The organism is Corynebacterium poyangense (assembly GCF_014522205.1).
Lineage (GTDB): Bacteria > Actinomycetota > Actinomycetes > Mycobacteriales > Mycobacteriaceae > Corynebacterium > Corynebacterium poyangense.
On record NZ_CP046884.1, the window covers coordinates 2,131,469 to 2,362,154 of the forward strand.

Sequence of the window (230,686 nt, forward strand, 5' to 3'; positions counted from 1 at the left end):
GTTATCGGCTATAACCACTGGTCCCTTGTCGACAACTACGAGTGGGGGAAATACGCACCTCGGTTTGGTCTCTACACCGTAGATGTCCTGAGTGATCCTCAATTAACTCGCCGACCCAGCTCCGGCGTCGACGCCTACCGGCAAGCCATTGCCGATGGTGGGGTTCCCGCGGATTACCATCCGGTTCTTCCTCTAGCGCAATGTTCGGCTTCTACCATTCCGGATAGTTGCCTTAACCCGCCAAACCCAACCGGTCCCCGAGCTCTGCTTCGGTGACTTCTCCCACAGAATTCGCTGTGCTCTTGCTAAGGGGAATATAACTGGGAGTAGTAATGAATCCTTAATGGATTCTTGTGTCCCTTACTCCCAGGAGCCGCCCTCATGCATATTGGCGTTCCCCGCGATCCGCACCCGGACCAGCGTCTGGTTGCCACCACCCCAGAAACCATAGCCTCACTCAAGAGATTGGGATATGAGGTGGCGGTGGAAAAAGGCGCCGGCACTAGCGCGCATTTCCCTGATCAGGCCTATCATGATGCCGGGGCGGAACTTGTTGATTCCGCTGCCGCTTGGGGCGCAGATATTGTTCTGTGCTTAGACCAACCCCCGCTCTCAGCGCTAGAGCTCATGAAACCCGGGGCGCTATTGATTTCTCGCCTGGCACCGGCAACCTCCCCCGAATTTATTGAGCAATGCCGTCAGCATCGCATTACCGCTATGGCGATGGATGCTGTTCCTCGGCTCAGCCGGGCACAATCCATGGATGTCTTATCCTCCATGGCTAATATCGCCGGATATCGAGCAGTAATTGAGGCGGCCTCAGAATTTGGCAGACTCTTTACCGGACAAGTCACCGCAGCCGGCAAACTTCCTCCTGCTCAGGTGTATGTTATTGGCGCCGGTGTTGCTGGCTTAGCTGCTATTGGAACAGCACAATCCATGGGCGCCGTGGTCAAAGCTACCGACGTCCGCCCAGAAACGGCTGAGCAAGTGCAGTCCATGGGTGCGGAATTTGTTGCCATCCCGGTTGCTACTGAAGAATCCGAAGACGGCTACGCCAAGGAAATGACCGCAGACCAGGCCCGAGCCGCAGCAATTCTCTATGCTGAACAAGCAGCCCGCGCAGATATTGTTATTACCACGGCAAATATCCCTGGACGTCGTTCACCGGTGTTGTTAACAGCTGCCGATGTGGCACAGATGCGCCCAGGAAGTGTCATCGTGGACATGGCCGCCCAAGGCGGAGGTAATTGTGAGCTCACTCAACCAGGCCAGGTAGTAGAAACCGGCAACGGAGTCAAGATCATCGGGTACACCGATCTTGCTGGCCGTCTTCCTGCTCAGGCATCTCATCTCTACGCTAAGAACCTCGCTAATTTCTTAGCACTATTAACTCCGGATAAAGACGGTTGTCCGCAGGTCAATTTGGATGATGACATTATCCGTGGCGTGTGTTTATGCCAGGGAGAAAATATTTTATGGCCTCCCCCACCAGTCAAGGTCTCGGCGGCCCCCGCCCCCGCAGATCAGAAAGCTGTGGCTGAACCCGCGGTGCCAGCGGAAGAAAAGACTCGACGCTCCCCGCTTCTCTGGATCGGGTTAGCAACCATCCTCGCGGTGGTGCTCATGGCCTTCTCCCCAGCCGCGGTCGCCAGCCACTATGTGGTGCTAATGCTGGCTATCGTCGTAGGTTTCTACGTTATTACCAGCGTCACCCACTCCCTCCACACTCCACTCATGTCGGAAACCAACGCTATCTCCGGGATCATTGTGGTAGGGGCGCTACCACAAATCGGTTCTCCTCACCTTGCTGTTCAAATCATCAGCATGATCGCGATTTTCGTCGCATCAATTAATATTTTCGGCGGCTTCACGGTCACCCACCGGATGCTCACAATGTTCCGAAAGGATTCTTAAGATGGATTCCTTGAGCACAATCTCATCCGTTATCGCTGCCTTGTGTTTCATTGTGGCGCTGGCTGGATTAGCGAAACAAGACACTGCTCAACGCGGCAATTTCTTCGGCGCTGTCGGCATGATGATCGCGGTTGCGGCAGCACTTGTACTGAGCCTAAAAAATTCGGCACATTCCATCCTCATGACGTTGGTGCTCATTGCGCCCGCCATGGGCGGTGGCGCCGTCATCGGAGTGTGGCGGGCCCGCCGCGTCGCAATGACCGGGATGCCTGAGCTCATCGCGATCTTGCATAGCTTTGTGGGCTTAGCGGCAGTACTCATCGGCTACAATTCCTTCGTAGAATCTTTAGGCCACGAGCCTGATCACTATGGTTTCCATCTTGGTGAGATCCACCTGGGAATATTCATTGGCGCGGTGACTTTCACTGGTTCCATTGTGGCCTGGTTAAAACTGTCCGGAAAGATTTCCGGTGCCCCACTTACTCTTCCTGGAAGAAACCTCATTAATCTGCTCATCCTCATCGTCTGTGCTGGATTATTGGTGGCTTTTATTTCTTCCGCCTCATGGTGGGCACTCATCATCATGACGGTCCTCGCCCTTATTCTTGGGGTTCACCTCGTCGCCGCTATTGGTGGCGGAGACATGCCCGTTGTGGTCAGTATGCTTAATTCCTACTCCGGGTGGGCGGCCGCTGCCGCCGGTTTTATGCTGGGAAACCCGCTGCTCATTATCACCGGCGCACTCGTTGGTTCTTCGGGTGCCTACCTGTCCGCCATTATGTGCCAGGCGATGAATCGTTCATTCCTCTCCGTCGTATTAGGGGGCTTCGGGTCTGACACCAGTTCCTCATCAAGCACCCTGGCTGATCCTCATGCCCAGCACAGCGAAATCTCCGCCGCCGAGACCGCAGAGCTGCTTCACGACGCCCGACGCGTAGTCATCGCCCCGGGATACGGCATGGCGGTAGCGCAAGCGCAATACCCCGTAGCAGAACTCACGCGGAAGCTGAGAGACCTCGGCGTCGATGTGGTATTCGCGATCCATCCGGTCGCCGGGCGGTTACCTGGCCACATGAATGTGTTGTTGGCAGAAGCCAAGGTCCCCTATGACATTGTTCTAGAGATGGATGAGATCAATGATGATTTCCCCGACGTCGACGTGGTGCTAGTCATTGGCGCCAATGACACCGTGAATCCCATTGCTGAAGAACCAGGATCTCCTATCGCTGGAATGCCGGTCCTCAAAGTCTGGGAAGCACACCGCGTTATTGTTTTGAAGCGCTCCATGGGCGCAGGCTATGCAGGCGTAGCTAACCCTCTCTTTAGCAAAGACAACACCGACATGCTCCTCGGTGATGCCAAAGGATCCGTAGAAGCACTCTGTCAGGATCTTTCCGTTTCCAGTCAGCTAAAAGAGAAAATGTGATACTCCCTCTCACCTTCTGAGACGATAGCGCTATTGTCTATCATGGTCTTATGAGTAGTGTTGATGACCTCGTGGGCCACTTACGCCAGTGGATAGATTCAGCTGCTCCCGGGACTCAGCTTCCATCCAGTCGCCGTCTCGTGGAGCAGTACCGGATAAGCCCGGTTACTGTCCACAAGGCAATGGACATCCTTAAAGGATTGGGTTTAGTAGAAAGTCGGCCCGGCAGTGGCACTTTCGTACGACAACAGCGCACCGCAAAGAGCCTAGATTTTACCTGGCAAGCTGCCGCCTTAAGGGAAGCTCCACCCCGAGTAATGGGGTTATCTGATCCGCTCCACAATGCAGACAACACCAGCATTGCTTTTCACTCTGGTTATCCTTCTCCGGAATTATTGCCGCTACGGCTGATTCGTTCAGCCCTTAACCGAGTAACCCGAAGCCCAAGTCTTGCCGACCGTAGCCCGAGCGCCGGACTTCCGGAACTGCAATCATGGTTTGCCCAAGAATTGGCTCATCGTAGCCCAGCCACAATCTCACCCCCGATGCCGCGTGATGTCACCATCGTCCCGGGAACCCAAAGCGGCTTAGTGGCAGTTTTTCGCTCATTGTGTGCTCCTGGTCAAGCAGTTCTGTGCGAATCCCCGACCTATTGGGGCGCTATTCTCGCTGCTCGACAAGGTGATGTGCGGCTCAAGGTCGTCGGGCACGATTCTGACGGGCCACTCATCTCTGATCTTGGTACAGCACTACGCACCACGGGCGCCAAGGTTTTTTATGCTCAACCTACCTTCCACAACCCGACGGGTACCCAGTGGTCACTTTCCCGCCGTGAAGAAGTCCTCGAGGTTATTCGCCGACATGGCGCCTTTCTCATTGAGGATGACTGGGCACGGGATTTCGCCATAGCCGAACCGCTGCTTCCGCTGGCGGCTTTAGATGATTCCGGCCACGTCATCTATCTTCGATCATTAACTAAAAGTATTTCTCCAGCCATCCGGGTGGGGGCGATCATTGCCCGCGGACCAGCACGAGACCGGATTTTAGGAAGCATCGGAGCCGATGCTTTATACGTCAGTGGACTACTCCAACAGGTTGCCGCAGATGTGGTGATGAATTCTGCGTGGAAAACGCATCTGCGACACCTCCGGTCCCAGCTTGCCCAACGGCGAGATCTCCTCATCGCAGCCTTAAGCCCTCTTGCTCCCGCTCTTTCTTTGGTGCATATTCCAGCCGGAGGATTAAACCTGTGGTTACGCTTAGCCGAGGGGATAGACGAGCAAGATCTTGCCTCCCGATGTAGCTCCCGTGGAACCTATATCGCCGCAGGTCAACAATGGTTCCCCAGTGATCCGCCAGGACAGTTTATTCGCTTAAACTATTCCTCTCCTGCCCCTTCTCGCTTCCATGAAGGAGCTGCAACCATGGGGGAGGTATTAGGAGAAATCCTCCGATAGTGCTACTGTTAAACATGAGTATTAATAGTAGCGCTTTCGCTTTAAGCGAGGAACCGTTATCCCCCTCACGGCGATCCCACGCCGGCCTATGGTGGGGCCTCTTAGGCGTCATCGCCTTTTCCTTCACCGTGCCACTCACCAAAGTTGCCCTTCGCGACGATCATCTCTCTGCTCTCTTTGTCGGATCAGGCCGCTCAGTCATCGCCGGCATCCTAGCCATCATCGCCTTGCGCTGGACCCGCCAGCCACTCCCCCGCGGGCAACAATGGATACAGGTAGCAGTAGTGGCTATCGGGGCAGTTCTGGGTTTCCCACTCTTGACCTCTTATGCCTTGCACGTCACTCCCGCTAGCCATGGGGCCGTGGTTATCGCCCTCTTGCCTGCTGCCACCGCCGTGATTGCCGTGCTCAGAACCAAAGAACAACCCGGAGCACTGTTTTGGGGTTCTGCCCTAGCCGGGGCGATAGCTGCCGTGATCTTTGCTCTCCACAGCAGCGGCAGTCTCAGCACATTGACGTGGCCGGACCTTCTTCTCTTCCTCGCTGTGGCACTATGCGCCATTGGCTACGCCGAAGGCGGAGTTCTCTCCCGCAGCCTCGGATCATGGCAAACCATTTCCTGGGCTCTAGTTATCTCTCTCCCCTTGATGACACTATTTTCCGGCGTAGCTTTAGTTCACCATCCACCAAGTGGCGGCTTAACTACCTGGTTGGCTTTCGCTTATCTCTCCGTCATCAGCATGTTCCTCGGGTTTTTTGCCTGGTATCACGGTTTAGCCCTTGGGCCAATGTCTCAAGTAAGCCAAATCCAACTCTCTCAACCGGTCATGAGCCTGCTCTGGGCTTGGTTACTGCTGGGCGAACACATCACTCTAGGAACGGTGATCGGCGGGTTCGTCGTCATTGCCTGCGCACTCAGTGCCGTCAGAGCCAGGGTGCACTAAACACCTCATCACTCTTGCCCTCGGGGGAACAGCGAACCTTACCTGCTGCCATTTCTTGCCGATATTTCACAATTTTCAGAGAGTTTTCACCTACTCTCCACGGCTGAGATAGCCTTTCTTCCTAATGAGAAGATAAGAACGCAGCAATAATCAACGCGCCCGCCAGGAACTCGCCACGAGATAAAGAAAACAAACCTATACTATCCAAGCGCTGAAAAGATATTTCGGCGCGCTTTTTCTTTTTTCGGCAACCCACGCAACCATAAAGACCATTTCTCATCAGGGGAAAAGTCCCCTCCGCAGATGACTTACCTAGTTATACTGTGGTGCTTTATGAGATTCCTGAATAGCTTCATCACCGGCCCCAAAACCCGCGGTGAGTCATCTTCCTCAAAAAACCATAACCTCTGTTTCTTTACTGGCAGCTTCAATCCCTAAGCCAGGAAAAGTACTACCAAGCTAGCCATTATTGACCCTTATTAGCTCAAACATATAATTTTCTATTAAATAAATTTTTTAATATCTCTTAAGGTTAAATACATCATGAGACCTCAACGCGCCCCTCATGCGGCGCGCCTCAACAAAGCTCAACGCCTCAGCGTGCCCCTGCTTTCCGGAGCAGTAATCGGGACAATCGCCGCTGGCCTCGGGACCCACCTCATTAGCGCGGAACCAGGATCCCCCACCATCGACCACGCGCAGCTCCCCGCCTCGCAACCACAGCCCATCAGCATCACCGTATCGGGAGATCTCCTATGGCATGAAAATGTTTTTGAAAGCGGCCACAACCCGGACGGCATCTGGGACTTTTCTCCAGTCTTCGCCCCCATGAAGCCCATTATTGACAACGCTGACCTGGCAATCTGCCATGAAGAAGTACCGTTTGCCCCGCCCGAAGGTCCCTTTAGCGGCTATCCGCAATTTCAAGCCCCTCCTCAGATTGCCCAAGGCGTAGCCCAAGCAGGATGGGACCTGTGCACCACAGCATCCAATCACTCAGTAGATGGCGGATTCCCCGGCATTCAACGCACCATGGATGCTTTTCAGGCAGCCGGAATTATGACCTCTGGTACGTCTCGCACCCCGGAAGAAGACGCTACCCCGCGGATCGTCACCACCGCCTCAGGGGTAAAAGTAGCCGTCGTCAACGGCACCTATGGCACTAACGGCTTACCGGTGGAGGAACCCTGGATGGTCCAGGACCTTAATCCGGATACGCTCTTGGCCAAAGCTAAAACTGCTCGTGAGGCCGGCGCTGATATTGTTATGGCGGCTATTCACGCCGGCAACGAAGGCGATACCGAGCCCACCGAGCAACAGACCGAATTAGCCCATATCCTTACTGCTTCCCCGGATATTGACGTGGTTTACGGGCACCATGCTCATGCCGTGCAACCCATTGAGAAAGTCAATGGGAAATGGGTCGTTTATGGTCTGGGGAATATGGTGGCTTCTCAGCTGCCAGATAACTTCCTGGCCTATGATGGCCTCACTGTGCGCTTCACCTTTGCCCCCACTGATCATGGGCGCTGGGAGATTTCTCGCTTGGATTATATTCCCACCATTATTAGCGCCCCCAAGGTCATGCCCGTCACTGTGTCCCCTATTTCTTCCTTGATAAATATGCCCGACGCAGATCTGGACCGAATTCACCAGTCCCGGCAACGAACCGTAGATACTGTTCTGTCTCGGGGAGCAGGAGCAGACCCCGTAGTCCATGAGGGCTAATACACACTAAGCGCTGCCCTCAGTACAAGTTCTCGCGATGCGAAGAGAACTCGTGTGCTTGGTGTTCTCCGCGCCCTTACTTGCGATCCTGCCGTGGTTAAGGGTTGGTACAGAGGGCGGCACTGCCAGCACTTCCTCGATGCGAGTCATGGTCGAGGTGTTCCCCTTAACTAAGAGCACAGCAACTTTTGGGCTCTGGAGAAGAAAAGAAACCCCGGCAGTTCATGCCGGGGAAATAAGTGGGCCCTCCGGGGCTCGAACCCGGGACCTGCGGATTAAAAGTCCGTAGCTCTACCAACTGAGCTAAAGGCCCAACCGTTGCTTCTTAGTATTGATTAAAGCAACTGTAACAGTATAACGCCTTTTTTGGCTGAAGTGGAATTAACCCCCTGACCTCGCACAATGCCAAGAGAACCCGTAGGTTCACAGGATGATCCTACGGGTTGTTGGTGATCAGACTATAAGATCAGCCTTTCATGCTGCCCTTGTCTGCCAGGTTGGTGTGGAAAGAAAATGCCGTGGGAAGATCATGCGGAGTGTGAAGGAATTTACCCTTATTGGCCCGCTCATAGTATTCCTCCAGCAATGGGCGGTAATCCGGATGAGCAATAGCGATCATCTTCTTCGCCCGGTCACGCGGGGTTAGACCGCGAAGATCTGCGTAACCATATTCAGTAATAACCACCATCACATCATGTTCGGTGTGGTCAATATGGCTTGCAAAAGGAACGATGGCAGAAATCGCTCCGTCTTTCGCTACGGAGGGAGAGATGAACGAGGAAATATAACCGTTGCGGGTGAAGTCACCGGAACCACCGATGCCATTCATCATGCGGGTACCAGAAACATTGGTGGAGTTGATATTGCCATAAATATCAGCCTCGATCATGCCGTTAGTGGCAATCAATCCGACACGACGAATGACCTCAGGATGGTTGGAAATCTGCTGCGGACGCAAAATGATGGAATCGCGGTACTTCTCAGCCTGGTCGTTCATTCGCTCGGCATACTCCGGGGACAAGGAGAAGGCCGTCGCAGAGGCAACGGTCATCTTGCCGGCGTCAATCAAATCAACCATGCCATCTTGGATAACTTCGGTGTAAGCCTGAATATTTTCAAACTTAGAGTCCAACAGGCCAGCCATCACCGCGTTGGGCACATTCCCCACGCCAGACTGCATGATGTATCCGTCATAGCTCAGGCGGCCAGCGGCAACTTCTCCCTCCAGGAAATCAAGGAAATTACTGGCGATCTTCTGGGACACTTCATCAGCTGGTTTGAAGGGGGCATTGCGGTCAGGGGAGTTGGTTTCCACCACGGCCACAACTTTGTCCAGATCAATGTCAATCCACGGAGAACCAATGCGCTGGCCGGGGGAGGTAATGGGCACCGGGATGCGGTTCGGCAGCTGTGGCATCCGCCAAATATCGTGCATTCCCTCAAGGTGTTCGGATTGCCAGGAGTTGACCTCGATGATGATGCGCTGAGCAGCGTCTAAGTACTCGACGTTGTTACCCACTGCAGACGAAGGAATGATGTGTCCTTCTTCAGTGATCCGCACTGCTTCAACAATCGCAACATCGAGCTGCCCAAAGAAGCCCTGCTGCATGTACATACCGCTGTGCGAAAGGTGGATGTCAGCATATTTCATCTGGGCGGCGTTAATGGAGTTCCGCATACTGGGATCGGACTGATAAGGCGTACGGAAATTAATAGCATTCGCCTCAGCCAGTACTCCGTCACAGTCCGGAGCAGTAGACGCGCCAGTAAATAAATCGATCTTAAAGTCATCACCCTTGTCATGGGCTGCCTTCGCGCGCTCAGCAATTGCGGTAGGAAGCGCCTTGGGGTAGCCAGCCCCGGTGAAACCGGAAATACCTACTTTGTCACCAGCATTAACAAATTGGGCAGCCCCCTCCGGAGACATAACTTTCCCACGAAGCTTATCGTTCGCAATCCGCTCAGACATGTAATTACCTCCTAAAGACCAGTCCGCCTCCCTGAGAAGTGGGTATTTGACTGACCTTTGTTTGTTCTTCATGAATGGACGCTAGTCACATCTTTGCGCCCAAGTTACGGAAACCACAGTAGCCTATTTCACTCTGATTCGCCTACTAGTCCTTTCCTCCCGCCAAAGCCATGGACTAGTCCCCAACGTAGCCTACCCCGGTTTGGGGGAAACGAGAGAAAAGAGCACAATATGGAGCGTGGTTTTAAAGATCGGATCCCTGGAACTTCGCTCCCCGGTGGTGTTAGCACCCATGGCAGGCGTCACGAACGTCGCGTTTCGACTCTTGTGTCGGGAGCAGGAATTGCAGCGCACAGGAACAGTATCCGGTTTATATGTGTGTGAGATGGTCACCGCGCGGGCACTCGTCGAACGTAATGAAAAGACGTTAAAGATGACGACTTTCGCACCGGAGGAAAATCCGCGAAGCCTCCAGCTTTATACCACTGATCCGCGATACACCTATGAAGCAGCGAAAATGATTGTGGATGAGGATATTGCCGATCATATTGATATGAATTTTGGGTGCCCTGTTCCCAAGGTCACTCGTCGTGGGGGAGGTTCAGCGCTCCCCTATAAACGTCGACTATTCGGCAATATCGTGGCTGCTGCGGTCAAAGCAACTGAAGGTACTGAAGTTCCCGTCACCGTGAAATTCCGGATCGGTATCGACGAAGAACACCACACCCACTTAGATGCTGGGCGAATCGCCGTTGACGAAGGAGCCCAGGCAGTAGCTCTACATGCCCGAACTGCCGCACAGCGCTACTCCGGGACTGCCCGCTGGGAGGAAATCACCCGACTAAAAGAACACCTCGTTCATACCGGCATCCCCGTTTTAGGGAATGGCGATATTTTTGGCCCCGCTGATGCCCGACGCATGATGGATCAAACCGGCTGCGATGGGGTGGTGGTAGGTCGCGGTTGCTTGGGACGGCCCTGGCTATTTGCCGAACTTTCTGCGGAGCTGCGTGGTGAGGACATTCCGGCCGAGCCGACACTTGGCGAAGTATGTCAGATTATTCAACGCCATACTGAACTTCTTGCCGCCCATGACGGAGAACAACGAGCCTGCCGTGATATTCGAAAACATATTGGCTGGTATCTGCGCGGTTTCCCGGTTGGTGGTGAGTTCCGAGCGGCTCTAGCGAAAGTGACAAGTCTGGAGGAACTCTCTAAGATTGTGCACCCCTGGGAAGATTCCACGGCTCTTGCTCGCGATGCGGATGGTGCTCGGGGCCGTCAAGGATCGCCGGGCAAGGTTGCCCTTCCGGAAGGGTGGCTGGATGATCCCGAGGATGACACCGTCCCTGAGGGAGCAGAAATTGAGAACTCTGGCGGATAGGTACACACGATGCGCCTGAGGCGTCGAGCCCCAGGAGACTTCTTAACGCGCGAAATCTGTGTCTTCCATCTATGCTGTTAGCCATGCGAACCGCTTATCGGGAACATTTAGATGCCTTTGCCCATGATCTCATTTTGATGTGCGATATCGTGCAAGAAACAATGACGCAGGCATCTCGAGCGTTATTACAACATTCCTTAGAAGCAGCAGAAGATGCGCTGTCCTTATCTGATCAACTGGAGGAAACGCGCGTCCGCTGCGATACCCGAGCTATTGAACTATTAGCCTTAGAAGCTCCCGTAGCCCGGGATCTCCGCCAAGTCATCTCCTCCATTTATATTGTGGAAGATTTCGACCGAATGGCCGCCCTAGGAATGCATGTGGCTCGTTGTGCCCGACGCCGCCACCCCGGCGCTGTTCTTCCCGAACCCATTGTGGGGTACTTTGAAGAACTAGCCCGCTTAGTGGCAGATATGGGTGCGCGGGTTCGAGACCTTTTGGTTGACCCGGACCCGGAAGTAGCCGTGGTCCTCGGTCAAGACGACGATGCCGTCGATGATCTCCACGACCATCTCATGAGTATGCTGACCCTCAGGGAATGGCCGCATAGCACGTGTGCCGCGGTGGATATCACTCTTCTAGCTCGCTATTATGAGCGCTTTGCCGATCATTGTGTCAATGTGGCCGCCAGAATTGTGTACCTCACCACCGGCATGATGAAAGAAGAATACTTAGCAGAACGAGAACGCTCTAAAGAAGAGGAAGATTTTCAACGCCGCTTTGAAGATCTTGAGCGGATCTACCATCGGGGCCGTTCATCTTCCTCTTAATCCCCCCCTTGGCGGGGCGGTTAGCCAAATCGACCGGAAATATAGTCCTCGGTTTCTTTCTTTTCCGGTGTCTCGAAAATCCGACGCGTCGGACCGTATTCCACTAGTCGGCCGGGTTTACCCGTTGCTTCCAGGGAGAAGAATGCGGTTTGCTCTGACACCCGGGCGGCTTGCTGCATATTATGCGTCACGATGACGATGGTGTACTTTTCCCTGAGTTCGTGAATTAATTCCTCAACCGCCAGGGTAGAGATGGGGTCCAAGGCAGAGCACGGCTCATCCATTAACAGCACCTCGGGTTCCACCGCTATAGCTCTAGCGATACACAACCGCTGCTGCTGCCCGCCCGATAAACCACCACCTGGCCTATCTAAACGGTCTTTCACTTCTTCCCATAAATTCGCCCCCCGCAGGGATTTCTCCGCCACCTCTTTGAGCTTCTTCTTATTCCGCTCGCCCGCTAATTTCAGCCCCGCCACCACGTTGTCTTCAATAGACATTGTGGGAAAGGGGTTAGCTTTCTGAAACACCATCCCCACGGTGTTTCTGACCGACACCGGGTCTACTTGCTGACCATAAATATTTTCCCCATCCAGCAGGATTTCTCCTTGAACGCTGGCCCCCGGTGTCACCTCATGCATCCGGTTAAGGGTACGAAGCACAGTGGATTTTCCGCATCCGGAAGGACCAATAAAAGCTGTTACTGACCGCGCTGGAATATCCATCGACACGTTTTGAACCGCATGAAAATCACCATAGTAAATATTCACGTCATTGAGTTTGAGCTTGCTCATCGGGTGAGATCCTTACTTTTGTATTAGTGAGTTTTGACCGAGAAATGGGAAGATATCCACCGCGCCCCCACGTTCAACACGGCGATAATGAACACCAACGTAAAAGCAGCCCCCCACAGTTTCGCAAGCACAGCATCAGATGTCCCAGCCTTATACATATCCAGCATCATCAATGGCAGGGATGATTGCGGGCCGTTGAGAGCATCCCAGTTAATCACCTGGGTTGAGCCCACCAACACAAAAACAGGCGCAGATTCACCCATGATGCGGGCGATAGCTAACATCACGCCGGTGATAATTCCGGATAAGGCCGTAGGCAGCACAATGCGAGCAATGGTTTTCCACTTGGGGACCCCTAAAGCATAGGAGGCTTCCCGGAGGTCTTGGGGCACTACTCGAAGCATCTCTTCGGTATTCCGGATAATCACCGGAACCATGAGGATGACCAACGCTAGGGACACGGCCAGACCAGAGCGATCAAAACCGAAAAGCACAATCCAGGCGGAATAGATGAATAACGCCGCCACGATGGAAGGCACGCCCGTCAGGATGTCCACCATGAAGGTAGTGAACCGGGCTAATCGTGAACCATTGGCGTATTCCACCAGATAGATGGCGGTGAAGATCCCAATAGGAATAGATAACGCTGCGGTGATAAGCGTCTGAACTAGGGTGCCAACAATAGCGTGGAGGGCACCGCCGCCAGCAGTGTGATACATCACTCCACGCTGAGAGGTAGTCCACCATTCAAGATGAAGCACTGGGCCAATACCGCGAGCCACCACTTCCCAGAGCACCCATACCAGGGGGATCAGGGCAAGAAACATGGTCGAGCTAATCAACACAGTAGCAAAGTGATTAGAGAATCGGCGTCGGGTGGACACACCCACCCTGGTGTTGGAACGGGACGTAAGGACAGTCATTTATTTCTTCCTCCGGGAAATCACTCCACGGGCAAGGGCGTTGACGAGGAAGGTGAGGGCAAAAAGCACCAAACCAGCGGCGATGTAGGCGCCCGCTCTGAGGTCATCATTGAACTCGGGGGCGGCGTTGGCAATGGCGGTAGCAAAGGTGGTTCCGCCGTCGAATAGCGAACCCCGGAACGCCGTAGAGGGGGATACCACCATGTACAAGGCCATGGTTTCACCTAGTGCGCGGCCTAGACCAAGCATCCCACCGGCGATAAAGGCGGAACGACCGAAAGGCAAAACCGTCATGCGGACTACTTCCCAACGGGTTGCACCCAGGGCTAGAGCAGCCTCAATGTGGCCCTTCGGCGTTTGGACAAACACTTCCCGGGTGGTGGCGGCAATCACCGGCAAAATCATCACCGCAAGCACTACCCCTCCGGTAAAGACGTTGCGTCCGGTATCAAAGGAGGGTGAATTTGGGTAGGTGGCAAAAAGCGGAATGAAGCTGAGGTGGGCGTGGAGAAAGACATAAAGCTCTTTGAGGGAGGGGCCCAGGACCTGCCAACCCCATAAGCCGTAGACGATGGAGGGGACGGCGGCCAGCATATCGACCAAATGCCCCAGAGGTTTGACGAGATTTTTCGGCGCGTAGTTTGACAGGTAGATAGCAATTCCCAGAGCCACCGGCATGGCTAAGACCAAAGCCAAGAGGGAAATCATGACTGTGACAGCCAAGAGATTGGGGATCCCGAAGTACATGGCGGAGGTGTCGGTAGTGTTCCATGCCTCTGAGTAGGTGAAAAAACCCACCAAGCCCTTGGCGTTATTGCTCAGCGCAGGGACTGCCCGCCACAGCAAGAACACACCGATAGCAGCAATGATGAAGCTAATAAATCCAGCCGAGGATAGCGACAAACCGCTGAATACCCGGTCCCCTATGCGTCGAACCCCTCGGGTTGGATGTAAGGAGTGTTCTGGGAGAGGACCCGGATCAGGTTCCGGAACAATTGTCGGGGTCGATGACGGCGCCGGTCGGGAACGACGCTGAGCAGAAGGAAAAGAATAAGTCATGATTCAGCCAAAGAATTAGTGGATAGCGTTAACAGCATCAACGAGGCGATCATGGTGGGAACCAGCAACCGGAATATAGCCCAAGTCAGCTAATTGGTCATCCTGGGAGTTCAAAGCCACCGTGAGGAAATCTTTGACCAAGTTTCGAGTTTGTTCGTCATACCCAGCAGAGCAAACAATCTCATAGGTGGTCAACACGAGAGGATAGGTATTGGCTTGGTTCATCCGGTACAAGGCCTTGGTGTCTACCACCATGTTGTGGCCTTCACCGCTAAAGGTTAAGGAATCTAACGCGGAATTCACGGTCTCTTTAGTGGGAGAAACCGGACCGTGCCCAAAGTCCACGTTCGCTACTCCTAGACCTTGCTGGTGAGCAAACCCAGCTTCCACGTAGGTGATAGCGCCATCAATATTCTTCACCTCAGTTGCTACGCCATTTGAGCCGTTAGCTCCAGCACCCACCGCGGTAGGGAATTGCTGGCCCTCACCGGACCAGTCGGTGTTCGCAGCAAGGAATTTTTGGAAGTTATCTGAGGTTCCGGATTCATCCGAGCGGTAAATCACCGAAATCTTCCGGTCCGGCAACTCTACGCCCTTGTTTTCTGCGGCGATGGCTGGATCATTCCACTGTGTAATCTTGCCGCTGAAAATCTTAGAGATGGTATCTACGCTGAGATTCAGATTGTCGGTGCCATCGAGGTGGTAGGCAATAGCAACCGGCCCAATGACCATCGGAAGATGCCAGGCGTCGTTACCTCCGCAGCGCTTCTTTGCTGCAGCAACTTGATCATCTTTAAGGGGTGAATCAGACCCGGCGAAAGCAACCTGACCAGCCACGAAATTAGTCCGACCGGAACCGGAACCCGAAGCGTTATAGGACAAGCTAGCCCCACCACTCGCCTCTTGGAACCGGTGGGCGAAATAGTCCATCGCATTTTGCTGGGAAGATGCGCCCTCCCCGACCAAGTTTCCGCTAGCACCACTTAATCCTGGGATCGTGGTCCCTCCCCCACTGCTCCCAGTTTCGCTACAGGCACTAAGCGTCATTGCCCCAGCAAGAACAGCAGCACATAAAACACCAGCACGGACATTGTTCATGGTGTGGGACCCTTTCCACAATTGATCGATTCTCACACCGAAGCAACTTAAGGCCCACAGATGACTAACGCTGCCCCACTAGATGAAGAGCCGGTGAACTTCCCCCGAACATTTAGCGTTAGGAGGTGATTCCATACACCGTGTGTTGTTCACTCACGCTAAAACCGCGTGCCCGATATAACCCCACGGCAGCTTCGTTATCTGACTCCACGTACAAGATAATTTTCTTGGCATGATGATCAAGAAACATTCGACGTATCCCCAACGCCAATAACGGAGTTCCCAGCTTCTTTCCCTGGAACCTCGGGGATAGTCCCACCACGTACACTTCGCCCACAGCGTCGGCACCACCATGCCATTTAGTCCAATGGAATCCAGCTAATGGCGGAGTTTGAGAACTTGAGTTCTCTTCCCAGAGAAAGAACACGTCATCGGGACTAAACCACTCAGCCTGTTGAGCTCGGTGCAATCGCTGACGATCCCAGCCGCCTTGTTCCGGATGCCAACTAAAAGCCTCGTTATTGACCGCTAGCCACGCATCTTCCACGCTCTCGGAGGACCAGCGGCGTTGCGCCTCTGACAGAGTCGTCGCGAAAAACCCGGCGGGGATGGATACTTCTGATTCTTTGGCCAAATGCTCCTCGCTTAGGGACATCACCAATAATTCTCGGATCACGGAGTACCCATAGTTGGCAGCAAGATGCTGAGCAGCAGCGCAATTGCCATGCGCCCAAAACTGGACTTGTGGCTGAGTATCCCGAATCTCCTCAATAAGGCCACGCCCAATGCCGCGGCCCCGGAACTCCGGGTGAACGCTTAGCTCTACCTGATCGACGTCGAGCGCAGCAATAGCAATGGGAACGGAATTTTCCCATCGGATGAAGTGACGGTGCCCTAAGGACGGGTCGGCTATACCATTGAGGAAATGCTCTGACAATGGTTCTATCCCGTCAACCGAGGCTATCTGCTCAAGGAGATGGTGAATCTGCCGGTGTTGTTCTTGGGAGATCATGGCCCCAGGGTAGCCTGAGAGAGTGAATATTCCGCGGCGACTTATTTTCTCAGTGGTCAGCATTGTCCTCGTGGTGGGGCTTGTTCTCCTTGTTGACCTGGGGTTAGCTATCCGCGCGGAGCGAAAAACAGCCCAGGAGGTACGCAGCATCGCCGGTCTCGCCACTGATCCGCGAGTCAGCATCGGCGGGTTTCCCTATCTTCTCTCTGCCCTCACCGGCGAGGTCTCCGGAATCTCCGCCGTAGCCTTCGACGTGGATGTCCCAGAATTTGGGATGCTCAACGCCAGCACCAGCTACTCCACAGTAGAGATCACTCCGAGCCAACTCATCTCCGGGGACTTCTCCAGCGCAGTAGCAGAGCTTTTTTCCCGCACCCTGAGTCTGGACGGAGTTGCCTTAGGAAACCAGCTGAATATCACGAACCTGGAGATAGCTAATCCCTATGATATTTCCCCAGGTGGTGGGGTTGCGAGCGAAGTCCAGCTAAGTGGAACACCAGTGGGGTTTGATAAACCGGTAACAGTGGTGGCTGCGTTGAGGCTTAACGGCCCGTGGTTTCATCTCATTCCTCGTCAGGTGATTAGTGCCCCCGAGGGCCGCGAAAAAGATGCCCTGGCCGCGTTTCAGTGGGATTTAGACACCCGACGCCTGCCTTTAGCGCAACAAGCCGAAGCTGTATATGTGCGGGGCGGTTCCATCTATTTTGAGACTCAACGAAGAAATGTGCAGGTTCAGGTGGATGACTTATCTCCCATCAAGAAGGTTAATTTCTAAGTAACCGCAGCGTATTCTTCAACCAAACCCGCCATGACCGCGATGTTGATTCGGGAATATATTGAGGCGCCATCACCTCAATAGCATCCGGGACAGTTGCTAGGCGGATATGATCCCACTCTCCCTCAAATTCCCCATCTGCCTGGAAGCGCTGCGGACCCTCACACCGCAACTCCAGCTCCACGATGTCATCAAATTGGATGGTGTGGTCTCGGATCAGCTCTTCTAACCAGCGCCGATGCCCAATACCGATCAGGTGAACCATAGCGAGCACCCCTTTAATCCCGCGAAGATCCCTAAGGACAAACATGCTTAGACCCCGGTCAAAAGAGTTCCGAGGATTAGTGACTACCGGCAAGGGGCCCAAAAACGTCCACGGATTTGTGTTGGAGGCTAGGCACAACGGGACTTGGTGAAGCTCCAGTTCCCCGCCTTGGCGGTCTCGAGCCCAGGCTGAAATTGCTGGCGGGCATCGTTGGGCGTCGAACCAGGTGCGCAGTGACACTGCGAGATAGCGCAAGGGGCTGGCGGAAAAACCTTTAGCTCTGGCGCGCTCGATCCGAGCGATGACATCAGCGTCTATTCCGAACCCGGCGTTGACCGCAAACCAGCGATGATTCCATGTCCCTAAACATATAGTTCGGCGAAAATCCCCCTCGATAAGAACTGCCAAGTCTAACGCAGCCGCTACGGGGTCAGCGGGGAAGCCGAGGGCTCGGGCAAAAACATTCGCTGATCCGGTGGGGATGACCGCCAGAGCGGGGATGTGGCTGGGGTGAAAAGCACTGGTGTTGTCATCGGTGACGGGGCCGAGAAGCCCATTGATAACTTCATTGAGAGTTCCATCCCCGCCGACCACGATGATGAGCTCATAGTCAGTGCGACGCAAACCTCGCACCATTTGTTCAGCGTGTCCTGGATAGTGAGTGAAACGCGCACAAAGATGCAACTCCGGAACCTCCCTCAGCCTGGGAATAATTTGCCGAAATAATGCATCGGACTGAGTGGTGGAGTTGGGGTTGGCGATGAGCAGCACATCCACAACCACACAGATTACCGGTTATCCCAGTGCAGCGTAACTTATTGGAAGGGTTTTGAGTTCCTTGATGCTCGGAGAGCATTAGGCTGGTGAGCATGGCTGATGAAACTGGACATCCTGAAAACCTTTCTCCCCGTCTCGACGGCAATGAGGCGGTGAATTTAGCGGCTGAGCAATCCCAAAAGACTGCGCACCGCAATATCCCGTTGAGCGGGGAAATCCCGCTGCCGGATGACACGGCGAATCTGCGCCAAGGACCTAGTCTCCATGATGGCCTCTTAGCCTTATTGCCACTGGTGGGAGTATGGCGAGGCGAAGGCCAAGCAGACACCGTCGAAGATGGCGAGTATGCCTTTGGCCAGCAATTAACCTTCGCCCACGATGGGGAAAACTATCTCACCTATGAATCCCGGGTGTGGCGGATTAACGAATCCGGTGAATCCGCCGGCGCGGTGTCTCGTGAGTGTGGCTTTTGGCGCATTAATGACAAAGACGAAATAGAGATGATTTGTTGCCACTCCTCCGGAGCGGTAGAGATTTTCTACGGGGATCTGCTTAATGAACGCGCCTGGCAATTGGAAACCGCGCAAAGCTTAGCAACCGCTACCGGAAGCGTGATGCTGGGTGCCGGTAAGCGACTTTATGGGCTCATGCCTAACAATGACTTGGGGTGGGTGGAAGAACGCGCGGTTAATGGTGAGCTAAAACCCCGAATGTCCGCCCAACTGAAGCGGGTTGCCGGCTAATGCATGGCCGCCTGGAATAGCTGTCGGAGTTCATCTAGGTCATGAGGTTCAAGGCAGGTGTCGTCGATTCTTGTGACCGGCACTGCCCCTCGAACAGAACTCAGTAGCCATACAGATCGGGCACTCTTCAGATCCGTGACGGTCAGTGGCTTTTCTTTGCACTTCCAGCCCTGACTATGCGCGTAATCAAATAAGGCCGCCTGGGTGGTGCCGGGCAAAATTTCCCCGCCACTCGATGGTGTACGCAGTCGCTTACCCTTCTTCTCCATCACCACGGTCGAGGTCGCTCCTTCAAGCACGCTTTCACCATCTGCCCCTAGCCACACCACATCATCAAATCCACGGTCCTTGGCATAGCGCAAGGCAGCCATGGCGGCTGCGTAGTTGAGGGTTTTTGCTCCCACCGTCAACCACGGCGCCGGGGATTGAGGAACTTTGCCCTCAGCGGCGACGTAGACACCCGGGAGCTCGGTGTTAATTGTCCACCCCCGCGGTGTGGTCATAACCGCCACGCCCTGTTCTCGTTGCTGAATCATCTCAGCAGGCAGAGAATTAACTCGGATCCAGGCGGTCGGGTTGCCGGTACTCGCTCGGCCTCGGGTGTAGGTCCACACACATTGCGCTTCGCCGCGGAACCCTTCGGCTGGGGTTTGCCCCTGTTGTCGATACCACTCCATCGCTGCTTCATCGGTGGCCCGATGCCAGTAGTTTAGGTCCGGTTCCGGCAACCCCAGAAGGGTGGCTGAGGCGAGGAAGCGTCGAGCGTGTCGCTCAATGTTAACTGGTTTGCCGTCTCGGATAAGAAGGGTCTCAAACACTCCGTCTCCCCGGGTGACGGCAGCATCATCCCAGTACACCATGGGTAAATTGGGGTTATGGAGTCGGGTAGAACCACCAAAGGGCTCCACAATCAAAATGACAGGTTGCACACTGCGAGGGGCCATACTTTGAATTATGCCCCCTTTAAGGCGCTACCATCAGTTCTGTGATGACTCAGTACCAATCTCCTTTATTGGAACTGCCCGGCGCTACTGAATTTCAGGCCCCACCGGAAGCAACTGTCCACCCAGACGCGTTTGGGGTGGCGTGGCACTACGGGGATCCTCTCGGCGAACAGCGCCTGATTGAGAACCACCCCGTGTGGATTGACCGCTCACATCGCCGAGTCTTTCGAATCAGCGGCCCCGACTCTGCAACCTTCTTGAATAATCTGCTGAGTCAAAAATTAGACGATGCCCCGGTGGGGTTTTACTCCCCGGCCCTTGATCTCGACATGCAAGGACATATCCAGCACCACCTGGATGTGCTGCGCGCTGCGGATGATTCTACGGATCACACCCCTTGCTTCCTGATCCACACCACCGCTGCGCAGGCAGACACTCTTTATGATTTTCTTCATAAGATGATCTTTTGGTCCAAGGTCAGCATCGAAATGATCGATGCGGGAGTGATAACCCTCATCGGAGAGGACGTCCAAAAGTTGCTCGACGTCCCCAGCCCCGGGATTCTCGGCGCAGCGAGCTATAGCTGGACTGCCCACCCCAGGATGGATCTTTTTGTAGCGCGGCATGATCTCCGGCACCTGGCCCAAAATTTAGAGGCCCAGGGAATAACTCGGGCCGGGCTGATGGCTTTTAGCGCTGAACGGGTACGTGCGCTAGAACCAGAACTATCTGTAGATCTTGATCATCGCAGTATCCCGCACGAAGTCCCCCACTGGATCGGGCGTGGGATACACCCCGGCGCCGTCCACCTCAATAAAGGCTGCTACCGGGGTCAAGAAACCGTAGCTCGGGTAGAGAATCTGGGCCGTAGTCCACGGGTGGCAGTGCTCTTACAACTAGATGGTTCCGCCCCTCGTGAACCGCTCCCCGGGATGACCGTTCAGCGAGGCAATCGCACCGTCGGCAGAGTCGGAACCATCGTCCACGACTGCGATTTCGGCCCCATTGCTTTCGCCTTGATTAAACGCTCAGCACTGGGCACCAGCGATCTTCATATCGGAGATACCGCCGTAGCCGTCGACCCCACCTCCCTGCCCCAGGACGAAGGTCCTCGCGCCGGTCGAGCTGCAGTTGATAGACTTCGCGGACTCTAGCCTCTCCCCCTTTCAGGGGGTGGTCACTCCAGCGTTCATCTGAAGAGTTTTTTCACCCATCTTGGCCGACAACCACGCCCTCACGCTGCACGGTGAGCGTCAATTTTGGTTCTCCATCGACCCCTGCTACCTGGTGCGACTCGCCGTGAGGTCACCCGGTTCGGAAATTTTCACTAAGAACCGCTATCCTGACTACAGGAAAAAAAGAGATAAGTAGCACGTTGATGGGGCATCCGAATTCCCTGGATCGCCCCTTTTCGAACCCGAGGGGGTCAATGCCATGGGGCGCGGACGCGCGAAGGCAAAGCAGACCAAGGTCGCTCGTCGATTGAAGTACCACTCTCCTGAGATGGATCTGGACTCTCTTCAACGGGAGCTCGCAGCTCAGGCCCCTCATCATGATGAGAAGGCCGATGAGTATGAAGATGACCTTTACTCAAAATATGCTGATTGGGCCGAAGACGAAGACGAGGATGACGGCTACCGCCGTTGACCTACCGGCTTAAGCCATTGTTGACCCCGCACTTCCGAGGATTCACCAAGATCATCGGGCGCGGGGCCTTTCCTGTGCCTAGAATCCCGGATGGATGCCTTTCATGACAACTTTGTCTTCTTTCTCGTCGGCGGCCGTCCGCACGGAACCGACCTCCCACGCCTCTACGTGGCGAGCCGCTAACATGGCTAAGGCTCGATCACGATCATGAGGTGAGACTACCGCTAACATCCCCACACCCATATTGAATGTCTTTTCCATCTCAGCGAGGGCTACTGTGCCTAGCTTCTGGATGGTGCGGAAAATCTGGCCCGGAGTCCACGTCCCTCGGTTAATATCTGCCACCAGGCCTTCTGGGATGACCCTGCTCAGATTGCCGGCTAATCCACCGCCAGTGACGTGGCAAAAAGTCCGAACTTCGCATTCGGCTGCTAGAGCTAAACAGTCCTTGGTATAAATCTTGGTAGGTTCAAGGAGTTCTTCTCCTAGGGTTCGCTCAAACTCCTCCATGTAGGCGTCGAGCGCTAAACCGGCGCGCTCTAAGAGCACATGGCGGGCCAAAGAATAACCATTAGAGTGCAAACCAGAACTCTTCATGGCAATAATGATGTCCCCGGCGCGCACCCGCTCTGGACCGAGAACTTCATCAGCTTCAACCACCCCCACGGCAGTGGCTGAGACATCGTAGTGGGTTTCCTCCATCACTCCAGGGTGCTCGGCGGTTTCGCCACCAAGCAAGGCGCATCCGGCTTGTACACAGCCTTCGGCGATGCCGGAAACTATGTCGGCTACATGCTCCGGGATGACTTTGCCAATCGCAATATAGTCTTGCAGGAAGAGCGGTTCCGCTCCGCAGACCACGAGATCGTCGACGCACATGGCCACCAAATCAATACCGATGGTGTCATGTTTATCCATGGCTTGAGCCACGGCTAATTTCGTTCCTACCCCATCAGATCCAGCCGCCAACAGCGGTTCCCGATATTTCCCCAGCGCAAAGAGCCCGGCAAAGCCACCTAGCCCACCGCGCACCTCGGGGCGGGTTGCTCGCTGAGCGTGCGGAGAAATTAATTCCACAGCACGGTCGCCGGCTTCAATATCCACACCGGCGACGGCATAAGAAGCGCCCTCGGCGGTCGGGTTGTTCTCAGTCATGGTGTTTATCTAATCCCTTAATTATTCTGGTCACGGTCGATGGTAGCGGTGCCGGCTGCCCGGCCAGATTGAAGCCGAAGCACAAGTTCCGCGTTGGAGTTTCCTTCGGGAACGCCAATGGGATAGTGCCCGTCAAAACACGCCACGCACAGCTCTTCACGCTTCTGGCAGGTGGCCTGAACCATCTCCTCAATCGAGACAAACCCCAGACTATCCGCCCCGATAGCCCGACACACAGCCTCCACCATTTTTTCTTCGCTACGAATATCCCCAGCGTTGGCAATAAGCTCCCCGGGACTAGCAAAATCTATGCCATAGAAGCACGGCCATTTCACCGGTGGTGAAGCAATCCGCACGTGAACTTCCTTAGCGCCGGCCTCCCGCAGCATCCGGATCAACGCGCGTTGGGTGTTGCCGCGCACAATGGAGTCATCGACCACGACGAGTCTTTTGCCGTCGATAACTTCTTTCAATGGGTTGAGTTTCAGCCTGATCCCTAGCTGCCTGAGGGTCTGAGAAGGCTGAATAAAGGTTCGCCCCACATAGGCGTTTTTCACTAACCCTTGTCCGAACGGAATGCCGGATTCTTGCGCGTAGCCTACCGCTGCCGGTGTGCCCGACTCCGGTACGGGGATGACTAAATCCCCATCGGCTGGGTACTCCCTGGCCAGGCGTCGCCCAATATCGAGGCGGGTGGCGTTGACCGCTCGCCCACGGATGACGGAGTCTGGACGAGCCAGATAAACATACTCAAATACACAGCCTTTGTGCTGAGTATCGGCAAAGCGCTCGGAGTAGACGCCGCCAGCGTCAATGGCTACTAGTTCTCCGGGTTCGATCTCTCTCACGAAGCTGGCCCCCACAATGTCTAGGGCGCATGTTTCGGAAGCAATAACCCAGCCACGTTCTAGCCGCCCTAGGCAAAGGGGACGAATCCCCCACGGGTCCCGCGCGGCGTAGAGGGTAGAACCATCAGTGAAGGTGAGACAAAACGCACCTTTAATGCGCGGCAGCAATTGCCGGGCAGAATCCAAAAGGGAAACATCGGCGGTGATTTTTTCCGCCAACAAGGCAGACATCACCGCGGTGTCAGAACTTGCTGCTTTGCCGTCAATGAGGCCACGCTCCACCGCCTCATCATGAAGTTGCTGGTAGTTCACTAGGTTTCCGTTGTGCCCTAAGGCGACGTCGCCCCCCTCCGGGGTGCTACGAAACATGGGCTGCACGTTTTCCCAGTGGGTTCCTCCTGCCGTGGAGTACCGGGTGTGCCCTATGGCTACGTCCCCTTGGAGGGCACTGAGAGCAGATTCTTCAAAGATCTGAGACACCAATCCCATATCTTTAAAAACTACGATGCTGTCGCCGTCACCCACTGCTATTCCGGCGGCTTCTTGGCCGCGGTGTTGCAGCGCAAATAACCCAAAGTATGTGAGTTTGGCGACGTCTTCCCCTGGCGCCCAAACTCCAAAAACACCACATTCTTCGCGGGGTTCTGGCTCCCCCTGATCATCTAAGCCGTTGATCGGGGTGGGGCGCATGTCCTTAGTTTTCTGGCGGTCATCAGATACCACGGGGCCTGAGTCTACCCTTCTTCAGTGCTGCTTATCGAATAAGCGGCAACCAGTGTGCAACTTCTCCGGCGCGGGAGCCGCTGCTATCTACCCCGGGAGAGTGGTGAAAATCCTCAATTCCGCAGGCTAAGCGAAGCCAGGTGCGGGGATCGCATTCCACCACATTAGGAGGGGTGCCTCGGGTATGGCGTGGGCCTTCAATGCACTGTACTGCCACAAATGGGGGGACCCGGACTTCTACGCAATGACCGGGAGCGCGTTCAGCGAGCAACCGCGCGGTCCCGCGCACCGCACGCGCTATCGCAGCTCGCGGTGGTTTTTCTACCTGGTTACTACGGTCTTCCACCCACGCGCGGACTTCCTCTACCTCCGCGCGCAGACGCGCAGCGTCGATTCTTTTCACCATGAGGCTAGCTTAGATAGATTTAGTGCCATGACTTCCGAGAAATCCCCCCAACTCATTTTGCGTTTCATGGCTGCCCCGACCGACGTCATTATGGCGGGCAGTCATGGTGTCTCTGGTGGCCGGGTTCTAGAGTGGATTGACAAAGCAGCCTATGCTTGCGCCACCCAATGGTCCGGGACATATTGCGTTACTGCGTACGTGGGGCATATTCACTTCACCCGGCCTATTCCGAGCGGCCATATGGTGGAGGTGCGGTCTCGGATCGCCATGACCGGGCGTTCTTCTATGCATATTGTCAATGAAGTGTTTTCCGCTGATCCCCGGCAGGGCATTTTCACTCGGGCGTGTGATTGTCTCGTGATTTTCGTCGCTAAAAACACTGAGACTGGGAAATCTCAGCCAGTGCCTAGTTTCCAGCCACGCAATGTTGCGGAGGAAGAGGCCCACGCTGCTGCGTTATCTCGGATTGAGCTGCGCAAAGCCATTGAAGCGGAGATGGAAAAGCAAACCTATGATGGCGAGTCTGAAGCTCCTCGGCTCATTCACCGCTTCCTCGCTAAGCCCACCGATGTTAACTGGGGCGGCAATGTTCACGGTGGTACTGCAATGGAATGGATTGATCAAGCCGGGGCAGCCTGCACCATGGAGTGGTCCGGGGAACACACGGTGGCAGTCTACGCCGGGGGAATTCGGTTCTACCGGCCTATTTCCATTGGGGATTTAATTGAGGTTGACGCTCGCCTCATGCGTACTGATGCTCGTTCCATGCAGATGAGTGTGCATGTGCGCTCTGGTAGCCCCCGTGGTGGCCGGGAGCATCTACAACAAGCCATCCACGCCACCGTTACCTATATTGCCATTGACCCCGACGGCAACCCCTTGCCGGCGCGTCAATTCCACCCCCATACCGAAGAAGATCAGCGGCTGGCAGAGCACGCAACGGTTTTGCGTAATTTACGCGCCGAGTACTCGCCGAAACCACTGATCACCTTGTCTTCTCCCCGGCATATTGATTAAACCGGGGAGGATATTACTCAGGTTTTTCGGGGGCGACGGTATAACTATCCAGATCCACCTGTGGGGTGGGTTGGAGCCGGTCCTGGGCGGGGTTTTCCACCGAGGGGCTGCGGCGGAAATCACCCGGTTTATCATCGTCTTCGGCCGGCACATAGGGCAGTTGACCAGAAAGCACCTGGCGGGCGCGTTCTTTATCTAAGGTTCCAGTCCACTGGCCCACCAAGAGGGTGGCTACCGAGTTACCGGCGAAGTTCGTTAAGGCACGGGCTTCAGACATGAACTTGTCAATGCCCATCACAAAGGCCACACCACCCACCAATTCCGGCTTCTGGGATTGGAGGCCTGCCGCCAAGGTGGCGAGACCCGCACCAGATACGCCGGCTGCGCCCTTAGAGGCGATAATCATGACGATCAACATGCCAATTTGCTGCCCAATGTCCATGGGCATATTCATGGCATCAGCGATGAAGATAGCTGACATAGTCAGATAGATAGCGGTTCCGTCGAGGTTGAAAGAATAGCCGGTGGGGACCACGATACCGACGGTGGACTTATCCACACCGGCGTGTTCCATTTTGCGCATTAGATTAGGCAGGGCGGATTCGGAGGAAGAGGTGGCAAAAATAAGCAGGAATTCCCGGCCAAGGTACTTCAGCAAGGACAAAATATTCAGGCCGGTAAAGATCTTCAGGACCAGGCCCAATACCACGAAGATGAAGATGATACAGGTCAGGTAGAAGGCCAACATGAGGACGCCGAGCTGAACCACAACCGACCAGCCGGATTTGCCGACGGCAGCAGCCATGGCGCCGAACGCACCGAGGGGAGCTAGCCACAGAATCCATCCCAAGATCTTGAAGATCAATTTCTGGAGATGGGCCACGAAACCGAGGATGGGTTCTCCTTGTGAACCCAGAGTTTGCACGACAAATCCCACCACCAGAGCAACTGCTAAGACCTGGAGGATGTTGCCGGTAACAAAGGCACTAAAGAAGGTAGTGGGCACAATATCGAGCAGCATTCCAGATAGACCGCCGCCACCAGTGCTATGGGTAGCGTCGCCAACCAGGTGGCTGACTGCTTCTTCTGAAGGCTCAATATTAAGGCCACTGCCTGGCTCGATGATATTGCCCACCAACAGGCCGATAGTCAGGGCGAAGGTGGACATGGTCACGAAGTAAATCAACGCCAGACCGCCGGCTTTACCGACCGCAGCGGCGGAACGCACGGACCCGATACCGAGCACAATGGTGCAGAAGATGACCGGGGTAATGATCATCTTGATGAGTTTGATGAAGAAAGTGCCGAGGAATTCCACCTGTTTCGCCACTCCGGGAGCAATAATGCCTAGTGCTACACCAGCGATAATGGCGATAATCACCGCGATATAAAGCCAGTGTGTGCGGTCTTTCCGCGGTTTCTTTGGGTCGGCAATCCGTGGTCCACTTGAGTGGGGAGGGGTGCTAGCCATGTCCTCGGTCCTTCACTTCCGCGCGCCGCCGATCCGACGCGAACTCCAACTCAGACGTCTAGGACGGATCGGCGAGCAGACGGCTGAAGACAGGGGGATATAACCTTTCGGTCATATTTTCCTCCGCTTGCGAGCATGGGACAAATCACCTTTGCGTCCGTAGTGTTGCCTTCGCCTCTACCTGCCCCCGCCCTACCCCTCTTTAGCTCTATGTCCACCGTTATCGCGGACCATCCTCCTCCCCTGAAGTGAATAGGAACACCCCAAAGTACACTCCATTTCCACCCCTAGATGGGGTGGATTTTATGGCCCGACGTCTGACTAATCCACCACACCGGTGATCTTATGGATCAACCAGGCGTATTCATAGGCGGTTTGCCGCCACGCTTGATAACGACCCGAAACCCCACCGTGCCCGGCCACCATTTCCGTTTTGAGGAGGAATTCCCCTCCGGTGGCGGTGTCCCGGAGTTTGGCAATCCATTTGGCCGGTTCCACATATAGCACTCGGGTGTCGTTAAGCGAGGTAGTGGCCAAAATGTCGGGATAGTTTTGGGTGCTCACATTTTCATAGGGGGAGTAGCTAGCCATATAGTCATAGACCTCGGGGTCATGATAGGGGTCTCCCCACTCTTCCCATTCCGGCACAGTCAACGGCAGCTCAGGTTTAAGGATGCTCGTTAACGCATCCACAAAAGGAACGGCCGCATGGATAGCGCAGAATCGGTCCGGTGCCATATTCGCTACCGCCCCCATCAACAGTCCGCCGGCTGATCCACCATAGGCAGCCATCGTCTCAGGGCTAGTGATTTTTTGGGCAATGAGATCATCAGCTACGGCGATGAAGTCAGTAAAGGTGTTGCGTTTATGAAGTAGTCTTCCTTCCTCATACCAGCGTCGGCCCATTTCTCCGCCGCCGCGAACGTGAGCGATAGCGAAAATCACACCGCGCTGCATCATGGAGAGCAAGGAGACGGAAAAACCGGGATCGCGGGAGGCTTCGTAGGCGCCATAGCCGTAGAGCACGGTGGGGTGAGGGCCTTGGCTTAGGTCGAGATCTGCGGAGTGGATAAGCGATACCGGGATCTTGGTGCCGTCGGGTGCAGTACTCCACAACCGGGTGGCAGTGTAGTCCTGGGGATTATAGCCTCCGCGTACCTCTTGAGCTTTGACTAAAACTCGGTCACCCGTAGCGATGTTTTCTTGGAACACCTGCGTGGGAACCGTAAAAGAGGAGTAGGAAATAAAGACGAAGGGAACTTCCCATTCCGGCCCTCCGCTAGCACCGCAGCTATAGAGCTCTTCCTCAAATTCCAACTCCTGGAAACTGGTGTAGCCACGCTCAGAGAGTTTCATGATTGCGGTTCGGGGAATAGCCCCGCGACGATACCCCAACACCAGGAAGGAAGCATAGGGTTCAATGGATTCAATACGGACCTCGTCACGGTGAGGAACTAATTCATGGAGTTCCTTGAGCGGAGCTAATGGCCAGGTGATCGGAGACTCTGCGACCGCGGAATTTGGTCCGGTGGCGTTATGTATCACCAACCAGCGATCTTCTCCACCAACAATGGCGTGGTCAACGTCATACTCCACCCCGGATTCTCGTTCCCAGAGCACCCGAAACTCCCCCTCGGGGGTAGACATATCACATACTCGCACTTCACTGGTCAGTTTCGACGCCGAGGCAATCATCAACCATTTCTGTGAACGACTGGAACCAATATCCACCCCAAACTTTTCATCGGGTTCATGGTAAACACACACATCCTCTTCTTGGGGGGTTCCGATGCGATGACGCCAGACCTTATCAGGGCGCCACGCGTCATCCACCGTGGTGTAAAAGAGGTATTCCTCCCCAGCCCAGGTAGCTCCATAAAACACATTGTGGAGGCGATCCTCCAATAGCTCCCCGGTCTCCAGGTTTTTAATCACCAACTCAAAACGCTCATCGCCGACGGTGTCTGTGGAGTAAGCCAGTAAACGCCCAGATGTAGTGATAGAAGAAGCACCCAAACTGAAAAACTCTTCCCCCTCCGCTAACGCGTTGAGATCAAGCAACACTTCTTCGCCTTCAGCAGGAGAACCATCCTCCGGAATCTGCGGAGGCACCCAACGGTCTTTGCCTTCAGCAGCGCGCACCCGACAACTAAACCCGTATTCAGAGCCTTCTTTGGTCCGACCGTAGTACCAATAATCCTCCATGCGTTGCGGTACCGACATATCGGTTTCTTTAATCCGAGAACGGATTTCCTGGAAAATATTTTCCCGCATACCTTCCAGGGGTTTCATCACAGTTTCGGTATAGGTGTTCTCGGCTTCAAGATACGCCCGAGTCTCCGGGGCATCTTTCTGCCTCAGCCACTCATAATTATCAACAAACTCCCTACCATGAAAACTACGAATGACCGGTTCTTTTTTCGCACTCGGCGCCTGTGGATGTTCAGCCATGATTGACACTATAGAAAATTCCCGGCACACAACGTCACCGGCGTGATCCCATGCAGGGAATTCAATGCCCATAGCTGGTGATGAGGTTGAGTAATCTCGGTCATCTCAATGGGACGCTGTTCTACTTTCCCCCACCGCAGATCAGCGTGTCTAATCTCCCCAGCCAGCAGAAGCTCCTCAGTGACTGAGGACAAGCGAGGTGCCTCAGGAATCACGAGAACATCCTCAGTACGCAGCACCACCGCAGCGGTGGTAGTTTCACATACCATTCCGGACACACACATCAACACATCATCAACCCCGGCCTCTTGCGCCTGGGTGCGCAGCACCTGCAATGTCGGCAAATCAGGCCCTTTAAAGTGTGGATATCGGCGGGGATCGTCGGGGAAATCGCGCACTAGCAAACGAGTGTGAGTACGACGCTGAGGACTGCGCCGCCACCGAAAATCCTGGGTTGTTGCGGTTGCTTCCACCCGGGGAAACCACTGCCCGACCGGAGCGTTGAGACATTCTTTGTGGACGTGAGTAAGAAAATCGTCGGGTAGGCGTCGAGCATAAAACTCCTCCACACTGCGACGAAAACGGTGAAGGTGGTGAGCTAGTCCCGCGATCTTAGGCGGGGAGTCAACCGAAGGGCGAGAAATCAACCAGGAATCAATAATCATTGTTCAAGATGCGCTATAGGCTGGAGGGCTCGGGTTTTGCTTAGAATCTCTTCCCATTCTTGGTGCGGATCAGATGCATAGAGAATAGCCCCGCCGGTTCCATAGCTCACCTGGGTGCCTTGGGCGACGACGGTGCGGATAGTCATGGCTAATTCCGCTGAACCGTCGCAGCCAAACCATCCGAAGCACCCGGAGTAAATCCCACGAGGGTGTTCCTCAATTCGCTCAAGGATATGGCAACTGCGTTCTTTGGGGGCACCAGTCATTGAGCCGCCGGGGAAAGCGGCAGCTAAGGCATCGAAAATATCAAGGTCAGGCCTGATCTGTGCGCAGATAACACTCAAGAGTTGATGAACCGTAGCGTAGCTTTCTACCTTAAACAGATCTTCGACTGTGACGGTGCCGGGTTCTGCCACGTGGGCGAGGTCATGGCGCACCAGGTCGGTGATCATCCTATTTTCCGCCCGGTCCTTGGGGTTATTCGCTAATTCCCTAGGGTCGGCAGAAGCTGGCCTGGTTCCTTTAATCGGGGCTGAGCATAATTGCCCGGCGTTGTCGAGTCGAAGAAAAAGTTCCGGTGACACGCTGAGGAGTTGGGTGTCTCCACAGCGGAAATACCCGCCATAAGGAACCGGGTTAGCTTCGCGCAGCTTCATATAGTGCCCGATATTAAGCTCCGCGACACCGTGAAACTGAGTGGTCAGGCAGGCTTCATAGCTTTCTCCAGCAGCTATTTCTGCGCGCAGCCGGGCGATTTTATCTAGGTAGCTTTCCCGAGAATCCCGGGCGGTTAGGTGAATGGGATTAGCGTCGAGAGGAACGCTGGCTGGCGGAGGGAAAGACAGCACCGTGGCGAAGGTTGCCGCCGTGGCTGTCTCGTCTTTTAACCCCACCACATAGATCTCTGGGTGGGGGCCTGGGCCGACCACGATGGCGGTGGAGACAAAGAGGAATTCCGCACCGTCGGTGGGGTGGTAGCCTATCCAACCCACCCAGCCGGGGCGGAAGGAAAACGGGAGCGATTCTTTAAGAAGGTGGTGTTGAGTTAGTTCGGGACGCAGATGGTGGGCGATGGAGTGAGCTGTTGCGTCGTGAACGCGGCAGTGAATCGGTGGGGCGTCGTGAAATAACGCCAGGACACTCCACCCGCCGCTTTGATCATCGAGCCACACCGCTTGGGGGTGGTGTTGACAGAGCTCGGAGAATATTTGGGGCGCGGTCCACCCCCAGGGGTTGGGGATAGATTGTCGATAGGTTCGACGCCACCCTGCTAGGTGCAAGAAATTGCTGAGGAGTTCTCGACCCTGCTGGGTTGAGATGGATTCAGGGTGGAACTGTACTCCCCACCAGGGGTGATCCCGGTGTTTAATGGCTTGGATGACTCCGTCCTCACTGTGGGCGAGGGCGATGAGTTCCTCGGGAAGGTGGGAAATAATCCACGAGTGATAGCGAACCGCGTGAAAGGGGTTAGGGAGATGAGAAAAAAGTGGGTCTGCGGTGTGGTTGATAGCGGACACCATCCCATGGTGGGGAGGGTGGGTGACTAAGTGCGCCCCGCAGTGGTGAGCAATAAGTTGCATTCCCAGGCAAATGCCTAGAACCGGGAGTCCGGTTGCCAGCGCGGCGCGGCTGAGTCTGACGTCGTCGGGGCGATACGCCCTACCAGGGCCGGGGGAAATAATGATCGCCGCAACGTCGTGGAGCGGAAGAGTATCGCCGTGATCATGGGGAATAACTAAGGGCTCTACCCCAAGGTGACGTAATTCCTCCACGATGTTGAAGGTGAAGGAATCATGGTTGTCAATGATAAGCACCCTAGGCATGAGAGAAACCACCAGGGGAGATAAAGCCCGGCCCGATCAGGCACGTGGGATAAAGCGGACGTCCCTGGATAAACCCGATAACACCGCAGTCACGCAGGTGGAACCGAGGATGAAGTGGGAGCTTAAGGCGTCGGCAAGCAGTGATTTCTCTTCGCGCCTGGGGGACAATGCCGTGCAGATACGACTGAGACGAGGGATCAGACATAGACAGCTCCGGCATGAGAAATGCCCGTCGCCGGGCGGTGAATATCAGAACTGTTCAACTATAAAACAGTGCGGTGAGTTGAGGATAGTTGTGGGTGTGGGGGTTAGCCGCACACCACCATCCAGACGGCAACCATATGAATGACTGCGGCGATGACGGTAGCGGAGTGGAAGTGCTCATGGTAGCCCACAAACCGGGCGTTGCGCCCTGGCCATTGCACACCGTAAATGAGGGCGCCTAGGGAATAGACCAGCCCACCGGCGAAAAGAAGCCACACTACTGCGGGGCCGGCGTTGGACCACAACTCAGGTAGTAACGGGATGATGAGCCAGCCCAGAACCAAGTACACCACGACGTCTAGCCAGCGCGGATGTTCTATCCATACCATGTTGAGGATCACTCCTAGCGCTGCCCCGGCCCAGGCGAAGGACAAGATGATGGCGGCGCTGAGGGGGCGAAGAATAATCAGACACAGGGGGGTGTAGGTGGCGGCAATGAAAATAGCGATGGTGGAGTGATCGGCTCGGCGCCACCATCGCACTGTTCGGGCGCTTTTCCAGCGACCGCGATGATAGGCGGCGGAGACACCGAAGAGGGCGATAACTCCTAAGGCGTAAATGGTAACCCCGAGAGCTTCCCACCACACCAGGAGCATCCAGGCCACGGTGGTGAGGACGGTGCCGGCAATCACTGACACCATGGCGGCGATGACGTGCGCCCAACCCCGCCCAGTGGGACGAGGCCCGCGATCTAGGATGAGCCGGGTGACCTCAATGGTTTTTTCCTCACCATGGGAGGACAAGGTGGAAGGGGTCATAGCAAAACCTCCGGCAAAGTAGGTTACGATTTCGTAATCTACGCCGGAGGTAGCGCTGCAGCAACTCTCAGATGAAAACTATTAAGAATTGCTTATTCCACTACGGAATTTGCGCCGACAGCGTGACCAAATTCCTCAGGCAAAGTCCCCTCCCAGGCAGTGAGCAAGTCCACAAGTGGAATGGACACCACGCCATAATCTAGGTTTGCTCCCTCACCAGCATCGGTCGTTGTCCCGATCTGACGCACCGGGATTCCTAGCTCTTTAGCCCGCGTCTGGAAGGAATCCGCTTGAGATAGCGTCGTCGCCACAAGGACACGGGAAGCTGATTCAGAGAACAAGGCAGTAGTAGGATCCTCATGAACCGCAGCTAGGTCCACGTTCACTCCAACCTGATTGCGCTGGACCATCTCAAAAATCCCCTGAGATAGTCCACCCTCGGAAAGATCATGGGCGGCGGTGACATCCGTGGCCCCGTGAAGAAGCACCGCTAGGCGTTGCTCATTTGCTAAATCCACCTGGGGTGGCAGCCCTTGAAGACCGCCGCCGCTGATCTGCTGCCAAATGGAACCGCCAAATTCTTCCTTGGTGTCTCCGAGGAGGAAAATCACCTCTGGGCTGGGGCCCGCACCCAGATCATGACCCAGGGTGCGGCGAACATCATCGATAACACCCAGCACACCAACCACGGGGGTGGGCAAAATCGGCTCGTCGCCAGTCTGGTTGTAGAAGGAGACATTGCCGCCAGACACCGGGATCCCTAGCTCCTTGGCGCCATCTGCTAGCCCGTGAACCGACTCCCGGAATTGCCACATCACGTCCGGGTTTTCTGGGGAGCCGTAATTTAGGCAGTTCGTTACCGCGACGGGCCGCGCACCGGTGACTACCACATTTCGATAGGCTTCAGCCAGCGCTAGGCGAGCACCCATGTTGGGATCAAGTTTGGTATATCGCCCCGATGCATCCGACGCCACTGCCACGCCGCGATGAGTCTCTTCATCAATGCGGAGCACCCCGGCATCAGAGTTCAGTGCTTTGACGGTGTTTCCGCGCACATAGCGGTCATATTGCTCCGTGATAAAAGCCCGCGAACACAAAGCTGGCGAAGACACCATATCCAGGAGTGCTTGTCGAAGATCCTCAGCGGCTTTGACCTCCCCTGGTTCTTGGAGGGCATCTTGCCACGTTGGCCTAGCCCACGGGCGTTCATACACCGGCCCCTCATTGGCAATAGTATGTGCCGGAGCATCTACCACTACCTCACCGCAGTGGGTAATCACCAAGTGCTTCCCCGTGGTGACCTCACCAATTTCTGCGCAGGTCACATCCCAGTGCTCGCAAATCTCACGGAACTGCGCCACGTTTTCCGGGGCTACCACGGCGCACATCCGCTCCTGGGATTCCGAAGCTAAGATCTCCGCAGCCGTCATATTTTCCGCCCGCAGCGGCACCGCATCAAGGTTGATGCTCATACCTCCGTCTCCGGAAGCTGCGAGCTCCGAGGTAGCACACGAAAGCCCCGCTCCGCCGAGATCCTGGATACCTACCACTACCCCGGCGCGGTAGAGATCCAAGCAACACTCGATCAGGACTTTTTCGGCAAAGGGGTCGCCTACCTGGACAGCCGGTAGTTTTCGTTCAGCCCCGTCTTCGAAGGTGTCGCTGGCAAGAACTGACACCCCACCAATGCCGTCTAGGCCGGTGCGTGATCCAAAAAGCATCACTTTGTTGCCGGTGCCGGAAGCAAAAGCTAGTTTAAGGTCCTCAACTTTGAGGGTTCCCACGCATAGTGCATTGACGAGGGGGTTGCCGGCGTAGGAGTCATCAAAAACAGTTTCGCCGCCAATATTTGGTAGGCCGAGGCAGTTACCGTAGTGGCTAATGCCGTCGACGACGCCGGGAAGGACTCGTTTGGTGTCTGGGTTGTCGATGGCACCAAAGCGCAACTGATCCATGACGGCAATCGGGCGAGCCCCCATTGCCATGATGTCGCGAACAATTCCGCCTACGCCGGTTGCTGCTCCTTGGTGAGGTTCCACGTAGGAAGGGTGATTATGGGATTCCACGCGGAAGGTCACCGCGTTGCCATCGCCAATGTCGACGACGCCGGCGTTTTCGCCGATTCCGGCAAGGATTTTCTGCCCCATCTCCTCGGTGGTGGTTTCCCCAAAGTATCGGAGATGAACCTTAGAGGATTTGTAGGAGCAGTGCTCAGACCACATCACCGAGTACATGGTGAGCTCTGCGTCGGTGGGGCGTCGCCCTAAAATTTCTTTAATTCTGGCGTATTCATCATCTTTGAGACCCAGTTCCGCATAAGGTTGGGGCTGATCCGGATCCGCCAGCGCAGCTGAGACGGTGTCATTATGAACAGTCATGAAACTCTCCCTCTAAGCCGATGCGACAGCAGAAATAGCCGACACAAACATGGGTAAGCCATCCGAGGAAGGCCCGGTTAGTGCCTCCACGGCGTGCTCGGGGTGAGGCATGAGTCCGACGACTCGACCGTCCGCACTACACACCCCGGCGATGGAATGAAGTGAACCATTGAAGTTATCTGTGTAGCGGAACACCACTCGGCCTTCTTGTTCCAGCTCCTCGATGGTTTCCGGGGCCGCCTGGAAACGCCCCTCCCCGTGCTTGGCGGGAATCAGGATCTTCTGGCCTACCTCGTAGTTTCCGGTCCATGCAGTGTGATTATTTGTTACCTCAAGATAGGTGTCTACGCAGTGGAAATGTAGCCCCTGGTTACGGGTTAAGGCGCCAGGGAGCAAACCAGCCTCAGTTAAGATTTGAAAACCATTGCAGATTCCCAATACCGGCATACCAGCGCGAGCGCGATCAATGACTGAACGCATGACTGGCGCTAGAGCTGAGATTGCCCCACTGCGCAGATAATCCCCGTAGGAAAAACCACCGGGGACAATGACTGCGTCAACCGAGCGAAGGTCTTCGTCTGCGTGCCAGAGTTCAACGACATCTGCACCGGCTAGTCGGGCTGCACGCTGGGCGTCTACATCATCAAGTGTGCCGGGGAAAGTAATGACTCCGATCCGAGCGCTCACTACTTCACCTCAACATCCACGATCTCAAAATCCTCAATAACGGTGTTCGCCAATAAGGTTTCCGCGATCTTTTCCAGTTGCATCGTGGTCACTGTCTCATCTACCTCGAGCTCAAAGCGTTTGCCTTGGCGAACATCGCTTACTCCAGATACTCCAATGCGTCCCAGGGCGCGGACCACGGCTTGCCCTTGAGGATCCAGAATTTCAGCCTTTGGCATCACGTTAACAACTACTCGGGCCACGTTTGGGTCTTCCTCTCCAACCGAATACTGTTGCCCTCACAGCTTAGCCGGACACGGGTACATGCACGGAATGACGGTGCGCTAAAGATAAAGCTAAGCGACGTCAATCGACCTAAGGTCGGCGACGGCTAAGAGGTTAGTGTGCCTGCACGGGTGGTTCTGCTGACCACGGGAAACAGATCCACTGATCGGTACGGCGCCAAACATAATCCGGTTCCACCACCGACGCGGATTTCCCATAAAGCACCGCGCTGCGAACTTCACTAACGTCATCGCGCAATAAATTGAGCACCAAATCCAAGGTGCGGCCGGAATCAGCAACATCATCAACAACTAAAACCCGACGCTTCTTTAAGGAACCGGTATCTAAAAGCGGTTCCAAAAGCACCGGGTCAGGGAGGGTCTCATGAACATCGGTATAAAACTCCACGTTCATCGTGTCGCTGAGTTTCACCCCCAGGGAATAACTCAACGCCCCTCCGGGGAGTAGCCCTCCCCGCGCAATCGGAATAATAATGTCCGGGAGATAGCCACTATCGGCAATCATCTGCGCTAGCTCACGCTGCGCCTGGCCAAAGCCTTCCCAAGTGAGGACTTCTTTTTCTTCCAGGTGAGAGGAATCCGCATGATAAGCCATGATTGGATTCTACCCTTAGGAGATAGTCCTACACACAGCTACCAATCCAGTCAGCAAATTTCCGGCCAGAGATACGTTCATAGGCTTCGATATAACGCTCCCGGGTGGCCTCCACAACAGATCCAGGCAGCGGCGGAGGCGGGGTACCGAGGCTTTGATCCCAATCCGCTTTGGCGCTTGTCAACCAGTTACGGACGTATTGTTTATCAAAGCTAGGTTGAACCTTTCCTTCTTCATAGCTATCGGCTGGCCAGTAGCGGGAAGAATCAGGAGTGAGAACTTCATCAGCGAGGACCAAAGTGCCGTCGGACTCAACCCCAAATTCAAACTTGGTGTCCGCCAAAATAAGTCCTCGCTGCTCAGCCATCGCCGCAGCCTGAGAATAAATCGCCAAAGTTGCTGCTTTGAGTTCTTCAGCCCGTGACTCTCCAAGCTTGTCAACAACAGCCTCAAAGGGGACATTTTCATCGTGGTCACCGAACTCAGCCTTGGTCGCCGGGGTGAAAATAGGTTCCGGTAAACGGGATGCTTCTTTCAGACCGTCGGGCAGGGCAATCCCGCACACTGTTCCATGCTCCCGGTACTCTTTCAAACCTGAACCAGTAAGGTATCCCCTCGCCACGCACTCAAAGGGCAGCATATTGAGTTTCTTACACAGCAAAGCTCGGCCCAGGACCTCCTCCGGGATCCGGGGGTCATCAATAGGACCGGCCAGGTGGTTGGGGAAATCAATCTCTTCGAAAAAGTAAACACTCATGGCGGTCAAAATCCGCCCTTTATCTGGGATCTCTGAATCCAAGATGTAATCAAAAGCGGAAATACGGTCACTGACGACCATGAGGAGCGTTTCCTCATCGACCTGGTAAATTTCCCGAACTTTACCAGCTGAAATATGGGTGTAGTCAGATAGTTCCGGACGCATGTTTTTGGAGTTTAGCTGGGTACCCACCCCACAACAATTGCCGGGGGTTAGAGGATGTCCCCAGGCTGGTAGCGGGCAGCGTCCGGATAGGTGTTCACCAAGTCCGCAATCCGCCGAAGAACCCGGTCAGTTTGAGACTCCGCAGCACCAATAAAAGCATGGCGATCGGCTAAGGCTTCCTGAAGATCAGAAGCACCCAGTGGAAGCCGCTCATCCGCCGCCAAACGCTCAACAAGATCCTGCTCAGCCCCGTTTTCGCGCATATTCAAGGCCACAGCAACAGCGTTTTCTTTAATAATTTCGTGGGCAGTTTCCCGCCCCACCCCGGCCCGAACCGCCGCCATCAAAATTCGGGTGGTAGCTAAGAACGGTAGATAGCGTTCCAGTTCCCGATCAATCATGGCGGGGAAGGCACCAAATTCTGTTAGCACTGTGAGGAATGTCTCGAACATGCCGTCTAGGGTGAAGAATGCGTCCGGCAGGGCTACTCGGCGAATAACCGAACAGAACACGTCTCCTTCATTCCACTGCTGCCCAGACAGATCGGCCACCATGGTGAGGTAGCCGCGCAGAATCACTTGCATTCCGCCGACACGTTCACATGAACGAGCATTCATCTTATGCGGCATGGCTGAAGACCCCACCTGACCTTCTTTGAACCCTTCGGTGACGGTTTCATTTCCAGCCATTAACCGGATAGTGGTGGCTAAGGAAGAGGGCCCTGCTCCTAGTTGAACTAGCGCGGAGATGACATCGAAATCCAAGGAACGTGGGTAGACCTGCCCCACGGAATCCAGAATCCGGCTAAATCCCAGCTGGTCAGCGATAGCTCTTTCCAGACTGGCCAGGTGGGTTTGCTCTCCTCCCACCAGATCGAGCATGTCTTGGGAAGTTCCCATCGGCCCTTTGATACCTCGGAGGGGGTAGCGGCTGATGAGTTCTTCAATCCGGGACACGGCAATCAGCATTTCATCAGCTGCGCTAGCGAATCGCTTGCCTAGGGTGGTTGCTTGAGCAGCGACATTGTGGGAGCGCCCAGCCATCACGAGGGAACGGTACTGTTCAGCGCGTTCACCGAGGCGAGCTAGCACCGCCACTGACTTATCGCGGATCAACTTCAAAGAGCTCAGGATCTGGAGTTGCTCAACGTTTTCGGTCAGATCCCGCGACGTCATCCCCTTGTGGATGTGCTCATACCCCGCCAAGTCATTGAATTCCTCAATCCGGGCTTTTACATCATGGCGGGTGATTTTTTCCCGCGCCGCAATGGATTCCACATCGACGTCATCAAGGACCTTCTCATAAGCAGCAATAGCTTCTGCGGGGATATCGACTCCTAAGTCTTTTTGCACCCGCATGACCGCCAACCAGAGTTGCCGTTCCATCCGGATTTTCGCCTCCGGACTCCACAGGCGGGTCATGTCAGCGGAGGCATAACGAGAAGCTAAAACATTCTCGATCTTCTGCTTTTGAAGTTGGTCCACAGCTTGTTGGTTATTCGGATTCTTCTCAGCCACGCCCTCAATTATGGCATGTGATCCGGCCTTCCACCGCTGCTAAAGCAATATCCTTGCGATAATGCCCTCCAGCCAAGTGAATCTTTGTCAAAGCTTCATAGGCTTTGTCTCGTGCAGCGGAGAGATCTTCCGCCTGGGCCACGACATTAAGCACCCGCCCACCGTCGGAAATAAACTTATTTTCGCTATTGAGCTTCGTACCGGCATGTAAAAGTTCGACGTCCCCCGCAGCTGCAACTTCATCTAGCCCATCAATCACATCACCTTTCTTCGGTGACGCCGGATACCCCTGCGCAGCCAAAACCACGGTGATGGCACTTCCCTCCGCCCACTGAAGTGGGGGTAGTTCTGCTAACCGGGACTGGGCCACTGCGTTGAGGACCTCAGCCAACGGGGTGTTTAGTAACGCCAAAACTGCTTGGGTTTCTGGGTCGCCGAATCGACAGTTGAACTCTACGACGGCAGGGCCTTCTTTCCCCCAAGCTAACCCGGCATAAAGCAGACCAGAATAAGGGGTGCCACGTGCCACCATTTCCTTGGCGACGGGTTCGCACACCTCTTGGACTATTTGCTCTACCCCGTTGTCTGGCAACCAGGGAACAGGCGCATAGGCACCCATCCCTCCCGTGTTGGGTCCTTGGTCGTTGTCATAGGCGCGTTTATGATCTTGAGCAGGTAATAGGGGGACAACGGTTTCCCCGTCGACGAGGCAAAATAGTGACACCTCTGGGCCATCAAGGTATGTTTCACACAGCACCGGATTTCCGGCGTCTAAGACCGCCTGGGCATGGGCCTTGGCGGCATCGCGATCTTCAGTAACGACAACCCCTTTGCCAGCGGCTAAACCATCATCTTTCACCACCCACATGGGGCCAAATTGGTCAAGGACCTCATCAATCTCACTGGCGCTTGCTCCGGGGTCAAGACTGCGAGACTGGGCGGTTTTTACCCCAGCAGCGCGCATTATTTCTTTGGCAAAGGCTTTAGATCCCTCCAGCTGAGCAGCCGCCGCCGAGGGGCCAAAAACGGGGATCCCGGCGGCGCGGAGTTCATCAGCTACCCCAGCTACCAGTGGCACTTCTGGGCCGATGACGACCAGTTCCGCTTGGACCTCTTGCGCCAGGGTGAGCATGGCCTGGGCATCGTCGACTGCTCCGGCTTCTGGATGGCAGGTGGCGATGGTTCCCATCCCGGCGTTTCCGGGGGCAACATGGATGTGGTGAATAGTGCCGGTGGTGTTTTCTTTTGCAAGCCCTAACACGATGGCGTGCTCCCGGGCGCCAGAACCAATGACAAGAATGCGCATGATCTCATCCTAACGAGTTCGCGTCCAACGGTAACCTTAAAACCATGAGTAGCGTGTTTAGCAAAATCATTGCCGGTGAACTGCCCGGACGTTTTGTCTACCGGGATGACACAGTAGCCGCTTTTCTTACTATCGCCCCGGTTCGGTACGGGCATGTACTGGTTGTTCCTATTAAGGAGGTCGATAAGTGGACTGATCTCCCGGCGTCGGAATGGCTGCACCTGTGTGAGGTGGCCCAAAAGATTGGTCAGGCCGTTGTCGAAGCATTCCAGTGCCAGCGGGCGGGAACACTTATCGCCGGGTTTGAGGTTCCCCACACCCACATCCATATTTTCCCGGCTGATGATATGTCTGGTTTTGACCTGTCTCGGGCGATGAGTCCGGAGGACACTGTTCCAGCGGAGATGGATCGTGCTGCGGAAGCGATTCGTGGTGTATTAGGGACTGATGACCAAGGCCGCAGTTAAAACTGTTCTGTACCGGGTGGATTAGGCGTCGAAGAGTTGCTCTTCGGTAGCCGCTGGTAGCCGGATGGTGAAGGTGGCCCCGTGTCCAGGCGCGGTTTCTACGCTGATTGTGCCGTGATGACGCTCCACCAGCGAGTGCACAATAGCTAGGCCGAGCCCCGATCCACCTGAGTTGCGGGACCGAGAATTATCGGCCCGGTAAAAACGCTCAAAAATGTGGGCGGCGTCCTCCGCAGTCATGCCATGCCCATTATCTTGGACCAGGATTTCCACCACGCCGGGTAGATCTGCCGCTGGGCGTAGTCGGATGGTGACGGTGGCACTGTCCCCGCCGTGGATAAGAGCGTTATTGACTAAGTTGAGGACTACTTGACGCAATTTATCTGCCTGCCCCATAGCAGCGGGGATTCCGGGGCAATCATTGCGTACCTCAATTGTCCGGTTCGGGTAGATGTCCCGCATTTGGGTGGCCACCGATGTAGCTATTTCTAGAAGATCTGTTGGTTTGGTTTCGAGCTGATTACCCTCCGCTCGGGTTAATGACAGCAGGTCTTCCACCAAAAACGCCATCCGCTTGGATTCGGTATCGATTTTTTCAATGGCCCAATCCGGATCAGGGGCAGCCCCGCTGCGATAAAGCTCGGTGTAGCCGCGCAAGCTCGTCAGTGGTGTTCGCAACTCATGCGAGGCATCTCCCACGAACCTCCGCATTTGTTCTTCTTTTTGGCGAGTGGTTTCTAAGGAGTGCTGCAACCGATTCAGCATGATATTGAGCGCCTGAGCCAATTGCCCTACCTCAGTATTGACCGGCCACTCAGGAACCCTTCGGCTGAGATTCCCGACGCTAATATCCCGGGCGGTACGCTCAACTACCCGCAGCGGGCGTAAGGCCCAGCGCACAGCCCACCAGCCCACGACCGCAATAATCAACAACACCAAAAGACCTACCAGCCCTTGGAAGAGGCGCATCCGATCCAGCACGAGGTTTTCTCGCTGAAGGTTATGCGCCACGATAGTAAGTACCCCGTGATCTTTTAGCGCAATGGCTCGCCATTCCTCAGATAGTCCGGCGGATTCGGGATTTCCGGTTGAGCCGACCGTGGCGGGAATCCCATCGACGCGTAGTTGGTTTACATCGGGAAGCGCGCCGACGTCATTGAACACCACGGAGGAGCCGTCGGACATGATCTTAATGACGGTGTAGTTGGAGGGCGGCTGTGGTCCGCGTTGCTGATTAAAGATATCGGATTCTTTGGCCCAGCCGTGGGCGGAATTGTATAAGTCCTCATCTACTCGCTGGTAAATGTCCTCACGCATCACTGAGCTAACCACCGCTGAGCTCACTAAAATCCCGAGGCCGCAGATGGCGACCATGAGCACCACCAGCCACACTCGCAGCGGAATGGCGCGTAGACGATTACTCCATGACACGAGTTTCTACCCCTAGCCGCGCGGGGTCCTTAGTACGTAGCCCACACCTCGAACAGTGTGGATAAGCGGAACATCCCCGGTATCTATTTTTCGGCGAAGATAAGAAATGTAGGATTCTACGACGTTACCGTCACCGCCGAAGTCATAGTGCCAAACATTATCCAGGATTTTCGCTTTACTGAGCACCACCTCGGAGTTCATCATCAGATAGCGCAGCAAATTAAATTCAGTCGGTGACAGTTCCACGAACTCCCCGGCTTTCGTCACCTCGTGGGTTTCATCATTCAGCGTCAAGTCTGCATAGCTCAGAGTGGCATCTTCGGTGGTATCTTCTCCTCCTCTTCCTCCGCGTCTGAGGATCACGCGCAACCGGGTAATGACTTCCTCGAGGGAAAAAGGTTTTGTGACATAATCATCGGCGCCGATGGTTAGGCCGTGGATTCGGTGCTCTACGGCGTCCTTGGCGGTGAGGAAAAGAACTGGGGCGTCAATCCCCTCTTCCCGTAATCGGGTTAACACATCAAACCCATCCATCTTGGGCATCATGACGTCAAGGATGATGGCGTCTGGGTGCTGTTCTCTAGCTAGACGGAGTGCGGCTGACCCATCGAGCGCGGTGATGACGTCGAACCCCTGAAACTTCAAGCTCACTTGCAGAAGTTCGACGATATTTTGCTCATCATCAACAACCAAAACCCTAGTTTTTGGGGCAGACGCGCCCGAAGCGGGAGGAACAGAACCATGGTGCGAGGCATTCATATCCCCTATTGTCCATGGCGAGATCCACGTGTGCTGCGGGAAGGCTGTGAAAGTCCTGGAAATCCAGGAAAGACCCATCTTATCCGTGGATTTCCAGGCACTTATGGGCGCGGAATGTTACGAAGATTACTCGTAGCCATATCGAACATGTGGCCAACTCCACCGCCAAAGACCGTTCGGGTAGCTGCCTTCGAAAATCCCATGAGCTGAGCAAAGGTGATGTTCGGCGGAATACTCAAGGCATTAGGGTCAGTGACGACATCGACGAGCACCGGACCAGGGTAGGCCAGGGCTTCTTGAAGAATGTCCGAAGCGGTGGCCGGATCTTCAATGCGGAAAGCCTTGATTCCGGCTCCCTCGGCAATGCGGGCATAGTTGACATGCTCATGGTCTGTTTCAAACTCAGGAATCCCTTGCACCAGCATTTCCAGCTTCACCATGCCGAGTGAAGAGTTATTAAAGACCACGCATTTAAGGGGTAGTTGATGCAGCTTCATGGTGAGTAGTTCACCCATGAGCATGCTTAAGCCACCATCACCCGAAAAGCTGATGACTTGTCGGTCCGGTGCTGCGGCTTGGGCGCCAAGAGCGTGCGGCAAAGCATTGGCCATGGTGCCGTGGCGGAAAGAACCAAGTTGTTCCCGCTTACCATTAGGGGTGATGTAGCGTGCACCCCAGACATTGCACATGCCGGTATCGACGGTGAAGATTGCGTCATCATTGGCTAGTTCATCAATGAGATTGGCAATGAACTCCGGGTGAATGGGCGTGTGCTTCTCCACATCGTGGGTGTAGGCCTCCACCACGGTGCTGAGCTTGTCATGATGGCGCTTCAGCATCCGGTCTAAGAAACTACGATCCTGCTTTTCCTCAACATGCGGGAGAATAGTTTTGATCGTGGCAGCAACATCACCAATAACCGGGTAACGCACAGTGGTGCGTCGCCCAATGTGCGAGCCGTCAATATCTACCTGGGCGACGTTCTTCGTGGGTAAGAAATCGCTATAAGGAAAGTCGGTGCCTAAGAGAATGAGGAGGTCAGCATCATTGCTGGCTTCATGGCAGGAACCATATCCCAACAGGCCAGACATTCCCACGTCGAAGGGATTGTCATATTGGATATACATCTTCCCGCCCAAGGCGTGCCCAATGGGAGACTTGATTTTTTCAGCAAGCTCCAGAACCTCCTCGCGGGCATCACGCACCCCAGCGCCGCAAAATAGCGTGACGGAGCGAGCTTCATTGATGGCTTTAGCCAGGCTCGCTGCTTGGCGCGGGTCCGGCAATACTGTGGGGGTTCCAGCGGCGATGGTGGATTCACTAAATGCAGTAGTTCCCACCTCTTCCTGGCTTACATCACCAGGAATCACCAAGACAGATACCCCTTTGCCCGCCATGGTGGATTGAATGGCGTGATGCAAGACGCGGTCACCTTGATCCGCGGAATTCACCATCTCGCAATAGCCGGAGCACTCCTGAAAGATTTTCTCCGGATGAGTTTCCTGGAAGAAGGTTGAACCAATCTGCATACCGGGAATGTGGCTAGCTAAAGCCAACACCTTGGCGCCATTCCGATGCGCATCATAAAGCCCCTGGATAAGGTGGGTGTTTCCAGGTCCGCACGAGGCCGCACACACAGCAAGATCACCGGTGACCAGAGAATCCGCGCCAGCGGCGAAAGCTGCGGCTTCTTCATTGCGGACGTGGATCCACTTAATCTGCGAGTGCCGGACAGCATCAGAAATAGGGTTCAGCGAATCTCCGACGAGGCCATAGATGCGTCGAACCCCTTGCTTTTCCAAGGTCTCAACGAGCCGTTGGGCAAAGTTTTTTGCCATAGACAACGATCTCCTTTCATAAAAATCTTCTTCTATGTTGCTCCTCTTAAGGCCCCGACGCTACCTTTCGCCTCTCCTCGTGCCCGGAAACACACCCCGAACTGGGAGGTTAGGTAGCTCTCACTAGGCGGATTCCGCTTTGTAACTGTAACGACTGTTCGGTACAGTTTCAGGTCATGGGATCCGACACAACCAACACCCAACGCTGGCTATTTTTAGCCATCATTTCGGTGGGTCTTTTCCTGGTAGGAGCCGATAACTCCATCCTCTACACCGCCCTGCCCACCCTGGAACGCGAACTGTCCGCCACAGCCCTCGAAGGGCTCTGGATGATTAACGCCTACCCCCTGGTGCTGTGCGGACTCCTCCTCGGCACCGGCACTCTCGGTGACCGAATTGGGCACCGCCTCATGTTTCTTATCGGCGTTCTGGTTTTTGGCCTAGCATCCTTCTTCGCCGCCTTCGCCAGCAACGCTTGGCTTCTCATCGCCGCCCGCGCATGCCTCGGCGTCGGAGCCGCCACCATGATGCCCGCTTCCCTAGCCCTCATCCAGATCACCTTCCTTAATGAACAACAACGCAACACCGCCATCGGTATATGGGGATCAGTCGGTGCCGTTGGCGCAGCAACCGGCCCGCTCCTCGGTGGACTCCTCCTTCAGAACTTCTGGTGGGGCTCCGTATTCCTCATCAACGTGCCCGTCGCCATCGGGGTCTTCTTTGCCACCATCGCCATTGCCCCAGCAAACGTCGCCAACCCCTCCCGTCACTGGGACCTCCCATCCTCCCTCTACGCCATGCTGGCGATGGTCGGCGCCGTCATGCTCATCAAAGAAACCGCGCACAACCACCGTCAGCTCTGGGTCATAGTTGTCTCCCTTCTAGCCACCATCCTGGGGGGCTGGGCTTTTAGTAGCCGCCAAAAGAAACTCACCACTCCCTTGCTGAGCCTAGATATTTTCCGAAACCGAATGTTCAGTGGCGGGGTGCTCACCGCCGGAGCCGCAATGTTTTGCCTCTCGGGAATTGAGCTCACTACTACCCAGCGGTTCCAACTCATCGGCGGCTACACCCCCTTGGAAGCTGGTCTTCTGGTAGCGCTAGTGGCATTGTCCTGTGTCCCAGCCTCCGTCCTTGGCGGTGCTAACCTCCACCGAATAGGTTTTCTCCCCCTCATCTCAGGTGGTTTCGTTCTCCTAGCTAGCGGCCTAGGGCTCGCCCTATGGGCTTTTCAAGATAATCACCAATTCTGGTTTTTTCTCGCTCTCGTGGCAGTGGGTCTGGGAGCCGGATCAGTCATGTCGGTATCTTCCACCGCCATCATTGGCTCCGCTTCGCCCTCCAAAGCCGGGATGGCCTCTGCCGTTGAAGCTGTCTCCTATGAATTCGGCACCCTCCTAGCTGTCGCTATCCTGGGATCGTTGACTCCACTCTTCTACCGGCTCTTTGCTCCCCCGGAGCTTTCTGAACCCTATGCCAGCGACCCTCGATCCGCTGCCGCCTATGACACCGGTTATTTTGTCATCATCGCTCTCGTGATTATCGTGGCGCTCATCGCAGCAATCATCACGGCATGGTGTTTTCGCACTAACCCCAAGCGAGCCTATGTGCCGGAAGGAGTCCTTTTATGCGACGCAGCAAGCGGGAAAAAATTCTAGAGTCGGCGGTCAAGATCATTGAGGAATCCGGACCTGATGCCGTTACCTACGAGGCATTGGCTCAAGCCTCGGGGCTTTCTAAATCCGGTTTAATTTATCACTTCCCCTCTCGTGATGACCTCATGTTGGCCATTCACGAACACCTAGCTCAAGCCTGGGAACAAGAGCTCCTAGCAACCGCCGGGGTGAGTGACGTAGCCGAACTCTCCGAGGCTCAACGCCTCAAAGCTGCGGTGATCTGCTTTAGCACCGCAGCCAGTTTGCCGGAGTTACTCCTACAAATAGAAGCCGCCCGGAATCCTCGGGCTGCAGCCGTATGGAACGCGGTAGATCAACGCTGGCTCCCCTCCCCGGAATCTATCCAAGACAGCGCCACAAAAAAGGCCGCCTACCTAGTAAAACTCATAGCCGATGGGCTTTTTCTCCACGACTACGTCCACTTCACCCCGCTCAGTTCCGAACAGCGCTCCATCCTTACCGAAGCCGCCTTAAAACTCATCCCCCCGGACCCTCAAGACTAAAAACACCGTCTCCCTGCGCTGAAAATTTCCCTTAGCTAAGCTTCAATTCATGGAAAACTCGCAACGCACTGATCGCCTCACCATCTTCTCCTGGGGTTTATGGGACTGGGGATCAGCTGCTTTCAACGCCGTACTCGTCACCTTTATTTTTGCGGTGTACCTCACAGACTCAGTCGGGATAGGCATCCCCGGCAGTATTTCCCCCACTCAATGGTACGGCGTTGCCATGGCGATCTCCGGGGTTGCCATCGCAGTAGTAGCCCCGGTCATGGGGTTAAGAACTGACCATCACGGCACCCGACGTCGAGCTGTAGCCGTATGGTCACTGGTCACCGTGGTATTAATGGCCTCGCTGGTTCTGGTCTCTAATAGTGATTCTCGCTGGTTTTGGTACGGAATCACCATTATGGCTATAGCTTCAGTCACCTTCCAATTTGCCGAAGTTAATTACTACGCCATGTTGCGCCAAGTATCACACCCCGATAATGTCGGGAAAGTTTCTGGTTTCGGCTGGTCCATGGGCTATTTCGGCGGAATTGTATTACTTCTTTTTTGCTTCCTAGGTTTTATTAACGGCGGTTCTCACGACGGCGTTGCGGGTCTTTTCAATATCACCAAAGAAGACGGCTGGAATATTCGTTGGGTAGCTATTACCGCCGCCGCCTGGTTTTTCATTTTCGGCCTTCCGGTTGTGTTCCGAGTCCCAGAAATCCCGCCCCAAGGAAGCGCCCCAGGCGGTTTCCGTTCTTCCTACGCTCGGCTCTGGCGGGATCTCCAAGACCTGTGGCACGCTGACCGCCATTCCATCTACTTCCTTATGTCATCAGCCATCTTCCGCGACGGCCTAGCCGGGGTTTTCACCTTCGGCGCGGTGATAGCCGTCAGCGTCTACGGGCTTTCTTCTAGCGAGGTTCTCCTCTTCGGCGTAGCCGCTAACGTTGTCAGTGCTCTTGGGGCGCTCTTCGGTGGGCTATTAGATGACAAGCTCGGCCCAAAGCCTGTAATCCTGGTTTCTCTCCTCGCAATGATCCTGGTGTGTGCCGTTCTCTTCTTCGTCACCGGGCCCCTCATGTTCTGGGTCTTCGGGCTTATTCTGTGCGCCTTTGTGGGTCCTGCCCAATCAGCCTCCAGAACCTTCCTGTCCCGGATTACCCCTCCAGGCCATGACGGCCAAATGTTCGGGCTCTATGCCACCACGGGGCGTGCCGTCAGCTGGATTGCCCCGGCCATGTTCTTCCTCGCTGCGCTTATTGGCGGGGGTGATCGGGCCGGGATCATCGGGATCATGCTGGTCTTAGCGGTGGGAGCCGGGTTGCTATTCCGCGTTCGCCGTCCCGGTCACCATTCCACCTCTCCCTTTGTTGCTTCCTAAGGTCACCATCATCGAGCTTCGACATAGGAAACCTTTTTCAAGGATGGTTTGATAGGCTAGCCGTCTTCGCAAGCTCCCAGTTCGTTGCTTCGGCGTTGATCACTCTCCCGTACGTGCCTCAGGGGAGATCTTGCTTCCCCAGAAGAATGGCTAGCGAAGATCCCCAGGAACCACCCACCCTGCTCATTGCCGAAGGCGTGATGATGTATCTTGAGGCGCAGACTGTAGCTCGGCTTCTTTCCGCTCTAAGGGCTCACTTTTCTGCCGCGGAGTTCTGCGCCGACAGCTATGACTCCACCATGCTCAAGAACCGCGAACACTACCACAAGTTCATCAAAGAAACTACGGGCGCTGAATATGTTTTTGCCACCAACGGTGCTGAAGGAATAGCCGCACTATCCCCGGGATGGTCCCCCGTCGAAACTATCGACGTCATGTCACCCATCGGGAGGATTTTTCAGGCCGCCTCCAAAACTCACCAGCTGTGTTACCACGGCCGGCTACCTTATTATCTGGCGTACATCACCTCAACCACGTAGGTTTTTCTGGATTCGCGCCCCGGAGAGCGCATCCAGGTTCCCGGCCTAGAATAACGACGGGAACTCTTCTAGCGAAAAAATGCTTTCCACCGGAACTGAGAAGAACGCCGCTATCTTTAAGGCTAGGTGCAGGCTAGGAGAATATTCTCCGCGTTCTAAATATCCGATGGTTTGATAGTGGACACCTAAGGCTTCGGACAGCTCGCGTCGGCTAATTCCCCGATCAACTCGGAGAACCGCAAGCCGGTTATATACCTTGTCTTCTGCCATCGTTTATAGTCCTGAGTAAGAACGAGCTGCTGCCTGCATTTTCTGGAGATTTCCCAGCGATTCTTTGCGGAAGGTCCGACGAATGACCGCAGGAACCACCGCAAAACCAATGATCGCCCATGCCAGCATAATGCCGATACCCAGGAACGGGTGGAATTGCCCGCCTGGTTCCGCGATTGCCGAATCAAAAACTGCCCATCGAGCCAGGTGACCACCCCAAAATATCGGGAAGCAGTAGTGAAGCAGCTGGAGCCATCGGGGCAGAAGGGTGAGGGGGAAGAAGGTTCCCGCTGTCGCGATGAGGGCAGTAGTAAAACCAAGGATAAGGATTTGGCTAATGGTTCCACGGAGGAAAGTAGCAAATAGGAAGCCGAGTGGTGCAAGGCTGAGCAATATTAACAGCATAAGTAATAGGAGGACCAAGAAACTGACTACTGAAAGGTGCAATTCCGGGAAGAAAAGAAGACCTAGGATTATGCAGAAGAATTGCATAATAAAAACTAGCGTAACTGTGTACAGACTCTTTCCCAGCGTCCAGACTAAGGGGCCGTGAGGCAGAAGACGCACTCGGACCAGGGCTCCGCTGATACGGTCCACATAGGTTTCACTGGATATTTGGGCAATAATAAAACCGCCCATACCCACAGCCGAAGATATCATCGCCCAGGCTCGGATGGATACCCCGCCGGCCTCCCCATTAGGATCATTGCCGAGGACATAAAGAATCCCTACGATAGCTAAAACAGGAATGAGAATTCCGAGGATGCCGAATCCAAAAATGTTGGGCCTAAGATCCCCGATGGTTTGGCGCCATGCAGCGTAAATAATTTTCATTAGCGAGATTCCTCCCTCATGATATTTAGATAAGCACTCTCCAACGAGGTTCTATTTATCGACAATTCAGTGATTTCCTCTTGCATCAGCCTTCGAACAAACTCTTCCGGATTCTGTGAGACATGAACCTGGCGCGTCCCGTTTGTATCGGTCCACATGATTTCAGCCCCAGAATTAAATCTCCTTCTTAACTCCGGAACAGTTCCATCGGCAATGATCTTTCCTCGGGACATAATGAGTAGCCGATCAGCCAAGTGCTCAGCTTCAGCTAGATCATGAGTAGTCATGAGGATCGACGCACTTTTGTCGGTATGCTCAAGGATTAAGTCATGAAGGCGAGACTTTGCTTGTGGATCCAATCCCGTCGATGGCTCATCTAGCAGCAATAATTGAGGATAAGCCATAGTGGCCGCAGCGAAGTCAACAATTCGCCGTTGCCCCCCAGATAGTTGAGAGAGTCGTGTTGTGCTTTTCTCTACTAACCCCACCCGATTCAACGCGTCCCTTACAGTCATGACACGGTCCGTTGCCGTGCATAGTTGGGCCCGGATCCATTCGAGATGATCTTTTACCCGCCATTTGTTGTGATCCGACCAGTTCTGCTGAACCAATCCCACTTGCGCCCAAAACCGGGACGGAGCTTTCCGCGGATCACAGCCCAACAACTCTACGGAACCCTCATTTTTAGGCAAGATACCCAGAAGGCTTTCTATCAAGGTCGTTTTCCCTACCCCATTTGGCCCCAATAAACACACCACTTCCCCAGGCCACAACTCTAAATCCACTCCATCAAGAACAACGTGGCTCCCAAAAGAGAATCGAAGGCCCTCCACCCTTATTGAAGGTTTAAGCTTCGTTGACATTATCACTCCAACTTTTTGTAGTAGTTCTACTACATTTATAGCATAGTTACTACAGAAATGAATGACAGCACTAACGAAATGACAAACTCCCCTGGTCAAGAAGATGCCAGGGGAGGTTAAAAAGGTGGAGAATCAGCCTAAAACTAGGCGGGTGATGAAGAAAGAGACGACGCCAAGCAGAATCACCACGATGAGTAGAAGGACGATGATGACCGGAAGAGAACTACTAGAATTCTTCTGATTGTCCTGGTACTGCTCATCTTGCCAAGCGAATTGTTGCTGTTGAGCTTCCCACTGCCGTTGCTGTTGTTGTTCCCACGGCGTCGTGTTGTTCCCACGGCGTCGTGTTGTTCCCACGGCGTCGGAACATATTGTTGAGGCGCATTGTAGGTAGGCTGTGGACCAGGCTGCGGAGCACAGAAATTAGTCTCGTTGTTGTTCTCATCCCACGTATTAACTGCCCAATCCCGGTCTGGGAAGGCGCCCGGACGATGTCCAAACTCATCCTCAGGAAGGTTATTCCCTACCATTCCAATTCCTTTATCCTCAGCAATCTTCAGCACTTTTCAGCACAGCGCAGAAATCTTAACCCTTCCGTGCGGCAAGGCCACCCGTGTCAGAGTTGCAGACACCAAGATCAGCTATCTCAGCTATGGCGCGAAGTACTCTTTTTCAAGCAGATAGAATAGAGCTTCTTTTCTGCCGAGATAACCCCGACGGCAACCTGACAACCTTAGGTTTTAGTGAACCCCAATATTTTTTCCGCTTTCATCTAAACGGAATACGGATAATGCTCGGTTTTTTATCACCACCTACGGTGTCGTGAATACCTAGGGGAAATACTGGGCAGTAATTCCCAGGAGAAAAGACCTAAGAAAAGATAGGATGCCGCTGGGAATACTTGGACTATCACTAACAGTTCTTGTGTTCCGATGCGGTCGGCATACCACCCTAAAGCAAGGGAGGCGATAGCCCCTGAAACTACTCCGAATCCAACGCTCATCATTGCGCGGTCTGGTGACAGTGAGCTCATTTCACTAATGAGATATCCGATGCCTGCAGTGTGAAAGGAGGTAACGAGAGCACCGATGAGGGCGTTGCCTCGGATTAAAACTCCCAATTCCATCAAGGGGCTATGTGAGTTTCTGGATAGTTTCTACTGGGATGGCGGTGGGACGTCGCACCAATTTTTGACAGGTAGCAAGCATTACTGCCTGGGGAATCTCACCGGGTGCAGGTGCGCACATCAACCAAGACTAAGGTGCTTAGGTCATCTATATATGGGGGGTCAGTGCGATGTTCGCGAACAAGGAAACGGCACCCTTGCTCTCTGACACGAGGTTGTCCATGCCCATGCCACCGCCTACAACCTCGACCTAGAAAAAGAAAACCGTGTCCCGCTACCCACCAACGAGATCACCCACTTATCCCGCAGCATCGCAACATGGATCTGGAAACGCTTCAACCCAGAAACCTTTACCATGATCCAAACACGACGAAACCGTAAAGGCGCACGCAAAGGCGGAATAGCCAGCGGAAAAGCACGGAATGTACAGTGTCTACCTATCACAAAGGAAATACTCTCATGAGCAGTTCTACAGCTTTAACCCCAGACACACTTCAACGCTGGTCCGACGCCGGCCCGGTTTAACTGCCCGAGAAACAGCCAAAAAGGCAACCGCTCCGTAAGGACAGTTCAACGCTGGTCCTCTATCCCCGTGAAGAATGGTTAGCCCAGGCGCAAGAAAAAGCGCAGAGCCACAGAACTCCGCGCCAAAGGCATGACTATGAAAGCCATTGTTAACGAGACTGGGTATCCCCTCGGCACCGTCCACAGATACGTCCACATGGAGGAGTAACTGTTTATTTATCTTTTATATTGATAAATCAGTACAGATAAAGCACCAATTCCGATACCGGTAGAAATTGCTTGCGCACTATCATGATCCATAAAAAGCTTTAGTATAAAAAAGGATACTATATCCGATAGGGAACATAATAAAGCATAAAGAATTATCTTTCCTTTTTTATTTTCTTTCATAGCTACCTACTACCAGCACGTCACGAGGCCAGTTACGCCTCCACTTATAGCCCAATCCCAGCACCAGGAAGGCATCCAGCCCCCTCCAATTGCTCCTACAACGCAACCACTAAGAGCATTCCCCGCAGCGCTTTTACTAATGCATTTTGCGTAGTCCCCCCAGCCGCCAGGTAGAGCGATCCTCGGGTTTTCGAAGTGGATTAACGCTTGAGAATCTGAGACAACCTCGTAGTGAGCCCCAAGCTTTTGCCCGTTAGACGCTTGCATCCTCGATCCGAGGGTTTCTACAACCTCACCGTGTGAATTCACGACCTGAAGTTCTTTTCTCTCAGGTCTAAACGACGCATTCGAAAGCGTTATTTTAATCGCGTGATCCCCAACCGCTTCAGCATAATACCCACCATTACCTTGATCGTACGTCGCTGCTTGAGTTACTTCACTCTGAGTTGAATCTTCCGCCATTGCAGTGCCCATAGCACTAGACAAAATAAGCCCTGCAGCACCAAAGATGAGGAACGTTTTAGCTAATTTATTCACCACTTCCATTCCTTTCTATCGGGCGAATAAATGTTAATCAAGAGCTAACTACTAGTCTTTAAAAAGAACAATAGATTTTTAAAAAATTCCCCTTTTAGGATGTGAACAAACGACCCTATAGGGGTAGCTAAAAGTTACTCTAGGGGTAGACAAAAGATACCTTTTTAATCTTTCCCCAGATGTCTATTGACCTTGCATGTTCCGCGTGTCATGCTGAAGAATTTGGGGCATGGTTCATCTCGTCTCAACGCATGACTAAACCTATGGATCATGGAGCAGCACAGCCTGGCTTTCTTATCAAAGAAACTCTTCCCGCTTATCTCAATGAAGGTCTCACTACCCCTGACGGCCAAAAATGCACTGAAATACGGACTAGCCTCATTGATCGAAAGTGGCTTTGGTAGCGCAGAATTGAAAAAATGCTATGCATCGGTGGAAAATCCACCAACCGCGCCCACAACACCGTTTCAAGCGTCGTATCACCTCCCTGAGCGATTTTCCCGCCCATACGGGTTCTTGTTGGGCACCTCTATACCCGTGTCATCCCATATAACAACCTGAAAAGCAATATCAGCCCAGCAGTGAAGATAAATCCATCCTCTCCCAATACGCCTTTTGCGGACACCGTGCCGAGCAATTCACCCCAAGGACGCTTCCCCGTCGATGGTGCCAATGCCTGACCACACACCAAGGGCACTCTGAGTGAAGCACGGATCAGGTCTGCTAACGACATGCCAGGTAGAAAACAAGGTCACGGAAATGCGTCATGATAAAAGTGGTGAACCCCCTGGTATTTCCCTAGAACAAGCTAAGTATGCCTTAGTCCGTATCTAGCTCCCGATTGAGAGACTCGATAGGACTAGTCGTGCTACTGATTCAGAGGCTTGGGAGATTTCCTCGCTGGTTTGGTTAAGTTGGTTACCGGTGAGCTCGTAATTGTTCGTCAAAAGTGAGAACTCCGCAGCAGTAGAGGGCCTTACATTCTCGCGTCCGACTTCGAAGCCTTCCGGCTACTGAGCCTCGGCGAGCCAGAGCGTCGGTTCGACGTCACCTTTCCCTGGGCGAGTTTCCTGAATTCTCTGCCGGTAAGAATCGCGATCAGCTTCTTGCATGCGCGCACTCATCCATACACCGGTGATAGAAGGAAGTCCCTACAGCCGGTTTACGAATTGTTGCTAATGTCCGTCAAGCCACAGAGGGTCCTTCCTGGCTAGATACGGCGGATAATCCAGACTCCTGAACCGTTATTAAAGTCCTGTCAAAAAACAGGTTGCGGTCTAGCCCAGTACCCAGTATTTTGTTGCGCTCTTAGAAAATCAAGTCTATTTCAGCATTCACTTTCGACAAGAAAGATTTGAGTATTGCGCCCTGAAGCTTCAAGACTCGGCTCTACGAAGTGAAGCGGAGACATCATCGTAGCGAAAAACGAGAGGTTCTAATCCAAGGGGGATTATGCGCGTGGAGTTATTCCTATCATCAATAGGTATTAGCATGTTTCTACTCCATCGATGCGACCGATGTGAGGAGAGATATTTGTACGTGTTCCGGCTACCACTAGCTTGCAGCCTGAGTCCGGGGCAAATGCAAAAATTACCTTGACATGTATGTCCCAGTTGCAATGATTGTAGACCTGGACAAAGCCTTTTTCTGGTGTTGCATTGATGCAATCAGGTGCACGTTCGCCTGCGGATCTAAGTTGTACATGTGGACTAGGGGACTCTACCGATGAGATTTCACCATTTTCTTGTACGGTGATGACATCTTGACTGTTATGAACATCTGCGACAGCGGGTTCAGCTGCGGTGACAGGAGTGGATTGAGAAGCAGCTAAAAGAGTTGCGACACAGATTGCAGGGGCAAAATATTTTTGTACTGTGGACATGTTTTGACTCCTAACATCAATTAACTATCGATATACGACTGGCGACACATATTTATATGACATACATTGTATTCGGACATTGGTGTGCGTTTTTAAAATCAGAAATTTTTATAAAGCCTTTATATTTTGGTGGGTGCGGCGTTCTTGCCCCTTGATGATCGTGCCCGATGACCCCTGACACGTCCGCGTTCTGTCGCAGCCGCTTTTCCTACCGCCAGTGAAGCAAGAGCACCAATTGCCACCCCTGTTCCTCTATCCCTCGTGGAGAGTGGTTAGCCCAGGCGCAAGAAAAAGCGCAAAGTCAAAGAACTCCGCGCCACCACGAATATGAGCATCCGCACCATCCCTAAAGAAACAGGCTACTCGCCAGCATCAGCACAGCGATACGTCCACATGGAAGACTAAGAGCAAACCCATGTCACGACATACATAGCCTAATCACAATATTCCTTAGTCTGTTCTATTGCTTTATCAAGATCATCAACCATAAAACTATAGAAATAGCCTAGCGCATTTCCGAAATACATAGTACTAAGGAACTCATGCTCCCTTATTTCAGGACCGTCCACTTTTTCTATAGCATCTAGCGCTTCGATTGCCTCATTTAAGTGGAATCTCGCTTTCTCTAACAGTAAAAGCATGTCTTTTGGTTTCTGAGAAGGATTAGTCATCTGACCAAAACACCTGACATGACCCAGACAAAAGACCACCACGAACTGAGGCTTTAGCCCATCCACCTGCTCTTGAGGTGCTCTTGTTCGTATCTTCACCCATAGTCACTGAAGCTGTGTGTGATTTTGAGCTATGCATATAGTTTGAGAAACATTCTTTCCCCGTTCCCCCTATCGTGTGCCAACCATATGTCCAATCTCCCCCAGTCGGTGTTTTTTCATGATTAGTTCCAGGCAAATAGGGCACCTTTCGGACAGAAATACCATCAGATGACGAAGGATCCCCTAACGGGATAATTACATATCCAGATGTTGGTTTTCCATTTTCATCACGCGTAAGAACAATCGATTCCACCGGCAGTTCTTTTCCACTGCGTTCTTGCGCGGTCGCGACACCCATGGCTCCAGTCATGAGCAGTCCAGCGGTACTGAAGACAGCAAGTGGTTTCGCTAGCTTATTCACCACTTTCCTTTTCCTTTCCTGAAAGTGAATATGTACTACCTAGAACCTATGTCTCTCCCCTCCCGGAAACAAGGGCATGAGCAGGGTAAATAACGGTTATTCACCCCGGGTAGGGGTGAATTGACCTCCTATAGGTGTGACCAAAAGGAACCATTTTCCCAAAACCATTGACTATACATGTATCTGTGTGTCATGGTGAGGAGTTGGACTAAAAATATTCGCCCCATACGCTAAAAGACTCTTTCCCGCATCCATGAGGGACCTTTACCATCTGCCCCAACCTCTCGATCCTCACCAAGAAAACGCCCACAACACCCCCTTCACACGCCCCGTGGGTACTCACATCCAGCCCCACGTCGACCAGTTAAAACTCTGTGATTCACTCAAGGAGCATATAGTGTATCGAGATTGTCGCGTGACGTTTTAGGTGGGGAGAACGGGCAAACATGCCGAGGTGTGGTGTGAGGGCTAGAACAGTGATTGTTGTTCTTTGCGTGCCCAGTTATCTGGGTCGTTATCGTCTTCTTCGTCGTAGTCGAGGTACAGCTCTTGGACAGTTTCATCATCGTAGGGTTGGCCAGGAGTTTTTTTGAACCATCCGGATTTGGCGTGGAGTAATCATGGTGTTGTCCTTTCTTGTTCGGATTCACGGCTATGCAAGATTTCTCGTAACAGCTCATCAAACCATGAAGGCGGTGTCAGCCGGTTCCCTTGGCGGATAACCCCTGTGCAATAGCGTTAAGCTCCCCCATCATCACGTTGTGACGTTGGTGATAGTCCAACCGACTGATATCCACCCGCAACGCGTGCTGCCGGGCCACATCCAGGTTCCCTGAAGCCACCAACCGCACCCACGACACCGTTTCAAGCGTCGTATCACCTCCCTGAGCGGTTTTCCCGCACCCCCCTACGGCTTTTTCTTGTACCCCTAACCCTGTCTCCTCCCATCTAACAACCTGAAAAGCAATATCAGCCCGGCAGGGAAGATAATCCATCCGCGCCCGATACGCCTTTTGCCGACACCGTGCGAGCCATACACCTGAGGACGCTTCCCCGTCGATGGCATCAACGCCTGACCACACACCATAGGCACTCTGAGTGAAGCACGGGAAGGAGAGGCGGAGGAGCCCCAGAATGCGGGATTAAGGAGCATCCTGAGGGTACCCTGAAAGATCTTATTGAAGCATGGTGCGGGTTATCTTGCTGATAAGAACCACCCAGAGACTGGTAATCTCCAGTTCCCCAGCCCGAAGGATCTGATTAAGAATCCTTACTCTGAGTGCCTTGCGCATCCCCTCACTATAAAGTCCGACGTATCCAAGTGGCCGACATCACTCTCTCAGAAACAAGGACACCTTTTGATTGGCAAGTAAACAGAATAAATCTCTCGGTTGGAATCCATTAACTTTCAAAAACTCTGGAACCTATGAATTGCGCACAACCATTTCCTACTGATGAGGTTAAGGAGAAAACCGCAATAATGAGCGCGCGGTCTTTTTCTTCCCCTGCGGTGTATTGAATATTCCAGGCTACGATGGTCACGATTGTTTGGCTGAGATGCGCAATGCTAAACACCAGAATCATCAGAACAATAAAACTCCACACCCCAGCGAAGAATGATTGTGCCACAACCAGGAGCAATACACTACAGAGCCCTAGGATCATTGACATGGCAATTCTGCGCAGATCCCTAGTCCTCGTTAGAGTTACCTCCTCATCCCGGAGGAGTCGCTGAACAACAATGTTGATGGCAATACCAATGAGCGAGGAGATAAAGAGCAACCACGATAAATCCTCACCAGCCTTAGCCAGCACGTAGGGAACCATTGTCGGAGCGCTTGCTATCACGCTAAATGCCACTAAGAGCAACGCCCACATCCCCCATTCACGGGGAGCTAAAGTGCGCCAGAAACTGTGGGTGAGCTGTGGATGTGAATCATGGTTTTCACTGTGAGGCAAAGCTCTAGTGAAAAGAAAACACAGCAGATACCCCACTGCCCCGATGACAACAATGGTGCTTTTCATACCCCATCCCAGCTTTAAGGTCAGCGGGACAGCCAAGCCGCCACCAAGGACGACGCTCAGCGTGAAGGTCCTTAGCTGTGTTTTGAATTGGATCAGTTGATCTTTGGGCAAGTATCTGGGTGGAAGTGCTCCGCGTAATGGGGACACTAACCTGCCAAGGAAAAAGATGAAGGTTAAAACCGCTAGAACATGGAGCTCCTGGGAGGCTACGGCTAAAAGAACATAGGATCCTGCTTGAAAGATCTGCACTAGAGATAGTAGTTTTCTTATTCCCCAATGATCAGCCGCTTTCCCCATCGCCAGTGAGGCAAGAGCACCAATTGCCACCCCTGTTCCTACGCCCATCATCGCCTGGGAGGCAGAGACCACGCTAACTTCGGCAATCAAATATCCAATACCTGCCGTGAGCAGAGATGTAACAAACGCGTCTACAAGAACATTGGATTGGATAAGGGTTGCCGGGGTTCTTCCCTTCATAAGATTCACTGCAACACCCTCCTGCCCAATCTTTCCTTAACGTCACCACCGGATGTGCTGTGCATCATAACAGTTGTTAGGGGAAGAATTAGCTGCGTAATTCTTAAGCGGGTGAGAGTATTCATCTCTTGTAGGTTTTAAAGGATGGAAGTTGTGCACCGTGTTTGATGATGTAGTTTTAGGTTCGACTGAGAAAACTGCCTTGAAATAGTTCCACTACTTGTCGTCAGATACTAAAGAAGATTTATAAACTCTCTCGGCGAGAGAATAAATTCTTCTTGCGGGAAGTGCTTTAGATTTCCGGTTACTAAAAATTTCGGTTTATAAGGACAGGACAAGACGACTTCATAGAAAGGAAGGGTCTTTCATATCCTCAAGAACTACGTCGCTAGGATGCGGGTCTATACACAGGCCGACCTCACAAATCGCCTGTAAAAAAGTGTCGACAATAACCGGATCAAACTTGAACTTGGGTCGCAGCAGCACTTCTTGGTATTCGCGAAGCATGTCCTTGCTGAACACAGGAGTAACAGCACCATCAAATATAGCCTGAAGGACTTGAACGGTAGCCGCAGTGGAATTGGAGGAAAGCAAACCGGAGACCAAGACGTTGGTATCGATGACTGCGTAGCAATCCATCTTCAGACGCCCTGGCGTGTTTTTTGAATTTCTCGGTTAATCTCTTCCAGGGACATATCCGATAGCCCGTTTTGTGCTGCCTGCATCCGAAGTGCGTTAAAGGCAGTGCTACCTGATGTGCGGATGGCATCGTCTGTATTTTGTGCGGAGATTTCAAACGGAATCTTCCGCTCCCGAACTACCGCACGGGCAAACACATTAAAAGCGGTTGTTGCATTCATGCCGAACTCGCGACATAGCTCATCAAACTGGCGTTTAAGTTCCTCATCCATTCGAACACTAAACGTTGCTTGCCCCATACGAGCACCTCTTTTGTAGCTATTAAATCCTTCTACAACCTATTTGCAACCTATAAGAACCTAACTGGTTGCAGATAACGTTAATTCTAGCACCAACAGTCCACGAGAGTCGTAGACTGATTCCGAGGTGTAGTTACCACAGCGGATCACTCGATCGAGTGCCACACTTAGGATCTTCAAGCTTTCCCTTCGTTAGTGGTGATTATTCTCCGATAACTGCGAAATCCTCACTTTCCACCCTGGAGCTTAAGGAGCTTTTAGATGACTAGGTGATGCGGGAAACTAATTGGTCGCAAACTTCGCCCACTATTTTTGGTGGTGTCTTTGAGACCATCCTGAATCCTGAAACTCGCCGAAGCGGTGGGATGCACTACAGTTCCCCTGAGAACATTCACCGCGTCATTGATCCCCTCTTCCTTGACGATCTCACCGCTAAGCTCACTAAGATCCTTGATGACCACCAAGTGACCGAACGCACCAGACTGAAAAGGTTGCGTACCTTCCAGGAAAAGCTTAGTTCTCTGCACTTTTTTGACCCTGCCTGCGGTTCCTGAAACTTCCTCACTGAAACCTTTATTTGTTTGCGACGCCTAGAAAACCGAGTGCTCACTGAACTGCTGCGCGGCCAGTCCATGCTTGATTTTGTCGAGGTGGGAGAGTCTCCCGTTCAGGTATCACTTTCTCAATTCACCGGCATCGAGATCAATGACTTTGCGGTCCAGGTAGCAAAGACCGCCTTGTGGATCGCAGAGCTTCAGGCCAATATCACCTCGGAAGATATTGTGCGACGCGAGCTAGCAACCCTACCTCTCGCTGATGCAGCTACTATTGTTCGGGGTAATGCATTACAGACGGACTGGGAAGAAATTCTCCCAGCCAGCACGTGTGACTTCGTGATTGGAAACCCACCCTTTATCGGCTACTCCAACCACAGCTCCGAACAGAAGAAAGACTGTGCCGTCCTTTTTGGTAAGTCGGGCGGCGTGCTGGACTATGTGGCCGGGTGGTACAAGAAGTTCGCAGACTACGCCAAGAACAATCAGAAGGTGCGCTGCGCGTTGGTTTCTACTAACTCGATTTGCCAGGGTCAGCAGATTACACCACTATGGAAACCCATCCTGGAGGATGGCTACGCCATCGACTTTGCCCACCGCTCCTTTATTTGGAGCAATGACGCAAATGATCCCGCCCATGTCCACGTCGTCATCGTCGGTCTAAGCCACAAGTCGAATAAGCATCCCAAGACTTTGTTCTCCTACGATAGACGCGGAAAACTGGTGGAAACCACTCACCCTAAGCACATCAATGCGTACTTAGTCGATGCACCCGACGCATACATCGAACGTCGTGGTCAACCGTTGTGCGATGTGCCGCCAGTAAAAGCTGGAGGAAAGCCGACGGAAGGCGGGTTCCTGTTGTTTCGGCAGGGTGAGGCTGATGATTTGGTTTCTCAACAGCCGGATGCAAAGAATTGGATTCGCCCCTTCTCCATGGGCGCTGAATTCATCAATGGAAAGAAACGTTATTGTCTGAGGCTAGTTGACTGCCCACCGAGCACAATTAAGAAAATGCCACTGTCCGTGCGGTGCGGGATTTCCGCTTACTGTCTAAGAAAGCTGCGACCAGAAACAAAGCTGACGCTCCCTGGCTTTTCGGTGAAGTTCGCGATCCCGGCACTACCTACATCGGAATCCCGAAGGTGAGCTCTGAACGTCGCGCATATATCCCTGCCGGTTTTGTCACCAATGGCATGATCCCTGGGGATAAGCTTTACTTCATCCCTACCGATAACCTGTACATATTCGGGATCTTCATGTCGCGTTTCCATAATGCGTGGATGCGGGCAATAGCTGGACGGTTAAAGTCAGACTATAGCTACGCCAACACGATTGTGTACAACAATTTCATCTGGCCCGAACCTACTGATGAGCAGCGTCATCGTATTGAAAAGTGCGCCCAAGTGGTGCTTGATGCGCGCCAGCTCTACCAGTGTCCAGCGGGAGTACCGGATAACAATGACATCACCGCTGAACCCGCGGCTACCTTGGCTGATCTCTACGATCCGGATAACGATTTTCTCTATCCCGCACTCATACGGGCGCACCAGGAACTCGATACTGCAGTGGAAGAAGCCTACGGGGTGAGCTTTAATGACGATGAGCCAAAGATCGTCGCCCATCTCTTTAAGCCATATCAGCAACACACTACCTCGACCAAATAGATAGCCCTTCCCCTATCCCTTGCAGGTCAGACATAGAATAGTTCAATGGAAGTAAAGCCAGACAGGCCTACATCCCTCCCCTGTTTTTAGTCTCTTCGACCACTCTCACTGAGTAACCAAGAAGAAGTGGGTCTAGGGCTTGGCTGCCCCTTATATGGCACTTAATGCCGAAGACCCCACCCGTGCCTGTGGCCGGGAGACCACGCTCTTCTAGGAGAAAGGGTCGCGTCCGTTGCTTCCCTCGGTGCCTCAGTTCTCTCACGCAAGAAATCGAGGATGACTCTATACCAGGAACCACGCCTCTACTAGTTCAAACTCGGTGCGATTGCAGCTTAACATCGCAGTAACTATGCCATTGAACTGCACCTGACGTCCTCCACCATAAGTCCCTCACTACTGACTGAATCGATGAAGGGCTAAGTCAAAGCCCCGGACGCATTGATCATGTAGATCAAGAGGCGACACCGGGGCGTTCAACCGATATCGTACCATGAGTCCATGAATTACTCAAGTACCGCTGTGGCCAGGCACCTTTCTAACGCAAGGCTAGCACCCTATCTCCAACACACCGATGATGAACTGGACAAGGCCCTGGAACTCTACGTGTGGAGTACCCGTATGTCCATGTCAATGTTCGAGCTTATATCCCACCTCGAAATTATGCTAAGGAACGCGATAGATACGGCTTTGTCTAAAACGTTTCGAGACGAAGATTGCGGGATACCCTGGTTCCTCCGGAATCCACCCACGACACAGAATATGTCGGATGAAATAGATGATGTCAGAAACCGATTAAGAAAGTACGACAAGGATACCCGTCAACAAATTATCGCTGGCATGAACTTCGGGTTCTGGTCAGGAATGGTTGGAGCAAAACATGAAGATCTGTGGCGCTCTGCGCTCCATAAAGCATTTCCTGGATCTTCAGGAGACAGAAAAGACGTAATGAAAGAACTCGAATCACTCCGGAAGATACGCAACCGCATAGCTCACCACGATTCTATGCTTAACGTTGACGTTCCTTTCGAAATTCGCCGCATACACCGAGTTGCTGAGTTTCTCGGGGACGAGGCTAGCGCATGGCTTAAAAATGTGGATCAGACAATGAAGATATACAAGAAAAGACCCCAAACCCAGTTAGATACTGTTATTGTTCCCGCCGAACAGGCGTGGCAGTTTTACCAGTCCGCGTGCGCATATGTTTGCCAGCCGGGCCGCGCCTTTCGAGATGTCGAACGAATAGCTTTCTACAGCGACCAGGCAGTGCAGTCGGACGTGCCAAAGATAAGGCATCGCCGCGATAATGTGAAATGGACTAAACAAGAGGCCGACCGCCTGCAGCAGTCACAAAATAGGGAAGACCGACAGATTGCGAAGGTAATTCGAAAAAGCCACGAGATAGGATGGGCCGATTCTGGCGAATATCAGGTCTTTCTCTTGACTCGACCTGGCTCGCGCGATCATCGCAAACTATCAGGTTCTATTCCAAATCAGAATAAGGGGCGGGAGTCAGCTTTTACACACAAACAGCGTTATGTTTCTCTACACAAGCTAGAAACAGCGAGTAGCATTGAAGATATAGTTTGATTCACGCCAAGAAAACTAAAAGTGGCACACGATCGAGCATGGCACCCACTGAATTACTGCTAGTACAGATTGGGGTTTCGGAGAGCTTGGCCTAAGGTCCTGCGTCAAATGATAGACGTAAAGGGATCGTAAAAAGGTATTGTGGCGACCGCCTCTCCCACTCGAAACAAAACTGATGACAAAGAAAACTATTCCACCTTTCAAGCCTGGAACTATTGAACATGTTTGCCGCCTGATTGGCGACCTGTACACTGGGTCAGAATTGACCGGCATTATTGCTTCAATACCTCTCCGCGCCGATCTTGGCGAAGGATACACCAAGTGGCGGCGGTTAAACCACGCTGTCTTAATGAACCAGAAGACAACGCGCAACGGGAACGCACTTGTTGCCCTTATCCGAACAGCACTGGAGCCCGAGCGAACCCTCAGCCGTGCTAGTGACGCACAGACTACGCGCGACGAGGTAAACCAAGCACTGTCCCTGACAGGACTCAAGATTCGAGATGACGGGGTAGTCATTTCCACGGACAGGGCCCGGACCGTCAGTGAAGCCAAAGCACGCACCGAGCAACTTCGTCAAAAACTTATACGAAGAAGCACCCACCCCGACGTTCTCACCTACTGTCGACCAGAACTAGTTCAAAACGACTATTATGAAGCAGTCTTCGAATCAATTAAGGGGCTTGGCAGCAAACTTCGACAGTTGTCGGGTATCGACGAAGACGGTTCCAACCTGGTCGATGGTGCAATGTTAGGATCTTCTCCGCTAGTACGAATCAATTCACTGCAGACAAAGTCCCAACGAAGCGAGCAGGTTGGCGTAGCAAACCTGGTCAAAGGACTATTCAGTGCCTTTCGTAACCCAGCTGCCCACGAGCCCCGCATCGAATGGTCATTGTCGGAACAAGATGCCCTGGACGTACTAGGTACCCTTTCATTGATTCACCGCCGATTAGACGAAGCTGAAACTCTTTGAAGTTTTATGAGTAGCCGGTCAGGTCCAACACTCCGGTACAGCGGTGGGATTTCATGATGGAAAACGCTCCCAGAGCTGGAGATGGGACTTGAACCCACAACCTACGGTTTACAAGACCGTTGCGCTACCGATTGCGCCACTCCAGCACAGACCGTCCCTTGAGAAGGTCCAGCAAAGAACTTACCCGACGCTACCCACGGAAGTCCACACGGGTTAAAGTCTCGTTACGGGACTTTTCCTTTTTCTTCGTTGACCTGCACCAACCAGTAGAAAGAACGCGCAGCTTGTCTGGAATTTTTGGCGCCCTACGTTCCCTCATGCGGGGTCCCGGGCACGTCGCAACCATCGATGCCGCCAAGGCCGCTCCTCCGCCTTCTCCGCTGGCCCCTATCGACCTCACCGACAGCGCCCAGGTGGCCGGGGCAATGGATATCGCAGCGCGGATAGGTGAGTTACTTCTTGCTTCCGGGACGTCGAATAATGACACCAAAACGCAAATCCATGCGGTGTGTTCCGCCTATGGCCTCCACTACGTGCACGTAGATATCACCTTCAACACCATCACCATCTTCACGCACATCGGTATCCACCGCCGTCAACCTGTCACGGTTTTCCGAGTGGTCCGTGGCCTCACCACTGATTTTTCTAAACTCAGCGAGGTTGACCGCCTCATCAGATCTATCCAAGGTGGTGCCACTCCCCCGGAGGTCGCGGAAAAGATTCTCGATGAGCTTGATGCCAAGCCCGCCACCTATAAGCAATCCACCTCCATCCTGGGCTGGGGTGTCATGGGCGGCACGGTATCCGTCATGCTCGGCGGGGACTGGATCGTGGGGATCACTTCTTTTTTGGTCTCCATGCTCATCATGTCGGTGAACTATTGGTTAGACAGCAAGAAACTCCCCTATTTCTTCCAAAACGTCATCGGCGGTGTCCTCGCCACCTTGCCGGCAGCCGGAATGTACGCCTCCGTGGCGTACTTCGGCATTCACATTTCTCCTTCGCAGATTATTGCTTCCGGGATCATCGTCCTTCTTGCTGGTCTTACCCTGGTGCAATCTCTCCAAGACGGGATCACCGGTGCCCCAGTCACCGCCTCAGCCCGCTTCTTTGAAACCTTGCTGTATACCGGCGCCATCGTCGGCGGGGTGGGCCTTGGTATTCAACTTGCCGCCACCTTAGGTATGGGTCTTCCCGCCCTAGAATCCGTCGCCCCACCGAATTTCCAATCTGCTACGGTCCGGGTCATTTTCGGCGCCATCGCCACCGGCGGTTTTGCCCTAGCCTGCTACGCGGAGATGTCCTCGGTCTGGTTGTCTGCCCTCACCGCTGCGTCGGGATCAATTTTCTACTACTACGTTCTCATCCCCTTCGGAACGTCCGCAGTGACAGCCGCCGCCGTTGCCGCGGTCGTGATTGGCCTTGCCGGTGGTCTCTTGGCTCGTCGTTTCCAAATCCCCCCAGTCATTACAGCCATTGCCGGCATCACTCCGCTCCTCCCCGGTCTTTCGGTCTACCGCGGAATGTACGCCGCGCTCCACGAACAAATGCTAGTGGGATTTACTAACCTCGCGGTGGCCTTAGCTACCGCCTGTTCCTTAGCCGCGGGAGTGGTATTAGGTGAGTTTATTGCCCGACGTTTACGTCGCCCCCCGAAGATCCGCTCTTACCGGGCATACCAGGTTGCCCGTCGATACTCTTTTCAGCAAGCAGCCCGTGCTAAGCGCGCCCAGGCGCGTCTTACCGGGAGCAGGCGGAAAACAAAACGGGAGAATCCTTAAAACCCAGGCCTAGGACGGCATGTTTCAGCCCAGTGGAGTAGAATGGGTGCCCGCAACTACCGGCTTTATTGAGCACCCCAACTTCAGCAGGAGGACCCTTGCCGCCCAAGGTCACCGACACTCGTCCAAATACCGAAGCTATTCACGCGGTGGAAGAAGAAACCGCACGTGGGGCCCGGAATATTGTGGCTACCTTCGCCCAGGACTTCATGGATGGGGTAACCCTGATGTGCATGTTAGGCGTAGAGCCGGAGGGTTTGTCGCATAAGAAGGTTGCGGCTGAATATGAAGCCGCTCATCCGAAGAAAACCACGAAGCGGACTCGGAAATCAACGAAGAAAACCACCAAGAAGAGCACCGCGAAGAAGACAACAAAGAAGGCCACCAAGAAAACAACTAAGAAGACTTCTGTGAAGAAAACCTCGAAGAAGGCCACCAAGAAAAGCTAAGGGAAAAGGGGGCTAAACCTATGCCGCCTCAGGATGGAGCCACAGCGGACTTTGTGGTGGTGGCTAATCGGCTACCGGTCGACTCTGTCACCCACCCGGACGGCAGTCATGAATGGGTCCCCTCCCCTGGTGGCCTGGTTGCTGCTCTTAGCCCGGTACTCGCCCAGCACCACGGATGTTGGGTGGGGTGGCCCGGAACCACAGATGATTCTTTAAGCCTTGAGCCCTTCCGGACAGACTCAGGTATTCTGCTCCACCCCGTGTCGCTGAGTGCAGCTGACTATGCGGAATTCTACGAGGGGTTTTCTAACGCCACCCTCTGGCCGCTCTACCACGACCTCATTGTTCAACCCATCTATCAACGATCCTGGTGGAGCGCTTACCGGCAAGTTAACCTTCGTTTCGCCGAAGAAGTAGCTAAAGTTGCCTCACCCCACGCCACAGTATGGGTGCAGGACTATCAACTTCAACTCCTCCCCGGCATTCTTCGCCAACTCCGGCCAGATCTACGCATCGGGTTTTTCCTCCACATCCCCTTCCCCGCGGCTGACTTGTTCCGTCAACTCCCGTGGCGCGAAGAGATTGTTCGGGGGCTTCTTGGCGCGGATGTTATTGGTTTTCACCTGCCCAGCTACGCCAATAATTTCTTAACGCTCTCCCGGCAGATCAGCGGTGCTGCTGGTTCTCATACCGGACAACCTGATGAGTTGACGGTCTATGGCAAAGCTCAGATTCGGAAACCTGATGCCGCTATTGTGGCGCCTGATGGACGTCGGGTACAGGTTGCTGCGTTTCCAATTTCTATAGATCTATCCTCCTTGGGCCACCCCACGGCAGAAGACATCAGCGCTATCCGCCGGAAACTCGGCAACCCGGACACCATCATGCTGGGGGTGGATCGGCTCGATTACACCAAAGGGATCCTGCAACGCCTTCAGGCTTTTGAGCAGCTCCTAGAACACGAAACCTTGGACCCTGACCAGACAGTTCTAGTTCAAATCGCTACCCCTTCCCGGGAGCGTATTAAGCAATACCAACAGGAACGGGCTCGGGTAGAAGAAGCTGTCGGCCGGATTAACGGTCGCTTCGGAAAGCTAGGCCAGCCGGTGGTGCATTATCTTCACCGTTCCCTTCCTAAAGCAGAACTAGCCGCTTGCTACGCCGCCGCGGATATCATGCTGGTCACCGCCTTCAAGGATGGGATGAACCTGGTGGCTAAGGAGTTTGCGGCCATGCATCCAGATGGTTCCGGGGCTTTGGTGCTCAGTGAATTTGCCGGCGCTGCGGAGGAACTCTCCCACGCCCACCTGTGCAACCCACATGACTTAGAAAGCGTGAAAAGAGCTATTTTTAATGCCGTTTATTCCCTATCCCATCAACCGGAGGATGCGGGTCGACGTATGCAGGCGCTTTATCAGCAAGTCCATACTCACGACGTAAATTTATGGGCCAACAGTTTCTTGAGTTTCTTAACGGATCACTCCCAAGGAGGAATGAGTTAGGTGACATCCCTCCCTAGGCATCTCCACCTTCATCACCTCGGCGCCGCAGTGATCGGGGTTGTGCTCGCAGCCAGCACCAGTGCCTGTTCTTCCCAGCAAAGCGATGCTTCCTCACCGCCCGGAAATCTCGATAACCGAGAATGGCAAGTCACCAATATTTATTCTTCGCCTTCTGACCCCAACGGAATTCCGCCCACCCTCGCGGGCAAAGCGTTCTTGGTTTTCGGAGCCAATACTCTGACCGGAAGCACCGGGTGCAGTCAGATTCAAGCCACCGTGCAGCTAAGCGACACCGAACTTGAGCTGCGGAACATGGAATTAGAACCCGCCGATGGTGCCCCGTGTACCGGTAGGGACTTAGACTTCCACAATCACATGGTGGACATTCTTCATAGCGGGCCGCTGGAAATTTTGCATCTTAATGCCAGTGAAATTGTGGTGCGTGAAAAAAGTGACCAGCCCAATCCTCCGGCGATACGGTTGTTGGTTCCGGCTCAATCTACAGAAAATGAGGAATCCTAGTTTTTATGAGTACTCTGTCTGACCTGGCTACCACCGATGAGCTGTTGGTTGTTTCCGACTTTGATGGGACCCTCGCGGGTTTTCATCCCAGCGATATCTATGACGTCCCCATTAATGGCGATTCCATCGACGCCTTAGCTCGGTTATCTCAGCTCCCGCATACCACCGTGGCGGTCTTATCCGGGCGGCACCTCGCTGGGCTACAAAAAGTATGCCCCCTGGAAAGCCCGGTTATTTTCGCTGGTTCTCATGGCGCAGAAACCTCCGGGGAGCCCAGCGGGGAACGCGGCCCGGATGCTCAGCAACTTAGCATTCTTCAGGACCTGGATGAACAACTTGAAGCTATCGTGGCTGCTGCCCCTCGAGCGTATGTCGAAAAGAAGCCCTATCACCGGGTTGTTCATGTAGCGGAGTTGGCTGAGGAATCCCCGGAAACGGCCGCTGAGATTTGTGACGCCGCCGCCCAGATCCGGGCACCCGGATTAACCTCGATGCGAGGGAAAAACATTGTTGAGTTTTCCGTAAGCGGAGAGAATAAGGGGACTTGGATTAGTAGGCGTCGAACCTTAATAGGTGCCACCGGAGTACTTTTTATTGGCGACGACACCACCGATGAACTGGGGTTCGCCACCTTAAGCGAAGCCGATCTGGGGGTCAAGGTGGGCCCGGGAGATACTGCCGCGACCCTGCGAGTAGATGACCTAGCGGAGGTAGCACGGATCTATCAAGAACTCGCCGAACTACGCACCTTATGGGCGCGGCGGCGCGACGGTAGCTCCAGGGATTAGGCGAGTTGCCAGAATGCGACGTGGCGGGTGAGCGGCGCGGCGACGTCCACCTTGCCGGTCCTCAATCAAGTCCAACAACATCCGCCCCGCGGCAGCGCCTTTATGTTTATTGGGTTGAGCGATAGTGCATAAATTCCGGTCAACCGCCGGCTCAATGCCATCAAAACCAGTAACCGATAACTCCTCCGGAACGGATATCCCCCGTTCATAGGCATAATCCAGGACGGCAAGAGCCATCGAGTCCGTGGTACACAATATCGCGGTGAGGTCCGGATAGGTTTCCAAAATTTCTCGTGCCGCGTCACGAGTATTCGCCCGGTCATTAATATGCCGAGACACCACCGGGACTGTCTCCGGATCTATTCCTGCATCGCCAAAAACAGCTAAGGCCCCCAGCACCCGGGAACGTTGGAGATGAAGCTCCGCGGTGTGGATGTCAGAAACACTCAAGGCGCCATTGCGGGAATTGATAAAAAGCCGGGGACTAAGGATCCCCACCCGGCGATGCCCTGCGTCCACAAGGGCTTGGGCTGCCGGCTGGATAGCGGCGAAATCATCGATCCCCACGAAGGGCAACTCTGGGTGATCGGTTGGTTGATCGCATAACACCACCGGAACATGGCGAGCAAGAGCAGCCCGCAGATAGGGGTCATTGGCTGCTACGGAGTAAATCACAAAGCCATCGACCACGGCGGAGTTCACTAGTTTCAAAGCGGCGGCATGGTCATCCGAGGTTGACGGGCCAACCGGAACCAGGGTCAACGCCGTATCGGAACCATAGGAGGCCTCAGCTACCCCAGCCAGAAAATCCACGCTGGCTTTATCTTCAAAGGCGAAGCTGAGGTGTTCGGTAAGTAAAACCCCTAACGCCCCAACTTTTCCGGCTCTTAGAGAACGCGCCGTGGGGTCTGGGCCGGGATACCCCATCCGCTCTGCAGCGGCAAGAATCTTTTCCCGCAAAGCTGAAGAAAGCTGCTCCGGGCGGTTATAGGCATTAGATACCGTTGTGCGAGAAACCCCTAACTCGGCAGCCACGGAGGCGAGGGTGCCGCGATGAGAGGAACGTTTAACCATAATATGAATCTATCAGCCCAAAATTGACAATTGTTTTCAACACAAGGAAACTGGACTCCATGACCCGTTCTAAGACTTCCCAGAGAATAATTCGCACCGGTGCGGCCGCTTTCGCTGCCGGTTCTTTATTTTTAGTTTCCGCATGCAGTAATAACTCCACGAGCAGCAACTCCTCCAGCTCTGCAGCAGCTTCTGGCGATGGGGTTCATATTGTTACCTCCACCAGCATTTGGGCTGATGTTGCCAAAGCCGTCGCCTCTGATGGAGTAACGGTAGATCCCATCGTGACCGGCAATAACATTGATCCGCATGATTTTGAACCTAGCGCTGCTGACATAGCTAAAGCCAAGGAAGCAAACTTGGTTATCGCCGGTGGTGGCGGATATGACGCGTGGCTTTATAAAGCCGTGGATGAAGATAAAGTCATCCACGCTTTGCCGCTGACTGATCATGATCACCACGATCATGATCATGGTGAGGCAAGTCAAAGCCAGACGGAAGAAAGTCACAGCCACGATCACAAGCACGGTGAAGAGGGCCATAACCATAGCCATGCTGATCGCGAAGGCGCCGAAACCAATGAACATGTGTGGTACAGCGTCGATGCTCTCACTCAAGTAGCTAACGACGTTGCGTCCCGGGTTAAGGAACTCAACCCCGATGCCAAAGTCAACTCTGATGATATTGACGCCCGCTTGGCGAAGTTGAAGGATCGGATTGCTAAGCTGCCGCACCTGCACGTCGCCCAGACTGAGCCTATTGCTGATTACATCATCAAGGATTCTGAGCTTCATGATGTTACCCCGGAGGGCTACCGCTCCGCGACCCTTAATGAAAGTGAGCCCTCCGCGGCTGACCTTCAGGCTTTCTTAGAGCTCATCAATAAGGGTGAACTGGATTTCCTCATCTATAACCCGCAGACGGAAACTGACATGACTAAGCAAATCCACGATGCCGCAGTGGCTAAGGGTGTGCCGATTGTTGAGATCGCTGAAACGCCGGACTCCAATCAAAACTTCCTGGACTACTTTGAATCTGTAGTGGGTCAGCTAGAGCAACAAGCTAAGGCTGCGCACCCCTCCCAGGACAAGGCCGCCTAAACCAGAATCCCAAGAACACCATGCTTCTTCGTTTTCATGAAGCCGCGGTGAACCCTTTATGGCAGAACCTGAATCTTGAGGTTCAGCCTGGGGAGTTCATCGCGGTTCTTGGCCCTAATGGGGTAGGGAAATCGACGCTGCTTGCCACCATTCTGGGAACGCGCAAATTAAGTTCCGGTTCCGTGGAGGTCGCTGCGCGCGTCGGATATATCCCACAGCAACGAATGTTCCCCCCTGATCTCCCCTTACGTGCCCGAGACCTGGTGTCTCTTTCTCTGGCCCACGGGGTTTTCCGACGCCGATCGCCTCACCGCCATGAGGTAGATGCCCTCCTCCAGCGGGTGGGTGCTCAAGGCCTAGCTGACCTACGGGTAGGCAGAATGTCTGGCGGTCAACAACAATTAATCCGCCAAGCGCAGGCTCTTGCTTCTCACCCCCAACTCATCTTGGCTGATGAACCACTCTTGAGCTTAGATGTAGCCAGGCAACGAGACACCGTAGCAATGCTTCATCATCACTGCTCGGAAAACGACGGTGCGGTCATCTTTGTTACTCACGGAATCAACCCCGTCCTTGAGGTGGTAGACCGTGTTCTCTACCTAGCTCCCCAAGGCCATACCCTGGGCTCAGTGTCGGAAGTCATGCGCTCAGACGTACTGTCCGAACTGTATGGCACCAAGGTCAACGTCCTCGAAGTCGACGGCCGAATGGTGGTGATTTAAATGCTGGAATCCTTTCTCACTGACACCAGTTATCTACTCAATGTGAGCTTTGTCCAGCAAGCTATCCTCGCCGCGGGTGTCCTAGGGGTACTCTCCGGCGTGATGACCCCCCTCATTGTCCTGCGCCAAATGTCATTTTCCGTCCACGCCACCAGTGAGCTTGCTCTTATGGGTGCGGCTGCCGCTTTGCTCTTTGGGCTCAACGTGGGCTGGGGTGCCATCGCCGGTTCCATCGTCGCGGCCCTTATGCTCGCTGTTCTTGGCATGAAGCAGCAACAAGACGCTGCAATTGGTGTCGTCATGAGCTTCGGTATGGGGTTGGCGGTGCTCTTCATCCACCTCTACCCCGGTAACTCTACCCGTGCTTTTTCCCTCCTCACCGGCCAAATCGTCGGCGTATCTGCCGCTTCAACCACCACTTTGTTCATCACCACCGTCCTGGTGGTGGGGATCGTGGCCTTAATCTGGCGCCCCATGCTCTTTGCCTCCGCGGATCCCATCATGGCCCGAGCCGCCGGCGTCCACTGCCAATGGATCGCCGTGATTTTCGCTGTCCTCGTGGGTATTGCCGCAGCCCAATCAGTGCAAATTGTGGGTTCCCTCCTCGTCATGGCGCTACTTATCACCCCCGGAGCCGCCGCTGTCCACGTGACGTCATCCCCGATACGCGCCGTCATCTACTCCATTATTTTCGCTGAAACGTCAGCGGTAGGAGGACTCATCCTCTCCCTAGCTCCCGGCATCCCGGTGTCAGTTTTTGTCACCGCAGTCAGCTTTTTCATCTACCTAGTGTGCCGCTTCATCGGTGGCCGAATGAATCAAAAAGCACAGGTGGGAACGAATCGAAAGAAGTTTTCCGAGGTGTTAGGTTCCCCTCACTCAGCGGAGGACTCCCTCGTGGTTGATCCCCATCACTCGGCACCGAATGAAGACTAATTTGCCCCACCTTTCTCCGCCGCAGCGGAGAAAGGTGACGGGGTTGTTATCGCGCTCACAACTTCTTAGCGCTAATATGTACCGAACATAAGCAGTTATTTACCTAAAGTTATAATTCATAGCTTTGGGCTTGCTGGTTAAAAATGTACTTAGGCCTCGATCATGATGAGAGGACTCTCTTGTGACCACCCAGAACACCCAGACTGAGCGGAGCCAATCAACGCTCAAAACTCTTGCCGGAACCGGGGTTGGTAATGCCTTGGAATGGTTTGACTGGAATATCTACGCCACCTTCGCGGTTTTCTTTTCCAGCCAACTTTTCAATAGTGAAGACGGCAAATCAGCCTTCTTAAAAACGATGGCGGTCTTCGCGGTGGGGTTTATTGCCCGCCCCTTCGGCGGTTTCTTCTTCGGTTGGCTAGCAGACCGCATTGGACGTAAAGAATCTCTTGCTGTAGCCGTCCTGTGCGCCTCGGCGGGTTCCATCCTCATCGCTATTACCCCCACCTACCACCAGGTCGGCTGGGTGGCCTCCGCTATTCTTCTGCTCGCTCGCCTCATCCAGGGGCTAGCTCACGGAGGGGAGCTTCCTTCCGCCCAGACCTATTTGGCCGAACACGCTCCCCGAGATAAGCGCGGACTCTGGGCCTCCTCGATTTATGTCACCGGGACTTTCGGAATCCTGCTGGGGATGATCTTCGGGTTGATACTCGAATCCTTGTTGAGTGAGCAACAACTCATGGCCTGGGGCTGGCGCATCCCCTTCGCGGTGGGAGCCGTCTTAGGTATCTCCGCCCTGTGGATGCGTCTCCACATGGATGAATCCGAGGTTTTCGAAGCTGAAAAGGAACGCAAAGCTGAAGCCCCGCAGGCCCAGCGCAATGTTTTCGTCCAGGTCGCCAAGAACTGGCCTACTGCGCTTAAGGTCGTGGGGATGACAGCTGGCCTCACCGTCAGCTACTACGTGTGGTCGGTCACCATGCCGGCTTTGGCTCAAAAGAGCTTTGGGTTTAGCGCCTCCGACGCCTTCACCGCCTCCATCATCGGAAACGCCGTCTTCATCATCTCCTTAATTTGCTGGGGTTGGGCTTCAGACCGCATCGGCCGCAAACCCACCATGCTCATTGCGATGATCGGATCAGCAATCCTCTACCTGCCTCTGGTGCACTACGTCGTCAACCAGCAGAGCATGTTCTCCTTGGTTCTTGCCATCTCCATCCAGCTATTCTTATTGGCGGCTTTCTTGGGGCACGCTCCGGCCACCTACGCGGAGATGTTTGACACGGATCAACGAGCCTCCGGGTTTGGTATCCCCTATGCTCTCACTATCGCTATCTTCGGCGGCACCGCGGGCATGATTATGACCTGGCTAGATAACAACATCCACTTTGCCTATTACTCCATCGTGCTCTTGGTGATTTCAGCAATTACTATCCTCACCCTGAAAGAAACCAAGGGAGTAGATCTTCACGGGCATTATCCTGAGGAATACTAATTCCCCAGGGCTTAGTTCACTCGACGCTGCCGGGCGAACTCGCTCAGAACAACCCCGGCAGCAACCGATGCATTCAGGGATTCCACCCACTCCGCCATCGGGATGGACATGATGACGTCGCAATTTTCCCGGACCAGGCGAGAGATCCCTTTACCTTCAGAACCCACCACAATAAGCACCGGGGTTTCCGCAGCGCTATAAGTGTCAAGGGTGGCTGTTCCTCCGGAGTCTAAGCCAACCACCTGATACCCGTTTTGTTGAAACTCTTTGACTGTTCGCGTCAAATTCGTCGCCCGCGCTACCGGTAGCCGAGCAGCCGTTCCCGCCGAGGTACGCCACGCCACAGCGGTAACCGACGCAGAACGGCGTTCCGGAATAACGACCCCATCGCCACCAAAAGCAGCGACCGAACGAATCACCGCCCCAAGGTTTCGCGGGTCAGTGATGTTATCAAGCAACACCACCATCCCCGGCCCCGGGGTATCTGCGGCCTGGGCTATAAGGTCGTGAACTTCGGTGTAGCGAAACGGTGGCATGTCCAAACCAATTCCTTGGTGAAGACCGTTCCCGGTCATCCGATCCATCTCTTGGCGGGGAATTTCACTGACCGGAATGGAGCGGCTGTGCGCTAGAGTAACCGCCTCGCTTAAGCGATCATCATGGCCGGTTCCTTGAACCACATAGAGTTGCGTCGCCGGCACTTTGGCGTGGAGGCATTCGATCACCGGGTTGCGGCCCACCACCAACTCATTATTCTTCTCCCGGGTGTGGCGTCCACTATTACGACGTTCCCGCTCAACCTTTCGCTTATACGCAGCATGATAGGGCCGATCCTCCGCCTTCGGGGTAGGCCCCTTCCCCGCTAAACTGCGTCGATTCTTCCCACCAGAGCCTTTCGTAGCACCCTTTTTATTCTTCTTCCGCCGCCCGGGCCGAAAATCATTTCCCGCCATTTATTTCTCCATCTCCGTATTCAACGACCAGGTGGGCCCATCAGGGGTATCTGTCACCGTTATCCCGACCTGCTGCAACCGGTCCCGCACCGCATCCGCCGTCTGAAAATCCTTCTCTTTCCGGGCTTGGGTCCGACGCTCCAGCTCCGCCCCCACCAGCGCTTCCAACGCCGCCATAGCGGCATCATTGTTGGAGTTGCTGTACCCCGAATCTTGCCATTGCTCAGAGTAGGGATCTACCCCCAACACGTTCGTCATCGCCCGGATATTCCCCGCGAGTCGGGCAGCTTCGGCTTTGTCTCCCGCTGCCAGAGCGCTATTCCCGGCGCGTACGTTACGGTGAATTTCCGCCAAGGCACGCGGAACCGCTAAATCCTCATCCATTGCCTCTTCAAAAGCAGAGGTCCGGGTGCCCACCGGCACTTCTCCGACCCGGTGTAAGAAGTCCTCAATCCGGCGATAACCCGCGGCAGCTTCAGTCAGCGACTCCTGAGAGTATTCCAACACACTGCGATAGTGGGCACTCCCCAAGTAATAACGCAGCTCTACCGGTCGAACAAGTTTCAGCATCTCCGGAACGCTCAACACATTCCCTAGAGATTTGGACATTTTCTCCCCAGCCATCGTCACCCAGTGGTTATGCATCCAATACCGAGCAAACCCATCGCCTGCCGCATGAGATTGGGCGATTTCATTTTCATGGTGCGGGAACTGCAGATCTAACCCTCCGCAGTGAATGTCAAAGGTTTCTCCTAGATACCAGGTAGCCATGGCCGAGCATTCCAAGTGCCAACCTGGCCGGCCGTCTCCCCAGGGAGTAGGCCATGAGGGTTCACCCGGTTTCGCAGCTTTCCACAAGGCAAAGTCCTGAGGGTTTCTTTTACCTCGCTGATCTGGCTCCCCTTGTTCCATATCTTCTACTCGGTTCCCGGAGAGGCTTCCGTAGTCGCTTTCTTCGGCTGCAGTCCAGGCAGCCACATCGAAGTAGACGGAACCATCGAGAGGGTAGGCGAAGCCTTTATCGATGAGCCGCTGCATATACGTGACCATTTGGGTCACATGCCCGGTAGCTCGGGGTTCGACGCTTGGCGGAAGCACACCTAAGGTGTTGTAGGCCTCGGTGAAATATCGCTCATGAGTTGCTACCCATTCCCACCAGGGTCGCCCGTGGTCAGCTGCTTTGCTGAGGATTTTGTCATCAATGTCGGTGACGTTACGGACAAAGGCAACATCGAGGCCTTTGGCTATGAGCCACCGGCGCAGAATATCAAACGCCACCCCAGAACGCAGGTGCCCGATGTGCGGCTGAGCCTGCGGGGTGGCTCCACACAAGTACACCGACGCATGCCCTTCCCGCAGGGGCACAAAATCTCGAAGGGATCGGGTACTGGTGTCGAAGATTCTTAAAGTCACGCCCTGAGTTTAATGCATCCCGGTTTTTCTTCAGACCAGGGTGAAGGTAGCGATTTTCACACCCTCTTCTGCCGGGCCGGCCTGCACCTCAGTGCCGGAAACCTGGCTTTTATCGGTGCCGACAATGGGGGTCACTAAATCTTTTCCGGCCTCCCGAATAAGCGCGGCATCGACTTTGAGCACCGGCTCCCCGGCTTTCACCCGTTGTCCTTCTTCCACCAGAGCTTCAAAACCACGACCTTTAAGCTCAACAGTGTCTAAGCCCACGTGGACTAAAACCTGGGTTCCTAAGGTAGTGACGAGCGCAAAAGCATGCCCTCCGTGGAATAAGTTAGCTACTCGCCCAGCCACCGGGGCATGGACGATAATCTCAGATTCTTTATCGCTGGGGCGAATGGCGACCCCTGCTCCCAGCATCCCCCCGGAAAAGACTGGATCAGGCACCTCGTTCATGGAGATTACCTCTCCGGCGAAAGGCGCCTGGATAACAAGATCAGTGTCTTTGGATTTAGCGAAGAAAACCATAGTTGTTGGGGTAATCCTTTCGACATCTCTATTACAGCCCCTTAACCTAAAATTCTACTGTTCAGGGAAGGTTCGACGTCAACTTCTGATCCAGAAAACCCCACAACTGTGGTTTATTCCTCGGCGCCTAAAAAGTGGGAGCTAGTGAACCTGGTTGCACCGAAGGTTGGCTAGCTCAGCTGCGACATCATCATGAACAAATTGCACCTGCGGCCCGATGATTACTTGAACGGCATGGGCGCTAGGGCGGATCAGCCCGGCAACGTCGGCAGACTTCAAGATTGATTCCTCTACTTTGGAATCATCTTTCACCGTGACTCTGAGCCGGGTGGCGCAGTGATCTAGGGTTTCAATATTGTCGGCCCCACCTAACCCTTGAATGATGCGTGACGTGGTGGAGTTCGCGGCCGTAGACGTCGAACCTTCCTGAGCACCATTTGCCTCATCTGGAATATCGGTTAACACCGCTGAATTTTCTTGCTCTGCATCACCTCGACCCGGGGTTTTGAGATTGAGTTTCCCAATGAGGAACCAGAAGATCCCGAGGTAGAGGAAGAAGTACACCACACCCATGAGGAGCAGCATCCACCACTGATGGGCGAGCGGGTTTTGGCTTGACAAGGTCATGTCCACCATGCCGGCGGAGAATCCGAAGCCGGAGGTCCAGTGGAATGCGGCGGCGATGCTCAGCGCCAGGCCGGTGAGGAGGGCGTGGACGACGTAGAGCAGCGGAGCAGCGAACATGAAGGAGAATTCCAGCGGTTCGGTGACTCCGGTGAAGAAGGAAGCTAGGGCGCCAGCGGCCATGAGCGAACCGACAACCTTGCGGCGTTGTTTATCTGCCCGAAGATACATGGCTAGGGCAGCGCCGGGGATACCGAACATCATCGCTGGGAAGAACCCGGCTTGGTAGCGGCCTACCTCGCCGATGACTTCACAGCTAGTACCATTCCAGACCCCTGGGCAGCTTGCGGCGTCAGTTGCTTGACGTGCGGCTTCAATGGTTTTAGCACCATCCATAAATTTACCGATGTCATTAATTCCGATGACATCGAACCAGAAGATGGAGTTGAGGGCATGGTGCAAACCTGTGGGGATGAGTAGGCGGTTGACCACGCCGTAGATACCTGCCCCGAGCACTCCCATGCCTTGGATCCACTCACCGAAATTAAAGAGCACGTTATACAGAAGCGGCCACAGAATATAGAGGATCCCAGCAATGAGCATGGAGAACACGGCGGTGAGGATAGGGACCAGGCGGCGGCCAGAGAAGAAAGCCAAGAAGTCCGGGAGACGAGTTCGAGAGAACTTGTTATATGTGGCTGCGGCGAGGATACCGACCACGATGCCAATTAAAACATTCTTCGCGTTGATGGCATCCCACCCCTGACTGGCCCAGTGCAAGGCGGCATCACCGGTGAGTTCTTTAGGGTCCTCAATACCTCGATACGAGGCCACTGACTCTGGCCCGATGAGCAGAATAACTGTTTGGAAACCGACGAACCCGGAGAGAGCAGCAGCACCGTTGTGGTCTTTAGCCAGGCCGAAGGCTAAGGCCAAAGCAAAAACAATACCTAGGTTATCCATCACCGCCCCGCCTGATTTGAGGAAGATAGTGGCTAGGATGGAGTTTTCATTAAAAGCTTGGATCCAGTATCCAATGCCACATAAAAGAGCAGCAACCGGCAGCACTGCCACTGCGCCCATGAGGGCCTTACTGAGTTTCTGCAAGGCACCCATGACGTTTGCTTTAGCCATCTGGGTTCTCCTTTCTGCGCTGAATGTGCTGTGAAATTATTGGTTTATATGCCTGCCGCCACCCATGTAAGAACACCGCGAAATAAGCAGCTTCTCCTGGGGCTTCGTCCCCCATTTGGGCGATGATGGTGGTAGCTAGCTGATAGTCCGAGGACAACTGTTGGGAAACGACCTCCACTAGCGGGCAATGACGAGTTTGGCCACTTTCTATCCGTCGATATAGCCGCACCAACGCGGCCACCAATTCTTCATCTTCGGCACTAGTTATCCCGGTGGCTTCATGGATATGAGCTACCCAGGCGGCAAGAAGATTGGCGTGAGCCAACGGGGTTTTCACGGGAACCCCGCTCCGCGCCGCATTGAGATGAAGTGCGACGGCAGCTGCTTCCTCCTCCGGCAAAATGGTCTCCGGAAGAGCAGCATTGAGATAGTGAACAATCAATTGGGCAGCCTGAAATTCCTCCGGAAAAGCCCCAGCCACTTCGCTAAGAATCCCGGTGTGGAGCCGCTGCCCCTCTCGAACTCTGCCAATGGCAAACGAAAGGTGTTCGGTCAGTAATAAATACACACTAGGGTGAAGATCCCCGAGCAGATCAGTAGCTAAATCCACAGCTGCACCAACGTGCTGCAACACAGCGGGATCAAGCTGATCAATAGATGCGATCAGCGGTGCCGTGTCCGGGTTCAACGGCACATAGGTGCGTTGAGCTTGATCTGCCTTAATACGTTCTCCGGTGCGTCGCCCAAAGCCGATCCCGCGGCCGACAAGGATTTTTTCGACGTCATCCTCACCTCGGACGAGGACCGCATTATTACTGAAAACGCGGAGAATGCGCGGATGTTCCGGGTCCACTGCTGGACTCCCCTCATCACCAGGCTGAGACAGTGACACCTCAGCGGCGGTCGTGCCTGATCGCGTCAGTAACACCCGCACCACAACGTACGGAATCCAGATTAATAACCTAGATCACTATAGGAAAGACCTGAGACGTCAGACCTCCCCCTTTTAGGGTGTATGCCACACCACAGCTGTGGCGATGGCGGCGCGTCCTTCCTCTCGGCCAGTAAACCCCAAATAGTCAGTGGTGGTGGCGGAAATAGACACGGGAGCACCCAGAATCTCGCTGAGGTGGCGTTCTGCTTCCTCTCGGCGCGGACCCATCTTTGGGGTTTGTGCAATGAGTTGAGCTGCCACATTCCCGATGGTGATGTTCTTGGCGGCTAATAGTTCTCGGCATTCGCGCAGAAGTCTTTCACCTGCGACGTTGTCATATTCTTTGCGGCCTACCCCCACAAAAGAACCCAAGTCTCCAAGACCAGCGGCGGAGAGTAAGGCATCGACAATGACGTGGCTGACCACATCTCCGTCGGAATGTCCTTCGCAACCATCATCATCGTCAAAAAGCAGACCGGCAATCCAACATGGTTTGCCAGGTTGAATTTGGTGAGCGTCAGTTCCTATCCCTACCCTGGGGATAATCTGCGGCTGGGTCATCATTCTCCTCGTATTAAAAGCTCCGCTATTTGTAGGTCCCATGGTGTCGTGATCTTCAACGCTCTGGCGTCTCCTGGGACGCAGTACACCGGCACTCCACACCATTCCATGAGGGAAGCATCATCAGTTGCGAGGAACTGTCGTTGTGCAGCCGCAGTTTGGAAATAACGGAGGTTAGCTTGCCGCAGCGTCGCCAAGTCGAACCCTTGCGGGGTTTGGACGGCACGCAGATAATTCCGGTCTGGGGTAGCAACAACTGACTCTGATTCATCAACCTGTTTGATGGTGTCGCTAACCGGCAGCACTGGGATCACCGCCGGGTGGTCTTCATTGACGTTCTGAAGAACACGGCAAATCATCTCCGGCGGGGTCAAGGCTCGGGCGGCATCATGAATAAGAACCGTTCCCTCCTCAGCCGGAAGTGATTGTAGACCAGCCCAGACGGAATCCATCCGCTCAGCTCCGCCATGAACCAGAACAACACGCTCTATCATGTTGCTGGGCATTAAGAGGCGTCGAGCATAATCTTCCCACTCCGGAGAGACCATCACATGAATAGCATCAAACTGGCCAATCTCCAGGAAAGTTCTCACTGACCGCTCCAGGAGCGTCACGCCGGCTAAAGATACATAGGCCTTAGGTAAAGACGCGCCCAGCCGGGTTCCTTGGCCAGCGGCGGCAATCAGGACAAAGGCACGGCGTGATTCGGAGGCGAGTTGTTTACTCAGGAGAAGTCCTCATCATCAAAGTTGAGGTCATCAAAATCCATGTCAATGTCCTCATCCGCCAATTTATTATCGGGATCCGGGGAAGCAGAAAGATTATGGCGACGAATCACCTCATCTACTTCCTTAAGAAAATCAGCGGACTTTTTCTCATCAACCATGTCAGCCAAGGCCAATTCACCCACTAAAATCTGCCGAGCCTTAGCAAGCATCCGCTTTTCACCCGCAGACAATCCGCGATCTTGGTCACGTCGCCACAGATCTCGAACCACCTCAGCAACCTTGTTGACATCACCGGAAGCTAGCCGCTCTTGGTTTGCTTTATAACGCCGAGACCAGTTTCCAGCTTCCTCAACATCTGTTTCCCTTAACACAGAGAACACTTTTTGGAGGCCTTCTTCCCCCACCACATCACGAACACCAACCAATTCAGCGTTCTTGGAAGGCACCCGAACCACCAGGTCAGACTGCAGAATCTGCAAGACCAAGTACTCCAGGGTTTCCCCCTTCAACTCCCGGGTTTCGATGGCCTCAATCACCGCAGCGCCGTGATGTGGGTAGACAACGGTGTCCCCGACCTTGAATTCCATTCCTTCTCCTCATAGAGATACCCAGATGTTCGGCCCACTATTCTACACACTAATTGAGGTTGCATGCTCAGGCTGTGGGTCAACATAAAGATGGATACACCCCCGCAACTGTGAATAGCAGCCGTGAAAGCGCTAAGGTAGGTATGAAAAAGACGTCATCACCCTGCATACCGGAGGACCGTTCCGTGAAGTCCCTCAAGTCGGCCGCCCGCAGCGGCCTCCTTGCCACTGTTACTCTCGCATCTACCTTGGTCTTAGGCGCTTGTTCCGCCGGGCAAATTACCCAGACCGCTGATCAAGTGCCTGCGGTGAATGGCACCAGTGCAGATTCTCAGAATAAGGCTCTGTCTGTTCGGGATGTCACCGTCATTATGACCCCTGACAGCCCGCAGCCTGCTTCACTCCGCTTCATCGTCACCAACCAGGACCCCAACGCTAACCGGCTGCAGAAGGTTACGGTGGATGGTCAGGAAGTTAGTTTCCAGGATCAGCTACCTGAGATTGGTCGAGATTGCACCCTGTATTCCGATTCTTCCCAAGGCTTGAACCAAGCCCCGAAAGACCAGGTTCAGCAAAAGCAGTGCATCAATCGGGTAGCTAACACCATCCCCAATAAGAGCTTCACCTTTGGTGGGCATGTCCCGGTGACCTTCACTTTTGACCGTGGCTCCGTGACGACTGACGCCACCGTTAACGCGCCACAATTAGAAAGCGGCACTTTTAACCGTCCCGTTGAGGGCGGCGAAGAAGGCCACGCACACTAAAAAGTAGCAAGTTACTAGGGAATGGCGCGCAAAGCACGCACCACCTATATCTGCCAGGAATGTGGCTACTCCACACCTAAGTGGTTGGGTCGCTGCCCTGATTGCGGATCCTGGGGGACTCTAGAAGAAGCTGCGTTTCCATCTCGTGGAGACTCGTCCGGCTCGACGGCGCTCCCCCACTCCGAGGTCATTTCTTTAGCTCCCCAAAGCCCCGCAGCCCCCATCACGAAGATTGACCCGAATAATAGCCGGGCCTTGGCTACCGGAATCGGGGAGCTAGACCGCGTTTTGGGTCAAGGAATAATTCCCGGGTCTGTGGTTCTTTTGGCTGGCGAACCTGGGGTGGGGAAATCCACTCTCCTCCTAGAAGTGGCGTCTCAGTGGGTGCAGGCTCAGGGTGGACGTCGAGCTCTCTATGTTACCGCCGAGGAATCCGCCGCACAGGTTCGCGGGAGAGCGGAACGCACCGGGGCCTTACACGAAGAACTGTACCTAGCAGCCGAGTCAAACCTAGACGTCGTAGGTGGACACGTCACACAATTACGCCCTACTCTTCTGATCGTGGACTCGGTGCAAACCCTGCACGCCCCCGGGGTGGAAGGTGTGCCGGGCGGGGTGGCCCAGTCTCGGGCAGTAACCGCAACCTTAACCACCATTGCCAAAAGCACAGGTATCCCGGTGTTATTGGTGGGCCATGTCACCAAAGATGGCGCGGTAGCCGGGCCGCGAGTATTAGAACACCTAGTAGATGTGGTGCTGCATTTTGAGGGGGATAGACACTCTAGTTTGCGGATGCTGCGCGGCATCAAGAACAGATTTGGGGCAACCGATGAGGTGGGGTGCTTTGAGCAAGATTCCACCGGGATCAAAGAGGTGCCGGATCCTTCCGGGCTGTTTTTATCACACCGCGGACACACCCCGGACGGCTCAGCAATCACCGTAGCTTTAGATGGAGTGCGCCCCATGCTGGTGGAAGTCCAGTCCCTAGTGGTGAACACGGAATCAAAAAATCCCCGGAGAGTGGTCAGCGGGTTAGATGGCAACCGGGTGCCGATGGTGTTGGCGGTGTTGGCAAAAAGAACCGCCATGAAAACCCAACGCCAGGAAGTGTATGTGGCCACTGTTGGTGGGGTGCGGATCCATGATCCAGCAACTGATCTTGCCGTAGCTTTAGCCACCGCCAGCACCCACGCTGGACAGCCTCTTCCGCCGAAGACTGTGGCACTGGGAGAAATTGGTTTATCCGGAGAGATCCGCCGCGTCCCTAATCTTCAGCGACGCGTTCACGAAGCCGCCCGGTTGGGGTATGTTCACGCCCTTATTCCGGCAGGCTCCCAGATTCACAACGCTGGATTGAAAACCACGGAGGTGGCCGATATTAGCCAAGCCCTTGCCGCAGTGGGACTTGGCTCATAGCCACGCTAGCTGAGATTGAAAGTGTACGACTCTGAAGGATTATCCCCGATAACTCCGTGCACGAAGTATCCTCCAGGGGCAACAGGGTCCCGTGTTTGGCAATTGCCCGGCGCACTGGTAGTCCGCGCCCACTGCGCCTCAAAATTGGTGGTTTTCCCAGCCTCAAAGATTCGACGCCCGGTAGCCTGAGAATCCGAACAATCCGCATCAGACCAGATGCGGTGATTATCGGACATCGCATAAACCTCAAAGCGAAGTTTTTGAGCATCCAAATCAATCTCACAATTAGCGGTGGTGGGGTTTTCCACCGACATATAGAACACCGGTGAATCCTGCGGTCCATAGTTCGGGCGATCACTACGCGCAGTAATAATCAGATCCTTCAAACTACAGGTGTTCTTGGCATTTGGATTTGCGGTTGAGGAACTAGCAGATGACGTCGAACTTGAGGACGCAGATGATGACGTAGGGCTGCTGGAGCTAGAGCTAGAGCTAGGCGGGGTGGTGGTGTCACTCGTGGTGCTCACAGCTGCAGGGGTTGAGTTATCTTCTTGATTTCCCCCGGTCAAGGACAGCAAACCCCAGATCAGCAGGGCAACCACAACCAGGATAATCACCACAGCGGCGACACGGCGCCGAACATAAATTTTATGCGGCAATCGGCGGGGCGGATGGTTACTCACGCCCCTAAGTTTATGACCTAGCCACCGAAAACACGGTTATTCCACGCCGTGGGCAACAACGGTTTCCACCTTATTATCGCTGATCCGGTAACGCGCACCGATCACCCCGAGGGTGCCTTGGGCGAGGCGTTCTTTCAGCGCCGGGTAGAGGGTGAATAATTGAGCCACGGTTTGAGCCACATGGATGCGTTCCACGTCTTCGGCGCTATGCTTGCCCTCACCATTGGCGGCCATCACCGAGGGGCTGACTCGTTCAATCAGAACCCGAGTGAATCCTCCCGGAACCTCACCATTATTTACCGCGTTCATGGCAGCGCCGACCGCACCGCAGAACTCATGGCCCATCACAATCACCAACGGGCAACCGAGAGATTCCACCGCGTATTCCAGGGAAGCGAGGACGGATAACCCGACAATTTCCCCGGCGGTGCGGATGACGAAAACATCACCCAAACCGACATCAAAAAGCAACTCCACTGGGACCCGAGAATCTGAACACGCTAACACCACGGCCCTGGGGTTTTGCCCCTCACTCAAGATAGTTCGACGTTCCACTGTGTCATTGGGATGCTTACTTTGTTGCGCAGCAAAACGCTCATTACCTGCTTTGAGTTCATCCCAAATTGCTTGGGGATCAGTGAGGTGTTCTTGAAGCGGCATGGTTCTATTGTCTCATGGACAATGCACAGCTTCGTCTTCGGCTCATCACCTGGTACCGGGTCCATGCCCGGGATCTGCCCTGGCGCACCCCAGAAACTAGTGTGTGGGCAGTGCTACTTAGCGAGGTGATGAGCCAACAAACCCCAGTTAATAGGGTTATTCCACAATGGGAGGAATGGGTCCGACGCTGGCCCACCCCTACCCAATTTAGCTGTGCCACCAAAGCTGAGGTGCTGCACGCCTGGGGGCGGCTAGGCTACCCCCGACGGGCCCTAAGGCTTCTGGAATGCGCCCGTACTATCGTGAAGCGGCATGGTGGTGACGTTCCAGATCAGGTTTCTGATCTCCTCGCACTACCGGGGTTAGGAGAATATACCGCTCGAGCTGTAGCGTGTTTTGCCTATGGGAAGAATGTGCCGGTGGTGGATACGAATGTGCGTCGGGTCTATCAACGAATGGTGGTGGGAGAATTTCTGGCGCCTCCCGCTAGCAAAGGGGAGCTGGCCAAGGTCGCGGAGCTATTACCTGAGGGAGAGAATAATCCTGAGGGGCCAGAAATGTCGGTGGCGTTAATGGAGTTAGGGGCGTTGGTGTGCGTGGCGAGAAAGCCGCGCTGCGGTCAGTGCCCGGTCCAAGACATGTGTGCCTGGCAGCAGGCTGGGTGCCCGGAGCCAGAACCGGAAGACGTAGATAAAGCGAAACAACGAGTCCAGAAATTTGTGGGAACTGACCGGCAAATACGAGGAAAAATAATGTCAGTTCTCCGGGAAAGCCCGGGGTTCGCTCCGGTAACGCGAGGAGAATTAGAGATTGTGTGGCCGGACCGGGCGCAATGGAGTAGAGCGTTATATTCCTTGATTGAGGACGGCCTGGTGGAAGAACCCTCACCAGGTTTCTTTAGGCTCCCCCGTTAGTGGCTTCTGGAAATCAATGAGGTGGCCGAAAGTCCAATCCTTGTCTGTCATCATCCGGGCTAGGGTAAGGCCAGCGGAAATAGCAACCACGACCGCTCCGGCAGAAGCCGCATTAGCTAAGGCTCGACTCATATCATCCAAGGTGACATGGTAGACGGCGTTGAACATCATGGCGCCAGGGACCATGATGACTGAGGCTGGAACCGTGGTGGTAATCCGAGGAAGATCAGCCTTTCGGGAAGCAACGGCACCGAGGCAGCCGACCAGGAAACCAGCGAGAAGAGCCGGGAAAAACGGGAGACCGGTGTAGCCTACGAGGACTAGGCGGATGATGTTGGCGACCATTCCCACCGTGGCGGCAACGAGAACCATGCGACGAGAAGAATTAAAGATGAAGGCAAACCCGGCTATGCCGAAGAAACTAGCGACGGCGGCAACTGCGTACCACCACCAGGGCATGAGCCCTGCAGGTGCGTGAGGGGGTTCCGGACTCATCCCGGTGACCCAGCACACTACGCCTACGGAGAAGGTAGCTACCGCAATGACACTGATGGCGTAGGTGAGGCGGGAAAGCCCGGCGTAGAAATCAAAACGAGCGAAATCAATAATTGCGGAGAACAACGGGAAACCTGGAATAAGGAAAAGAACCGAACACACCACTCCCCCGGAGAGCGCCGCCGGATTAGGCGACATAAAGGTGATGAACCAATAGACCAGGCAGGCAACTGTGCCAGCAGCGGCAACACCACCGAGTTGATGAACATGCTGCCGTCCTAGGAAAGAACGAGTAAATTGACCAGCTCCGGCGGCGATAGCAACGACGAATACCGCTGGCCAGGGAACATGGTTGAGAACAGCGAAACCAGCGCAGGCGCAGGCACCGGCGAGAGTAAGAACGACACGGGACCAACGTGGGGCCGGAACATTGCGCTCAATCCAATCCAAGCGACGGTTAAGTTGCGCGGGAGTGATGCGCTGATGCATATGGTGGGTGATGTATTCCAAGGCCTCGATGCGAGAAGAATCAATGGCCGGAGATTGCTGCACAGCCACCACGGTGCGGAATTGATTGTTTTTATGGAAACTGCACTCAATGCTAGTGACCGAAACTATGGCATCAATCCGGTCAAAGCCGAGAGCACGAGCAGCTCGCTTCATACCCCGAATTACCCGGTAACCAGAAGTACCGGCCCCCATGAGAAGCATTCCCAGTCTCAAGACAGCATCGGCTGCCACCCCCATGTGGAAATGCTCATCACGATTTCGAGAATGACTTCCAGGGTTAGCTGAATGTTCCTCTTTATCCTCACTCACGTGAGGCTAGTTTAGGCCAAAACGGACCCAAAACCACACCCTAGAATGCCCGATTTGGGGAAGATCACTTAGCGGAATGGTTTATGTGTGAGGTTTCAAAGGTGTAGCTTTTTTACTTCCACCGACCGCGGAAATGGAAACCACCGGGGAGTTTGACGCTGAAACCGCCGCGAGAGTTGAACGTGGCCGGACCTACCTTGGTGGAACCAGAGACACCTGATTTTGAAAAGTTCAGCCAGGAATTCTTGCTGACATTGTGGCGTTTTCTGAAATAAATTCCCATGGGCTAAGAGTCTAATGCATAACTATGAGCTCGGGCGCTTCTGAAATTCAGAAAGTGGTTGCACTATTATTAGACCACCATCACCAATGAGCACCTTCCCTTGGCTGAGCGTATCCTCTAGAGCGGCGAATTCACCTTCGTAATAGGAAGGTTGCACAATGCGCTCCCCGATGAGTCCTTTAGCCGCCAACCAACTTTGCGGGCTGTGAGCACTAAGGGACCACTCTTGTTGCTGAGTTTCTTGGTTGCGAATCTCTAAAGATTGATGAGCCTGCCAGGAATTATCTTCTACAGAAAAGGGAATCTCGAGGGTGTCAGTAGATTCAGACGCTAGCTGGTAACGATACTCAGTAGTTCCGATGTGCAGAATCACCTCATCAATAGGGATACCGCAGGGATTAACAACAACGGAAACTTGATCATCTGCAGAGCGGGTAACACCGATGCGCCCACCGACTTCTCCTTTAGGAAGCGAGGGAGGGATGTACCGGGGTAGCGCTTCCCAAACAGCTAAGAAAAGGAGGAGACAAACTACCCCGATTAGAGTTTTCTTGCGCAGGTTCATCGCCACCACACTCCCCGGTACTGCTCCGGGCACTGTTGAAATTCTGCTAAGGGGATGAGTTTCCCACCTGACCAATCCACCCAGACATAGCCATCCTTAACTTTGTCTTTCATCGTGGAAAGATGTCCGCCCAATACCAGACCGTCTGTACTGAGAGAAGCCTTTTCCCAGCCATATGGGAGGGTTGTTCGATGAAGTGCTTGGATACTAACACCAGTAATGAAGAACTGGTTATCACCTTGAATACTAGGCTTGCTTTTATTTACCCGCCATTGACCAGTGGAGTCATGACCGGGATGAAAATCCACCGTGAAATAGTCCCTTTGGTTACTTGTAGTGTCACGAAGGAAAACTAGACCATCATTGTACACTTCGATCCGGTCAACAGGGATACCACAAGGATTCACTGCAATAGCAAGCGCGGAATTCTTCCCCGGAACCAGACCAACGTGACCTTTCGTATCATGCTGATTTATATAGAAAATACCGATGACAACCACAATCAGGACTATTACCCATGTGGTTTTTACTCCTTTTCCAGAACTCATCCTTCTTCGCACCGTGAAAACTCCTCTAGAGAGACTTCATGACTTGAATGAACATCTCCCAACCATACCTTGTTGATATGGAAATTTTTTACATAATCTTCATAATGACTGGGAAAATAGGACGGGTGGATAATCTTATCCCCTATCAATTCTCTATCTTGTAGCCAGCCGGGAGATTTTATAGCCAAAATTGCCCAGCCATCATATTCTGGTTTATCTGGGTCCTTATCTGTTTCTCTAGGTTTTTCTTCCCAAATATTTTTATCTCCCAGGGGAAGTTCCACTATTCCTTGGTAGGGGATTTCTGGTTGATGAATCAACCTTGTGCGTTCTTTTATTACCGCAATATCATCAATCTTCAACCCACAGGTATTAAGAAAAACAGTGGGTTGTTGAGCTTCATTGAGACCTATCCCTATCCTTCCTTTAACCTCACCCCGAGCCAGGTTAGGCAACACGACAACTGTCCATAGTTCCACCACCAGGAAAATTCCAAGAATTACGAACGCAATTTTAAGCAACTTTGCCCGGAAACTTTTTTTGGCCGTTGTCATCTTAACCACAATCCCCGGTATGTAGCCTTACAATGTTGAAACTCCTCTAGAGTCATAAGTTTTCTCTCAGCCGTGGGAATATCATATTCCCGCAGCTCACCCCGATCATTATTTCCAACCAGAACGTAACCTGGCTTAAGTTCTTCCTTGAGAGATTCAAAATCAGTATTAAACGAAGAACCTTTGGTATACAGTGATGGCGCAAACGGCCAATCTCCAGGGAAGAAGGTTCGACGATACCCGCGAATTACGGAATAAGATACGAGATATTGGATATGCTTCGGATCACCTGACCAATATAGAGCCCGGCTTTCCTCAGCCTCTGGAGAAAAAGTGAAATACGATGATCTCGCAAAATAGAATTGATACTCGCGGAAATCAAAACCATCGGAAACAGTCACATTGTCAACTGGTATCCCACAAGGATTTATCGCAATCTGCAACTCTCCCCTGTCATCAACAGTTAATCCAGCTAAACCCCTTGTTGACCCTATTGATCCATAAGCAACTAAAGAGGCAAATGAAGCAATTATTAAAATAGTCCAGAAAGCAGCCCTAGAGGATTTTACGCCGAAAAACTTAAGAATATCAACTATCGGTTCTTTGTAACCATTTGAGCGGTATTTCTTAATATTTTTCTCCTCCCTCATCTTGATCCTTTAGCTTTCGATATGGGAGGTCCAATGAGTTCCATGTCGAATCACTACGGCCTCATAATAGGTATTTCCCGTAATTTGACAATCATATCTTTCAAAAGCCCCAACCGGAGCGTCTGTTTGCTGACATACGGTTTTGAGATTTTGTTTAAATTGCCTATTACAGGCTGCATATGGCGTCCGATCCCCATGCGTACCTTTACGGTCTAAAGCCTCATAGCATAGGTCATGGATAGCACAGGGCCCGCGGAAATCAGCCCATTGCTTATCTGCAAATGGTGGATATCCGTCTGGAGAGGTAGTGCAGTAATCATGCAAAGATCGACGATTGGTATTAGGTGGATCATCTTTTGGAAATTGATCTTTATACTCTGGATGGTTAGGGTCTTCATAATATTTATAATTACTTGGTATTGGTACCGGGTTTTTACCGAGTGACCTAGTGGAACGCCACCCACTAATTTCCCTATTTCTGCTTGCTGCCCCAGGCATAGCATCCAGATTTAATAAACCTTGGCGTTTAAGGGAGTCAAGGAGAAGATTGCTGACCTCTTTTCCACCCAGTTCCGTAACCCCCCGCGAAGATATTTCTTCTGATAAGCGTATCGTTCCCTTTTCAAACTCCTGAGTAATATCTCCGTCGTGCTCAATGGGGTCTCCTACCGGGTAGCCATATTTCCCTTTCTCATAATCATTCTGCGCCCACACTTCATAGATTAGAGTTTTTACCTCGTGTGCTCCGAATTTCGGATGCCAATACACAGAACCAAATTGGAACACCGAATACCGCCCCACCCCATCGGGGGTTGCTGCTTCGTCAGCTATAGGAAAGCCGAGTTCGCTTCGGTGACCGCCGTGCTGTTGCCAGTACTCATAGATTTTCCCATTAACACTAGCGACCTGCTGCAAAGGGCTGCGATATACCCATCCACCTTGAAATTGCTGCACCCAACCACCAAGTTCACCTTCAAGTGGTGTAGTGCCTTCTAAAGGATACTCTCCCGTAACCGGGTAACCCAGCCATCCCGCTTCCCACCCATGCTTTGACCAGAGTGCCGCAGTTCTTGCACTAACAGCATGGGCACCAGTATCAGGGTGCCAGTAAATAAAACCATTACGGAATTTCTGACGGTACCCAATCCCGTCAGGATTGAGCATCATCGGTTCTTCTGGCCATAATAACCACCCTAAGGCACCATTCAACCGCGCGTACTCCCCAAGAATCCCGCCACAAACCTCATAAGGCGAGGGCCAAAAGGATTCACAACCGGGTGCGGCTCGCTCCCCTAAGCCACCGGATTCTTTAACTTCCGCAAAATCAGCCTTTTGCTTATCCACCCCTTCAATAAGTCCTTCTTTATCCGTCCGCATATTACCGGCCCGGATATCTTCCTGCGCAGGATGTGATACTCCTCGTTGAACCCAGTGCTGGTATTCCTCTAATTGCTGATCACTAAGTCCCCCTACACCATCTACCACTGGTGGGGTCACAGGATCCTGCTGAAATTGTTCAGCGTAATCTTGCGCCATATGGGAATCCACCACTGGAGGGGTATATTCCTTTTCCTCTGCTACCGCTACAGCTCCATATGAATAAACCCCCACTGTCGCCAACGATTTGAGCCACTTCATAACCCCTACCTTTCGCCGCAGTCTATTTAATGTGTCTATAGTAACATTACCGGCTATATATGTCACAACTCTCTTTTTTTCAACACCGGCGCCGTATAAAACCCCACCTGCTGCGCCTGTCACGGCGTAGCAGGTGGGGTTAAGAAAGCCAGGGGTTAGGTTATTCTGCTTGGGGTTGAGCACCTCCGCCTTGATGGTTGTCTCCACCGTGGTGAGGTTCACCGTAGCTAGAGCCTCGACCATAAGTCCCCGTTCCTTGGTTATCGGAGACGCTCGCTCCTTCTTCCCGGAGCCGCTCTAAATCCAAGTCACTAGCGGTGTCGCTTTCCGGAACATCACCGTCCGAGGCGTCGGCTACGTTTTTCACTGCCTCGGCAGCTTCAATAGACATTTCCCCTTCTTCAACTCCGTCCTCATCCCGTTTCTGCTGCGGGGTGAAGGTGAAGGTAGCGCGGTCAGTGTCCTTTGACTCCCCGTCCCAGCCGTCCACATCGACAAGGATCTTTTGACCTGCGGAAACTTCGTTGAAGAGGATCTTCTCACTGAGAGCGTCTTCAATTTCATGCTGAATAGTCCGACGCAGCGGCCGAGCACCCAATACCGGATCAAAACCGCGCTTAGCCAGCAGGTTCTTTGCCTTGGCAGTAAGTTCAATATCCATGTTCTTAGCCTTCAAGGCATTGCGCACGCGGCCTACCAGCAAGTCCACCATCTCTACGATTTGTTCCTGGGTGAGTTGGTGGAACACCACAATGTCATCAATACGGTTCAGGAACTCTGGCCGGAAGTGCTTCTTCAGCTCATCATGAACTTTCTGCTTCATCCGCTCATAGCGGGCTTCGGCATCTGTCTCAGTGGAACCGCTGAAGCCCATTCCCACTGCTTTAGAAATAGAGCCGGTCCCCAGATTGGATGTGAAGATAAGCACGGTGTTCTTGAAGTCCACCATGCGGCCTTGGCCATCGGTAAGACGCCCATCTTCCAACACCTGAAGCAAGGTGTTGTAAATCTCCTTATGAGCCTTTTCAATCTCATCAAAGAGGACTACCGAGAATGGTTTGCGTCGAACCTTTTCAGTAAGCTGACCGCCTTCTTCATACCCGACGTATCCGGGGGGCGCACCAAAGAGGCGGGAGGCAGTGAAGCGGTCATGGAATTCACCCATATCAATTTGGATGAGGGCGTCATCTTCGCCGAAGAGGAATTCCGCTAAAGCCTTGGACAGCTCGGTCTTCCCCACACCGGAGGGGCCAGCGAAGATGAAGGAACCAGAGGGGCGCTTCGGGTCTTTCAAACCGGCGCGGGTACGGCGAATAGCCCGTGACACCGCTTTCACAGCATCATCTTGACCAATGATCCGCTTGTGGAGTTCCTCCTCCATACGGAGTAGACGGCTGGACTCTTCCTCGGTGAGCTTGAAGACGGGGATCCCGGTCCAACTTCCCAGAACTTCAGCAATTTCTTCTTCACCGATTTCCGCGATGTCATCAAGTTCGCCAGAACGCCATTGCTTCTCTTTAGCGGCTCGTTCCTCATTGAGTTTGCGTTCCTGATCCCGCAGCCGCGCAGCCTTTTCAAAGTCCTGAGCATCAATGGTGGCTTCTTTTTCCTGGCGCACCTCCGCGATCTTTTCATCCAGCTTCCGGATCCCCTCAGGGGCGGTCATGCGTCGAATCCGCATCCGAGCGCCAGCCTCATCAATGAGGTCTACCGCCTTATCCGGCAGGAAGCGGTCATTGATATAGCGGTCTGAAAGGTTAGCAGCAGCAGCCAGCGCAGCATCACTAATAGAGACTCGGTGGTGAGCCTCATAGCGGTCTCGTAGCCCCTTGAGGATTTCAATAGTGAGTTCCACACTGGGTTCGGGGACCTGGACCGGCTGGAAGCGTCGCTCCAATGCCGCGTCCTTTTCAATGTGCTTGCGGTATTCATCCAAAGTGGTGGCACCAATGGTTTGCAATTCACCGCGAGCTAGCTTGGGTTTCAGCAAACTAGCTGCGTCAATGGCACCTTCAGCGGCACCGGCACCGACGAGAGTGTGGATTTCATCGATGAACAGGATGATGTCCCCGCGCTGATTAATCTCTTTAAGAACCTTCTTGAGGCGCTCTTCAAAATCGCCTCGATAGCGTGACCCAGCCACCAAAGAACCGAGATCAAGGGTATAAAGCTGCTTGTCTTTGAGGGTTTCTGGAACCTTGCCATTAACAATGTCCAGGGCCAACCCTTCTACCACGGCGGTTTTACCTACACCGGGTTCACCAATGAGCACCGGGTTGTTTTTGGTGCGCCGAGACAGCACCTGCATAACCCGCTCAATTTCCTTTTCCCGACCAACGACGGGGTCTAATTTTCCCTCTTTGGCTGCTTTGGTGAGGTTACGTCCAAACTGATCTAACACTAAAGAGTTGGAGCGATCCCCGGCGCCACCGCCGCCCATGCTGCGGCCGCGTCCACCACCTGCGCCAGCTCCGATGGGACCGCCACCTTGGTCCTGTTCGGCCTGGTTGCCCTCATAGCCAGAGAGTAGCTGAATCACCTGTTGGCGAACCCGAGGAAGATCGGCACCTAATTTCACTAAAACCTGCGCGGCCACGCCGTCGCCTTCTCGGATTAACCCGAGCAGGAGGAATTCAGTACCTATATACTTGTGGCCCATTTGCAGGCCCTCACGCAAAGAAAGCTCTAGCACCTTCTTAGCGCGCGGAGTAAAGGGGATATTGCCTTGGTGCGGCTGCGAGCCGTGACCAATAATTTCTTCTACCTCATGGCGTACTGCGTCGAGGGAGATGCCCATGGATTCCAGGGCTTTTGCGGCAACGCCTTCGCCTTCTTGGATCAAGCCCAATAAAATATGTTCGGTACCAATATAATTATGGTTAAGCATGCGCGCTTCTTCTTGCGCCAAAACGATGACGCGACGCGCACGATCGGTAAACCTCTCGAACATCGTCCTCAATACCCCTGTCTTTTATTGCTAGTTCTCAACTACCATAACGCCCCGCAGGGTCATCGCTTCCCTGTTTTCCTCCTTCTTGCTGCGAATAACAGGAAAAACTCCAGTTTAAGAGGGGTTTTTTGCACTGTACGCCGGTAGCGAACACGGGCGGCGGGGGTGGATTTTCACCCGAGTAGTTCTCCCCTCTCACTCTTTGCTCGTGGCTGTCATACTGCAGGTATGACTCGAATATTTTGTAATTCCTTAGGAAAAATCGACGCCCATCAGTTCCGGTCTGTCTTGGAGAATTGGAATCCTCCGGGACGAAACGGCTGCTTTAGGGATCTCTCAGATTCCTCCGATATAGGGGATCGAACATCCTGGGTCCAGATCTATCAGGCTCCGCATGTGGTGGCCTTCATCGAAACGTGGAATCACCCCATTGCACCAGAAAGCGCAGACATGGAGAATGGCTGGTCCCGTAATGAGGACTTCAGCTGCGCCGACCATATGGAAGAGTTGTTGTTGGTGTATAACTGCCCCGACGCCGATGCCGGCAGCGCTAAAATCACGTTTTTAGTCTCTCACCACGATGCTTTTGTCACCACCGGGGAATATTACGACGAGCTGTGTGATCTCCTCATGGACGCCGCAGACAACTAGCTCTTCCCACCCATGGTTTACTATCGGGAATTGTTTTCATTTATTTTCTGCTTTTCCCGGAGGAAACCATGCCTTCACCTCATCCCCTCGACGTCATCGTTATTGGTGCTGGGCCGGCGGGAATCGGCACGGCTCTTGCCTGCCAAGCTATCGACGGTATGACCGTAGGAGTGGTAGAAGCTGGAGAGATTGGTAATAGCTTTCTTCATTGGCACCACTGCCAAACCATGCTCACACCGTCCTTTACCAGCAACGGCTACGGAGCACTTGACCTCAACGCTATTCATCCGCTGACCTCTCCGGCTTTCACCCTGCACACGGACTATCCCACTGGGGAAGAATATGCCTTATACCTGCGCTCTCTGGTCAACTATTTTGAGCTTCCGGTACTCACCAACACCGAAGTCACCGCAATCACCGTGGATAAGGACGGTATTTTTCACCTCAACACTGCTCAAGGCCTAGCAGCTGCCCGGCACCTGGTATGGGCCGGTGGTGAATATCATCACCCGCTCTTGCCTCATATCCCAGGCCGAGATCACTGCGACCATTCCTCAAGCTTGCACGCCTGGGCCCGCCACGAGGGCAAGGGACATCGAATCGCCATTATCGGCGGCTATGAATCAGGCATCGAAATGGCCTGTCATCACGCCGAACACGGAATGCAAGTATGGCTTTTTGACGCTGCTCAACCCTGGGAAAATAACACCGCCGACCCATCAATATCCCTCGCCCCCCGAACCCGACGCAGACTAAAAGCAGCTCGCCAAAGCGGTTTGATCCACCCCATCGCTCACCGCGTGGACTTGGTGGAAAAGCAATCTGAGAACTACGTGGTCACTACGTCTCAGGGGCAGCAATACCAGGTGGATTATCGCCCCATCGCCGCTACCGGATACGGGGCTGGACTTGGCCCCACAGACCAGCTTTTTAAGCGTCGGGCCGACGGCTGGCCCCTAGTCACCGAAAACGATGAATCCACCATCACCCCTAACTTGTTCCTCAACGGCCCAGTACTACGACACAATCAGCGGCATTTCTGTTGTATCTATAAGTTCCGGCAACGCTGCGCCTACCTCGCAGAGATCATTGCCCAACGATTAGGCCACGACAGCTCCGGCCTTAACCCCTGGCGAGACAAGGGCATGATTATTGATGATCTGGACTGTTGCGGAACGGAGTGCACATGCTAGTGGTGCTCCAACCCCTCGCCATGCTGGTGGGCTACGCCGCGGGGTGGTTCTCACCCACCCTGAGCACCACCGCCTCAGAGGTGAGCGACTATCTCATCCTAGCGTTAGTGACCTGCCTTTTTGCTGCACTCCCCGGCAGGAATCATAACCTGTCGCGGCCTCGCCCTCGCATCATGGTGATTGCCTGGATAGGAAACTTCCTCATCATCCCGCTGATCGCTGCGCTGCTGACTCTTCTGGCGTGGCGCGCCGATGCCGACATCCGGCTTGGCTTAGCCATCTATATGCTCAGCCCCTGCACCGACTGGTTTTTAGGCTTCACCCGCCTGGCGCACGGCGATACCGCCACCGGTGCCGTCCTCATCCCACTCAATATGCTCAGCCAACTCCTGCTCTATCCGCTGTGGCTGATGATCTTTGGCGGACTGAAAATGTCCACCATCTTCTCCGAAATCCTGCCCACCTTAGGCCAATGGTTCTTCCTTCCGGCGGCGCTCGGTCTCATCATCCGAACTCTGCCCCAGGCTCGACGCCTAGCTGACCACCTCATCCCCTGGATCCTCGCCGCGCTCGTCGCCACCATTTTTTGCACCAATGCCGACACTATTCTGACTCACCCCACCCTCTTTGTGCTGGTTTTAGGGCTGGTCTTTACCTTCTTTGTCACCACCTACCAACTCGGAAAACACCTCTTCCGGCGACTAGGAGTGGATTACCAAGCAGAGGCCTTACTCACCATGACCACCTCCGCAAGAAACGCCCCACTCATGGTGAGCTTAAGTACTTTAGTCCTCCCCGACAGGCCTTTAGTGTTAGCGACATTAGTCTTAGGGATGCTGGTGGAATTTCCCCACCTGACTGTGGTTACTCGGCTGGTGTTGGGGCGTCGTCCGGGCGTCGCACAAAAAGTACCGCTACCAGAACTAGAATCGCGATAACACCGGCAACAGCAAACGCCACCTGCGTGCCATGAGACATTGCCTCAGGAAGAGAAACTCCAGACTCTAGAGCACTATTTTGTCCCAGGGTCATCATGGCAATCAAAAGCGCGGTGCCAGCTGCGCCAGCAAGCTGCTGCAAGGTATTCAATACTGCCGAACCGTGGGAATAGAGACGCTTAGGCAACGCTCCTAGGGCAGCGGTCATCATCGGTGTCATCACAAGTCCCATACCTAAGGCAACAAGTATATGGGACAGAATAATGAGGCTTAATTTCCCGCTAGGGACCACGAAAACAAAGGCCCAGACGCCGAGGCACAGCACCAAGGCTCCGGGGATGGCAAGGGGCCGAGGGCCATAGCGATCATAGAGACGTCCAATAAAAGGAGACATGAAACCTTGCAACAGCCCGCCAGGAAGCACCACTAAACCAGTAAGAATCTCACTTACATGCACAGAGCCTTGAAGATATAGAGGAAGCACCATAGAGACGCCGATGATCACCCCGAAACCACCCAGAATGGCGCACATCCCCAAGGTGAAATTACGCTCTTTAAGAACCCGGACATCAAGAAGCGGACCATAAGTAGTGACCAGTCGGAGCTGACGTAGAACGAAAACCGCCAGCAAAACTACGCCAGCAATACCAACGAAGACCGGGATCTTGTTCCCATGCTCTACCACTGCGCTTATGGAAGATAGAGCATAGACCAACCCACCGAAACCTAGAGCTGACAAAACTACCGAAAGAATATCCAGCGGGATACGGCGAACTTCGCCTACATTAACGAGCAGACGGAGCCCAGCAAAAAAGACCAGGATACCGAGCACCAGCATGATCCAGAACAACCAGTGCCAGGTAGCAAAGGACAAAATAAGTCCAGACAAAGTGGGCCCTACCGTGGGGGCAACCGCAATAGCAACAGTGATGATACCCATCACGCTACCTCGGCTGGACGGTTCAACAATTGTGAGGACCACCGTCATTAACAAGGGAATGATGATTGCGGTGCCTGCTGCTTGCAGGATACGCCCCACTAGTACCACCATGAAACCAGGAGCCAGAGCCGCAACGAAGGTTCCTACCAAAAAAAGAACCACAGAAGTGATGAAAATGGTGCGGGTAGGAAGAACCTGCTGAATATAACCGGTGACTGGAATGACGACCGCCATGGTGAGCATGAAGCCGGTACTGAGCCACTGAGCAATATCAGCCGAAAGGTGAAAATCAGCCATAATGGCGGGAAGAGCCACCGATAGCAGAGTTTCATTAAGAATCATGACTGTGGTGGCGGTGACCAGACAAGCGATTAATAAATTCGCTCTCTTTGAGTCCATGACCTGATTATTCGTATCCACAAAAACCTCTTTTCTCAAAACTCTGACATCTTAGAGGTTTTCTTCCGGTTTTCGTAAGTCAGGGCTCAAAAATAATGTCAGCCTCAGTCTTGAGAGGCTTCTCGACGCGCCTTGACCTGCTGAACTTGGGATTGAAGTTCTTTGATCTGGGCCCACTCTTCTGCCGAGAGATGGGGATCCAAACCGGCGGCTTCCAAGGCGGCGGCGGCAATTTCTCGATCCCGATCCACCAGCACCACCCCTACGCTATCGCGCAACCGGCCCCCCGTGCTTAACTCCACTTCAGCGATGAGACGGGCTTCTACGTCACCATCGCGCAAGGGGTCGAGGGTGGGGCGAGAAAGCTGAACAGAGTGTAGCTTCAGGTGTGGGCAAGCTGCGATGGTGTCGGCAAAAACGCGCAGCACGTGTTCCCGCCCTTGATCTGCAACAAAGGCCGCGGCAGTTAAGGCAGCAGATAAGCCTACGGCTTCTTCGCGAACATCCTGCGAGAGGCTCTGAGTAAGGCGGCTAAAGGCTAAACCATCATGATCGCGGATCACCGGGATAGCGTGTAGCCGCACCGGGATAACGAAGTCCGCGATCATCTGTTGGGTAGCAATCAGGAGCTCATAATCCCGCTCCCCTAGCACCACGTCAGTGCAAGACGTGGCATTCATCAGCCACATCAAGCGACACAACTCAGCAGAATCGACGGTGGTGAGCGAGGAATGCACCCGTGTCCTTAGCGCAGGCGGATCAGCTAGCAACAAGATTTCCGCTTTTTCGCGACGCAAGATAGCGGTTATCTCTGCCTCCCGATCTCCTTCTAGAGACTGATCCGGCATGGCCACCATAATGAGGGCGCGGGGCAAGGCTGCGGCGGCGCGGATTAGTTCTATATTTCCAGGATGTAGTTCTGGGCCGGTGGGCACCACGACGATCGGCCGGCCGGTAGTACGCAACGCCCGCGACACCTGGGCAACATCCGCAGCTGAATGATGAATCTGCAGTTCACCAGGGGTATAGCGAGAAGACTGAGGGCGGGTTGGCTGTTGATCACTCACGTCGCAAGCATAGCGATAAGCTAGGACCATGGATCCGAAGAATCGGCTTAATGAAGATGTTCAGCGCGTTCACCTGAATATTGAAAAGGTTCGGGGGCGGGGACCTCGCCTCAAAGATGAGCGAATCACTCTCGCCCATGGTGCAGGCGGGAAAGCCTCATCCGCCCTGGTAGAACAAGTCTTTTTAGCTGCCTACAGCTCAGCAGAACTTCGTGAATCCGAAGACGCCGCCATTCTTTCTGTCCCGCAAGGTAATCTAGCTTTTTCCACCGACTCTTACGTAGTTGATCCCATTATTTTCCCCGGCGGTTCCATCGGTGATTTGGCCATCAACGGCACCGTTAATGATCTTGCGGTGTCCGGAGCCCGACCAGAGGTGATTTCTGCAGCGTTTATCTTAGAAGAAGGATTAGAGATTGCTACTCTGCGGACTGTCGTCGCAGACATGCACGCTGCTGCCGAGCACGCTGGTGTTCGAGTGGTGACCGGGGATACCAAAGTAGTGCCACGAGGTCACGGTGACGGGGTTTATATCACGACCGCCGGGGTAGGAATCATTCCCGAAGATCGTCAGGTAGGCGCTCAGCTAGCGCAGATGGGAGACCGGATTATTTGTTCCGGACCGATTGCCGATCACGGTATGGCAGTGATGATGGCTCGTGGTGACTTAGCCATCCAAGCCCCCATCGAATCTGATACCCGGGCTATTAATCACGGGGTGGAGGCCCTGTGGAAAGCAAGTCCTCATACTCGGTGGCTTCGAGACGCCACCCGCGGCGGAGTAGCAACCGTCATGAATGAATTTGCCCGGTTATCTGGTTATGGCGTGGCTCTAGAGGACCGCTATATCCCAGTACGTGATATGACCCGTGCCGCCTGCGACATGTTAGGGATTGATCCCCTGTATGTCGCTAATGAAGGAACATTCCTGGCAGTGGTTCCAGAGGAAGAAACATCCGCCGGTATAGCCGCCCTGAATGCATCAGGATTCCCGGATGCTTGCACCATCGGCCGGGTTGTAGAATCCCCTGCTTCTCAGGTTGTCCTCATTACTGGTTTCGGCGGGACCCGCATGGTGGACATGCTGGTCGGTGACCCTCTCCCCCGGATTTGCTAATCACTGCAAGCCACTAGCCCTCAGCGCAGCCCGTCCGGCAACCACCTGCCCTAAGGAGATTCCACCGTCATTAGGCGGCACTATATGGTGTTGATATAGCTCTAACCCTGCCGCCGATACCTTCTTTGTCAGTTCTGTCACGAGAATCCGGTTAATGGCGCACCCCCCGCTAAGCCCCACCGACTGAAGGTTGAGACGTCGCGCGGTACGGATTATGGGTTCTGAGATTATTTTTGCTACCTGATGGAGAAAAAATGATGCGGTAGCGGCGTCTTTCGGCAAGCCAACCAGGAGCTGAAATAGCTCTGGGAAAGAACGAACTTGAGGATAACGGGAGTTCAGCAGGAGGTCTTTGTCTCCCGCCGCGCGGGTAGCGAGAGATTCCAGGTACATGGCTGCCTCTCCCTCAAAGCTTTGCTCCTGGATAAGACCTAAAAGCGCCGCGCCGGCGTCGAGCACTCTTCCCAACGAAGTACACCGCACCTGGTCAGTCCGCAGTTGGGACTCGACAAGTGCTGCCTCTTCTACCGAAACCCCAGGCGGCAAAGCTACATCCACGTTCCAGGCGTGGCGAATCCCAGCGAGAATACGCCACGGGAAACGCACCGCCCGATCCCCGCCAACAAGAGGGAACTCAGGGACCAAGGGCGTTCTTTCCCACTGCTGCCGATCCTCATGCACGGCAATTAATTCCCCACCCCAGATGGTGCCATCAGTGCCATAACCGGTCCCATCCAAGGTGGCTACCAATGCCGCGCCCCGATGATGGTGCTCCGCCACCAAACTCAAAGCGTGAGCAACATGATGTTGGAGTCTCAGCAACGGAACATCATGGTCCTGGCAATAGCGTTCAGCCCACGTGGTGGTGGCATAACCGGGGTGAAGATCACACACCACAAGATCCGGCGTGGAACCACGCATCTTTGTTAATTGCTCTACCGCGCGTTCAAAAGCCTGTTGAGCCGCCCACGACCCCATATCCCCGTTATGGGAAGAAATATGCGCTAAATCATCCACGGCTAAGGCAAACGTATTCTTCAGTTCCCCACCGACTCCCAGGACCGTTGATCCAGTCCCTAAATCCTTAGGTAAAGGAATAGGTAAGGGAGCATACCCGCGGGCTCGACGCACCGGAATCGGGCTGGTGTTTCCCTCGGCACTGCGCAGCACGGAATCCTCAACTGGGAGATGAATCCCCCGGTCATGGAGGAGGAAAGCATCACATAAGGGGGCCAAAGCGGTGCGGGCTGTGTCATTGTCCCAACAAATCGGTTCTCCGCCAACATTGCCAGAGGTGGCAACTACCGGACTATCCACCAGCAAATGATGAATGGGGGTATAGGGCAACATGATGCCAAGTTCATGAAGGCCGGGAGCAATTTCTGGCGCTACACCGTGATCCGAAGCCATGTCTACCAACACAATGGGGTGGGCTGGGGACTCTAGCAGCTCAGCTGTCTGGCGATCAACCCGGCAGATACGTCGCGCAGAGGACAAATCCGGAACCATGAGTGCAAAGGGTTTAGCCGGTCGCTTTTTTAAGGTGCGCAACCTCGCAACAGCCTCAGAATTAGTGGCATCACATAAAAGATGAAAACCACCTAAACCTTTGACGGCGAGGATGCCTCCCTCATGGATGATCCCTCGGGCATGGTCAAGCACCTCATCGGTGGATCGGTGCAGATCAACCGGAACACCAGAAGAATTTTCTAGCCATAACCTCGGTCCACAGTCCGGACAACTAATGGGTTGTGCATGGTAACGACGATCTTGAGGATCCGAATACTCCTGCGCGCACTGCGGACAGAGGGGGAAATCACGCATGGTGGTGGCCGGGCGATCATAGGGTAGATCCTCAATGATTGATAACCGTGGACCACAATTTGTGCAGGTGATGAAGGGGTAGCGGTATCGGCAATTCTGGGGATCACGCATCTCTGCAAGACAGTCTGGGCAGGTGGCCACATCCGGTGGAATTAGGGTACGAGCCCCCGGACGGTGCCGAGAAGGCAGAATGACAAATTCGGTGGGGACCGGGGTAGGCACTGCCAAGGAAGACTTTTCCTCATCAATGATGACTGCCAAAGGTGGCAGGTTAGTGAGTAGATGATGCCGAAAGCTCTCCACCCTCGGAGCTGGACCAAAGCAACGGATGAACACTCCGGAATCATCATTGGAGCACTCCCCCACAATCTGCTCTTCTTGAGCTATTCGAGCCACATGGGGGCGAAAACCTACTCCTTGGACCACACCACGCAGCCGTAGTTGGAGACCTACCCAATCCGAAGCACCCATAATCGCGATGATAGTGAGACTTTAGCTACGCTTGGTGAGCGTGCATGAAGTGGCACTTTCAGAACAACTAGCCCAGGTGGTTAGACGCGCCGCCTGCGGGCGAAAAGTTGTGAGCGTTCACCTGAAAATTGGGGCCTTAAGGCAAGTGATTCCAGAAACTCTCACCTATGCCTGGATTTTCACCACCGCTAACACTGCACTTGAACATGCACGGTTAGAGATTGAGTGGGTGCCGGGACAACTGCGCTGCCCTGAGGGGCATGAATCCCTCATGCAGGGGGAGTTCGACGTCCACTGCCCAGTGTGCGGCACAGTCAGCCGTATTATCGGCGGCGAAGAGTTCACTGTCGTCGATATTGAGGTTGCAGCTAGAGAAGAAGCTGCACCGGGGCAGTGCGCCGGGCACCCTGATGAGGAAGGACAACAGCATGGGTCGTTTCCACCGCCATGATGATGGCAGCATTCATAAACACCACACTCACCACGCTCATGATGGGGAACATAGCCACCCGAATCACGATCATGGAGACCACTCCGGATATGAGACTGGGCGGGAAAGGATTAGCGTTTTAGAAGATATTTTCCACGAGAATGATCATTGCGCTGAAGAAAATAGGGCAGCGCTGGACCGCTACGGTGTTCACTGCATTAACGTGATGAGCTCACCGGGTGCCGGGAAAACAGAACTTCTGGTTCAGACCTTGAAGGCTTTGTCGGGAGAATTTCGGGTGGGGGTGGTGGAAGGCGATATTGAAACATCCATGGATGCTGATCGCCTCAACGGCCTCGGCGCCCAGGTTTCCCTACTCAACACCGGCAATGGATTTGGCGGTGAATGCCACCTGGATGCACCCATGGTACACCGGGCCTTGAAGAACTTGGATCTTTCTCAGCTGGATCTGCTCCTCGTTGAAAACGTCGGAAACCTGGTGTGCCCTGCGGAATTTGAGGTGGGAGAGCACCGAAAAGCCATGGTTTATTCCCTTACTGAGGGCGAGGATAAACCCCTGAAATACCCCGTGATGTTCCGCTCAGTAGGGGTTGTTGTCATTAATAAGATGGATCTGCTTCCACACTTGGATGTGGATGTGGAGTTGTTCCGGAAGAATCTGCGGCAAGTGAATCCGGACTGCGAGGTGATTGAGCTTTCCGCTAAAACTGGTGAGGGGATAGAAGAATGGCTGAGATGGGTTAAAGCTGGCATTCCCATGCCCTTAGCTCCTAAGGATTAAGAACTAAAGTCAGGCTTAGCTTTTACCCCCAATAACGGGGGTAAACCTCAGTTTGCTTTTCGGAGCAGTCTCTCAGCTCGCTGTTAGGCTCGCGAGTGTACTACCCCATTTTTTCATGAAGGACACCGAGCCGTGAGCCTGGGATCATTATGGAAGAGCGGAAACCTCCGCGAGAACCTTAAAGCACGGGGCTTTGCCCGTCGAGATTTTCTCAAAATGTGTGGAGCCTTAGCCTCGGTGTATGCGGTAGGCTCCCCCGCCCTCGCCGCTACCGGGGGATTTGAAGCCCAAGCAGCAGATATCGAAGAGAAAATAGGCAATATCACCAAACCCAATGTGGTATGGCTCCAGCTCCAGGAATGCACCGGGTGCATGGAGTCCGTTCTGCGAAGCGGCGGCACCACCATCGAAGAGATGGTGCTGAAACTACTCAGCGTTAACTACAACGAGTTAGTTATGGCTGCGGCTGGCCACGCAGCGGATAAGGCCATGGAGGAGGTCAATAAGGAAGACCACATCCTGGTTGTTAATGGCTCAGTTCCGGTAAAGGAAAATGGCGTTTATTGCATGATCGGCGGGAAAACAGCCGAACAAGTGTTGCGGGATGCGGCGAAAAACGCCAGTGTGATCCTCGCCGTGGGAGCGTGCGCGGTTTATGGGTCGGTTCAGGCAGCTCGTCCTAACCCCACCGGCGCCGTCGGGGTGGATGAAATTATCACCGATAAACCAGTCATCAATGTCTCCGGCTGCCCGCCTATCGGCGATGTCATCACCGCCACAATTGCTTATCTTCTCACCCACGGGAAAGCCCCCGAGGTCGATGCTGAAGGTCGCCCACTTTTTGCCTACGACCAGAGGATTCACGACTCCTGCCCGCGTCGAGCTCACTATGACGCCGGCCAATTTGTCCGCACCTTTGATGATGCTGGTGCTCGTAATGGGTGGTGCCTTTATAAAGTCGGGTGCAAGGGGCCGTCAACGTTCAGTCCCTGCCCCATCATTCAATGGAATTTGCGAAGTGGCTGGCCCATCGGCCAAGGCCACCCCTGTATTGGCTGTACCGAAAAAGACTTCTTCGATAGGTTTACCCCCTTCTATGATGTTTTGCCCGACGTCCGCGGGGTCGGGATCGAAGCCTCCGCAGAGAAAGTTGGCTGGGGGCTGTTGGGAGCTGCTGCCGCAGGCGTAGCAGTCCACGGCGCCGTGACGTTAGGGAGAACAATCCCGGTTCGCGGCAAACGCCACGAAGATGAATCCGGAAATCTCTTAGCTGCTTTCGGTGATGAGGTACCAACGCAGGCCCATCAGAGCCAGGCCGCTGAATCGGCTGAGCCGACACAAGACAAGGAGCAATAACCATGGCGGAGAGGCTCGTCGTAGACCCAATCACCAGGATTGAAGGGCATCTGCGGATCGAAGTAGAACATGAGAACGGCCGCATCAAGGACGCCTGGTCAGAGACCACCCAATACCGCGGCATCGAAACCATTGTGGAGGGACGCGACCCTAGAGATGTGTGGGCTTTCGTGGGAAGAATCTGCGGAGTGTGCACCGGCACCCACTCAGTAGCTAGCGTCACCGCAGTAGAAGACGCCATAGGTTCCCATCCCCCCACCCAAGCACGGCTTATCCGGGACATCGTAAACGCCGCCCAGGAAAGCCACGACCATGTGGTTCACTTCTACCATCTGCACGCCCTGGACTGGGTAAACGTGGTGTCCGCGGCTCAAGCCGACCCACGCAAAGCAGTAGAGTTTGCCCACTCCATTGGCTCCACGTGGAAGGGAAATAGCGTCGAGCGTTTTACCGAAGTCAAAAACACCGTTCAAGGCCTCTTAGACTCTGGTCAGCTCTCTATTTTCACCGGCGGTTATTGGGACCACAAGGATTATCGCTTACCGCCTGAAGCCAACTTAATGGCCGTTGCGCACTATCTTGATGCCTTGCAATTCCAACGCAGCATTATCCGAATTGTGACGGTTTTTGGCGGCAAGAACCCACACCCCAATTATCTAGTGGGTGGGATGGCGTGCTCCATCGATCCGAATAAATCCGAAACGTTCAACCAGGTGCATCTAGATCAGGTTAAGGCTTGGGCTGAAGAAATCCGCGAGTTTATTGAGGGGTGTTACTACCCCGACGCGGTGGCGATTATGTCTGTCTATTCTGACTACTTCTCCATTGGAAAATCCTCCGATACCTTCCTCGCGGTAGGAATGGCAGGGACGACGTATGCCGGAACCCCGGATCACGAGGCGGTATCGAGTGTGCATCCGGAAGTGAAGCCCGGAGTGATTTTTCAAGGCGACTATTCCAAACTTCAACCCCTCGATCCAGCAAAAATCCGAGAATACATTTCTTCTGCATGGTTTAGCTATGGGGAGGGGCACGACGATGACGGGTTACCGCCTGCTGAAGGAGAAACCCTGCCCAAGTACACCGGGCCGAAGCCACCCTATACCTGGCTTGCCGATGCAGAAGATGGGCGATACACCTGGTCAAAGGCTCCGCGCTATGATGGCCAAGCGGTCCAGGTTGGTCCTCTGGCTCGGGTGTTAGTGGCTTATCTCCAATCCGAGAAGAAAACAAAATCTCTCGTTGATGGGGCTTTGAAGAAACTCAATATCCGTGTTCCTGACTTGAATTCCACGGGTGGACGGACCCTCGCCCGCGCGGTGGAGGCCGTCACCACTGCTGAAGCATTGTGCGATGTATTGATTCCGACGTTCACGAAGAACCTCGCTAATGGTGACATCAACGTTTTTGACGCCTCCCGATGGGATCCCGCCTCGTGGCCGCAAGATTGCCAAGGCTTTTCCATGGTGGAGGTTGCTCGCGGCTGTCTGAGCCATTGGATCCACATCCGCGACGGCAAGGTCTTTAACTATCAGGCTGTTGTGCCAACTACCTGGCTGGCTGGGGGGAGAGACCCTAAAGGTCAACGTGGTCCCTATGAGGAAGCCTTGCGTAACCACCCGTTGGCTGATCCTGAACAACCCCTGGAAATCTTGCGCACCATTCACTCCTTTGACCCCTGTATGTCCTGCGCGGTCCATGTGCTTGACCCAGAGGGCGAGAAAATCCATGAGGTGATGACCCAATGACAGCTCCGACGGCAGAGCGACGCAGCGGGACAGTGGTGCGCCCGGTGCGGGCGTATTCTGCTAGTCACCTAAGTTCCGGCGAGTTGCTTCAGCTCGCTGCCACGATTCCGGAATTAGCAACCCACGACCCGGTGGATTCAGCGTTGCTAGCTTCTTTGGAAACGAACGCCCCGGAACTTCAGCCCCAGATTGCTCAGGAGTTTGATCCCGCCCGGCCGGATCGGCGCTATTCCCTAGCACGAAGCGGCGATCTGGTGATTATGCGCGGGGATTTAGAGGCGGTGTTGGAAAAATCCCAGCTGTCGGGGAAAGAAAAAGCCGCGTTGGTGCGACATGCCCGGAGCCATCGGCGTCGAGGACAACGACTTTTAGGGGTGGCTACCGCCAAAGCTGCCGGAGAAGCCCAAGAGGGAACGGCGCTAAAAGCGTCGGACAACTTTGCCCTACAAGGCTTTATTGCCCTGAGCTTGGAAAGCCGCTCCAAAGCCGAACGCGTGGCCGCACATAATCAACCACAATGGGTCCGGGTGCCGCTATGGCCCCTCTCCATTAGGGTTCTGCACTGGCTCAACGTGTTTTTCATCGTGACACTGTCAGTTTCCGGGTACTACATCATGAACCCGGCCTGGCTTCCAGCGCCCCCTCCTGTCCCCGATGAAAGCGGATTTACCTTTGGCTGGGTGCGCCTTATCCACTTTGTAGCCGCAACCGGCTGGCTAACCATGGGACTTTCCCGCGTATGGCTCTGGTTTTTCTCCCGCCACAAGCAACTCCGCTGGCGAGCCATGTGGCCCCTCGACTCCAAGGAATCTTTCCGCGGCCTGTGGGGCACTATCCGGCACTACGCGTTCTTAGACAAAGAAGGCCCTCTCTACATAACCCATAACCCGCTACAGCAACTCTCCTACACCGGGCTTTATGCTCTCTGCATCATTCAAATGGGTACCGGCCTAGCGCTCTTTGGGCTGTATAACCAATACAACGGTATCTGGCGGATGCTGGCCTATCCTATTCACTGGATCGGAGTTCCCGAAGTCCGACTCATCCACACCGTGTTGATGTACGTGATTTGGGCTTTCGTGATTATCCACATCTATTTGGCGGTGCGTGCCGATACCCTGGAGCGTCATGGTGGCGTTTCTTCCATGATTAGTGGAGCTGTCTGGTTACGACGAGGTGCTCAACCAGTTGATGGGCCACGCGTTGACTAGTACCACTGAGAAACGCTGCATTACCGTCTTAGCGGTTGGAAATCCCATTTTGCACGATGATGGCACGGGGCAGGCTATCTTGGCTTCTCTTCAGAATCAGCCTCAGGACTGCTGGCAGCCTAAATCCCAAGACCACAGGTCACCGGGCTCCATGTCGGCACCTTCCCAGCATCCGCACTATCCAGACGTTCACTTTATTGATGGCGGCATCTCCGGGATGGAATTGCTACCCATTATTCAAGACGCCTCCCATCTTCTGATTCTGGACGCCATTGCCGGATCTCAACCCGGAACCGTAGTGAGCTTAGAAGGCGATCAGATCCCCCGGTTGCGTCGAGCTAAACTATCGCCCCACCAGGTGGGACTGTTGGATTTACTGTCCGCCACGCGTCTCATAGGTGGAGAACCTCAGCAGGTGGCTGCCGTAGGAATTGTGCCAGACCGCCTGGATCCTGGGGTGGGGTTGAGCAATCCGGTACGCAGTGCTTTGCCGGACGCCACCGACGAAGCACGACGTATTTTGCAGGGATGGCTCTCCGCTACTCCACATCAATATGTTTGATGTGGAATTCCCGGCCATGCCGCAGATCTGCGGTCGGAGTACCGCACACCGGGCAGCGCAGATCAAAGAACTCATCTATTTCTTGCTCACGGTGACAGTGCGGGCACCACACCGTTGCCGGGATGATGGTCAGGTCCAAGGCCGCCTCCGCGCAGCAGCTATCCAGCCGTGCAATGGGCCAGGCTCCGTCGAGCGCCTCGGGAACTGCCCCGCTTCGAGTACCCACGTTCAGGGCCACGGCAATTACCCGACGTCCCTGAGCGACCTCAGAAACCGCATCTACTACCCCACTCAGCAAGCCCAGTTCATGCATAACTTCTATTATGCGCCGGTATTCTTGATCCGGAAGGGAGCCTGATACATCGTGCCGACGCTGAAATTAGACCAGGACATAAATCCTTTCGGGGTTGATATCTGCGTAGATTATGAGACCCCTCCTAGAGCCTGGCTGGATCTTGATGCTCTTCCGCGCCTAGAGCCACACCTTCGTGGCCGCCCGGTGCTAGAGGTGCCCGATATTGTGAAAAGGTTGTGCGGGATTTGCCCTACCCCGCATCACCTGGCCGGCGTACGTGCGCTCGAAGACCTATTAGGTATCAGCACCATTCCACCCACTGCGATGCTTACTCGTCTTCTCCTTCACCACGCCAGTGTCATTGACACCTTTTCGCCCCGACTCCTCGGCACTCACCGGCATCTTGCTATCCACGCGCGCAACACCGGAAAACTCCTCCTGCGTACAGCCGGATGCTCCGGCCATTTCCCAGATGTGGCGGTCGTGGGAGGGGTGCGCGCACATGCTGACTCCACCTATCGGGACGCTGCTGAAGAAGCGGTAGAAAAACTCATCGCCGAGTTAGAGCAGGCCGACATCCCGGATATTCCGGCCCCCGGATGGGATGGCGGGGTAGACCTGATGCTGGAGCCTCACCCCTTGGGCGACAGTATTCGCGCAGGCGATGAAACACTAGCGATTCATCAATTGCCCGAAGTTGTCCGCGAAACCTACCCTGGTCATGCAGACTGCCGACCACGAATTCAACTTGAGGGAACATGGCGGTTATGGCGAACCGGCCCCGCTGTTCGCCACGGCAGCGCTGGGGTAGCCGCGTTGGAAGCTAGCTGCCGGGCAGCTAAGGACTTGCTGGCTAGGAAGGAGTTGTGGTCCGGCGAGACGCGGTTATCGGTGGACATTGATCACCATGTCACAGGGGTGGGAGTGGGGTTAATTGATGGGCCGCGCGGAGTGTTGGCACATCTCTATCAGGCGAACAATGGGGTGCTAGAGCACTGCCAGATCTTAACTCCGACTGCGCAAAACGCCGCGTGGTTAGCGGATATGTTAAGTAGCGCTATCGCTAGGTATCCGAAGGACCAGGGAGATCAGACCCGGCTTTTCACTGAGCTAGAATGCGCTGTCCGGTTAGCTGACCCTTGTCTCCCCTGTACCCACGCACCTGCTGGCATGATGGATATCAATATCCATGACCAGTCTGGGAGGCGATAACATGTGCCTTGGTGTACCAGGACAAGTGCAGGCCCTGAGCAACCCCGGCAGCGGTAACCTCGCCGGCCCACTTGGGGTAGCTGAGGTAGATGTGGCAGGTCAGCGTCGATCAGTTTCCCTGGCATACACCCCGGAGGTCAGTGTTGGTGATTGGGTATTGATTTCTCATGGTTTCATCATGGATATCATCAGTGAAGAAGATGCCCAAGAAATCCTCGATACGATTTCCCATCACCAGTTGCTCCGCCCGGAGCTATTACCGACAGGTAAAGAAAGGTTGCAGGATGTGTCTCGGCGTTCCGGCACAGATTACAAGAATTGAGGCCCCTGGACGGGCGACCGTGGAAATCAGTGGGGTGAGTAGAGAAATCTCCACTGACCTCTTAGCGGGAGAAGACATTACCCCTGGCCAGTGGGTATTGGTGCATGTAGGATTTGCGCTTTCGGTCATTGATGAAGAAGAAGCTGCCTTGACTTTGCAACAGATTCAGCAACTTGGCGGCGGCACCTTTGAGGATGAGTTGGATTCTTTCCGGGGGTCTCGGATATGAAGTACGTCGATGAATTTCGGGATCCGGATGCCGCGCGGGCGCTGATCACCAAAATTAACCATGATGCAGCACAACTGGATCGGCCTATTGCGCTGATGGAGATCTGTGGCGGACATACCCACACGATTTATCGCTACGGCCTGGAAAATCTCCTTCCGGAAAATATCGAACTCGTTCATGGCCCCGGCTGTCCGGTGTGCGTAATCCCGATGGGCCGCATCGATGATGCGGTGTGGTTGGCGCAGCAAGATAACGTCACCTTCACCACCTTTGGTGACATGATGCGGGTGCCCGGTTCCGAGCAATCCTTATTAGATGCCCGCGCTGACGGTGCAGATGTCCAGTTTGTCTACTCCCCTTTGGATGCGCTCCGCATCGCCGAAGAAAACCCCCAGCGTGAAGTGGTGTTCTTTGCCGTCGGTTTTGAAACTACTGCCCCATCAACCGCCGCAACCCTGGTTGCTGCACGTAACCGCGGAATCACTAATTTCAGTGTTTTTTCCAACCACGTCTTTACCGAACCCCCGTTGCGCGCCATCGTCGATGAAGGCCGCACCCGGATTGACGGTTTTATTGGGCCAGGGCATGTATCTGCGGTAACTGGGGCACATAGCTTCCAGTTCTTGGCTAGCGACTATAACCGTCCGGTAGCGGTATGCGGTTTCGAGCCCCTGGACATTCTCCAAGGTGTGGCCATGCTCCTGAGCCAGTTCCTCTCTGATGCCCCGGCACGAGTGGATAACCAATACGCCCGAGTTGTTACGCCCGACGGCAATCTGGTGGCCCAAAAACTCATGAACCAGGCATTTCAGGTGCGAGATTCCTTTGAATGGCGTGGCCTAGGATGGCTACCCCACTCTGGAATGGCAGTAAGCCAGGAATTCGCCGACTGGGATGCTGAGAAACGCTTTACGGTTCCCGGTCAACGGGTAGCAGATCCTGTGGCCTGTGAATGTGGATCAGTCCTCACCGGGCGAATCAAACCCTGGCAATGCCGCGTTTTTGGAACCGCATGTACCCCGGCGACTCCCATCGGAACCTGCATGGTATCCCCTGAGGGGGCCTGCGCAGCCTATTACAACTTTGGCCGACTAGACCGCGAGGCGACCCACAATCTAACCCGTCAGTAATCTGCGGGTGAGGGCTAGAGATCACCCGACCATCATCTACCCACCACAAGAAGCCAGCACAACTTAGGCGTGCTGGCTTCTTGTGGTTTGGGGCTAGTTTTCCGGTTTCACCATGGGGAAAAGTACGGTTTCCCGGATCCCCAGACCAGTCAACGCCATCAACAGGCGATCAATGCCCATACCATTACCGGACGTTGGCGGCATTCCTTGTTCCATGGCTCGAAGGAAGTCCTCATCTAAAACCATGGCTTCTTCATCGCCACCCGCGGCTAACCGTGCCTGATCTTCAAAACGTTCGCGTTGAATCACCGGGTCAATAAGTTCTGAATAACCGGTTGCCAACTCGAATCCCCGCACATAGAGATCCCATTTTTCAGTCACCCCGCGCTGGCTACGATGCTGTCGAGTAAGCGGGGAGGTTTCAACTGGGAAGTTCTTCACAAACACCGGACCGTACAGTTGGTCCGCACAGAGATGCTCCCACATCTCCTCAACGAGTTTTCCATGACCCCATCCGCCCTTTTCCGGCACATCCAAGCCAATCACCGCGGCAATGTCGCGCAATTCTTCTAAGCTGGAATCAACAGTCACTTCCGGTTGACCAGGGAATTTCCGTTGAAGCGCCTCGTTGAGCGAGGGGTACATTTCCATTTCTTGCCACTGCCCGGAGAAATCGTAGCTACTGCCATCAGCCAACGTGACGTTGAGGGTTCCGAACACTTCCTGGGCGACGTGCTGGATGAGACGTCGAATTAAATCTGCCCCGTCGTCATAGGTGCCCCAGGCCTGATAGGTTTCCAGCATGGCAAACTCTGGGGAATGGGAGGAGTCCACTCCCTCGTTGCGGAAATTGCGGTTTACTTCAAACACTCGATCAATACCGCCCACGACGCAGCGTTTGAGGTAGAGCTCAGGGGCAATGCGCAGGTATAGGTCAATGTCGAGGGCATTGGAGTGAGTCAGGAAGGGTCGAGCCGCTGCTCCCCCGTGGAGAGTCTGCAACATGGGGGTTTCTACTTCCAGGAACCCTTCTTGCTCAAGGAAGTTCCGCAGAGCACGCATAACCTTAATGCGGATGAGGGCATTCTTGCGCGCCGTGTCTCGCATAATGAGATCGGTATAGCGGTGTCTAATCCTGGTTTCTTCTGCCATATCCGCAAAACTCACCGGCAAGGGGCGTAGGGACTTGGCGGCTAATTGCCAGGACTGCGCCATGACTGACAACTCTCCCCGCTTGGAAGAAATCACCCGCCCAGTCACAGAGACAATATCGCCCATATCAACATCTCGTTTCCAGGCGGCTAGGGATTCTGCTCCTACTTCCCGTAACGAAAGCATGGCTTGAACCTGGGTGCCGTCACCATCTTGCAAAGTCGCAAAACACAGTTTTCCGGTATTGCGCATAAACATCAGTCGGCCAGCAATGGAGACCACATCCTCGGTCTCTTCTCCGATGGCCAGATAGCGCACCTGCGGGGAATCTTCCGGGGCGGTTTCCTCCGCAGCTAACACGTGATAGCGTGCGCGTAGCTCAGCAAGGGAAATAGTGCGGGCGACGGAAACCGGGTAAGGATCTACCCCTTCTGATAACAATCTCTCGCGCTTTTCCCGCCGGATCCGCAATTGTTCCGGGACATCCTGCTTGGTGTTCTGATTTTTCTCCTGAGCCTTAGTCACGCTAGTTAGGTTAGCTGACTGGTGATGATCCAGCATTAACCGGATAACAAACCCAGATCAACGCGGAGAGCGGAGGATAGAGATAAGTTCATCCGCGAGGCGTCGAAGCTGTTCCGTGCGATGGGTTGCCATCACAGTTATCCGGATAATAGCTTCTTCCTCCTTCACTGTGGGATAGCGAATTGCGGGCGCAAAAAACCCTGCGTCGCGAAGTTTTTCCGAAACCGCTAGGGCCTGGGCGCTATGCCCTATCGGAACCGGGATGATGGGGGTGTCTAAGGGCCTGGACAGAAGACCAGCCTCGGTTAAAACAGTGCTCAGGAAGCGGGCGTTGTTTTGCAGCTGATGAACTAGCTCCGGGTGGTCGCGGACGATATGAAGGGCAGCTCGGACAGAGGCAACGGTGATCGGCGAAGGTGCCGTAGAAAAGATATAGGACCGAGCCCGGTTGCGCAGATAGTGAATAATCGGCTGACGAGCCACGACGAATCCGCCTTCTGCGCCTAGAGCTTTAGAGGCAGTACCAATAAGTAGATCCGGTAAGAACCCATACAGGTCAACACAACCACGGCCTCGTTTCCCTACCGTGCCAATGGCGTGGGCATCATCAATCATGGTCCAAGCCTGGTAGCGGGTGGCAAGAGACTGAATACCGGCAACATCCGCGTACGTCGAATGCATACTAAACAGCCCATCGCTGACTATCAGGGTGTGAGGCTGAACTCGGCTAGCTAATAGTTGTTCTAGTTCATGGAGGTTGCCGTGAGGAAACACCGCCACCTGGGCTTTAGCTAGCCGCGCCCCATCGATAATGCTGGCGTGGTTGAGTTCATCCGAGATGATGAGGGTATCTGGCCCCGCTACTGCAGCAATGGTGGATAAGTTGGCTTGATAACCGGTGGCAAAGAAGATGGAGTCCTCTGCACCTAAAAACTCAGCGATGTCGGATTCTAGGGCCTGATGGAGCTGTTGGGTGCCGGTGGTCAGCCGGGAGCCACCGCTACCGGCCCCGTATTCTTTTGCGGCTTTTTGAGCGGCTGCTATGACTCGCTGATCTGTGGCTAACCCCAGGTAGTTGGAGCTGGCAAAAAGCAACACGTCTTCTTCGTCAATGGTGGCCTCAGGTGTTTGAGGAGAGAAGAAGACTCGTTCGGTGCGTTCTAAATCCCGACTCCGCCATTGGTGGTTTTCGGCGGCGCAGAACTGTTCTAGTGAGTTGGGCTGCGCTTGAGTATTCATGCCACAATCACCGGTTGTTCTTTGAGATAGGTCTTCAATCGCGCTACGTCCGTCCCGGCCGCTACCACCACAATGCGGGTTCCGATTAATTCACCCGGATCCTTAAGCATCGGGATCCGGTGATAAACCCCTTGGCAGGCGACATAGCCAGTGGTGTAATCGGGGTCATCGCTGATACATAATTCGGCTAGCACTCCCGGTCCGCTGGCGACCTTGGATGCCACCGCCATAGCTTCAGCATGGTGGTTCTTGACACTCTGTGCCGGATCTGCACCAGCAAGGTCTAAGTGACTTGCCCTCACCACTGTCGCTAAATCCCGTCCCTGATCATCAATGACCCGTGCACCTGGAACACCCGTCACGGTCACCAATTGCGAGAGCATGTCATTGGCCACCGTGGGGGATATTCCTATTTCCACCAGAATGTCCGCAACCAAACGTCGAGCCTCGTGTTTATGGTCGACGCTATAATCTCGGCGGTTCAAAGCAGGAACCACCCCAATATCTGCCGCCTCAAGTGACTGAATGCTCAGATGTATCGTGTCGGGAGGCCCTAAGGGGTGCTGCCTTGCGCGCTGCTCTAAGGCAGCTAGTGCCCGTGGGACGTCAGGAAAACTAATAATCCGTTCTGCCCCAGAGATATGGTGACCCTGGCTCAGCGCCCGCATGGTGACGCTATACGGTTTCGGGGGGATGGCGTTCACCTTCCCAAGAATACTTGAACACCGTTCATCTACCCTATTTCCTGCTGCGCCGAGGAAAGATTCGCGCCTACTAGTGATTGATTTTGGCTTCTTCTGCGAGCACCCACATTTCCACTTCGTGGTGTGATTGTTCCTCTGCTGCCCGGCGGAGTAGAAAAAGCACGTAGCGTAAGAAACTCGGGTCTTCCTGCTCAGCTAAACGCTGGTAGAGCTGTTTAATCACCGGTAAATCCGGTAGCTGACCAAGCCCCTGGGCGGGCTTCGGCGTAGCGTCGGAGGATTCGCTAGAAGGAGCCAGGCCCTCGTTTGGATAAAAACACTGGTATATGCGTCGGAGATCGTTGTCACTTTGGTGTCGAAGGGCGCAAAGAAACCGGGCTTCTGGGGACTCTAGCTCAGATTCAATCTGGCTGACTTTTCCACCGCTTTCGAAAACCAGCAGTTCTAGGATTGTTTCCGCGAGCTCATCGCCTCCTTCGACACACCAGACAGCTTCTGCCAGATAAGAAAGTCGCCCAATAATGGCGCCACGGTGATGAAGATGCTCGAGCACGCCGAGACCGCTATGGGGGTAAGTGTGAATCACAATATGGCGGGGTCGCACCATGGGGGCCACGTTATTGACTAAGGTCATTAATTCCCCTGCCGCGGGGCTGAGCACAATGAGGTCGGCCTCCGACGCTGCTTGTACGCTGCGCGTCGGGACAATATGATGCCCGCGATCAGCCAGATTTGCCACAAACCTAGAGATCGGCGGGGTATCCTGCCCATCGCCTAGCACCAGGATCCGTAGTCTAGGCGGAGTTTTCATCAGCGATCGCCGCGCTTTTTCGTCTTCTCTTCCTGGGCCCGAGCTAATAATTCAGCTACCGTGAAACTTCCTTGATGGCGGTCATCTGCTCGACGTCTCCCCCGATCTGCCCCAGCGGTAGTATCCGGGCGTTCATGATGCCCAGGCTGAGAATTATTATCCCATTTCACTGCGCTAAACGCGCCGGTATTAAAACTCAAGGTCGCGGTTTCATCATTGCTCGGTTTCGAGCCCGCAGCAGAGTGCTGTGCCTGATTTCTTTCCTGACGTGACCGCCGTGGTTCTGGTTTCCTTCGCCGCCCCCCGCCAGAAGAACTAGAATCCGGCGATTGCGTTGAAAACTTCGGAGCGTGCTTCGCCGCAGACTCCGCTGGTTTCTTATGCTGTGCTCGCTTCTCCCTAGGGTTATGCTCTTTATCCGCAGGTTGGCCAGTGGCCCACGGATAGCGAATGGGATGGCTTGGCTGCTGCCCAATCCGCCCAGCTACCGCATCAGCGGAAGGGGTTCGGCGAGGTTGCTCAGTTTTCGGTTCCGGGACGTCTGCCTCATAGGCCTCTGCTTCGGTTTCCTCCCGCTTAGCCGACGCCTTCTTCGTCGAGGTCTGATCCGGGGTGTTGACCACACTGACTTTTTCCCCACGATCTGCCGCAGAATCACCCCAGGTCGATGAGGTGCTTCGGGCAGCATCTTGTTCGATTTCCAGCACGCGTCGAGCTTCCGCTTTTAATGCCGCCGGTTCATACTCAAAAGTCTGTCCGGCAATACTTTCCAAATGGCCGCGGAGTTGCCCCAACTGGTCCTGGATTTTTTCTAAGGCGGCGACATGCTCATCACGCTGCTTTTCGGCATATTCACGAGCAAAGCGTTCATGTTCTGCCTCCATTTCCGCCTCGGCGCATTCCATTTCAGCGTGGTACAGATCCCTGGCGTATTCCAATTCACGCCGAGATGCCTCTGCCTGACGCCGGTAACGGGTCACCAGGAAAAAGCCGATGATCGCTGCCCACAGGGAGGCCAGAAGCGCCAGTTTTAGCGCCCCGGACGAGTCCGTGATCAGCATAATGAGACTCGCAATCAACGCGAGAACGATCAAGAGGATCAGTAGAATCTGTCCACGGTCTACTGATCCTTTCGGTTCATTATCTGGGGACTGAGCACTCATGGGTACGAATTTACCCGACTGTCTCACTATCTGTGGGAGGCGGGAGGTGACAGGAGCGCTCTAAATAGATTCCGGCAGCACACAGAGCAAGAGAACCAATAATTGCGGCCAGCACCGCGGGGCGGTCATCTGCGGCGGCAAGGAGCGTCGCGGAGTTTGGCAGGACGTACAGCCCCATCCCCAGATACGCACCGCCCAGGATCGCTCCGGTCCATTCCGAAGCTTTCCCAATCACCAAGAACTGCGAGGCGGTGATCGGATTGAGTTGGCTCCGATCTTGACCAATTCGGCCATCTTTTAAGCGGGCTCGGATTTTCACGGCGAGCACGACACAAATCACTGCTATGAGGCCTAATGTTATTCCCACACTCATCGGCACTGGCGGTAACAATCCATAAAATCTCCAGGTCAGAATCGCAGCCGCAGCAGCGCAGAAGACAGCAACGCCAGCTAAGGCACCATAGGAGGTTGGGTTCATGATTCCTCCTTCGCTAGCACCACACCACGCACGTCTTCTTCTGGGAGCTGTTTCACCACGTCACTGACCGCTTTTCCACCTAGGCGCGCCTGGGGGTCTACTGCCAACCAGGGTACTAACACAAAAGCACGATCCTGCGCCCAAGGATGCGGCAAAATCAACTCAGGGTCTGTGCTCACAATTTCCTCCCCGGCGGCAATATGCACCTGAATAATATCGACATCCAAGGTTCGCGGCCCCCACTTGTGAGTCCGACGCCGACCCGCCTCATTCTCTAACCGCTGGCATCTCCGTAACAATTCCCTGGGGGTGAGATCAACCTCCACGATTAGAACAGCGTTTAGGAATTCGGATTGCTCCGCAACCCCCCAAGGCGGAGTGGCATAAATGGGAGAGGCTGCCACCAATTCCCCGGAGCGCTGAAAATCATCTACTACGCTCCTCAGTAATTGGCGTCGATCATCTAAATTTGACCCAATAGAAAGCACAGCGCGGATAGGGCTCATGTCCTCATCCCTTTCCGGGATCGGCGGGCTACCACGGCAACATCCTGGAATTCCCGGGGAATCGGAGCGTGGGGTTTATGCACCGCGATTTCAATGGCATGAAGGTGAGGGAAACGCTGCATGGCGTGCTCTGCAATAGTTGCCGCTACGGTTTCAATAAGATCACACGGGGGACCACTAACAATGTCATAGATGAGCTCCGCTAGCTCCGCGTAGTTGATCGTATCCTGAAGATCATCACTCGCCGCAGCCTGAGATAAATCCGCCCAGCACGTAGCATCCACAATGAATTCCTGGCCACAGCGTTTCTCTTCTAGGAAAACCCCGTGGTAGCCGTAGCATCTTAAGCCTTTAAGTTCAATCCGATCAGCCATAGTTCCTTCCCTGGGTCCAGGCGGCAGCCACATCGACGGCGTCGCGAGATACTGCGACGTCGTGGACTCTGACACCCCAGGCGCCTATATGTGCTGACAAAGTGGTGACTGCTGCGGTCGCCGGATCAGCATCGACTGGGGAATGTGCTAAGCCTCGAGCTTGGCGCACCGCACTTAGGAATCTTTTGCGTGAGGCACCTACGAGCATGGGATACGGGCCAGCGATAAACTCTGGAAGAGCCCCTAATAGCGCCCAATTGTCGGTTGCGGACTTAGCAAAACCTAAGCCCGGGTCTAAGACGATAGCGTTTTCCCTTACCCCCGCTGTGAGGGCCTTATCCACCAATTGCTGCAGGGTGGTCATCACATCCTGAACCACGTCATCATTTTCTGGCGTGGCCCGTCCAGCAGCATCCCCAAATCGCACTGTTTTCCAATGCATAAGACAGACTGGCCGTTGGGACTGCGCCATGACCCGAAGCATATCCGGATCAGCAAGTCCACCAGACACGTCATTAATCATGTCCACCCCGGCGATCACTGCAGCTTCTGCAACGCTCGCTCGCATGGTGTCCACGCTGGTGCGGATCCCTTCCTCATGTAAAGCTTGAATAACGGGAGTCACCCTAGCCTTTTCTACGTCGCCGGGAACTCGAGTTGCCCCCGGTCTAGTAGATTCACCTCCCACATCAATCATGTCTGCCCCTTCAGCCACCAAGGTTCGGGCATGAGCTAAGGCAGCATCGATATCGAGGTATTGTCCACCATCGGAAAAGGAGTCCTCGGTGACATTCAAAATACCCATGACCAGGGTTCGTCCTGGGATACTGAGATCATCAAGGCAGCTCGCCGGAGTCATTTATTTCCCTCGAATTAGCGCTAGAACCTCAGCCCTCGATGCGGCTGATCTCAAGAACCCTCCACGCACCGCTGAAGTTGTGGTCACTGCTCCCGGTTTTCGGATTCCCCGCATAGCCATGCACAAGTGTTCGCACTCAATCACCACAATGACCGCCCGGGCGTCGAGTTTCTCCATCAAAGCATCAGCAACTTGACGGGTCAGTCGTTCCTGAACCTGCGGTCTTTTGGCATAGAGGTCCACTAGTCGAGCTAATTTAGAAAGCCCGGTCACTGCACCATCATCCCCGGGAATATAGCCAATATGGGCGTGCCCAAAGAAGGGCACAAGGTGATGTTCACAGGTGGAATAGATGGGAATATCGCGCACCAACACCAGTTCTTCGTGGCTTTCATCAAAGGTTTTCCCCAACACCTCCGTCGGGTCACAGTGCAGCCCGGCAAAGACTTCTTCATAGGCGCGGGCAACACGCGCTGGTGTTTCTTGCAAACCCTCCCGGTCTGGATCCTCACCAATAGCAAAGAGGATTTCCCGAACCGCCCGCTCAATCCTGGGCTTATCAACCTCAGTGCTCATTTCTCCCACTTTCACCGGGAGTGGTTCCTTCCGGATCCACCGGCGCTTCTAAGGTTCCCGGCCGTTCCTCCGGCGCTGTCTCTGAGGAGTCTCGCTCCGGGTGATCTGGTTGCTCATTCTCCGGAAACCGGAAACCCCGAAGCTCCGGTGTCGGTTGTTGACTCTGAGGTTTCTGGGCATCATCCCGGATGACCTGCATCTCCTGGGTATCTTCCTTCGCCGGACTTACCGGAGGCCACCCCGGCGCAGTCCAATCCTTCGGCGGCGGAGTTGTCCCATAATAATCCTGGTGTGGGGAAGAATCACGACTCCCCGGATAACGGTGCTTGCCCTGACTCTGGCTAGCAAAATCCCGAACTGGTTGAGGGATCCGATTCTGGGCATCAGCTTCTTTCTTCTCAGCAAGACGCTGAGCTCTGGCAGCTTGAGAGGCTTCGAGAAGCGAGAACCGCTTAGGTGGTTCTTCCCCGCGTTCCTTCGCAATTTCCACCGGTGTTTGTACCGGTTCCCGCCCAGCCATCCGGGGGAAACGATCATTTTCACCGGGGAAGACATCGCCCGGCTCCTCTGGGATGATGTCTTTAAACAAGGCTTCCAAGTCAGGACGTCGCAAAGTCTCTTTTTCTAAGAGTTTCTCGGCCAACTTATCCAAGTGGTCCCGGTAGCGATACAGCAACTGATAAGCCTGATAATGCGCGGAATCCAACAGGAAATGAACCTGCTGATCAATTTTTTCCGCAATAGCTGGAGAATAATCCAAGGTCCCACCAGCCCCTCGCATAGAGAAAGGATCTCCCTGCTCTTCACCGTATTTCACGGTTCCCAAGGTGGGAGACATTCCGTACTCAGTCACCATGGCTCGAGCAATCTTGGTGGCTTGTTCAATGTCTGCTGAAGCTCCGGTAGTGGGCTCACCAAAGACGAGTTCTTCGGCGGCACGTCCGCCCATAGCAAAAACCAGCCGAGCATACAGCTCATCCCGGTTATACATTCCTTTATCATCTTCTTGGGCAGTCATGGCGTGACCACCGGTGCGTCCACGCGCCAAGATAGTAACCTTGTAGACCCGTTCAATGTTCTTCATCGCCCAGGCAGCAAGGGTGTGCCCGCCTTCGTGATAGGCAGTTACTTTCTTTTCCTTTTCAGAAATGATCTTGGAGGAACGACGCGGCCCACCAATAACCCGGTCGGTAGCTTCCTCAAGAGCGTCGGCGGTAATCACATTGCCACCCACGCGGGCGGTAAGCAGTGCTGCTTCATTAAGCACATTGGCAAGATCCGCTCCAGACATCCCCGCGGTGCGTTTGGCTAAGGATTTGAGATCAGCATCTGGACCTAATGGTTTGCCTTTAGCATGAACCTCAAGAATCTTTTCACGCCCCGCCAAGTCCGGGTTAGATACCGGAATTTGCCGATCAAAACGACCCGGACGCAACAACGCAGGATCCAGAATATCGGGCCGGTTAGTCGCTGCCATCAAAATGACGCCTTCGCGGTCACCGAAGCCGTCCATCTCCACCAGGAGCTGGTTGAGGGTTTGTTCACGCTCATCATGTCCGCCACCCATGCCGGAACCACGCTGCCGCCCCACGGCATCAATTTCATCAACAAAGATGATGCAGGGACTATTTTCACGCGCTTGTTTGAACAGATCACGGACCCGGGAGGCACCCACACCCACAAACATCTCTACGAAGTCAGAACCTGAGATGGAGTAGAACGGAACCCCAGCTTCTCCAGCCACTGCCCGAGCCAGCAAGGTTTTACCCGTTCCGGGCGGCCCATAAAGCAGCACTCCTCGGGGGATTTTCGCTCCCAGTTCGTGATAGCGGGTGGGATCTTCCAAGAAGTCTTTAATTTCCTGGAGTTCATCAACAGCTTCGTCAGCACCAGCCACGTCTTCAAAGGTGTTGGTGGGCATGTCCTTGGTGAGTTCTTTTGCCCGGTTTCCAGCGAATCCAAACATCCCACCGCCTTGCATCCGCGAAAAGAGGAACATCAAGAGCCCGAAAACCAACACCATGGGCAGCACAAATCCCAGGGTGGACATGAGGAAGCTTTCCCGGGTGACGTTAGTGTCATAGGAATCAGCCCCGGACTGCGCGACGGAATCAAGCACGGATTGTGCCGCACGCGCCGGATATTGAGTGATGATCTGGCTAACATTATCCCGCTCATCAACCGAGATCGGATGGCGTAACGTCAGCCGCAACCGTTGTTCTCGATCATCGATCTGGACTTTAGCCACATTTTTATCCTGTAGCTGTTGCATCGCCACGGATGTGTCAACCTTGTTAAAGGTACGGGCATCATCACTGAGCAGGCTAAACGCGAAAAGGCCCACCAGCGCAACCGCCGCAATGAGGCCGATTTGGAGGATCTTCTTGGTTTTCATGGAATCCGTTCGTCAGTTTCCGGAGTAGACACGAGGGTGCAGGGTTCCCACAAAGGGTAGGTCACGGTAGCGCTCGGCATAATCAAGCCCATACCCGATCACAAACTCATTGGGAATGTCGAAGCCGCAGTCAAAAAGCTCAATTTTTGCTTTTTGAACTTCTGGTTTCCGCAATAGAGTAACGACTCGAAGGCTCCGTGGGTTCCGATTCTTAAGATTTTTCAACAACCAGGACAACGTCAACCCGGAGTCGATAATATCTTCCACGATAATGACGTCGCGCCCACTAATATCGCGATCCAAGTCCTTCAAGATCCGCACCACCCCAGACGAGGTCGTGGAGTTGCCGTAACTTGACACCGCCATAAATTCAATTTGGGTAGGAATATCTAAGGCCCGAGCAAAATCAGTCAGGAATAGCACTGCGCCTTTTAATACGCACACCAAAATGACGTCATCTTCGGCATCGGCATACTCCTCAGACACCCGATGCGCCATGTCTTTGATCCGTTTCTGCAGTTCAACTTCGCTAATGAGAACCGCCTCAACATCATCTCCATAGCGATGCGGGGGAACGTCATAATCCTTTGTGTCATGCATTATCGTGACCCTTTCTGCTTCGACAGAGACAGTTTGCCACATCCTTCATCGGGGCTCGGTGGAAGTCTCTAAATACCCCTTTTTGCGTTGCACTACCAACCGGTAAGCGCTGGTCCCGCCCACCGCCACCGGCCCCTGTCCGCGCCAATTCACGCACATCTCCTCTACCCCCTTAATGGCGGCAGTAGTCACCTCAGCGCCATGTTCCCGCAACCACTGAGCGATAGTGCGACGCCTCAGAGCCGGCGCCAGTTCCGCTAGCTCTTGACATGATGAGGTCAATTCTGGAACCTGCGCATCAAGATACTCACAGTCCTCGGCAAGTTTTTCTGCGGTCATAGCCAGCGCAGGAATGGGATCACCCTGACAAATGGTGCGTAATAGGGGAATCACTTGGTGACGAATTGCTACCCGTCGGAAAGTAGTCTGGTCATTATGCGGATCACGCCAGCTGACAAAACCACGTTCATAACACGCTGCAATGGTATTGGAACGCCGGATGGTTAATAAGGGACGCACAATATCCCCCTCCCGAAATTTCATCCCACTGGGGTTACCCCGCAATGCCCCTAGCAACAGGGTTTCCGCCTGGTCATCAGCGGTATGTCCGACCCAAATATCTCCGCCCTGGGAGTGGTCTCTTAATGCTTGGTAGCGAGCCTGCCTGGCTCGAGCTTCCATATTGCTCGCCCTCGGGTCTAGTCTCAGGCGAATTACTTCTGCCTCATAGCCCAAGCGTCGTGCCTGGGCTTGGGCATGGGTAGCCACCTTGTCACTTAATTGTTGTAATCCGTGGTCCACAATGGCGACTCGGGCCGGGATCCCTTCCGCCGACATAGCCATAACTAAAGCTAGAGAATCCGGTCCCCCTGACAAGGCAATCGTGATGTTGTCACTGGGAGCTTTTTTCCACGCCCTCTTCACCGCCGCGCGACAAACCCCAAAATTGTCGCCCTTCGCTGTGTCCATTATTCGGCATCCCTCAGCGTTGACGCCAATGCATCCAATGCGGCGCGCTGGGATTCCACCTCAGCCCCATTACTTAACATCCCAAAAGTATAGATGTGGTTATTACTCCCCGTCACCGTCCCCACCAACGCAGAAGTCTCAGTTAAAGTCCCCGTTTTTGCTCTCAGCAGTCCCCGTGCAGATTCCCCAACAAAGCGCTGTTCCAGCGTCCCTTCACCGCCCGCTACCGGCAAAGCGCTGAGCAAATCCCGTAATTCATCATCCTGAACTGCCCGGTCAATAATGGAATTAAGTAGCGTCGGAGTAATCCGGTTATCCACTGACAACCCAGAACTGTCATTAATCTTTATCCCGCTGACATCAAAACCGTGCGCGCTAAGAATATCTAACGTGGCAGTGGTTGCCCCTTGTGCGGTGCCTGGTTTTCCTTGAGACAAAGCGATTTCCCGACCTAAAGCCTCAGCCATGACGTTATCGGAGTACAACATCAACGTATGGAGGCGTTCTGCCAACGTGTCCGAGGAGGTTTTCGCTAGTACTTCGGCATCCGCCGGGGCTACGCCTTCACCCGAGTTCTTCGCCCCCACTGCTTGGGCTAAAGCCTTAGCCACATCTAACGCCGGAGTGTGAGACCTCGGCACATCGCCGGTCGTCGCACCTATTCTGGCTCCATACAACATCGCCGGCTCCATGGGTGCAATAAATCCCGCGTCAATATCTTGCTCATTCCAGCCCGCTAACATCTTTTCCCCAGGCCACACTGAGGTGTCAATCAACACGGTGGTGATGCCATCACCTAGTTGACTAGCTAAATCAGCGATTTGTTTTTTCGTCAACCCCACGTCTCCGGCAGCTTTAATCACCACCGTCCCTGGTTTATCGCCCCGAACCACCGTGGTTTCTACTCGGTCTTGTCCACCCAGCGCCATAATGGCTGCGGCAGCGGTCAGAAGCTTCGTTGAGGAAGCTGGGCGAAGGGCCTGATCTGGGTTAAGCTCCCACACCACTTCTCCCGTCGTGGCGTCAGTAACCTGCGCCCCAAAAGAACCCAGATCAGCTTGACGTTTTTCTGCCAAAGCAGCAAGTCGAGCAGCTAATTGCGTATTATCCGTATCAGTCTGAGAACCCGGCGCCAAAGCCGGAACCACTAAGTCATGGTCACTGGGCTCAGCCAGGTGAAAAGGTTCTTCATGCTGCAAGCCGGCATACTGCAACTGGGCGTAGGCACCCGTTCCCCCGACGCTAACCACCACCGCCGAGGCCGCGACAACGCTCACCCACCACAATTTTGACTTGCTCATTGTTCACAGAGTAGCGCGGTGAGAAGACACGGGTAGACTATGGGGCGGTTTCTACAACATCCCACAGGTTTATTGTTAGGAGTACGTGACGCATGAGCGTGGAAGTCACCATTGAAATTCCCAAGGGTTCTCGAAATAAGTACGAAGTAGATCACGAAACCGGCAAGGTTTATTTGGATCGCTACTTGTTTACTCCGATGGCTTATCCAGCAGATTATGGGTTTATTGACCGTACCTTGGGCGAAGACGGTGATCCCATGGATGCTTTGGTGATCCTGCCGGAGCCCCTATTTCCAGGGGTGATTGTCAAAGCCCGCCCCGTCGGAGTTTTTAAGATGACCGATGAAGCTGGCGGAGATGACAAACTCTTATGCGTTATTGATGATGTTCGCTATGAACACATCCAAGACATTGATGACGTAGCCGGACACATCAAAGATGAAATTGAGCACTTCTTTGTCCACTACAAGGACTTGGAGCCAGGTAAGGAAGTGCACGGCTCAGGATGGGCAGGCAAAGAAGATGCCGAGCGCATTCTGGCTGAAGCGGTACAGCGCTATCAGCACTAATCCCCGCACGAAGACAGGACCTTCCCAGCCTGGGAAGGTCCTTTTTTATCCCCCAACGCCCGACGCGACTCCCCCCTCACCTATGTCAATACATGCTGCCCTAACCGGATTAGAGGCTTGAACTGCCTCTGCTTAAGTGCCTGGATCATAAGGTTGAGGGCATTAAGCCGAGAGGTGAAGTGTGCGCTGGCTGCCCGACTAGCCCTAGTCCAACCGAGGTCTTTATATCGGCGCGCTTGCCAGCGGAAGAAACGTCGCTCTTCATCAAAACGCTCACCGGTGAGGGCCTTGGTCATAGAATCTGATCCTCCGTGTCGGCGATAGAGGAAAGCCAGCTCATCAAGAACTAAGAGATTTTTGTGTTGGCTTTGGGTAGCAATATCGAGAAGAAGAGCGAGGTCTTGGACCACATCGAAGTCTATTCGGAAACCAATACTTTTAACTGTGCTGCTGCGCCAAGCCAGGGAGGGGAAGTAGGTCCAGTTAGCGCGGAGGAGAGACACCGCGAGATCTTCTCCGCGCAGCTCCATGACGGGGGAACGGTGCCGTGGGGCGCAGAGTTTTTTAATTCGGTCCGGCATAGCAGTGATGGCTATTCCGTGTTCATTAATGGTGCTTACTCCTGGTTGGATAACTTCAACCTCGGGGTGCTGAGAAAAAGCTTCCGCGACCACGTCTAAGTAGTTAGGCAGCATGATGTCATCAGCTCCCATCATGATGAAAAAGGGAGCTTCGACCAGGTCAAGAGCCTTGCGATAATTGGCATTGGCGCCGAGGTTTTCCGAATTTCGCAGATAGTGAACACGGGGATCCTGGGAGGCTAACTCGTTAAGATAGCGCTCTGGCTCAGGGCTGGGGTAACCGTCATCAATAACGACGAGACGCCAGTGTTGATAGTGCTGAGCACAGACGCTGGCTACCGCTTTCTTCATTAAATCGACATCGCCGTAATAAGGCAGCATTACATCTATTACGACATCATTATTTCCCACGAGATACTCCCTAGACCTCATATATCTTAGCTTTAAGACATAGATATTTTACTATTATGACTGGCAAATAAGTAAATAGCGTTCTTTAAAAACTAGTTTAGTTCCGGAGAGAAGTAGCGGGACGCGCCTTCGCACCGCCTACCGCAACGCCGAGAAGAAGAAACGGAGCTAGGAGTGTCGCTACCGACTCTCAACGTGCTAAGACTTAGAGCCATGACGACCCCCGTGATCAGGAATGCAGAGCAAGCAGATATCCCGGAAATCCTCAGTCTTATCAAAGACCTCGCAGCCTATGAAAAAGAACCGGACGCGGTGAAACTTACTGAGGAAAAACTCAGCGAGCAACTTTTCGGCCCCCATCCTTCGGTTTTTGTCTGTGTTGCCGAAGCTGAACCCACTAGCTCTCACCGCATAGATGGATTTGCACTCTGGTTCCTTAATTTCTCCACCTGGGAGGGAACCCACGGCATATACCTGGAGGACTTATTTGTCCGACCCGAAGCCCGCGGCACCGGAAAAGGGAAAGCGCTGCTCACACACCTGGCCCATCTGGCAACCACCAACGGCTATAACCGAGTGGAGTGGAGTGTTTTGACGTGGAACACGCCGGCTATCGAGTTTTATCGCAGCCTCGGAGCTGTTCCACTGACTGAGTGGAACACGTTCCGGCTCAGCGGAGAGGCCCTACAGCGCTACTAAAACGCTTCGGCTTCTTCCCGCAGCAGCGTGTGGCGTCGGGAATTTTCCCCAAAAATTTCCCCCTAAATGGGCAGCGTTTAAAGGTGGCGATAGCTAGGATCGAACACCATGAAGATTTGCACTGTTCATGATGTTCCTAGCGATGCCCAACTGATTGATGTTCGTGAACCGGATGAGTATCAAAGCGGCCATGCTCAAGGTGCTCGCAGCATCCCGATGAGTGAATTCACCAGCCATCTTGATTCTCTCGACACTGACCGCGATATTTATGTTATTTGCAAATCAGGTGGGCGATCAGCGCAGGTAGCGGAGTATTTAGATCACGCTACTCAAGCCACTATTTATAACGTTGACGGCGGAACAGATGCGTGGAAATCCGCCGGGTTACCCATGGAATAGTCTCTGGAACACCACCCGGTAGACCCGGTGACTGGTTAGATTGATGTCATGGGTGCTTCCTCTCAGCTTTCACAGATCCCCGCTACCTTACTTCGCTCTGCCAGTTTCCAAACCGAGCGAGTACGTCGTCGCCTCCGCGAGGAGGTGGACACCGAACTCACTCGTTATGGACTGACCCTTCGTGAGTATTGGGTGCTGGTGTGTCTTGTGGAAGAAGATGGCACTTCTCAGGTCACCGTTGCTCAAAAACTAGGTATTGACCCTTCGGACTTGGTTAACCTCATTGATTCTTTAGAGGAAAAGAAGTTTGTTCAGCGTGAACCTGACCCTACTGATCGACGGCGTCGGATTTTGTATTGCACTACCGAGGGCCGAGCGGCTGAGCCTGAACTAAGTGCCGCGGTACGCCAGGCAGAGGAAAGAGCGCTCGATGATTCTAAAGCTAAACAGCGCAAACACCTGCGAAAGCTAGCCAAAGCCGTTATTCGAGGAGAACAAGACGCCTAGGATTCCCGCAGCCTTTACCTCTAGTACCAACCTGGGGGTAGGCGCGTGTTTCCTAGCGGTGGTGCCCGATAGGTGATCCGGCTAACCTATGACTTTGTACACTAATCCCAGGACACATTGGTTTGAGGGGACTTCCAGGGACTGATTTCATGCCGGATCCACAGTTATTACGTAGCGCTGAGGCTCCCCCACCGCGCACCCTACTTGATATTTTGCACACCACGGTGAGGAATTTTCCCGAAGCCGCAGCACTTGATGACGGCAAAGAAGTTCTTACCTATGCCGAAATGTGGGATCAGATCCAGCATCGAGCTAAAGAACTTCAAGCTGCCGGAATAACGTCTGGTTGCCGGGTAGGAATCCGGGTTTCTTCTGGTCAGCGCCACTTGTACTTGAGTATCTTAGCGGTGCTGATGTGCGGCGCCACCTATGTTCCGGTTGATGCTGATGATCCCGATGACCGCGCCCGGCTAGTGTTCTATGAGGCCGCAGTCGAGGGAATAATTGATGATTCGGGGTTTCACCCCACATCCCGGTTAGGTTCGACGCCAACATGTCCTCACCGCCTCCCCTCCCCTTCCGACGAAGCCTGGATTATTTTTACCTCTGGTTCCACGGGGAAGCCCAAGGGGGTAGCGGTATCTCACCGCAGCGCGGCTGCTTTCGTCGATGCTGAAGCTCAGTGGTTTCTTCAGGATTCTCCAGGGGGACCGCTCGGCCCCGATGACCGGGTTCTCGCCGGGCTGTCGGTTGCTTTCGATGCCTCGTGTGAGGAAATGTGGCTCGCGTGGCGCCACGGCGCTTGTTTGGTGCCTGCCCCTCGTTCCTTAGTGCGCTCTGGAATGGATTTAGGTCCGTGGCTCATCAGCCACGGCATAACTGTCGTTTCCACCGTTCCGACTCTGGTGGGGTTGTGGCCCGATGAGGCGTTATCCCATGTTCGCCTTCTCATCGTCGGCGGGGAAGCATGTCCGAAAGACCTGGTGGACAGGTTAGCTACCGCTGACCGAGAGGTGTGGAACACCTACGGCCCCACCGAAACAACCGTGGTAGCCTGCGGCGCCCGACTTCTTCCCGGTCAACCTGTCACCATCGGTTACCCTCTCGCCGGATGGGATCTAGCGATCATCGACCCGTCTGGACGTCCGGTTGCTCCTGGGGAAACCGGAGAACTCATAATTGGCGGAGTAGGGCTTGGCCGCTACCTTGACCCAGAGAAGGATGCCGAAAAGTATGCTCCGGCGCCGTTTTTAGGATGGCAGCGGGCTTATCGCTCAGGCGATCATGTCCGGTTGGGAGATGCCGGTATTGAATTTGTGGGGAGAGTCGATGACCAAGTAAAAATTGGTGGGCGCCGAATTGAACTGGGTGAAGTCGAAGCCCAAGTTGCGGCCCTAGATAACGTTCGCTCTGCTGCGGTAACGGTTCAACAGACCGGGGGTGGGGAAAAGGTCCTCGTGGCTTATGTGTCATTAACAGAACCAGAGCTAGGGTTTGACCGCCCCGCCGCCGCAACGCACTTAGCATCCACGATGCCGGCTGCTCTCGTTCCGCGCATTGCTGTTTTAGATCAACTTCCGGTTACGACATCCGGCAAGGTTGATACTAAAGCCCTCCCCTGGCCGCTACCTCAGACAACTGAGGTTCCGCATGATGTTGAGTTCACTGCCACGGAACAGTGGCTAGCGGAGTTGTGGTCTGAGGTTCTCGCGATCTCCCTGCCTACTCCCCACGATGATTTCTTCACCTTGGGGGGAACATCCTTAGCTGCCGCCAACGTGGTAGCCCAGATCAGAAAGCGTATCCCGACCATCGCCGTACGGGATCTTTATGATCGGCCTCGATTAGGTGCACTGGCCCAGTTTCTAGATTCCCTTTCCGCCCCGCCACCTCCGCCTCGACACGTCCGTCCAGTTCCCCGTTCTTCTCGTCTCACCCAAAGCCTCATCCAGCTCCCCATCATGACCTTAGCTGCTACTCCCTACCTAGCGTGGCTGATGGCTTTACTCACACTCGCTTCCTATCTGGGGGCTCCGTGGGCCCCAGGCTATCCACTGTGGGCAGTGCTTTTCATGCTGATTCTTTTTGCCACCCCCATCGGCCGGGTCCCCCTGGGCGCCTGGGGTGCTCGCCTCTTAACCCACCGCATAACCCCCGGCAGTTATCCGCGCGGCGGTAGCGTGCATCTTCGGATCTGGGCTGCTGAACGCTGGGCTGATGCCTCCGGTTCACGGACTATTGCCGGAGCCACCTGGGTAAATTACTACGCAAGGCTGCTCGGTGCCCGGGTAGGGAAAGGAGTTGATCTTCATTCCCTTCCCCCGGTAACCGGTATGCTCCGCTTAGGGCGCTATTGCGCCATCGAACCTGAAGTAGACCTACGTGGCTATTGGTTAGATGGGGATGTGCTGCACGTCGGACCAATTACCGTGGGTACGAATGCCCGGATTGGTACTCGCTCCACTTTGCTTCCTGGCGCCATTGTGGGACCCGACGCCCACCTAGAAGCTGGATCAACTCTTCATGGCACGCGCCCGATGAAGAAGGGATCTCGCTGGGCTGGCTCCCCGGCGGCCAAAGTAGGCCGGTCCCGGCATCGCTTCCCAGATCATCGCCCGCCCCGGCGAACATACTGGGTATGGCTCTACGGTCTGAGCTCTTTGGCTCTCTCCTGTCAAAACCTCATCGCCATCGGCGCCGGAATCATGCTCTGCCTGTGGTTAGGTTCCCACTCTCCCTGGAACCTCCCCGGCTCCGCGATAGTTTTTGCCCCGCTCGGCGGACTTTTTACCTTCGCAGTTTCTATGGCCCAAACCTGGATCGCAGTCAGGCTCCTTTCCTTAGGACTCAAACCAGGCATCACCCCGGTACGTTCCCGAGGCGGTTGGCAACTCTGGGTCATCGGGAGACTCATGGACGAAGCCCGCACCACGCTCTTCCCGCTCTACGCCGGGCAACTGACCCCGTGGTGGATTCGTTCGCTAGGGGCGAAAGTCGGCCCGAACGTGGAGGTATCTACGGCGTTAATGATCCCTTCACTCACCGAGATCAAAGCCGGTGCCTTTCTTGCCGATGACACCCTCATTGGCGGATATGAACTAGGCGGTGGCTGGATCCGGGCTGGGCATACACGCATCGGGAAACGCTCATTTGTCGGGAATTCTGGAATCACCTCACCGGGCCGGAAACTGAGGAAAAACTCCCTGGTAGCGGTGCAGTCCTCTACCCCGCTGAAGGCGAAGGCGGGATCTAACTGGTTAGGGTCCCCACCGGAGCGGATGCGTCGGTCTCAGGTGAGTGCTCAATCTACCGAAACCCGCACCTACCAGCCAGGATTACAGCTCAAAGCCGCTCGCGGCGCGATTGAAACCTTAAGATTAAGCGCCACTATGTCTCATGCCCTATGCTTGGGCTTCGTCCTAGGCATCTACTATCTGCTTCTTCGCCACGCCGGTTTCTGGCCCGCACTGTTTCTTGGCGGAGTTGTCCTCATGCTGGTAGGAGCCTTCGCCGTTGGGCTAGCCATTATCGCCAAGTGGGTCTGCGTCGGCCGTCACCACCCCGGCGAACACCCACTCTTTAGTTCCTTCGTGTGGCTTAATGAACTCCAAGATGCCTTTATCGAATCCGTCGCCGCTCCCTGGTTTTTCCACCATACGCTCGGCACTGCCGAACACAACCTGGCGCTGCGTCTCCTCGGCGCCGATATTGGCCGCGGCGCGTGGATTGAAAGCTACTGGCTTCCCGAAACTGATTTGTGCCACATCGGCGACGGCGCCACGGTAGGGCCGGGGACAGTGGTCCAAACCCATCTTTTTCATGATCGGATAATGAGCCTCGATGAGGTTGTCCTTGCCGATGGGGCCACCCTGGCTGCACACTCAGTTATTCTTCCCGCTGCACGAATTGGTGAAGGTGCAACTATTGCACCCGGCTCCTTGGTTATGCGGGGAGACGATGTTCCTGCCCATACACGATGGCACGGCAACCCGATAGAACCGGAATCTTAAAAACTGTTTTCTTCAGCAGTCACTGCGCTTTGACCTTTCCGCCCAGCTACGGTTTGCTTTATGTTTCTCACACACAATGTCCTGTGATCCCACCTTAAGCAAATTGTTAATTGTTGCTCAAATCACTATTCTGAGCAGCGGATACTCAAAAATTCCTGATCAGATGACTAGTCCTCCCGTTCCTGACCCCAAAGATACTGCTCCTAAGCGGGAACTCAAGCGTGCACCCCTAGGAGTGGATTCGTTACTGTGGCGCTATGGGGCTGATAGCCGTATTCAACTGATGCGTGGTTACACCGGCATCATGCAGAATATGCATCCGGCTATTGGGCAAGCACTGCTGGATCACTCCAAACTCTTCGACGAGCCTTTCGCACGCTTAGAGCGTTCCACCCCGCAGATGATCGAACTGATGTATCGGGATCAAGATCACCCTCTGGGCACCCGAATCCGTGACTACCACAAGAATATCCACAGGCACTTGCGCAATGGGGAGCGCTATCACTCGCTGAACCCCAGCATCTACTACTGGGCTCACGCCACCTTCGTCTACCGCGTTATTCGCACCCAAGACCTCTTTGGCGAGCCGTTTACCGCAGAACAGCGGGATCAGATTGTTCGTGAAAGCGTGACGTGGTGGGATAAATACGGCATGTCTGAGCGTCCAGTCATTGACAATTACCCGGACTTGATGACGTACATCAAGGAAGTTAATGACACCATCTTGGAGCGCAATATGAACCCCGGCCGTGACCTCATGGCAAAAAGCCACATGTTCGATGACAAAGGCCAACGCAAGCCGATTGGCCAGGTACAATAACCCACTACCCTTCTTCCCGTTTTTGAAAATAAGGTTTTCTCCATGGCAGAACGTCTTAATAAGCAGCAGAAACTTCCCGCCAACCTGATCAAGAAGTATCTAGGGCTGTGTGCTAATCTCAAGCGCCCTCATCCGGAGGAGGCTCCCCGCCAGGAAGTCCGTTCCGCTTTTAGCGGGGAGGTCATCGGGTGGACATATATGGGCGACGAGGGAGACGTCGAGCGCGCCTTTGACCTAGCCCGCACGGCACAACGCTCATGGGCGCAGACCTCCCCCCGCGACCGAGCCCGAATATTCCGCGATTTCCATGATCGGGTTCTTGCCAACCGTGAGCTGCTCATGGACATTGTCCAATTAGAAACCGGGAAGAATCGAGCTTCAGCCCTGGATGAAGTCATGGACGTAGCGATTAATGCCCGCTACTACGCTAACCAGGCACCAAAATTATTGGCAGCTCAATCCCGCCCCGGGGCGCTTCCGGTAGTGACTCAAAGCGAACTCCAGCGCTCCCCGGTGGGTGTTGTGGGACAGATCAGTCCCTGGAATTATCCCCTGGCGCTGGGCATTTCCGACGCTATTCCAGCGCTCTTAGCAGGCAACGGGGTGGTCGCAAAACCAGATCACAATACGCCATTCTCAGCGCTGTCAGTGCTGTATTTGCTCTATGAATCTGGGCTTCCTCGTGACCTCATGCAAGTTGTTACCGGTGATGGTCCGGTGGTTGGTGGCGCTATTTCGCAGCGTTGCGATTACCTCATGTTCACCGGTTCTACTGCTACCGGCCGGATCTTAGGCCGTACTGCCGGTGAGAGACTCATTGGGTATTCAGCCGAATTAGGCGGCAAAAACCCGATGATTATTACCGCCGATGCCGATATCCAACACGTCATCGCTGAAGCACCGAGTGCCTGCTTCTCCAATAGCGGCCAATTATGCGTCTCTATCGAAAGAATCTATGTTGAAGCCGGTGTCTATCAACGATTCTTAGACGGTTTTGTCGCCGCCGTGAAGAATATGAAACTTGGCCCAGGCTTTGACTGGAATATCGATATGGGATCCCTCATCAACGCCGCCCAGCTCCTACGGGTTGAAGATTTTGTGTCCGACGCCCGGGAGAAAGGCGCCACCGTGGTGTGCGGCGGCAAAGCTCGCCCGGATCTTGGCCCCTATTTCTATGAGCCCACCGTCTTAGTCGACGTACCTGACGATGCCCGACTGAAGACTGAGGAGGTTTTTGGTCCCGTGGTGTTTATTGAGAAAGTCAACAACATAGCGGAAGCAGTAGAGAAGGCCAATAACACTTCCTACGGGCTTAATGCGTGCGTGTTTGCTCGACCAGAAACCGGTCGCTCTATCGCGTCCCAGTTGATGGCCGGTGGCGTCGGAATTAATGACGGTTATGCTGCCACCTGGGCAACCGTGTCCTCACCTCTAGGTGGAATGAAACAATCCGGAATGTCTCGACGGCACGGGCCGGATGGATTGTTGAAGTACACCGAGGCCCGAAATGTTGCTGAGCAGCGGTGGCTCTCCATGCGAGGCCCAGCGGGGATTTCTCGTAAAACCTATGCCAAAGTGATGGTTTCTGCCCTCAAGCTAGGGAAAAAATTACACCTCCTTCCCTAAGTTTGATTCAGGCGCAGCACTAAAGCCCTCCCGACTATGATCGGGAGGGCTTTAGTATGAGGTTTTAGTTCTTGGCAGCTTCGGAGGCTTCTGCCTTACGGAACGCACGCTCAGCAATCGGAACCATGCGCACCCGACGCGGCAGGACGGCGAATATACCGCAGACGACACGAGAGAACAGGAAGAACCGGATTTGGTCCGATTTAGTCCAGTTCCAGCCGTATTCGTCTCGCAGATTCTGCAGCAAGAGACCGGTGGTTACCCACACCAATAGGCCAAGTGTCACAGGCGCGATGGGTTTCCAGAGCCAATGTGGAATAGCGTCAATCAGTGGATCAATATCTAGCTTGCGAACAATTCTGGAACGCGAAAAAGTCTCTGTCTGCTTGAGGTTATTATTCATGAAATCACAAACATAGGCCTCAAACTCTGGGTAATTCTTGGGGGCGTTCTTAGTCTCAGCCACCTCATAGTAGGAATACCAGGTACGGGACTCCTGGAAGAGTTGCTCTTTTCCGCCGCACTCAGCGGTGGGTTGAATTTCCCCACCAGGGCAAAGGGCATCAGCACGAAAGTAGCGTGAGCCCAGTAGTACGGTTCAGGATTCATGGAGTGATAGCGGGAACCATCGGTATGGGTACCTTTAATCTCCCGGTGGAAATCACGAATCATTGCTCCCACATCTTCGTCTTCGTACACAGCTCGGATGATCGGGAACGCTGAGCGCACTAGGTGTCCAACCTCATTGTCAAAGAAATTTGAATGCTGAACTAGGGCACGGCTGATGTCCTTTTGGGTCACCTGCAATGTTCCGGCTAGAACTGCAGCGAAAAGAGAACGCCAGTCCCCGAAACGCTGCCAGAGGATAGAGTGCGGCCCTAGTTTGGAAAGGTTTTCATCAACCCCCTGGACTAGGTAGGAATCTGATTCTTGGTCATGCTGTGTCTGTTCTGCAGTAGTCATGCCTTTTTACCTTCCTTCTTCGTGCTGTTCTTCTGCGTTAGAGCAGTAAAGTCATGAGATTTTGCGGGGATTTCGCGAAGATCCGCAATGGTTTTGCGTCGAACTGGGATCGCTGCTGGCCAATAGGAACGGTTCACTGTAAGTTGTCCCGGTCCGGCGACTTCAAGTTGACGCACATATCGCTGTGAATGATCTGCTTTAGCTTCAATGACATTGAGCGGGTAGCTAAAGAGCCCGGTCATTTCCGGTTCTGGGCTATCAACCACGAGAATATTGGGAAGACCGATGGGCTCTACTCCTTGATGGAGATGAGCGTGGGTGAGATCAAATTCTCGATTGTGGAGATCATAGATCTTGTCCACGGTCCCGGTTCCGGTAACAATGATGATGACATCAGCCGCCAATTCAGACTGTTGACCATCGAGAGTGTTTTCAACATTCAACACCCACTTTGCTTGGTCCTTATCAAATCGTGCGGAAGTTATCTGGCAATGAAGCTCAACAGCGGCATCCAAGAATTCCGCTGTAGCTGCCAGATGCTGGCAGACCCGGTGAATCGGTGGTGCTTAAGATTCCCCTTCCGAAAACCAAACTTCTTCGGTGGTTGAGCTGGGTTCGCCCCGGCATAGCGGCCACCGATTTCCTGATTCTCATCCAGGATGAATGGTCCGGAAACCAATGAGAGAGCATTCGGTAGCAGCTGCAACACCGGCGGCACCAGCGCCAATGACGGCTACTTCGGGGCGTCAATACTCACGATAATTATTCATAGAGTTTTCCTTATTAGTTTGTATAGAGGTTGACGCTTGGAGCATCGAGCAAATCTGCCTGCACACCAAGAGCGTCCATGTGCACATTTCTGAGCGCCACGTGTTTTATTAGCTCTTCTGGGAGGCCAACCTCGGTGAATCCAAGTTGCTTGAGCTGTTCTGTAATCAGAGCTAAATTGCCGTCAGCTTCTACTGTGATCGGAAAAGTGGACACCCCTTCTAACGCGGGAGTGGCCGTCAAAGTCCGGGTACGCAACACTGCCGGATGACCGGTCAGGGTAGCTATTTTCCCAGGCCCGGTGGACAATTGCCCGGATCCAGTAACACCCGGAATGCTAAAGGCAATATTTTCTACGGTCACTTTATTTCCGCTGAGCTCAATCATCCGCATAGGGCCCTGCTGAGTATTGACGGTCACCAAACCAACCTTGGCATTCCCGGAAACCACAACTTCATCAGCGGTCACGGAACTGGTATCTCCCGTCCATTCCAGCCCGCCGGTGTCCTCAGCTTTCGCTTCTGGGTGAACCTGAGCTGCACTAAACACCAAGCTGATGCAGGTAACTATCGCTACCAGGACGAGATTTGCCGATGTCGTTGTCGAAGACTCGTTTTCCGGCACCTCAACGGGGGTGTCCGACGCTGGAGTTTCTGCCACTTCTTCGGCATTCTTCTTCTTTTTCCACCAACGACGCGACTTCTTTTCCTTAGCTACCGGTTCCTTACCTTCCCAGGCTAATCCCATGGAACCACCCACGATGGCGAGAACTGTTCCGAGAATAAAGCCACCAAAGTTACTTGTCGGAAGAGCAACCACACCGACGATGATGCTCAGCACTCCGAGATAAGGAGCAGTGGTGGGTTTAAGCCACGTCCCCAGACCGAACATAATCAACAAAACACCGAGGAAAAGTGTGGAAACTCCCGAGATCGTAGAGATAACCACCAGCAAATCCATGATGTGAAGGGAAATATAGGCTGGCGCTAAAATCACTGCACCAGCAGTTATCTCTAAGAGACCTGCTACGAAGGGCCGTTGGTGGCGCCACGTCCGAAATCTTTCAACCCGGCTAGGCTCATCCAACTCCGCAGACATTCTCTTTCCCCCTCTCCACGGTCACAGTCACATTGGCGACAGTGAGTTTATTGGCTGCCACCGAGGTGGCCTGAATATTTCGCGCCTGAAAATTGATGTCATCAGAAACCAGACCCCACGCATGTGGACGAGCATTAGGGTTACGCTGAGAGACATCTACACCTAGCAAGGGATTCATCACAGTAAGGTCTCCCTGTAGAACCTTCGTCCCTACGATGAAGTTGTTTGCATCGACTGAGTTTTTACCTTCGGAGACTAACTTAAAGCTGGTTTCCCCACTCCCGGAAGGTCCCCGAAGTTTGCCGAAACACAAAGTTCCGACGCCTTTGCTGTGCCGAAGCGAAGTCAAGAAACTGGCTCAACCGGTCCGTTTTCTGTCATTTGTTCAGAATCGACAAAGAGCGAAAAATCTTGAGCATAGACATCACCGATGGTGACAGTGAAAACTGTGTCAGAAAGCGCGAGGTTTGCACTTAGCCCTCCCTGAGCCATCGCCACACCTGTTCCTGCCATCGCGGCAAAACCAACAGCTAGAGCGGTGCAGAGTTTAACTTTGCTGGTACGTCCCCCGCGACGACCCTTCCCGTCCGGCGGCCCATGCGAGTCAACCACAGAACCGCTTATTTACTGCCTAACATTTTTTGGCAAAATGCGAGCCGTGTCACATATTTGCCACAAATCGGAGCTTACCGAGTCCCTCCGAGCCCCCAAAGCTCCTCATAGTTTTTGAGCCATTACGAAAAGGTTATAGACAATCATTGTTCATTGTGCACAAAAAAGACTAGGCGAGGCAGTACTGACAGGAAGACAAAACTCACCGGAGACGAAAGCAAGGGCCCAGCACTGATGGATTCCTAAACTCGGCAAATCCTCGCGAAAGAGCTGGAACGTCGATCTCAGCAATGGGCAGAACCATATTGCCGCCCAAGTCGCTCAAGAATACCTGGGATTATTCTGCGCAGAATTCCTTGATGTGTTGCGAGCAAGCGCCCAAAAAACGTGGACCTTTTCGTGAATTCCTTATTTCGGGTGGCGATGTTAGACCCTTGCTTAACAGTACGTCGGTGAGAGAGTTAGCAAAGATCCTGGCGGCTCGCGGTTATTCTCTTTCCACCATGATCATGATGTTTCACACCGCGCACAATGTGATTGAACAGAAACTACTGGCTCTCTGCCACGAATTGTTTCCTGATCGCAGCGGTGAGGAAATCCTGGCTATCCTTGGCGCACTGCGAGTGATGACGAATAAGTACGTACATACTCGAACCAACGCGATGTCGATGATCTATGTCGAAGAGATTGCTACGCTGCGAGTGCCCGGTGATCCAGCACTCCTTAAAGAAGTAAAGACCGCTCTTCAAGACCCTAAAACACGCGGACCATTGGGAGCTACTCTACCGCCGGCCCCCAGCAGGCTTTTCACCTGTGGTGCAGCAGCCGCGCTCAAGCAAAACCTGAGATACTCGATGAAGCAGCACGTAATATCGCGCAGCTTCTGGGCGCTAAAGGTGAACCCCTTGTGGCTTTCCCTACTCCTCTGATCGCGTGGGGGTGGCTTAGCCCTTCGGACACTCAACCTGATAACACCTCGTCCGTAGAACAACTAGAGAAGTTGCTGCCGAGGAATACGCGGTTGGTTGTCGCTGCGTATAGTTCCGGAGACTCGGCATTTCGGGAGACTCACACTCAAGCCGAACGGTTGCGTCGTCTGGGGGACAGGCAAGCCAGGGAAAAACTTCCGGTGATTACGTATGCCTCCGATGGGGCGCTTAGTGCAGCCGCGTTTGTGGATCGCCTCCCTCTGGCGACCACAATTGTCCAGACGGCGTTACATGATCTTGCTTCCGATGACGAATACACCTCTGTTATCCGTGATACCGCGCACTGCTATTTACAACATGGTATTGCCGGGGCAGCTACCGCTATCCATGTTCACCGAAACACAGTGAAGTATCGGGTTGATAAGTTTCGAGAGGCTGTGGGGCAGATCGGGCAACCGATGTCGACGTACGCTTGGCCCTGGAATTAGCTCACTGGTACGGCGCCGAGGTGCTTCAGCGGGCCTAGTACAGCACACTCTGGCCTTTTCGTCGTAGATATATTCACAGCTGTAAGTTGTTTCTTGGCCCTAGTTCTTCCCTGAGGGAAACTTCTGCTGCCCTCTCGGGTTAAGAAAAATTTTCCCCTTTTCTCTTCCGTTCCCACCCGCTTTGTCTTATACTTAGCGAGCGATAGCTTTATGGTGACGTAGATCTAACCACCTCACCAATGTATCTATGGTCACTACAAGCTTTTCCTTAAAGAAGAAAAGCAGGAAGGAACAAAAACATGCGCAACGCAGTTATCGTTGACGTAGTTCGCACCGCAGTTGGGAAAGGACGATCTGGGGGTGCTCTCGCCGACGTACACCCAGTGGATTTACTTTCCGTTGTACTTAAAGCCCTGGAAAAGCGAAATGACCTTGACCCTCACCTCATTGAAGATGTGATCACCGGATGTGTGCTTCAAAATGGTGAACAGTCTATGAACATCGCCCGGCGCGGAGTTCTAGCTGCTGGTTGGCCAGAATCCATTCCGGCTACAACCATCGACCGCCAGTGTGGATCTGGCCAGCAAGCAATCCACTTTGCTGCTCAGGGTGTTATGGCTGGGGCCTATGACGTCGTCATTGCCGCCGGGGTAGAGTCCATGAGCCGAATTCCCATTGCGAATTCAGTGGCTAGTCCGGTTCTTGCTGGCGACAAAGTCAATAAGCGCTACCCGAATGGTTTAGCACACCAAGGCGTGTCTGCTGAGCTTGTTGCCGATAAGTGGGGGTTGACCCGGGAGGAATTGGATGAGTTCTCGGTACGCTCTCACCACCTAGCGGCGCAGGCCACAGAGTCGGGAGCCTTTGATAACCACATCGTCCCGGTTGAAATTACGTTGCCTGATGGCTCCACCAAACTACATACAGTCGATGAAACTATTCGGGGAGATACGTCCCTAGAGAAATTATCGACTTTGTCGCCCTCTTTCAAAAACCCCGCTGACGTCGAGCGTTTCCCTCACTTAGATTGGAAAATCACACCGGGTAATTCCTCTCCCCTCACCGATGGCGCTTCTGCGGTCTTAATTGTTGAAGAGTCTTTCGCAGAAAAGATGGGGTGGACTCCGCGAGCTCGGTTCTGTGCGTTCTCCGTACTTGCCGATGATCCGGTATTAATGCTGACTGCGCCTATTCCGGCTACGCAGAAGGTCTTGGAGCGCGCCAACCTCACCATTGATGACATGGATGTGTATGAAGTCAACGAGGCGTTTGCTCCCGTGCCCTTGGTGTGGGCCCGAGAAGTGGGTGCTGACTTAGAGAAATTAAATCCCAACGGCGGCGCTATTGCCCTGGGTCACGCTTTAGGTTCGACGGGCACCCGGTTGCTTTCCACCCTATTGCAGCAGTTAGAGGCAACTGGTGGACGATACGGCCTAGAAACAATCTGCGAAGGCCTGGGAATGGCCAACGCAATGATCATCGAAAGGATCTAGACATGTCCTATGACTTCTATGCCCCACGAGATATATATGAAGAAGAACACTATGCCTTCCGGGATATGGTGCGTGCTTTCCTTGACCGACACGTGGTAGGCCATATCGACGAATGGGAAGATAACCACGAAGTTCCCCAAGATGTGGTGGAAAAAGCCGGCGCTCAGGGAATGATCGGCATCATGTCCGACGAGGAATATGGTGGCGGTGGAGAAAAAGATTTCCGCTATCGGATGATCGCCTATGAAGAGTTCATGCGGGTGGGGGCTACCTCTCTCAACGCCACTATTTCCGTCCACGCGGATATCGTGTTGCCCTACTTTGAGCACCTCGCTACCCCGGAGCAAAAACAGCGATGGTTGCCTCAACTGATTTCGGGTGAATGGATGGCGTCCATTGCTATGACTGAGCCCGGGGCAGGCTCGGACCTCCGCGGTATCAAGACCACGGCAACTAAGCAGGGTGATCATTGGGTACTCAACGGTAATAAGATTTTCATTACCAATGGTCTACGTTCTCACCTCGTCGTGGTCGCCGCACGTACTCCAGATGACTCCCACCCCAAAGGTGGTGGCTACACGCTCTTTGTTGTCGAAGAAGGAATGGAAGGTTTCCAGCGCGGACGCAAACTGAGCAAAATCGGACTCCACGGCCAAGATACTGCGGAATTAATCTTCGATAACGTGAAAGTTCCCGAAGAAAATATTCTTGGTGAACTGCATGTGGGGTTGCACTCTTTGATGTCGCACCTTCCTCTTGAGCGGCTGTCTCTGGCTGCGATTGCTGGTGCGGGTGCTCGAGCTGCGCTGAGTTGGACCACGCAATATGTCCAAGAACGCAAAGCGTTTGGGCAAGCCATTGCAGATTTCCAAAACACACAGTTCCAGCTTGCCGACATGGTAGCGCGCTTAGAGGCTACCCAGGCCTACATCGACGCAGCCGTGTTGAAGCTCAATAGAGATGAACTAGGCCCAGTGGATGCAGCCAAGGCAAAGTTGATTGCCACCGAAGAACACAAAAGCATTGTTGACCGCTGTCTCCAATTCTTCGGCGGATACGGCTACATGCTCGAATACCCCATCGCGCGTGCTTTCGCTGATACCAGAGTTTCCACTATTTATGGCGGCACCAGCGAAATCATGAAACTCCTTATTGCCCGCGATCTTTTGGAGAAAGGAAAATAATGTCTGAATCCACCGCAAACTCCGCAGCCATCTATGAGGTTAAAGATGGTATTGCCACCATCACGATGAACCGACCCGACGCCCTCAATGCCGTTAATGGCGCCTTATCAACAGCAGTAGGCAATGCCATCGAAAAGGCAAACCAAGATGACGCTGTTCGGGTTATTATCCTGACCGGCACCGGCCGAGCGTTCTGCGCCGGCGGTGACCTGAAAGAAATTGCTGCTGGAAATGATGTGTCGGCGGAAGGCCACCCAGAGTGGGGCCTAGCAGGTGTGGCACAACACTGGAGTGATAAGCCGATCATCGCTGCTATCAACGGCTTCGCCCTCGGCGGCGGCGCTGAGATCGCTTTATCCACTGATCTCATCGTCATGGCCGAAAGTGCTGTCATTGGCCTCCCCGAGGTCAAGCGTGGCCTTATCGCTGCAGCCGGCGGAATAGTTCGCACCCATCGGCAAATCCCGCTCCGACGCGCTATGGAATTAGCTCTACTGGGCGATCCCATTAACGCCTACAAGGCCTTGGAGTGGGGCCTGGTAAATCGCGTGGTTCCTGATGATCAACTGATGGATGAAGCACGGAAACTCGCCAAGAAGATTGCCGCTAACGCCCCGCTCTCCGTCCAATGGGCTAAACGCGTGATCCACCAAACCACTAGCGCAGGTTCTGATTGGGACACCGAATGGACCGGAACTGATCCTTGGGAAGCAAACCAGGAGATGCAGCTGGCGGTCTTCGCAAGTGAAGATGCGCATGAGGGTGCAACGGCGTTCGCTGAAAAACGTGAACCACAGTGGAAAGGCCGCTAAGAATGGCAACTTCACACGTCGATCAACCATTAGCTGGTCTAAAGGTCCTCGCTCTTGGTGGAATAGGGCCGGTTCCTTTCGCCACCATGTTGCTGGCGGATCTGGGCGCAGAAGTCACCAATGTCAAACGCGGAGCCGCTACCTTTGAGGCCGAGGAGGAATCCCACGCTATTCTTTTCCGCGGCCAAGAAAGTATTCTCCGCAACCTCAAAGACCCTGAGGATGTGGCTGATTTACGCGAGCGAATCTCAGCTAGCGATGTGCTCATTGAGGGATTTCGCCCCGGAGTTGCTGAGCGCCTTGGCCTGGGGCCAGAAGAAGCACTCAGCATTAATCCGAAATTGGTGTATGCCCGGATGACCGGTTGGGGACAAACCGGACCCTATGCCCAGCGTGCTGGACATGACATCAATTATATTGCGGTAGCAGGAGCCCTCGAACCCTGTGCTGCACAAGATGGCACGCCTGTTTTCCCGATGAATATGCTCGGTGATTTCGGTGGCGGCTCCTTATATGTGGTTACCGGTATCCTCGCAGCGCTTCTCCGCGCTCAGACCACCGGAAAAGGTTCGGTAATTGACGCTGCCATTGTCGATGGTGCCGCCTCACTGACAGCTATGCTGCACTCTATTCGGGCTGCCGGACAGTGGGACGGCCGTCGTAAAAATACCCTCGACGGTGGCGCCCCGTTCTACCAGGTCTATCGCACCAAAGACGGAAAGTGGCTGGCAGTAGGCGCTATTGAACCCAAGTTCTACGCCAACTTACTTGACGTTCTAGGACTGACCGAGCAACTGGCAGACCAGGCCCAGTTTGACCGCTCGCACTGGGAAGAAAATATCCGCATATTCACTAAGATATTTGCGGAGAAAACCGAAGCTGAGTGGCTGAAACTATTCGACGGGGTGGATGCCTGCGTCACTGAGGTAGTTTCTCCAGACGACGTATTAGACCACCCCCACTTGAAGGCCCGCGGTAGTTACATCAACAACAATGGTCGTACCGAACCCGCGCCATGTCCACGATTCAGCGAGGTACCTGAGGCACGGTAGCAGAATCTACCTGCGCTGAGTCGAATCCGACAACCTACGTTTCCATAAGAGAGCCTGGCCCCTGAAGGTTCAACCTCCGGGGACCAGGCTCTTTTCCTGTTTCATTCCCGTTCTAAGGGATCACGTAATTTCGCCATTAAGCGGCACAGGCTCTGTTGATCCTGTTGATTTAAACCCACATTCTCAAAGTATTCGTTAACGTGTTTAGTGCTTCTTTCTAGTAACTCTAAGCCTGATTCAGAAATTGACACGAGAGTTGAGCGTCGGTCTTTATCATTAGGAACCCTCGTTACTAAACCCTTAGCATCAAGTTTTCCTACTAAATGAGTTAAAGATGGCGGAGGAAGCTGCAATCGGCTATTGATTTTGCTCATCGGAAGCCCCCCAGCCCGTGAATAAGACAACATAGTCAATAGCTCAAATTGATTAAACGTCACTCCAAAAGGTTTAAGGACATCCTCGGCACCCCGGCGAAGAATGTCCGCTCCCCTAATAATCCAGCTAATGGTTACTAATCCCTCCGCGGCGGTATCAGAATGCCGCTTAGCCCATTGCCGTTTCGCTTCAGCTAAGGTCTCCAGATAAGAAGTCGACTTATGAGAATGAGGGTTGTCCGACCCCATCTAGGCCTCCTTAAAAAACTAAGATCAATCAGGCTGATCTTAGCCTTTCAAGTTTGGAAAATCCTCTTCCGAGTACTCGATGGAACCTTCTTTGGCCTCGGCACCTTCTTGGGCATGAATCTTTTGTTCACGTTCACGCAAAGCTACGCGTCGAATCTTTCCAGACACCGTCTTGGGCATCTCACAAAATTCCACGCGCCGAATGCGCTTATAGGGAGCCAAGTTTTCTCGACAGTATTTCAAAATAGACTCAGCAGTTTCCGCAGTGGGCTCCCAATTTGGCGCTAATCCGATATACGCCTTAGGGACAACAAGGCGGAGCGGATCCGGAGAAGGAACGACGGCCACTTCCGCAACAGCTGGGTGTTCTATTGCTACTGACTCAAGTTCAAAAGGAGAAACTCGGTAATCTGAGGCTTTGAACACATCATCGGCTCTACCGATATAGAAGAAATAACCGTCTTTGTCTTTCCGCGCGATATCTCCGGTGTGGTAATAACCATCGCGGAAAATCTCGGCATTCTTATCCGGGGCGTTTTCATACCCGACGGTGACATTAACCGGACGAGGATCCATCTTGACGCAGATCTCACCAGTGTCGCCAATCTCGCCAGAAACCGGGTCTTTCAAGACAATTTCCACGCCCGGCATCGGGCGTCCCATGGATGCTGGCTTAATTAATTGCCCAGGAGTGTTGGTAATCAACCCGGTGGTTTCGGTCTGTCCAAAACCATCTCGGATTTCCTGTCCCCAACCGCGCTTAACAGTATTAAGCAACTCGGGGTTTAAGGGTTCTCCGCCTCCGATTAGCTGAGCGGGCGGGTTCTTCAGCGAGCTGAGGTCAGAATGTACCAACATACGCCATACCGTTGGTGGCGCCCAGAAACTATCTACCCCTTCTTCATCCATGATCGCCATCAGCGCCTTGGGATTAAAGCGAGTGTAGTTATAGATCAATACGGTTCCTCCGACAATCCAGGTGCCGAAGAAGTTGGCATAGACATGCATGGCCCAACCTGGTGCACCAATAGCAAGTTGCACTTGGTGGGGCTTTAATCCCAGCCAAAATACCGTCGTCAAATGGCCAACTGCGTAGGAGGTGTGAGTGTGCTGAACCAACTTCGGGCGGGACGTCGTTCCTGAGGTGAAATAAATGAAAGAGAGTTCGTCGGCTCGGGTGGGTTCAGATAATTCAAACTCGGCTTCTGCGTTGTGGGAATCCGAGTAAAAAAGCGTGGGGTGTGCAGTTTGGTGAGGTTTTCCGTCCTGGATTTGGATGACGGTGAAATCACCGGCTACGTTGTCGAATTTCGCAGCGTCGCGATCATTAGCAACAACCCACGAAATTTTGGCGTCTTCCACCCGGTGCTGTAGGTCCACATCTCCGAGCATCACCGTCGCTGGATTGATGACTATTCCGGCTCGAACACACGCTAGGAGGAATTCCCATAATTCCACCTGGTTGTTGAGCATCAGCATCATCCGATCTCCGCGTTTTACGCCCTGGTCTGTTAACCATCGCGCCAACTGTCGGGAACGCTCAGCCAGGTCTTTATAAGTTCGACGGCAACTTGTCCCATCTTCTTCACAAATGACTAAAGCTTCGCTCTGCGCAAAGTCAGGGTGATCTGCAAGATAATCAAACCAGTCCGTCACAAAATTGAAAGTGTCAAACTGAGGCCACTTAAACTCTGACCGGACCTTGTCATAGTTTTCGGCATTCTCGATCAGATAGTTTCGGATACTGAGATATTTCTCGGTATTGGATCTCATCATCATTCCCTAGGTCTATTGGAAAAAGGCACCTATCAAGCCGGTTCCACCACCGTTCAAGAGTTCTTATTTCAGTGATGCAAAACTCCAGCTTCGCCTCATGTGATCTGGGTCCTACCCAACATTACTTCGAAATTGAACTATTTCCTAGGGTTTTGTCCAAATTTCTTTCATTTCGAAGTATTTTTTGCCCATATCAGCCTAAAACCCCTCCTCACAGCTTTAGTAATACCTATAGGAGGAGGGGTTTAGGCCATAAACAAAGAGGAAGGATGCAGAGATTTCCTCGGCACCACGCGGCGATCACGAGCGCACTTGCGCCATCCTCAAGGCAAGATGAACATACTCATGAGCAATATCTTCCGGAGAATCTGGACCACCCCAATGAAACCATCGTCCAATTCCCTGGCACATTGCCAGAATGGCGCGGGCGCATTCTACCGGGTAAGGAGTTGCGAAATCTCCCCTCTCCCGACCGTGATGGATGATTTCTCGGAACACCCCTTCAAAGCGATCCCGACGAATCATGTACTTTTCCCGATTTTCAGGCTCCAAAGCCCGTGTTTCCGAGTCTAAAATGGCAAGTTCTCGGTAATAAGCCATATAGAGAGAGGTGGCCATGACCGCGGCCGACAGCCTTTCCATGGCACTATCACCGGCTTCTTTCACGGCCGCAGCAATTCGACCTTCAGCCTCAGTCATCGAATAATCCAGCAATGCAACGAGCATCGCCTGCTTGTTTTGATAGTGATAATACAACGCTGGGACAGTACATCCCACGTCTTTCGCTATCATTCTTACGGTCGTGGCATGATACCCGACTTCATGAATTCTCTGGAGGGTCGCAGCAAGAATAGGGTGTAAGTCCAATGGCGGAAACTGTCGCCAGAGGCCGTCTTCATAGTTCCTCATAGCTGAGAAACCTTCAGACTCACGCTCGACTGCTTGCTTATGCCCTTTTTCCATAACTTCGCATGTTACCGCGTCCACGACGGGAACCAGAATACTTCTCTCCCGTTTCGACATCCCACGCGGAAGCGGTCTACGTCGAAAAAGAAAATTTTAGTTGCGCACATCACGCTGAGGTGTTAGATTAGTTATCGTTCGATAAATAAGGAACCGGCTATCTAGGAGAGAAGAATGAAAATCTCAGGGAAATCAGCCCTCGTCACCGGGGGAGCCTCCGGACTCGGTTTGGCCACTGTCCAACGCCTTGCTTCTGAAGGAGCTCGCGTAGTTGCCATCGACTTGGAACGATCCAACACAGCAGAGTTAGACAAACTAGAAAATGTGGAATTTGTCCCCGCTGACGTCACCAACGAAGAACAAGTCCACAATGCCGTCGAAGTTGCCAATAACCGTGGCGATCTCGCTATTACCGTGAATTGCGCTGGTATCGGCAATGGCATTAAAACAGCTGGATCCAAGGGCCCCTTCCCTCTCGATCAATTCCGCAAGGTCATCGATGTCAATCTCATCGGTACTTTCAACGTCATTCGGTTGGCTGCTCAAGCCATGCTCAGCAATGAACCAGATAGCGAGGAGCGTGGGGTCATCGTCAACACCGCTTCAGTTGCCGCTTTCGACGGACAGATTGGACAAGCCGCCTATACCGCTTCCAAAGCTGGCATTGTTGGGATGACGCTACCTATCGCGCGTGATCTTTCCCGCGATCTGATCCGAGTCATGACCATTGCGCCTGGAACATTCGATACTCCGATTATCGACACCATTCCCCCGGAGATTCGCCAATCATTGGAAAAGCAGATCCCGCATCCCTCTAGGTTTGGTAAGCCCGCAGAGTTTGCTGACCTGGTAGCAGCCATTATTGGGAACCCGGTGCTCAATGGTGAGACAATTCGCCTCGATGGAGCAATCCGAATGGCACCCAAATAATTTTAAAAAGCTACCCCAGAGGTGGGATCCGATGTGATCTCACCTCTTTTCCTCAATTAGACTCAGCCAGCGAGAGAGTATTATAGAACCCTATTTTCAGGGATCGATCTTGAACAGATCATGCCCGGACAAGAGATATAAGGAGCAACAATGAAAATTGTTGTGTTATTGAAGGAAGTTCCAGACACCTACGGTGAGCGTCACATTGATCTGGAAACCGGTCTCGCAGATCGCACCAACTCTGATGCTGTTCTCGACGAGATCTGTGAACGCGCGGTAGAAGCAGCACTAAACATCGCTGAAAACTCCGATGGGGTGGAAGTTGATGTCCTGTGTATGGGACCGCAATCGGCAGTAAGTAGTATCAGAAAAGCTTTGGCCATGGGTGCAGAAAAGGCCATCCATATTGTGGACGAGGATCTTCTTGGAGCAGATACTCTACTCACGGCCGAGATGCTCGCCGCAGCTATTTCTCGGGGTGAATATGACTTAATAGTTGCAGGCAATCTCTCTACTGATGGCAATGGTGGCGTGGTCCCCGCCATGGTTGCTGAACTCCTTGATTACCCGCACCTGACCCAACTCACCGAAGTCACGGTGGAGGGGAAAACCGTCAGCGGAGTTCGTTCCTCTGATTCAGCGACTATGAATATTGAAGGTGAGCTTCCGGCCGTCATCTCTATCACGGAAACGTTCCCGGATGCGCGGTTCCCGAATTTCAAAGGCTTAAAGGCCGCGAAGTCCAAGCCCGTTGAGACCTTAAGTGCCGAGGACCTCGGTGTAGACCCCCTCGATTTTTCTGTCCCGCGGTCAATTATGATTTCAGCCAATCAACGCCCTCCCCGTGAAACGGGCGAAAAGATCACTGACGACGGAACCGCGGCGGCAAAGATCGCGGAATTCCTTGCTAGCAACGGCCACATCTAGGAGAAAGCCATGAATAACCCCATTGTGGTGGTCATTGATAAAAATGCCGAAGCACAACCTGATTTAGCCGCCGCCACCGAACTACTGGGTGCAGCTTCGCAGATTGGCACACCGGTTGCCCTGGTACTAGGGGTGCCCGAGAGTGATCGGGACTCCCTCGCCAAGGAACTAGGCCAGCGAGGGGCAACCGAAGTGTTAGTCTGCGGGGAGGAAGCTGCGTCGGACCTTACTACTCCGACAGTAGATGCTTTGGTTGCCGCAGATGAGTCCCTCAAACCAGAGGCCATCTTGCTGGCTCACACTGTGGAAGGGCGAGACGCTGCCGCCCGGTTTGCTGCCCGGAAGAAGCGCGCTCTCAACCTGAATGTCTTAGGCGTCGAGCGCGACGAGGAAGGCATCATCGCTCATCACTCAGTGTATGGCGGGCAATACCTCGTTGATTCCGCAACCACGTTCGGGGCCCCGGTCATTACCGTTCGCCCCGGCGCGGTAGAAGCCCAAGCCGAAGCAGCCGACGCCAATATTCGCGAGATTTCTCCCGAACAGGCTGGCCGCAAAACGGCAAAAATCACCTCCGTTTCCCCTAAAGCTAAAGATGGAAAGCGTCCTGATTTGCGAAGCGCCTCCCGAGTTGTGTCTGGAGGCCGCGGTTTAGGTTCCGAAGAAGGCTTCGACCTGGTATATCAGCTAGCAGACGCCTTAGGAGCAGCAGTCGGGGCATCGCGCGCTGCCGTCGACGCCGGTTACATCGATTCCAGCAGCCAGGTGGGACAAACTGGGGTAACAATTTCACCTGACCTGTATATCTCGCTAGGAATTTCCGGCGCTATCCAACACCTAGCAGGTATGCAAACCGCTAAGACTATCGTTGCGATTAATAAAGACACCGATGCTCCCATTTTTGACATTGCAGATTTCGGTGTAGTTGGTGACATCTTTGAGATTGTCCCCGCATTGATTGACGCCATCGCTGAAAAGAAGAGGTAACCTGATGAGCTCCGCACGCGTGCGTCGCGGCCTTCCCCGGCGACCCGGCGAAGAACCCTGGCCATTGGTCGAGAGCATAGGCACTACACCCCCCGAGTCTGAGGCCAGTGCGCCTATCGACTCAAAACCTAAAGAAAGTTCGACGCCCTCTAGTCCGGCACCAGCCACTACATTGCGTCAGGGGTTACCTCGTTCCAGCGGCGGGGATCCTTGGCCGCCACTCCACGAGACAGAGGTGACTGCGTCGACTACTGAGGACACCCAACCTGCCTCAGCGCCATCCGACACTGGAGTAGCTGACTCGGAGCCCAAGGCTGCTCAACCCGCGGCTCGAAAGACTTTTGCGGCTGCCCCGCCGGAAGGATTAAGGCGGGGGTTGCCACGAAGCTCTGGGGGAGAAAAATGGCCAGATGCAGTTCCTGAAACTGCCCCGGCTCCAGAGCCAACTCCAGTACCGGAAAAGCCTTCGGCACCGGTGAAGAAGCCTGCTGCGGCTACGGCGAAACCTCAGCCCAAACCGCAGGAGAAGAAAAAAGAGGTAACGCAGCAGCAACAGCAGCCAGAGCCAGAGGAGAAGAAGGATCATTCTCGACTCTGGAAGTTGCTAGGGAAAACAGCCATCGGCGTGTTAGCGTTTATCGGGGCGCTGACACTTATAGCGCTGTGCTTCCGTTGGGTGCTGAGCTTTGGCCCCATGCACAGTTTCATTACTCGCTATCCAGGTGCTGCTCCGCTGCCGGAACATGCTCCCGTGGGTATGCCGGCTTGGTTGAATTGGCAGCACTTCCTGAACGTTTTCTTCATGGTTCTGATAGTGCGTACCGGTCTTCAGATTCGCCACGAAACCAAACCCCCGGCTTATTGGAAGCCGCGCTTCGGTGATGGGAAAAAAGTTAGTTTAACCATCTGGCTTCACCAGACATTAGATGTGCTGTGGCTAGTTAACGGGCTAATTTTCTTTATTCTGCTGTTTAGTACTGGCCAGTGGATGAGGATTGTCCCTACCAGTTGGGACGTGTTCCCCAATGCTCTTTCGGCTGGGTTACAGTATTTGGCCCTGGATTGGCCGACAGAAAACGGCTGGGTGCACTTTAATGCTCTGCAGCAGTTGGCCTACTTCACCACGGTGTTTATTGCCGCTCCGCTGGCAATAATTACCGGTATTCGAATGAGTAATTTCTGGTCCAATGACTGGAAACGACTCAGCTCCGCTTATCCGATTGAAGTAGCACGGAAAATACATTTCCCGGTGATGGTGTACTTCGTTATTTTCGTCATCATTCACGTGGTATTGGTGTTTATTACTGGGGGATTGCGGAACCTCAACCACATGTATGCTGCCCAGGGTGATAGTGATCCGGCCGTGTACGCCCATAACTGGTGGGGATTTGTCTTCTTTGCGATATCCCTCGTGGTTATTGGGGGCGCTATGGCGGCCATGCGACCGGTTTTCGTCGCCCCTATTGCGGGAACTATGGGCGAGGTCACAGCGCGCTAAAAACCAGAAAGCATGCCCGACGACACTGACCACGGCGTCGGGCATGCAGCTCAGGGGGCGGGGGATTAATCGCCTATTTGATCGATACCTCGCATGACGATCTTTGGATCTGGTTCACCAACAAGCTCGTGGTCTTTATCGGTGTACTCAAACTTGCTGAGAACATAGCGCATGGCGTTAATCCGTGCGCGTTTTTTGTCATTGGATTTAATAGTGATCCACGGGGATTCATCAGTATCGGTGTAGCGGAATTGCTCTTCCTTGGCCCGAGTGTAGTCCGGCCACTTATCCAGGGACGCTAGATCCATAGGGGACAATTTCCACTGACGAACCGGATCCACCTGACGAATAGCAAAGCGAGTACGCTGTTCTTTTTGGGTCACGGAAAACCAGAACTTGGTGAGCGAAATACCCGAACCGAGGATCATATTCTCCAGCATCGGCACTTCCCGCAGAAACTCAGCATGTTGTGACTCCGTGCAAAAGCCCATAACTCGCTCTACACCGGAACGGTTGTACCAGGAGCGGTCAAAAAAGACGATTTCTCCGGCGCAAGGGAAATGCTGGATATAGCGCTGGAAGTACCAGGAAGTCGATTCCCGCGGACTGGGTTTTTCCAGCGCGACGGTCCTGGCGCCTCGAGGGTTGAGGTGCTCGTTAAAACGTTTGATGGTGCCGCCTTTACCCGCCGCATCACGTCCCTCAAACAGGATGATGTGCTTTTGACCCGTATCCTTAGTCCAGTTTTGCCACTTCAATAGCTCGATTTGCAGAGCTCTTTTCACATGCTCATACTCATCCCGACTTATCCGCGTGTCATAGGGGTAATTCTCTCTCCAGGTTTGCACCGGAGAACCATCAGGCTGGAGGAGAACTGGATCATCCTCATCACTGTCGTCAACGACATAGCCCTCAGTTTTTGTTAAATCAATGATCGGGAGTTCATCATCCTTGTGGTCAGCCATAATCTAATTCTACTGCGCATTGTGCATTTTCACCCCCGTTAACCCCATTTGGCGAAGGATTATTTTCCGTCCCTATTTAGACATGGAAAAATCCCACCTTCGAAGGAGAAAAAGGCGGGATTTTTCAGCTTTAGCTACCTGCGTTAGAAGAGGTTACTACTTCACGAGACCCAGCAGAGCAGCGATGTTTCCAGCATAAGCACCGAAGTCCTTGAGTACGGTGAACAGCTGGCCAATGAGCCCCTCAGAGGACAGGGCATTCCAGGTTCCCATGTTGGTGACGAAGTCAACGAAGGACTTGGCAACCTCGGGAGCTCCAGTGGTGGTGGGGGCGTCGCCAGGAACTACACCAGTGTGGGTTTCCATTTATAAACTCCTTAGTTCAGAGAGAAAGATTGGCGTTTTTACTTAATCTGGATTGATTAGTTATGAGGAAGGGAGTTATCCAGATTCAGCGGGGTACCAGGGGTATCGGAAGAATGATTGCTGATCGGGGTGTTGAGCAGGCTAGAGGTCTGAGCCGGAAGCTTGGGATCTCCGAACAGCTCACCCAGGTGGAGGAGCATCTTGGGGAAATCCTGGAAGATTGCCGAGAAAGACTTAGCAAAAGTGGAAAAGTCCTTCAGAGCGGACTCAACGACCGCAATATCGAAGTGCATGTTGTCTCCTTGGTGAGATAACCGGTTCTCAAGTCAGATCCGGCAGAACTTAAGAAATTGGGTTCGACACTTTTCAGTGCCTCACAAATAGAATTCTCGCAGGTTTTTGGCGCTAGTCAACACGTAAATGCCTCTCCAGGATCAACTGCAACCTGTTAAGGAAACAAAATATTAAATGAAATTAATAATCCCTTTAATAACAATTTGGCAACTACCTTGGGATTTAAACATCTTTTAAGGCGAAATAAGCAAAGGGAACCCTAACCTATGTCGTTTGGATCGGACCTAACAATCTCCAAAACTTTTTCAGTTTTTCCACTCAAAACTTATCCATTTCACCCCTATGTGGGGGTGCTTTATGGCTAAGAACTGCACAGACTTCCGTTACACAAGCGAAAACCCTGCCTCCCTCAGGGATCGGCAGGGTTGCAGAGTTCAGCTACTAAGAATTTACTTAGAAGCCGCCCATTCCGGCCATCTCGTCAGCACCCGGAACACTTGCTCCGGCCGGCTGCGGCTTATCCGCAACCACAGCTTCGGTGGTCAGGAAGAGAGCTGCAATAGAGGCAGCATTCTGCAAAGCAGAACGGGTCACCTTAACCGGATCAGTGATGCCAGCATCCATCAGATTGACATAATCTCCGGTAGCAGCGTTGAGGCCTTCGCCAGCGGGCAGGGAGGCTACCTTATCGGCCACTACCCCCGGTTCCATGCCAGCATTCGCGGCAATCTGCTTCAGGGGTGCAGACAGTGCTTCACGAACGATCTTGACGCCAGTGGCTTCATCCCCCACCAGATCCAGATCATTATCGAGGACTGAAGCTGCTTGCAGCAGAGCAACTCCGCCACCAGCCAACAGGCCCTCATCTACCGCAGCTTTAGCGTTGCGGACAGCGTCCTCAATGCGGTGCTTGCGCTCCTTGAGCTCTACCTCGGTAGCAGCACCCACCTTAAGTACAGCTACTCCGCCGGCAAGCTTTGCGAGGCGCTCTTGCAGTTTCTCCCGATCATAGTCGGAGTCAGAATTCTCAATCTCTGCTCGAATCTGGTTGACTCGGCCTTCGATTTGCTCCGCAGAACCAGCACCCTCAACGATGGTGGTGTCATCCTTGGTCACAACCACCTTGCGTGCCCGTCCCAGCAAGGGCAGATCAGCAGTCTCTAGAGAAAGGCCAACTTCTTCCGCAATAACCTGGCCACCAGTCAAGATAGCCATATCCTGCAACTGGGCCTTGCGTCGGTCCCCAAAGCCTGGAGCCTTAACAGCCACGGATTTAAAGGTGCCGCGGATCTTGTTAACAACCAGGGTAGATAGAGCTTCACCTTCAACATCCTCAGCCACAATCAACAGCGGCTTGCCGGACTGCATTACCTTTTCCAACAAGGGAAGCAGATCCTTGATGTTGGAAATCTTGGAAGAAACCAACAGGATATAAGGATCTTCCAACACTGCTTCTAGGCGCTCAGTGTCAGTAGCGAAGTACCCGGAGATGTAGCCCTTATCGAAGCGCATACCCTCGGTTACCTCAAGGTCAACCCCGAAGGTGTTGGATTCTTCAACGGTGATGACGGATTCCTTGTTGAGTTTTCCGCCACCGACGGCGTACATGGCGCGCGCAATTTGCTTGCCGATCTCAGGATCTGCTGCGGAAATACCGGCAGTAGCAGCAATCTGCTCTTCAGTTTCGACGTCTTTAGCCTCAGCGTGCAGCTTCTCGGTGATGGCTACAACAGCCTTTTCAATACCGCGCTTAATCCCCATCGGGTTGGAGCCAGCTGCCACATTGCGCAGCCCCTCTTTCACTAAGGACTGAGCAAGTACGGTAGCGGTGGTGGTGCCATCACCGGCTACGTCGTCGGTCTTCTTGGCGACCTCTTTAACCAGCTCAGCGCCGATCTTCTCATAGGGGTCTTCCAGCTCAATTTCCCGAGCGATAGAAACACCATCGTTAGTGATGGTGGGTGCACCCCAGGACTTCTCCAGCACCACATTGCGACCCTTGGGCCCCAGCGTAACCTTCACGGCATCTGCCAGAGTATTGAGACCCTTTTCCAGGCCACGACGTGCCTCTTCATCGAAGGCGATGATCTTTGCCATCTTCTGTGGTTCTCCTTTGACTCACGGTTGATAGCGACGACACTCAACGTCTCGGCATCAAGCAGGCGCCCGCGACGGCACGGTCGGTGAGTGTGGGCCAACCTCACCCGCTTAAGTGTGTTTATTCAAATAGTCATCTAGCACTCGAACAAATCAAGTGCCAGATCCCGTTTTAGCAGTCACGCCCCGAGAGTGCAAGACAGTACACTAGGAGCACATGACACGAGAGAGTATTTTCCAGGATCTGAAAGAGCTGGTCTCCTTTAATTCTGTGCATGGAGATCCAGAATTAGTCGACCAGCACGCTGGGGCTGCCCAGTGGGTGAGCGAAGCTCTCAAGAAAGCAAATCTTGAGGTAGAGGTCGTTCCCACTGTTGATGATGCCCCGATCATCTTGGGACGAAAAGCACCCGAACCCGGCATGCCTACCATCTTGCTCTATTCCCACTACGACGTGGTGTCTGCTGGGGAAAGCGAAAAGTGGGAATCTGACCCCTTCACTCTGACTGAACGTGACGGTCGGTGGTATGGGCGCGGCGCCGCAGACTGTAAAGGCAATTTAGTGATGCATCTGGAAGCCTTGCGGCAAGTAGAACAGGCTGGTGGCACGCCTCTAGGAATCTTGGTCCTCATTGAGGGCTCCGAAGAACAAGGCGGAGAGGGGTTAGATCAGCTCATCAAGGACCGCCCAGAACTCTTCGCCGCCGATGTCATCTTTATTGCTGATTCCGGCAACGCTGCCGTCGGACATCCCACTCTTACCACCTGCTTGCGAGGAGGTGCGCAGATTGCCGTCACCGTGAACACCTTGGAGGCACCCGTTCATTCTGGAAGCTTTGGAGGTGCTGCACCGGATGCAGTAGCCGCCTTAGTCCGTCTACTGGACACCTTGCGAGATCCCCAAGGACGCACCGTTATTGAAGGGGTGGATTGTTCCGGAAAGTGGACAGGAGAGCCTTATCCTGCCGAACAATTCCGCCAGGACGCCGGGGTGCTGGATGGGGTACAACTCATGGGCGCAGAAAACGACCTACCCGCAGATATGGTGTGGGCGCGGCCCGCTATTAGCATCACTGGTTTTAGTTCCACTCCAGTAGATCAGGCGGTCAATGCGGTGCCAGCTACTGCTTCTGCTCGCCTCAACCTCCGGGTTCCAGCTGGAATGGACACCCTTGACACCATGGATAAGTTGATAGCCCATCTCAAGAATAACGTTCCCTTTGGGGCAAAAATTGAGGTAGAAACGTGGGAAGGAAATCAACCTTTTGCCGCAGATACTAGCGGTCCGGCTGCCCGGGCCTTGGCTGCTGCGCTGGCTAAAGCCTACGGCCAGGAGCACTGCGCAGAAATGGGTTCAGGTGGATCCATTCCGCTGACCAGCGCCCTGCAATCGGCCTACCCTGAAGCAGAGATTGCACTATTCGGGGTCGAAGAACCGCAATGCTCTATCCACTCCCCCAACGAATCAGTAGATCCCACGGAGATTGAACGGATAGCTGCAGCCGAAGCTGACTTTTTGCTGCACTACCGGGGAGAATAGGAAGGATTTGCACCACATCCTCCACTGATTTAGAGTGTGTCGCATGGCACAATTTGCGGTACATCTTCGTCGAGTAGCCAAGGCTACGTACCCCGGTGCGGGATAGGGACTGACCCCCGCACGCGGGGAAGTAGTCGTTAATCACCCAGCCTTTCGACGGAGTCGGTCCACCACATTTTCCGCTCTCACTCCTAAAGGACCGACGCCATGCTTACTACCACATCTATTGATCCACTTCAGCGCCGTTTTGGTGGGGATATTCACTTGCCTCTCGGATTTAAAGAAGAGGCGAGGGAAATGGATTGGGAATTATTCACCACAATTTATTCACCAACTCCTAGTGTGAGGATCACTCAACTTCAGCAGTGGGGAGAAAACTTCCACGCGGAGTTGATTTGCAGCTCAAAGACTCATCCCACTCGACATCTCCACCGCGAAGTTCGGGCCCATGGTCCGATATCTGCCTGTACTCAATTTCTTGGGGACCTGGGTAGATACGTTGAAATCCAGAGTTTTCATCAGCGAGAAATCTTCTCTGCGACAGTGACCATGCTGAAAGTCCGGCACCAATATTTGCGGAAAACTGCGTGGGCTATCGGATTTGGCGCTAACCCCGAAAACTCTATCGCTACCGCCATGAGCTGTGCTGCTGAAAGAATCCACTCCTAAAAAATGGGACATGTACACTAGAACAACGTACGTGTAGCCACACATAGGAATTTTTGGGGAGCAATGAACTCGTGATGATCCTACTAGGCGCACTCGCGCTCGCCGCGATCCTCGCGCCCACGTTGGTCCGCGTGTGTGGCAGACCAGCTTTCGGCCTCTTAGCCCTCGTCCCCGGCAGTGGATTCCTCTGGATCCTCAGCCTCTTTTTCAGCGGAACCTTCACCCAAGGTGGGCACATCACCACACAGATCAGCTGGCTGCCACAATTCCACCTGGATCTTAACTTCCGGCTTGACTCACTAGCCGCCCTCTTTAGCTTGATCATTCTCGGCATAGGCGCTCTCGTGCTGCTGTACTGCTGGGGATATTTTGACTCCAATCCCCTGCGACTGTCCCTCTTCGGAGGGCAGATGGTGGCTTTCGCTACCGCAATGTTTGGCCTAGTGACGTCGAACTCTCTCCTGCTGATGTACATCTTCTGGGAAATCACCTCAGTATTGTCTTTCCTCTTGGTGGGCTATTACGGAGAAAGAGCATCCTCGCGGCGCTCAGCAGGACAAGCTCTGATGATTACCGCCCTGGGCGGGTTGGTCATGCTCGTGGGGATTGTGCTGTTAGGGAGACAAACCGGCATTTGGTTGTTATCAGATATTCCCCTCTATCAGCACTGGGAATTCACTCCCCGGATTGCTGCCGCCGTAGCCTTGATCTTGTGCGGAGCCATTAGCAAATCAGCCATCGCTCCAGCGCACTTCTGGCTTCCCGGCGCTATGGCTGCCCCCACTCCCGTCTCGGCGTACCTTCACTCCGCAGCCATGGTGAAAGCTGGAATCTACCTGGTCGCCCGCCTTGCCCCAGATTTCAACGTGGTTGCTTCCTGGCATGTGGTGTTGATTCCGCTAGGAGTATTCACCATGTTGCTCGGTGGCTGGATGGCGCTCAAACAGCGAGACCTAAAACTCATTCTGGCCTACGGAACAGTATCGCAACTAGGTTTTATCATTTCAGTGATGGCCATTGGCTCAGCTGAAGCAATCCAGGCTGGTCTTGCGTTAACCTTTGCTCACTCACTTTTTAAAGCCACGCTCTTTATGGTGGTGGGGGCCATAGATCATTCCACCGGCACGCGAGATATTACGCAGCTGGCCGGATTAGGCCGCGCGCAGCCACTCTTGAGCACCTGCGCGGCTCTAGCCGCAGCCTCCATGGCCGGCATTCCACTCCTCTTCGGGTTCATTGCCAAGGAAACCGCCCTCGATGCTGTGCTCCATGAAACCCTGCTGACCGGAATGCCGGGGAATCTTATGCTCGTGGGGCTGGTGTTGGGATCTATGTTGACCATGGCGTATTCGCTGTACTTTCTGTACGGCGCTTTTGCTAAAAAAGGCCAGGAGGAGCCCAGCGATGCCGTCAAAAATCTCCATCCCGCTGGCCCACTACTGTGGCTACCTCCGGCAGTACTGACGGTACTGAGCCTAGGGTTTGGCCTCTACCCTAGGCCGCTATCTCTGGGGCTCGACGCCCACCTGGGTAGTGTTTTCCCCCAACAAACCACTCACACCTTGGCGCTGTGGCACGGCTTCAATATTCCGCTTCTGCTATCGGCAGTGATTATTGCTGGGGGTGCGATCATGTTTTGGCAACGAGATTTCCTCAGGCGTTTCCAATTTGAGCTTCCTGGCTTGGGATCTGCAGATTCCGCTTATGATGCCACCTTGGATTTCTTAAGAAACCTATCCCTTAGGATTACTGCCTCCACCCAGCGCGGTTCTTTGACAATCAATCTGGGGATTATTTTCTTAGTTTTGTCTCTGCTTCCGCTTTCGGCTCTTATTCTTGGCCACCGTCCCGAAGTTCGCATGATGCTGTGGGATACCCCCTGGCAGTCCGTGTTGGCCTTAACCATCGTGGTGGTGTCCATCGGGGCTGCAGTGAGCCAAAATCGGTTATCGGGGGTGATCTTGGTGGGGGTCACCGGCTACTGCATGGCTATGATTTTCGCTCTCCACGGCGCGCCTGATCTTGCCTTAACCCAAACCTTGGTGGAAACCATCGTCATGGTGGTATTCATGCTGGTACTACGAAAACTTCCCACTGAAGCTCAATGGCGGGGAGAACCTCGCAGTAACCGGGCTCGGGCGTGGCTGTCAATTCTGGTGGGGGTGTGCGTTACTACTTTGGCGTTGCACGCCATAAGTTCCCGAGTAGAACAACCCATAGCCACAGATATTCCGACCCTGGCTAAGGATATCGGCCACGGCGATAACGCGGTCAACGTTCTCCTCGTAGATATTCGCTCTTGGGATACCTTCGGTGAAATCACCGTCTTGGTGATCGCCGCCATCGGGGTGGCCTCACTGATTTATCGTGGACAATCCTTCGCGCGACCTTCTCGTCGCCCGACCCTCCGCGTAGCGAATCGCAGATGGCTCGCTGGCCAAGTAGGCGGCGAAAAAGTCCGAAACCGGTCCCTTATGGTCGATGTCGCTACCCGGCTTCTCTTCCCCGCCATGATGGTCCTGTCCATCTACTTTTTCTTCGCTGGACACAACGCACCTGGCGGCGGATTTGCTGGCGGCTTAGTTGCCGCCCTCGCGTTTACACTGCGCTATCTTGCCGGGGGGCGAGAAGAACTGGAAGAGGCCCTCCCTATTGACGCCGGGAAACTTCTTGGCAGCGGCCTTATCATTTCCGCCCTGGCCGCTATCTGGCCCATGACGTTGGGCTACCCGCCATTGACCTCGAAGGTGTGGGACGTTGAACTCCCCCTCATTGGGGATCTCCACATAGCCTCCGCACTCCTTTTTGACCTGGGAGTTTACCTCATCGTTATTGGACTTATTTTGCATATTTTGCGCTCCCTCGGCGGGCAGCTAGACCGAGACGAAGAAATGCGTAGGCAACGTGCCAGAGACCGCGCGAAGTCTATGCGCCAGGAAGGAGAGCTAAATCGTGGTCGCTAATCTCTTCTTACTCATAGCTGCAGGCGCGATGTTTTCCGCCGGAGTGTACCTGATATTGGACCGGGCCATGACCAAAATGATGCTTGGTCTTCTCCTCATGGGCAATGGCGCGAACCTCCTTATTTTGCAAGCAGGAGGCCCGGCTGGAGCACCACCAATTATAGGTCGCGGCTTCGGCGAGGAAGCCGATCCCCTGGTACAAGCAATGATTTTGACCGCCATTGTGATTTCTATGGCGATGACGGCCTTTATTTTGACGCTGGCGTATCGGCAGTACCGCTACCGCACCGCTGACTTGATTGAAGACGACGTGGAAGATACTGCCATCGCGGCCCGCCCCACCACAGCCAGCGCTCAACCCGACCATGATGCCTCGGATGATCCTGAAACCGGGAAGATGACTGGGCAGGGTGATGTCTTTGGCCCGGTCAGCTTTGAGGCACCGGTAAAGGAGGCAGAGAAGAATGGCTGAGCTTATGCCCTACCTCATTCCTATGCCGATCATCTTGCCTGCGGTGGCGGCTGCTATCGCATTGTTACTCAGCAGGCACCCTTTTGGGCAGCGGGCCGTCGCCTTCCTTACCCTTCTGGCTCTCATTGCGCTCAATGGGGCGATGATCTGGTGGGTGGATATCGAAGGAGCACAAACCCTGCAAATAGGTGGCTGGGATGCACCCATTGGGATCACCCTAGTAGCTGACCGTCTGTCCACCATAATGCTCACGGTCAGCGCCATCGTCTTATTCTGCGTGGTGTGGTACGCCATTTCCCAGGGTATTAGGGATGGTGGTGACGATGAACCTGTCGCCGTCTTTCTCCCCACCTACCTACTCCTCAGTATGGGGGTGAACCTGTCATTCCTGTCCGGAGACTTATTTAACCTCTACGTTGGTTTTGAGATCTTCCTGGTAGCCAGCTATATTCTGCTCACTTTGGGAGCCTCCCCATCCCGAGTCCGCGCCGGCGTGGGTTACGTGATGGTCTCCATGGCAAGCTCGATGGTCTTCCTCTTTGCCCTCGCCCTGGTATATGCGTCGGTCGGAACTATGAACATGGCCCATATCGGCCTCAGAATGGAAGATATTCCTACCGGCACCCGAGCCGCCATCTTGGGCGTACTGCTGGTGGCTTTCGGCATTAAAGCTGCTGTTTTCCCCCTCGACGCCTGGCTGCCCGATAGCTACCCCACCGCCCCTTCCCTCGTAACCGCGGTCTTTGCCGGTTTACTCACCAAGGTAGGCGTCTATGCGATTATCCGCGTCCGCACCGTCATGTTCTACGATGGTTCCCTCGACGACCTGTTAATGGTGGTGGGCTTGGCCACCATGCTCATGGGTATTCTCGGCGCCATGGCCCAGGCAGATATTAAACGCTTACTGTCTTTTACCCTGGTCAGTCACATCGGTTACATGATTTTTGGCGTAGCACTCGGCTCACCTATGGGATTATCTGGCGCAATCTTCTACGCCATTCATCACATTCTGGTCCAGACCGCCTTATTCCTCGTCGTCGGGCTAATTGAGCGCCAAGCGGGAACCTCCTCGCTTCGCCGACTCGGCTCCTTGGCCTATATTTCCCCCGTCATCGCCATACTCTATTTCATCCCCGCCATTAACCTGGGTGGAATCCCACCCTTCTCCGGATTCATTGGCAAACTCATCCTCATTCAAGCCGGGGCACGAGAAGGCGGGATTTTATCTTGGCTGCTCATCGGAGGGGCCATAGCTACCAGTTTGCTCACCCTCTACACGATGATCCTGGTCTGGTCCAAAGGATTCTGGCGCGACCGGCGCGACGCCCCAGAAGGTGCGCTCGCCCTCGCCCGACCTGCACCCCTAGCTGAGGTCACGGATGAGGTCCAATTCTCCGACCGCGATGACGTCGGACGCATTCCCTTTGGGATGGTGGCATCCACCGCAACACTTGTTGCGGCCTCAGTAGCAGTCACCATTTTTGCCGGCCCCATCAGCGACATCACCACCCGCAGCGCAGACTCCGTCTCTGACCCAGCTCTCTACCGCTCCGCCGTGCTCGGCGACAACTGGGACCACCCCGGCCGCACCCTCACCCCAGAACGCCTCGATAACGGCGGCGATGCCCGCAAGGAGATAGCCCCATGATGTCCGGAATCAAACGGCGTTTCCAACCCTGGACCGTTCTTTTCCTCACCGCCATGTGGATTCTTCTCATGGGCCAGCTCACCTGGGGGAACCTCCTTGCCGGACTGGGAATAGCGTTAATCGTGGTCCTGGGATTACCCCTCCCAGCCATGCCGCTTGAAGGAATTACCATTAACTGGGGGGCTATTGTTCGGCTCGTCTTCCACTGGTGGGTAAACCTATTTCATGCCTCCATACAAGTAGCCTGGCTTGCGTTAAGACCCCACGCCCCACCCCCCACTGCCATTGTGCGCGCCCCCATGCGGGTCCAGTCCGACGCCATCTTGGCTCTAGCCGCTATGATGTACAACCTCCAACCCGGAGGAGCAATCACCGACATTGACATTGCAAATCGGATGCTGACGATCCACCTCCTAGACGCCCGAAATATTCCGCGGGAATTAGCCAGAGTTGAAAAACTAGAACAAAGCCTGATTCGCAGCTTTGAGAGAGTGTGATGACCGATGTTTAACGCCGTGCTACTCGTGTCCGGAATTCTATTTGCCCTATCATTTCTTCTCACTATGTGGCGGATCCTCATTGGGCCGAATTCCCTCGACCGGCTTCTAGGCTTAGATGGCCTCATTGCCATGATCCAGTGCATGTTCGCCACCCTCATCTGCTGGACCCTCGATACCACCATTGCCAATGCCATGATGGTGGTAGCGCTGCTAGGGTTTATCAGTTCTGTATCGGTAGCTAGATTCCGAAAGCGAGATGGCTCATGATTATTGATTTTATTTCTGGACTCATGATCCTCAGCGGTGCGATTCTCTGCTTCTCCGCGGCCGTCGGAGTCCACCGATTCCACGACACCCTTTCCACCATCCACGCAGTGACCAAACCCCAAACTACTGGACTAGTGCTAACTATCATCGGCTCTATTCTGCACGTCGTCGGCCACCCGGATTTCTCCCTCGCTCAACGCAGCGATGTGGGAATCATGGTGCTCCTAGTGTTCTTCGCCATGCTCACCAACCCGGTGACTGCTCAGCGCGTCGGAAGAATTACCCGTCGCGAAGGACTATACGGGGAAATGGAACGCAACGACGCACCTGCCAACCGCCCCGTGCGATCACATCGACGCCAATAATTCCGCACAGGTCATATCCACCACTGGCAGCCAACTGCCCGTTTCCTGCAGCATCTCTCGCTGCCGCTGATAAGCAGCGCCCTGCACTAAGATCTCCTCTACCTGATGCAATTCCTGGGTACAGCCAAACTCCTTCGCTGTGGGTTCAAGAAGCTCTACCAAGGAATACAATTCATCCTTCACCCAGGCCTCATTGGTAGCACGATCGGTGATAATCAAAGCATCCAAACCATAGCGAGCAGCACGCCACTTATTTTCCGTTAAATGCCAAGGTTGGAGACTCGGCAAAGCAGCAGGCCCCTCCTCCGACAATAAGCGGTCATAATAAATAACTAAGCAATGGGTTAGCGCTACCACTGCAGAAAGCTCATGCAGATTCGAGGGGGCGTCGGACACCCGAACCTCAATGGTGCCCCATTTACCGGCGGGGCGAATATCTAGATGCATACTGCCGGTGTGGTTGATTACTCCACTGCGGGACTGATCAACCATATAGGATTCCCATTCCTGCCAACTGCGCAATTGGGGTGGCATACCAGCCGTGGGAAGCTGCTGATACAGCATGGTGCGATTAGAGGCGTAGCCAGTATCAAGACCATCCCACCCAGGTGAACTGGCAGAAGGCGCCAAGAGATGAGGATATTTCGTCATCAGGGCATTGATGATAGGCCACACCCGGTCCTGATGGCTTACCCCCACGTGACAGTGCACCCCCCAGATGAGCATTTGGTTACCCCAGTAGCGAGTGCGCTCAATGATTTCTGTGTAATGTCCCTTTTCTGAGACCGGGTTTTCTCGGAAATCAGAAAAGGGATGTGAACCTGAAGACCATAACTTCACCCCCAATGAGGCCGCAGCCGTCTGAAGATCATGCACCCCTTGGCGCAACTGCGCTATGGCTTCTGGCGTGTTATAGCATACCCCCGTGACTAATTCCACGGTGTTTTGAAGAAATTCCCGCTCCAACTGAATATCGGTGGTCGTAGCGTTGATCAGATCAGCGGCGCGCGGCACCAAATCACGAGATTGAGGATCAATTAAAGCTAATTCCCACTCCACCCCTAAAGTAGGCTTCGCGGAAGCATTGAACTGCTGAGTCACAGAGAAGGCCTATTCACCAAAACAAGGGTTAAATCATCTGCCCCACGGGTATTGTCTGGGAGAAAAGAAGGGTCATATTCGGCAATCTCCCCACCAACCTGATTGGCAAGCTTGCGTGCGCTTTCTTCATGGCCAGGATGATAGAAGACCGTCGTTTTTTCTAGCTTCCGTTTCTCTTCCGGCAAGTTACCTACCACTCCCTTAGGAAATTCCCGGCTGAGCTTCTCAGAAATATCTTGAGCCAATTTAGGCTCAGTAGAGTTATTCAACACATTGAGCTTAGCAACCGCCGGTGCGGGAGCCGAGGACGCAACCTCAGAAGAGGGTGCCGGAGCCGGAGTTGCTACTGACGGAGACTGGGGCTGGGTAGGAGGGGGCGCTACGCTGCTCGAGGAAACAGCAGTAGTAGGGGCGGAAACGGATACAGCCTCATCATCTTTATCGCGAGAGATGAAAGCATAAACCCCCCACATCGCCAGAATCACGGCGATAGCGATAAACACCATGGCTAGTCCACGAAGGGGAAGTCGTCCACTGCGGTTATCTTGATCCTGAGTCACAGTTCCTACCTTAGCCGGTCCCGAATCCGACGCAGCCTCGCCACCAATGAAGGATAAGCGGCATGTGCTGCCGGATCATCGAGAAGTTGATTAAGCCGCTGATGATACCTTACCGGGTTCATCCCCAGCTCGCGCCTAATGAGTTCCTCTTTCGCTCCACGGCGTCGCGGCGCATTCTGCTCAAATTCCAGCATCTGCACCTCATCAGGCTCCAAATCTCGCATGTCTAAACTGTAGCCATGACAACTATCGGTGACCGCGTCGTGGTCCGACGCCGCAACGGCAACCACTTGAGCGACATTATCGGCCACGTTATTAGTCTTGATCCACTCGTGATCCGCCCCCAAAAAGTGGGTGGGCTACCCTCCAATACGCCGGCCATCTCCATACCAGCAGAAGACATCCAGATTATTCGACGCCTCTCCCCACGCCGCGTGCGCAACTCTGAAATCCGTGAGCTTGAACGCTTAACTGCAATGGCGTTTCCCGGTACCCACCACCAATGGAGCTCCAACGGGCAGTGGCTGATGCGCGCTGGCCACGGAATTACCGAAAGATCAAACTCCGCAGCCCCCCTTGGGCCTAGCGTCCTGTATGACCAACTTCCCATCAAAGAACTGCACGCCTTCTATCACCAACACGGATTACCAATGCAGATCCTCATTCCGGATCGCATAGCACCACGTCTTAGCCCGCAACAATGGGACATCGGGCCAGATATCCTGGTAATGACCACCCTCATTGGGGAAGAAGATTGGCCAGAAGTGCCAGAATTCCGAGTACATCGGCGTCCCCCGGACTACTGGCTCAGCCTTTATGAATTCCGTGGACAAGCCTTGCCTGAAGACGATGGGCTACTCGAAGGAACCGCCTATTACGTGGACTTAGCAGGGAAAGCAATTGCCCGACTGCATATATTGGATGGGTATGTGGGGATCTCCGGGGTAAACGTCGGGCCCGAATGGCGACGACAAGGGCTGGGACGCGTACTTGGGCAGGGTATCTTAGCCTGGGCAGCGCGAAAGGGAGCGTCGCACGCATATCTTCAGGTACTCGAGAGCAATTCCGCTGGGCGAAAACTCTATGAATCCTTGGGATTTATTGAGCACCATCGGCACCGATATGCGCGGTGGCGCTAAGGTAGTGGCCATGCGCATTGCCACCTGGAATGTAAATTCGGCGCGGGCCCGAGCGGATCGGGTTGTAGAATTTGTGCAACGCCACAGCATTGATGTTCTCCTCATGCAAGAAACCAAATGCAAGGATGAACAATTTCCCCGAGAACAATTTCAGGAACTGGGATACGACAGCGCACATCACGGACTCAACCAATGGAATGGGGTGGCAATACTATCGCGGATCGGAATCAGTGATATTTCCACCGAATTTCCTGGCCAACCCGGCGGAGAAGCCCGCGCCATTGGTGCTACCTGTGGGCCGCTGCGGTGCTGGAGCCTTTATATCCCCAACGGTCGAGCCATCTCCGCCCCCCACTACCACTACAAACTGCACTGGCTGCAGGAATTATCCCATGCGGTCTCCGACACCCTGCGCCACAACCCGCAACTACCACTCCTTCTTAGCGGAGACTTCAATATCGCCCCAACCGATGAGGACGTGTGGGACCGCGCACTATTTGAAGGACGAACCCACGTCACCGAACCTGAACGCGCCGCACTAGGAAAGCTCCTCGATAGTGGCTTAACCGACCTATGCCCCCAATCCGGGTGGACATACTGGGACTATAAGGGCGGACGCTTTCATAAAGATGAAGGAATGAGGATTGACTTCCATCTGGGAAGCAGCGGGCTTGTCAGAAACGTCCGCCACAGCATGGTAGACCGCGAAGAACGCGAAGGTCGCGGCGCAAGTGACCACGCTCCCCTCATTGTGGAAGTAGCGCTGTGAACTTTGATACCTGGCAGCTTTTGGGGCTGATGCTAGATTATGGCATCAAGATCATTGCGGTGGGCTTTGTTCCAGAAGGCCGCCGCCCAAGCTCCTCAACCGCCTGGTTATTAGCGATCCTCTTGATCCCCATTGTGGGATTGCCGCTCTTCCTCCTCATGGGCAGCCCCTACATCAACCGGCGCCGCCACCGCATCCAGCAAGAAGCAACACTGATGATCGAAGACGTCCAGGCCGATGTTCCAGATCATCCCCAAGGGCACTCCTTTCAAGCGGAAATTGCCAGCATTCTCCACATGAATCGACGTCTCACCGGAATGCCAGCGGTACGCTGCGACCATCATGGAATCCATACTGACTATGATGAAGCCCTTCGCGCCATGGCACGCGCTATTGACCGCGCAAAAAAATATGTGCACCTCCAGATTTACATCACTACCTGGGATGACACTACTGACGTCGTATTCCAAGCGCTATCCCGTGCCGTTGACCGTGGCATCAAGGTGCGGCTACTTTTTGACCATGTCGGAAGCTGGAAATATCCTGGCTACTGGAAAATAGGCCGACGCCTCACCGCAGCCGGCATCGACTGGCGTGTCATGCTGCCCTTGCAGCCCTGGAAGGGGCGCTTCCGACGGCCCGATCTGCGAAACCACCGTAAATTCCTGGTCGTTGATGGACAACGGGCGTTTATGGGATCCCAAAACCTCATTGACCGCAGCTATCTCACCCGCACCAACGTCCGAAATCACCGGCAGTGGGTCGATATCATGACTGAAATTAGCGGACCCATTGTTACTTCACTGGAACTGATCTTTGCTATCGACTGGTACAGCGAAACCGGTGAAACCATCAACGTGCAGCCCCCACGCAACGCGCCACCCCTTCCTCACAGCACTCCAAATATCGCGCAACTTGTCCCCTCGGGGCCTGGTTATACTACAGAACCGAATTTGAGAATGTTTACGTCGGTGGTGCACCACGCAAAAGAACGATTGGTGCTGTGTTCCCCCTACTTTATCCCTGATGAATCTCTCCTAGAAGCTGTTACCAGCGCCTGCTACCGGGGAGTTCGGGTGGAACTATTTGTCTCCGAAAAGGCCGATCAGTTTGTGGTCCACCACGCCCAATCCAGCTACTACCAAGTATTGCTGGAAGCGGGGGTCCATATCTATCTTTTCCCCCGCCCCTTCGTCCTCCACAGCAAGTATGTGGTGGCGGACCCAACCGGGGACAATCCCCTAGCTATCATCGGATCCTCCAATATGGATTTCCGCAGCTTTGGTCTCAACTATGAAATATCCCTCATGGTCCCCCAAGGCTCCATGATTTCCGAACTCACCGAGCTCACCGACACCTACCTAGGAGTATCACAAGAACTAAGCCTAGAGACCTGGAACCGACGAAGCCTGGTGCGTCGCTACATAGACAATGCCATGAAGCTCACCTCAGCGCTGCAATAAACTATTAAAATCCCTCCCCCAGGGAACGATGGCGAACCGCGACACCCGACGCCAACAACGCCACGAACACCGATAAACTCATCCCGACCCCCATGGTGAAAGCAGCGTTGCTTCCCAACCCCATGAGCGGACTGACAATTGCAGCTAAACCAAATTGCGCAAAACCCATAATTGCCGAACCAGAACCTGCCCGCTTTCGAACCTCGCCAGTGCCCATGGCGGTGGCATTACCCATGATTAGGGAGCACTGGGAAACAGCAATAAAGAGCAACGGCAAAATCAGCCAGGGCGATATGGTGAAGAAACTCACCACCATAATCCCCAATGAGGCGGCCAACATTATCAGGAGAGCAACGCGGAGGATCTGCATGGTGTCCATGACATCGATGAGGCGCGAATTGAAATAATTTCCCCCAATGAGACCAAAGGCGTTGATGGCAAAGACAGCGGAAAAGACCCAAGGCTGGAAATTCATTTGGGATTGCACTACGAAAGGTGAAGCCGAAATATAACAAAACATTGCGGCGAAAGCGAAGGCGAACGTTAGTGTGAAACCACAATAAGCCTTATTACGCAGCACATAGGCATAGTTTCCTAAAATTCCCTTGAGCGGAGATCGTTCCTCTGGGGGTTTAGTTTCAGGAACTACAAACAACGCAACCAAAAGTTGCGCTGCGTTAATAGCGGTAAGGACCCAAAACAAACCGCGCCACCCAATCGGTTCCGCCAATAACCCACCGAGAACTGGAGCCGCTACCGGGGCCACACCCTGAATGGTCATCATGACAGCAAAAGCTTTTGCGGCGCGCTTGCCACGCTCCAAATCAGGAATCACTGCGCGAGAAATGACGATGCACGCCCCGGAGCCTAATCCCTGCAACAGACGAGCCGCGATAAGAATCCCAATACTAGGGGACAGGGCCGCCAGAATTGATGAGATCAAAGCTACAATAGCGCCCAAAACCAGCAGCCGATGACGCCCCGTAGTATCAGAAATCGGTCCTATGAGGAGCTGACCAATAGCCATTCCTCCCATAAAACCGGAAAGCGTCAATTGTACCGCGGAAGTTGTGGTATTCAGCTGTTCAGCAATATGCGGCAAAGTCGGCAAATACAAATCTGTCGCAAAAGGAGCTGAAGCTGAAAGCAGCGCCAACCCGAATAAAAGTGGTAAAGATAACCCAGACTGACGTGAAGCCAACGTCAAAATCCCTTCAAATATTGCTCCCGGTCATGAGCCGGGCTGCACATACTTTACTCCATGGGCATTCTGCAGTGTACGTTAAGAATAGGGTTATGGTACTCATATTGCGGAGGTGAATTGAGCCAGTGCCTACAAAACTCCCCGGCACCCACCAATTCATCAATCCCCGTTCGATCCCAAAAGACCGCGACGTGTGCATCATTTCCACCATGGGCGCAGCAGTGCGCATTGCCGGAATAGCTTTTGCCATCGCCACTGTCCTTTTCGGCATAAATTTAGTAATTTCCGGTTCTCAAGCGATTTCTCCCCTCGTAGCACGGGCACATAATCCGTTCCTAGGGCTAGCACTCGGAATAGTCCTCACTGCAGTGATCCAATCATCATCGGCAACAACGGCACTCACTGTTACTGCAGTCGGTGGAGGTTTAATCCCCCTCGAAGCTGCAGTCCCCATTATTATGGGCGCCAACATTGGTACTACTTTCACTCCCTTTTTGGTTGCATTCAGCTTTTTTCGAAACCAAGATCAATATCAAAGAGCCATCCACACTGCTGGTATGCACATGTGGTTCAACGTGAGTTTAGTGGCTTTATTGCTTCCTCTAGAACTTCTTGCCCACCCTTTTCAGCATTTCAGTCATCTGGACACAATTACCCCGCCAACAAACCACTCACCTCTAGTTTTCAACCCCACTTTTAGTCTTATCTGTGGGGCTTTCCTCATTCTTATATCGGTACGTATCATCGCGGCACTGTTAAACACCCTGATGGCGACTACCACTCATACCCTCATGGAACGAGCCCCTGGACGTTCATTTTCCTTAGGAGTCCTGGTAGGAACCCTCATCACCATGATGGTGCAAGCTTCAACCGTGACAATTTGTTCGCTTCTTGCTTTTACCGTGACTCGGCCCATTCGGCAACGTGATGCCCTGGCACTTATAGTTGGTGCAAATGTCGGGACCACCTTACTTTCGCTCATCGTTGCTTTTTATCTCAACACCGCAGCTGTTCAAGCAGCCCTCATCCATCTCTTCTTTAATCTCATAGGCGCCATAGCCTTACTATGCTTTCCCGCGTTGCGCACTCTCCTCCTGTACGCAGGCACACTGAATTCGCGCATCGCCCAACTTGGCTATGCGCTCAGCTTCTTTTTCTTGCTAAGCAGCTACATCATCGCGCCAGCAATCTTCATTCTCGCCGCATCATAAGGTGGCGGCTACTCCCCTAATTCCCAATTTTCGAATCGGTAACATGGTGTACCTGCGTTTCCCATTGGGGTCTTGATGCCAGGTTCTCCCGTCAGGGTCTCTCCCGTTGTATCCATTGAGTTTCCATTCTGGATCTCGGTCCACCCGGGCATGACACGTCGGGCATAGCAGCATTAGATTCGCCAGGTTTGTTTCTCCGCCTTGTTCCCATGGCTTAATGTGGTGTACTTGGCACATATTTCCTGCGCATCCGCAATTAGCATTGCCGCATACCAGTTGTTCAGCTTCTAGGATGTGGCGTTGTTTCCAGTTGGCTAGTCGCTGGATCCGGTAGGCGTTTACCGGCGCATTGTCCGCATCGCACACCACCACGTAGCCGGTATCTGCGAGTTGTATGCTGGCATATTCTTCTAGGGTCATGGTGGATCCGTCACTGAGTCCGAAAGTCCGACCGGTTTCGGTATCAATGACTTCTCCTGCCGCATCTCGAGTCGTAATCACAATTGTTGGTTCTAGACGGCGTACCGGTACTTCTCCCACCACAGACGCGCCAGCTAATAGGTCGTGAAGTGCGTCGGCTCGCGCTTGTTCATGACGGCGATTGCTCCCACTACGCCATGTTGCTTGAACCCGGGCGTCTACAGCTTCCCTAACTCTCATCATTTCTTGCTCCGGGAGCCGCACCATCATAGCCCGCAACCCATCTGCGCCGATGCTGCGTGAAAACCTCAGGTACCGGCATTCGCGCCGAACCCCTCCAGGGTTTAGCTCCTGGACTCGTCGTGCTGCGTGTGCTCGCATTTCATCGACACTCATCTCCTTGCTCAGCGCTAATAGTTCGGCTCGTAATTCTTCCCTCGTCAGCGGAGCTTGGAGACTGAGTTGTTTCACTTGAGAATGGATCATCAGCAGCATTTCAAGTCCGACGCCCATCCGTCGCGCCAATATCGTGTTTGCTTCTCTCACTTGTCGTTTCTCATGCCGCGGGCAAGGACCATACATAGCTTTCCCCAGGATCATCATGGCTCGCGCCCGGGCAATTGGCATGAGTAATGTGCGGGCTATCTGCTCGGCAGCGTTAGCATGAGTGCCGAAAGAATAAACAAATTCAATCACTTCAGCCCCGCGCTGATGATAAGCAGTGACAACGTCTTTGATATCCACAGTGGGGACGTTATCGGGAGTTTAGCTTTTCCGCTGGCTCGACGACGCTGCCTGTTAGGCATCCCGCCTGATGAGAAAAATTAGGCCAATTATCCACAGGCTCACGGCCCAGGCTAGAAAATACCAACCCGCTTGACTAGAATTCATCACCCCGTCTGGCTTAGCGGAGTCGTTGACGAAGATTCCCAGGTTCATAAAAGGAGCCCAGTCCCCCAGATGTTTCCCTATTCGAGGAATGAGGGTAAGCACGGTCTCAATGAGTAGAAACCACATGAGAACTAGCGATACCGCTCCTGCAGTTTGGCGGAGTAACAAACCTACGCCTTGGGATAGAGTGATGACCATTGCGGCTGTTGCGGGGAATACCCACATGGCTCGGTGAGCTGCCTCATCGGTGAAGGGGTTAAATGTGCTGTCGGGTTTGAAGAGGCGCGCTATGACTAGGGTTGCTACTACGGTGAAGAAAGTGAGTATTACCCCAATGAGGACGTAGAGGAGTAGTTTTGCAATTGCCACTATCCATCTGCGTGGTTGAGCCAGGTAAGTAGTGGTTTGATAGCCAAATCGGTATTCGGTGGTGATGATCATGACCGCTTGGATCACGATGACAATCATGCTGAACGGGTATATCCCACCCAGAAGCACGGTTGTGCTAAGTTCTTGATCTTGGCTTAGCGCACCGAAGAGCGCACCAAAGAGCACTCCAAAAAATACCACCAATAGCGATGTCAGCCAGAATGACATGGTGGTCCGCAACTTGATCCATTCCGCCCCTATGGTGTTGAGCATTACTTCACCTCCGCCTGGTACTGCACCGCATCCCCGGTAATCTCCATGAAGGCGTCTTCCAAAGAAGCCTGCTTTAAGCTTAATTCTTCCAACATAATCTCCACAGAATAGGCAAGTCCCCCAATGAGGTCGGTGGTTTGATCTGGTATCTCTATTGTGGCGCGACCTTCCTCATCAGTGCTTTCCCAGGCTGGGATTCCTTCTTCTTCCAACGCGCCCAGGAATTCCCAATGGTGGCACGTCCGCACCACCACGGTTGATTGGGAGTGGTCTTGGATGAAGTTGCGCGTCGATGTATCTGCTATAAGTTTGCCGCGACCAATGACAACTAAATGGTCCGCTGTTAGCGCCATTTCACTGAGTAAATGGGAGCTAACCAGCACGGTGCGCCCTTCTTCCGCCAGGTGTCGCAGAAGTTGGCGCACCCATCGGATCCCTTCTGGATCTAGTCCATTGACCGGCTCATCCAGCATCAGTATGTCGGGGTCTCCCAACATAGCGGCAGCTAACCCCAAGCGCTGCCCCATCCCCAGAGAGAATCCTCCGGCTTTTTTCTTTGCCACTTCGCTCAGCCCAACTAAGGACAGAACCTCATCTACGCGAGATTTTGGGATCCCGTTGGACTGAGCTATCCATCGGAGGTGTTGGTACGCAGATCTATTCGGGTGGCGGGCATTGGCATTGAGCAAGGCCCCTACCTGATGAAGTGGCTTCTCAATCTGCTGATATGGTTTGCCGTTGATCAGCGCCTGCCCGCGGGTGGGGGTATCCAACCCTAGAATCATCCGCATTGTGGTGGATTTTCCGGCCCCGTTGGGCCCAAGGAATCCGGTGATGATGCCCGGCTGGACCGTGAAGCTGAGGTCATCGACCGCAAGCACATCGCCGTATTGTTTGGTGAGTCCCTGGACTTCAATCATGGTTTCTACAGTGCCACAATTTGTTTCACCGAGGCGAACGACTCTTCAAATGCGGGCAGCAATGGATAGGTTTCTACCTCATCTAGCGGTACCCATCGGAGTTCTAGCGATTCCTCATTGGGGATCACCGGTACTGGTTCTCCACTCCGGGTGTGGGCAATAACCGTGCTGTATGTCCATCCACCGGCAAGCTCTGGACGCGTCGGATCAGCATCAAAAGGGCCAGCTGTCACAATAGTGGCACGTACTTGTAGTTGCGTCGCACGGACTCCGGTTTCTTCTTCCGCTTCCCGTAGTGCAGCGGTTTCGGCGCTTTCGTGGGAGTCTCGCGCCCCACCGGGCAGGGCCCACGTCCCACCCATATTGGTCCAGTGCGCCCGGTGCTGAAGCAGGATTTCTCCGGTGGTCGGGGCATAGATACATAGTCCTGCTGCCCCATATCGTCCCCAGGCTTTCCCCCCGTTGGGGGCTGCAGACCATCCGTTTCCATCGCCCTTCATGTCACCGAGGCTAGTGCGAGAGGCTATTCTAGGGCAATGGACTCCGAGGACCATTGGCTGGACTCACTGCCCGCAGACCAGGGGCACGAACAACGCCACCGCGTGCTCGATACTTTTGCTCGCCCTTTAGTTCGGGTACGACGTATCCTGCTCTACATCACCACCACCCCCGGCAAAATGCTCACCCTAACCGTGATTCTTGCCTTAGCAATTGGGGCAGCAGGGTTTTCCATGTCCAGTTCTTCTGCGGATCGCCAGGATAAGCTCGACACCTTGCTATCCACCACAGAACCTCAAAGTGACGCTGCCCACAATCTCTATACTTCGCTTTCGCTTGCAGATTCTCTGGCTACCACTGGTTTTATTCAGGGTGGGGCGGAAAACGCGGACATCCGTGCCCGCTATGAGCAAGCTATCGATAACGCAGCCATAGCGATGGGTGATAACGCCATGGAAATCCGTCGCCAGCTGCCTATCTATACCGGACTGGTAGAAACGGCACGCACCCATAATCGACTCGGCAACCCCGTTGGTGTGGCGTATTTGGCGGATGCTTCTTCTCTCATGAGGGAACGGATTCTCCCTGCCGCTCGGCAGCTTTTCACTACCACGTCCCTTCGCGTCACCGAGCAACAGCGCGAGTTGCCTCGCCCGCAGTGGGTTCCCTTATCCGGCCTAGTAGCCGCAGTGTTGTTATTAATTGTGGCGCAGTGGTGGTTGTGGCGCCTGACCAGGCGTCGTTTCAACAAGGGTTTTCTGGCCGCAACAGCTTTCATGCTGGTGGCTTTATTGTGGGTTTCTATTTCTAATTACGCTACCTGGTCTGCCGGGGCGCGGAGTTTCGAGCAGGCTACCCAACCGTGGGAGTCTTTGACGGCAGCACGGATTTCTACCCACCAGGCCCGTACCGATGAAACCTTGGCATTGGTCCGACGTCAACCTGCCGGAGATTTTGACCAGGCTGTCGCCTCAGTCCAGCACGCATTAGAAGAGGTTGAGCGTGTGCGCGGTGCAGAGGCCGTCGAGCCTGCCCGTAAAGCCTTACTCAGCTGGCAGGATTCCCACAATCGCTTGAATACGGCTATCTCCGAAGGTAATTTCGATAAAGCGGTTTCTTTGGCCACCACTGATCAGTATGATGCTTTAGACAGTGCTTTAGCCCAGTTAATCTCGGATACTCGTAATTCCATGCGCACATTATTGTATGAAGGCTTAGCTGCCACTCGACTGGTATCAGTAGCGGTGGCGGTATTGTCTCTCTGCGCAGTGATCTCTATTGTCCTAGGAATTAGGCCTCGGCTACAGGAGTACCTCTAATGCGTATTTTTCTGTGCTTAGCTGCGGTACTCCTCGGGCTAACAGCATGTTCTAGTCCCCCAGATACCACTGAGGAAACCCCACCCGCGCCTCTCCACAAGCAGTTGCCTTTGGGCGCGGCATTTGAGGAGCCCGGCGCGGTAGAGCCCCACGAAATCGACACTGATCATCTTCTGCCTTCTCAGCCTGCAGATCCCTATGCCCCTATTGATTCCATCATTCGCCGGGGTCGGCTGGTGGTGGGGGTCGATCAGTCTCAGTATTTATTGTCCTTCCGGGATCCAGCCTTGGGAGAGCAACGTGGATTTGAGGTGGACCTCGCTCACGAAATCGCACGCGATATCTTCCATAATCCTAAAGCCGTGGAGTTTCGTTATGTTGATTCTGCGGACCGCACCTCAGTTCTTCAAAATAATACCGTTGACCTGGTAATTCGTACGGTTTCCATCACCCGAGACCGGCAGGAAAAAGTGCTTTTTTCAGAGCCTTATTTGTGGACTAATACTCGTTTAGCTGCGCTTCGGGGGTCAGGTATTAGTAGCATTGCTGATGTGTCAACTGAGACCTTGTGCACTACCGGGAATTCTATCGCCCTGGAGGAGGCTCGACGCCGGGCTCCGGGCGCTCGCAAGCTTGTGGTTCGTAATTGGTCTGATTGCCTCTTAGCTCTGCAACAGCACCAGGCGGATGCCATTATCGGTGATGATCGGATTCTGGCGGGCATTCAAGCTCAAGACCCCTATGTCGTAGTGCTCTCGGAATCTTTGCACCATGATCAGTATGGGGTCAGCGCCGCGCTATCCAATGAGAGCATTATTCGTCGAGTTAATGCGACCTTGGCTCGGATTCATGCCGATGGCACCTGGGATCGGATGTACACCACATGGTTTGGATCCAGAGAGAGTTAAGACATGGCGGAAACCGGCACTGAAGCAGTCCGTTTTGATCCCTTCGCTGATGAGGATGATGATTTCTCCTTAGGGTTAGATACCAGCCGGCGGGCTCGCGAAGAGGCTATTAGTACTTTTCGGCGCAATCGGACGGTTCGGCGGCTGGGCCGCACCGTAGCGGATGGAATGGTTCATCTTCCCTTCGTGGGGCTGACTAATCCCAAGGCCGCGCTCATAAACCCCAATGAGGCCAAGGGCATTCCAGCCCCAAAGCTTCAAGAAGGCGATGTTGTGGCCGGGCAATATGAAATCTTGGGGGTTATCGCACATGGCGGCATGGGGTGGATTTACTTAGCTAATGATCGCAACGTCTCCGGCCGGTTGGTTGTTCTCAAAGGCATGCAGGGGATGGATTCCGGGGCGGCGGAAGCAGAGCGAGAATTCCTGGCTGATATTACCCACCCCGGCATTGTCAAAATTTATAACTTTATTGATGATCCGCGCCAACCTGGCGGTTTCATCGTCATGGAATATGTTGGCGGACCTAGTTTAAGAAGCCGACGCAATGTCTTACCGGATAAAGTCTTTCCCCCGGATATTGCCATCGGCTATATCCTTGAGATCCTTCCTGCCTTGGAATACTTACATTCCAGGGGAGTGGTGTATAACGATCTAAAACCAGACAATATCATTGTCACTGAAGAACAAGTCAAACTCATTGACCTTGGTGCTGTCTCTGGAATTGGGGCATTTGGCTACATCTACGGCACCCGCGGTTTCCAGGCTCCTGAGGTTGCCACCGAAGGTCCATCCGTTGCCTCTGATATCTACACCGTAGGGCGCACCCTAGCTGCCTTAACGCTTAATCTCCCTGTAGTCGACGGGGCGTACGGTGATCTCCCCAATGCCAGCCAAGAACCACTGCTACGTCACCACCTGTCCTTTTACCGTCTCCTCCAACACTGCACCAATCCTGATCCCACCCAGCGTTTCCGTAGTGTCGCGGAACTGCGCACTCAGCTTTTCGGGGTACTCCGGGAAATCCTCGCCGTCCGCGACGGCAAGCAATTCCCCGCCCAACATTCGCTTTTTTCACCCCAACGCTCTACCTTCGGCACTAAACACCAGGTTTTTCGCACGGATCAACTCATCGACGGCATTGCACGAATGGTGCAAATCACCGCTTCAGAGGTGGTTCCTGCCCTAGCCTCCCCTCTGATTGACCGTGATGACGTCGGTGCGGCGATGCTCTCTGGATCTTCCTATACCGAGCCTCAAGAAGCTTTAGAAACGTTGCGCCAGGCCATGCACACCGAAGAATATGCCCACTCCGCAGAAATTCCACTGGGCGTGGTGCGGGCCCTATTGGACTTGGGTTATACCGGGGACGCTCGTTCCTGGTTAGCTGATCTGCAACCGCGTCTGGGTGAAGACTGGCGTTTCCAATGGTATTCCGGTGTCACGGACTTATTGCTGGAGGATTATCCCGCGGCCCAGGACCATTTCAACCGGGTTCTTGATATTCTGCCGGGAGAATCTGCCCCCAAGCTGGCTATGGCCGCCATTGCTGAATTGCGGCTCCAAAACTATGGTTTTGCGCATAAATCTTTACTTGATCCTGAGGTCACTCACGCCACCGGAGATCTTGAAGGAAACCTCGCGGATTTAGACACAGCGGCTTTTCAGCGCTTGGTGAATCTTCACGATGAACCAGAGCGCCTTCGCTTCCATGCTATGCGCTTTTACGCAGTGGTGTGGCGCACTAATCCCACCACGGTGTCTTCTGCTTTCGGGTTGGCCCGAATGCTCATGGCAGAAAACCAAGTGGAAATGGCGGTAGCCGCACTAGACCGGGTTTCTCAGGCATCTCGGCATCATCGTATGGCGCAGCTCACCACTATTCTGCAATTGATTTCCGGAAGACTATCAGAGTCCAGAATCCGACGCGCAGCACGTCGCCTAGAAGAAATCCCCACCAATGAACCTCGCTTCTTCCAGATCAAAATCGCGGTTCTGTCAGCTGCCTTGAACTTCTTGCGAGGTGCTGACTTACGCGCTGCGGCCAGCCCCAACGAGTTATTTGAATATCCTTTTACGCAGCGGGGATTAAGGATCGGTTTGGCCGAAACACTGCGACTTCAAGCCCGGATGGCGCCGTTCCCACGGCATCGTTATTCCTTAGTAGATATGGCTAATCAAGTCCGCCCCGTGACTTGGTTTTAATATATTAAGTTATGACTCGTACTCCTGGCCTGCTACTCGCCGCTCTGGGCGCATTTATCGCTATTATCGCTGATCTTCTTCTCTCCAAAATTACCGGCATTTCCTTAAGCATTATGATCGCCATTATTTTGGGCATGATCGTCGGAAATTTCGTCACCTTACCGGAAAACACAAAGCCGGGCCTGTCTTTCGCCTCTGGCCCCATCTTAAAGTTGGGTGTGGCTCTGCTCGGCCTCTCCATTTCTATCACCGAAGTTCTCAACCTCGGCTGGCGCGCCCTGCTCACCATCATCGGCGTGGTGGCCGCTGGTTTCCTAGCTACCTTCCTATTCAGCCGTTTCATGGGCCTCAGCCGAGAACATTCTCTCCTCATTGGGGCCGGGTGTTCTATCTGCGGTGCCGCAGCTATTAGTGCTGTCCAAGGTGTCTTGCCGCGACGCAAAGAACATGAATTTATTACCGCTGTAGCGGTGATCGTTATTTTGGGAACCATCATGATCGCGGTTGGCCCTGCCATTAGCGCCGCAATGAACTGGGGTCCTATCTCCGCCGGCATTTTCATTGGTGGTTCCACTCATGAGGTAGGTCAGGTTGTGGCTGCCGGAGGTATCGCAGGGGCCGCAGTTCTCCCCATCGCGGCTACCGTAAAAGTTGGCCGAGTATTACTCTTAGCCCCAGTCATGGCTATTCTGAGCGCCATTGAGCGACGCCGAGCTGACTCCAGCGACACTCATCTTCCCCCCTTAGTGCCCACCTTCATCATCGGATTCATTGTTCTTGTCCTGGTGCGCACTTTCCTTCCGGTGCCAGAGATTCTTCTCCACGTGGTAGACACCATTCGCGGCTGGCTATTCGCCGCCGCCATGTTCGCCCTCGGCACCGGCGCCACAGTCCGGACGGTGAAAACCGCCGGACTGCAACCCTTCGCCTTTGGCGGAGTTATCAGTCTTGTCGTGATCGTCGTCTCCGCACTCGGCGCTATCCTCTAAATAGTGGACTTTTCTGGAAGGTAACGCTTCATCACCTTCCCCATCGGGTTGCGGGGGAAATCATCCACGAAGAAGACTTCCCGCGGCACATGGGCGTCGGATAATCTAGTCTTCACAAACTCCTTGACCTCATCCTCGCTGGGACGCTGGCCTTCTTTCGGAATGATATACACGCGAAGAGCTTGGCCAAATGCCGGATCTGTTACACCATGGGCATAGACATCCGCTACCCCGTCCATTCGCATCAGGGAGTCTTCTAGCTCACCGGGGAAAATCTTCTCCCCGAACTGGGTAATCACTAGGTCATCGGCGCGGCCTAGGACGTGAAGCATTCGGCCGCCGTCGCTGAGATAACCTCGATCCCCCATGTTAATGAGGCCATTAATAGTGGGGATCTCAATATCGGCATCGGTGTATCCCACGAACATGTCATAGCACCCAGCCCAAATTCGGCCAATCTCGCCTTCAGGCACCAGGTTGCCGTCATCATCTCGGATTTCAATCACTTCACCGGGGTAGACCTCACCTGTCAAGGTGGGATCTGCCGCCAGCTGTTCCGGACGGGCCGCGGCTAGACACGCAGTTTCGGTAGAACCGTAGAAGTTGCACAGTACTTCACCAAAAAGCTCATTGGTGTGCTGTACCTCATATTTGGTCAGCGGGCTGCCAGCCGAGACAATGAATTTCATGCCAGGCACATGAGTAACCCCGTGCTCGGTGAAGTAGCTGTGCATGGCGCGGATACGGGAGGCAGCCGTCGCCATAGCGTTGATCTTGTACCGCTGAATATCCTCTAGGGCTTGAGCGGGATCGAAAATACGTCGTGCCACGGTGGTCGATGACGTCTGAAGCGCCATCATCAAGTTAGACCATCCAAATGCGTGGAAGAGCACCGCGGTCAGCATCACAACTAGACCTTGTTCCCAGGGAACACCGGAAAGCACCGACGCTAATCCCTGCGGAGAGCTCACTGTCCGTCGGATAACACCTTTCGGATCTCCAGAGGTCCCCGACGTCATCACCACGTGCTTCCCCCGTGGCGGACGGAACGGAAGCTCATCGGTGACTTTGGCCGAATCAATAACGTTATTGAGCGTCTCATACTCTGGGTGCTCATTTTCGGTGTAACCCAGGATGATCTTGCGCTGGGCGCCGCGCTCGGTAAGCTTGTCCAGAAACTCCTCATCAATGATGAAGCAATCAATCTTATGGAATTCCAACAGCCGCTCAATTTGGCGTGCGGAGGAATTGGCGTTGACCATAAAAATATGGAACCCCAAGAGGTGGCGGCAGGTGAGCGGTAAAATCGACGGGCGACCATTCCGCGCTAAAACCGCTACATGGGAACCACCTTTAATTCCCCGAGCCTGTAGCCCTAGAGCCAAACGGCAGCTCGCCTCCCAAAATTCAGCGAAGGTTAATTCGCCTTCATCATCGACAAGCCCGAGGCGGTCCGGGTGCCGGCGCGCCGCATTCGCCAACGCACCAGTTTCCATGGCACCCCAGCGATAAAGGACCTTCAGAGCTTGTGCCTGATCCTTCGGACCTTGGCTTTCAAGTAAATCCGCATCCCGGAAAACCTTCAAGAAGTAACGGAATTGCTTAAGCACCTCACTTCGAGATACTCCGTGTTCAGTTTTTGGTTCGAGGGTAAAAGTCCCCATGGTTGGTGTTCTCCCCTTAGCTAAAGGATTCGACGGCTACCTGGCCGTTTTCTTCTAATTGCTGAACCCCACCTAGGAGTTCATCGAGCACGGTGCGGGTTTCTGCGGCCACCGTAGAAGCACTTCCGCACACTAAAACCTTCGCCCCATTGCCAATCATGGTGCGCAGATTGTCAGCGTCTTCTCGGAGCACATGTTGGGCGTAGCGGATATCTCCTTCACGCGGATGACGCGAGTATGCCCAGTGAACGGTGAGCCAATCCACGTGCTTAAATTCCTCCGCATACAGCGCATCCGAGTCCGGCCCATGGCACCCGTAATACAAATGGCTAGCCGCTGGGGTGGTATTACTTTGCTCCGCGCGGAGCTGAACATCACGGATAAAAGCTCGCAGTGGTGCAATACCTGAACCCGCGGCCACCAGGACCATCGGAGTTTCCAGGTCCGCTGGTGCCCGGAATTGCTCCCGACCAGGGCGTATCCGAATCGGAATGTCCTCACCCACGCTGCGTTCACTTAACCAGGTGGTTGCTAAACCGTGGTAAGTCCCTGTCCCCGACCACGCCGGCGCAGCTACCTCAGAGATAGTGAGCTCAGCAACCCGTGGATCATCCAAGGGGGTGGAGGAAATGGAGTATTCCCGAGGGGTTAGCGGTGGCACGCAGCCGGCAAAAATAGCCAGGTCAGGGCGCACTGCGTGCAGGCTTTCTACGAGGTCCAGAAGAGATACTCGGGGTGAGACGATCTCCCGCTCATGGGCGTCGCCCTCTTTGAGATGCCGAAGTTTTTCCGCATCGGGAGGACATGCCCCGGCTCGGTCTAGCAGGGCATCAATAGCCCGACGCGTAGCAGGTGCATTTAAATCGACGGTCCGTGCTAACCATTCCCCAGCGAAAACTGTCTCATCACCAATAGTGACCTGGTCATAGTAATGGAGGCCGCACAGCCTCAGGGCGCGTCGAACATTTTCCTTACTATTGCGAGGGAGTACATCAAGGTAATCCCCCGTCTCATAGGTAGTTCCTTCAGGAAGTTCAACGGCAATCCGGAATTTACGCCGAATTTCCCCATCTGCCTCAGTGCTGAGCTGTTCAATTGACCGAATCGTAGCAGTGTCAAATTCTTGGTCCTCTACCACAGTGACCTCTGGTAAAGGAGCGGTAGTTTCGCCCGTGACCTGGAAACCATACTCATCAGCCAAGGTTTCCCATAAGCCCTCAGACCATTGGCTAAACGCGCCTTCAAAATCACCGAGGGCATCAGCCACCCCTCGGCTAACGATGCGCCGTGCGCCGTGCTCTGCCAACTTGTCATCAACCAGAGTGGGGATTCGCTGGAATGTGTTAGCCCACTGCCGATTACCACAGCCAAACACCGCATAGCTGACATCGCTTAAATCAAGCTGATTGTGTTCCACCCAGGACACAAACTGCCGAGCATTATCCGGAGGTAATCCTTCATAAGAGCTGGTCACAATCATCACCGGCCCATCGCTGAGCAAGTTGTCCACGCCGGAGTCTAACCGGTCCACGGTGGGCAGGAAACCTGCGACTTTTGCACGTTCCGCAATCCGAGTTGCGAAACTACGTGCAGTATCCGCATTAGAGCCATATAGCACCTGCATTGGTGTGTGATGCTGAGGAACCTCGCTAAATGCCGCCATCGTGTCAGTCTCAGCTTCTTCTGACTCGCTCGGTTCAGAGCCGGGCAGAATCATGTGATCAAAGCGAGGCTTGATGGTGATATACAGGTCATCCGGTTTGATAGTGAGGGTCTCTTTAATGGAAAGCGAATAATCCGGATCCGCTAATTCCAGATCAAAGTTTTGCAGGATAGCTGTCAGCATCAAGGTGGCTTCTTGGATAGCAAATCCACGGCCAATACAGGATCGCTGACCATTGCCAAAGGGTTTCCAGGCATGAGGTGGTAAGGCGTTGGCCTTATCAAACTCAAACCGTGAAGGGTCAAAACGCTCCGGGTTTTCCCACACCTCTGGATCACGGTGCATCAGTGGTAGTAACACCAAAATCGTGTCCCCAGGGTTGACCTCGTAGCCGTCTGGACCACCGATAGTGGTCGGCTCAAAGGGACTCACCCCAAAGGCAGGAGCAGTGGGATGAAGCCGCAGGGTTTCTCGCAGAATATGATCAATATGATCTAGACGTGGCAGGTCTTCCCGCTTAGGGAAACGCCCCTTCAGGGTCCGATCCACAAACTCTTGTGCTTCCCGCAACGCCCCACGATTATTCAGCAGTTCATAGACCGCAAAGCTCAACAGACCCGACGTCGTTTCATGCCCGGCGATTAGGAAGCTAACCAACTGGAACCGGACATTTTCATCAGACAGATGCTCCCCGGTCTCAGGATCAGTTGCCTCCAACATCAAATCCAGGATGTCTTTTTCCCGGTCAGGAGATTTATCCCGACGACGTCGGGCAATCAGGTCATCCACAATCTGGTGCATGACCTCAACAGACTTGTCTAACCGCTTCCCCGATGTCCGCATAGTTGTCTTCTTGACAATCTCTGGTTTATGGGCTCGACGGCTAGACTCCTCCAGGCCGGACACCATGGCTTCTACGAAGTCATGCATATTCTCCGAATAGAAGGAGTTGAATCGGTACCGGAACGAACACAGCGCAATAGTGTCCAGAGTTAACCGAGTAAAATCATCGGTAACCAGGATCTTTTCCCCTGGATTAAGCCGCGACCACTTTAATAGTAGCTGCTCAGCAATATCGACCATATCGTCATACATGGTTGATAGCGCCATCGGGGAAAACGCTGGCATGAGCACTCGGTGAGCTTTTTGCCAGTCCGGATCAGGGGTATCCGCAGTAAAAAGTCCATTTCCGGCGAAAGCCCGAACATTTTCAATGGCCGGGTGAACCTGCTTGTCGAACCGAGATTCATCACATAGTTCAGCAACAAGCCTTCGGGAGCTGACAAAAATCACGGGCGCCCGCCCGGGGAATCTCTGAACAAAAATCTCGCCGTATTGTTCAGCTAATTCCATATCTGATTGGACAAGTCGTGATGGATCAACACTCCACGCTGTTCCGATCACTGGATAGGGACGGGGGCCTGGGATTTTTGTTGGCACGGCTGCTTCCTACTAGAAGTGAATCTGGCTGATTGCTTCGTTGATCACGCGGAGAAGTTGGCCCACGCTGGGATAGGTGTTAAGGATTCGGGTCCCTAAATCACTGAAGTCAGGAGTACCAGTGAGGAAGACAAGCGGTCCATGAGGCGGATAGTGCTGGATTAATTCATTGATGTCCATGGTGGGGGTAAAACCTTTCTTTAGTAGTAGGAAGAAATCCGCTCGGCGTAATACTCATTGCCGGGGCCGGTCAGGTGGCCGGCCAGGTTATGCAATCCGCCATCGTCGAAGATCGCGGCGTTATAACGCTGGGAAGGGTCAATGTTGAGGCAGCCGGAATTCGCCTTAGACACGTTGATCTCATCGACCATATCCAGGAATGGCACTCCTTCAGCTGCGGCAGCTTCCCGCTGCTGCGCGCGAATCTCATCCTGGTAGTACGCCACGAAAGGGAAGTACCAGTGACTGGTCATACCCAAAAGATTTGTGGCGCAGGTGTAGTTGCCACCATCGGTTTCATCTGGGTAACCGACCATAACGACTTTCGCGTTCGGTGCTGCTTGTTTAATCCGACGAAGCTGATTAGTTACCTCGGCGTGATACAGGTTGTTGCGTTCTTCCTGAGACCGGTTCTGGTTAGCCGGTTGGTAGGTGTCATTGACTCCGATGATCACCGACACCAACTTAGTGTTGGCGTTCAGCGCACCTTCAGCAAGTGCCTGGTCTACTTGCTGCGAAAACTGGTTGTGCGGAATGGCATCTTGAGGACCAGGTGCGGTATAAGCGGTGGCGCCAGGGCACGAGTAATCAGAAAGGCTCAACCCCGTTTTCGCTGCGACTCGCTTGCCAACATTATCTTCACCCTGGGCACAGCGTCCCTCTTGAACAGTGGGCCACTGAACCTGAGGGTTCTTGTTATGGACCTTAGTCATCACAACGTCAAGAATGGTGGGATTCGAAGGAATAGAATCCCCGAAACTGACGTAGTTTCCGGACTCCTCAGCCTGCGCAAAGGTAGGAACACCCAGCGCGGCGCCAAACATCATCGTGGACGCGCACAGCACAGCCCACTTTCGGGATAACTTAGCCATTCCCTATTTCCTTTCCAAACCGGCATATCTGGAAATTGAGCTTAACAGCAGTTAGTTCTTTTTAAACAAGCAATTAAATTGCTTATACCTAATTCCTGATTTTTTATTTTTATAGACCTTAAGCAGAGTTGTTACCTTATGGTCTATTGTATTACAGAGTTTTTTCTTTACCTTTTTCCAGTACCCGCCAATTACCTTTAGTTTTGCCTTTATGTTCCGCTAAGAAATTAGAGGAAATTAGACGTTTCCTAATAGATTCAATCCTTTTAAGTATGTGTCAAAATTCACAAAAAACTCCCAGCAGCCTCTGGCTGCTGGGAGTGAAAAGGGGGTACTTTTAACCTCTATTTGCTAATTCCACCGCATACTGGGCGATAGCCAGCTCCTCATTTGTGGGGACCACAAACACTTTCACCGCGGAATCGTCCGTAGAGATCTCTCGCGCTCCCGTATTTGGAGCAGCGTTGCGCTCTGGATCAATCTTGATACCATAAGGCTCTAACCCAGCCAGCGCATCCGCCCGAACATAACGATCATTTTCACCCACACCTGCGGTAAAGGTAATGGCGTTTACTCGGCCAAGGGCGATCATATAGGAGCCGATATAGCGGCGAAGCTGGTGGATATAGACGTTATAAGCCAACCACGCATCTTGATTTTCCGCTTCAATCATTTTCCGCAGTTCACGGAAATCATTGACTCCAGAAAGCCCCTTGACCCCGGATTGTTTATTCAACAAAGTATCCAGTTCATCAATACTCATCCCAGCGTTACGCGCCAGGTGGAAAACGATTCCGGGGTCAATATCACCTGAACGCGTACCCATCACCAAACCAGATAGCGGAGTCATACCCATTGAGGTATCCACTGCTTCTCCACCCCGGATGGCCGCACAGGAGGCACCATTACCTAGGTGCAGAGTGATTTGGTTGACTGCTTGGGCAGGCAACCCCAATAAGGCTGGAACTTGCTGGGACACATACTCATGGCTGGTTCCGTGGAATCCGTAGCGACGCACCCCGTTATTCAACGCCACCTCAGCATTAATGGCGTAAAGAGCTGCCGCTGGCGGCATCGAGTGGAAAAATCCGGTGTCGAAGACGGCGACGTGAGGAACATCCGGCAGGATACGTCGGGCTACTTCAATTCCATCAAGGTTGGCTGGGTTGTGCAGGGGCGCTAGCGGGATAAGGTCACGGATCATGTCGATGATCTCATCCGTAATCACCTCCGGGTGAGAAAAGAGCATTCCACCATGCACAACCCGGTGACCAACCGCGGAAATATCCAGGTCTTTCGGCCCTACCTGATGCTCCTCCATCAGCTCAAAGGCTAGCGACAACCCCGCCGAATGGTCCGGAATCTCAGTATTAAGGGTAAATTTTTCCCCACCGGTTTTAAGAGTGATCTGGCCTTGGGGTTCACCGATCTGCTCCACAAGGCCACTGGCTTTAGGATCTGCCTCAGCATCGGCGTGGGGATCAATGACCTGAAACTTAATGGAGGATGAACCGGAATTCAGTACCAGCGCATAGGTCATTTTTCCGCTCCTGCCTGGATAGCTGTGACCGCAACGGTGTTCACAATATCGGGAACCGTAGCGCCCCGAGATAAGTCATTAACGGGCTTATTTAATCCCTGGAGGACTGGGCCAATCGCTAGGGCGGCGCCAGTGCGCTGCGCGGTTTTGTACCCAATATTGCCGGCTTCAAGATCTGGGAAAATAAAGACTGTGGCGTGGCCTGCCACCTCTGAATCAGGCATCTTCTTGACCGCAACACCGGCATCAACCGCGGCGTCAAATTGCAACGGCCCATCAATCTTCAACTCAGGATCAATACTCCGAGCATGATTTACTGCCGCTACTGCCCGATCTACATCCGGCCCTGAACCAGAACTACCTGTGGAATAAGACAGCATGGCCACCTTGGGATCAATACCAAATTGAGCGGCGGTGTGCGCCGAGACCACCGCGATCTCCCCTAATTGCTCAGCCGTGGGGTTGGGATTAACAGCACAGTCGCCAAAAGCCCACAGCCGGCCGCGCATCACCATCAAGAAAATAGAAGATACGACCGACGCCTCCGGGCGGGTCTTAATGATCTGGAAGGAGGGCCGAATAGTGTGCGCCGTGGTGTGAGCAGCACCAGAAACCATGCCATCAACCAAACCCTGATGAATCATCATGGTGGCGAAGTAAGAAATATCTTTCATGGTTTCCCGAGCCTCCTCCAGCGTCACCCCCTTCTTCTTCCGCAATTCGGCAAAGATTTCCGCAAATTCTTCGGCCTTCGGCGACGTCAGATGGTCAACCAGGTGGGCGTCGTTAAGATTCAGCCCTAGTTCCGCGGCTCGACTCTTAATGCGCTCCGGGTCCCCTAAGATCGTCAACTCACAGATCTGTTGCTCTAAGAGACGATCAGCAGCGATCAGAATACGATCATCATCCCCCTCCGGCAGCACAATGTGGGCTTTCGCCTTCCTTGCTTGCTGCATAAGCTGATGCTCAAACACCGGCGCGGAAATCACTTTGGGCGCCGAAACCTGCGCCGCTTTGCGCACTGCCTCGGCGTCCTCCAATTCCGCGGAGGTAAATACCCCGCCCACAGTGGCGGCCAGACGAGCTATTTGTGCCTTAGCGAGCTTTACTCGAACATCGTGCTGATCTACCACCAAGATCAACGGCACACCCAGGGCTGCCGCCAACTCAGCGTCAAAACTCAAGTTTTCGGTGCCTTGAATCAGGGCTGGCCCCTCGGAGAGCGGATCAGAGGCAACCACTACCCCCAGGTCCGGTTCTAAACCATCGAGCGTGCGCAGCGACAACCCAACGCGTTGAGCCAGTGCTGCCACATCAACCCCATCGAAGCTGCAACTAACCGTACTCAGTACGGCAGAGCCCGTCTGATCCGTCATATGAGTAAGCCTTTCTACGAGGAATAAACGTTTCCCAGTTTAGCGGCCTCGCAGCGTTTTTTTGGCCAACCACGTAAGATTAAATGCCGATTGTGCTATAACCCTGGAAAAGGATGAACTCTTTTATGTCTCGACCTTTAAGAGTCGCTGTTATTGGAGCCGGTCCAGCCGGCATTTACGCCTCTGACCTCCTTGTAAAATCCAACGAAGAAGTCAGCGTGGATCTCTATGAACGGATGCCGGCCCCCTTTGGTCTGATCCGCTACGGAGTAGCCCCGGACCACCCCCGAATTAAGGGCATCATTACCTCATTGCACAAGGTCTTGGATAACCCTAAGATTCGGCTTCTCGGCAATATCGACATCGGGTCCGACGTCACCATTGACGAGCTCCGTACGTTTTACGACGCCATTGTCGTGTCCACGGGTGCCACCGGAGACCGCGATCTCCGTATCCCCGGAGCTGACCTACCAGAATCCGTGGGAGCCGGTGAATTCGTCGGATTCTATGACGGCAACCCTGATTTTGAACGCAACTGGGAATTGAAAGCCGAAAAAGTTGCGGTAATTGGTGTCGGCAATGTGGCGCTTGATGTCGCTCGGATCTTGGCAAAGACGGCCGATGAGTTAAAGGTCACCGAAATTCCAGACAATGTATATGAGAACTTGTCTCTCAACCAGGCGAAAGAAGTTCATATTTTTGGACGCAGAGGCCCCGCCCAAGCGAAGTTCACCCCCAAGGAACTCAAAGAAGTCGATGAATCTCCAACCATTGAAGTAATTGTGGATCCTGAAGACATCGACTATGACCAGGCGTCGGAAGAAGCTCGTCGAGCATCAAAATCGCAAGACATGGTGTGCCAAACCCTCGAGGGCTATGCTCTTCGAGACCCCCAGGGAGCCCCTCACCAGATCTTCATGCACTTCTTTGAATCCCCCGTGGAAATCATTGGTGAGAATGGCCACGTAGTCGGGCTTAAGACCGAACGTACCGAACTAAATGGAGACGGAAGCGTTCACGGGACTGGAGAATTTACCACCTGGGATGTTCAAGCCGTGTATCGTGCGGTGGGATACCGTTCGGATCCTGTCAATGGAGTTCCCTTTGATGAGGGTGAGGCTGTTATTCCGAATGATGGTGGACACGTCCTAGACCCCGAAACCGGAGAACCAATTACTGCGCTTTATACCACCGGATGGATTAAGCGCGGACCGGTTGGACTTATCGGTAACACGAAGTCCGATGCTAAAGAAACCACCGATATGTTGTTCCTGGATTGGAAAGACGGGAAACTTCCAGAACCACAGAACCCTGAGCCAGAGGCTGTGTTGTCGTTCCTGAAAGAAAAAAAAGGGCTTGCCGTCACCACGTGGGATGGTTGGTACCGCCTGGATGCTGCAGAAAGAGCAGCTGGGGAGCCGGAAGGTCGCGAACGCAAGAAAATTGTGGAGTGGGATGACATGGTTAAACATGCTGGACCGCAAAGTCACCAGGGAGATCTATCATAAATCCTCAAGGCTATCGCGTAAGGAGCCAAATCTAGGGGAGTCTCCAGTCTTCGGCCTATCAGCTTTTCCATTTTGATTCGATCACGCCGCAGAGTATTACGATGCACCCCTAACTCCATCGCCGCCTGGGATAAGGATTGGGTTTGGATCAGCTGTTTTAGGGTAGCCAAAAATCTGGGAGCCTCCTTTTCAGATAGGATTGGTTCAAGCAATCTGCGTGCTGCAGCATCCCCCATCTCGGGACAGATCCCATTGATTACCATATCCAGTCCGGGAACAACACATCGCTGAGCACCAGGTTCGATAGGAGACTCACAAAGGTTCCGATAGCTCAGCAATACTTCTGCTGCTCCGCTTATATCGGACTGGAAAAGAATACTATCTCCGGCTTCTTTTTCACAAAGATTGTCCCAGTTTATTACAGAAGTCTCAGCCGACCTATCACTGATATAAAGCAATACCAACCCATTTGCTTCAGAGCCCACTACAACATCCTTGTATTTAAGGGATTTAATAATCCGGAAGGCAATCAGATTCCTTCTTGCGGAGCTATGGGCGCTGATCCTGACGATAGAAATAGGAATACCTGGAAGAAAACCCGCTTGTTCTAGAGCCCTATCCACTTCCTTAACGGGGGAATTCCCCGCACTTTTCAATGCTGTTGCTAGTTCTTTTCCTTTATCAAAATATTGAGAACCCATGGTTTGTAGTTTTTTTGATATAGCCATATTCACTACGGTGGCTGCTGGCCCCAAGGACACCAGGGAATGTTTGGGTACTACCAGGTTCCATTTGGTATTCCCGTCCACGACAAGAGAAAGAGTATCAACCTCACGGATTGGAAGAACTGTATTTTTATATGAGCCAGCAACATGGTGACCAAGGTCATCATAGATTCCCACTTCTGTGCCAGTGTCCGAAACAATGATGCGCAGTAACTCATCCAATCCCCCATTACGGGTGAGAACAGCGATACACTTTGTGGCTAACGCCCAAGCTCTCCTACTTGCCCAGTAACGCTCCTCCGAGAGCAATCTATTAATGGATTGCTGCACCTGGATGGGAGAAATTTGCGATGGAATAGAAACCACGGGAAGCCCAGCTTTATTTGCAGCCCGACATAGGTTCCGGGGAACACAGGTGTAGATCGTTCCTAAACTAAAGGCCACCGCTGAAACCTGCGCCAATTTCAGTCTTTCTACATAGGCGGCCCATATCTGCTCATTTTCAAAGCGCATGGACTGCCCTGTAGTGAGTAAGAGTGTGTTAGGTTCACTCAACCCTTCTGGGGAGATGGACTCTGTAGATACCACACTTCGCACGGATTCTTTAAGAGCAGGCTCCGTGGGATCAGTTACTAATTCCAACTGGAGCTGCTGATCAGCTATTAGGTCCTCAATATTCATACACTGCCCATTCTTCCTTCCCCGTATGGAACTTTTAGCCTAGTTAGGTGAACACTTTGCACATAAATTTACCCCTAATTTGTGCTATTTGATCCATTCTCTTAGGGATTAAATCTTCTAAAGTTATGAGCAATCGTTAGGACTGTGTGAGTTAGGACGCACCCATGACCGTAACTATTAACTCAGATTTAGGCGAAGGAATTGGTTTACATTCCTTCGGCAATGATGAGGAATTACTTAACCTTATAGATGTCGCCAATGTTGCCTGTGGCTTTCATGCCTCGGATCCTCAGATTATGGAACACACCGTTGCCATTGCTTTCCGTCAGAGAGTTGCCGTGGGAGCGCATCCGGGTTTCCCGGACCTAGTAGGGTTTGGACGTCGTGCCATCAGCATGACCCCGGATGAAGTGGAGAATATGGTGCGTTACCAAGTAGGCGCACTTTCCGCTTTCCTGGATAAATATGACCTACCTTTAAACCACATCAAACCCCACGGGGCTCTCTATGGGGTAGCTAGTCAGCAACCTGAGGTCATGGCAGCCATTGCACGCGTAGCTAGAGACTATTCCGTTCCTGTTTTCGGCCTAGCCGGCACTCTCCATCAAGAAGTTGCAGAAGAGCTTGGAGTGGGGTTTGTCGGTGAACTTTATGTGGATTTAGATTATTCAGCTGCGGGTGAGCTCCTCATTAAACGGAAACCGCAACCCATTGATCCTGCGGCAGCAGCCGAACGAGTTGCCCGAGCTTTGGAGACCGGTAAGGTCACCAGCGTGGAGGGAACTGAGGTGGAGATTTCCTTTAATTCCATCTGCGTACACTCTGACCCCTACAACGCCGCTGATGTAGTCCGTGCACTCAAGAACATAATTCACTAATTTCTAGAAGGGACCTTTCTTATGTCCGATATTCAATCCCCTATCCCCGGTATCTTCTATCGCAAGCCCGCTCCCAACAAAGAGCCTTTCGTTTCGGAAGGGGATTACATCACTAAGGGACAAACCATCGGGATCGTGGAAATTATGAAGCAGTTCAATGAGATTCAATCCACCGTCGAAGGGACCCTTGTTAAGTTCAATGTGGAGGATCAAGGAACTGTAAATCCCGGTGATATTCTCGCCATTGTGGAGGAATAACTCCATGAAGAAAATTTTTATTGCTAACCGCGGCGAAGTAGCAGTTCGCATTATCACCACCGCGAAAAAACTGGGAATCTCCACGGTATTAAGTGTCAGTGAGGCTGATACCTCCTCGTATGCCGCTTCCTTGGCTGATGAGACGATATCCGTCGGACCTATTCCAGCTGCTGCTTCCTATCTCAGCATTGATAATATGCTAAAGGCTATCAAGGACAGTGGAGCAGATGCTGTCCATCCGGGCTCTGGCTTTCTTTCCGAAAAATCAGATTTTGCCCGCGCGGTGCAGGAGATCGGTGCCACCTGGATTGGCCCAGACCCAGAAATTATTGAGATGATGGGGGACAAATCTGCAGCTCGCAAGGTTGCCCAAGAGGCTGGGGTTCCGGTCATTCCCGGAATTGAAGGCACGCTGACACCGGATGACGATATCGTTGCTATTGCTGAAGAGATTGGATACCCGCTGGTAGTGAAGGCTTCCTCCGGCGGCGGTGGGCGTGGTATCCGCCTAGTAACTTCCCCGGATAACTTGATCTCTACGGTAGAGATCACACAGGCTGAGGCTAAGGCTTCCTTTGGCGACGCACGTGTTTATCTTGAGCGTTTTATTCCTCAGGCTCGGCATGTAGAAGTGCAAATCTTGGGTGATGGCAAGGATAACTATGTTCACGTGGGCGACCGGGATTGTTCCCTACAACGCCGACATCAGAAGCTCGTAGAGGAAGCCACTGCACCAGATCTTCCCAGGTCAGTCCGGGAAGAAATCCGTAATTCTTCTGTGAAACTCGCTCGTCAATGTGGCTATTCGGGAGCAGGCACCGTAGAGTTCCTCTATGATCCAGCTAGCCATGAGGCATTCTTTATTGAGATGAACACTCGCTTGCAGGTGGAGCACCCGATCACCGAAATGCTTACTGGTTTAGACTTAGTGGAAGAGCAAATTCGGATTGCTCGCGGAGAAGGGATTTCTTTTTCACAAGAGGAACTAAACTTCAGTGGACATGCCATTGAGGTGCGTATTAACGCTGAGGATCCGCATAACAATTTCATGCCCTCTCCTGGAACTATTAATACTCTGACCTTTCCTTCTGGTGAGGGAATCCGGGTAGATAGCGGAGTTAAGGAGGGCTCGGTAGTTTCTCCTTTCTATGATTCTCTTCTCTTCAAAATTATTGTTCATGCAGATTCCCGCGATCAAGCGATCAATACCATGCTTCAGGCTTTGGATAATCTCAGCATCAAGGGTGTTCTCACCACCAGCCCTATGGCACAGGCCTTGATATCTACCACTGCTTTCCGAGAAGTTACACACTATTCCACGTTCGTCGAGGAGCATCCTGAAATTTTGGAGGAACTATGACCCGCTACACTTTCGGCGGAGATGAGCACCTTTTTGTCGAATTCAGCGAAGAAATGAGCCTAGAGGCAAATTTCCGCGTCACCCTTGTCTCCCGCCATATTCATGAACTCATCAACCGCAACGAATTAGAAGGTGTCTTTGAGCTCTGCCCCGCTAATGCATCCCTTTTGCTTCGTTTTAACCCCGATGTGATTGACCCGCACAAACTTGAGGACGTTGTCAGGCAGGTGGAAGAAGAAGTAACTCACTCCGGGAATACCGCAATCGAGACTCGAATCATCGAGGTCCCGGTGTGGTACAACGATCCTATCACTGCTGAGGTAGGATCTCGCTTCCGTGAAGGCTACCACCAGAATCCTGAAGGAAAAGACCTTGACTATGCGGCAAAAGTCAATAACCTGCCGTCGGCTACTGAGTTCATTCGTTGCCACCATGAATCACCCTGGCTAGTCACCATGGTTGGTTTTGTGGCCGGTTTACCTTTTATGTACCAACTAGTGGAACGGAACCACCAATTAGAAGTCCCCAAATATCTTTCACCGCGGACTGATACCGCCAAGCTTACCGTCGGACATGGAGGATGTTTTGGAGTCATATACTCTGTTCGAGGCGCCGGCGGATACCAGATGTTTGGCATTGCTGCCGCTGATATCTTCGAACCAAAACTCCAAGGCACTGACGAAGAATCCAAAATGATTCTTTTCCGACCCGGAGACATTGTCAAGTTCCGCCCTATCGATGAGACCGAGTATCAAGCCATTAGCGCCGCTAATGAGCGTGGAGAATACCAGTACCGGATTGCTCCGGTGCGCTTTGATATGGAACGGGCCCTCAAGGAGGGGTCCTCATATAACACCGAGCTGTTGGAGGCCTTGAAGTGAATAACATTCGTGTTCTCAACCCTGGTCTCATGACTACCGTCCAGGACTTAGGGCGTTTTGGATACTACCACCTGGGAATTCCTCAGTCTGGAGCCATGGATAACTATTCCGCGCAAGCAGCTAATGCACTAGTAGGAAATGCTCCCGAAGCCGCTCTTCTGGAATGTACCTATATGGGTCCAGAAATTGAGTTCCTGCAGGAAGCTACTATTGCAATTACCGGTGCCCCAGTGGAACCACAGATAGATGGAAAGGCTATTTCCCAATGGAACCGCATAGAGGTTTCCTCTGGCAGTAAGCTCACTTTTGGTTTTATCTCGGGGGGATCGCGCTTTTATATTGCCTTCCGAGGTGGAATTAATGTTCCTGTGGTGTTGGGTTCCCGCTCCACATACACTTTGTGCAGACTAGGAGGATTCCAGGGTCGTAAGTTAGAAAGTGGTGATGAGCTTAGTCTTTTCCCCGACAGCTCAAGCAGGGCACTACCAGTCTGTGACACCCTTGAAAAATCCCTACGTCCGGAGTTCTCTAAAGAGCAAACCGTGCGAGTCCTCCCCGGTCTTTATGATCACAAGCTCACCTCCCTTGGGTTAACCAACCTTTTCGAAAAAACCTGGTACCTCACCCCCGTCGCCGACCGTGGTGGCCTCAGGTACGACGGGCCAGGCGTGGAGTGGAATGACACCCCTCAACCCTTTGGCGCTGGCTCCGATCCCTCCAACATTGTGGATGCCGGTTATGCCGTGGGTTCCATCCAAATCCCTGGTGGTACCAAACCCATAATCTTGCACCGAGATGCGGTATCCGGAGGTGGTTATGCTATGGTCGGCACAGTTATCAGCGCAGATATGGATGTCATTTCGCGGGCAGCTCCGGGAACTTCCACCCATTTTCAAAAGGTAGATTTGGATGAGGCACTGGCTGCACGAAAAGAGTATCAGAGAAGTCTTGCAAAGCTGTGGGAAATCTTCAGCTAAGCTCCCGGCATGAGGACTTTTATTGAAGCCTCTCCCCTTAGAGAGCTGTCTCCTGTTGCTGTGCACCAACTATACAAACTGCGCGTAGATGTTTTTGTCCACGAGCAGCGCTGCCCCTATCGAGAAATCGACGACCATGATGCTTTAAACAGCACCACCCACCTTTTGGTCTGGGATAGCGAGCAGAAAGACCGTCTGCTAGGATGTGCTCGCTTTTATCCACAAAATGAGGTGGTGATGTTAGGACGGATCATTACCTCCCCAGATCAACGAGGCCAGGGCCAAGCCAGTGAGATGATCCGTCACGCGCTCGACATCATTAAGCGACGCTACCCGGACCATCCGGTTCGACTCCACGCTCAAAGCCACCTCACCGGATTTTATGGACACGTGGGGTTTCGGGTCTGCGGAGAACCTTTTATGGAGGAAGGCATTAGCCATACCCCCATGCAATATCCTTAGCTTAAATTCACATTCACGGAGCGAGCAGCACCTGCTGAGGCAGCCCTGGCTTCTTCCGTACTTTCCCCGCTAGCCAGGGCTACCCCCATCCTTCGCCGAGGATACGCTGCTGGTTTCCCAAAGAACCTCAGGTCAACCTCGGGATAGCTCAATGCTTCAGTGATTCCGCTGTATTCAATGCGGTCTGATTCCGCTTCAGCATGAATAACCGAACATGCCCCTGGGGTAGTCAACGTAACATCTACCGGCAACCCCAAAATTGCCCGAACATGCAGATCAAATTGGGAAAATCGCTGGGTCGCTAGGGTAACCATGCCAGTATCGTGCGGACGTGGAGACACCCCAGAGAAATACACATCATCACCAGCGACAAATAGTTCTACCCCAAATAAACCACGCCCGCCCAGATAGTTGGTGATTCGTGCAGCCACCGAACGAGCATTTTCCAACGCCCGCTGGGACATAGCCAATGGCTGCCAGGATTCAATTAAATCGCCACCGCGCTGTACATGACCAATGGGTTCACAAAACCAGGAGGCCGCTTTCTTCGTTTCCGGGTCTATGGACCGAACCGTTAAGAGGGTCATCTCACAATCGAAGTTGACGAACCGCTCCACCATCACTCGGTCGCATTCTCGGTGCGCTATCTCCCAGGCCGGTTCCACCTCATCTTCATCATGAATGATCGTATGCCCCCGACCAGCAGAACCCCGCACCGGTTTCACTACGCACGGATATCCCATCTGTCCGACAGCAACTTCAAATTCCGGAAAAGATGAGGCAAAAGCATAGCGAGAGGTAGGTAAGCCCAACTCTTCGCTGGCCGCGCGTCGGATCCCTTCTCGTTCTACGGTTAATTCCACTGCATGAGCGGTGGGCACTACTGTTGCGATACCGCTAGCTTCAATTTCTTTGAGAGCACTAATATTCGCGGCGTCGCATTCTGGAACCACATAGTCGGGGCGAACCTGGTCAACTAGCTTGACTAAGGCTTCATGGTCACGCAGGTCCACCAGATGGGATCCATGTGCTAATTGCAACGCCGGAGCATTTGCGTAGTTATCAGCTGCGTGGACCTCGACCCCGAAGCGATGAAACGAGGCAACCAGTTCTCGTCCCAGCTCACCGGCACCTAAGAGCAAGACTTTCGTCGCGGTAGGCGATAGCGGGGTTCCGAGATGATCCGGAATAAGCACAGCGAGTTAAGCCTCCAATACGTCATGCACCACGATGGTTTGGTCTCGTCCAGGCCCCACCCCAATGTAGGAAATGCGGCAACCGGAAAGCTCCTCAAGGCGTCGGACATAATCTTGAGCGCGTTGCGGCAGCTCGTCAAAGGTGGTGCACCCGATGATATCTTCCTCCCACGCGGGCATGGTTTCAAAAATAGGTTGAGCGTGATGGAATTCTGACTGAGTTAGGGGCATCTCATCGTGCCGCTGCCCGTCCACGTCATAGGCCACACAAATCGGAATTTCCCCGATTCCGGTTAACACATCTAGCTTCGTGAGGAAAAGATCAGTGAAACCATTAACTCTGGAGGCGTAACGAGCAATCACTGAATCGTACCAACCACAGCGACGCTTGCGGCCCGTGTTAACCCCAATTTCACCGCCAGTGGTTTGAAGGTACTCACCCCATTTATCGAATAACTCCGTGGGGAACGGACCTGCACCCACCCGCGTGGTATACGCCTTGATAATGCCCAAAGAGCTGGTGATTTTTGTCGGGCCAATGCCGGATCCTACGCACGCTCCGCCGGCGGTGGGGTTGGAAGAAGTCACGAAGGGGTACGTGCCGTGATCCACATCCAGCATGGTGGCTTGACCGCCTTCCATGAGGACATGTTTACCTTCGTCCAGGGCTTTATTGAGCTCATATTCCGCATCAATCACCATCGGACGAAGACGTTCCCGGTACCCCAAGAAGTACTGCACAATATCTTCCGGCTCAATGGCGCGACGGTTATACATCTTCACCAACGTTTGGTTTTTCACCTCCAAGGCGGAGGAGATTTTTTGACGAAGAATAGACTCATCAAAAATATCCTGCACTCGGATACCGACGCGAGAGACCTTATCGGCATACGTCGGGCCAATTCCCCGGCCGGTGGTTCCGATGGCTCGCTTGCCTAAGAAACGTTCCTGAACACGATCAAGCACCTGGTGATAGGGGGCTACCAGGTGAGCATTCGCACTGATCCGCAATCTGGACGCATCTGCTCCACGAGCTTCTAGGCCATCAATCTCCTGGAATAGGGCTTCGAGGTTGATTACTACGCCATTACCAAGAATCGGGGTAGCGTTTTCCGATAACAGCCCGGCCGGAAGTAACTTGAGCTCGTACTTTTCACCACCGACCACCACGGTGTGACCCGCGTTATTACCACCATTGGGTTTAACCACGTAATCCACGCGGCCACCCAAAATATCGGTGGCTTTTCCTTTACCCTCGTCGCCCCACTGGGCGCCGACAATCACAATCGCAGCCATGGCGTTTCCACTTCCATTTTCGGGGAGGTCATGCGGACAGGATTTTACTACGCACACCGGCAATACCGGAGTTTGGCCTGCGTTGCTAGCCTTTTGACAGCGCTATTCTCGGCGCTAGGAAGGATGTCATGCCCACTCATACACTTGCTTGTGGCAACCGCGCACAGCAACTCGCCCAGCATATTAACCTGCCGAACCGTCATTCTTTAACTGCGGTTCCCGCCTCTCGTAATCTTGTCTTCTTAACCGAGCTGGCACATGAGGTACTCCCGGTAGATCCCACCCCTTCCCTCGCCGAGATCGCCGCCCAACCGGATGTCCCGCATCTGGGCCACCCGGCACCGGCCCCTCAACACCCATCTGAGCCTCTTCGCTTCATTATCCTTGGGTCCGACGCCGCCCTCAGCGCGGTGCTGACTCGTCTCATGCGCGCCGATCATCTCTGGGCAGAAATCGCTTTTATTCCTGTGAGTGCCAGCGTGGCGGCGGTTAATTGGGGTTTGAGCTCTGACCCCGTCGAAGCCGCTGACTTCGCTATGAGCGCCCCCGTCTGTCCCGCACCGACGATCCGCAGCGACAAGGGTTTAGTGGTGGCTGGTTCGGCTACCCTCACCGCTGAGGCGAATGCGCAATATACCGGCGAGATTATTGTTGATGACACGACTGTGTTGTTCCATCGCAACTCTGCCCCCGAGAAGCGTCCATTATTTGGCGAATATGGGGCTCGACTCATCCCCATGGTCGATGCTCCTGGCATCGTGGCAGCTAAACTCATTACCCCCCTTGAGGGGGCCGCTGGCCGGCGTCGTGTACCTCTAGAAAAGCTTTATACCCGCTGGCATACTCCTGGACTGCGGTGGCTTACCCGGGGGGCTCACCAGCCTGCTGCCATCGTGGAACCAGAGCATGTTTTCCAGGGAAGAGCAGTGCAGACGGGTGGAGAGAAAATCATTGTCACCATTGATGGAATTGCTGCCCAGCGCCCCGTGAAACGGGCTACCTTTTATCGCCACCTGCGGGATCTGCAGGTGGTAAGAAACCCCACAGCTGAAAGCGGAAACTTCCCCTATGCTGGGAAGAACACATAAGAAATTTCTACCGAAAGGATTGTGCTCATGCCGCGCGATATTAATGATCTGGCGAATGCCACCGCTTTTGATAGCGAGGGGGAAAAGCTCGGTTCCGTCAAAGAAGTATTTATTAATGATGACTCCGGGCAGCCAGATTTTATTGAGGTAGGGCATGGATTATTGGGGATGAGCTCCGCCCTGGTTCCGCTGAAGGGACACCGTTTAGAGGGAGAGGAGCTTCACCTGGCTTTTAAGAAAGATCAGATTAGCGATGCCCCCAGTCCCCAAGATGACGCTCACCTCACCCCCGAGGATCAGGCGAAACTCTATCAGCATTATGGCTTAAGCGATAATGCTCCCAAGCAGCCGCAGGCGGTGGTGGATTCTACTGATCCTCGCCCAGAGACGGCTCCCGCCGAAGGGCGCCCCACCAATGTGGATGCCGATCAAACCGCCGCCGAGGTTGCCGAAGGCACCTATTATGATCCGGTTGCTGAACGAAACGCCAACCAAAGCTAACTATTTTCTTTCCACACCTCGGGGGGATAAGCGGGTGTTGCACTGGTGGGGGCCAGTACCGCCACCGCTGATTCTCTTCTCATTCCACAGACTTGCAGCATATCCACGATGATGCTGCGGGTCTGGGCTAGGAGAGCCATGGCGGATAATGGGCGATTCCCAGCTACTTCTGTCCCGGCGCGGGCGCCCATCTGGCGTAGTCTTTTGACTACTTCCGGAATTTCTTGAGCTTCGGATAAATCAGAGTGTTTCTCATAGAGTTCGGAGAGAGTGAGGGCCACATCTGCTAGTTCCCCGATGAGGGCGATTTGTTCCCGGCTAACGCTATCTCCATCTTCACACAACACTAGTGCTCGTCGGGCGAGTACTCGGGAATTGCGGATCATATTATCCACCGGATTGAGCATCCGTTCCAAACTTCGTACCCGCCGACGCCAGCTCCATAATAGCGGTGAAATGGTGGTGTTTTCCCTAGCAGATTTAGCGGCGTCTAAAAGCGCGTTGATATTAGTCTGGGTGCCCCGTACTGCTTTGAGAGCGTTGTCAATGGCCTCGGCGTTCAGAGTGGGGAGGGCTTCTCCAACATCGTGGAGAACCGATGAGGCAATTCCGAGGATGGTGGTGACTTCCCGTCGCCCCGAACTCAGGGGAGACGAGGGGATAATAGCGAAGGTGAGGATGGCTACTACCCCACCAATAAAAGCATCGACGGGGCGTTCATAACCGGCTGCGGTTCCAGGCGGCATGATCGTAGCGATCAAGATGGAACCAATAGCTATTTGGTTAGTTACCAGGGGGGATTTTGAGATAAACGAGGCAGCCAGGAGAGATAACGCAACAGCGACGGTGATTTGCCAGGTTCCAGGACCAATCTGGGCGATGATGACATCGCCTATGCCCACTCCCGCGGTGCATCCCAGAGACATTTCCACGGCCCGCTTTAGGCGCCCGGCACCGCCGGAGAGCCCGAGGATAATGATGGCTGCAATGGGGGCGAAGAAAGCCTGCTGGTGGCCAAAAAGATGAGTGGCTACCCAATAGGATGTGCCGGCTGCAATAGTGGCCTGGACCACCGCGAAAGAACGAGAACGCACCCGAAGAGCGCGAGATTTCAGGGAAGAATCTAGCGCCCGGATGCGTTCGATTGTGCCTATTCGCCGTCGCACTCGCTTTTCCACCATGGAGACTAGCTTAGTGTTTCGGTCTGGACAGTTTATTTAGATAGAGACGTTCCCACCGAGTGGAGGTCTTGGCACGCTTCAATAATCCGTTCAGCCATACCTTGTTCGGCTTTCTTCAAATAGGAGCGCGGATCATAGACTTTCTTATTGCCCACCTCGCCGTCGATCTTGAGAACACCCTCATAGTTGCTCAACATATGCCCCACTATGGGTCGAGTAAACGCGTACTGAGTGTCCGTATCAACATTCATCTTCACCACACCGTAGCCCAAGGCTTCCTCGATTTTTTCTTTCTCGGAACCAGAACCACCGTGGAACACATAATCAAAGAACAGCTCATCAGCTCCCAGGCCCAGCTTTTCCCGAGCCACGTCCTGGCCTTCTTTCAGCACCTCGGGACGGAGTTTCACGTTGCCGGGCTTATAAACACCATGAACATTGCCGAAGGTGGCAGCCAAGAGGTAGCGTCCCTTTTCCCCGGTCCCCAAGGCATCGATGGTCTTGGCAAAATCTTCTGGCGAGGTATATAGATTAGCCCCTGCTTTCGCCTGAACTCCGTCTTCCTCACCACCGACAACACCAATCTCAACTTCTAAGATGATGTTGGCAGCATGAGCTTTAACCAATAATTCCTGGGCGATCTCAAGGTTCTCATCAATCGGGATAGCCGATCCGTCCCACATATGAGATTGGAAGAGCGGCAGTTCACCCCGGTCTACACGTTCTTGGGAAATGGCGATCAAGGGCCGAACGTACTCATCCAATACTTCTTTTTGGCAGTGATCGGTGTGCAAGGCCACGTTGATTCCATAGTGCTTAGCTGCCTCATGGGCAAACGCGGCGAGCGCGCAGGCACCGGCTACTTTGTTCTTCACCGACAGACCAGAGCCAAACTCTGCGCCACCAGTTGAGAATTGGATAATGCCGTCGGATTCCGCTTCAGCGAAACCACGCAGCGCAGCATTGATCGTTTCCGAGGAGGTGCAGTTGATCGCCGGGTAGGCAAAGCCTTCCTTCTTCGCACGATCAAGCATCTCGCCATAGACCTCGGGGGTTGCAATCGGCATAAGGTTGGTCCTCCATCTGGGACAGTCTGGTTAATGTTCAGGCTTCATTATGCGCCCGATACGCCGCTATCTCCACTGGTCAGCACAGTGTTTAAGGTTCGACGCCACCCAGACGTCGAACCTCCCCTCCCTGACCAGCGCCTTTCCGGTTGCTTTTGAGAATTTTTGATTATGTGAGATTGGCTACTTATCCATGCCCGAGTCAACGTATGCGGCAACTCGTGCTGCCGCCTCCAAGAGCATCCACCCGGAGAGCTGAACCGAAAGATCGCGCTCCGCGATGCGAATCACCCCGAGGGATTCCGGCAAGGAAAAACGCCCCAGCCCAAAGTTATGCGGAAGACGAGCATCCTCAGTCCAATTGGTCGCGAAGATAGGCAACCCATCAACCTCTAGCCGATGGTTCCAGGCACTTTCTGCGCTCGCTAATACCAGCCGGGCCGCAACCTTTTTCACGGCCCGATTGGTGGGGTTATCGAGCGGCAAACGAACTGCAATATCCGCTAGATAACGCGCCAAAATTCCCTTAAATAATCCACCATCTCCATCACCTGTCGGAGTATTTAATACTCCTTGAGGAGTAGCTAAATGAATATTCACTGCCTCAATAAGCTCTCTAATCTTGGTTATGTAGCTCATACTGGCTTCCATCCGCTCAGCATCAGCAACGTCGCGAATGTGATCGAGGTCAGAAAAACCTGCCCGCTGCCGCAACTGCAGGGCTATTTCTAGACATGCTCCTAGCGTGACTCCCTGACAGTAAGGATGGATATTTTCCACAAATTCCGGCCCATGCATCCGCTGGCGTTGCCCGTCAATAATTAGGCCTTCCTCGTTGACCAATTCACTGAAAATCCAGTTCACCAGGGAAATAGCCTGATCTAAGCGCCCGGTCCGAGCCATCATAATGGCCGCGGGGCCGTTGGTCGGGGTGTTATAGAAAGCTTCGCCTCGGCGCCAGGGTAGCACTCCCATCCGAGAGTCAATTCCGGCGATAATATCTAGCTCCAGGCCAGGTAACTGCTTAGGTTCTTTAATGCCAGGGATCTGGGTTGCCCGTGCCATCGCCAAAGCTAACCAGCATTTATCGTCGTAATAGCGGTTCTTTGATAACTTCCCCAAGTTACGGAATTGAATAGCACGCATAGTTTGACGTATCCGTCGCCGTCGCTGCTGAGTGGCGCGACGCATCGCAGCATCCACTAAACAATCCAGGTAGTGGGCTTGCCACCAGTAGTGCCAATGCACGTGCATTTTTTCTTTCATGGTCGGCGGCCACGCCACCATAGCAATGTTCGTGCCGGGCAAACCCCACAGCTTAGAGCCATGGCGGTCATTTAAAGCATTCTCCGCTAAATCCGCGCGATGCGCCCATTTTTCTTGCACAGTGCTTCGATCCCTTACCTTGAAAATGAAATTTTCATATTAGTTTTACGTTAGTTAACTAGAAAGGCCAGGCTACCACGCCGCAGAAAGATCTGCGTGTTGTCTAATCCAACTATGCATCGCTATGCCTGCAGCTACCCCCGCATTGATGGAACGAGTAGAACCAAATTGGGCAATAGAGCAGGTCATTGAGGAACCTAACTGAGCTTCTTCGGTCACCCCTGGACCTTCTTGTCCAAAGAGAAATAAACAGTGACGCGGCAGCTCAACAGTCTCTAACGGAACGGATCCGGGGATGTTGTCAATGGCCACTACTGTTAAGCCTTGAGCTTCAGCCCAGCGCAAGAGCGCAGCGGTATCAGAATGGTGCTGCAAATGCTGATAGCGGTCCGTCACCATCGCACCCCGTCTATTCCACCGTTTTCGGCCCACAATATGCACCGTGTCCACGGCAAAAGCGTTGGCGGTACGCACCACGGTGCCGATATTGGAATCGTTTTCAAAATTTTCGATGGCTATATGAAGAGGGTGGCGACGCTGATCAATGTCAGCAATGATTGACTCTCTCGTCCAGTATCGGTAGGCATCCACCACATTGCGTCGGTCCCCTTCGCTGAGGAGCTGAGGATCAAGACGCGGGTCAGTAGGGATAGCAGAGTGCGGGTGCTCATCCTTCCACGGGCCTACCCCGTGACGTCCCTGGCCCCATTCCGTCGGGCCGGGTTGAACCGGATCACGCAAGACCAAGATCCTCAATTCCCAGCAGATAGCGGTATTCCAAGCCAGCGTCGGCCAGAGCGTGCTCCGCACCGGTGTTGCGATCTACCACCGTGGCAACTCCCACCACAATGGCTCCGGCCTCTCTTAAGGCTTCCACCGCAGTTAGTGGAGAGTTACCGGTAGTGGTTGTGTCTTCAACCACTAAGACTCGTTGCCCAGAAACATCCGCCCCTTCAATTCGGCGTTGCATACCGTGCTTCTTTTGTTCTTTGCGGACCACAAAGGCGTCAATGGGTCGGCCTTCAGCATGCATGATGGAGGTAGCTACGGGATCTGCGCCGAGAGTTAAGCCACCCACATGCTGATAATCCCAATCCTGGGTGAGATCCCGCAACAGTTCCCCGATCAGCCGAGACGCTCGATGATGCAGGGTGGCGCGTCGCAGATCCACGTAGTAGTCGGCTTCTTTCCCGGAGGATAGCGTGACTTTGCCATGAACTACAGCCAGTTCTTTTACCAGTTCAGCGAGTTCTGCGCGCTTATTTTTATCCATTCTTTAACCCTACCTACTCCTCCGGATTTTCTTCGCGATCGGCTAGCGGATCTGTTCCGAGCTCTTCGGTGAGATCATCAAAAATACTGGATCCACGGGAAAGATCTCGCACAATGCGGGCGCCGTGATAGTCGACGGGAGGGGTCGGCTGGCTTCCCTCGGCAATGGCATCGACTTCATCGGCCCCCAGCGGGCGCGGTTCCACCACCCCGCGGCTTTCAGCGTGAGTTCTGCTCGGCATTTCACAAGGTTCCTCGGGGCGGATCACCAAGGGAGTGGCACTGATATCCGGTTCCGCTGGGTTGTATTCTTCCTCAGGGCTGGGTGCCTGCGGTAAGGGGCGGGAGGGATGGTCTGGGGGAAAGAGCGGCGGTGCTCCTGCTGGACCTCGAGGTGGCAACGTTCGGGAAGCATCGGCAATCATTGCCAATGGCTCGCCGACGAGGTCCCAGACTTCTTGACGACTCCCCCGTTCCAGTTCGGCGATAGCCCAGTCGCTTTCTAGCCACACTGCCCGTACCGCCTCTGGTAGTTGGGTGAGAGCTCGACGCACCCGGCCGTCGATCATCCGATCCGCTGGGCCTACCTCGGTGGCTACGACGTCAAACCCTGGGAGTTGGGTTACCGGGAGAAGATCCTCAGAGCTTTCGCCCACGTTATCGGGGCGATGGATATCGACTACCACATCAGAGGCTTCACCACGGCGAAGTGCCATCACTGGGATATGGCCTAAACTAGCCAGATACATTTCATAGCCGGCAATATCTCCCCGCACGATGTCGCGCGGAGCTGCTCCGCTCGCTGCGGCTCCGCGGACCCATTCATCATCTAAATAGGGATCCGTGCGCGCGAAATCCCAACCATGAGTTTCTGCCCAACTGCGTCGCTCGCGGCGCTGGGTCATAGGGATACTAAAACCACCGGTTGTTGGCTTTTCTACCTCTGGCTCGGGTGCTGAGGGACCGTCTTCTTCAGGCGGTTGAACCTGTACCCCCGGCCAACTGTCTGGCTCGGCAACTTCTGGCTCACGTTTCCGGAGATGATCCGCAACCAGCAGTAACACCCCCAACAGTGCGGCCAGTCCAGCGAGGAGGAAAATGAGGTAGTTCATGCTAATAACCACGCTCTACGGGAGATTTCCGGTTGGCGCACCATTGAGACCAGCCTCCCACAAAATGCTGTGGAATCTGCAAACCTGCTTCTTCCATCGCGGCAATAACCTGCGCCGAGTGATTACCAGACCCGGAGTAAATAATCATTTTTTGGGTGGGAGTCTCAGGTCCAATTCCTGCTTCCGCGAAACGCTGCCGAATTTCTTCCGGGCTTCGGTGGGTAAAATCTTCGCGCAACACATCCCGGTTCGGGATATTGATGGCCCCTGGAATATGGCCGGCTTTAAGATCTAAAACCTCGCGTTCCCCAGCAAAACGCTCCGGTTCACGGGTATCAATAAGAATGACATCATCGGCTGCTTCTTGAACATCAGCCATGGTAGCTACGGGCATTTGACCAGGGTTAATCCTCACTGTGCAGGATTGGGCTAAATTACCTGGCCCGCCAAGAACCTTATGCCCCTGACGGAACCATTCGGCTAAGCCTCCATCCAGGATCCGGACCTCGCGCAACCCTGCCCACCGCAGGATCCACCAGGCACGAGCCGCAAAAAGCCCGCGACCCTCGTCATAAACCACAATGGGGCGGTCGATTCTGATCCCCCAGCGCTGAAAAGCGTGCATCACGATGTCTGGGTCCGGGAGCGGATTGCGTCCGTCGGCAGAACCTGGAACACCGGCAAGTGCCGTTTGAGGATCACAGAACAAGGCCGTCGGAATATGTTCTGAACTGAACTTCCGGTACCCGGCGTTTTCTTCGGGTCGCCAATAACATCCCAAAAGGGTGCCGCCGCGGCCTTGGTAGACCGCGCCGGCAAGATCCGCAACAGACACAAAATTGCTCATGCGCCCGATCTTAAAGGTGACTACCCTCGCTCGCCAGGCGTGACGTCTAAGCGTTCACCCCCATCGGCCAGATCAACGTTGACCACATCACCGTCTTTGATCTTCCCGGCGAGGAGCTCGCGAGCCAGAGTGTCGCCGATTGCTTGCTGAATTAATCGGCGCAGCGGACGGGCCCCATAGGCAGGATCATAACCACGGTCCCCTAACCACGAACGCGCTGCATCAGAGACATGGAGAGTGAGGCGACGTGCGGACAGACGTCGGGCCAATTGGGCCACCTGGATATCGACAATATGGGTGAGCTGTTCGTGGCTGAGCGCGTCGAAAGTTACTACGTCATCAAGACGGTTAATAAACTCCGGCTTGAAGGCGTGCTTGACGGCCTCCATGATCTGGTCCTTCGTGCCACCGGCACCCAGGTTCGAGGTCAGAATCAAGATGGTATTGCGGAAATCTACCGTCCTGCCCTGACCATCGGTGAGGCGACCATCGTCAAGGACTTGCAATAGGACATCAAAAATATCCGGATGGGCTTTTTCCACCTCGTCAAAGAGAACCACGGTGTAGGGGCGACGACGAACCGCCTCAGTAAGCTGACCGCCAGCATCATAGCCGACGTATCCGGGGGGTGCTCCCACCAATCGGGCCACAGAGTGCTTCTCTGAATATTCCGACATGTCAATTCTCACCATGGCGCGTTCATCATCAAAGAGGAACTCCGCCAAGGCCTTAGCCAGCTCAGTTTTACCCACGCCGGTGGGTCCAAGGAACAGGAAAGAACCCGTGGGCCGGTTGGGATCAGCCACCCCGGCGCGGGACCGTCGCACGGCATCCGATACTGCGCGCACGGCATCTTCCTGACCAACCACTCTTTTCGCCAGTTCAGACTCCATATTCAGCAGCTTCTCTGTTTCACCTTGCAGCATTTTTCCTGCCGGGATCCCAGTCCACGCAGAAACAACCTCAGCAATGGTGTCTGGGGTGACCTCCTCAGAAAGCATGGCATTGTTCTGACCAGATTCCACCTGGCTTTCCGCCGCCGCAACCTCCTTTTCTAGCTCCGGGATCTTGCCATAGCGCAGCTCCGCAACTTTGCCATAGTCACCCTCGCGCTCAGCTATCTCAGATTCCTGACGCAGTTTTTCCAACTGCTCCTTTGCTTCCCGAACCCGGTCAATAGCCTTTTTCTCATTGGACCACCGAGCCTTCAGCTCCGCGAGTTTTTCCCGTTCATCGGCTAACTCGCTCTGCAACTTAGCGAGTCGCTCCTGAGAGGCAATATCGCTTTCTTTGCTCAGCGCTACTTCTTCAATCTCGAGTCGGCGGACAACCCGCTCGAGGGCGTCAATCTCTTGCGGCGAAGAGTCAATTTCCATCCGCAAGCGGCTAGCTGCTTCATCCACCAAGTCAATAGCCTTATCCGGCAAGAATCGGCTGGTGATGTAGCGGTCGGACAGCGTAGCGGCAGCTACCAGCGCGGAGTCTTGAATCCGCACCCCGTGATGAACCTCATAGCGTTCCTTTAAGCCCCGCAAAATACCGACGGCGTCTTCTACACTGGGTTCTCCCACATAGACCTGCTGGAAACGTCGCTCTAACGCAGCGTCTTTTTCAATGTACTTTCGGTACTCATCAAGGGTAGTTGCACCCACCAGGCGTAATTCTCCCCGCGCTAGGAGAGGCTTAATCATATTGCCGGCATCCATCGCAGAGTCACCGGTGGCACCAGCACCCACAATGGTGTGCAGCTCATCAATAAAGGTAATGATCTGCCCATTAGCGTTCTTGATTTCATCAAGAACTGCTTTAAGCCGTTCCTCAAATTCCCCGCGGTACTTCGCCCCGGCCACCATAGAGCCTAGGTCCAAAGAAATCAGGGTTTTGCCCCGCAAGGATTCCGGAACATCCCCGGCCACGATGCGTCGCGCCAAACCTTCCACAATGGCGGTTTTCCCCACCCCAGGCTCACCAATGAGCACCGGGTTGTTTTTCGTCCGACGACTAAGCACCTGCACCACCCGCCGGATCTCAGCATCCCGGCCGATGACTGGATCAATGTCCCCATTCCTCGCTCGCTGAGTAAGGTCAGTGGAATACTTTTCCAAAGCCTGGAATTGCCCTTCCGGGTCCTGAGTTGTCACTTTTTGGTTGCCCCGCACCGAAGGGAAAGCACCAGTAATAGCCTCATAGCTAATGCCATAGCGTTTCAGCAGATCAGCAGCATCCGAGGTGCCCCGAGCAATACCCGCGAGCAAAACCTCAGTCGATACATATTCATCACCTAACTCCCCGGCCAGCTCTTGAGCAGCTGTCAACGCATTGAGCGCATCCCGATTGAATTGCGGATTGGCCATATTGGCCCCTTCCGCCTTGGGATAGGAATTCACCAGATCTCGAGCACCCGCTAATACCACCTTGGGGTCTGTTCCGGTGGCCTTAATAACGGGAGCCGCAACCCCCTCTGGCTGATCCAAAATAGCTGCCAATAAATGGGCCGGACGAATATCCGGATTTCCCGCAGCACTCGCCGCCTGAAGTGCGGCCTGTAGGGCTTCTTGGGTCTTAGTAGTGGGATTAAAAGAGCTCATTATTCTGGTTCCTTCCTGGATTTATTTATGCAGTCACTCCTTATAACGCACCAGAAGTTGAGTCTGTTCCGCTCAAGGCAACTTTTTTTGAGTCTCCTCCACTCAGGTTTCCTTAAACTTTATCCCACCAGGTGAAACATCTGCTCGCTAATCAAATTCAGCGAACTTTTGAGCCCAGGCAGAACGCACCGGATCAGCATCCGCCAACAATAAATCAAAACGATCATTAGCGATATTGACAATCTCCGTCAACGCCACCCGGTGCTCCTGCTCATCGGAATTACTGAGCCTCCGCACGCCTTCTTCAATCACCCTGTCAATGGTGTCATCTGTGGCAAGATAAGCCACAAAAGGCATAGCAAAACGGTCGCGATACGCAGCGCTTACCTCAACGAGGCGATCTCGTTGCACATCATCTAATTCACCCAAACCCAATGATCCTCTGGCGTGGCCCAATGCCGGATCTGAATCCTCATCCGCAAGAATGAGTGTTGCCATGTCCGGATAATCATGGATCAGCTCCTCACGCTGCTCCGGGGTGGCAGTAAGTACCGCTACCTGAACGGCTTCTCTGAGCTCACCGACATTTTCGAAGGGACGGTGCTCCCAGGCAATAGCTAAGGGCCAGGTGTGTTCATTGAATAAGGAGCGCAAAGTATCCGTAAATTCTGCCTGATCCATGCGGTTAATCTCCGCCAAACTCACCGCCTGCCCGTGGCGTCGCGCTACTGCGGCATCACGATCTCGTTGACCTAGGTGGTGGAATAAAAGATTCAGCACAATGGCGGTAATTGCCCCGGTGGACATTCCGGAGGAGACAAAAATCCGCGCCCAGGATGGTAAAACCTCAGCGATTTCTGGTTTGAAAGTCACGAGCATTGCCAGGCCCAGGGCACTGGTTACAATCACAGCATTGCGGTTATCAGTCATGTCAGCCTTAGCAATGGTTTGTAATCCCACCCAGGCGACATTGGCAAAAAGCATCAGAGAGGCAGCTCCTAAGACCGGGGCCGGAATAGAAGCAACTACTGCGCCAGCTTTGGGGAGAAGCCCCAAAATAATCATGAAACCAGCGGCCGCCGTGGCTACCCAGCGTGATTTCACCCCAGTTATGCGGACCAAACCTACGTTTTGCGCAAAGCAGGTATAGGGGAAGGAGTTCATGACTCCGCCGAGCACCGTGGATACGCCGTCAGCTCGCAGCGCCCGGGCTACATCATCACGACGGATCCGTCGTTTCACGATCTCTCCCGTGGCGAAGACGTCACCGGTGGTTTCTACCATGGTGATGGCCATAACGATGATGAGGGAGATACAGGCAGCCAGGTTGAATTCCGGGAAACCAAAGTAGAAGGGGGTAGTGATTCCCAAGGGTGCGGCGGTGGCTACTTCGTGGAGACTTGCGTCCCCGAAGAAAAGCGCCACTGTAGTACCAACCACCAGACCAATGAGCACTGCCAGGGTCCCTAGGAAACCTTGGAAGAATCGTTGCACCAGCACAATGATGACTAGGGTCATGCCGGCGTAAGCAATATCTTTTCCGACTGGAGTGCTTTCCGCATAGTTAACAAAGTCATTGGCCGATACTGCCAGCAAAGAAGTGCCCATGACTAGCAATACTGACCCGGTAACAACGGGTGGAAAGAACTTCAGAAGCTTGGTGAAGACTGGCGTGGCGAAGAAGGTGAACAGGCCTGAGACAATGACTGCACCATAAATCGTGGGCAAGGATTCTACGCCGCCTCGGCCGTCGGTCACTCCCAATCCCACGGCAATAATGGGGGCGACGGCAGTGGTGGTAACCCCCTGCACAATGGGTAGTCGAACCCCGATGTGCCTACCGATGCCCACCGACTGAATGATGGTAGCGATCCCGCAGGTCAACAGGTCAGCGTTGATGAGATGGATAGTTGTCGCCGTATCCAATTTCAGCGATGAGGCAATAAGCAACGGGACAATCACCGCTCCGGCATAGAAGGCCAAAACGTGTTGCAGGCCCAGAGCGGCAAGTTTCGGTGGAGAAGGCACCCGATCCACCGGGTGCCGCGAATCAATGGTGCTGGGGGATGTAGTCACCCCGTTAGTTTCCCTCATTGCTATTGCCTGGTGCAACGAGGGGTAACCACGGTCTAGGCAGCCTTTTTACTTCCGTCCCTTGACGGTAGCCACTTCAACACCACGGGAGCCGCAAGCACCACCACGGCGATGAGAGTGGATGCTATCCCCAGTCCCAATTCCATGTGAGCGATCACTGCTATCGGCGCAATGACAGTCATGCCGATTTCAAAGGGGGCATAGGCTACATAGGCCACGCCATATTCATTTAGCGTGCCTGATTTCATCTTCGGGTCAACGATTTTGAGCAACGCAATTCCGGTTGCTACCGCAGCGGTGGCCCATCCCCAACCGAATATGGCTCGTTCTAACCATTGCGGGGCAAAGAAATAGGGCGCGATAACGAAGAAGAAGAATATGCAGTAGGCTGTGCCGGCGATAAATAGCACCAGCAGCGGAATCCAGTAGTCTGCGACGGCCGAAGGAACAATAGAGGCAATACCGAATGCGATGAGGTAATCAGTGGCGGCACCAGAAACGGAGTTGATGGTGTCGGTATCCAGGTACTTGGGTTTCCCGGCGAGTTTCAGTGCCAGTTTTCCGAATAGTCCCACCACAAACGCCATAGCAAAAAGCGGAATGGATACCGAGGGGAAATGGCTGCTGATGAGCTTATTGAGCAGGTAGGCGACCATGACGGTGAAAGCCACCACCCCCACGTGTAAAGCCACCGGCTCCAAGGCAGAGGGATTGGTGGTGGCTTTACCGATGCTAGGACGCGCGCCTTCATCGTCGATGTATCCGCTACGCAGTTCCCACGGCAGTTTCTCTGGCATTGCCGCTGCGCGTTTGGTGCGAATACCCCAGTTCGCGAAAATGATGCCGCCCACCACTGCGGCAAGAGTACCTACCGTTGCCGAGGTGAAACCGAGAGAGCTAGCAGCCTGGGCTCCTGCGGCTTCAACCGAGGAACCGACGGCCGCAGCGGTGCCGAAGCCACCCACATAGCCCACCGGGAGCATCATTCCGAACCAGTCCTCAGTGCCCCAGATCGGTTTGAAGACGAAAATACCTAATAAGATGAAAACACCCCATTGGCCGACGAACATACCGGTGGAGTATGACCACATGGTTTTTGCGCCGGTGCGAACCGAGGGGGTGAGGTTCATGGAATACGCCATGGAGGCAAAAACCACGGCGATGAGGATGGAAGTGTAGGTTCCGATGTGTTGGGAGAAGCCGATGAGCCCGAGGACTTCCGGGCCGAGGACGAGGCCCAATAGTCCTGCGGTGATCGGGGAGGGAATAAGGAGGGTTTGAAAGAAAGGAATCCGCCGCCGAAGGACATTGCCCACCACCATGAGGACGGAAATCCAGCCGACATCGATTAAGAGGGAATAGGGAGTATATTCCACGTCAACAATCACGCCCTTTCAGAAAAAACCTATTATGTAGCTCACAAATAACAAAGTTATTTTACTGTATTTCTCATAAGCCTCCTAATAAAAAATCTTTGGGATTTTCCCCTCTCACAGGCACAATGGTGTGGTGACTTCCGATGAACAACAGCCGCTCAAAGACGTCGCTGAACAGCTCCGGGCCCGTGCCAATGAGTTCAACCACGCGGCTCATGAGTTGTTCTTCCCCCGCGCACCCCAAGCCCGGACTCTGTTCCCGCGGACTTCTCGCCGCCATGAGGGCCTGGTCGCTACCCTCGCCGACGTACTAGATCGTTCCACCACCACTATTCCACCCCACGTCCGCGAATACTTGGCCGGTCACGGTCGCCGGCACCGCCGACATGGTTTCCCGCCCGAGGCTTATTCAGATTTCGCTCATGCCTTAGTGGAAGCGCTTCATCGAAATGTACTCGACGCCAACCTGGCTCCCGGACGGCTTGCCCAAGGAGCCGATATCTTAAGGCAGGCGTGTCAGGTGATGGCTGATGCTGCTGCCGAAGCGGATTACGCTGGAGTTCCTCCGGCGTGGGCCGCTACCGTCGTTGATACTGAAAAACGCAGCCGCCGGTTAAGCGTGATTCGCCTGGAAAGCGGGATGCCTTTTTCCTATCTCCCCGGACAACATCTTCCAGTAAGCACAGATTATTTAGCGGGCACCTGGAAAATGCTCTCCCCTGCTGTACCTGCCACTGAGTCCGGCCAGGTGGAGTTCCACATTCTTTCACCTGGTAAAGGACGCCCCGGCGCGCTTTTAGCTCACGCTCGAAAAGGAGACTTGTGGACCTTGGGGGCAGCCGAAGGGCACCTGTGCCTGGGCCCATCTCTAGCCCCCGGAAACCGCCGAGATTTATTGCTGCTTGCTGCGGGGACTGGCTTAGCCCCCTTGCGTGCCATGGTTCTGGGTTTGTTGGAAGAGGACAATCCTCCGTCGGTGGATATAGTTCACGTCGCCCAGTACCCCGGTGAACTTTATGATGTGGTGTTCTTCGAAAATCTCGCGACCGCTCTTCCGTGGTTTCGGTTCCACCTTGCCACTCAGGAAGAAGCTGATCCCTGGTGGCTTCATTCCGCTATCACTCCCCCCGCTTCTGTCCCCTTAATGCACGCCGCTAACCTGGGCGAATACGCGCTGAGTTTAGGAGAGTGGAGCGGGCGTGAGGTGTATCTGGCCGGTCCTGCCCGGGAAATCTACCCGGCAGCTAGTTCGCTGTATCGCAGTACCCAGAATTTTGCGGATATTACCTATGAAGCATGGTAAATTCCTGGGCTGCATCAAGCACAGGGATACTCTTTCGGATTTCGGCAACTTCATCAAAGTCAAGATCCGCGATGATGATCTCTTCTTCATAACCCGCTTCCTGAAGACGAGTACCCGTCGGGCTAACTATGCAGGAATGCCCAATTCCCGTGGGCCCGGATTCCTCACCTGCCTTGGCATTACCGCCAGGCCGGGCTTGGCCTGCGGCCACCAAGAAACTAGTAGAATCCAGCGCTCGCGCTGCCGTAAGCAGCCTCCATTGTTCCAGTTTTCCTTTCCCATCAGCCCAGCTAGTAGGCATACAAATGAGATCGGCCCCGGCACGGGCTAAAGCCCGGAATTGCTCCGGGAAACGGACATCAAAACACACTGCTAACCCAATGCGCGCTCCCTCAAAATCCACGGTTAGCAATGTCTCACCGGGTTTCACGGTATCGGATTCCCGGTATTTAAAAGCATCATAAGTATGTATTTTTTGATACCCGGTATGGATACCCGGCCCCGTCACCAACGCAGTGTTATAGACCCGATTAATATCTCCCACCTGATCTGCAGGATTAAAGACTCCGCCAATAATTAAAATATTGAGCTTTTCTGCTAATTCCTTAAGACGGGAACAAAACTCGCCATCAAGATCTTCGGCCTGAGTATCCAGCCGCCCTGAATCAAATGCCTGGCTCAGCGCTTCCGGACAAACCACAACTTTCGCCCCCTGAGCAGCAGCTCGCTCTATATAGTCACTAGCTTTAGCGAGGTTATCTTCCTTATTGGCACTAGTTGTAATTTGAATCGCCGCGATCTTCATGTTCTTCACCATACCGGTGAAAAACTCCGAAATTCTAGTGCCGCTTTTACTCAACGACAGCTATGAGGTCTCCCCGTAGCCAGGTTTTGTTGAGGTATTCACCAAACGTCGTGCTGTGCCCACCGTAGTAGCAGATAAATGACCCATGACCAAAAGTTATGTCGACTCACGTGGAACGCGGGTTGGCTGAGCTACCCTGCCCTCCCCCCTTTCCCCCTTATTCTTCTTAGCTCTTCCTTCGCTGCGCTAGTTCAGCCCCTGTGGAAAACAAAAGTTTTCCACAACCTCCAAGGTTCGACGCCCCCTCGCAGGCAGTTTTTCGCTTTAATTTTGGCCATGAACCTTATCCACTATCATCCACATCTTCGTCACCTGCTATCGCTTATTCTCCTCCACCGCCCCACCGTGGGAGCTGAATCTATCTCCATAGAGCATTTCCCGAAAACCAGTGCGGCTCTTGCTGACACCCTGGAACTTTTAGATCGGCAATTAGCGCAGATCTCCACGTCGTTATCCCACCACCACAACCAGGTACAGCATTTCTGTTCCCAACTAGAAGCAGAAGATAGCGCTACTGCACAGGCTCTAGGAGGTCATCATGAGTAGCGCTGCACTAAGTACTCTGGCGGCTCGCCTGGGCCACTCCAAAGAACAGCTAGATTACAACACTTACTCGATCATGCAGGCCTGGACCACTGCTCTTAGCCCCCATCAGGGTTTAGGTTTCACGTCAGCTTTAGCTCTCGCTCACGGATATAGCCAGGGTTTTAAGGACGTCTCTACCACGCTAAAAAATATTTCCACCATTCTCGAAACCGCCGCAGAACTAGAGCGCCCTGTGGAACAAGCTCGCTTTTTTGCCCTGAGTCTTTGGAGCATTAGCCCTGCCGCCAGCATGATTCTTCACCAGCTCCATACCATGACCGCGGTTCTAGATCTCTACTGTGCACAGTATATTTCCGAACTCTGCACGCCGGCCGCCCCTCCCCCACGGCGTCGTTTTTCCGATAGTTCACAGCTCAGCGCAGAAGAAATTCATCACCTCAACCTCGCACACGCCCCAGATCACGTTCGTACCCTCGTAACCAATAATCCTGATGTCACCCTCCTGGAAGTCGGCGACAACACCATGGTCCTAGCCTTAGGAGATATTGACTCTGCCGAGTCCATCACCACTCTTGTTGCCGGAGTGGGGTCTTCGGATCCTCAATCCTGGGAGCGCCAACTCACCCGGCTACGCCATATTCATGCTGGCCCTAATACCGCCAGTGTTCTCTGGCTGGGGTATCAAGCCCCCAGTTCTCTGGCCCACGGCGCAGCTGCCCATGCAGCGAAAACAGCTGCACCGCAGCTCTCCGAATTTCAAGCTACTTTAGCCCACCGTTCCCCTGCTCAACGCCGGGTAGTGGTGGGCTATAGCTATGGTTCGGTGGTCGCCGGCACAGCAGCTACCCAATCCCCTGGTCTTTCTACCGACGCCGTGGTATTCGTCGGCAGCCCAGGAATACCTGCACACCATGCCCAGGATCTAGGTATCCCCGAGGTATATGCCGTGACCGGAACCCGCGATGACATTGCGTGGACCTCAGGTTGGGCCTCTGGGATCCACGGAATTAGCCCGGCGTCACCATTTTTCGGAGCGCAACTGTGGCCCTCTCATTCCGACCATTCTTCCTACTTCGAAGATCCGGATTTTCAAGATCGTCTAAAAAAGGTGACTACCGGGGATAGTAGCTAGAACAACCCGGTGGGGTTTTCATCATAAGAAACCAGCATGTTCTTTACCTCTTGATAATGGTTCAGCATCATGAGGTGAGTTTCTCGGCCAATACCTGATTCCTTGTATCCACCAAAGGCAGCGTGTGCAGGATAGTTGTGGTATTGATTCACCCAGACGCGTCCGGCGTGGATTTCTCGAGCCGCCCGATAGGCGGTATTGCCGTGTCGTGACCACACGCCAGCGCCCAAACCATAGTTGGTGTCGTTGGCGATCTGAATGGCTTCCTCAAAACTGGAGAATGTTGCTACTGATAGCACCGGGCCAAAGATTTCTTCCCGGAAGATTCGCATATCATTGGTGCCTTTAAATACCGTCGGCTCAATGTAGAAACCGTTTTCTAGACCTTCGATCTTATTGACATGACCGCCGGTAAGAGTAGTGGCTCCTTCCTCAGGACCAATAGAGAGGTACGAGGTGATCTTATCCATTTGCTCCTGGGACGCCTGGGCACCCATCATTGTTTCAGTATCAAGCGGATGCCCAATCTTGATTTGCTCCACGCGTTTGGTGCCTAATTCAAGGAATTCATCCGCGATGGATTCATGGATTAATGCGCGTGATGGGCAGGTACATACCTCTCCTTGATTCAGCGCAAACATAGTGAAACCTTCCACTGCTTTCTCCAGGAAGGAGTCATGGTGCTCAGTAACATCCTGGAAGAAGATAGAAGGCGATTTTCCACCGAGCTCCAACGTAACCGGAATAATCTTATCCGCCGCAGCCTTATTGATAATTTTTCCGACTTCCGTGGACCCAGTAAAGGCCACCTTAGCCAGTCGATCAGATCCACTAATAGCAGCCCCGGCTTCATCACCAAGGCCATTGACAATATTAAGAACACCATCCGGAATCAGATCCCCGATGATGTTAATGAGATAAAGAACCGATGCTGGTGTTTGTTCGGCAGGCTTAAGAACAATGGTGTCCCCGGCAGCCATAGCCGGGGCAATCTTCCATGCCGCCATCAAGATAGGGAAGTTCCACGGGATGATCTGTCCTACTACTCCTAATGGCTCATAGAAGTGATAGGCCACCGTGTTGTGGTCAATCTGAGACATGCGCCCTTCCTGGGTGCGCACTGCCCCAGCAAAATATCGGAAATGATCAATGGCTAAGGGAATATCTGCAGCAAGGGTTTCTCGTACGGCTTTCCCATTTTCCCAGGTTTCCGCCACCGCAAGTTCTTCGAGGTGTTCTTCCATCCGATCAGCAATATGGTGCAAAATTAATGCGCGTTCCGCTGCCGCCATTCTCCCCCACGCAGGTGCGGCTGCTTCCGCAGCATCAATAGCCTTATCTACATCGGCGGCAGAGGAGCGAGCCACCTGGCAGAACACTTCCCCGGTCACGGGACTGATGTTGTCCATATAGCGGCCGTCTACGGGCGGCACCCATTGTCCACCGATGTAGTTGTCGTAGCGCTTGTCATAGTTAACAATGGAACCTTCGGTGCCGGGGTTAGCATATTTAGTCACGAGGAATTCCTCCATCCTCAGCAGTAGGGTTAGTGATGTGGCCCACACTACCAACGGATGAAGTTTTGTGTCACCTAATGATGTCGTCGCCGCCGAGTCGGCTCCCACATCACAATGGCCGTTGACCGCGGTACATGCACGATTTCTCCTCGCGGCCGTTGTGGTCCCTGTCGATGAAGACGCTCGTTTTCGTCCCTTAGCCGCTCGTTTTCTTTCTTCAGTTCCTCGTTTTCTTCGGCTAATTCAATGATGGCTTTAATTCCGGCGAGGTTGACGCCATCTTCCTGGCTAAGCCGCTGAATTTTGCGGAGCATATCTACATCACGGCGGGAGTAGCGTCGTCCCCCTCCAGATGTTCGCATCGGAGTTACTAACCCTAAACGGTCGTAGGCCCGCAACGTTTGGGCATGCATACCAGCTAACTCAGCAGCTACTGAGATGACAAAAACCTCACCCAGATCTTCTTGGCGCCCTGGTTTTTTAGCCATAAGCGTGGTTCACCACCTTTCAGGAGCGCCCAGCCCACCCGGCCCGGGGATCGAAACCGGAGTCTCGTTCCGCCTGCGCATAGGTTCGCAGGGCACTGGTTGCTCTGACATCCAGGTTCTTAGGTACTTGTACTTGCACCACAACCAAGAGGTCACCGGAACTTCCGTCACGGCGACGGACTCCGCGACCTCGCACCCGCAGTGTCCGTCCATCCGGCGTACCTGCTGGCACCTTTACTCGTACGGGATTATCCAAAGTTGGCACGGTGATGGTGTCACCAAGAGCTAATTCGGCATAAGATACCGGGACAATTACCTCGAGGTCATCACCATGGCGAGTAAATACCTCATCCTCTCGGACGTGGACGGTGACAAAGAGGTCACCAGCCGGTTTACCATTGGGTCCGGCTTCTCCTTTGCCCGCCAATCGCACCTTTTGCCCATCGACGACTCCGGCGGGAATGCGGACGGTTATGCTGCGGGTGCGTCGTACCGTTCCGCTGCCATCGCAATGTACACACGGATCAATAATGACTTGCCCGGTGCCACCGCATTTTTGACAGGGCGCGGAGAACCCAAAGGCGCCGCGGTCCTCGGAGACAAAACCGCTTCCCTTGCATTCCGCACAGCTGCTGGGGTTACCAGACGCGGAACCAGAACCGTGGCACTGGCTGCAGGGGGCTTCTCCGGTGATCTGCAAGGTGATGGTGGCGCCTTTGGCTGCTTCTCTGAAGTCGAGCGTTATTTCCGTCTCGACGTCCGCCCCCCGCGACGGCCGAGCTGAGTGGCGAGCACTACTGCCACCGTTGAAAAAGCCACTGAAGATATCCCCAAAGCCGCTGTCCGAAGTATATCTTCCACCTTGTCGCGCTCCGGTTGTTCCGCCGAAGATGTCTTCCATCGAGAAGCCTTCTTGCGTCGTGCGAAACCCGCCCGGAAATCCGGAACCACCTCCCCGGCCAAATCCGCCAAATCCGCCAGAGCGAAGCATGGCTTTAAGCTCGTCATATTCTTTCCGCTTCTTTTTGTCACCGATCACGTCATAGGCTTCGGCGGCTTTCTTGAAGCGTTCCTCAGCGGTTTTATCTCCCGGATTGGCATCCGGGTGGTTGGCCCGAGCGATCTTCCGATACGCCTTTTTAATTTCTTCTTCGCTCGCGGACGAGGAGACCCCCAGGTCCGCGTAGTAGTCCTTATCTGCCCATTCCTGCTGCGTCACTGGGCATCTCCTCCTCCCTTGTCGTGTTGAAAAAGGCGCCGAAGCTTCCCGCGATTTTTAGTGATGAGAAGTCCGACGCCACTGTGTTCTGTCCTCGCTATTCCTCGGGGACAACCGGATCGGCGATAATCACCATGGCGGTGCGTATCATCCGGTCACCGACACGGTATCCCTTGCGAAGAACCGTGCCAATGGCTTTGTCATCGCCCTCAGAGAGATCCTGAACCGCTTCATGGATTTCAGGATCAAAGGCTTCCCCTTCGGCACCGAAGGCTTCGAGCTTTTCAGCCTGCACGATCGCTTGGAATTTGTCAGCGAAAGCCTTGAGTGGCCCTTCATCGAGGTCACCGTGCTGTGCAGCAAGATCCAAGTCATCCAAAACGGGGAGGAATTTTGCTATCACTGAGGCTTTTGCCTGCTCTGCAATTCCTACTCGTTCCCGGTCAGTCCGGCGCCGATAGTTAGCGTATTCGGCGCTGACTCGTTTTAAGTCCTCGGTTCTCTCATCCAGTTGGGATTGAAGATCCGGTGTTGTCTCTTCTCCTAGGTCAGCGGTATCAGACTCGTGAGCTTCCAGTTCAGTGTCGATCTCTTCGAGCATCTCCTGAACTTCTGGATCATCAATAGCCTCATCCTCCGGGGCCACAGCCGAGGCGGTGTCCGCTTCCCCTTGGCTCACAGCGGCTTCCTCTGCAGCAGCTTCTGTTTGTTCAGCAGATGTTGCCTCAGGATCAGTAACCTCGGGAGCGCCAGGGTCGTCGGGCATCTTATGGGGCTGGGTCACTTCTTCTCACCATCCTCATCGTCAACAACCTCAGCATCCACCACATCATCGTCCTGCGGTGCTGCGCCTTCAGCCTGGGTAGCGCCGCTGTTGGCCTGAGCTTCATAAATAGCGGTTCCCATAGCTTGGGCTTCCTTATTCAGCTTCTCTACCGCACTCTTAATAGCGTCAAGGTCATCGCCCTTGAGAGCCTCATCAACTCCCTTGGCGGCCTCTTCCACCTTGTTCCGAATCTCCTCAGACACCTTGTCAGAGTTCTCTTCGGCCACCTTGCGGGTCTGGTACACCAAGGTTTCTGCGCTATTGCGGGTTTCTTGCTCCTCGCGACGCTTCTTGTCTTCTTCCGCATGGGCCTCGGCGTCCTTGATCATCCGATCAATTTCTTCCTGAGACAAACCGGAACCATCCTGAATCTTGATGGTGTTTTCTTTTCCGGTTCCCTTGTCCTTTGCGGTCACGTGGACGATACCGTTGGCGTCAATATCGAAAGTCACCTCAATCTGGGGGACACCGCGCGGAGCCGGAGCAATTCCACCAAGTTCAAAAGAACCAAGCAGCTTATTAGCCGACGCCATTTCCCGTTCACCCTGGAAAACCTGGATCTGAACCGAAGGCTGATTGTCTTCTGCAGTCGTGAAGGTTTCCGAACGCTTGGTGGGGATGGTGGTATTGCGCTCAATAAGCTTGGTCATCACGCCACCTTTGGTCTCAATACCCAGGGATAGCGGAGTGACGTCCAAAAGAAGCACGTCTTTAACATCGCCACGAAGCACACCAGCCTGAAGAGCGGCACCAACTGCCACAACCTCATCTGGGTTGACTCCCTTGTTCGGCTCGCGGCCACCAGTGAGTTCTTTCACGAGTTCGGTGACTGCTGGCATACGAGTGGAACCACCCACCAACACCACGTGGTCGATGTCAGAAATCGACAGGTCAGCGTCCTTAATCACTCGGTTAAACGGTTCCTTGGTGCGGTCCAAAAGATCCTGGGTGATCCGCTGGAACTCAGTCCGGCTTAAGGTTTCATCCAAGAACAGCGGGTTCTTATCCTGATCAACGGTGATGTACGGAAGGTTGATGCTCGCCTGCTGTGAGCTCGACAGCTCAATCTTGGCTTTCTCGGCAGCTTCACGCAGACGCTGCAACGCCATCTTGTCCTTGGTGAGGTCAATTCCATTGGCGCTCTTGAATTTCTCCACTAACCAATCCACGATGCGCTGATCCCAGTCATCACCACCAAGCTTGTTATCACCGGCTGTAGCCATAACTTCCACAACTCCGTCGCCGATTTCCAGTAAGGAGACGTCGAAAGTACCGCCACCAAGGTCAAAGACCAAAATGGTTTGTTCCTTGTCACCTTTCTCCAAGCCATAGGCCAAGGCTGCCGCAGTTGGCTCATTCACGATACGAAGAACGTTAAGACCAGCGATCTGTCCGGCTTCCTTGGTGGCCTGGCGCTGAGCATCTTCGAAGTATGCGGGAACAGTAATGACGGCGTCGGTGACTTCCTCACCCAAATAGGATTCCGCATCTCGCTTGAGCTTCATCAGGGTGCGAGCAGAAATCTCCTGGGGGGTGTATTTCTTGTCATCAATACTGACAGTCCAGTCAGTACCGATGTGGCGCTTTACCGAACGCACGGTGCGATCCACATTCGTCACCGCTTGGTTCTTTGCGGACTGTCCAACTAGTACCTCTCCATTCTTGGCGAAAGCCACGATGGATGGGGTGGTCCGAGAACCCTCGGAGTTGGCGATAACCTTTGCCTCGCCACCTTCTAAAGCAGCTACCACAGAGTTAGTGGTACCAAGGTCAATTCCTACTGCACGTCCCATAATGAACTCCTTCTTCGTTGACGTTGTATTGTTCGCCGGGGACTACTTTAACATCCCCTTGAGTCTTAGTCACTCAACCTGACACTTGATACAACGGCACTGCCCCCAAACTTGTTCCCACTTCACTCAACTTTTTTATTTACGCAGGTCAAAGCGGATCTCTCAGGCGCCTAATCTTCTCCTATCGCATATCAACTCACAATTGCCTACCCTGGGAGCCGTACCTAATCATCGGAAGCAAAGGAGAAAATCTATGAACAATGAGCAGGCGCAAATCATGCGTGAAGGCCGTGGATTTATTGCCGCGCTGGATCAGTCCGGCGGATCAACTCCTAAGGCATTGCGCCTTTATGGCATCCCCGAGGGCCAGTACTCCACCGATGAGGAGATGTTTAACCTGGTTCACGAGATGCGCACCCGGATCATCACCTCCCCGTCCTTTAACTCTGACCAGATCCTGGCCGCGATCCTTTTTGAGATGACCATGGATCGGGACATTGACGGTCTTCCCACCGCCCAGTATCTCTGGGAGAAGAAGGGCGTTGTCCCGCTACTCAAGACCGACAAAGGCCTGGCCGACGAGGAAAACGGCGTCCAGGTGATGAAGCCCAACCCTGGCCTTGATGAACTGTGCGAACGCGCAGTGAAGAAGGGCATTTTTGGCACCAAGATGCGTTCCTTTATTGCTCAGGCTAACCCCGAGGGCATTAAGGCAGTGGTAGACCAGCAATTTGAGGTTGGACGGCAAATCCTTGGCCACGGATTGGTGCCAATTATTGAGCCGGAAGTTTCCATCGACTGCCCCGACAAAGTTGAGGCAGAGCGTATCCTGCGCGATGAAATCGCCGCTCACCTGGATCAACTTCCGGAAGACCAGCAAGTGATGCTCAAAGTCACCATCCCCAGCGAAGATGGCTTCTACACTCCGCTGATTGAGCACCCGCGAGTCATGCGCGTGGTAGCCCTCTCCGGAGGTTATGAGCGTGACGACGCTAATGAGCGCCTCTCCCGCAACCCTGGCTTGATTGCTTCTTTCTCCCGCGCATTAACTGAGGGCCTGTCTGCCCAACAATCCGCTGAGGAGTTCGACGCCACTTTGGCTGCTTCGGTCAAAGACATCTACGAAGCATCTATTGCCTAAGCGAAGGGCTAGCGCCACCTAAGAACAACCCTGCCCCCTTAGCAAATTAGGGGGTGCAGGGTTTTCTTCGGCTGGTCTCCTTTTATTGGAATTCCAGCGCGTTGTCCTCTTAGCTAGCTTCAAACATCGTCAACGTCGTTTCACACACCACCACGTTGGGGCCATGCTGGGGGGATTTATGTACTGCCACCGAGAGGGCGTCGAACCATTCACTTCGTGACTGCGGATCAGTGGCATCGGACAGAACAATTCTTTCCGCCGGAACGCCAAAGGAGTGGGCTAGTTGCACAAAATCTGGTCTGGAAAGTTCCGTACCTACTGCTTTCCCAAAAGCCCCAGTCATGTACTCGCGGAGAATCCCATATCCCCCGTCATCAATAATTACCCAAGTCACGGGGATATTGTGCTGTACAGCGGAGGCTAATTCCGCCACGGAATACATCGCAGAACCATCGCCGGCTATAGCTACAGTTCTTTTCCCGCTTCCTACCGCCCCACCCAACGCTGCCGGGAATCCGTAGCCTAAACCGCCGGCTCCTTGCGCCGTTGAGCTTCGCCCGTCCTGAGGATCCCACATATTCCAGCCCCAGTAGGCTGCGATAGTCATGTCCCAGAAGACATGGCCGTCGCGGGGAATAGCAGCGCGCAGGGCGTCAAGAAATGCCTGTTCGTGCTGGAGATCTTGAGCATCAAGGCGCTGGCCGATAGCTTTCCGCACCGCCGCCGCCCGCGTCGAACCTTCCGTGTGGCTGGCAGAAACGAGCGGAACCAGTTGCTGCAGGTAGTTTTTGATGTCGGCACAGACCCCCAGCACATCATGATTTGAGCCAATAACCATCGGGTTGGCATCAACCTGAATAATTGTTCCTTCTGGGGAAAGAGTGAAGTAGTTGGAGGTCACCTCCCCTAAGGATGAACCTAAGACTAGAAGCACATCGGCCTGGGCCATGAGGTCTGTGACTGCTCGGTCCTCCACCCAGGAGCCCACGCTCAAGGGGTGATCAAGCGGAAATGCCTCTTGCCCAGCGGCAGTGGTCACAACCGGTGCGTCTAAGCGTTCTGCGAGGGCGCGTAGTTCTGTGGCCGCGCCTGAGCGCGCAGCTCCCCCTCCCGCTAAAATCACTGGCCGCTGGGCTTGATCCAGAAGACTGGCGCTTTGGCTGGCTAAACCATCAGGGGCTGGAGGAATGTCTTGGGGTTGGACGTTTTGTTCGATGAGATATTCACCAAGTAACACGTCTTGGGGGATTTCTACCCATACCGGCCCTTGGGGGGCGCGGAGAGCAACCTGGTGGGCGTCGGCCAACACGTGAGGTAAGGCGTTGGCATCACGCACGGTGTATTGAACTTTTGTAACTTGCGCTGCTGCTGCGGCTTGATTATCGAGTTGGTGCAGCATTCCTTTGCGGGCACCACCAAGGCCTGCGGTAGGGATTTGGGCGCACACCACCAAGATGGGGACTCCGCTGGCATAGGCTTCCTGGAGCCCGGCTAGGGAGGTTAGCGCCCCGGGACCGGTGGAAAGAAATAAAGCTGCGGGTTTCCCGGTAGAGCGGGCATAGCCATCGGCCATAAAGGCGGCGTTGTTTTCTACTCGTGAAGACGTAAACCTCAGCGCAGATCCATCAAGAGCATCAAAAAGAGCTAAGGCGTGTTGGCCGGGAATGCCAAAAACGTCACTGATTCCTAGGGATTCTAGGGTGTCTACCACGATTTTCCCACCGGTGCGCGGCATTAGTTCTTCCTTCCAGCTTTAAGATCAGCCATGAGTGTGATGAGGTCATAGGCTACGTGTGAGGCAGCGATTCCGGTAAGTTCAGCGTGATCATAGGCAGGTGCTACTTCAACCACGTCAGCGCCAACGATATTGAGACCTCGAAGGCCGCGAAGAATTTCCAGGATCTCACGGCTGGTCATACCTCCGGCCTCAGGGGTCCCGGTGCCGGGAGCGTGCGCCGGATCAAGAACATCAATATCCACGGAAATATAGAGAGGCCGACGCCCCACCCGTTGCCTAAGCCGGTCAACGACTTCATCTACTCCTTGGCGAAAGACATCAGAGCTGGTGATAATGCCGAAGCCGAAGCGTCGATCATCTTCTAAATCTTTTCGTCCGTACAGGGGCCCTCGAGTTCCGACGTGACAAATAGCTTCCGTATCAATTACTCCCTCTTCGACCGCGCGACGGAACGGAGTGCCATGAGTATAGTCGGCACCGAAATAGGTATCCCAGGTATCAAGATGAGCGTCAAAGTGGAGAAATGCTACCGGCTGGCCGGCACGGGCGGTGGCTGCTCTTAAGAGGGGCAAAGCGATCGTGTGATCCCCTCCAATGGTCATCAATGAAGAACCATTTGCAGTCAGTTCAAGAGCATCATGCTCAATAGTTTCAATAGCCTCGTTGATATTAAAGGGGTTGACCGCCATGTCACCAGCATCGACCACCTGCGCTTGAGCAAAAGGCGAGGTATCAGTAGCCGGGTTATACGGACGCAGGAGTCGGGAAGATTGCCGGACATGTTGGCAGCCGAACCGAGCACCGGAGCGATAAGACACCCCAGCATCAAACGGTATTCCCACTACTTTGATGTCAGCCTGGTGTCCCGAGGGAAGATCACGTAGCCGCGGCAATAGCGCGTACGTGGCCTCACCACTAAAACGTGGTACCTCAGCCGAGTTCACTGGGCCGATATGTCCACCTTCGATAATGCGGGGAGTGTGCAGCATGAATAATATCCTTTCTCAATGAATTAATGAACGGGATAACGAGTAAGAACCCACAACACTTCTGCTGGGACATCACTGCGGGGATTACGCCACGTGTGAGCTTCTTTTCCAGGGAAAGTGACAGTATCTCCTTTCTTAAGCTGGTATTGCTCATCACTGGTCACCAAAACAAACTCTCCTGATATGACATGGACCGCTTCCATAGCGCAATCCATGGTGTAGAGCTCTTCTTCCCCTTCCCCACCCGGAGCTATGCTGGCATGGATAAGTTGCAGTCCTCGTTGATCAAAAGGACTAAGTAGCCGTTCTGCGATGCCAGCACCGCCTAGATCAATTTCTGGCGCAGATTCATATCGAACCAAGTATGTCTGAGGGCTATCAAGAAGCTCACCAGCACTAATCCCTAACACCTGACAAATAGTCACCAGACTGCTGACCGACGGGCTTACTAAATCACGCTCAATCCGGGAGATAAAACTCTTGCTTAATCCGGTGGCGCGTGCGACCTGGTCTAAGGTGAGCCGACGTTGCTCTCGCAGGGCTCTTAACCGGCGCCCCAAATACAGCTGTGTGCCCGACGAAAAACCAGCAGGATCTCCCTCAGGACGAAGAGGTAAAGACTTCATCAGACGCTTTGTTCCTTCACATAAATGCCAGGCTGGGCAACCCAAAGTTGTTGCATATTTAACAACTCATGTTTATCATAAGTCTACATAATGTGATCTAAAATACACTATTTGCGGGGTGGGCAATCCCAATCAAGATGGCGAGACCCCAGTTGATCGCCGTCAATAGCCTGGCCAACATCGCTCATCTAGGAGCCCAGGAGATTCTTCCGGCTGCGGCAAGCAGAATGTAGCCCA

The 230,686-nt window shown here is 53.8% G+C and carries 223 protein-coding genes, 2 tRNA genes and 2 pseudogenes (1 of these 227 only partly in view); 97 read left to right on the forward strand and 130 right to left on the reverse strand.

Annotated features, from left to right (window positions below):
- From GP475_RS10105 to GP475_RS10130, 6 genes are all read left to right on the forward strand, one after another.
- Window positions 1-276 carry the end of a family 1 glycosylhydrolase gene (locus GP475_RS10105; protein ID WP_187974248.1) on the forward strand. It extends 1,071 nt beyond the left edge of the window, so only the last 276 of its 1,347 coding nucleotides appear in the window; its start codon lies off the left edge, out of view; its stop codon occupies window positions 274-276.
- Window positions 277-381: 105 nt separating this feature from the next.
- Complete coding sequence (locus GP475_RS10110; protein ID WP_187974249.1) at window positions 382-1,917, forward strand: Re/Si-specific NAD(P)(+) transhydrogenase subunit alpha; 1,536 nt, start codon at window positions 382-384, stop codon at window positions 1,915-1,917.
- 1 nt (window position 1,918) lies between these two features.
- A complete protein-coding gene (locus tag GP475_RS10115) occupies window positions 1,919-3,343 on the forward strand; it encodes an NAD(P)(+) transhydrogenase (Re/Si-specific) subunit beta (protein ID WP_187974250.1) in 1,425 nt (474 codons plus the stop codon).
- 50 nt (window positions 3,344-3,393) lie between these two features.
- Window positions 3,394-4,800: an aminotransferase-like domain-containing protein gene (locus GP475_RS10120; RefSeq protein ID WP_187974251.1), complete on the forward strand. Its 1,407-nt coding sequence runs from the start codon at window positions 3,394-3,396 to the stop codon at window positions 4,798-4,800.
- A gap of 14 nt (window positions 4,801-4,814) precedes the next feature.
- Window positions 4,815-5,744, forward strand: a complete 930-nt coding sequence (locus tag GP475_RS10125) for a DMT family transporter (RefSeq protein WP_187974252.1) — start codon at window positions 4,815-4,817, stop codon at window positions 5,742-5,744.
- A gap of 543 nt (window positions 5,745-6,287) precedes the next feature.
- Window positions 6,288-7,472 carry a CapA family protein gene (locus GP475_RS10130; protein WP_187974253.1) on the forward strand — a complete coding sequence of 395 codons (1,185 nt, stop codon included), beginning with the start codon at window positions 6,288-6,290 and terminating at the stop codon, window positions 7,470-7,472.
- A 240-nt stretch (window positions 7,473-7,712) separates the two neighbouring features.
- Here GP475_RS10130 and GP475_RS10135 read toward each other — a convergent pair.
- Window positions 7,713-7,785: transfer RNA gene (locus GP475_RS10135), tRNA-Lys, on the reverse strand.
- A 153-nt stretch (window positions 7,786-7,938) separates the two neighbouring features.
- Window positions 7,939-9,441, reverse strand: a complete 1,503-nt coding sequence (locus GP475_RS10140) for an acetyl-CoA hydrolase/transferase family protein (RefSeq protein ID WP_187974254.1) — start codon at window positions 9,439-9,441, stop codon at window positions 7,939-7,941.
- Between the two features lie 238 nt (window positions 9,442-9,679).
- On the opposite strand from GP475_RS10140, the gene dusB reads away from it, so the two are divergent.
- Entirely contained in the window at window positions 9,680-10,825 is a 1,146-nt protein-coding gene (gene dusB, locus GP475_RS10145; RefSeq protein ID WP_187974255.1) for a tRNA dihydrouridine synthase DusB, read from the forward strand.
- A gap of 83 nt (window positions 10,826-10,908) precedes the next feature.
- The gene (phoU, locus tag GP475_RS10150; protein ID WP_187974256.1) at window positions 10,909-11,655 is read left to right on the forward strand and encodes a phosphate signaling complex protein PhoU; all 747 of its coding nucleotides are present in this window, start codon (window positions 10,909-10,911) and stop codon (window positions 11,653-11,655) included.
- A gap of 20 nt (window positions 11,656-11,675) precedes the next feature.
- On the opposite strand, the gene pstB is transcribed toward phoU, so the two are convergent.
- The 5 genes from pstB to mshD form a co-directional block, all read right to left on the reverse strand.
- Window positions 11,676-12,449, reverse strand: a complete 774-nt coding sequence (gene pstB, locus GP475_RS10155) for a phosphate ABC transporter ATP-binding protein PstB (RefSeq protein ID WP_187974257.1) — start codon at window positions 12,447-12,449, stop codon at window positions 11,676-11,678.
- 23 nt (window positions 12,450-12,472) lie between these two features.
- On the reverse strand, window positions 12,473-13,372 hold the full coding sequence (pstA, locus tag GP475_RS10160; RefSeq protein ID WP_187974258.1) for a phosphate ABC transporter permease PstA: 900 nt from the start codon (window positions 13,370-13,372) through the stop codon (window positions 12,473-12,475).
- Window positions 13,373-14,431: a phosphate ABC transporter permease subunit PstC gene (gene pstC / locus GP475_RS10165; protein WP_187974259.1), complete on the reverse strand. Its 1,059-nt coding sequence runs from the start codon at window positions 14,429-14,431 to the stop codon at window positions 13,373-13,375.
- A 15-nt stretch (window positions 14,432-14,446) separates the two neighbouring features.
- Window positions 14,447-15,529 carry a phosphate ABC transporter substrate-binding protein PstS gene (gene pstS, locus GP475_RS10170; RefSeq protein WP_187974260.1) on the reverse strand — a complete coding sequence of 361 codons (1,083 nt, stop codon included), beginning with the start codon at window positions 15,527-15,529 and terminating at the stop codon, window positions 14,447-14,449.
- A 118-nt stretch (window positions 15,530-15,647) separates the two neighbouring features.
- The gene (mshD, locus tag GP475_RS10175; protein ID WP_187974261.1) at window positions 15,648-16,541 is read right to left on the reverse strand and encodes a mycothiol synthase; all 894 of its coding nucleotides are present in this window, start codon (window positions 16,539-16,541) and stop codon (window positions 15,648-15,650) included.
- 22 nt (window positions 16,542-16,563) lie between these two features.
- Here mshD and GP475_RS10180 point away from each other — a divergent pair, with 22 nt between their 5' ends.
- Entirely contained in the window at window positions 16,564-17,316 is a 753-nt protein-coding gene (locus tag GP475_RS10180; RefSeq protein ID WP_187974262.1) for an LmeA family phospholipid-binding protein, read from the forward strand.
- On the opposite strand, the gene GP475_RS10185 is transcribed toward GP475_RS10180, so the two are convergent.
- The gene (locus GP475_RS10185; protein ID WP_187974263.1) at window positions 17,306-18,358 is read right to left on the reverse strand and encodes a diacylglycerol/lipid kinase family protein; all 1,053 of its coding nucleotides are present in this window, start codon (window positions 18,356-18,358) and stop codon (window positions 17,306-17,308) included. The two genes, GP475_RS10180 and GP475_RS10185, sit on opposite strands and share 11 nt — an antisense overlap.
- Before the next feature lie 92 nt (window positions 18,359-18,450).
- Here GP475_RS10185 and GP475_RS10190 point away from each other — a divergent pair, with 92 nt between their 5' ends.
- Window positions 18,451-19,101 (forward strand): FABP family protein, encoded by a 651-nt coding sequence (locus GP475_RS10190; protein WP_187974264.1) that lies wholly within the window; start codon window positions 18,451-18,453, stop codon window positions 19,099-19,101.
- Here GP475_RS10190 and GP475_RS10195 read toward each other — a convergent pair.
- Window positions 19,098-20,045, reverse strand: coding sequence for an aminodeoxychorismate lyase (locus GP475_RS10195; protein WP_187974265.1), 948 nt, complete (start codon window positions 20,043-20,045; stop codon window positions 19,098-19,100). The genes GP475_RS10190 and GP475_RS10195 overlap by 4 nt on opposite strands.
- 44 nt (window positions 20,046-20,089) lie before the next feature.
- Here GP475_RS10195 and ygfZ point away from each other — a divergent pair, with 44 nt between their 5' ends.
- Both ygfZ and GP475_RS10205 read left to right on the forward strand, forming a co-directional pair.
- On the forward strand, window positions 20,090-21,199 hold the full coding sequence (gene ygfZ, locus GP475_RS10200; RefSeq protein WP_187974266.1) for a CAF17-like 4Fe-4S cluster assembly/insertion protein YgfZ: 1,110 nt from the start codon (window positions 20,090-20,092) through the stop codon (window positions 21,197-21,199).
- Window positions 21,200-21,479: 280 nt separating this feature from the next.
- The gene (locus GP475_RS10205) at window positions 21,480-21,692 is read left to right on the forward strand and encodes a DUF3073 domain-containing protein (protein WP_187974267.1); all 213 of its coding nucleotides are present in this window, start codon (window positions 21,480-21,482) and stop codon (window positions 21,690-21,692) included.
- A 78-nt stretch (window positions 21,693-21,770) separates the two neighbouring features.
- Here the strand turns inward: GP475_RS10205 and purM are convergent, their stop codons facing one another.
- The 3 genes from purM to GP475_RS10220 form a co-directional block, all read right to left on the reverse strand.
- A complete protein-coding gene (gene purM / locus GP475_RS10210; protein ID WP_187974268.1) occupies window positions 21,771-22,847 on the reverse strand; it encodes a phosphoribosylformylglycinamidine cyclo-ligase in 1,077 nt (358 codons plus the stop codon).
- A gap of 17 nt (window positions 22,848-22,864) precedes the next feature.
- On the reverse strand, window positions 22,865-24,385 hold the full coding sequence (purF, locus tag GP475_RS10215) for an amidophosphoribosyltransferase (RefSeq protein ID WP_187975909.1): 1,521 nt from the start codon (window positions 24,383-24,385) through the stop codon (window positions 22,865-22,867).
- A gap of 64 nt (window positions 24,386-24,449) precedes the next feature.
- Entirely contained in the window at window positions 24,450-24,824 is a 375-nt protein-coding gene (locus GP475_RS10220) for a sterol carrier family protein (protein WP_187974269.1), read from the reverse strand.
- 27 nt (window positions 24,825-24,851) lie between these two features.
- Between GP475_RS10220 and GP475_RS10225 the strand changes: the two genes are divergently transcribed.
- Complete coding sequence (locus GP475_RS10225) at window positions 24,852-25,841, forward strand: acyl-CoA thioesterase (RefSeq protein WP_187974270.1); 990 nt, start codon at window positions 24,852-24,854, stop codon at window positions 25,839-25,841.
- Window positions 25,842-25,854: 13 nt separating this feature from the next.
- Here the strand turns inward: GP475_RS10225 and GP475_RS10230 are convergent, their stop codons facing one another.
- The 13 genes from GP475_RS10230 to purD all read right to left on the reverse strand — a co-directional run bounded on the left by GP475_RS10230 (window position 25,855) and on the right by purD (window position 40,962).
- Window positions 25,855-27,312 (reverse strand): cation:dicarboxylate symporter family transporter, encoded by a 1,458-nt coding sequence (locus GP475_RS10230; protein ID WP_187974271.1) that lies wholly within the window; start codon window positions 27,310-27,312, stop codon window positions 25,855-25,857.
- Window positions 27,313-27,633: 321 nt separating this feature from the next.
- Window positions 27,634-29,763, reverse strand: coding sequence for a S9 family peptidase (locus GP475_RS10235; RefSeq protein ID WP_187974272.1), 2,130 nt, complete (start codon window positions 29,761-29,763; stop codon window positions 27,634-27,636).
- A gap of 8 nt (window positions 29,764-29,771) precedes the next feature.
- On the reverse strand, window positions 29,772-30,428 hold the full coding sequence (locus GP475_RS10240; RefSeq protein WP_187974273.1) for an aminotransferase class IV: 657 nt from the start codon (window positions 30,426-30,428) through the stop codon (window positions 29,772-29,774).
- Window positions 30,425-32,251: a chorismate-binding protein gene (locus GP475_RS10245; RefSeq protein ID WP_187974274.1), complete on the reverse strand. Its 1,827-nt coding sequence runs from the start codon at window positions 32,249-32,251 to the stop codon at window positions 30,425-30,427. Before GP475_RS10245 ends, GP475_RS10240 begins: the two co-directional genes overlap by 4 nt.
- Window positions 32,244-32,456, reverse strand: coding sequence for a hypothetical protein (locus GP475_RS10250; RefSeq protein ID WP_187974275.1), 213 nt, complete (start codon window positions 32,454-32,456; stop codon window positions 32,244-32,246). The genes GP475_RS10245 and GP475_RS10250 overlap by 8 nt, the downstream gene beginning before the upstream one ends.
- A gap of 103 nt (window positions 32,457-32,559) precedes the next feature.
- Window positions 32,560-33,273 (reverse strand): PAQR family membrane homeostasis protein TrhA, encoded by a 714-nt coding sequence (gene trhA, locus GP475_RS10255; protein ID WP_187974276.1) that lies wholly within the window; start codon window positions 33,271-33,273, stop codon window positions 32,560-32,562.
- A 92-nt stretch (window positions 33,274-33,365) separates the two neighbouring features.
- Window positions 33,366-35,651 carry a phosphoribosylformylglycinamidine synthase subunit PurL gene (gene purL / locus GP475_RS10260; RefSeq protein ID WP_187974277.1) on the reverse strand — a complete coding sequence of 762 codons (2,286 nt, stop codon included), beginning with the start codon at window positions 35,649-35,651 and terminating at the stop codon, window positions 33,366-33,368.
- A 12-nt stretch (window positions 35,652-35,663) separates the two neighbouring features.
- Window positions 35,664-36,338, reverse strand: coding sequence for a phosphoribosylformylglycinamidine synthase subunit PurQ (gene purQ / locus GP475_RS10265; RefSeq protein WP_187974278.1), 675 nt, complete (start codon window positions 36,336-36,338; stop codon window positions 35,664-35,666).
- Complete coding sequence (purS, locus tag GP475_RS10270) at window positions 36,338-36,580, reverse strand: phosphoribosylformylglycinamidine synthase subunit PurS (RefSeq protein ID WP_187974279.1); 243 nt, start codon at window positions 36,578-36,580, stop codon at window positions 36,338-36,340. Before purS ends, purQ begins: the two co-directional genes overlap by 1 nt.
- Window positions 36,581-36,716: 136 nt before the next feature.
- Window positions 36,717-37,217, reverse strand: a complete 501-nt coding sequence (locus tag GP475_RS10275) for a phosphoribosyltransferase (RefSeq protein WP_187974280.1) — start codon at window positions 37,215-37,217, stop codon at window positions 36,717-36,719.
- 28 nt (window positions 37,218-37,245) lie between these two features.
- Window positions 37,246-38,139 (reverse strand): phosphoribosylaminoimidazolesuccinocarboxamide synthase, encoded by an 894-nt coding sequence (locus GP475_RS10280; RefSeq protein ID WP_187974281.1) that lies wholly within the window; start codon window positions 38,137-38,139, stop codon window positions 37,246-37,248.
- 47 nt (window positions 38,140-38,186) lie between these two features.
- Window positions 38,187-39,623, reverse strand: coding sequence for an adenylosuccinate lyase (purB, locus tag GP475_RS10285; protein WP_187975910.1), 1,437 nt, complete (start codon window positions 39,621-39,623; stop codon window positions 38,187-38,189).
- 37 nt (window positions 39,624-39,660) lie between these two features.
- Window positions 39,661-40,962 (reverse strand): phosphoribosylamine--glycine ligase, encoded by a 1,302-nt coding sequence (gene purD, locus GP475_RS10290; protein WP_187974282.1) that lies wholly within the window; start codon window positions 40,960-40,962, stop codon window positions 39,661-39,663.
- 44 nt (window positions 40,963-41,006) lie between these two features.
- Here purD and GP475_RS10295 point away from each other — a divergent pair, with 44 nt between their 5' ends.
- Entirely contained in the window at window positions 41,007-41,429 is a 423-nt protein-coding gene (locus GP475_RS10295) for an HIT family protein (RefSeq protein ID WP_187974283.1), read from the forward strand.
- A gap of 21 nt (window positions 41,430-41,450) precedes the next feature.
- On the opposite strand, the gene GP475_RS10300 is transcribed toward GP475_RS10295, so the two are convergent.
- The 3 genes from GP475_RS10300 to GP475_RS10310 all read right to left on the reverse strand — a co-directional run bounded on the left by GP475_RS10300 (window position 41,451) and on the right by GP475_RS10310 (window position 45,457).
- Window positions 41,451-42,860 (reverse strand): sensor histidine kinase, encoded by a 1,410-nt coding sequence (locus GP475_RS10300; protein WP_262485181.1) that lies wholly within the window; start codon window positions 42,858-42,860, stop codon window positions 41,451-41,453.
- A 12-nt stretch (window positions 42,861-42,872) separates the two neighbouring features.
- A complete protein-coding gene (locus tag GP475_RS10305) occupies window positions 42,873-43,619 on the reverse strand; it encodes a response regulator transcription factor (RefSeq protein WP_187974284.1) in 747 nt (248 codons plus the stop codon).
- A 101-nt stretch (window positions 43,620-43,720) separates the two neighbouring features.
- Complete coding sequence (locus tag GP475_RS10310) at window positions 43,721-45,457, reverse strand: pyruvate dehydrogenase (RefSeq protein WP_187974285.1); 1,737 nt, start codon at window positions 45,455-45,457, stop codon at window positions 43,721-43,723.
- A 176-nt stretch (window positions 45,458-45,633) separates the two neighbouring features.
- Between GP475_RS10310 and GP475_RS10315 the strand changes: the two genes are divergently transcribed.
- The 4 genes from GP475_RS10315 (at window position 45,634) to GP475_RS10330 (ending at window position 49,547) form a co-directional block, all read left to right on the forward strand.
- The gene (locus GP475_RS10315; RefSeq protein ID WP_187974286.1) at window positions 45,634-47,115 is read left to right on the forward strand and encodes an MFS transporter; all 1,482 of its coding nucleotides are present in this window, start codon (window positions 45,634-45,636) and stop codon (window positions 47,113-47,115) included.
- Window positions 47,085-47,636, forward strand: a complete 552-nt coding sequence (locus tag GP475_RS10320; RefSeq protein ID WP_187974287.1) for a TetR/AcrR family transcriptional regulator — start codon at window positions 47,085-47,087, stop codon at window positions 47,634-47,636. The genes GP475_RS10315 and GP475_RS10320 overlap by 31 nt, the downstream gene beginning before the upstream one ends.
- Window positions 47,637-47,685: 49 nt before the next feature.
- On the forward strand, window positions 47,686-49,008 hold the full coding sequence (locus tag GP475_RS10325) for an MFS transporter (RefSeq protein ID WP_187974288.1): 1,323 nt from the start codon (window positions 47,686-47,688) through the stop codon (window positions 49,006-49,008).
- A 146-nt stretch (window positions 49,009-49,154) separates the two neighbouring features.
- Complete coding sequence (locus tag GP475_RS10330) at window positions 49,155-49,547, forward strand: hypothetical protein (RefSeq protein WP_187974289.1); 393 nt, start codon at window positions 49,155-49,157, stop codon at window positions 49,545-49,547.
- Window positions 49,548-49,592: 45 nt separating this feature from the next.
- On the opposite strand, the gene GP475_RS10335 is transcribed toward GP475_RS10330, so the two are convergent.
- From GP475_RS10335 to GP475_RS10355, 5 genes are all read right to left on the reverse strand, one after another.
- Window positions 49,593-49,817: a helix-turn-helix transcriptional regulator gene (locus GP475_RS10335; protein ID WP_187974290.1), complete on the reverse strand. Its 225-nt coding sequence runs from the start codon at window positions 49,815-49,817 to the stop codon at window positions 49,593-49,595.
- Window positions 49,818-49,820: 3 nt separating this feature from the next.
- Window positions 49,821-50,651, reverse strand: coding sequence for an ABC transporter permease (locus GP475_RS10340; protein WP_187974291.1), 831 nt, complete (start codon window positions 50,649-50,651; stop codon window positions 49,821-49,823).
- Window positions 50,651-51,514 (reverse strand): ABC transporter ATP-binding protein, encoded by an 864-nt coding sequence (locus tag GP475_RS10345; protein WP_187974292.1) that lies wholly within the window; start codon window positions 51,512-51,514, stop codon window positions 50,651-50,653. The genes GP475_RS10340 and GP475_RS10345 overlap by 1 nt, the downstream gene beginning before the upstream one ends.
- Window positions 51,515-51,646: 132 nt before the next feature.
- The gene (locus GP475_RS10350; RefSeq protein ID WP_187974293.1) at window positions 51,647-51,871 is read right to left on the reverse strand and encodes a hypothetical protein; all 225 of its coding nucleotides are present in this window, start codon (window positions 51,869-51,871) and stop codon (window positions 51,647-51,649) included.
- 448 nt (window positions 51,872-52,319) lie between these two features.
- Entirely contained in the window at window positions 52,320-52,640 is a 321-nt protein-coding gene (locus GP475_RS10355) for a hypothetical protein (protein WP_187974294.1), read from the reverse strand.
- A gap of 655 nt (window positions 52,641-53,295) precedes the next feature.
- On the opposite strand from GP475_RS10355, the gene GP475_RS12680 reads away from it, so the two are divergent.
- Window positions 53,296-53,373 carry a hypothetical protein gene (locus tag GP475_RS12680; protein ID WP_394367435.1) on the forward strand — a complete coding sequence of 26 codons (78 nt, stop codon included), beginning with the start codon at window positions 53,296-53,298 and terminating at the stop codon, window positions 53,371-53,373.
- Between the two features lie 8 nt (window positions 53,374-53,381).
- Here GP475_RS12680 and GP475_RS10360 read toward each other — a convergent pair whose 3' ends face one another.
- Window positions 53,382-53,555: a hypothetical protein gene (locus GP475_RS10360; protein WP_187974295.1), complete on the reverse strand. Its 174-nt coding sequence runs from the start codon at window positions 53,553-53,555 to the stop codon at window positions 53,382-53,384.
- Between the two features lie 9 nt (window positions 53,556-53,564).
- On the reverse strand, window positions 53,565-54,092 hold the full coding sequence (locus GP475_RS10365; RefSeq protein WP_187974296.1) for a hypothetical protein: 528 nt from the start codon (window positions 54,090-54,092) through the stop codon (window positions 53,565-53,567).
- A gap of 179 nt (window positions 54,093-54,271) precedes the next feature.
- Here GP475_RS10365 and GP475_RS10370 point away from each other — a divergent pair, with 179 nt between their 5' ends.
- A complete protein-coding gene (locus GP475_RS10370; RefSeq protein WP_187974297.1) occupies window positions 54,272-54,496 on the forward strand; it encodes a hypothetical protein in 225 nt (74 codons plus the stop codon).
- 1,082 nt (window positions 54,497-55,578) lie between these two features.
- Here the strand turns inward: GP475_RS10370 and GP475_RS10375 are convergent.
- From GP475_RS10375 to GP475_RS10405, 7 genes are all read right to left on the reverse strand, one after another.
- Complete coding sequence (locus GP475_RS10375; RefSeq protein ID WP_187974298.1) at window positions 55,579-55,974, reverse strand: hypothetical protein; 396 nt, start codon at window positions 55,972-55,974, stop codon at window positions 55,579-55,581.
- A 434-nt stretch (window positions 55,975-56,408) separates the two neighbouring features.
- Window positions 56,409-56,645 carry a hypothetical protein gene (locus GP475_RS10380; RefSeq protein WP_187974299.1) on the reverse strand — a complete coding sequence of 79 codons (237 nt, stop codon included), beginning with the start codon at window positions 56,643-56,645 and terminating at the stop codon, window positions 56,409-56,411.
- Window positions 56,638-57,108: a lactococcin 972 family bacteriocin gene (locus GP475_RS10385; RefSeq protein WP_187974300.1), complete on the reverse strand. Its 471-nt coding sequence runs from the start codon at window positions 57,106-57,108 to the stop codon at window positions 56,638-56,640. Before GP475_RS10385 ends, GP475_RS10380 begins: the two co-directional genes overlap by 8 nt.
- Before the next feature lie 698 nt (window positions 57,109-57,806).
- Entirely contained in the window at window positions 57,807-58,190 is a 384-nt protein-coding gene (locus GP475_RS10390; protein WP_187974301.1) for a hypothetical protein, read from the reverse strand.
- 319 nt (window positions 58,191-58,509) lie between these two features.
- Complete coding sequence (locus tag GP475_RS10395; RefSeq protein WP_262485264.1) at window positions 58,510-59,610, reverse strand: MFS transporter; 1,101 nt, start codon at window positions 59,608-59,610, stop codon at window positions 58,510-58,512.
- Window positions 59,611-59,955: 345 nt separating this feature from the next.
- A complete protein-coding gene (locus tag GP475_RS10400) occupies window positions 59,956-60,249 on the reverse strand; it encodes a putative toxin-antitoxin system toxin component, PIN family (RefSeq protein ID WP_223144655.1) in 294 nt (97 codons plus the stop codon).
- A gap of 2 nt (window positions 60,250-60,251) precedes the next feature.
- The gene (locus GP475_RS10405; protein ID WP_187974303.1) at window positions 60,252-60,548 is read right to left on the reverse strand and encodes a type II toxin-antitoxin system RelB/DinJ family antitoxin; all 297 of its coding nucleotides are present in this window, start codon (window positions 60,546-60,548) and stop codon (window positions 60,252-60,254) included.
- Window positions 60,549-60,820: 272 nt separating this feature from the next.
- On the opposite strand from GP475_RS10405, the gene GP475_RS10410 reads away from it, so the two are divergent.
- The 5 genes and pseudogenes from GP475_RS10410 to GP475_RS10425 all read left to right on the forward strand — a co-directional run bounded on the left by GP475_RS10410 (window position 60,821) and on the right by GP475_RS10425 (window position 65,332).
- Window positions 60,821-61,102 (forward strand): type IIL restriction-modification enzyme MmeI, encoded by a 282-nt coding sequence (locus tag GP475_RS10410; protein ID WP_187974304.1) that lies wholly within the window; start codon window positions 60,821-60,823, stop codon window positions 61,100-61,102.
- A gap of 12 nt (window positions 61,103-61,114) precedes the next feature.
- Window positions 61,115-62,406, forward strand: a pseudogene (locus GP475_RS12380) (DNA methyltransferase); the annotation flags it as partial.
- Complete coding sequence (locus GP475_RS12385; RefSeq protein WP_316932491.1) at window positions 62,386-62,769, forward strand: type IIL restriction-modification enzyme MmeI; 384 nt, start codon at window positions 62,386-62,388, stop codon at window positions 62,767-62,769. The pseudogene GP475_RS12380 and the gene GP475_RS12385, both read left to right, overlap by 21 nt.
- Window positions 62,770-63,267: 498 nt before the next feature.
- Window positions 63,268-64,356, forward strand: coding sequence for an Abi family protein (locus GP475_RS10420; protein WP_187974305.1), 1,089 nt, complete (start codon window positions 63,268-63,270; stop codon window positions 64,354-64,356).
- Window positions 64,357-64,531: 175 nt separating this feature from the next.
- Window positions 64,532-65,332: a TIGR02391 family protein gene (locus GP475_RS10425; RefSeq protein ID WP_187974306.1), complete on the forward strand. Its 801-nt coding sequence runs from the start codon at window positions 64,532-64,534 to the stop codon at window positions 65,330-65,332.
- Window positions 65,333-65,405: 73 nt separating this feature from the next.
- On the opposite strand, the gene GP475_RS10430 is transcribed toward GP475_RS10425, so the two are convergent.
- Window positions 65,406-65,478: transfer RNA gene (locus tag GP475_RS10430), tRNA-Thr, on the reverse strand.
- 171 nt (window positions 65,479-65,649) lie between these two features.
- On the opposite strand from GP475_RS10430, the gene thrE reads away from it, so the two are divergent.
- From thrE to otsB, 5 genes are all read left to right on the forward strand, one after another.
- Window positions 65,650-67,113: a threonine/serine exporter ThrE gene (thrE, locus tag GP475_RS10435; RefSeq protein ID WP_187975912.1), complete on the forward strand. Its 1,464-nt coding sequence runs from the start codon at window positions 65,650-65,652 to the stop codon at window positions 67,111-67,113.
- Window positions 67,114-67,211: 98 nt separating this feature from the next.
- On the forward strand, window positions 67,212-67,562 hold the full coding sequence (locus GP475_RS10440; RefSeq protein WP_187974307.1) for a hypothetical protein: 351 nt from the start codon (window positions 67,212-67,214) through the stop codon (window positions 67,560-67,562).
- A 20-nt stretch (window positions 67,563-67,582) separates the two neighbouring features.
- The gene (locus tag GP475_RS10445; RefSeq protein ID WP_187974308.1) at window positions 67,583-69,064 is read left to right on the forward strand and encodes an alpha,alpha-trehalose-phosphate synthase (UDP-forming); all 1,482 of its coding nucleotides are present in this window, start codon (window positions 67,583-67,585) and stop codon (window positions 69,062-69,064) included.
- Window positions 69,065-69,586 (forward strand): META domain-containing protein, encoded by a 522-nt coding sequence (locus GP475_RS10450; protein WP_187974309.1) that lies wholly within the window; start codon window positions 69,065-69,067, stop codon window positions 69,584-69,586.
- A 5-nt stretch (window positions 69,587-69,591) separates the two neighbouring features.
- Entirely contained in the window at window positions 69,592-70,374 is a 783-nt protein-coding gene (gene otsB / locus GP475_RS10455) for a trehalose-phosphatase (protein ID WP_187974310.1), read from the forward strand.
- On the opposite strand, the gene GP475_RS10460 is transcribed toward otsB, so the two are convergent.
- The gene (locus GP475_RS10460; RefSeq protein WP_187974311.1) at window positions 70,336-71,448 is read right to left on the reverse strand and encodes a LacI family DNA-binding transcriptional regulator; all 1,113 of its coding nucleotides are present in this window, start codon (window positions 71,446-71,448) and stop codon (window positions 70,336-70,338) included. The two genes, otsB and GP475_RS10460, sit on opposite strands and share 39 nt — an antisense overlap.
- Before the next feature lie 59 nt (window positions 71,449-71,507).
- Between GP475_RS10460 and GP475_RS10465 the strand changes: the two genes are divergently transcribed.
- From GP475_RS10465 to GP475_RS10480, 4 genes are all read left to right on the forward strand, one after another.
- Window positions 71,508-72,548, forward strand: a complete 1,041-nt coding sequence (locus GP475_RS10465) for a metal ABC transporter solute-binding protein, Zn/Mn family (protein ID WP_187974312.1) — start codon at window positions 71,508-71,510, stop codon at window positions 72,546-72,548.
- A gap of 20 nt (window positions 72,549-72,568) precedes the next feature.
- On the forward strand, window positions 72,569-73,270 hold the full coding sequence (locus GP475_RS10470; RefSeq protein WP_187974313.1) for a metal ABC transporter ATP-binding protein: 702 nt from the start codon (window positions 72,569-72,571) through the stop codon (window positions 73,268-73,270).
- Window positions 73,271-74,206: a metal ABC transporter permease gene (locus tag GP475_RS10475; RefSeq protein WP_187974314.1), complete on the forward strand. Its 936-nt coding sequence runs from the start codon at window positions 73,271-73,273 to the stop codon at window positions 74,204-74,206.
- Window positions 74,207-74,387: 181 nt separating this feature from the next.
- Window positions 74,388-75,701 (forward strand): MFS transporter, encoded by a 1,314-nt coding sequence (locus GP475_RS10480; RefSeq protein WP_187974315.1) that lies wholly within the window; start codon window positions 74,388-74,390, stop codon window positions 75,699-75,701.
- Window positions 75,702-75,712: 11 nt separating this feature from the next.
- Here GP475_RS10480 and rlmB read toward each other — a convergent pair whose 3' ends face one another.
- The 8 genes from rlmB to GP475_RS10520 form a co-directional block, all read right to left on the reverse strand.
- Window positions 75,713-76,654: a 23S rRNA (guanosine(2251)-2'-O)-methyltransferase RlmB gene (gene rlmB, locus GP475_RS10485; RefSeq protein ID WP_187974316.1), complete on the reverse strand. Its 942-nt coding sequence runs from the start codon at window positions 76,652-76,654 to the stop codon at window positions 75,713-75,715.
- Window positions 76,655-78,067: a cysteine--tRNA ligase gene (cysS, locus tag GP475_RS10490; protein ID WP_187974317.1), complete on the reverse strand. Its 1,413-nt coding sequence runs from the start codon at window positions 78,065-78,067 to the stop codon at window positions 76,655-76,657.
- Between the two features lie 30 nt (window positions 78,068-78,097).
- Window positions 78,098-78,592: a PTS sugar transporter subunit IIA gene (locus GP475_RS10495; RefSeq protein WP_187974318.1), complete on the reverse strand. Its 495-nt coding sequence runs from the start codon at window positions 78,590-78,592 to the stop codon at window positions 78,098-78,100.
- A gap of 141 nt (window positions 78,593-78,733) precedes the next feature.
- Window positions 78,734-80,350: an N-acetylglucosamine-specific PTS transporter subunit IIBC gene (gene nagE / locus GP475_RS10500; protein WP_262485182.1), complete on the reverse strand. Its 1,617-nt coding sequence runs from the start codon at window positions 80,348-80,350 to the stop codon at window positions 78,734-78,736.
- Window positions 80,343-81,242: a CAT RNA binding domain-containing protein gene (locus GP475_RS10505; RefSeq protein WP_187974319.1), complete on the reverse strand. Its 900-nt coding sequence runs from the start codon at window positions 81,240-81,242 to the stop codon at window positions 80,343-80,345. Before GP475_RS10505 ends, nagE begins: the two co-directional genes overlap by 8 nt.
- A gap of 114 nt (window positions 81,243-81,356) precedes the next feature.
- On the reverse strand, window positions 81,357-81,845 hold the full coding sequence (gene ispF, locus GP475_RS10510; protein ID WP_187975914.1) for a 2-C-methyl-D-erythritol 2,4-cyclodiphosphate synthase: 489 nt from the start codon (window positions 81,843-81,845) through the stop codon (window positions 81,357-81,359).
- Entirely contained in the window at window positions 81,845-82,573 is a 729-nt protein-coding gene (gene ispD, locus GP475_RS10515) for a 2-C-methyl-D-erythritol 4-phosphate cytidylyltransferase (RefSeq protein ID WP_394367436.1), read from the reverse strand. Before ispD ends, ispF begins: the two co-directional genes overlap by 1 nt.
- Window positions 82,570-83,160 carry a CarD family transcriptional regulator gene (locus GP475_RS10520; RefSeq protein WP_187974320.1) on the reverse strand — a complete coding sequence of 197 codons (591 nt, stop codon included), beginning with the start codon at window positions 83,158-83,160 and terminating at the stop codon, window positions 82,570-82,572. The genes ispD and GP475_RS10520 overlap by 4 nt, the downstream gene beginning before the upstream one ends.
- 185 nt (window positions 83,161-83,345) lie before the next feature.
- On the opposite strand from GP475_RS10520, the gene GP475_RS10525 reads away from it, so the two are divergent.
- Together GP475_RS10525 and radA are read left to right on the forward strand one after the other, a co-directional pair.
- A complete protein-coding gene (locus GP475_RS10525; protein WP_224399641.1) occupies window positions 83,346-83,924 on the forward strand; it encodes a hypothetical protein in 579 nt (192 codons plus the stop codon).
- Window positions 83,925-83,945: 21 nt separating this feature from the next.
- Complete coding sequence (gene radA, locus GP475_RS10530) at window positions 83,946-85,340, forward strand: DNA repair protein RadA (protein ID WP_187974321.1); 1,395 nt, start codon at window positions 83,946-83,948, stop codon at window positions 85,338-85,340.
- Between the two features lie 5 nt (window positions 85,341-85,345).
- On the opposite strand, the gene GP475_RS10535 is transcribed toward radA, so the two are convergent.
- Both GP475_RS10535 and GP475_RS10540 read right to left on the reverse strand, forming a co-directional pair.
- Window positions 85,346-86,023 (reverse strand): hypothetical protein, encoded by a 678-nt coding sequence (locus GP475_RS10535; RefSeq protein ID WP_187974322.1) that lies wholly within the window; start codon window positions 86,021-86,023, stop codon window positions 85,346-85,348.
- 36 nt (window positions 86,024-86,059) lie between these two features.
- Window positions 86,060-86,683 (reverse strand): carbonic anhydrase, encoded by a 624-nt coding sequence (locus GP475_RS10540; protein ID WP_187974323.1) that lies wholly within the window; start codon window positions 86,681-86,683, stop codon window positions 86,060-86,062.
- Between the two features lie 14 nt (window positions 86,684-86,697).
- On the opposite strand from GP475_RS10540, the gene GP475_RS10545 reads away from it, so the two are divergent.
- Window positions 86,698-87,597 carry an HhH-GPD family protein gene (locus GP475_RS10545; protein ID WP_187974324.1) on the forward strand — a complete coding sequence of 300 codons (900 nt, stop codon included), beginning with the start codon at window positions 86,698-86,700 and terminating at the stop codon, window positions 87,595-87,597.
- Here the strand turns inward: GP475_RS10545 and GP475_RS10550 are convergent.
- From GP475_RS10550 to GP475_RS10585, 8 genes are all read right to left on the reverse strand, one after another.
- Entirely contained in the window at window positions 87,568-88,839 is a 1,272-nt protein-coding gene (locus tag GP475_RS10550; RefSeq protein WP_187975917.1) for a threonine/serine exporter family protein, read from the reverse strand. The two genes, GP475_RS10545 and GP475_RS10550, sit on opposite strands and share 30 nt — an antisense overlap.
- 184 nt (window positions 88,840-89,023) lie before the next feature.
- Window positions 89,024-89,194 (reverse strand): DUF4236 domain-containing protein, encoded by a 171-nt coding sequence (locus tag GP475_RS10555; protein WP_187974325.1) that lies wholly within the window; start codon window positions 89,192-89,194, stop codon window positions 89,024-89,026.
- A 22-nt stretch (window positions 89,195-89,216) separates the two neighbouring features.
- Window positions 89,217-89,792 (reverse strand): hypothetical protein, encoded by a 576-nt coding sequence (locus GP475_RS10560; RefSeq protein WP_187974326.1) that lies wholly within the window; start codon window positions 89,790-89,792, stop codon window positions 89,217-89,219.
- Window positions 89,756-90,307, reverse strand: coding sequence for a hypothetical protein (locus tag GP475_RS10565; protein WP_187974327.1), 552 nt, complete (start codon window positions 90,305-90,307; stop codon window positions 89,756-89,758). The genes GP475_RS10560 and GP475_RS10565 overlap by 37 nt, the downstream gene beginning before the upstream one ends.
- Window positions 90,304-90,861: a hypothetical protein gene (locus GP475_RS10570; RefSeq protein ID WP_187974328.1), complete on the reverse strand. Its 558-nt coding sequence runs from the start codon at window positions 90,859-90,861 to the stop codon at window positions 90,304-90,306. The genes GP475_RS10565 and GP475_RS10570 overlap by 4 nt, the downstream gene beginning before the upstream one ends.
- A complete protein-coding gene (locus GP475_RS10575) occupies window positions 90,858-91,511 on the reverse strand; it encodes a hypothetical protein (RefSeq protein WP_187974329.1) in 654 nt (217 codons plus the stop codon). The genes GP475_RS10570 and GP475_RS10575 overlap by 4 nt, the downstream gene beginning before the upstream one ends.
- Before the next feature lie 9 nt (window positions 91,512-91,520).
- On the reverse strand, window positions 91,521-93,149 hold the full coding sequence (locus tag GP475_RS10580) for a hypothetical protein (protein ID WP_187974330.1): 1,629 nt from the start codon (window positions 93,147-93,149) through the stop codon (window positions 91,521-91,523).
- 160 nt (window positions 93,150-93,309) lie between these two features.
- On the reverse strand, window positions 93,310-96,099 hold the full coding sequence (locus GP475_RS10585; RefSeq protein ID WP_187974331.1) for an ATP-dependent Clp protease ATP-binding subunit: 2,790 nt from the start codon (window positions 96,097-96,099) through the stop codon (window positions 93,310-93,312).
- 228 nt (window positions 96,100-96,327) lie between these two features.
- Here GP475_RS10585 and GP475_RS10590 point away from each other — a divergent pair, with 228 nt between their 5' ends.
- From GP475_RS10590 to GP475_RS10600, 3 genes are all read left to right on the forward strand, one after another.
- Window positions 96,328-96,750, forward strand: coding sequence for a hypothetical protein (locus GP475_RS10590; protein WP_187974332.1), 423 nt, complete (start codon window positions 96,328-96,330; stop codon window positions 96,748-96,750).
- 68 nt (window positions 96,751-96,818) lie between these two features.
- On the forward strand, window positions 96,819-97,943 hold the full coding sequence (locus tag GP475_RS10595; protein WP_187974333.1) for an NAD(P)/FAD-dependent oxidoreductase: 1,125 nt from the start codon (window positions 96,819-96,821) through the stop codon (window positions 97,941-97,943).
- Window positions 97,937-98,881, forward strand: coding sequence for an arsenic resistance protein (locus GP475_RS10600; protein WP_187974334.1), 945 nt, complete (start codon window positions 97,937-97,939; stop codon window positions 98,879-98,881). Before GP475_RS10595 ends, GP475_RS10600 begins: the two co-directional genes overlap by 7 nt.
- Here the strand turns inward: GP475_RS10600 and GP475_RS10605 are convergent.
- Complete coding sequence (locus GP475_RS10605) at window positions 98,808-100,220, reverse strand: DHA2 family efflux MFS transporter permease subunit (RefSeq protein WP_187974335.1); 1,413 nt, start codon at window positions 100,218-100,220, stop codon at window positions 98,808-98,810. The genes GP475_RS10600 and GP475_RS10605 overlap by 74 nt on opposite strands.
- A 104-nt stretch (window positions 100,221-100,324) precedes the next feature.
- Window positions 100,325-101,287, reverse strand: a complete 963-nt coding sequence (locus tag GP475_RS10610; protein WP_187974336.1) for a pantoate--beta-alanine ligase — start codon at window positions 101,285-101,287, stop codon at window positions 100,325-100,327.
- Window positions 101,288-101,315: 28 nt separating this feature from the next.
- Between GP475_RS10610 and hypE the strand changes: the two genes are divergently transcribed.
- Window positions 101,316-102,404, forward strand: coding sequence for a hydrogenase expression/formation protein HypE (hypE, locus tag GP475_RS10615; RefSeq protein WP_187974337.1), 1,089 nt, complete (start codon window positions 101,316-101,318; stop codon window positions 102,402-102,404).
- Here the strand turns inward: hypE and hypF are convergent, their stop codons facing one another.
- A complete protein-coding gene (hypF, locus tag GP475_RS10620; protein WP_187974338.1) occupies window positions 102,405-104,699 on the reverse strand; it encodes a carbamoyltransferase HypF in 2,295 nt (764 codons plus the stop codon).
- Window positions 104,700-104,739: 40 nt separating this feature from the next.
- On the opposite strand from hypF, the gene GP475_RS10625 reads away from it, so the two are divergent.
- The 6 genes from GP475_RS10625 to GP475_RS10650 all read left to right on the forward strand — a co-directional run bounded on the left by GP475_RS10625 (window position 104,740) and on the right by GP475_RS10650 (window position 110,808).
- Entirely contained in the window at window positions 104,740-105,150 is a 411-nt protein-coding gene (locus tag GP475_RS10625) for a hydrogenase maturation nickel metallochaperone HypA (RefSeq protein ID WP_187974339.1), read from the forward strand.
- Window positions 105,128-105,931, forward strand: a complete 804-nt coding sequence (gene hypB, locus GP475_RS10630) for a hydrogenase nickel incorporation protein HypB (RefSeq protein ID WP_187974340.1) — start codon at window positions 105,128-105,130, stop codon at window positions 105,929-105,931. Before GP475_RS10625 ends, hypB begins: the two co-directional genes overlap by 23 nt.
- Before the next feature lie 132 nt (window positions 105,932-106,063).
- Window positions 106,064-107,287 carry a hydrogenase small subunit gene (locus GP475_RS10635; protein WP_187974341.1) on the forward strand — a complete coding sequence of 408 codons (1,224 nt, stop codon included), beginning with the start codon at window positions 106,064-106,066 and terminating at the stop codon, window positions 107,285-107,287.
- A 2-nt stretch (window positions 107,288-107,289) separates the two neighbouring features.
- The gene (locus GP475_RS10640; RefSeq protein WP_187974342.1) at window positions 107,290-109,035 is read left to right on the forward strand and encodes a nickel-dependent hydrogenase large subunit; all 1,746 of its coding nucleotides are present in this window, start codon (window positions 107,290-107,292) and stop codon (window positions 109,033-109,035) included.
- Window positions 109,032-110,246: a Ni/Fe-hydrogenase, b-type cytochrome subunit gene (gene cybH / locus GP475_RS10645; RefSeq protein ID WP_187974343.1), complete on the forward strand. Its 1,215-nt coding sequence runs from the start codon at window positions 109,032-109,034 to the stop codon at window positions 110,244-110,246. The genes GP475_RS10640 and cybH overlap by 4 nt, the downstream gene beginning before the upstream one ends.
- Complete coding sequence (locus tag GP475_RS10650; RefSeq protein ID WP_187974344.1) at window positions 110,227-110,808, forward strand: HyaD/HybD family hydrogenase maturation endopeptidase; 582 nt, start codon at window positions 110,227-110,229, stop codon at window positions 110,806-110,808. Before cybH ends, GP475_RS10650 begins: the two co-directional genes overlap by 20 nt.
- Here GP475_RS10650 and GP475_RS10655 read toward each other — a convergent pair.
- A complete protein-coding gene (locus tag GP475_RS10655; RefSeq protein ID WP_187974345.1) occupies window positions 110,786-111,121 on the reverse strand; it encodes a hydrogenase maturation nickel metallochaperone HypA/HybF in 336 nt (111 codons plus the stop codon). The genes GP475_RS10650 and GP475_RS10655 overlap by 23 nt on opposite strands.
- Before the next feature lie 51 nt (window positions 111,122-111,172).
- Between GP475_RS10655 and GP475_RS10660 the strand changes: the two genes are divergently transcribed.
- Genes GP475_RS10660 through hypD form a run of 4 tightly spaced genes read left to right on the forward strand, consistent with a single transcriptional unit; the run spans window position 111,173 to window position 113,996 of the window.
- Window positions 111,173-112,315 (forward strand): nickel-dependent hydrogenase large subunit, encoded by a 1,143-nt coding sequence (locus GP475_RS10660; RefSeq protein ID WP_187974346.1) that lies wholly within the window; start codon window positions 111,173-111,175, stop codon window positions 112,313-112,315.
- Entirely contained in the window at window positions 112,293-112,637 is a 345-nt protein-coding gene (locus GP475_RS10665; RefSeq protein WP_187974347.1) for a HypC/HybG/HupF family hydrogenase formation chaperone, read from the forward strand. The genes GP475_RS10660 and GP475_RS10665 overlap by 23 nt, the downstream gene beginning before the upstream one ends.
- The gene (locus GP475_RS10670; protein WP_187974348.1) at window positions 112,600-112,866 is read left to right on the forward strand and encodes a HypC/HybG/HupF family hydrogenase formation chaperone; all 267 of its coding nucleotides are present in this window, start codon (window positions 112,600-112,602) and stop codon (window positions 112,864-112,866) included. The genes GP475_RS10665 and GP475_RS10670 overlap by 38 nt, the downstream gene beginning before the upstream one ends.
- Window positions 112,863-113,996 carry a hydrogenase formation protein HypD gene (gene hypD / locus GP475_RS10675; protein ID WP_187974349.1) on the forward strand — a complete coding sequence of 378 codons (1,134 nt, stop codon included), beginning with the start codon at window positions 112,863-112,865 and terminating at the stop codon, window positions 113,994-113,996. The genes GP475_RS10670 and hypD overlap by 4 nt, the downstream gene beginning before the upstream one ends.
- A gap of 93 nt (window positions 113,997-114,089) precedes the next feature.
- Here the strand turns inward: hypD and lysS are convergent, their stop codons facing one another.
- From lysS to dacB, 14 genes are all read right to left on the reverse strand, one after another.
- The gene (lysS, locus tag GP475_RS10680) at window positions 114,090-115,709 is read right to left on the reverse strand and encodes a lysine--tRNA ligase (protein ID WP_187974350.1); all 1,620 of its coding nucleotides are present in this window, start codon (window positions 115,707-115,709) and stop codon (window positions 114,090-114,092) included.
- 21 nt (window positions 115,710-115,730) lie between these two features.
- Entirely contained in the window at window positions 115,731-116,912 is a 1,182-nt protein-coding gene (locus GP475_RS10685; RefSeq protein WP_262485183.1) for an aminotransferase class I/II-fold pyridoxal phosphate-dependent enzyme, read from the reverse strand.
- Window positions 116,909-117,616, reverse strand: a complete 708-nt coding sequence (locus GP475_RS10690) for a 6-carboxyhexanoate--CoA ligase (RefSeq protein ID WP_187974351.1) — start codon at window positions 117,614-117,616, stop codon at window positions 116,909-116,911. The genes GP475_RS10685 and GP475_RS10690 overlap by 4 nt, the downstream gene beginning before the upstream one ends.
- 70 nt (window positions 117,617-117,686) lie before the next feature.
- Window positions 117,687-118,427: a Rossmann-fold NAD(P)-binding domain-containing protein gene (locus tag GP475_RS10695; RefSeq protein WP_187974352.1), complete on the reverse strand. Its 741-nt coding sequence runs from the start codon at window positions 118,425-118,427 to the stop codon at window positions 117,687-117,689.
- Window positions 118,427-119,590 (reverse strand): DUF6779 domain-containing protein, encoded by a 1,164-nt coding sequence (locus GP475_RS10700; RefSeq protein ID WP_187974353.1) that lies wholly within the window; start codon window positions 119,588-119,590, stop codon window positions 118,427-118,429. Before GP475_RS10700 ends, GP475_RS10695 begins: the two co-directional genes overlap by 1 nt.
- Window positions 119,591-119,600: 10 nt before the next feature.
- On the reverse strand, window positions 119,601-120,068 hold the full coding sequence (locus tag GP475_RS10705) for a DUF3180 domain-containing protein (protein ID WP_187974354.1): 468 nt from the start codon (window positions 120,066-120,068) through the stop codon (window positions 119,601-119,603).
- The gene (gene folK / locus GP475_RS10710; RefSeq protein WP_187975919.1) at window positions 120,065-120,565 is read right to left on the reverse strand and encodes a 2-amino-4-hydroxy-6-hydroxymethyldihydropteridine diphosphokinase; all 501 of its coding nucleotides are present in this window, start codon (window positions 120,563-120,565) and stop codon (window positions 120,065-120,067) included. Before folK ends, GP475_RS10705 begins: the two co-directional genes overlap by 4 nt.
- 5 nt (window positions 120,566-120,570) lie before the next feature.
- Window positions 120,571-120,948 (reverse strand): dihydroneopterin aldolase, encoded by a 378-nt coding sequence (folB, locus tag GP475_RS10715; RefSeq protein ID WP_187974355.1) that lies wholly within the window; start codon window positions 120,946-120,948, stop codon window positions 120,571-120,573.
- Window positions 120,941-121,807, reverse strand: a complete 867-nt coding sequence (gene folP, locus GP475_RS10720) for a dihydropteroate synthase (RefSeq protein WP_187974356.1) — start codon at window positions 121,805-121,807, stop codon at window positions 120,941-120,943. The genes folB and folP overlap by 8 nt, the downstream gene beginning before the upstream one ends.
- The gene (gene folE / locus GP475_RS10725; protein WP_187974357.1) at window positions 121,808-122,383 is read right to left on the reverse strand and encodes a GTP cyclohydrolase I FolE; all 576 of its coding nucleotides are present in this window, start codon (window positions 122,381-122,383) and stop codon (window positions 121,808-121,810) included.
- Complete coding sequence (gene ftsH / locus GP475_RS10730; protein ID WP_187974358.1) at window positions 122,373-124,778, reverse strand: ATP-dependent zinc metalloprotease FtsH; 2,406 nt, start codon at window positions 124,776-124,778, stop codon at window positions 122,373-122,375. Before ftsH ends, folE begins: the two co-directional genes overlap by 11 nt.
- 12 nt (window positions 124,779-124,790) lie before the next feature.
- Window positions 124,791-125,378, reverse strand: coding sequence for a hypoxanthine phosphoribosyltransferase (gene hpt, locus GP475_RS10735; RefSeq protein WP_187974359.1), 588 nt, complete (start codon window positions 125,376-125,378; stop codon window positions 124,791-124,793).
- A gap of 45 nt (window positions 125,379-125,423) precedes the next feature.
- Entirely contained in the window at window positions 125,424-126,347 is a 924-nt protein-coding gene (tilS, locus tag GP475_RS10740) for a tRNA lysidine(34) synthetase TilS (RefSeq protein WP_187974360.1), read from the reverse strand.
- Window positions 126,347-127,648: a D-alanyl-D-alanine carboxypeptidase/D-alanyl-D-alanine endopeptidase gene (dacB, locus tag GP475_RS10745; protein WP_187974361.1), complete on the reverse strand. Its 1,302-nt coding sequence runs from the start codon at window positions 127,646-127,648 to the stop codon at window positions 126,347-126,349. The genes tilS and dacB overlap by 1 nt, the downstream gene beginning before the upstream one ends.
- Before the next feature lie 92 nt (window positions 127,649-127,740).
- Here dacB and GP475_RS10750 point away from each other — a divergent pair, with 92 nt between their 5' ends.
- Complete coding sequence (locus GP475_RS10750; RefSeq protein ID WP_187974362.1) at window positions 127,741-128,217, forward strand: inorganic diphosphatase; 477 nt, start codon at window positions 127,741-127,743, stop codon at window positions 128,215-128,217.
- An 80-nt stretch (window positions 128,218-128,297) separates the two neighbouring features.
- On the opposite strand, the gene GP475_RS10755 is transcribed toward GP475_RS10750, so the two are convergent.
- Window positions 128,298-129,209 (reverse strand): glycosyltransferase, encoded by a 912-nt coding sequence (locus tag GP475_RS10755; RefSeq protein ID WP_262485184.1) that lies wholly within the window; start codon window positions 129,207-129,209, stop codon window positions 128,298-128,300.
- Between the two features lie 213 nt (window positions 129,210-129,422).
- Here GP475_RS10755 and GP475_RS10760 point away from each other — a divergent pair, with 213 nt between their 5' ends.
- The 6 genes from GP475_RS10760 (at window position 129,423) to GP475_RS10785 (ending at window position 137,270) form a co-directional block, all read left to right on the forward strand.
- Entirely contained in the window at window positions 129,423-129,908 is a 486-nt protein-coding gene (locus tag GP475_RS10760; protein WP_187974364.1) for a GNAT family N-acetyltransferase, read from the forward strand.
- Between the two features lie 108 nt (window positions 129,909-130,016).
- Window positions 130,017-130,307, forward strand: coding sequence for a rhodanese-like domain-containing protein (locus tag GP475_RS10765; protein ID WP_187974365.1), 291 nt, complete (start codon window positions 130,017-130,019; stop codon window positions 130,305-130,307).
- Between the two features lie 48 nt (window positions 130,308-130,355).
- Entirely contained in the window at window positions 130,356-130,814 is a 459-nt protein-coding gene (locus GP475_RS10770; RefSeq protein ID WP_187974366.1) for a MarR family winged helix-turn-helix transcriptional regulator, read from the forward strand.
- Between the two features lie 149 nt (window positions 130,815-130,963).
- Window positions 130,964-134,824 (forward strand): Pls/PosA family non-ribosomal peptide synthetase, encoded by a 3,861-nt coding sequence (locus GP475_RS10775; protein WP_187974367.1) that lies wholly within the window; start codon window positions 130,964-130,966, stop codon window positions 134,822-134,824.
- Between the two features lie 163 nt (window positions 134,825-134,987).
- Entirely contained in the window at window positions 134,988-135,644 is a 657-nt protein-coding gene (locus GP475_RS10780; RefSeq protein ID WP_187974368.1) for an oxygenase MpaB family protein, read from the forward strand.
- A 42-nt stretch (window positions 135,645-135,686) separates the two neighbouring features.
- The gene (locus tag GP475_RS10785) at window positions 135,687-137,270 is read left to right on the forward strand and encodes a succinic semialdehyde dehydrogenase (RefSeq protein ID WP_187974369.1); all 1,584 of its coding nucleotides are present in this window, start codon (window positions 135,687-135,689) and stop codon (window positions 137,268-137,270) included.
- A 64-nt stretch (window positions 137,271-137,334) separates the two neighbouring features.
- Here GP475_RS10785 and GP475_RS12685 read toward each other — a convergent pair.
- From GP475_RS12685 to GP475_RS10815, 6 genes and pseudogenes are all read right to left on the reverse strand, one after another.
- Window positions 137,335-138,233: pseudogene (locus GP475_RS12685) on the reverse strand (oxygenase MpaB family protein).
- Window positions 138,230-138,679, reverse strand: a complete 450-nt coding sequence (locus tag GP475_RS10795; protein ID WP_187974370.1) for a hypothetical protein — start codon at window positions 138,677-138,679, stop codon at window positions 138,230-138,232. Before GP475_RS10795 ends, GP475_RS12685 begins: the two are co-directional and overlap by 4 nt.
- Window positions 138,680-138,714: 35 nt before the next feature.
- Window positions 138,715-138,960: a hypothetical protein gene (locus GP475_RS10800; RefSeq protein WP_187974371.1), complete on the reverse strand. Its 246-nt coding sequence runs from the start codon at window positions 138,958-138,960 to the stop codon at window positions 138,715-138,717.
- 56 nt (window positions 138,961-139,016) lie between these two features.
- Window positions 139,017-140,099, reverse strand: coding sequence for a DUF6114 domain-containing protein (locus GP475_RS10805; protein WP_187974372.1), 1,083 nt, complete (start codon window positions 140,097-140,099; stop codon window positions 139,017-139,019).
- A complete protein-coding gene (locus GP475_RS12390) occupies window positions 140,080-140,448 on the reverse strand; it encodes a DUF6230 family protein (protein ID WP_223144659.1) in 369 nt (122 codons plus the stop codon). The genes GP475_RS10805 and GP475_RS12390 overlap by 20 nt, the downstream gene beginning before the upstream one ends.
- A complete protein-coding gene (locus GP475_RS10815) occupies window positions 140,445-140,711 on the reverse strand; it encodes a hypothetical protein (RefSeq protein ID WP_187974374.1) in 267 nt (88 codons plus the stop codon). The genes GP475_RS12390 and GP475_RS10815 overlap by 4 nt, the downstream gene beginning before the upstream one ends.
- Before the next feature lie 452 nt (window positions 140,712-141,163).
- Between GP475_RS10815 and GP475_RS10820 the strand changes: the two genes are divergently transcribed.
- The 6 genes from GP475_RS10820 to GP475_RS10845 all read left to right on the forward strand — a co-directional run bounded on the left by GP475_RS10820 (window position 141,164) and on the right by GP475_RS10845 (window position 146,669).
- Window positions 141,164-141,640 (forward strand): hypothetical protein, encoded by a 477-nt coding sequence (locus tag GP475_RS10820; protein WP_187974375.1) that lies wholly within the window; start codon window positions 141,164-141,166, stop codon window positions 141,638-141,640.
- The gene (locus tag GP475_RS10825; protein ID WP_187974376.1) at window positions 141,619-142,128 is read left to right on the forward strand and encodes a helix-turn-helix domain-containing protein; all 510 of its coding nucleotides are present in this window, start codon (window positions 141,619-141,621) and stop codon (window positions 142,126-142,128) included. Before GP475_RS10820 ends, GP475_RS10825 begins: the two co-directional genes overlap by 22 nt.
- Before the next feature lie 299 nt (window positions 142,129-142,427).
- On the forward strand, window positions 142,428-143,621 hold the full coding sequence (locus GP475_RS10830; protein WP_187974377.1) for a thiolase family protein: 1,194 nt from the start codon (window positions 142,428-142,430) through the stop codon (window positions 143,619-143,621).
- Window positions 143,622-143,623: 2 nt separating this feature from the next.
- On the forward strand, window positions 143,624-144,805 hold the full coding sequence (locus GP475_RS10835; protein ID WP_187974378.1) for an acyl-CoA dehydrogenase family protein: 1,182 nt from the start codon (window positions 143,624-143,626) through the stop codon (window positions 144,803-144,805).
- Entirely contained in the window at window positions 144,805-145,617 is an 813-nt protein-coding gene (locus GP475_RS10840; protein ID WP_187974379.1) for an enoyl-CoA hydratase/isomerase family protein, read from the forward strand. Before GP475_RS10835 ends, GP475_RS10840 begins: the two co-directional genes overlap by 1 nt.
- A gap of 2 nt (window positions 145,618-145,619) precedes the next feature.
- Window positions 145,620-146,669 (forward strand): CaiB/BaiF CoA transferase family protein, encoded by a 1,050-nt coding sequence (locus GP475_RS10845; protein WP_187974380.1) that lies wholly within the window; start codon window positions 145,620-145,622, stop codon window positions 146,667-146,669.
- A gap of 101 nt (window positions 146,670-146,770) precedes the next feature.
- On the opposite strand, the gene GP475_RS10850 is transcribed toward GP475_RS10845, so the two are convergent.
- From GP475_RS10850 to GP475_RS10860, 3 genes are all read right to left on the reverse strand, one after another.
- Entirely contained in the window at window positions 146,771-147,292 is a 522-nt protein-coding gene (locus tag GP475_RS10850) for a MarR family winged helix-turn-helix transcriptional regulator (protein ID WP_187974381.1), read from the reverse strand.
- A gap of 39 nt (window positions 147,293-147,331) precedes the next feature.
- Window positions 147,332-149,065, reverse strand: coding sequence for an AMP-binding protein (locus GP475_RS10855; protein WP_187975920.1), 1,734 nt, complete (start codon window positions 149,063-149,065; stop codon window positions 147,332-147,334).
- Window positions 149,066-149,368: 303 nt separating this feature from the next.
- Entirely contained in the window at window positions 149,369-150,031 is a 663-nt protein-coding gene (locus GP475_RS10860) for a TetR/AcrR family transcriptional regulator (RefSeq protein WP_224399673.1), read from the reverse strand.
- A 174-nt stretch (window positions 150,032-150,205) separates the two neighbouring features.
- Between GP475_RS10860 and GP475_RS10865 the strand changes: the two genes are divergently transcribed.
- From GP475_RS10865 to GP475_RS10880, 4 genes are all read left to right on the forward strand, one after another.
- Window positions 150,206-150,961: a 3-hydroxyacyl-CoA dehydrogenase gene (locus GP475_RS10865; protein WP_187974382.1), complete on the forward strand. Its 756-nt coding sequence runs from the start codon at window positions 150,206-150,208 to the stop codon at window positions 150,959-150,961.
- Between the two features lie 150 nt (window positions 150,962-151,111).
- Entirely contained in the window at window positions 151,112-151,888 is a 777-nt protein-coding gene (locus GP475_RS10870; protein ID WP_187974383.1) for an electron transfer flavoprotein subunit beta/FixA family protein, read from the forward strand.
- A gap of 9 nt (window positions 151,889-151,897) precedes the next feature.
- A complete protein-coding gene (locus GP475_RS10875) occupies window positions 151,898-152,875 on the forward strand; it encodes an electron transfer flavoprotein subunit alpha/FixB family protein (RefSeq protein WP_187974384.1) in 978 nt (325 codons plus the stop codon).
- A gap of 4 nt (window positions 152,876-152,879) precedes the next feature.
- Window positions 152,880-154,373 (forward strand): cytochrome b/b6 domain-containing protein, encoded by a 1,494-nt coding sequence (locus tag GP475_RS10880; protein WP_187974385.1) that lies wholly within the window; start codon window positions 152,880-152,882, stop codon window positions 154,371-154,373.
- A 65-nt stretch (window positions 154,374-154,438) separates the two neighbouring features.
- Here the strand turns inward: GP475_RS10880 and ppk2 are convergent, their stop codons facing one another.
- The 4 genes from ppk2 to groL form a co-directional block, all read right to left on the reverse strand.
- Window positions 154,439-155,338 carry a polyphosphate kinase 2 gene (ppk2, locus tag GP475_RS10885; protein WP_187974386.1) on the reverse strand — a complete coding sequence of 300 codons (900 nt, stop codon included), beginning with the start codon at window positions 155,336-155,338 and terminating at the stop codon, window positions 154,439-154,441.
- Between the two features lie 156 nt (window positions 155,339-155,494).
- A complete protein-coding gene (locus GP475_RS10890) occupies window positions 155,495-155,704 on the reverse strand; it encodes a hypothetical protein (RefSeq protein WP_187975945.1) in 210 nt (69 codons plus the stop codon).
- Between the two features lie 56 nt (window positions 155,705-155,760).
- Complete coding sequence (locus tag GP475_RS10895) at window positions 155,761-155,997, reverse strand: hypothetical protein (protein WP_187974387.1); 237 nt, start codon at window positions 155,995-155,997, stop codon at window positions 155,761-155,763.
- A 454-nt stretch (window positions 155,998-156,451) separates the two neighbouring features.
- Complete coding sequence (gene groL / locus GP475_RS10900) at window positions 156,452-158,095, reverse strand: chaperonin GroEL (protein ID WP_187974388.1); 1,644 nt, start codon at window positions 158,093-158,095, stop codon at window positions 156,452-156,454.
- 217 nt (window positions 158,096-158,312) lie between these two features.
- Here groL and GP475_RS10905 point away from each other — a divergent pair, with 217 nt between their 5' ends.
- The 8 genes from GP475_RS10905 to GP475_RS10940 all read left to right on the forward strand — a co-directional run bounded on the left by GP475_RS10905 (window position 158,313) and on the right by GP475_RS10940 (window position 166,519).
- Complete coding sequence (locus GP475_RS10905; RefSeq protein ID WP_187974389.1) at window positions 158,313-159,635, forward strand: dipeptidase; 1,323 nt, start codon at window positions 158,313-158,315, stop codon at window positions 159,633-159,635.
- Window positions 159,636-159,842: 207 nt separating this feature from the next.
- Window positions 159,843-160,304, forward strand: a complete 462-nt coding sequence (locus GP475_RS10910; protein ID WP_187974390.1) for an acetyl-CoA acetyltransferase — start codon at window positions 159,843-159,845, stop codon at window positions 160,302-160,304.
- A 71-nt stretch (window positions 160,305-160,375) separates the two neighbouring features.
- Window positions 160,376-163,267: a Na+/H+ antiporter subunit A gene (locus tag GP475_RS10915; protein WP_187974391.1), complete on the forward strand. Its 2,892-nt coding sequence runs from the start codon at window positions 160,376-160,378 to the stop codon at window positions 163,265-163,267.
- On the forward strand, window positions 163,257-163,739 hold the full coding sequence (locus GP475_RS10920; RefSeq protein ID WP_187974392.1) for a Na(+)/H(+) antiporter subunit C: 483 nt from the start codon (window positions 163,257-163,259) through the stop codon (window positions 163,737-163,739). The genes GP475_RS10915 and GP475_RS10920 overlap by 11 nt, the downstream gene beginning before the upstream one ends.
- Complete coding sequence (locus GP475_RS10925) at window positions 163,732-165,387, forward strand: Na+/H+ antiporter subunit D (protein ID WP_187974393.1); 1,656 nt, start codon at window positions 163,732-163,734, stop codon at window positions 165,385-165,387. Before GP475_RS10920 ends, GP475_RS10925 begins: the two co-directional genes overlap by 8 nt.
- Entirely contained in the window at window positions 165,384-165,884 is a 501-nt protein-coding gene (locus GP475_RS10930; protein ID WP_187974394.1) for a Na+/H+ antiporter subunit E, read from the forward strand. Before GP475_RS10925 ends, GP475_RS10930 begins: the two co-directional genes overlap by 4 nt.
- A 6-nt stretch (window positions 165,885-165,890) precedes the next feature.
- Window positions 165,891-166,154 carry a monovalent cation/H+ antiporter complex subunit F gene (locus tag GP475_RS10935; protein WP_187974395.1) on the forward strand — a complete coding sequence of 88 codons (264 nt, stop codon included), beginning with the start codon at window positions 165,891-165,893 and terminating at the stop codon, window positions 166,152-166,154.
- Window positions 166,151-166,519, forward strand: a complete 369-nt coding sequence (locus tag GP475_RS10940; RefSeq protein WP_187974396.1) for a monovalent cation/H(+) antiporter subunit G — start codon at window positions 166,151-166,153, stop codon at window positions 166,517-166,519. The genes GP475_RS10935 and GP475_RS10940 overlap by 4 nt, the downstream gene beginning before the upstream one ends.
- Here the strand turns inward: GP475_RS10940 and GP475_RS10945 are convergent.
- Genes GP475_RS10945 through GP475_RS10955 form a run of 3 tightly spaced genes read right to left on the reverse strand, consistent with a single transcriptional unit; the run spans window position 166,502 to window position 168,404 of the window.
- Entirely contained in the window at window positions 166,502-167,620 is a 1,119-nt protein-coding gene (locus tag GP475_RS10945; RefSeq protein ID WP_187974397.1) for a glutamate--cysteine ligase, read from the reverse strand. The genes GP475_RS10940 and GP475_RS10945 overlap by 18 nt on opposite strands.
- A complete protein-coding gene (locus tag GP475_RS10950; protein WP_187974398.1) occupies window positions 167,617-168,180 on the reverse strand; it encodes a LytR C-terminal domain-containing protein in 564 nt (187 codons plus the stop codon). The genes GP475_RS10945 and GP475_RS10950 overlap by 4 nt, the downstream gene beginning before the upstream one ends.
- Before the next feature lie 5 nt (window positions 168,181-168,185).
- Window positions 168,186-168,404 (reverse strand): DUF3263 domain-containing protein, encoded by a 219-nt coding sequence (locus tag GP475_RS10955; RefSeq protein ID WP_187974399.1) that lies wholly within the window; start codon window positions 168,402-168,404, stop codon window positions 168,186-168,188.
- 15 nt (window positions 168,405-168,419) lie between these two features.
- On the opposite strand from GP475_RS10955, the gene GP475_RS10960 reads away from it, so the two are divergent.
- The 3 genes from GP475_RS10960 to cls are packed head-to-tail and all read left to right on the forward strand — an operon-like array spanning window position 168,420 to window position 171,551.
- Window positions 168,420-169,319: an N-acetylglutamate synthase, CG3035 family gene (locus GP475_RS10960; RefSeq protein WP_187974400.1), complete on the forward strand. Its 900-nt coding sequence runs from the start codon at window positions 168,420-168,422 to the stop codon at window positions 169,317-169,319.
- 10 nt (window positions 169,320-169,329) lie between these two features.
- Window positions 169,330-170,088, forward strand: a complete 759-nt coding sequence (locus tag GP475_RS10965) for an exodeoxyribonuclease III (RefSeq protein ID WP_187975923.1) — start codon at window positions 169,330-169,332, stop codon at window positions 170,086-170,088.
- A gap of 29 nt (window positions 170,089-170,117) precedes the next feature.
- Window positions 170,118-171,551 carry a cardiolipin synthase gene (gene cls, locus GP475_RS10970; RefSeq protein ID WP_187975922.1) on the forward strand — a complete coding sequence of 478 codons (1,434 nt, stop codon included), beginning with the start codon at window positions 170,118-170,120 and terminating at the stop codon, window positions 171,549-171,551.
- Window positions 171,552-171,555: 4 nt separating this feature from the next.
- Here the strand turns inward: cls and GP475_RS10975 are convergent, their stop codons facing one another.
- A complete protein-coding gene (locus tag GP475_RS10975; protein WP_187974401.1) occupies window positions 171,556-172,752 on the reverse strand; it encodes a multidrug effflux MFS transporter in 1,197 nt (398 codons plus the stop codon).
- Between the two features lie 128 nt (window positions 172,753-172,880).
- Between GP475_RS10975 and GP475_RS10980 the strand changes: the two genes are divergently transcribed.
- Complete coding sequence (locus tag GP475_RS10980; protein WP_187974402.1) at window positions 172,881-173,966, forward strand: Na/Pi symporter; 1,086 nt, start codon at window positions 172,881-172,883, stop codon at window positions 173,964-173,966.
- Here GP475_RS10980 and GP475_RS10985 read toward each other — a convergent pair.
- From GP475_RS10985 to GP475_RS11000, 4 genes are read right to left on the reverse strand one after another with little or no spacing between them, the layout of a single operon-like run.
- Entirely contained in the window at window positions 173,961-175,130 is a 1,170-nt protein-coding gene (locus GP475_RS10985; RefSeq protein WP_187974403.1) for an HNH endonuclease signature motif containing protein, read from the reverse strand. The two genes, GP475_RS10980 and GP475_RS10985, sit on opposite strands and share 6 nt — an antisense overlap.
- 54 nt (window positions 175,131-175,184) lie before the next feature.
- Complete coding sequence (locus GP475_RS10990; RefSeq protein ID WP_187974404.1) at window positions 175,185-175,919, reverse strand: ABC-2 family transporter permease; 735 nt, start codon at window positions 175,917-175,919, stop codon at window positions 175,185-175,187.
- Window positions 175,919-176,839: an ABC transporter ATP-binding protein gene (locus GP475_RS10995; RefSeq protein WP_187974405.1), complete on the reverse strand. Its 921-nt coding sequence runs from the start codon at window positions 176,837-176,839 to the stop codon at window positions 175,919-175,921. Before GP475_RS10995 ends, GP475_RS10990 begins: the two co-directional genes overlap by 1 nt.
- A 5-nt stretch (window positions 176,840-176,844) precedes the next feature.
- Window positions 176,845-177,339: an NUDIX domain-containing protein gene (locus tag GP475_RS11000; protein WP_187974406.1), complete on the reverse strand. Its 495-nt coding sequence runs from the start codon at window positions 177,337-177,339 to the stop codon at window positions 176,845-176,847.
- A gap of 36 nt (window positions 177,340-177,375) precedes the next feature.
- Here GP475_RS11000 and GP475_RS11005 point away from each other — a divergent pair, with 36 nt between their 5' ends.
- From GP475_RS11005 to GP475_RS11020, 4 genes are read left to right on the forward strand one after another with little or no spacing between them, the layout of a single operon-like run.
- Complete coding sequence (locus GP475_RS11005; RefSeq protein WP_187974407.1) at window positions 177,376-178,656, forward strand: hypothetical protein; 1,281 nt, start codon at window positions 177,376-177,378, stop codon at window positions 178,654-178,656.
- Window positions 178,656-179,564, forward strand: coding sequence for a glutamate ABC transporter substrate-binding protein (locus GP475_RS11010; RefSeq protein WP_187974408.1), 909 nt, complete (start codon window positions 178,656-178,658; stop codon window positions 179,562-179,564). Before GP475_RS11005 ends, GP475_RS11010 begins: the two co-directional genes overlap by 1 nt.
- Before the next feature lie 3 nt (window positions 179,565-179,567).
- Window positions 179,568-181,769, forward strand: coding sequence for a serine/threonine protein kinase (locus tag GP475_RS11015; protein WP_187974409.1), 2,202 nt, complete (start codon window positions 179,568-179,570; stop codon window positions 181,767-181,769).
- Window positions 181,770-181,780: 11 nt separating this feature from the next.
- The gene (locus GP475_RS11020; protein ID WP_187974410.1) at window positions 181,781-182,758 is read left to right on the forward strand and encodes a YeiH family protein; all 978 of its coding nucleotides are present in this window, start codon (window positions 181,781-181,783) and stop codon (window positions 182,756-182,758) included.
- On the opposite strand, the gene GP475_RS11025 is transcribed toward GP475_RS11020, so the two are convergent.
- The 6 genes from GP475_RS11025 to pta form a co-directional block, all read right to left on the reverse strand.
- A complete protein-coding gene (locus GP475_RS11025; protein WP_187974411.1) occupies window positions 182,755-184,422 on the reverse strand; it encodes an AMP-binding protein in 1,668 nt (555 codons plus the stop codon). The genes GP475_RS11020 and GP475_RS11025 overlap by 4 nt on opposite strands.
- A gap of 16 nt (window positions 184,423-184,438) precedes the next feature.
- Entirely contained in the window at window positions 184,439-187,525 is a 3,087-nt protein-coding gene (locus GP475_RS11030) for a cytochrome P450 (protein WP_187974412.1), read from the reverse strand.
- A 12-nt stretch (window positions 187,526-187,537) separates the two neighbouring features.
- Complete coding sequence (locus GP475_RS11035; protein WP_187974413.1) at window positions 187,538-187,705, reverse strand: hypothetical protein; 168 nt, start codon at window positions 187,703-187,705, stop codon at window positions 187,538-187,540.
- A 20-nt stretch (window positions 187,706-187,725) separates the two neighbouring features.
- Window positions 187,726-188,616, reverse strand: a complete 891-nt coding sequence (locus GP475_RS11040) for a GDSL-type esterase/lipase family protein (protein ID WP_187974414.1) — start codon at window positions 188,614-188,616, stop codon at window positions 187,726-187,728.
- 337 nt (window positions 188,617-188,953) lie between these two features.
- Entirely contained in the window at window positions 188,954-190,156 is a 1,203-nt protein-coding gene (locus GP475_RS11045; RefSeq protein ID WP_187974415.1) for an acetate kinase, read from the reverse strand.
- Window positions 190,153-191,532, reverse strand: a complete 1,380-nt coding sequence (gene pta / locus GP475_RS11050) for a phosphate acetyltransferase (protein ID WP_187974416.1) — start codon at window positions 191,530-191,532, stop codon at window positions 190,153-190,155. Before pta ends, GP475_RS11045 begins: the two co-directional genes overlap by 4 nt.
- A 125-nt stretch (window positions 191,533-191,657) precedes the next feature.
- On the opposite strand from pta, the gene GP475_RS11055 reads away from it, so the two are divergent.
- Complete coding sequence (locus GP475_RS11055) at window positions 191,658-193,040, forward strand: FAD-dependent oxidoreductase (RefSeq protein WP_187974417.1); 1,383 nt, start codon at window positions 191,658-191,660, stop codon at window positions 193,038-193,040.
- On the opposite strand, the gene GP475_RS11060 is transcribed toward GP475_RS11055, so the two are convergent.
- Window positions 193,019-194,446, reverse strand: coding sequence for a PucR family transcriptional regulator ligand-binding domain-containing protein (locus tag GP475_RS11060; RefSeq protein WP_187974418.1), 1,428 nt, complete (start codon window positions 194,444-194,446; stop codon window positions 193,019-193,021). The genes GP475_RS11055 and GP475_RS11060 overlap by 22 nt on opposite strands.
- A 164-nt stretch (window positions 194,447-194,610) precedes the next feature.
- Here GP475_RS11060 and pxpA point away from each other — a divergent pair, with 164 nt between their 5' ends.
- The 6 genes from pxpA to GP475_RS11090 are packed head-to-tail and all read left to right on the forward strand — an operon-like array spanning window position 194,611 to window position 199,262.
- Window positions 194,611-195,324, forward strand: a complete 714-nt coding sequence (gene pxpA, locus GP475_RS11065) for a 5-oxoprolinase subunit PxpA (RefSeq protein ID WP_187974419.1) — start codon at window positions 194,611-194,613, stop codon at window positions 195,322-195,324.
- Window positions 195,325-195,345: 21 nt separating this feature from the next.
- Window positions 195,346-195,582: an acetyl-CoA carboxylase gene (locus GP475_RS11070; protein ID WP_187974420.1), complete on the forward strand. Its 237-nt coding sequence runs from the start codon at window positions 195,346-195,348 to the stop codon at window positions 195,580-195,582.
- 4 nt (window positions 195,583-195,586) lie between these two features.
- Entirely contained in the window at window positions 195,587-196,942 is a 1,356-nt protein-coding gene (locus GP475_RS11075) for an acetyl-CoA carboxylase biotin carboxylase subunit (protein ID WP_187974421.1), read from the forward strand.
- Window positions 196,939-197,823: a 5-oxoprolinase subunit B family protein gene (locus GP475_RS11080; protein WP_187974422.1), complete on the forward strand. Its 885-nt coding sequence runs from the start codon at window positions 196,939-196,941 to the stop codon at window positions 197,821-197,823. The genes GP475_RS11075 and GP475_RS11080 overlap by 4 nt, the downstream gene beginning before the upstream one ends.
- Window positions 197,820-198,800 carry a 5-oxoprolinase subunit C family protein gene (locus GP475_RS11085; protein WP_224399691.1) on the forward strand — a complete coding sequence of 327 codons (981 nt, stop codon included), beginning with the start codon at window positions 197,820-197,822 and terminating at the stop codon, window positions 198,798-198,800. Before GP475_RS11080 ends, GP475_RS11085 begins: the two co-directional genes overlap by 4 nt.
- A gap of 9 nt (window positions 198,801-198,809) precedes the next feature.
- Window positions 198,810-199,262 carry a GNAT family N-acetyltransferase gene (locus GP475_RS11090; protein ID WP_187974424.1) on the forward strand — a complete coding sequence of 151 codons (453 nt, stop codon included), beginning with the start codon at window positions 198,810-198,812 and terminating at the stop codon, window positions 199,260-199,262.
- Here the strand turns inward: GP475_RS11090 and purT are convergent.
- Window positions 199,259-200,458, reverse strand: coding sequence for a formate-dependent phosphoribosylglycinamide formyltransferase (purT, locus tag GP475_RS11095; RefSeq protein ID WP_187974425.1), 1,200 nt, complete (start codon window positions 200,456-200,458; stop codon window positions 199,259-199,261). The two genes, GP475_RS11090 and purT, sit on opposite strands and share 4 nt — an antisense overlap.
- A gap of 6 nt (window positions 200,459-200,464) precedes the next feature.
- Complete coding sequence (locus GP475_RS11100; RefSeq protein ID WP_187974426.1) at window positions 200,465-201,754, reverse strand: adenylosuccinate synthase; 1,290 nt, start codon at window positions 201,752-201,754, stop codon at window positions 200,465-200,467.
- A 128-nt stretch (window positions 201,755-201,882) separates the two neighbouring features.
- On the opposite strand from GP475_RS11100, the gene GP475_RS11105 reads away from it, so the two are divergent.
- Window positions 201,883-202,842, forward strand: a complete 960-nt coding sequence (locus GP475_RS11105) for a hypothetical protein (RefSeq protein WP_187974427.1) — start codon at window positions 201,883-201,885, stop codon at window positions 202,840-202,842.
- Between the two features lie 27 nt (window positions 202,843-202,869).
- Window positions 202,870-203,343, forward strand: a complete 474-nt coding sequence (locus GP475_RS11110; protein ID WP_187974428.1) for a PRC-barrel domain-containing protein — start codon at window positions 202,870-202,872, stop codon at window positions 203,341-203,343.
- Here the strand turns inward: GP475_RS11110 and GP475_RS11115 are convergent.
- The 10 genes from GP475_RS11115 to GP475_RS11160 all read right to left on the reverse strand — a co-directional run bounded on the left by GP475_RS11115 (window position 203,340) and on the right by GP475_RS11160 (window position 216,266).
- Window positions 203,340-204,524 (reverse strand): FUSC family protein, encoded by a 1,185-nt coding sequence (locus GP475_RS11115; RefSeq protein ID WP_187974429.1) that lies wholly within the window; start codon window positions 204,522-204,524, stop codon window positions 203,340-203,342. The two genes, GP475_RS11110 and GP475_RS11115, sit on opposite strands and share 4 nt — an antisense overlap.
- Window positions 204,525-204,556: 32 nt before the next feature.
- Window positions 204,557-205,591: a class II fructose-bisphosphate aldolase gene (gene fbaA / locus GP475_RS11120; protein ID WP_187974430.1), complete on the reverse strand. Its 1,035-nt coding sequence runs from the start codon at window positions 205,589-205,591 to the stop codon at window positions 204,557-204,559.
- Window positions 205,592-205,774: 183 nt separating this feature from the next.
- Window positions 205,775-206,977 (reverse strand): glycoside hydrolase family 76 protein, encoded by a 1,203-nt coding sequence (locus GP475_RS11125; RefSeq protein ID WP_187974431.1) that lies wholly within the window; start codon window positions 206,975-206,977, stop codon window positions 205,775-205,777.
- A 72-nt stretch (window positions 206,978-207,049) separates the two neighbouring features.
- Complete coding sequence (locus GP475_RS11130; RefSeq protein WP_187974432.1) at window positions 207,050-207,718, reverse strand: TrmH family RNA methyltransferase; 669 nt, start codon at window positions 207,716-207,718, stop codon at window positions 207,050-207,052.
- Window positions 207,711-208,250: an orotate phosphoribosyltransferase gene (pyrE, locus tag GP475_RS11135; protein WP_187974433.1), complete on the reverse strand. Its 540-nt coding sequence runs from the start codon at window positions 208,248-208,250 to the stop codon at window positions 207,711-207,713. Before pyrE ends, GP475_RS11130 begins: the two co-directional genes overlap by 8 nt.
- A 13-nt stretch (window positions 208,251-208,263) precedes the next feature.
- The gene (locus GP475_RS11140) at window positions 208,264-209,361 is read right to left on the reverse strand and encodes a type III secretion system chaperone family protein (protein WP_187974434.1); all 1,098 of its coding nucleotides are present in this window, start codon (window positions 209,359-209,361) and stop codon (window positions 208,264-208,266) included.
- Window position 209,362: 1 nt separating this feature from the next.
- Window positions 209,363-210,208, reverse strand: coding sequence for a sulfurtransferase (locus GP475_RS11145; protein ID WP_187974435.1), 846 nt, complete (start codon window positions 210,206-210,208; stop codon window positions 209,363-209,365).
- A 20-nt stretch (window positions 210,209-210,228) separates the two neighbouring features.
- Window positions 210,229-212,796: an ATP-dependent chaperone ClpB gene (gene clpB, locus GP475_RS11150; protein WP_187974436.1), complete on the reverse strand. Its 2,568-nt coding sequence runs from the start codon at window positions 212,794-212,796 to the stop codon at window positions 210,229-210,231.
- A 147-nt stretch (window positions 212,797-212,943) separates the two neighbouring features.
- On the reverse strand, window positions 212,944-214,890 hold the full coding sequence (locus GP475_RS11155) for a solute carrier family 23 protein (protein ID WP_187974437.1): 1,947 nt from the start codon (window positions 214,888-214,890) through the stop codon (window positions 212,944-212,946).
- Between the two features lie 35 nt (window positions 214,891-214,925).
- The gene (locus GP475_RS11160; protein WP_187974438.1) at window positions 214,926-216,266 is read right to left on the reverse strand and encodes a sodium/glutamate symporter; all 1,341 of its coding nucleotides are present in this window, start codon (window positions 216,264-216,266) and stop codon (window positions 214,926-214,928) included.
- Window positions 216,267-216,399: 133 nt separating this feature from the next.
- Here GP475_RS11160 and GP475_RS11165 point away from each other — a divergent pair, with 133 nt between their 5' ends.
- Window positions 216,400-217,569, forward strand: coding sequence for a ferredoxin reductase domain-containing protein (locus tag GP475_RS11165; protein WP_187974439.1), 1,170 nt, complete (start codon window positions 216,400-216,402; stop codon window positions 217,567-217,569).
- Here the strand turns inward: GP475_RS11165 and GP475_RS11170 are convergent.
- On the reverse strand, window positions 217,550-218,374 hold the full coding sequence (locus GP475_RS11170; RefSeq protein ID WP_187974440.1) for a carbon-nitrogen hydrolase family protein: 825 nt from the start codon (window positions 218,372-218,374) through the stop codon (window positions 217,550-217,552). The two genes, GP475_RS11165 and GP475_RS11170, sit on opposite strands and share 20 nt — an antisense overlap.
- A 336-nt stretch (window positions 218,375-218,710) precedes the next feature.
- Here GP475_RS11170 and GP475_RS11175 point away from each other — a divergent pair, with 336 nt between their 5' ends.
- Both GP475_RS11175 and GP475_RS11180 read left to right on the forward strand, forming a co-directional pair.
- Window positions 218,711-218,980: a hypothetical protein gene (locus GP475_RS11175; RefSeq protein WP_187974441.1), complete on the forward strand. Its 270-nt coding sequence runs from the start codon at window positions 218,711-218,713 to the stop codon at window positions 218,978-218,980.
- Complete coding sequence (locus GP475_RS11180) at window positions 218,973-220,112, forward strand: alpha/beta hydrolase (RefSeq protein WP_187974442.1); 1,140 nt, start codon at window positions 218,973-218,975, stop codon at window positions 220,110-220,112. The genes GP475_RS11175 and GP475_RS11180 overlap by 8 nt, the downstream gene beginning before the upstream one ends.
- Here GP475_RS11180 and exaC read toward each other — a convergent pair.
- The 5 genes from exaC to dnaK form a co-directional block, all read right to left on the reverse strand.
- Entirely contained in the window at window positions 220,109-221,629 is a 1,521-nt protein-coding gene (exaC, locus tag GP475_RS11185; RefSeq protein WP_187974443.1) for an acetaldehyde dehydrogenase ExaC, read from the reverse strand. The genes GP475_RS11180 and exaC overlap by 4 nt on opposite strands.
- 74 nt (window positions 221,630-221,703) lie before the next feature.
- Window positions 221,704-222,117 carry a heat shock protein transcriptional repressor HspR gene (locus GP475_RS11190; protein WP_187974444.1) on the reverse strand — a complete coding sequence of 138 codons (414 nt, stop codon included), beginning with the start codon at window positions 222,115-222,117 and terminating at the stop codon, window positions 221,704-221,706.
- A 19-nt stretch (window positions 222,118-222,136) separates the two neighbouring features.
- Entirely contained in the window at window positions 222,137-223,336 is a 1,200-nt protein-coding gene (gene dnaJ, locus GP475_RS11195; RefSeq protein ID WP_187974445.1) for a molecular chaperone DnaJ, read from the reverse strand.
- A gap of 97 nt (window positions 223,337-223,433) precedes the next feature.
- A complete protein-coding gene (grpE, locus tag GP475_RS11200) occupies window positions 223,434-224,120 on the reverse strand; it encodes a nucleotide exchange factor GrpE (protein ID WP_187974446.1) in 687 nt (228 codons plus the stop codon).
- Complete coding sequence (dnaK, locus tag GP475_RS11205) at window positions 224,117-225,955, reverse strand: molecular chaperone DnaK (protein ID WP_187974447.1); 1,839 nt, start codon at window positions 225,953-225,955, stop codon at window positions 224,117-224,119. The genes grpE and dnaK overlap by 4 nt, the downstream gene beginning before the upstream one ends.
- Window positions 225,956-226,208: 253 nt before the next feature.
- On the opposite strand from dnaK, the gene GP475_RS11210 reads away from it, so the two are divergent.
- Window positions 226,209-227,096, forward strand: a complete 888-nt coding sequence (locus tag GP475_RS11210; RefSeq protein WP_187974448.1) for a fructose bisphosphate aldolase — start codon at window positions 226,209-226,211, stop codon at window positions 227,094-227,096.
- 109 nt (window positions 227,097-227,205) lie between these two features.
- On the opposite strand, the gene GP475_RS11215 is transcribed toward GP475_RS11210, so the two are convergent.
- The 3 genes from GP475_RS11215 to GP475_RS11225 are packed head-to-tail and all read right to left on the reverse strand — an operon-like array spanning window position 227,206 to window position 230,449.
- Window positions 227,206-228,831, reverse strand: a complete 1,626-nt coding sequence (locus GP475_RS11215) for a thiamine pyrophosphate-binding protein (RefSeq protein ID WP_187974449.1) — start codon at window positions 228,829-228,831, stop codon at window positions 227,206-227,208.
- On the reverse strand, window positions 228,831-229,823 hold the full coding sequence (gene speB / locus GP475_RS11220; protein WP_187974450.1) for an agmatinase: 993 nt from the start codon (window positions 229,821-229,823) through the stop codon (window positions 228,831-228,833). The genes GP475_RS11215 and speB overlap by 1 nt, the downstream gene beginning before the upstream one ends.
- Before the next feature lie 23 nt (window positions 229,824-229,846).
- Window positions 229,847-230,449, reverse strand: coding sequence for a helix-turn-helix domain-containing protein (locus GP475_RS11225; protein WP_187974451.1), 603 nt, complete (start codon window positions 230,447-230,449; stop codon window positions 229,847-229,849).
- Window positions 230,450-230,686: the final 237 nt, after the last annotated feature.

Bases quoted from the DNA above. Each gene is read 5' to 3' on its own strand.
- GP475_RS11100 (WP_187974426.1), bottom strand. From the start codon at position 201,754: ATGGCTGCGATTGTGATTGTCGGCGCCCAGTGGGGCGACGAGGGTAAA.
- GP475_RS10275 (WP_187974280.1), bottom strand. From the start codon at position 37,217: ATGGCTTATCATGCGGATTCCTCTCACCTGGAAGAAAAAGAAGTCCTC.
- hypF (WP_187974338.1), bottom strand. From the start codon at position 104,699: ATGGGTGCTTCGGATTGGGTAGGTCTCCAACTACGGCTGCGTGGTGTG.
- GP475_RS10865 (WP_187974382.1), top strand. From the start codon at position 150,206: ATGAAAATCTCAGGGAAATCAGCCCTCGTCACCGGGGGAGCCTCCGGA.
- GP475_RS10930 (WP_187974394.1), top strand. From the start codon at position 165,384: ATGATGTCCGGAATCAAACGGCGTTTCCAACCCTGGACCGTTCTTTTC.
- GP475_RS10785 (WP_187974369.1), top strand. From the start codon at position 135,687: ATGGCAGAACGTCTTAATAAGCAGCAGAAACTTCCCGCCAACCTGATC.
- hpt (WP_187974359.1), bottom strand. From the start codon at position 125,378: ATGCATGACACAAAGGATTATGACGTTCCCCCGCATCGCTATGGAGAT.
- GP475_RS10770 (WP_187974366.1), top strand. From the start codon at position 130,356: ATGGGTGCTTCCTCTCAGCTTTCACAGATCCCCGCTACCTTACTTCGC.
- GP475_RS10990 (WP_187974404.1), bottom strand. From the start codon at position 175,919: ATGCTCAACACCATAGGGGCGGAATGGATCAAGTTGCGGACCACCATG.
- speB (WP_187974450.1), bottom strand. From the start codon at position 229,823: ATGCTGCACACTCCCCGCATTATCGAAGGTGGACATATCGGCCCAGTG.
- GP475_RS10360 (WP_187974295.1), bottom strand. From the start codon at position 53,555: ATGAAAGAAAATAAAAAAGGAAAGATAATTCTTTATGCTTTATTATGT.
- GP475_RS10595 (WP_187974333.1), top strand. From the start codon at position 96,819: ATGCCTTCACCTCATCCCCTCGACGTCATCGTTATTGGTGCTGGGCCG.
- GP475_RS10315 (WP_187974286.1), top strand. From the start codon at position 45,634: ATGGGATCCGACACAACCAACACCCAACGCTGGCTATTTTTAGCCATC.
- tilS (WP_187974360.1), bottom strand. From the start codon at position 126,347: ATGGACACAGCGAAGGGCGACAATTTTGGGGTTTGTCGCGCGGCGGTG.
- GP475_RS10835 (WP_187974378.1), top strand. From the start codon at position 143,624: ATGTCCTATGACTTCTATGCCCCACGAGATATATATGAAGAAGAACAC.
- pta (WP_187974416.1), bottom strand. From the start codon at position 191,532: ATGACGGATCAGACGGGCTCTGCCGTACTGAGTACGGTTAGTTGCAGC.
- GP475_RS10380 (WP_187974299.1), bottom strand. From the start codon at position 56,645: ATGACTAATCCTTCTCAGAAACCAAAAGACATGCTTTTACTGTTAGAG.
- GP475_RS10125 (WP_187974252.1), top strand. From the start codon at position 4,815: ATGAGTATTAATAGTAGCGCTTTCGCTTTAAGCGAGGAACCGTTATCC.
- GP475_RS10955 (WP_187974399.1), bottom strand. From the start codon at position 168,404: ATGCGAGATTTGGAGCCTGATGAGGTGCAGATGCTGGAATTTGAGCAG.
- GP475_RS10665 (WP_187974347.1), top strand. From the start codon at position 112,293: ATGACCAGTCTGGGAGGCGATAACATGTGCCTTGGTGTACCAGGACAA.
- GP475_RS10235 (WP_187974272.1), bottom strand. From the start codon at position 29,763: ATGGCTGAACATCCACAGGCGCCGAGTGCGAAAAAAGAACCGGTCATT.
- GP475_RS10555 (WP_187974325.1), bottom strand. From the start codon at position 89,194: ATGGGAATTTATTTCAGAAAACGCCACAATGTCAGCAAGAATTCCTGG.
- GP475_RS11215 (WP_187974449.1), bottom strand. From the start codon at position 228,831: ATGCCGCGCACCGGTGGGAAAATCGTGGTAGACACCCTAGAATCCCTA.
- GP475_RS10940 (WP_187974396.1), top strand. From the start codon at position 166,151: ATGATTATTGATTTTATTTCTGGACTCATGATCCTCAGCGGTGCGATT.
- phoU (WP_187974256.1), top strand. From the start codon at position 10,909: ATGCGAACCGCTTATCGGGAACATTTAGATGCCTTTGCCCATGATCTC.
- GP475_RS10220 (WP_187974269.1), bottom strand. From the start codon at position 24,824: ATGGTGAAAAGAATCGACGCTGCGCGTCTGCGCGCGGAGGTAGAGGAA.
- GP475_RS10870 (WP_187974383.1), top strand. From the start codon at position 151,112: ATGAAAATTGTTGTGTTATTGAAGGAAGTTCCAGACACCTACGGTGAG.
- GP475_RS10305 (WP_187974284.1), bottom strand. From the start codon at position 43,619: ATGAATGCCTCGCACCATGGTTCTGTTCCTCCCGCTTCGGGCGCGTCT.
- GP475_RS10765 (WP_187974365.1), top strand. From the start codon at position 130,017: ATGAAGATTTGCACTGTTCATGATGTTCCTAGCGATGCCCAACTGATT.
- pstC (WP_187974259.1), bottom strand. From the start codon at position 14,431: ATGACTTATTCTTTTCCTTCTGCTCAGCGTCGTTCCCGACCGGCGCCG.
- clpB (WP_187974436.1), bottom strand. From the start codon at position 212,796: ATGAGCTCTTTTAATCCCACTACTAAGACCCAAGAAGCCCTACAGGCC.
- GP475_RS10240 (WP_187974273.1), bottom strand. From the start codon at position 30,428: ATGATTATTGATTCCTGGTTGATTTCTCGCCCTTCGGTTGACTCCCCG.
- GP475_RS10875 (WP_187974384.1), top strand. From the start codon at position 151,898: ATGAATAACCCCATTGTGGTGGTCATTGATAAAAATGCCGAAGCACAA.
- GP475_RS11040 (WP_187974414.1), bottom strand. From the start codon at position 188,616: ATGGCTAAGTTATCCCGAAAGTGGGCTGTGCTGTGCGCGTCCACGATG.
- radA (WP_187974321.1), top strand. From the start codon at position 83,946: ATGGCGCGCAAAGCACGCACCACCTATATCTGCCAGGAATGTGGCTAC.
- hypE (WP_187974337.1), top strand. From the start codon at position 101,316: ATGGATCCGAAGAATCGGCTTAATGAAGATGTTCAGCGCGTTCACCTG.
- GP475_RS10550 (WP_187975917.1), bottom strand. From the start codon at position 88,839: ATGGGGGTGGCAGCCGATGCTGTCTTGAGACTGGGAATGCTTCTCATG.
- GP475_RS10780 (WP_187974368.1), top strand. From the start codon at position 134,988: ATGACTAGTCCTCCCGTTCCTGACCCCAAAGATACTGCTCCTAAGCGG.
- GP475_RS10130 (WP_187974253.1), top strand. From the start codon at position 6,288: ATGAGACCTCAACGCGCCCCTCATGCGGCGCGCCTCAACAAAGCTCAA.
- GP475_RS10860 (WP_224399673.1), bottom strand. From the start codon at position 150,031: ATGGAAAAAGGGCATAAGCAAGCAGTCGAGCGTGAGTCTGAAGGTTTC.
- GP475_RS11145 (WP_187974435.1), bottom strand. From the start codon at position 210,208: ATGAGCAATTTTGTGTCTGTTGCGGATCTTGCCGGCGCGGTCTACCAA.
- GP475_RS10405 (WP_187974303.1), bottom strand. From the start codon at position 60,548: ATGGGGCAAGCAACGTTTAGTGTTCGAATGGATGAGGAACTTAAACGC.
- GP475_RS10195 (WP_187974265.1), bottom strand. From the start codon at position 20,045: ATGGCCCCTCGCAGTGTGCAACCTGTCATTTTGATTGTGGAGCCCTTT.
- GP475_RS10880 (WP_187974385.1), top strand. From the start codon at position 152,880: ATGAGCTCCGCACGCGTGCGTCGCGGCCTTCCCCGGCGACCCGGCGAA.
- GP475_RS10700 (WP_187974353.1), bottom strand. From the start codon at position 119,590: ATGAGTGCTCAGTCCCCAGATAATGAACCGAAAGGATCAGTAGACCGT.
- GP475_RS10760 (WP_187974364.1), top strand. From the start codon at position 129,423: ATGACGACCCCCGTGATCAGGAATGCAGAGCAAGCAGATATCCCGGAA.
- GP475_RS10140 (WP_187974254.1), bottom strand. From the start codon at position 9,441: ATGTCTGAGCGGATTGCGAACGATAAGCTTCGTGGGAAAGTTATGTCT.
- GP475_RS10400 (WP_223144655.1), bottom strand. From the start codon at position 60,249: ATGGATTGCTACGCAGTCATCGATACCAACGTCTTGGTCTCCGGTTTG.
- lysS (WP_187974350.1), bottom strand. From the start codon at position 115,709: ATGCTGGATCATCACCAGTCAGCTAACCTAACTAGCGTGACTAAGGCT.
- GP475_RS10340 (WP_187974291.1), bottom strand. From the start codon at position 50,651: ATGAAAATTATTTACGCTGCATGGCGCCAAACCATCGGGGATCTTAGG.
- GP475_RS10605 (WP_187974335.1), bottom strand. From the start codon at position 100,220: ATGGACTCAAAGAGAGCGAATTTATTAATCGCTTGTCTGGTCACCGCC.
- GP475_RS10225 (WP_187974270.1), top strand. From the start codon at position 24,852: ATGACTTCCGAGAAATCCCCCCAACTCATTTTGCGTTTCATGGCTGCC.
- folP (WP_187974356.1), bottom strand. From the start codon at position 121,807: ATGACTCCGGCGAGCTGCCTTGATGATCTCAGTATCCCAGGACGAACC.
- folE (WP_187974357.1), bottom strand. From the start codon at position 122,383: ATGAGCACTGAGGTTGATAAGCCCAGGATTGAGCGGGCGGTTCGGGAA.
- GP475_RS10905 (WP_187974389.1), top strand. From the start codon at position 158,313: ATGACACGAGAGAGTATTTTCCAGGATCTGAAAGAGCTGGTCTCCTTT.
- GP475_RS10575 (WP_187974329.1), bottom strand. From the start codon at position 91,511: ATGAGGGAGGAGAAAAATATTAAGAAATACCGCTCAAATGGTTACAAA.
- ispF (WP_187975914.1), bottom strand. From the start codon at position 81,845: ATGACCCAGCCGCAGATTATCCCCAGGGTAGGGATAGGAACTGACGCT.
- GP475_RS11075 (WP_187974421.1), top strand. From the start codon at position 195,587: ATGAAGAAAATTTTTATTGCTAACCGCGGCGAAGTAGCAGTTCGCATT.
- pstS (WP_187974260.1), bottom strand. From the start codon at position 15,529: ATGAACAATGTCCGTGCTGGTGTTTTATGTGCTGCTGTTCTTGCTGGG.
- GP475_RS10245 (WP_187974274.1), bottom strand. From the start codon at position 32,251: ATGCCTAGGGTGCTTATCATTGACAACCATGATTCCTTCACCTTCAAC.
- ppk2 (WP_187974386.1), bottom strand. From the start codon at position 155,338: ATGGCTGACCACAAGGATGATGAACTCCCGATCATTGATTTAACAAAA.
- GP475_RS10830 (WP_187974377.1), top strand. From the start codon at position 142,428: ATGCGCAACGCAGTTATCGTTGACGTAGTTCGCACCGCAGTTGGGAAA.
- GP475_RS11045 (WP_187974415.1), bottom strand. From the start codon at position 190,156: ATGACCTATGCGCTGGTACTGAATTCCGGTTCATCCTCCATTAAGTTT.
- GP475_RS10425 (WP_187974306.1), top strand. From the start codon at position 64,532: ATGACAAAGAAAACTATTCCACCTTTCAAGCCTGGAACTATTGAACAT.
- GP475_RS10280 (WP_187974281.1), bottom strand. From the start codon at position 38,139: ATGCGTCCGGAACTATCTGACTACACCCATATTTCAGCTGGTAAAGTT.
- GP475_RS10570 (WP_187974328.1), bottom strand. From the start codon at position 90,861: ATGACAACGGCCAAAAAAAGTTTCCGGGCAAAGTTGCTTAAAATTGCG.
- purM (WP_187974268.1), bottom strand. From the start codon at position 22,847: ATGACTGAGAACAACCCGACCGCCGAGGGCGCTTCTTATGCCGTCGCC.
- GP475_RS10895 (WP_187974387.1), bottom strand. From the start codon at position 155,997: ATGCACTTCGATATTGCGGTCGTTGAGTCCGCTCTGAAGGACTTTTCC.
- GP475_RS10295 (WP_187974283.1), top strand. From the start codon at position 41,007: ATGAGTAGCGTGTTTAGCAAAATCATTGCCGGTGAACTGCCCGGACGT.
- GP475_RS10805 (WP_187974372.1), bottom strand. From the start codon at position 140,099: ATGTCTGCGGAGTTGGATGAGCCTAGCCGGGTTGAAAGATTTCGGACG.
- GP475_RS11010 (WP_187974408.1), top strand. From the start codon at position 178,656: ATGCGTATTTTTCTGTGCTTAGCTGCGGTACTCCTCGGGCTAACAGCA.
- nagE (WP_262485182.1), bottom strand. From the start codon at position 80,350: ATGGCTAAAGCAAACGTCATGGGTGCCTTGCAGAAACTCAGTAAGGCC.
- GP475_RS11035 (WP_187974413.1), bottom strand. From the start codon at position 187,705: ATGGACATCAATGAATTAATCCAGCACTATCCGCCTCATGGACCGCTT.
- GP475_RS10585 (WP_187974331.1), bottom strand. From the start codon at position 96,099: ATGTTCGAGAGGTTTACCGATCGTGCGCGTCGCGTCATCGTTTTGGCG.
- GP475_RS10855 (WP_187975920.1), bottom strand. From the start codon at position 149,065: ATGAGATCCAATACCGAGAAATATCTCAGTATCCGAAACTATCTGATC.
- purF (WP_187975909.1), bottom strand. From the start codon at position 24,385: ATGCGCCCCACCCCGATCAACGGCTTAGATGATCAGGGGGAGCCAGAA.
- GP475_RS10965 (WP_187975923.1), top strand. From the start codon at position 169,330: ATGCGCATTGCCACCTGGAATGTAAATTCGGCGCGGGCCCGAGCGGAT.
- GP475_RS10705 (WP_187974354.1), bottom strand. From the start codon at position 120,068: ATGAACCCAACCTCCTATGGTGCCTTAGCTGGCGTTGCTGTCTTCTGC.
- cls (WP_187975922.1), top strand. From the start codon at position 170,118: ATGCTAGATTATGGCATCAAGATCATTGCGGTGGGCTTTGTTCCAGAA.
- otsB (WP_187974310.1), top strand. From the start codon at position 69,592: ATGAGTACTCTGTCTGACCTGGCTACCACCGATGAGCTGTTGGTTGTT.
- GP475_RS11025 (WP_187974411.1), bottom strand. From the start codon at position 184,422: ATGGGGACTTTTACCCTCGAACCAAAAACTGAACACGGAGTATCTCGA.
- GP475_RS10395 (WP_262485264.1), bottom strand. From the start codon at position 59,610: ATGAAGGGAAGAACCCCGGCAACCCTTATCCAATCCAATGTTCTTGTA.
- mshD (WP_187974261.1), bottom strand. From the start codon at position 16,541: ATGATCTCCCAAGAACAACACCGGCAGATTCACCATCTCCTTGAGCAG.
- GP475_RS10470 (WP_187974313.1), top strand. From the start codon at position 72,569: ATGCTTCTTCGTTTTCATGAAGCCGCGGTGAACCCTTTATGGCAGAAC.
- GP475_RS10190 (WP_187974264.1), top strand. From the start codon at position 18,451: ATGGCTGATGAAACTGGACATCCTGAAAACCTTTCTCCCCGTCTCGAC.
- GP475_RS10775 (WP_187974367.1), top strand. From the start codon at position 130,964: ATGCCGGATCCACAGTTATTACGTAGCGCTGAGGCTCCCCCACCGCGC.
- pxpA (WP_187974419.1), top strand. From the start codon at position 194,611: ATGACCGTAACTATTAACTCAGATTTAGGCGAAGGAATTGGTTTACAT.
- GP475_RS11105 (WP_187974427.1), top strand. From the start codon at position 201,883: ATGCCCACTCATACACTTGCTTGTGGCAACCGCGCACAGCAACTCGCC.
- GP475_RS10310 (WP_187974285.1), bottom strand. From the start codon at position 45,457: ATGGCAAAAAACTTTGCCCAACGGCTCGTTGAGACCTTGGAAAAGCAA.
- GP475_RS10925 (WP_187974393.1), top strand. From the start codon at position 163,732: ATGGCTGAGCTTATGCCCTACCTCATTCCTATGCCGATCATCTTGCCT.
- GP475_RS11060 (WP_187974418.1), bottom strand. From the start codon at position 194,446: ATGAATATTGAGGACCTAATAGCTGATCAGCAGCTCCAGTTGGAATTA.
- ygfZ (WP_187974266.1), top strand. From the start codon at position 20,090: ATGACTCAGTACCAATCTCCTTTATTGGAACTGCCCGGCGCTACTGAA.
- GP475_RS10545 (WP_187974324.1), top strand. From the start codon at position 86,698: ATGGACAATGCACAGCTTCGTCTTCGGCTCATCACCTGGTACCGGGTC.
- folB (WP_187974355.1), bottom strand. From the start codon at position 120,948: ATGGCTGATCGGATTGAACTTAAAGGCTTAAGATGCTACGGCTACCAC.
- fbaA (WP_187974430.1), bottom strand. From the start codon at position 205,591: ATGCCGATTGCAACCCCCGAGGTCTATGGCGAGATGCTTGATCGTGCG.
- GP475_RS10640 (WP_187974342.1), top strand. From the start codon at position 107,290: ATGGCGGAGAGGCTCGTCGTAGACCCAATCACCAGGATTGAAGGGCAT.
- GP475_RS11140 (WP_187974434.1), bottom strand. From the start codon at position 209,361: ATGAACTACCTCATTTTCCTCCTCGCTGGACTGGCCGCACTGTTGGGG.
- thrE (WP_187975912.1), top strand. From the start codon at position 65,650: ATGCGGGGTCCCGGGCACGTCGCAACCATCGATGCCGCCAAGGCCGCT.
- GP475_RS11175 (WP_187974441.1), top strand. From the start codon at position 218,711: ATGAACCTTATCCACTATCATCCACATCTTCGTCACCTGCTATCGCTT.
- GP475_RS10935 (WP_187974395.1), top strand. From the start codon at position 165,891: ATGTTTAACGCCGTGCTACTCGTGTCCGGAATTCTATTTGCCCTATCA.
- pstB (WP_187974257.1), bottom strand. From the start codon at position 12,449: ATGAGCAAGCTCAAACTCAATGACGTGAATATTTACTATGGTGATTTT.
- GP475_RS12385 (WP_316932491.1), top strand. From the start codon at position 62,386: ATGCGGGCAATAGCTGGACGGTTAAAGTCAGACTATAGCTACGCCAAC.
- GP475_RS11090 (WP_187974424.1), top strand. From the start codon at position 198,810: ATGAGGACTTTTATTGAAGCCTCTCCCCTTAGAGAGCTGTCTCCTGTT.
- GP475_RS12680 (WP_394367435.1), top strand. From the start codon at position 53,296: ATGACTATGAAAGCCATTGTTAACGAGACTGGGTATCCCCTCGGCACC.
- GP475_RS11155 (WP_187974437.1), bottom strand. From the start codon at position 214,890: ATGAGGGAAACTAACGGGGTGACTACATCCCCCAGCACCATTGATTCG.
- GP475_RS10910 (WP_187974390.1), top strand. From the start codon at position 159,843: ATGCTTACTACCACATCTATTGATCCACTTCAGCGCCGTTTTGGTGGG.
- GP475_RS10995 (WP_187974405.1), bottom strand. From the start codon at position 176,839: ATGATTGAAGTCCAGGGACTCACCAAACAATACGGCGATGTGCTTGCG.
- pyrE (WP_187974433.1), bottom strand. From the start codon at position 208,250: ATGGATAAAAATAAGCGCGCAGAACTCGCTGAACTGGTAAAAGAACTG.
- GP475_RS10330 (WP_187974289.1), top strand. From the start codon at position 49,155: ATGGCTAGCGAAGATCCCCAGGAACCACCCACCCTGCTCATTGCCGAA.
- GP475_RS10320 (WP_187974287.1), top strand. From the start codon at position 47,085: ATGCGACGCAGCAAGCGGGAAAAAATTCTAGAGTCGGCGGTCAAGATC.
- GP475_RS10345 (WP_187974292.1), bottom strand. From the start codon at position 51,514: ATGTCAACGAAGCTTAAACCTTCAATAAGGGTGGAGGGCCTTCGATTC.
- purD (WP_187974282.1), bottom strand. From the start codon at position 40,962: ATGCGCATTCTTGTCATTGGTTCTGGCGCCCGGGAGCACGCCATCGTG.
- purL (WP_187974277.1), bottom strand. From the start codon at position 35,651: ATGACTGTTCATAATGACACCGTCTCAGCTGCGCTGGCGGATCCGGAT.
- GP475_RS10205 (WP_187974267.1), top strand. From the start codon at position 21,480: ATGGGGCGCGGACGCGCGAAGGCAAAGCAGACCAAGGTCGCTCGTCGA.
- GP475_RS10370 (WP_187974297.1), top strand. From the start codon at position 54,272: ATGTCTATTGACCTTGCATGTTCCGCGTGTCATGCTGAAGAATTTGGG.
- GP475_RS11015 (WP_187974409.1), top strand. From the start codon at position 179,568: ATGGCGGAAACCGGCACTGAAGCAGTCCGTTTTGATCCCTTCGCTGAT.
- GP475_RS10445 (WP_187974308.1), top strand. From the start codon at position 67,583: ATGCCGCCTCAGGATGGAGCCACAGCGGACTTTGTGGTGGTGGCTAAT.
- GP475_RS10845 (WP_187974380.1), top strand. From the start codon at position 145,620: ATGGCAACTTCACACGTCGATCAACCATTAGCTGGTCTAAAGGTCCTC.
- GP475_RS11115 (WP_187974429.1), bottom strand. From the start codon at position 204,524: ATGGTGGAAAAGCGAGTGCGACGGCGAATAGGCACAATCGAACGCATC.
- GP475_RS10670 (WP_187974348.1), top strand. From the start codon at position 112,600: ATGTGTCTCGGCGTTCCGGCACAGATTACAAGAATTGAGGCCCCTGGA.
- hypB (WP_187974340.1), top strand. From the start codon at position 105,128: ATGGGTCGTTTCCACCGCCATGATGATGGCAGCATTCATAAACACCAC.
- GP475_RS10355 (WP_187974294.1), bottom strand. From the start codon at position 52,640: ATGGAATTGGGAGTTTTAATCCGAGGCAACGCCCTCATCGGTGCTCTC.
- ftsH (WP_187974358.1), bottom strand. From the start codon at position 124,778: ATGAAAACCAAGAAGATCCTCCAAATCGGCCTCATTGCGGCGGTTGCG.
- trhA (WP_187974276.1), bottom strand. From the start codon at position 33,273: ATGACCCCTTCCACCTTGTCCTCCCATGGTGAGGAAAAAACCATTGAG.
- GP475_RS11210 (WP_187974448.1), top strand. From the start codon at position 226,209: ATGAACAATGAGCAGGCGCAAATCATGCGTGAAGGCCGTGGATTTATT.
- GP475_RS11070 (WP_187974420.1), top strand. From the start codon at position 195,346: ATGTCCGATATTCAATCCCCTATCCCCGGTATCTTCTATCGCAAGCCC.
- GP475_RS10520 (WP_187974320.1), bottom strand. From the start codon at position 83,160: ATGGAATTCAAGGTCGGGGACACCGTTGTCTACCCACATCACGGCGCT.
- GP475_RS10475 (WP_187974314.1), top strand. From the start codon at position 73,271: ATGCTGGAATCCTTTCTCACTGACACCAGTTATCTACTCAATGTGAGC.
- GP475_RS10655 (WP_187974345.1), bottom strand. From the start codon at position 111,121: ATGCATGAACTGGGCTTGCTGAGTGGGGTAGTAGATGCGGTTTCTGAG.
- GP475_RS11170 (WP_187974440.1), bottom strand. From the start codon at position 218,374: ATGAAGATCGCGGCGATTCAAATTACAACTAGTGCCAATAAGGAAGAT.
- GP475_RS10325 (WP_187974288.1), top strand. From the start codon at position 47,686: ATGGAAAACTCGCAACGCACTGATCGCCTCACCATCTTCTCCTGGGGT.
- GP475_RS10410 (WP_187974304.1), top strand. From the start codon at position 60,821: ATGCGGGAAACTAATTGGTCGCAAACTTCGCCCACTATTTTTGGTGGT.
- GP475_RS10460 (WP_187974311.1), bottom strand. From the start codon at position 71,448: ATGGTTAAACGTTCCTCTCATCGCGGCACCCTCGCCTCCGTGGCTGCC.
- GP475_RS10590 (WP_187974332.1), top strand. From the start codon at position 96,328: ATGACTCGAATATTTTGTAATTCCTTAGGAAAAATCGACGCCCATCAG.
- dnaK (WP_187974447.1), bottom strand. From the start codon at position 225,955: ATGGGACGTGCAGTAGGAATTGACCTTGGTACCACTAACTCTGTGGTA.
- GP475_RS10465 (WP_187974312.1), top strand. From the start codon at position 71,508: ATGACCCGTTCTAAGACTTCCCAGAGAATAATTCGCACCGGTGCGGCC.
- GP475_RS11110 (WP_187974428.1), top strand. From the start codon at position 202,870: ATGCCGCGCGATATTAATGATCTGGCGAATGCCACCGCTTTTGATAGC.
- GP475_RS10375 (WP_187974298.1), bottom strand. From the start codon at position 55,974: ATGTCCACAGTACAAAAATATTTTGCCCCTGCAATCTGTGTCGCAACT.
- GP475_RS10840 (WP_187974379.1), top strand. From the start codon at position 144,805: ATGTCTGAATCCACCGCAAACTCCGCAGCCATCTATGAGGTTAAAGAT.
- GP475_RS10230 (WP_187974271.1), bottom strand. From the start codon at position 27,312: ATGGCTAGCACCCCTCCCCACTCAAGTGGACCACGGATTGCCGACCCA.
- GP475_RS11005 (WP_187974407.1), top strand. From the start codon at position 177,376: ATGGACTCCGAGGACCATTGGCTGGACTCACTGCCCGCAGACCAGGGG.
- GP475_RS10960 (WP_187974400.1), top strand. From the start codon at position 168,420: ATGACAACTATCGGTGACCGCGTCGTGGTCCGACGCCGCAACGGCAAC.
- GP475_RS10750 (WP_187974362.1), top strand. From the start codon at position 127,741: ATGAGCGTGGAAGTCACCATTGAAATTCCCAAGGGTTCTCGAAATAAG.
- GP475_RS10540 (WP_187974323.1), bottom strand. From the start codon at position 86,683: ATGCCGCTTCAAGAACACCTCACTGATCCCCAAGCAATTTGGGATGAA.
- GP475_RS10420 (WP_187974305.1), top strand. From the start codon at position 63,268: ATGAATTACTCAAGTACCGCTGTGGCCAGGCACCTTTCTAACGCAAGG.
- groL (WP_187974388.1), bottom strand. From the start codon at position 158,095: ATGGCAAAGATCATCGCCTTCGATGAAGAGGCACGTCGTGGCCTGGAA.
- GP475_RS10110 (WP_187974249.1), top strand. From the start codon at position 382: ATGCATATTGGCGTTCCCCGCGATCCGCACCCGGACCAGCGTCTGGTT.
- GP475_RS10335 (WP_187974290.1), bottom strand. From the start codon at position 49,817: ATGGCAGAAGACAAGGTATATAACCGGCTTGCGGTTCTCCGAGTTGAT.
- rlmB (WP_187974316.1), bottom strand. From the start codon at position 76,654: ATGGCGGGAAATGATTTTCGGCCCGGGCGGCGGAAGAAGAATAAAAAG.
- GP475_RS10565 (WP_187974327.1), bottom strand. From the start codon at position 90,307: ATGAGTTCTGGAAAAGGAGTAAAAACCACATGGGTAATAGTCCTGATT.
- GP475_RS10695 (WP_187974352.1), bottom strand. From the start codon at position 118,427: ATGAAAACTCCGCCTAGACTACGGATCCTGGTGCTAGGCGATGGGCAG.
- GP475_RS11000 (WP_187974406.1), bottom strand. From the start codon at position 177,339: ATGAAGGGCGATGGAAACGGATGGTCTGCAGCCCCCAACGGGGGGAAA.
- GP475_RS10495 (WP_187974318.1), bottom strand. From the start codon at position 78,592: ATGGTTTTCTTCGCTAAATCCAAAGACACTGATCTTGTTATCCAGGCG.
- GP475_RS10120 (WP_187974251.1), top strand. From the start codon at position 3,394: ATGAGTAGTGTTGATGACCTCGTGGGCCACTTACGCCAGTGGATAGAT.
- pstA (WP_187974258.1), bottom strand. From the start codon at position 13,372: ATGACTGTCCTTACGTCCCGTTCCAACACCAGGGTGGGTGTGTCCACC.
- cybH (WP_187974343.1), top strand. From the start codon at position 109,032: ATGACAGCTCCGACGGCAGAGCGACGCAGCGGGACAGTGGTGCGCCCG.
- GP475_RS11190 (WP_187974444.1), bottom strand. From the start codon at position 222,117: ATGGCTAAAAAACCAGGGCGCCAAGAAGATCTGGGTGAGGTTTTTGTC.
- GP475_RS11055 (WP_187974417.1), top strand. From the start codon at position 191,658: ATGTCTCGACCTTTAAGAGTCGCTGTTATTGGAGCCGGTCCAGCCGGC.
- GP475_RS10685 (WP_262485183.1), bottom strand. From the start codon at position 116,912: ATGAATACTCAAGCGCAGCCCAACTCACTAGAACAGTTCTGCGCCGCC.
- GP475_RS10600 (WP_187974334.1), top strand. From the start codon at position 97,937: ATGCTAGTGGTGCTCCAACCCCTCGCCATGCTGGTGGGCTACGCCGCG.
- hypD (WP_187974349.1), top strand. From the start codon at position 112,863: ATGAAGTACGTCGATGAATTTCGGGATCCGGATGCCGCGCGGGCGCTG.
- GP475_RS10650 (WP_187974344.1), top strand. From the start codon at position 110,227: ATGGGCCACGCGTTGACTAGTACCACTGAGAAACGCTGCATTACCGTC.
- GP475_RS11180 (WP_187974442.1), top strand. From the start codon at position 218,973: ATGAGTAGCGCTGCACTAAGTACTCTGGCGGCTCGCCTGGGCCACTCC.
- GP475_RS11020 (WP_187974410.1), top strand. From the start codon at position 181,781: ATGACTCGTACTCCTGGCCTGCTACTCGCCGCTCTGGGCGCATTTATC.
- dacB (WP_187974361.1), bottom strand. From the start codon at position 127,648: ATGAGCAAGTCAAAATTGTGGTGGGTGAGCGTTGTCGCGGCCTCGGCG.
- GP475_RS11225 (WP_187974451.1), bottom strand. From the start codon at position 230,449: ATGAAGTCTTTACCTCTTCGTCCTGAGGGAGATCCTGCTGGTTTTTCG.
- GP475_RS10580 (WP_187974330.1), bottom strand. From the start codon at position 93,149: ATGAAGTGGCTCAAATCGTTGGCGACAGTGGGGGTTTATTCATATGGA.
- GP475_RS10890 (WP_187975945.1), bottom strand. From the start codon at position 155,704: ATGGAAACCCACACTGGTGTAGTTCCTGGCGACGCCCCCACCACCACT.
- GP475_RS10115 (WP_187974250.1), top strand. From the start codon at position 1,919: ATGGATTCCTTGAGCACAATCTCATCCGTTATCGCTGCCTTGTGTTTC.
- GP475_RS11080 (WP_187974422.1), top strand. From the start codon at position 196,939: ATGACCCGCTACACTTTCGGCGGAGATGAGCACCTTTTTGTCGAATTC.
- GP475_RS10850 (WP_187974381.1), bottom strand. From the start codon at position 147,292: ATGGGGTCGGACAACCCTCATTCTCATAAGTCGACTTCTTATCTGGAG.
- GP475_RS10250 (WP_187974275.1), bottom strand. From the start codon at position 32,456: ATGTCTGATCCCTCGTCTCAGTCGTATCTGCACGGCATTGTCCCCCAG.